The organism is Streptomyces sp. NPDC024632, assembly GCF_055559175.1.
Window position 1 is genome coordinate 141,002 of the sequence record NZ_JBVHLD010000001.1, and the last position, 200,332, is coordinate 341,333.

General features: G+C 72.0%; 170 protein-coding genes, 1 tRNA gene and 2 riboswitches. Of the genes, 50 read left to right on the forward strand and 121 right to left on the reverse strand.

Features of this window, described 5'->3' with window-relative positions; translation table 11 throughout:
* Positions 1 to 159: 159 nt before the first annotated feature.
* The 9 genes from tpiA to uvrA all read right to left on the reverse strand — a co-directional run bounded on the left by tpiA (position 160) and on the right by uvrA (position 12,194).
* Positions 160 to 945 carry a triose-phosphate isomerase gene (gene tpiA, locus ACZ37P_RS00655; RefSeq protein WP_467344178.1) on the reverse strand — a complete coding sequence of 262 codons (786 nt, stop codon included), beginning with the start codon at positions 943 to 945 and terminating at the stop codon, positions 160 to 162.
* A 4-nt stretch (positions 946 to 949) separates the two neighbouring features.
* The gene (locus tag ACZ37P_RS00660; RefSeq protein ID WP_467344179.1) at positions 950 to 2,173 is read right to left on the reverse strand and encodes a phosphoglycerate kinase; all 1,224 of its coding nucleotides are present in this window, start codon (positions 2,171 to 2,173) and stop codon (positions 950 to 952) included.
* A gap of 143 nt (positions 2,174 to 2,316) precedes the next feature.
* The gene (gap, locus tag ACZ37P_RS00665; RefSeq protein ID WP_355333900.1) at positions 2,317 to 3,321 is read right to left on the reverse strand and encodes a type I glyceraldehyde-3-phosphate dehydrogenase; all 1,005 of its coding nucleotides are present in this window, start codon (positions 3,319 to 3,321) and stop codon (positions 2,317 to 2,319) included.
* Positions 3,322 to 3,501: 180 nt separating this feature from the next.
* The gene (gene whiA / locus ACZ37P_RS00670; RefSeq protein ID WP_188284204.1) at positions 3,502 to 4,479 is read right to left on the reverse strand and encodes a DNA-binding protein WhiA; all 978 of its coding nucleotides are present in this window, start codon (positions 4,477 to 4,479) and stop codon (positions 3,502 to 3,504) included.
* Positions 4,470 to 5,474, reverse strand: coding sequence for a gluconeogenesis factor YvcK family protein (locus ACZ37P_RS00675; protein ID WP_355333903.1), 1,005 nt, complete (start codon positions 5,472 to 5,474; stop codon positions 4,470 to 4,472). The genes whiA and ACZ37P_RS00675 overlap by 10 nt, the downstream gene beginning before the upstream one ends.
* Before the next feature lie 2 nt (positions 5,475 to 5,476).
* Positions 5,477 to 6,403 carry an RNase adapter RapZ gene (rapZ, locus tag ACZ37P_RS00680; RefSeq protein WP_355333906.1) on the reverse strand — a complete coding sequence of 309 codons (927 nt, stop codon included), beginning with the start codon at positions 6,401 to 6,403 and terminating at the stop codon, positions 5,477 to 5,479.
* Positions 6,400 to 8,490: an excinuclease ABC subunit UvrC gene (uvrC, locus tag ACZ37P_RS00685; RefSeq protein ID WP_355333908.1), complete on the reverse strand. Its 2,091-nt coding sequence runs from the start codon at positions 8,488 to 8,490 to the stop codon at positions 6,400 to 6,402. Before uvrC ends, rapZ begins: the two co-directional genes overlap by 4 nt.
* Before the next feature lie 113 nt (positions 8,491 to 8,603).
* Complete coding sequence (locus ACZ37P_RS00690; RefSeq protein WP_467344181.1) at positions 8,604 to 9,026, reverse strand: Rieske (2Fe-2S) protein; 423 nt, start codon at positions 9,024 to 9,026, stop codon at positions 8,604 to 8,606.
* Between the two features lie 177 nt (positions 9,027 to 9,203).
* On the reverse strand, positions 9,204 to 12,194 hold the full coding sequence (gene uvrA, locus ACZ37P_RS00695) for an excinuclease ABC subunit UvrA (RefSeq protein WP_391044083.1): 2,991 nt from the start codon (positions 12,192 to 12,194) through the stop codon (positions 9,204 to 9,206).
* Positions 12,195 to 12,408: 214 nt separating this feature from the next.
* Here uvrA and ACZ37P_RS00700 point away from each other — a divergent pair, with 214 nt between their 5' ends.
* Complete coding sequence (locus ACZ37P_RS00700; protein ID WP_391044080.1) at positions 12,409 to 13,137, forward strand: maleylpyruvate isomerase family mycothiol-dependent enzyme; 729 nt, start codon at positions 12,409 to 12,411, stop codon at positions 13,135 to 13,137.
* A 26-nt stretch (positions 13,138 to 13,163) separates the two neighbouring features.
* Positions 13,164 to 13,820, forward strand: a complete 657-nt coding sequence (locus ACZ37P_RS00705) for an MBL fold metallo-hydrolase (protein ID WP_391044077.1) — start codon at positions 13,164 to 13,166, stop codon at positions 13,818 to 13,820.
* A 69-nt stretch (positions 13,821 to 13,889) separates the two neighbouring features.
* On the opposite strand, the gene ACZ37P_RS00710 is transcribed toward ACZ37P_RS00705, so the two are convergent.
* The 6 genes from ACZ37P_RS00710 to uvrB form a co-directional block, all read right to left on the reverse strand.
* Positions 13,890 to 14,582: a DUF3761 domain-containing protein gene (locus tag ACZ37P_RS00710; protein ID WP_467344183.1), complete on the reverse strand. Its 693-nt coding sequence runs from the start codon at positions 14,580 to 14,582 to the stop codon at positions 13,890 to 13,892.
* A gap of 101 nt (positions 14,583 to 14,683) precedes the next feature.
* Entirely contained in the window at positions 14,684 to 15,706 is a 1,023-nt protein-coding gene (locus tag ACZ37P_RS00715) for a cytochrome c oxidase assembly protein (RefSeq protein WP_467344602.1), read from the reverse strand.
* A 143-nt stretch (positions 15,707 to 15,849) separates the two neighbouring features.
* Positions 15,850 to 16,848 (reverse strand): TerC family protein, encoded by a 999-nt coding sequence (locus ACZ37P_RS00720; RefSeq protein WP_355333925.1) that lies wholly within the window; start codon positions 16,846 to 16,848, stop codon positions 15,850 to 15,852.
* A gap of 202 nt (positions 16,849 to 17,050) precedes the next feature.
* Entirely contained in the window at positions 17,051 to 18,985 is a 1,935-nt protein-coding gene (locus ACZ37P_RS00725) for a TerD family protein (protein ID WP_467344185.1), read from the reverse strand.
* An 81-nt stretch (positions 18,986 to 19,066) separates the two neighbouring features.
* Positions 19,067 to 19,645, reverse strand: coding sequence for a TerD family protein (locus ACZ37P_RS00730; protein ID WP_355333929.1), 579 nt, complete (start codon positions 19,643 to 19,645; stop codon positions 19,067 to 19,069).
* A gap of 121 nt (positions 19,646 to 19,766) precedes the next feature.
* Positions 19,767 to 21,863: an excinuclease ABC subunit UvrB gene (gene uvrB / locus ACZ37P_RS00735; RefSeq protein WP_467344186.1), complete on the reverse strand. Its 2,097-nt coding sequence runs from the start codon at positions 21,861 to 21,863 to the stop codon at positions 19,767 to 19,769.
* Positions 21,864 to 22,075: 212 nt separating this feature from the next.
* On the opposite strand from uvrB, the gene ACZ37P_RS00740 reads away from it, so the two are divergent.
* Positions 22,076 to 22,579: a methylated-DNA--[protein]-cysteine S-methyltransferase gene (locus ACZ37P_RS00740; protein WP_467344603.1), complete on the forward strand. Its 504-nt coding sequence runs from the start codon at positions 22,076 to 22,078 to the stop codon at positions 22,577 to 22,579.
* A 73-nt stretch (positions 22,580 to 22,652) separates the two neighbouring features.
* A complete protein-coding gene (locus ACZ37P_RS00745) occupies positions 22,653 to 22,808 on the forward strand; it encodes an alpha-L-fucosidase C-terminal domain-containing protein (protein ID WP_391159704.1) in 156 nt (51 codons plus the stop codon).
* An 86-nt stretch (positions 22,809 to 22,894) separates the two neighbouring features.
* Here the strand turns inward: ACZ37P_RS00745 and ACZ37P_RS00750 are convergent, their stop codons facing one another.
* The 4 genes from ACZ37P_RS00750 to ACZ37P_RS00765 all read right to left on the reverse strand — a co-directional run bounded on the left by ACZ37P_RS00750 (position 22,895) and on the right by ACZ37P_RS00765 (position 26,185).
* Entirely contained in the window at positions 22,895 to 23,854 is a 960-nt protein-coding gene (locus ACZ37P_RS00750; RefSeq protein WP_467344187.1) for a slipin family protein, read from the reverse strand.
* A 5-nt stretch (positions 23,855 to 23,859) separates the two neighbouring features.
* Entirely contained in the window at positions 23,860 to 24,228 is a 369-nt protein-coding gene (locus tag ACZ37P_RS00755; RefSeq protein WP_188283400.1) for a tetratricopeptide repeat protein, read from the reverse strand.
* A gap of 91 nt (positions 24,229 to 24,319) precedes the next feature.
* On the reverse strand, positions 24,320 to 24,928 hold the full coding sequence (gene coaE, locus ACZ37P_RS00760) for a dephospho-CoA kinase (RefSeq protein WP_355333939.1): 609 nt from the start codon (positions 24,926 to 24,928) through the stop codon (positions 24,320 to 24,322).
* 327 nt (positions 24,929 to 25,255) lie between these two features.
* Complete coding sequence (locus ACZ37P_RS00765) at positions 25,256 to 26,185, reverse strand: PAC2 family protein (RefSeq protein ID WP_188283398.1); 930 nt, start codon at positions 26,183 to 26,185, stop codon at positions 25,256 to 25,258.
* 182 nt (positions 26,186 to 26,367) lie between these two features.
* On the opposite strand from ACZ37P_RS00765, the gene ACZ37P_RS00770 reads away from it, so the two are divergent.
* On the forward strand, positions 26,368 to 27,363 hold the full coding sequence (locus ACZ37P_RS00770) for a right-handed parallel beta-helix repeat-containing protein (RefSeq protein WP_467344189.1): 996 nt from the start codon (positions 26,368 to 26,370) through the stop codon (positions 27,361 to 27,363).
* 108 nt (positions 27,364 to 27,471) lie between these two features.
* Here ACZ37P_RS00770 and rpsA read toward each other — a convergent pair whose 3' ends face one another.
* Complete coding sequence (gene rpsA, locus ACZ37P_RS00775; protein ID WP_188283396.1) at positions 27,472 to 28,977, reverse strand: 30S ribosomal protein S1; 1,506 nt, start codon at positions 28,975 to 28,977, stop codon at positions 27,472 to 27,474.
* A gap of 283 nt (positions 28,978 to 29,260) precedes the next feature.
* Here rpsA and ACZ37P_RS00780 point away from each other — a divergent pair, with 283 nt between their 5' ends.
* The gene (locus ACZ37P_RS00780) at positions 29,261 to 30,133 is read left to right on the forward strand and encodes a class I SAM-dependent methyltransferase (RefSeq protein WP_355333945.1); all 873 of its coding nucleotides are present in this window, start codon (positions 29,261 to 29,263) and stop codon (positions 30,131 to 30,133) included.
* Between the two features lie 65 nt (positions 30,134 to 30,198).
* A complete protein-coding gene (hrpB, locus tag ACZ37P_RS00785; protein WP_467344604.1) occupies positions 30,199 to 32,775 on the forward strand; it encodes an ATP-dependent helicase HrpB in 2,577 nt (858 codons plus the stop codon).
* A gap of 90 nt (positions 32,776 to 32,865) precedes the next feature.
* On the opposite strand, the gene pgfA is transcribed toward hrpB, so the two are convergent.
* From pgfA to polA, 4 genes are all read right to left on the reverse strand, one after another.
* The gene (gene pgfA, locus ACZ37P_RS00790; RefSeq protein ID WP_391159710.1) at positions 32,866 to 33,891 is read right to left on the reverse strand and encodes a cell envelope lipid trafficking protein PgfA; all 1,026 of its coding nucleotides are present in this window, start codon (positions 33,889 to 33,891) and stop codon (positions 32,866 to 32,868) included.
* Between the two features lie 31 nt (positions 33,892 to 33,922).
* Entirely contained in the window at positions 33,923 to 34,057 is a 135-nt protein-coding gene (locus tag ACZ37P_RS00795) for an SPW_0924 family protein (RefSeq protein ID WP_188282936.1), read from the reverse strand.
* Positions 34,058 to 34,253: 196 nt separating this feature from the next.
* Complete coding sequence (locus tag ACZ37P_RS00800; RefSeq protein WP_467344191.1) at positions 34,254 to 35,456, reverse strand: lytic transglycosylase domain-containing protein; 1,203 nt, start codon at positions 35,454 to 35,456, stop codon at positions 34,254 to 34,256.
* 290 nt (positions 35,457 to 35,746) lie between these two features.
* The gene (polA, locus tag ACZ37P_RS00805) at positions 35,747 to 38,464 is read right to left on the reverse strand and encodes a DNA polymerase I (protein WP_355333953.1); all 2,718 of its coding nucleotides are present in this window, start codon (positions 38,462 to 38,464) and stop codon (positions 35,747 to 35,749) included.
* Between the two features lie 166 nt (positions 38,465 to 38,630).
* Here polA and ACZ37P_RS00810 point away from each other — a divergent pair, with 166 nt between their 5' ends.
* On the forward strand, positions 38,631 to 40,952 hold the full coding sequence (locus tag ACZ37P_RS00810; protein ID WP_467344192.1) for an FdhF/YdeP family oxidoreductase: 2,322 nt from the start codon (positions 38,631 to 38,633) through the stop codon (positions 40,950 to 40,952).
* A 68-nt stretch (positions 40,953 to 41,020) separates the two neighbouring features.
* On the forward strand, positions 41,021 to 41,506 hold the full coding sequence (locus ACZ37P_RS00815) for a PaaI family thioesterase (RefSeq protein ID WP_188282940.1): 486 nt from the start codon (positions 41,021 to 41,023) through the stop codon (positions 41,504 to 41,506).
* A gap of 24 nt (positions 41,507 to 41,530) precedes the next feature.
* On the opposite strand, the gene ACZ37P_RS00820 is transcribed toward ACZ37P_RS00815, so the two are convergent.
* A tRNA-Leu gene (locus tag ACZ37P_RS00820) sits at positions 41,531 to 41,613 on the reverse strand.
* A gap of 91 nt (positions 41,614 to 41,704) precedes the next feature.
* Here ACZ37P_RS00820 and ACZ37P_RS00825 point away from each other — a divergent pair.
* Positions 41,705 to 42,346, forward strand: a complete 642-nt coding sequence (locus ACZ37P_RS00825; RefSeq protein ID WP_355333958.1) for an ANTAR domain-containing response regulator — start codon at positions 41,705 to 41,707, stop codon at positions 42,344 to 42,346.
* 87 nt (positions 42,347 to 42,433) lie between these two features.
* Here the strand turns inward: ACZ37P_RS00825 and ACZ37P_RS00830 are convergent, their stop codons facing one another.
* The 6 genes from ACZ37P_RS00830 to pyk form a co-directional block, all read right to left on the reverse strand.
* Positions 42,434 to 43,150 (reverse strand): ABC transporter ATP-binding protein, encoded by a 717-nt coding sequence (locus ACZ37P_RS00830; protein ID WP_188282943.1) that lies wholly within the window; start codon positions 43,148 to 43,150, stop codon positions 42,434 to 42,436.
* Positions 43,147 to 44,040: an ABC transporter ATP-binding protein gene (locus tag ACZ37P_RS00835; RefSeq protein ID WP_355333963.1), complete on the reverse strand. Its 894-nt coding sequence runs from the start codon at positions 44,038 to 44,040 to the stop codon at positions 43,147 to 43,149. Before ACZ37P_RS00835 ends, ACZ37P_RS00830 begins: the two co-directional genes overlap by 4 nt.
* 7 nt (positions 44,041 to 44,047) lie before the next feature.
* Positions 44,048 to 45,937 carry a branched-chain amino acid ABC transporter permease gene (locus tag ACZ37P_RS00840; RefSeq protein ID WP_355333965.1) on the reverse strand — a complete coding sequence of 630 codons (1,890 nt, stop codon included), beginning with the start codon at positions 45,935 to 45,937 and terminating at the stop codon, positions 44,048 to 44,050.
* A gap of 5 nt (positions 45,938 to 45,942) precedes the next feature.
* A complete protein-coding gene (locus tag ACZ37P_RS00845; RefSeq protein WP_355333968.1) occupies positions 45,943 to 46,872 on the reverse strand; it encodes a branched-chain amino acid ABC transporter permease in 930 nt (309 codons plus the stop codon).
* A gap of 113 nt (positions 46,873 to 46,985) precedes the next feature.
* Positions 46,986 to 48,233 carry a branched-chain amino acid ABC transporter substrate-binding protein gene (locus tag ACZ37P_RS00850; protein ID WP_355333970.1) on the reverse strand — a complete coding sequence of 416 codons (1,248 nt, stop codon included), beginning with the start codon at positions 48,231 to 48,233 and terminating at the stop codon, positions 46,986 to 46,988.
* 522 nt (positions 48,234 to 48,755) lie between these two features.
* Complete coding sequence (gene pyk, locus ACZ37P_RS00855; RefSeq protein WP_355333972.1) at positions 48,756 to 50,192, reverse strand: pyruvate kinase; 1,437 nt, start codon at positions 50,190 to 50,192, stop codon at positions 48,756 to 48,758.
* Between the two features lie 307 nt (positions 50,193 to 50,499).
* Here pyk and ACZ37P_RS00860 point away from each other — a divergent pair, with 307 nt between their 5' ends.
* Positions 50,500 to 52,329 carry a bifunctional metallophosphatase/5'-nucleotidase gene (locus ACZ37P_RS00860; protein ID WP_467344195.1) on the forward strand — a complete coding sequence of 610 codons (1,830 nt, stop codon included), beginning with the start codon at positions 50,500 to 50,502 and terminating at the stop codon, positions 52,327 to 52,329.
* Here ACZ37P_RS00860 and ACZ37P_RS00865 read toward each other — a convergent pair.
* The 3 genes from ACZ37P_RS00865 to pepN all read right to left on the reverse strand — a co-directional run bounded on the left by ACZ37P_RS00865 (position 52,298) and on the right by pepN (position 58,700).
* Positions 52,298 to 53,842, reverse strand: coding sequence for a lysine N(6)-hydroxylase/L-ornithine N(5)-oxygenase family protein (locus ACZ37P_RS00865; RefSeq protein WP_401313412.1), 1,545 nt, complete (start codon positions 53,840 to 53,842; stop codon positions 52,298 to 52,300). The two genes, ACZ37P_RS00860 and ACZ37P_RS00865, sit on opposite strands and share 32 nt — an antisense overlap.
* Positions 53,839 to 55,380 carry a pyridoxal phosphate-dependent decarboxylase family protein gene (locus tag ACZ37P_RS00870; RefSeq protein ID WP_467344198.1) on the reverse strand — a complete coding sequence of 514 codons (1,542 nt, stop codon included), beginning with the start codon at positions 55,378 to 55,380 and terminating at the stop codon, positions 53,839 to 53,841. The genes ACZ37P_RS00865 and ACZ37P_RS00870 overlap by 4 nt, the downstream gene beginning before the upstream one ends.
* An 803-nt stretch (positions 55,381 to 56,183) precedes the next feature.
* Complete coding sequence (gene pepN, locus ACZ37P_RS00875) at positions 56,184 to 58,700, reverse strand: aminopeptidase N (RefSeq protein ID WP_467344199.1); 2,517 nt, start codon at positions 58,698 to 58,700, stop codon at positions 56,184 to 56,186.
* A gap of 139 nt (positions 58,701 to 58,839) precedes the next feature.
* On the opposite strand from pepN, the gene ACZ37P_RS00880 reads away from it, so the two are divergent.
* Positions 58,840 to 59,769 (forward strand): hypothetical protein, encoded by a 930-nt coding sequence (locus ACZ37P_RS00880; RefSeq protein ID WP_355333984.1) that lies wholly within the window; start codon positions 58,840 to 58,842, stop codon positions 59,767 to 59,769.
* Between the two features lie 187 nt (positions 59,770 to 59,956).
* Here ACZ37P_RS00880 and ACZ37P_RS00885 read toward each other — a convergent pair whose 3' ends face one another.
* The 12 genes from ACZ37P_RS00885 to ACZ37P_RS00940 form a co-directional block, all read right to left on the reverse strand.
* On the reverse strand, positions 59,957 to 61,420 hold the full coding sequence (locus ACZ37P_RS00885) for a glutamate synthase subunit beta (protein WP_355333986.1): 1,464 nt from the start codon (positions 61,418 to 61,420) through the stop codon (positions 59,957 to 59,959).
* Positions 61,413 to 65,978, reverse strand: a complete 4,566-nt coding sequence (gltB, locus tag ACZ37P_RS00890) for a glutamate synthase large subunit (RefSeq protein ID WP_467344200.1) — start codon at positions 65,976 to 65,978, stop codon at positions 61,413 to 61,415. Before gltB ends, ACZ37P_RS00885 begins: the two co-directional genes overlap by 8 nt.
* A 420-nt stretch (positions 65,979 to 66,398) precedes the next feature.
* Positions 66,399 to 67,130 (reverse strand): VIT1/CCC1 transporter family protein, encoded by a 732-nt coding sequence (locus ACZ37P_RS00895; protein ID WP_355333991.1) that lies wholly within the window; start codon positions 67,128 to 67,130, stop codon positions 66,399 to 66,401.
* Positions 67,131 to 67,306: 176 nt separating this feature from the next.
* Positions 67,307 to 68,272 carry a prolipoprotein diacylglyceryl transferase gene (gene lgt / locus ACZ37P_RS00900; protein ID WP_467344201.1) on the reverse strand — a complete coding sequence of 322 codons (966 nt, stop codon included), beginning with the start codon at positions 68,270 to 68,272 and terminating at the stop codon, positions 67,307 to 67,309.
* Positions 68,273 to 68,427: 155 nt separating this feature from the next.
* Positions 68,428 to 69,237: a DsbA family protein gene (locus ACZ37P_RS00905; protein WP_355333997.1), complete on the reverse strand. Its 810-nt coding sequence runs from the start codon at positions 69,235 to 69,237 to the stop codon at positions 68,428 to 68,430.
* Between the two features lie 128 nt (positions 69,238 to 69,365).
* Complete coding sequence (trpA, locus tag ACZ37P_RS00910) at positions 69,366 to 70,187, reverse strand: tryptophan synthase subunit alpha (RefSeq protein ID WP_355334000.1); 822 nt, start codon at positions 70,185 to 70,187, stop codon at positions 69,366 to 69,368.
* Positions 70,184 to 71,455 carry a tryptophan synthase subunit beta gene (gene trpB, locus ACZ37P_RS00915; RefSeq protein ID WP_355334003.1) on the reverse strand — a complete coding sequence of 424 codons (1,272 nt, stop codon included), beginning with the start codon at positions 71,453 to 71,455 and terminating at the stop codon, positions 70,184 to 70,186. Before trpB ends, trpA begins: the two co-directional genes overlap by 4 nt.
* Before the next feature lie 91 nt (positions 71,456 to 71,546).
* Positions 71,547 to 71,690, reverse strand: coding sequence for a tryptophan biosynthesis modulator TrpM (gene trpM, locus ACZ37P_RS00920; protein WP_391044025.1), 144 nt, complete (start codon positions 71,688 to 71,690; stop codon positions 71,547 to 71,549).
* 912 nt (positions 71,691 to 72,602) lie between these two features.
* Positions 72,603 to 73,409, reverse strand: a complete 807-nt coding sequence (gene trpC / locus ACZ37P_RS00925; protein ID WP_467344202.1) for an indole-3-glycerol phosphate synthase TrpC — start codon at positions 73,407 to 73,409, stop codon at positions 72,603 to 72,605.
* A 160-nt stretch (positions 73,410 to 73,569) separates the two neighbouring features.
* A complete protein-coding gene (locus tag ACZ37P_RS00930) occupies positions 73,570 to 74,043 on the reverse strand; it encodes a DUF2752 domain-containing protein (protein WP_401856630.1) in 474 nt (157 codons plus the stop codon).
* Between the two features lie 87 nt (positions 74,044 to 74,130).
* The gene (locus tag ACZ37P_RS00935; protein ID WP_355334011.1) at positions 74,131 to 74,430 is read right to left on the reverse strand and encodes an HGxxPAAW family protein; all 300 of its coding nucleotides are present in this window, start codon (positions 74,428 to 74,430) and stop codon (positions 74,131 to 74,133) included.
* Positions 74,431 to 74,558: 128 nt separating this feature from the next.
* Positions 74,559 to 75,314, reverse strand: a complete 756-nt coding sequence (locus ACZ37P_RS00940) for a TIGR02234 family membrane protein (RefSeq protein ID WP_391044022.1) — start codon at positions 75,312 to 75,314, stop codon at positions 74,559 to 74,561.
* Between the two features lie 378 nt (positions 75,315 to 75,692).
* Between ACZ37P_RS00940 and ACZ37P_RS00945 the strand changes: the two genes are divergently transcribed.
* On the forward strand, positions 75,693 to 76,928 hold the full coding sequence (locus ACZ37P_RS00945) for a S53 family peptidase (RefSeq protein ID WP_467344203.1): 1,236 nt from the start codon (positions 75,693 to 75,695) through the stop codon (positions 76,926 to 76,928).
* 112 nt (positions 76,929 to 77,040) lie between these two features.
* On the opposite strand, the gene ACZ37P_RS00950 is transcribed toward ACZ37P_RS00945, so the two are convergent.
* Positions 77,041 to 78,564 (reverse strand): anthranilate synthase component I, encoded by a 1,524-nt coding sequence (locus tag ACZ37P_RS00950; protein ID WP_355334017.1) that lies wholly within the window; start codon positions 78,562 to 78,564, stop codon positions 77,041 to 77,043.
* Positions 78,565 to 78,573: 9 nt separating this feature from the next.
* Positions 78,574 to 78,987, reverse strand: coding sequence for a phosphoribosyl-AMP cyclohydrolase (gene hisI, locus ACZ37P_RS00955; RefSeq protein WP_391044019.1), 414 nt, complete (start codon positions 78,985 to 78,987; stop codon positions 78,574 to 78,576).
* A gap of 117 nt (positions 78,988 to 79,104) precedes the next feature.
* Between hisI and ACZ37P_RS00960 the strand changes: the two genes are divergently transcribed.
* Together ACZ37P_RS00960 and ACZ37P_RS00965 are read left to right on the forward strand one after the other, a co-directional pair.
* Positions 79,105 to 80,049, forward strand: a complete 945-nt coding sequence (locus ACZ37P_RS00960; RefSeq protein ID WP_355334020.1) for a hypothetical protein — start codon at positions 79,105 to 79,107, stop codon at positions 80,047 to 80,049.
* A 65-nt stretch (positions 80,050 to 80,114) separates the two neighbouring features.
* Entirely contained in the window at positions 80,115 to 80,747 is a 633-nt protein-coding gene (locus tag ACZ37P_RS00965; RefSeq protein WP_355334023.1) for a TIGR03085 family metal-binding protein, read from the forward strand.
* 62 nt (positions 80,748 to 80,809) lie between these two features.
* Here the strand turns inward: ACZ37P_RS00965 and ACZ37P_RS00970 are convergent, their stop codons facing one another.
* A complete protein-coding gene (locus ACZ37P_RS00970) occupies positions 80,810 to 81,181 on the reverse strand; it encodes a MarR family winged helix-turn-helix transcriptional regulator (RefSeq protein WP_467344206.1) in 372 nt (123 codons plus the stop codon).
* A gap of 48 nt (positions 81,182 to 81,229) precedes the next feature.
* On the opposite strand from ACZ37P_RS00970, the gene ACZ37P_RS00975 reads away from it, so the two are divergent.
* The gene (locus ACZ37P_RS00975; RefSeq protein WP_467344207.1) at positions 81,230 to 82,051 is read left to right on the forward strand and encodes a zinc-binding dehydrogenase; all 822 of its coding nucleotides are present in this window, start codon (positions 81,230 to 81,232) and stop codon (positions 82,049 to 82,051) included.
* Between the two features lie 33 nt (positions 82,052 to 82,084).
* Here the strand turns inward: ACZ37P_RS00975 and ACZ37P_RS00980 are convergent, their stop codons facing one another.
* The 3 genes from ACZ37P_RS00980 to ACZ37P_RS00990 all read right to left on the reverse strand — a co-directional run bounded on the left by ACZ37P_RS00980 (position 82,085) and on the right by ACZ37P_RS00990 (position 84,627).
* Positions 82,085 to 82,579 (reverse strand): FBP domain-containing protein, encoded by a 495-nt coding sequence (locus tag ACZ37P_RS00980; protein WP_391159740.1) that lies wholly within the window; start codon positions 82,577 to 82,579, stop codon positions 82,085 to 82,087.
* A gap of 52 nt (positions 82,580 to 82,631) precedes the next feature.
* Positions 82,632 to 83,957, reverse strand: a complete 1,326-nt coding sequence (locus tag ACZ37P_RS00985; protein WP_467344208.1) for an MFS transporter — start codon at positions 83,955 to 83,957, stop codon at positions 82,632 to 82,634.
* Positions 83,958 to 84,018: 61 nt separating this feature from the next.
* Positions 84,019 to 84,627 (reverse strand): helix-turn-helix domain-containing protein, encoded by a 609-nt coding sequence (locus tag ACZ37P_RS00990; protein WP_401856634.1) that lies wholly within the window; start codon positions 84,625 to 84,627, stop codon positions 84,019 to 84,021.
* A 109-nt stretch (positions 84,628 to 84,736) separates the two neighbouring features.
* On the opposite strand from ACZ37P_RS00990, the gene ACZ37P_RS00995 reads away from it, so the two are divergent.
* Positions 84,737 to 85,339: an O-methyltransferase gene (locus tag ACZ37P_RS00995; protein WP_402713774.1), complete on the forward strand. Its 603-nt coding sequence runs from the start codon at positions 84,737 to 84,739 to the stop codon at positions 85,337 to 85,339.
* A gap of 58 nt (positions 85,340 to 85,397) precedes the next feature.
* On the opposite strand, the gene hisF is transcribed toward ACZ37P_RS00995, so the two are convergent.
* The 8 genes from hisF to hisD form a co-directional block, all read right to left on the reverse strand.
* A complete protein-coding gene (hisF, locus tag ACZ37P_RS01000; RefSeq protein WP_355334040.1) occupies positions 85,398 to 86,153 on the reverse strand; it encodes an imidazole glycerol phosphate synthase subunit HisF in 756 nt (251 codons plus the stop codon).
* Positions 86,150 to 86,554 carry a Rid family hydrolase gene (locus ACZ37P_RS01005; protein WP_355334043.1) on the reverse strand — a complete coding sequence of 135 codons (405 nt, stop codon included), beginning with the start codon at positions 86,552 to 86,554 and terminating at the stop codon, positions 86,150 to 86,152. Before ACZ37P_RS01005 ends, hisF begins: the two co-directional genes overlap by 4 nt.
* Positions 86,551 to 87,276, reverse strand: coding sequence for a bifunctional 1-(5-phosphoribosyl)-5-((5-phosphoribosylamino)methylideneamino)imidazole-4-carboxamide isomerase/phosphoribosylanthranilate isomerase PriA (gene priA / locus ACZ37P_RS01010; RefSeq protein WP_391044004.1), 726 nt, complete (start codon positions 87,274 to 87,276; stop codon positions 86,551 to 86,553). Before priA ends, ACZ37P_RS01005 begins: the two co-directional genes overlap by 4 nt.
* A gap of 110 nt (positions 87,277 to 87,386) precedes the next feature.
* The gene (gene hisH / locus ACZ37P_RS01015) at positions 87,387 to 88,034 is read right to left on the reverse strand and encodes an imidazole glycerol phosphate synthase subunit HisH (RefSeq protein ID WP_391044002.1); all 648 of its coding nucleotides are present in this window, start codon (positions 88,032 to 88,034) and stop codon (positions 87,387 to 87,389) included.
* A 14-nt stretch (positions 88,035 to 88,048) separates the two neighbouring features.
* Positions 88,049 to 88,201, reverse strand: coding sequence for a hypothetical protein (locus ACZ37P_RS01020; protein ID WP_188280531.1), 153 nt, complete (start codon positions 88,199 to 88,201; stop codon positions 88,049 to 88,051).
* Positions 88,198 to 88,791 carry an imidazoleglycerol-phosphate dehydratase HisB gene (gene hisB / locus ACZ37P_RS01025; RefSeq protein WP_355334053.1) on the reverse strand — a complete coding sequence of 198 codons (594 nt, stop codon included), beginning with the start codon at positions 88,789 to 88,791 and terminating at the stop codon, positions 88,198 to 88,200. The genes ACZ37P_RS01020 and hisB overlap by 4 nt, the downstream gene beginning before the upstream one ends.
* Positions 88,788 to 89,945, reverse strand: a complete 1,158-nt coding sequence (locus tag ACZ37P_RS01030) for a histidinol-phosphate transaminase (protein ID WP_467344211.1) — start codon at positions 89,943 to 89,945, stop codon at positions 88,788 to 88,790. The genes hisB and ACZ37P_RS01030 overlap by 4 nt, the downstream gene beginning before the upstream one ends.
* On the reverse strand, positions 89,930 to 91,243 hold the full coding sequence (hisD, locus tag ACZ37P_RS01035; RefSeq protein ID WP_391043996.1) for a histidinol dehydrogenase: 1,314 nt from the start codon (positions 91,241 to 91,243) through the stop codon (positions 89,930 to 89,932). The genes ACZ37P_RS01030 and hisD overlap by 16 nt, the downstream gene beginning before the upstream one ends.
* A 202-nt stretch (positions 91,244 to 91,445) precedes the next feature.
* On the opposite strand from hisD, the gene ACZ37P_RS01040 reads away from it, so the two are divergent.
* The 4 genes from ACZ37P_RS01040 to ybaK all read left to right on the forward strand — a co-directional run bounded on the left by ACZ37P_RS01040 (position 91,446) and on the right by ybaK (position 95,672).
* Complete coding sequence (locus ACZ37P_RS01040; RefSeq protein ID WP_467344213.1) at positions 91,446 to 92,402, forward strand: IS481 family transposase; 957 nt, start codon at positions 91,446 to 91,448, stop codon at positions 92,400 to 92,402.
* 263 nt (positions 92,403 to 92,665) lie between these two features.
* Positions 92,666 to 94,171 (forward strand): oxidoreductase, encoded by a 1,506-nt coding sequence (locus tag ACZ37P_RS01045; protein ID WP_391044274.1) that lies wholly within the window; start codon positions 92,666 to 92,668, stop codon positions 94,169 to 94,171.
* 200 nt (positions 94,172 to 94,371) lie between these two features.
* The gene (locus tag ACZ37P_RS01050; RefSeq protein ID WP_355334061.1) at positions 94,372 to 95,130 is read left to right on the forward strand and encodes an LON peptidase substrate-binding domain-containing protein; all 759 of its coding nucleotides are present in this window, start codon (positions 94,372 to 94,374) and stop codon (positions 95,128 to 95,130) included.
* A 20-nt stretch (positions 95,131 to 95,150) separates the two neighbouring features.
* Positions 95,151 to 95,672: a Cys-tRNA(Pro) deacylase gene (gene ybaK / locus ACZ37P_RS01055; protein WP_401714689.1), complete on the forward strand. Its 522-nt coding sequence runs from the start codon at positions 95,151 to 95,153 to the stop codon at positions 95,670 to 95,672.
* Positions 95,673 to 95,708: 36 nt separating this feature from the next.
* On the opposite strand, the gene ACZ37P_RS01060 is transcribed toward ybaK, so the two are convergent.
* The 4 genes from ACZ37P_RS01060 to ACZ37P_RS01075 form a co-directional block, all read right to left on the reverse strand.
* A complete protein-coding gene (locus tag ACZ37P_RS01060; RefSeq protein ID WP_467344215.1) occupies positions 95,709 to 96,356 on the reverse strand; it encodes a hypothetical protein in 648 nt (215 codons plus the stop codon).
* 34 nt (positions 96,357 to 96,390) lie between these two features.
* The gene (locus ACZ37P_RS01065; protein WP_467344217.1) at positions 96,391 to 97,212 is read right to left on the reverse strand and encodes an ABC transporter permease; all 822 of its coding nucleotides are present in this window, start codon (positions 97,210 to 97,212) and stop codon (positions 96,391 to 96,393) included.
* A gap of 178 nt (positions 97,213 to 97,390) precedes the next feature.
* The gene (locus ACZ37P_RS01070) at positions 97,391 to 98,473 is read right to left on the reverse strand and encodes an ABC transporter ATP-binding protein (protein ID WP_467344218.1); all 1,083 of its coding nucleotides are present in this window, start codon (positions 98,471 to 98,473) and stop codon (positions 97,391 to 97,393) included.
* A 108-nt stretch (positions 98,474 to 98,581) separates the two neighbouring features.
* Complete coding sequence (locus tag ACZ37P_RS01075; protein ID WP_355334076.1) at positions 98,582 to 99,832, reverse strand: NYN domain-containing protein; 1,251 nt, start codon at positions 99,830 to 99,832, stop codon at positions 98,582 to 98,584.
* Positions 99,833 to 100,058: 226 nt separating this feature from the next.
* Between ACZ37P_RS01075 and ACZ37P_RS01080 the strand changes: the two genes are divergently transcribed.
* A complete protein-coding gene (locus tag ACZ37P_RS01080; protein ID WP_355334079.1) occupies positions 100,059 to 100,235 on the forward strand; it encodes a hypothetical protein in 177 nt (58 codons plus the stop codon).
* A gap of 93 nt (positions 100,236 to 100,328) precedes the next feature.
* Here ACZ37P_RS01080 and dnaE read toward each other — a convergent pair whose 3' ends face one another.
* On the reverse strand, positions 100,329 to 103,883 hold the full coding sequence (gene dnaE / locus ACZ37P_RS01085; RefSeq protein ID WP_355334082.1) for a DNA polymerase III subunit alpha: 3,555 nt from the start codon (positions 103,881 to 103,883) through the stop codon (positions 100,329 to 100,331).
* Positions 103,884 to 104,094: 211 nt separating this feature from the next.
* Between dnaE and ACZ37P_RS01090 the strand changes: the two genes are divergently transcribed.
* Positions 104,095 to 104,790, forward strand: coding sequence for a hypothetical protein (locus ACZ37P_RS01090; RefSeq protein WP_355334084.1), 696 nt, complete (start codon positions 104,095 to 104,097; stop codon positions 104,788 to 104,790).
* A gap of 55 nt (positions 104,791 to 104,845) precedes the next feature.
* Complete coding sequence (locus ACZ37P_RS01095; protein ID WP_401303736.1) at positions 104,846 to 105,628, forward strand: thioredoxin domain-containing protein; 783 nt, start codon at positions 104,846 to 104,848, stop codon at positions 105,626 to 105,628.
* Between the two features lie 96 nt (positions 105,629 to 105,724).
* Here ACZ37P_RS01095 and ACZ37P_RS01100 read toward each other — a convergent pair whose 3' ends face one another.
* The gene (locus tag ACZ37P_RS01100; protein ID WP_355334701.1) at positions 105,725 to 106,378 is read right to left on the reverse strand and encodes a dienelactone hydrolase family protein; all 654 of its coding nucleotides are present in this window, start codon (positions 106,376 to 106,378) and stop codon (positions 105,725 to 105,727) included.
* 42 nt (positions 106,379 to 106,420) lie between these two features.
* Between ACZ37P_RS01100 and ACZ37P_RS01105 the strand changes: the two genes are divergently transcribed.
* A complete protein-coding gene (locus ACZ37P_RS01105) occupies positions 106,421 to 107,527 on the forward strand; it encodes a mechanosensitive ion channel family protein (RefSeq protein ID WP_391044271.1) in 1,107 nt (368 codons plus the stop codon).
* 67 nt (positions 107,528 to 107,594) lie between these two features.
* On the opposite strand, the gene ACZ37P_RS01110 is transcribed toward ACZ37P_RS01105, so the two are convergent.
* From ACZ37P_RS01110 to ACZ37P_RS01125, 4 genes are all read right to left on the reverse strand, one after another.
* Positions 107,595 to 109,184, reverse strand: a complete 1,590-nt coding sequence (locus ACZ37P_RS01110) for a Na+/H+ antiporter (protein WP_355334089.1) — start codon at positions 109,182 to 109,184, stop codon at positions 107,595 to 107,597.
* A 78-nt stretch (positions 109,185 to 109,262) separates the two neighbouring features.
* Entirely contained in the window at positions 109,263 to 110,204 is a 942-nt protein-coding gene (locus ACZ37P_RS01115) for an RluA family pseudouridine synthase (protein ID WP_355334093.1), read from the reverse strand.
* A 67-nt stretch (positions 110,205 to 110,271) separates the two neighbouring features.
* Positions 110,272 to 110,943 carry a signal peptidase II gene (gene lspA / locus ACZ37P_RS01120; protein WP_401714695.1) on the reverse strand — a complete coding sequence of 224 codons (672 nt, stop codon included), beginning with the start codon at positions 110,941 to 110,943 and terminating at the stop codon, positions 110,272 to 110,274.
* Positions 110,944 to 111,047: 104 nt separating this feature from the next.
* Complete coding sequence (locus ACZ37P_RS01125) at positions 111,048 to 111,905, reverse strand: TraR/DksA family transcriptional regulator (protein ID WP_401303743.1); 858 nt, start codon at positions 111,903 to 111,905, stop codon at positions 111,048 to 111,050.
* A 582-nt stretch (positions 111,906 to 112,487) separates the two neighbouring features.
* Here ACZ37P_RS01125 and ileS point away from each other — a divergent pair.
* Positions 112,488 to 115,655, forward strand: coding sequence for an isoleucine--tRNA ligase (gene ileS, locus ACZ37P_RS01130; protein WP_401714697.1), 3,168 nt, complete (start codon positions 112,488 to 112,490; stop codon positions 115,653 to 115,655).
* 125 nt (positions 115,656 to 115,780) lie between these two features.
* On the opposite strand, the gene ACZ37P_RS01135 is transcribed toward ileS, so the two are convergent.
* The 17 genes from ACZ37P_RS01135 to mraZ all read right to left on the reverse strand — a co-directional run bounded on the left by ACZ37P_RS01135 (position 115,781) and on the right by mraZ (position 134,726).
* Positions 115,781 to 116,950, reverse strand: a complete 1,170-nt coding sequence (locus ACZ37P_RS01135) for a DivIVA domain-containing protein (protein ID WP_391043975.1) — start codon at positions 116,948 to 116,950, stop codon at positions 115,781 to 115,783.
* A gap of 46 nt (positions 116,951 to 116,996) precedes the next feature.
* Positions 116,997 to 117,284 carry a YggT family protein gene (locus ACZ37P_RS01140; protein WP_355334104.1) on the reverse strand — a complete coding sequence of 96 codons (288 nt, stop codon included), beginning with the start codon at positions 117,282 to 117,284 and terminating at the stop codon, positions 116,997 to 116,999.
* 63 nt (positions 117,285 to 117,347) lie between these two features.
* Entirely contained in the window at positions 117,348 to 117,986 is a 639-nt protein-coding gene (locus ACZ37P_RS01145; protein ID WP_355334106.1) for a cell division protein SepF, read from the reverse strand.
* A 93-nt stretch (positions 117,987 to 118,079) separates the two neighbouring features.
* A complete protein-coding gene (locus tag ACZ37P_RS01150) occupies positions 118,080 to 118,832 on the reverse strand; it encodes a YggS family pyridoxal phosphate-dependent enzyme (RefSeq protein WP_401303751.1) in 753 nt (250 codons plus the stop codon).
* A complete protein-coding gene (pgeF, locus tag ACZ37P_RS01155) occupies positions 118,829 to 119,590 on the reverse strand; it encodes a peptidoglycan editing factor PgeF (RefSeq protein WP_355334110.1) in 762 nt (253 codons plus the stop codon). Before pgeF ends, ACZ37P_RS01150 begins: the two co-directional genes overlap by 4 nt.
* Positions 119,587 to 120,807 carry a cell division protein FtsZ gene (gene ftsZ / locus ACZ37P_RS01160; RefSeq protein ID WP_355334113.1) on the reverse strand — a complete coding sequence of 407 codons (1,221 nt, stop codon included), beginning with the start codon at positions 120,805 to 120,807 and terminating at the stop codon, positions 119,587 to 119,589. Before ftsZ ends, pgeF begins: the two co-directional genes overlap by 4 nt.
* Before the next feature lie 250 nt (positions 120,808 to 121,057).
* The gene (locus ACZ37P_RS01165; RefSeq protein ID WP_391159762.1) at positions 121,058 to 121,849 is read right to left on the reverse strand and encodes a cell division protein FtsQ/DivIB; all 792 of its coding nucleotides are present in this window, start codon (positions 121,847 to 121,849) and stop codon (positions 121,058 to 121,060) included.
* Between the two features lie 119 nt (positions 121,850 to 121,968).
* The gene (gene murG / locus ACZ37P_RS01170; protein WP_355334117.1) at positions 121,969 to 123,060 is read right to left on the reverse strand and encodes an undecaprenyldiphospho-muramoylpentapeptide beta-N-acetylglucosaminyltransferase; all 1,092 of its coding nucleotides are present in this window, start codon (positions 123,058 to 123,060) and stop codon (positions 121,969 to 121,971) included.
* 6 nt (positions 123,061 to 123,066) lie between these two features.
* Entirely contained in the window at positions 123,067 to 124,350 is a 1,284-nt protein-coding gene (gene ftsW / locus ACZ37P_RS01175) for a putative lipid II flippase FtsW (RefSeq protein ID WP_355334118.1), read from the reverse strand.
* Between the two features lie 97 nt (positions 124,351 to 124,447).
* Positions 124,448 to 125,878, reverse strand: a complete 1,431-nt coding sequence (gene murD / locus ACZ37P_RS01180; RefSeq protein ID WP_355334707.1) for a UDP-N-acetylmuramoyl-L-alanine--D-glutamate ligase — start codon at positions 125,876 to 125,878, stop codon at positions 124,448 to 124,450.
* A 62-nt stretch (positions 125,879 to 125,940) separates the two neighbouring features.
* Complete coding sequence (gene mraY / locus ACZ37P_RS01185; protein ID WP_188282125.1) at positions 125,941 to 127,005, reverse strand: phospho-N-acetylmuramoyl-pentapeptide-transferase; 1,065 nt, start codon at positions 127,003 to 127,005, stop codon at positions 125,941 to 125,943.
* Positions 127,002 to 128,462, reverse strand: a complete 1,461-nt coding sequence (locus tag ACZ37P_RS01190; RefSeq protein WP_467344223.1) for a UDP-N-acetylmuramoyl-tripeptide--D-alanyl-D-alanine ligase — start codon at positions 128,460 to 128,462, stop codon at positions 127,002 to 127,004. Before ACZ37P_RS01190 ends, mraY begins: the two co-directional genes overlap by 4 nt.
* Positions 128,459 to 130,072 (reverse strand): UDP-N-acetylmuramoyl-L-alanyl-D-glutamate--2,6-diaminopimelate ligase, encoded by a 1,614-nt coding sequence (locus ACZ37P_RS01195; protein WP_355334124.1) that lies wholly within the window; start codon positions 130,070 to 130,072, stop codon positions 128,459 to 128,461. The genes ACZ37P_RS01190 and ACZ37P_RS01195 overlap by 4 nt, the downstream gene beginning before the upstream one ends.
* 2 nt (positions 130,073 to 130,074) lie before the next feature.
* On the reverse strand, positions 130,075 to 132,201 hold the full coding sequence (locus ACZ37P_RS01200) for a peptidoglycan D,D-transpeptidase FtsI family protein (protein WP_355334127.1): 2,127 nt from the start codon (positions 132,199 to 132,201) through the stop codon (positions 130,075 to 130,077).
* Positions 132,202 to 132,267: 66 nt separating this feature from the next.
* The gene (gene ftsL, locus ACZ37P_RS01205) at positions 132,268 to 132,762 is read right to left on the reverse strand and encodes a cell division protein FtsL (RefSeq protein ID WP_401303762.1); all 495 of its coding nucleotides are present in this window, start codon (positions 132,760 to 132,762) and stop codon (positions 132,268 to 132,270) included.
* Positions 132,763 to 133,118: 356 nt separating this feature from the next.
* Positions 133,119 to 134,096 (reverse strand): 16S rRNA (cytosine(1402)-N(4))-methyltransferase RsmH, encoded by a 978-nt coding sequence (gene rsmH / locus ACZ37P_RS01210; protein WP_355334131.1) that lies wholly within the window; start codon positions 134,094 to 134,096, stop codon positions 133,119 to 133,121.
* Between the two features lie 198 nt (positions 134,097 to 134,294).
* Positions 134,295 to 134,726 carry a division/cell wall cluster transcriptional repressor MraZ gene (mraZ, locus tag ACZ37P_RS01215; RefSeq protein ID WP_355334133.1) on the reverse strand — a complete coding sequence of 144 codons (432 nt, stop codon included), beginning with the start codon at positions 134,724 to 134,726 and terminating at the stop codon, positions 134,295 to 134,297.
* Between the two features lie 268 nt (positions 134,727 to 134,994).
* Between mraZ and ACZ37P_RS01220 the strand changes: the two genes are divergently transcribed.
* The 4 genes from ACZ37P_RS01220 to ACZ37P_RS01235 all read left to right on the forward strand — a co-directional run bounded on the left by ACZ37P_RS01220 (position 134,995) and on the right by ACZ37P_RS01235 (position 140,655).
* Positions 134,995 to 135,558 carry a beta-class carbonic anhydrase gene (locus tag ACZ37P_RS01220; protein ID WP_355334136.1) on the forward strand — a complete coding sequence of 188 codons (564 nt, stop codon included), beginning with the start codon at positions 134,995 to 134,997 and terminating at the stop codon, positions 135,556 to 135,558.
* A 152-nt stretch (positions 135,559 to 135,710) separates the two neighbouring features.
* The gene (locus ACZ37P_RS01225; RefSeq protein ID WP_188283215.1) at positions 135,711 to 136,733 is read left to right on the forward strand and encodes an AAA family ATPase; all 1,023 of its coding nucleotides are present in this window, start codon (positions 135,711 to 135,713) and stop codon (positions 136,731 to 136,733) included.
* Positions 136,733 to 138,256, forward strand: a complete 1,524-nt coding sequence (locus ACZ37P_RS01230; RefSeq protein WP_401303769.1) for a DUF58 domain-containing protein — start codon at positions 136,733 to 136,735, stop codon at positions 138,254 to 138,256. Before ACZ37P_RS01225 ends, ACZ37P_RS01230 begins: the two co-directional genes overlap by 1 nt.
* Positions 138,253 to 140,655 (forward strand): transglutaminase TgpA family protein, encoded by a 2,403-nt coding sequence (locus tag ACZ37P_RS01235; protein WP_467344230.1) that lies wholly within the window; start codon positions 138,253 to 138,255, stop codon positions 140,653 to 140,655. The genes ACZ37P_RS01230 and ACZ37P_RS01235 overlap by 4 nt, the downstream gene beginning before the upstream one ends.
* A 451-nt stretch (positions 140,656 to 141,106) precedes the next feature.
* Here the strand turns inward: ACZ37P_RS01235 and ACZ37P_RS01240 are convergent, their stop codons facing one another.
* The 3 genes from ACZ37P_RS01240 to ACZ37P_RS01250 form a co-directional block, all read right to left on the reverse strand.
* On the reverse strand, positions 141,107 to 141,535 hold the full coding sequence (locus ACZ37P_RS01240; RefSeq protein ID WP_355334142.1) for a DUF3040 domain-containing protein: 429 nt from the start codon (positions 141,533 to 141,535) through the stop codon (positions 141,107 to 141,109).
* A gap of 247 nt (positions 141,536 to 141,782) precedes the next feature.
* Positions 141,783 to 142,553, reverse strand: a complete 771-nt coding sequence (locus tag ACZ37P_RS01245) for a methyltransferase domain-containing protein (RefSeq protein ID WP_391043951.1) — start codon at positions 142,551 to 142,553, stop codon at positions 141,783 to 141,785.
* A gap of 151 nt (positions 142,554 to 142,704) precedes the next feature.
* The gene (locus tag ACZ37P_RS01250; protein WP_355334148.1) at positions 142,705 to 143,202 is read right to left on the reverse strand and encodes an SAV_6107 family HEPN domain-containing protein; all 498 of its coding nucleotides are present in this window, start codon (positions 143,200 to 143,202) and stop codon (positions 142,705 to 142,707) included.
* Between the two features lie 164 nt (positions 143,203 to 143,366).
* Here ACZ37P_RS01250 and ACZ37P_RS01255 point away from each other — a divergent pair, with 164 nt between their 5' ends.
* The 4 genes from ACZ37P_RS01255 to ACZ37P_RS01270 all read left to right on the forward strand — a co-directional run bounded on the left by ACZ37P_RS01255 (position 143,367) and on the right by ACZ37P_RS01270 (position 148,926).
* Complete coding sequence (locus tag ACZ37P_RS01255) at positions 143,367 to 143,981, forward strand: TetR/AcrR family transcriptional regulator (protein ID WP_467344231.1); 615 nt, start codon at positions 143,367 to 143,369, stop codon at positions 143,979 to 143,981.
* Positions 143,982 to 144,262: 281 nt separating this feature from the next.
* Complete coding sequence (locus tag ACZ37P_RS01260) at positions 144,263 to 144,871, forward strand: DUF4126 domain-containing protein (protein WP_355334153.1); 609 nt, start codon at positions 144,263 to 144,265, stop codon at positions 144,869 to 144,871.
* 35 nt (positions 144,872 to 144,906) lie between these two features.
* Complete coding sequence (locus ACZ37P_RS01265) at positions 144,907 to 146,424, forward strand: phytoene desaturase family protein (RefSeq protein ID WP_467344233.1); 1,518 nt, start codon at positions 144,907 to 144,909, stop codon at positions 146,422 to 146,424.
* 219 nt (positions 146,425 to 146,643) lie between these two features.
* On the forward strand, positions 146,644 to 148,926 hold the full coding sequence (locus ACZ37P_RS01270; protein WP_467344606.1) for a terpene synthase family protein: 2,283 nt from the start codon (positions 146,644 to 146,646) through the stop codon (positions 148,924 to 148,926).
* Between the two features lie 24 nt (positions 148,927 to 148,950).
* Here the strand turns inward: ACZ37P_RS01270 and ACZ37P_RS01275 are convergent, their stop codons facing one another.
* From ACZ37P_RS01275 to ACZ37P_RS01295, 5 genes are all read right to left on the reverse strand, one after another.
* Positions 148,951 to 149,919, reverse strand: a complete 969-nt coding sequence (locus ACZ37P_RS01275; RefSeq protein ID WP_467344234.1) for a hypothetical protein — start codon at positions 149,917 to 149,919, stop codon at positions 148,951 to 148,953.
* A gap of 44 nt (positions 149,920 to 149,963) precedes the next feature.
* Positions 149,964 to 150,881: a methylenetetrahydrofolate reductase [NAD(P)H] gene (gene metF, locus ACZ37P_RS01280; RefSeq protein ID WP_355334163.1), complete on the reverse strand. Its 918-nt coding sequence runs from the start codon at positions 150,879 to 150,881 to the stop codon at positions 149,964 to 149,966.
* A 509-nt stretch (positions 150,882 to 151,390) separates the two neighbouring features.
* Entirely contained in the window at positions 151,391 to 152,056 is a 666-nt protein-coding gene (gene thiE, locus ACZ37P_RS01285; protein ID WP_467344237.1) for a thiamine phosphate synthase, read from the reverse strand.
* Positions 152,057 to 152,084: 28 nt separating this feature from the next.
* Positions 152,085 to 152,459, reverse strand: coding sequence for an Rv2175c family DNA-binding protein (locus ACZ37P_RS01290; RefSeq protein WP_355334168.1), 375 nt, complete (start codon positions 152,457 to 152,459; stop codon positions 152,085 to 152,087).
* A gap of 65 nt (positions 152,460 to 152,524) precedes the next feature.
* Positions 152,525 to 153,697 carry an NAD(P)/FAD-dependent oxidoreductase gene (locus tag ACZ37P_RS01295; RefSeq protein ID WP_401304991.1) on the reverse strand — a complete coding sequence of 391 codons (1,173 nt, stop codon included), beginning with the start codon at positions 153,695 to 153,697 and terminating at the stop codon, positions 152,525 to 152,527.
* A 109-nt stretch (positions 153,698 to 153,806) separates the two neighbouring features.
* Positions 153,807 to 153,921, forward strand: a riboswitch (TPP riboswitch).
* Between ACZ37P_RS01295 and thiO the strand changes: the two genes are divergently transcribed.
* The 6 genes from thiO to ACZ37P_RS01325 all read left to right on the forward strand — a co-directional run bounded on the left by thiO (position 153,915) and on the right by ACZ37P_RS01325 (position 159,975).
* Entirely contained in the window at positions 153,915 to 155,186 is a 1,272-nt protein-coding gene (gene thiO / locus ACZ37P_RS01300) for a glycine oxidase ThiO (RefSeq protein WP_467344239.1), read from the forward strand. It overlaps the preceding riboswitch by 7 nt.
* Positions 155,183 to 155,389 (forward strand): sulfur carrier protein ThiS, encoded by a 207-nt coding sequence (gene thiS, locus ACZ37P_RS01305; protein ID WP_355334176.1) that lies wholly within the window; start codon positions 155,183 to 155,185, stop codon positions 155,387 to 155,389. The genes thiO and thiS overlap by 4 nt, the downstream gene beginning before the upstream one ends.
* A gap of 3 nt (positions 155,390 to 155,392) precedes the next feature.
* On the forward strand, positions 155,393 to 156,205 hold the full coding sequence (locus ACZ37P_RS01310; RefSeq protein ID WP_467344241.1) for a thiazole synthase: 813 nt from the start codon (positions 155,393 to 155,395) through the stop codon (positions 156,203 to 156,205).
* A gap of 227 nt (positions 156,206 to 156,432) precedes the next feature.
* Complete coding sequence (gene pknB, locus ACZ37P_RS01315; RefSeq protein WP_467344243.1) at positions 156,433 to 158,421, forward strand: Stk1 family PASTA domain-containing Ser/Thr kinase; 1,989 nt, start codon at positions 156,433 to 156,435, stop codon at positions 158,419 to 158,421.
* A gap of 40 nt (positions 158,422 to 158,461) precedes the next feature.
* The gene (locus tag ACZ37P_RS01320; protein WP_355334183.1) at positions 158,462 to 159,319 is read left to right on the forward strand and encodes a deoxyribonuclease IV; all 858 of its coding nucleotides are present in this window, start codon (positions 158,462 to 158,464) and stop codon (positions 159,317 to 159,319) included.
* A gap of 95 nt (positions 159,320 to 159,414) precedes the next feature.
* Positions 159,415 to 159,975, forward strand: coding sequence for a DUF4396 domain-containing protein (locus ACZ37P_RS01325; RefSeq protein WP_401714728.1), 561 nt, complete (start codon positions 159,415 to 159,417; stop codon positions 159,973 to 159,975).
* A 4-nt stretch (positions 159,976 to 159,979) separates the two neighbouring features.
* Here ACZ37P_RS01325 and ACZ37P_RS01330 read toward each other — a convergent pair whose 3' ends face one another.
* A complete protein-coding gene (locus ACZ37P_RS01330; protein WP_355334188.1) occupies positions 159,980 to 160,594 on the reverse strand; it encodes a sulfite oxidase-like oxidoreductase in 615 nt (204 codons plus the stop codon).
* A gap of 159 nt (positions 160,595 to 160,753) precedes the next feature.
* On the opposite strand from ACZ37P_RS01330, the gene bfr reads away from it, so the two are divergent.
* On the forward strand, positions 160,754 to 161,233 hold the full coding sequence (gene bfr / locus ACZ37P_RS01335) for a bacterioferritin (RefSeq protein WP_188284346.1): 480 nt from the start codon (positions 160,754 to 160,756) through the stop codon (positions 161,231 to 161,233).
* Positions 161,234 to 161,290: 57 nt separating this feature from the next.
* Here the strand turns inward: bfr and ACZ37P_RS01340 are convergent, their stop codons facing one another.
* Together ACZ37P_RS01340 and ACZ37P_RS01345 are read right to left on the reverse strand one after the other, a co-directional pair.
* Positions 161,291 to 161,620 carry a (2Fe-2S)-binding protein gene (locus tag ACZ37P_RS01340; RefSeq protein WP_467344244.1) on the reverse strand — a complete coding sequence of 110 codons (330 nt, stop codon included), beginning with the start codon at positions 161,618 to 161,620 and terminating at the stop codon, positions 161,291 to 161,293.
* Between the two features lie 151 nt (positions 161,621 to 161,771).
* Complete coding sequence (locus tag ACZ37P_RS01345; RefSeq protein ID WP_355334194.1) at positions 161,772 to 163,121, reverse strand: class II 3-deoxy-7-phosphoheptulonate synthase; 1,350 nt, start codon at positions 163,119 to 163,121, stop codon at positions 161,772 to 161,774.
* 375 nt (positions 163,122 to 163,496) lie between these two features.
* Here ACZ37P_RS01345 and ACZ37P_RS01350 point away from each other — a divergent pair, with 375 nt between their 5' ends.
* Positions 163,497 to 166,262 (forward strand): N-acetylmuramoyl-L-alanine amidase, encoded by a 2,766-nt coding sequence (locus ACZ37P_RS01350; protein ID WP_467344608.1) that lies wholly within the window; start codon positions 163,497 to 163,499, stop codon positions 166,260 to 166,262.
* 262 nt (positions 166,263 to 166,524) lie between these two features.
* Positions 166,525 to 168,480, forward strand: coding sequence for an anthranilate synthase family protein (locus ACZ37P_RS01355; RefSeq protein WP_467344245.1), 1,956 nt, complete (start codon positions 166,525 to 166,527; stop codon positions 168,478 to 168,480).
* 84 nt (positions 168,481 to 168,564) lie between these two features.
* On the opposite strand, the gene ACZ37P_RS01360 is transcribed toward ACZ37P_RS01355, so the two are convergent.
* From ACZ37P_RS01360 to ACZ37P_RS01380, 5 genes are all read right to left on the reverse strand, one after another.
* Positions 168,565 to 169,221: a uridine kinase family protein gene (locus tag ACZ37P_RS01360; RefSeq protein WP_391159794.1), complete on the reverse strand. Its 657-nt coding sequence runs from the start codon at positions 169,219 to 169,221 to the stop codon at positions 168,565 to 168,567.
* 154 nt (positions 169,222 to 169,375) lie between these two features.
* On the reverse strand, positions 169,376 to 170,404 hold the full coding sequence (locus tag ACZ37P_RS01365; protein WP_355334200.1) for a 6-phosphofructokinase: 1,029 nt from the start codon (positions 170,402 to 170,404) through the stop codon (positions 169,376 to 169,378).
* A 71-nt stretch (positions 170,405 to 170,475) separates the two neighbouring features.
* On the reverse strand, positions 170,476 to 171,159 hold the full coding sequence (locus ACZ37P_RS01370) for a response regulator (RefSeq protein WP_188285457.1): 684 nt from the start codon (positions 171,157 to 171,159) through the stop codon (positions 170,476 to 170,478).
* Positions 171,156 to 172,484, reverse strand: a complete 1,329-nt coding sequence (gene macS / locus ACZ37P_RS01375; protein WP_467344248.1) for a MacS family sensor histidine kinase — start codon at positions 172,482 to 172,484, stop codon at positions 171,156 to 171,158. Before macS ends, ACZ37P_RS01370 begins: the two co-directional genes overlap by 4 nt.
* 25 nt (positions 172,485 to 172,509) lie before the next feature.
* Positions 172,510 to 173,391 (reverse strand): lysophospholipid acyltransferase family protein, encoded by an 882-nt coding sequence (locus tag ACZ37P_RS01380; RefSeq protein ID WP_467344250.1) that lies wholly within the window; start codon positions 173,389 to 173,391, stop codon positions 172,510 to 172,512.
* 265 nt (positions 173,392 to 173,656) lie between these two features.
* Between ACZ37P_RS01380 and ACZ37P_RS01385 the strand changes: the two genes are divergently transcribed.
* Both ACZ37P_RS01385 and ACZ37P_RS01390 read left to right on the forward strand, forming a co-directional pair.
* On the forward strand, positions 173,657 to 174,481 hold the full coding sequence (locus ACZ37P_RS01385; RefSeq protein WP_355334207.1) for an alpha/beta hydrolase: 825 nt from the start codon (positions 173,657 to 173,659) through the stop codon (positions 174,479 to 174,481).
* Entirely contained in the window at positions 174,474 to 175,154 is a 681-nt protein-coding gene (locus ACZ37P_RS01390; protein WP_391043914.1) for a hypothetical protein, read from the forward strand. The genes ACZ37P_RS01385 and ACZ37P_RS01390 overlap by 8 nt, the downstream gene beginning before the upstream one ends.
* Positions 175,155 to 175,188: 34 nt before the next feature.
* Here the strand turns inward: ACZ37P_RS01390 and ACZ37P_RS01395 are convergent, their stop codons facing one another.
* The 6 genes from ACZ37P_RS01395 to ACZ37P_RS01420 all read right to left on the reverse strand — a co-directional run bounded on the left by ACZ37P_RS01395 (position 175,189) and on the right by ACZ37P_RS01420 (position 180,269).
* A complete protein-coding gene (locus tag ACZ37P_RS01395) occupies positions 175,189 to 176,034 on the reverse strand; it encodes an endonuclease/exonuclease/phosphatase family protein (RefSeq protein WP_401852896.1) in 846 nt (281 codons plus the stop codon).
* 4 nt (positions 176,035 to 176,038) lie between these two features.
* Entirely contained in the window at positions 176,039 to 176,980 is a 942-nt protein-coding gene (locus ACZ37P_RS01400) for an ROK family glucokinase (protein ID WP_355334214.1), read from the reverse strand.
* Positions 176,981 to 177,035: 55 nt separating this feature from the next.
* Positions 177,036 to 177,440, reverse strand: coding sequence for a DUF5304 family protein (locus ACZ37P_RS01405; protein WP_355334216.1), 405 nt, complete (start codon positions 177,438 to 177,440; stop codon positions 177,036 to 177,038).
* Between the two features lie 148 nt (positions 177,441 to 177,588).
* Positions 177,589 to 178,878 carry an ArsA family ATPase gene (locus ACZ37P_RS01410; protein WP_467344251.1) on the reverse strand — a complete coding sequence of 430 codons (1,290 nt, stop codon included), beginning with the start codon at positions 178,876 to 178,878 and terminating at the stop codon, positions 177,589 to 177,591.
* Between the two features lie 4 nt (positions 178,879 to 178,882).
* Positions 178,883 to 179,398, reverse strand: a complete 516-nt coding sequence (locus ACZ37P_RS01415; RefSeq protein WP_401303812.1) for an SRPBCC family protein — start codon at positions 179,396 to 179,398, stop codon at positions 178,883 to 178,885.
* A gap of 109 nt (positions 179,399 to 179,507) precedes the next feature.
* On the reverse strand, positions 179,508 to 180,269 hold the full coding sequence (locus tag ACZ37P_RS01420; protein ID WP_355334223.1) for a metallophosphoesterase family protein: 762 nt from the start codon (positions 180,267 to 180,269) through the stop codon (positions 179,508 to 179,510).
* A 242-nt stretch (positions 180,270 to 180,511) separates the two neighbouring features.
* On the opposite strand from ACZ37P_RS01420, the gene ACZ37P_RS01425 reads away from it, so the two are divergent.
* On the forward strand, positions 180,512 to 182,308 hold the full coding sequence (locus tag ACZ37P_RS01425; RefSeq protein WP_467344253.1) for an AMP-dependent synthetase/ligase: 1,797 nt from the start codon (positions 180,512 to 180,514) through the stop codon (positions 182,306 to 182,308).
* A 10-nt stretch (positions 182,309 to 182,318) separates the two neighbouring features.
* Here ACZ37P_RS01425 and ACZ37P_RS01430 read toward each other — a convergent pair whose 3' ends face one another.
* Together ACZ37P_RS01430 and ACZ37P_RS01435 are read right to left on the reverse strand one after the other, a co-directional pair.
* Positions 182,319 to 183,956 (reverse strand): GMC oxidoreductase, encoded by a 1,638-nt coding sequence (locus ACZ37P_RS01430; protein ID WP_467344255.1) that lies wholly within the window; start codon positions 183,954 to 183,956, stop codon positions 182,319 to 182,321.
* Positions 183,957 to 184,075: 119 nt separating this feature from the next.
* On the reverse strand, positions 184,076 to 185,206 hold the full coding sequence (locus tag ACZ37P_RS01435; RefSeq protein WP_355334230.1) for a glycosyltransferase family 4 protein: 1,131 nt from the start codon (positions 185,204 to 185,206) through the stop codon (positions 184,076 to 184,078).
* Positions 185,207 to 185,297: 91 nt separating this feature from the next.
* Between ACZ37P_RS01435 and ACZ37P_RS01440 the strand changes: the two genes are divergently transcribed.
* A complete protein-coding gene (locus tag ACZ37P_RS01440; protein ID WP_467344257.1) occupies positions 185,298 to 186,587 on the forward strand; it encodes a glycosyltransferase 87 family protein in 1,290 nt (429 codons plus the stop codon).
* On the opposite strand, the gene ACZ37P_RS01445 is transcribed toward ACZ37P_RS01440, so the two are convergent.
* The 6 genes from ACZ37P_RS01445 to ACZ37P_RS01470 all read right to left on the reverse strand — a co-directional run bounded on the left by ACZ37P_RS01445 (position 186,584) and on the right by ACZ37P_RS01470 (position 193,906).
* Positions 186,584 to 187,636: a M48 family metalloprotease gene (locus ACZ37P_RS01445; RefSeq protein ID WP_467344258.1), complete on the reverse strand. Its 1,053-nt coding sequence runs from the start codon at positions 187,634 to 187,636 to the stop codon at positions 186,584 to 186,586. The two genes, ACZ37P_RS01440 and ACZ37P_RS01445, sit on opposite strands and share 4 nt — an antisense overlap.
* Positions 187,637 to 187,854: 218 nt before the next feature.
* Positions 187,855 to 189,135 (reverse strand): hypothetical protein, encoded by a 1,281-nt coding sequence (locus tag ACZ37P_RS01450; RefSeq protein ID WP_467344259.1) that lies wholly within the window; start codon positions 189,133 to 189,135, stop codon positions 187,855 to 187,857.
* A gap of 53 nt (positions 189,136 to 189,188) precedes the next feature.
* Complete coding sequence (locus ACZ37P_RS01455; RefSeq protein WP_467344260.1) at positions 189,189 to 190,247, reverse strand: C40 family peptidase; 1,059 nt, start codon at positions 190,245 to 190,247, stop codon at positions 189,189 to 189,191.
* A gap of 224 nt (positions 190,248 to 190,471) precedes the next feature.
* Complete coding sequence (locus ACZ37P_RS01460; RefSeq protein ID WP_391043892.1) at positions 190,472 to 191,500, reverse strand: C40 family peptidase; 1,029 nt, start codon at positions 191,498 to 191,500, stop codon at positions 190,472 to 190,474.
* A 346-nt stretch (positions 191,501 to 191,846) separates the two neighbouring features.
* A complete protein-coding gene (locus ACZ37P_RS01465) occupies positions 191,847 to 193,502 on the reverse strand; it encodes an NYN domain-containing protein (protein ID WP_467344610.1) in 1,656 nt (551 codons plus the stop codon).
* An 89-nt stretch (positions 193,503 to 193,591) separates the two neighbouring features.
* Positions 193,592 to 193,906: a hypothetical protein gene (locus tag ACZ37P_RS01470; RefSeq protein ID WP_391043890.1), complete on the reverse strand. Its 315-nt coding sequence runs from the start codon at positions 193,904 to 193,906 to the stop codon at positions 193,592 to 193,594.
* A gap of 137 nt (positions 193,907 to 194,043) precedes the next feature.
* Between ACZ37P_RS01470 and ACZ37P_RS01475 the strand changes: the two genes are divergently transcribed.
* Together ACZ37P_RS01475 and ACZ37P_RS01480 are read left to right on the forward strand one after the other, a co-directional pair.
* Positions 194,044 to 194,823, forward strand: coding sequence for a rhomboid family intramembrane serine protease (locus tag ACZ37P_RS01475; RefSeq protein ID WP_355334249.1), 780 nt, complete (start codon positions 194,044 to 194,046; stop codon positions 194,821 to 194,823).
* Complete coding sequence (locus tag ACZ37P_RS01480; RefSeq protein WP_188281460.1) at positions 194,820 to 195,101, forward strand: Lrp/AsnC ligand binding domain-containing protein; 282 nt, start codon at positions 194,820 to 194,822, stop codon at positions 195,099 to 195,101. Before ACZ37P_RS01475 ends, ACZ37P_RS01480 begins: the two co-directional genes overlap by 4 nt.
* Before the next feature lie 70 nt (positions 195,102 to 195,171).
* Here the strand turns inward: ACZ37P_RS01480 and ACZ37P_RS01485 are convergent, their stop codons facing one another.
* Together ACZ37P_RS01485 and ACZ37P_RS01490 are read right to left on the reverse strand one after the other, a co-directional pair.
* On the reverse strand, positions 195,172 to 195,759 hold the full coding sequence (locus ACZ37P_RS01485) for a TetR/AcrR family transcriptional regulator (protein ID WP_401303828.1): 588 nt from the start codon (positions 195,757 to 195,759) through the stop codon (positions 195,172 to 195,174).
* A gap of 19 nt (positions 195,760 to 195,778) precedes the next feature.
* On the reverse strand, positions 195,779 to 196,333 hold the full coding sequence (locus ACZ37P_RS01490; RefSeq protein WP_355334254.1) for a GNAT family N-acetyltransferase: 555 nt from the start codon (positions 196,331 to 196,333) through the stop codon (positions 195,779 to 195,781).
* A gap of 54 nt (positions 196,334 to 196,387) precedes the next feature.
* On the opposite strand from ACZ37P_RS01490, the gene ACZ37P_RS01495 reads away from it, so the two are divergent.
* Positions 196,388 to 197,284: an NAD(P)-dependent oxidoreductase gene (locus tag ACZ37P_RS01495; protein ID WP_467344263.1), complete on the forward strand. Its 897-nt coding sequence runs from the start codon at positions 196,388 to 196,390 to the stop codon at positions 197,282 to 197,284.
* Here ACZ37P_RS01495 and ACZ37P_RS01500 read toward each other — a convergent pair.
* Positions 197,281 to 198,651, reverse strand: coding sequence for an aminotransferase class V-fold PLP-dependent enzyme (locus ACZ37P_RS01500; RefSeq protein WP_467344265.1), 1,371 nt, complete (start codon positions 198,649 to 198,651; stop codon positions 197,281 to 197,283). The genes ACZ37P_RS01495 and ACZ37P_RS01500 overlap by 4 nt on opposite strands.
* A 164-nt stretch (positions 198,652 to 198,815) precedes the next feature.
* Positions 198,816 to 198,932: riboswitch (SAM riboswitch) on the reverse strand.
* A 111-nt stretch (positions 198,933 to 199,043) separates the two neighbouring features.
* On the reverse strand, positions 199,044 to 200,108 hold the full coding sequence (trpD, locus tag ACZ37P_RS01505) for an anthranilate phosphoribosyltransferase (RefSeq protein ID WP_355334260.1): 1,065 nt from the start codon (positions 200,106 to 200,108) through the stop codon (positions 199,044 to 199,046).
* Between the last annotated feature and the right edge of the window lie 224 nt (positions 200,109 to 200,332).

The following is a 200,332-nucleotide window of genomic DNA, read 5'->3' on the forward strand; positions in this document are numbered from 1 at the left end:
GAAAGGGATTAGCCGATTCCGTGAACCGCACTAACGCGCCTGATGCCCCCCCCCCCCCCCCCCCCCCCCCCCCCCCCCGACAGGGTACTTCCTGAGGGGCGTGTCAGCCCACTGCCCGGTGCCCCGGCTCACTGTCCGTGGCCGCGGGCCCCGGTTCCGTCACTGGTCGCGGAACCGGACGATCTTGACGAACTCCTCGGCGTCCAGTGCCGCGCCGCCCACCAGGGCGCCGTCCACGTCCGGCTGCGCCATGATCGCGGCGACGTTGCCGGACTTCACGGAGCCGCCGTACTGGATGCGCACGGCGTCCGCCAGCTCCTGGTCGTACAGCTCGGCCAGCCGCCCGCGGATCGCCCCGCAGACCTCCTGCGCGTCCTCGGGGGTGGCCACCTCGCCGGTGCCGATCGCCCAGACCGGCTCGTACGCGACCACGATCGTGGCGGCCTGCTCGGCGGGGATGTCCTTCAGGGCGCCGTCGAGCTGCGCGAGGGTGTGCGGGACCTGCTGGCCGGCCTTGCGGACGTCCAGGCCCTCGCCGACGCACAGGATCGGGGTGAGGCCGTTCCTGTAGGCGGCCTTCACCTTGGCGTTGACGACGGCCTCGTCCTCGCCGTGGTACAGGCGGCGCTCGGAGTGCCCGATCGCCACGTACGCGCACTTCAGCTTGGCCAGCATCGATCCGGAGATCTCGCCGGTGTACGCGCCGGAGTCGTGCGCGGACAGGTCCTGGGCGCCGTACTTGATCTTCAGCTTGTCGCCGTCGACCAGCGTCTGTACGGAGCGCAGGTCGGTGTACGGCACCAGGACGGCGACCTCGACCGCGTCGTAGTCCTTGTCGGTGAGCGCGAAGGCGAGCTTCTGGACGTGCGCGATGGCCTCGAGGTGGTTGAGGTTCATCTTCCAGTTGCCCGCCATCAGCGGGGTGCGGGTGCTCTGCTCGGTCATCTGCTCACTTCTCCAGTGCGGCAAGGCCGGGGAGCGTCTTGCCCTCGAGGTATTCCAGGCTCGCGCCGCCGCCGGTGGAAATATGGCCGAAAGCGTTCTCGTCGAAGCCGAGGATGCGGACGGCCGCGGCCGAGTCGCCGCCGCCGACCACGGTGAACGCGTCGGAGTCGATCAGCGCCTGGGCGACCGCGCGGGTGCCGTCGGCGTAGTCCGGGTGCTCGAAGACGCCCATCGGGCCGTTCCAGAAGATGGTGGCGGCGTCGGCGAGCTTGGCGGCGAAGAGCTTGCGGGACTCGGGGCCGATGTCCAGGCCGATCACGTCCGCGGGGATCGCGTCCACCGGCGCGTTGACCGGCGAGGACGGCGCCTTGGTCTTCAGGTCGGGGAACTCGGTGGCGCCGACGACGTCGACCGGCAGGACGAATTCCACGCCCTTGGCCTTGGCGCGCTCCAGGTACTCCTTGACCACGGGGATCTGGTCCTCCTGGAGCAGGCTCTTGCCGACCTCGTGGCCCTGGGCCTTGAGGAAGGTGAAGACCATGCCGCCGCCGACCAGGATGCGGTCGGCCTTGTCCAGCAGGTGGTCGATGACGCCGAGCTTGTCGGAGACCTTGGAGCCGCCGAGCACCACCGCGTAGGGGCGGGAGACGTCCTCGGTGAGCTTCTTCAGGACGCCGACCTCGGTGGCGATCAGTCCGCCCGCGGCGTGCGGGAGGCGGGCCGGGAGGTCGTACACCGAGGCGTGCTTGCGGTGCACCGCTCCGAAGCCGTCGCCGACGTAGGTGTCGGCCAGCTCCGCGAGCCGGTCGGCGAAGGCGCCGCGCTCGGCGTCGTCCTTGCTGGTCTCGCCCGCGTTGAAGCGCAGGTTCTCCAAGAGCGCGACCTGGCCGTCGGCCAGGCCCGCCACGGTGGCCGCGGCGCTCTCGCCGACGGTGTCGGCGGCGAACACCACCTCGTGACGGCCTTCGCCGAGCAGGTCGCCCAGGCGCGCGGCGACCGGCGCGAGCGAGAACTTCGGGTCGGGCTCGCCCTTGGGGCGGCCGAGGTGCGAGGCCACGATCACCTTGGCGCCCGCCTCGGCGAGCTTGGTGATGGTGGGGACGGCGGCGCGGATCCGGCCGTCGTCGGTGATGCGCTCCCCGTCGAGCGGGACGTTGAGGTCGGCGCGGACGAACACCCGCTTGCCGGCGATCCGCCCCTCGCTGATCAGGTCGTCGATCGTCTTCATCTGTACGGTCTCCTACGGGTACGGCTGCGGGTACTGACGGGTACGGGACTGCGGAGTGGGCAAGGGACAGGGCCCGGACCGGCGCTTCGTCGCACCCGTCCGGACCCTGTCGCTCACATCGCTGTGCGTCGGCCGCTACGGCGTCAGAGCTGGCCGCCGACGAAGACCGTGAGGTCCACGAGGCGGTTGGAGTAGCCCCACTCGTTGTCGTACCAGCCGATGACCTTGACCGTCTTGCCCTGGACCATGGTCAGGGAGGAGTCGAAGGTGCAGGAGGCCGGCCAGTTGACGATGTCCGAGGAGACGATCGGGTCCTCGGTGTACTCCAGCAGGCCCTTGAGCTGACCCTCGGACGCCTTCTGGAAGGCGGCGTTGACCTCGTCCTTGGTGACCTCGCGCTCGAGGTCGACGACCAGGTCGGTGACCGAGCCGGTGGGGACCGGGACGCGCATCGCGATGCCGTCCAGCTTGCCCGCCAGCTCGGGGATGACCAGCGCGGTGGCCTTCGCGGCACCCGTGGTGGTCGGGATGATGTTCTCCGCGGCGGCGCGGGCGCGGCGCAGGTCCTTGTGCGGGAAGTCCAGGATGCGCTGGTCGTTGGTGTACGCGTGGACCGTCGTCATCAGGCCCTTGACGATGCCGAAGTTCTCCAGCAGCACCTTCGCCATCGGCGCCACACAGTTCGTGGTGCACGAGGCGTTGGAGATGATGTGGTGGTTCGCGGCGTCGTACTTGTCCTGGTTGACGCCCATCACGATCGTGATGTCCTCGCCGGTGGCGGGCGCCGAGATGATGACCTTCTTGGCACCGCCCGCGATGTGCTTGCCCGCGTCGGCGGCCTTGGTGAAGATGCCGGTCGACTCGATGACGACGTCGACGCCCAGCTCGCCCCACGCGATGGCGGCGGGGTCGCGCTCGGCGAGCACCTTGATGGTCTTGCCGTCGACGGTGATGGAGTCCGCGGTGTGGGTGACCTCGGCCTTGAGGCGGCCGAGGATGGTGTCGTACTTCAGCAGGTGCGCCGTCGTCGCGGTGTCACCCAGGTCGTTGACAGCCACGATCTCGATGTCCGCACCCTGCTCCAAGGCGGCGCGGAAGAAGTTACGACCGATGCGGCCAAAGCCGTTGATGCCTACCCGGATCGTCACGAACCGATCTCCTCGCTCATTCGCCGGAGCCCTCTCCGGCTGCGAAATATGGGATGTCCCCGACCAGGGACGAGCCTACCCGGCCAGGGGCGCGGAGGTGACATCGGGCCGAGGCCCCTTCGCCTCCGCCCCGTCCGCCGCCGCGCGCGTGCCGGCCGGGGCCTGTCCGGCGGACAGGCCCTAGCCGACCATCTCGTCGGTGAGGTTGGCGTCGGTGCCGGGCAGGCCGAGGTCCGAGGCGCGCTTGTCGGCCATGGCCAGCAGGCGGCGGATCCGGCCGGCGACCGCGTCCTTGGTCAGCGGCGGCTCGGCGAGGGAGCCCAGCTCCTCCAGGGAGGCCTGCTTGTGGTCCATGCGCAGGCGCCCGGCCGCGGCGAGGTGTTCCGGTACGTCGTCGCCGAGGATCTCCAGCGCGCGCTGCACACGGGCTCCGGCGGCGACGGCGGCGCGGGCCGACCTGCGCAGGTTGGCGTCGTCGAAGTTGGCGAGCCGGTTGGCGGTGGCCCGGACCTCGCGGCGCATCCGGCGCTCTTCCCAGGCGAGCACCGAGTCGTGGGCGCCGAGCCGGGTCAGCAGCGCGCCGATCGCGTCGCCGTCCCGTACCACCACGCGGTCCACATTGCGGACCTCGCGGGCCTTGGCGGGGATCTGGAGCCGGCGGGCGGCGCCGACCAGGGCCAGGGCGGCCTCGGGCCCCGGGCAGGTGACCTCCAGCGACGAGGAGCGGCCGGGCTCGGTGAGCGAGCCGTGCGCGAGGAAGGCACCGCGCCAGGCGGCCTCCGCGTCGCAGGTGGCGCCGGAGACGACCTGCGGGGGCAGGCCGCGGATCGGCCGGCCGCGGCCGTCCACCAGGCCGGTCTGCCGGGCGAGCTGGTCGCCGCCCGCCACCACGCGCACCACGTACCTGCTGCCCCTGCGCAGCCCGCCGGGCGCCATCACCACCAGGTCGGAGGAGTGCCCGAAGATCTCCAGGATGTCCTTGCGCAGCCGCCTGGCCGCGATCCCGGTGTCCAGCTCCGCCTCGATCACGATCCGGCCGCTCACCAGGTGGAGGCCGCCGGCGAACCGCAGGATCGACGAGACCTCCGCCTTCCGGCAGCAGGTCCGGGTGACGGGAAGCCGGGAGATCTCATCCTTCACCGCTGCCGTCATCGCCATGGGCCGATCCTTCCACGCATACGAAAAATCCTGTCATACGCGGCGGCCAACAGCTCCGGGTCGTGCCGCGGCCCGTCGGGGGCGGCGACCGGTGCCAGCTCGACCGTGCCGCCCAACCGCTGTGCGGCCTCGGAGAGGCTGTCACGGTCGGGTACGGCGGCCTCGTCGGCGAGAACCACGTCGATGGTGAGTTTAGGGGCGTGTCGGGCCAAAACCTCCAAGTGACGCTGCGGAGAAAATCCGTCGGTCTCACCTGGTTGCGGCGCGAGGTTCAGCGTGAGGACCCGGCGCGCCCTGGTCGTCATGAGGGCGTCGACCAGCTCGGGGACGAGCAGATGCGGGATCACCGAGGAGAACCAGGAGCCGGGGCCGAGCACCACCCAGTCCGCGTCGAGGACCGCCTGCACGGCCTCGGGAACGGCGGGCGGATCGGCCGGGACGACCTGCACTTCCTGCACCTCACCGGGGGTGAGGGCGACCGTGGCCTGGCCGCGGACGGTGCTGATCTCGTCGGGCCTGTCGGGGTCGTGGCCGCGGACGATGGCGTGCAGGTCGAGCGGGACCGCGGACATCGGCAGCACCCTGCCGTGGGCGCCCAGCAGCCGCCCGACCCACTCCAGCGCGGCGACCTCGTCGTTGAGCTGTTCCCACAGCGCGACGATCAGCAGATTGCCGACCGCGTGCCCGTGCAGATCACCCTCGCTGGTGAAGCGGTGCTGGACCACTCGGGCCCATGTGCGCCCCCATTCGTCGTCCCCGCAGAGCGCGGCGAGCGCCTTGCGGAGGTCTCCCGGCGGCAGTACGCCCATCTCCTGGCGGAGTCTGCCGCTGGAGCCGCCGTCGTCCGCGACGGTGACCACCGCGGTCAGATCGCCGGTGATCCGGCGCAGTGCGGCGAGGGAGGCGGCCAGGCCGTGCCCCCCGCCGAGGGCGACCACCTTGGGCGGCACCCCGGCGCGGCGGCCCGTACCCCGGCGCCGCCGCCGACCCGTCATGATCACTCGCGCCCCATGTCCCTGTGCACTGTCACGGTCTCCACCCCATCTGCGGCCAGCCGTGCGGCCAGCCGTTCCGACATCGCCACGCTGCGGTGCTTGCCGCCCGTGCAGCCGACCGCGATCGTCACGTACCGCTTGCCCTCGCGCCGGTATCCGGCGGCGATGATGTGCAGCAACTCGGCGTAGCGGTCGAGGAATTCCTTCGCGCCCGGCTGGTTGAACACATACTGCGCCACCTCGTCGTTGAGCCCGGTGAAGGGCCGCAGCTCCGGCACCCAGTGCGGGTTGGGCAGGAAGCGGCAGTCCACCACCAGGTCGGCGTCGACGGGCAGGCCGTACTTGAATCCGAACGACATGACCGTGGCCCGGAGTTCCGGCTCCTCCTCGCCCGCGAACTGGGCGTCCAGCTTGGCGCGCAGCTCGTGCACGTTGAGACTGGAGGTGTCGATCACCAGGTCGGCGTCGCCGCGCAGCTCGCGCAGCAGGTCGCGCTCGGCCGCGATGCCGTCCACGATCCGGCCCGAGCCCTGGAGCGGGTGCGGCCGGCGGACCGACTCGAAGCGGCGGACCAGGGCCTCGTCTGAGGCTTCCAGATAGATGATCCGGCGCTTGACGCTGCGGGTCGCCAGGTCAGCGAGGGACTCGCGCAGATTGTCGAAGAAGCGGCGTCCGCGGACGTCCACGACCACGGCGATCCGGGCGACGTTGCCCTGCGAGCGCGCGCCGAGATCCACCATGGTGGGGATCAGCGCGGGCGGCAGATTGTCCACCACGAACCAGCCGAGGTCCTCCAGACACTTGGCCGCGGTGCTGCGGCCCGCTCCGGACATGCCGGAGATGATCACCAGTTCGGGGATGGCCTCCACGGCCTCCCCCGCTCCGCCGGTTGTCACGTGCGTTCCGTCCTGTTCGTCCTGGTCGCTCATGTGCTGATCCCCCGATGGTGGGACGGGTCCGCCCCGGGCGGGGTCCCGTCGGCCTCTTCGATGATCTCTCCTGTCGCGGTGTTCACCGCGGGTGCGGCCGGAGCCGCGGCTGCCAGGGTCGCCGCGACCGTCTCCGCCGTACGACGGCCGATCCCCGGGACCTCGCAGATCTCCTCGATCGTCGCCGCCCGGAGCCGTTTCAGCGAGCCGAAGTGCTTCAGCAGCGCCTGCCTGCGGGTCTCGCCGAGCCCCGGCACGGAGTCCAGCGCGCCGGCCTTCATCGACTTGGAGCGCTTGCTGCGCTGGTACGAGATCGCGAACCGGTGCGCCTCGTCGCGGACCCGCTGGAGCAGGTACAGGCCCTCACTGGAGCGCGGCAGGATCACCGGGTCGTCGTCGCCGGGCAGCCAGACCTCTTCCAGGCGCTTGGCGAGGCCGCACACGGCGACGTCGTCTATGCCCAGCTCCTCCAGCGCGCGCCGGGCGGCGGCCACCTGCGGCTGTCCGCCGTCGACCACGACGAGCTGCGGCGGGTACGCGAATTTGCGCGGCCGTCCGGTGTCGGGGTCGATGGGGCCGGACGCCTGTTCCTCGTGGTCCACGGGAACATCGCCGTGGTTCGCGGGGACCTCGCCGGACTCGCCCTCCCACTCGCCGGTCTTCTGCTTCTCCAGCAGATAGCGGCGGAAGCGGCGGGAGATCACCTCGTGCATGGACCGGACGTCGTCCTGCCCGGCGAAGGACTTGATCTGGAAGCGGCGGTACTCGCTCTTGCGGGCCAGGCCGTCCTCGAAGACCACCATGGACGCGACTACGTCGTCGCCCTGGAGGTGGCTGATGTCGTAGCACTCGATCCGCAGCGGCGCGGTGTCGAGGTCGAGCGCGGCGGCGATCTCCTCCAGCGCGCGGGAGCGGGTGGTGAGGTCGGAGGCGCGCTTGGTCTTGTGCAGCGCGAGGGCGTGCTGCGCGTTGCGCTGCACGGTGGCCATCAGGTCCTTCTTGTCGCCGCGCTGCGGTACGCGCAGGCTGACGTGCGAGCCGCGGCGGTCGCTCAGCCACTGCGCGACCGGCTCCGACGGTGCGGGCAGCGCCGGGACCAGCACCTCCTTGGGCACACCGCCGCTGCCGCCGGAGCGCTCGGCGTCGCCGCGCTCGTCGCCGTAGAGCTGCTGGAGGGCGTGCTCGACCAGGCCCGCGGTGTCGACCGCCTCGACCTTGTCGGTGACCCAGCCGCGCTGGCCGCGGACCCGGCCGCCGCGTACGTGGAAGATCTGCACGGCGGCTTCCAGCTCGTCCTCGGCGACGGCGATCAGGTCGGCGTCGGTGGCGTCGGCGAGCACCACCGCGTTCTTCTCCATGGCGCGGCGCAGCGCCTCCAGGTCGTCCCGCAGCCGAGCGGCCTGCTCGTACTCCATCTCGCTCGCCGCGTCCTTCATGCGCTGTTCCAGGCGGCGCAGGTAGGTGCCGGTGTGTCCGGCCATGAAGTCGCAGAATTCCTCGGCCAGTTCGCGGTGGTCGTCGGCGCTGATCCGGCCGACGCAGGGCGCGGAGCACTTGCCGATGTAGCCGAGCAGACAGGGGCGGCCGATCTGCGCGGAGCGCTTGAAGACCCCGGCGGAGCAGGTGCGGACCGGGAAGACCCGCAGCAGCAGGTCGACGGTCTCGCGGATCGCCCAGGCGTGCGCGTACGGACCGAAGTAGCGCACGCCCTTGCGCTTGGGGCCGCGCATGACCTGCACGCGCGGGAACTCCTCGTTCATCGTCACCGCGAGGGACGGATAGCTCTTGTCGTCGCGGTACTTGACGTTGAACCGCGGGTCGAACTCCTTGATCCAGGAGTATTCGAGCTGGAGCGCCTCCACCTCGGTGGAGACCACCGTCCACTCGACGGCCGCCGCGGTGGTCACCATCGTGGCGGTCCGCTGGTGGAGGTTGGTGATGTCCTGGAAGTACGAGGAAAGCCGCTGGCGCAGGCTCTTCGCCTTGCCGACGTAGATCACCCGACCGTGCTCGTCCCGGAACTTGTAGACCCCCGGGGAGTCGGGGATCTGGCCCGGCTTCGGTCGGTAGCTGCTGGGGTCCGCCATGTCTCCCACCCTACTGGCGGGATGCGACATTCCCTGGCCAGGCCGGGCAGTGCCGACCGGTGCGGATACCGGCGGCCGGGACCGCCGGTTCGCGGGTGCCGGACTGCCGGTGGTCAGCTCGCCGGACCGGCGGTGAGCTTGCCGCCGGAGGCGGTGACCTGCACGGCGGGCAGCGGCTTGGTCGCCGGGCCCTGGAGCACGGCGCCGGTGTCCGCGTCGAACTGGCTGCCGTGGCAGGCGCAGGTGATCGTCGTGCCGTCCACCGAGGTGACGACGCAGCCCGCGTGCGTGCAGACCGCGCTGAACGCCTTGAAGGTGCCCTCCTTCGGCTGCGCCACGACCACCTTGTCGTTCCGGTAGAGCTTGGCGCCGCCGACCGGTACCTCGGTGGCGGCGCCCAACTCCACGGCTTTGGTGGGCCCGTCGGACGAACCGCCGCCGGAGCCGCCGCACGCGGTGAGGCCGAACCCGGCGGCTCCGGCCAGGGCCGCGCCTCGCAGGACGGTACGGCGGCAGGCGGGCAGTTCGGTGGTCATGTGCGCTCCAGGTCGGGGAGGTGGGGAGGTCTCGCGACCCGTAACCCTACGTCCCCCACCTGTCCGCTTCCTCTGTGCCACTCCCGGACGGCCACTGCCTGACGACCGCGCCTGACGAGCGCGCCTCGACGGCGTGCCGCCGCGCCCGCGCCGACCCGTCCTTGACCTTCCTCGGTGCTACGCCTTGCCCGCCGTCCGCTTGCGCGGCGCCGGGGTCTTCTTCGCGGCGGCCGTCGTGCCCTTCTTGGCCGCGGCGGCCGTCCCCGTGGCCTTCTTGGGGGCGGGCACCCGCTTCTTGGGCGCGGGCACCGACGCGTCGCTGATCCGCTCCGCGCCCAGGACGTCCCGCAGGAACTTGCCGGTGTGGCTGGCCGGGACGGCCGCGATCTGCTCGGGGGTGCCCTCGGCGACGACCAGTCCGCCGCCGTTGCCGCCCTCGGGGCCCATGTCGACCACCCAGTCGGCGGTCTTGATGACATCGAGATTGTGCTCGATGACGATCACGGTGTTGCCCTTGTCGACCAGGCCCTGGAGCACCTTGATCAGCTTGCTGATGTCCTCGAAGTGCAGACCGGTGGTCGGCTCGTCCAGGACGTAGACCGTACGGCCGGTGGAGCGCTTCTGGAGCTCGGAGGCGAGCTTCACGCGCTGCGCCTCGCCGCCGGACAGCGTCGGCGCGGACTGCCCCAGGCGTACGTATCCCAGGCCGACCTCGTAGAGCGTGCGCAGGTGCCGGGCGATGGCGGGCACCGCCTCGAAGAAGTCCAGCGCCTCCTCGATCGGCATCTCCAGCACCTCGGCGATGGACTTGCCCTTGTAGTGCACTTCCAGCGTCTCGCGGTTGTAGCGGGCGCCGTGGCAGACCTCGCACGGGACGTAGACGTCCGGCAGGAAGTTCATCTCGATCTTGATCGTGCCGTCGCCCGAGCAGTTCTCGCAGCGACCGCCCTTGACGTTGAAAGAGAAGCGGCCGGGCAGATAGCCGCGGACCTTCGCCTCCATCGTCTCCGCGAAGAGCCGCCGCACATGGTCGAAGACACCGGTGTACGTGGCCGGGTTGGAGCGCGGGGTGCGGCCGATCGGCGACTGGTCGACGTGCACGACCTTGTCCACCAGGTCGTCGCCGTCCACCCGGGTGTGCCGGCCGGGGACGCTGCGCGCCCCGTTCAGCTCGCGGGCCAGGTGGGTGTAGAGGATGTCGTTGACCAGCGTCGACTTGCCGGAGCCGGAGACGCCGGTGACGGCGGTGAGCACTCCGAGCGGGAAGGACACGTCGATGTCCTGGAGATTGTGCTCGCGGGCGCCGTGCACGGTCAGCCGCCGCTTGCGGTCGATCGGGCGGCGTACGTCGGGGGTGACGATGACGCGCTTGCCCGAGAGGTACTGCCCGGTCAGCGACTCCTCGTTGACCAGCAGCTCCTTCAGCGAGCCGGAGTGCACCACCTTGCCGCCGTGCTCACCGGCGCCGGGGCCGATGTCGACCACCCAGTCGGCGGTCTTGATGGTGTCCTCGTCGTGCTCGACGACGATCAGCGTGTTGCCCAGGTCGCGCAGCCGTACCAGGGTCTCGATCAGCCGGTGGTTGTCGCGCTGGTGCAGGCCGATCGACGGCTCGTCCAGCACGTACAGCACGCCGACCAGGCCCGAGCCGATCTGGGTGGCGAGCCGGATGCGCTGGGCCTCGCCGCCGGACAGGGTGCCCGCGGCGCGGTTGAGCGAGAGGTAGTCCAGGCCGACGTCGACCAGGAACTTCAGCCGCTCGTTGACCTCCTTGAGCACCCGCTCGGCGATCTTCTTGTCGCGGGCGTCCAGCTTCATCCCGCCGAGGAACTCGGCGCAGTCGCTGATCGACATGGCGGAGACGTCCGCGATGGAGCGGTCCTGGACGGTGACGGCCAGCACGATCGGCTTGAGCCTGCTGCCGTGGCAGGTGGGGCAGGGCACCTCGCGCATGTACCCCTCGAAGCGCTCCCGGCTGGAGTCGCTCTCGGAGTCCTGGTGCCGCCGCTTCACGAACGGGATGGCGCCCTCGAAATGCGCGTTGTACGCGCGCTCGCGGCCGTACCTGTTCTTGTACGCGACCCTGACCTCGGCCTTGTGGCCGTAGAGCAGCGCCTTCTTCGCGCGGGCGGGCAGCCCGGCCCAGGGAATGTCGGTCCTGAAGCCCAGCTCCCCCGCGAGACCTTCGACCAGCCGCTCGAAGTAGCCCTTGGACATGCCGCCGGTCCAGGGCGCGATGGCGCCCTCGGCCAGGGACTTCTCCTCGTCGGGGACGATCAGCTCCGGGTCGACCTCCATGCGGGAGCCGATGCCGGTGCAGTCGGGACAGGCGCCGAAGGGCGAGTTGAAGGAGAAGGAGCGCGGCTCCAGCTCCTCGAAGGACAGGTCGTCGTACGGGCAGTACAGGTGCTCGGAGAACATCCGCTCGCGCTGCGGGTCGTCCTCGGGCAGGTCGACGAAGTCCAGGATGACCATGCCGCCGGACAGGCCGAGCGCGGTCTCGACGGAGTCCGTGAGGCGGCGCTTGGCGCTGTCCTTCACCGTGAGGCGGTCGATGACCACCTCGATGGTGTGCTTCTCCTGCTTCTTCAGCTTGGGCGGGTCGGTGAGCTGGATCGTGGCCCCGTCGACCCGGGCACGGCTGTAGCCCTTGGTCTGGAGGTCGCCGAAGAGGTCGACGAATTCGCCCTTGCGCTCACGGACCAGCGGGGAGAGCACCTGGAAGCGGCTGCCCTCCTCCAGCTCCAGCACCCGGTCGACGATGGCCTGCGGCGACTGCCGGGAGATCGGGCGGCCGCACTCGGGGCAGTGCGGCTTGCCGATCCTGGCGAAGAGCAGCCGGAGGTAGTCGTAGACCTCGGTGATGGTGCCCACCGTCGAGCGCGGGTTGCGCGAGGTGGACTTCTGGTCGATGGAGACCGCCGGGGACAGGCCCTCGATGAAGTCCACATCGGGCTTGTCCATCTGGCCGAGGAACTGGCGGGCGTAGGAGGAGAGCGACTCGACGTACCGGCGCTGCCCCTCGGCGAAGATCGTGTCGAAGGCGAGGGAGGACTTGCCCGATCCGGACAGCCCTGTGAACACGATGAGGGAGTCCCGCGGCAGGTCGAGCGACACGTTCTTCAGATTGTGCTCGCGAGCGCCACGGACGGTGAGTCGATCGGCCACGCCAGTGCGCACCTTTCATAGAGACGGGGGGAGAGTCGGCACCCCCAGTCAGCCTAAACGGGGTGCGCTCGGGTTTTCTTCCGGTTCGCCGCGTTCTCAGAAGTTGCGACACACCGACCATATAGCACGTGCATTCGATTTACGGGCGCGCTCTGACCACTTCACCCGATCGTGTGTCCTGCGCGAGCGCGGGGTGACGCGCTAGCGTCGGTACGTGACCGTCCAACGACCGGATCCCGTACTCGATGCGGTTGCCGTCCGGGAAGCCACCGACCGATTCGTCGCCGCGGTGTCCGCGCTCCCCGCCGACGGCGTCGCCGAGCCCTCGCTGCTGCCCGGCTGGACCCGCGGGCATCTGCTGACCCATGTCGCCCGCAATGCCGACGCCCTGGCCAATCTGCTGATCTGGGCGGGGACCGGCGTGGAGACCCCGATGTACGCGGACGCGACGTCCCGCGACCGGGCCATCGAGGAGGGCGCGGGCCGTCCCCTCGACGACCACCTCGCCGATCTGCGGGCCTCGGCGGAGCGGTTCGAGCGGGCCGCCGCGCAGGTGCCGCCGTCGGGCTGGGCGACGCAGGTCACGCTGCGCTCCGGCCGGGTGATCGCCGCCGCCGAGGTCCCCTGGCGGCGGCTGGGCGAGGTGTGGCTGCACCTGGTCGACCTCGGCATCGGCCCCACCACCGCCGACCTGCCCGCCGACTTCGCCGCCCGTGAGCTGGCCTCCCTCGCCGACGGCCTCACCGGGCACGAGGGCATCGCCGCGGTCCGCCTGGAGGACACCGAGTCCGGCGCGTCCTGGACGATCGGCGCCGCCGCGGAACCCGACCTCACCGTCAGCGCCGCCACCCGCCCCCTGCTGGCCTGGGTCTCCGGCCGCGGTCCGTACGAGGGCCTGACCGTGACCCCCGACGGCCCGCTGCCCGTACTGCCTCCGCTCTAGGCACCCCGAACCTCTAGGCTGGTGGCATGGCGTACAGCGGAGAAGTGACGGTGGGCGGGACCCCCGACGTGCATGAACTGGAAGACCTGATCATCACCAAGGTCGCGGTCGGGCCGATGAACAACAACGCGTACGTGTTGCGCTGCCGGGCCACCGACGAGCAGCTTCTGATCGACGCGGCCAACGACGCGCAGACGCTGCTGGAGGTCGTCGGCGACGCCGGGCTCGGCGCCGTCGCGACCACCCACCAGCACGGCGACCACTGGCAGGCACTGCGCGCGGTAATCGACGCGACCGGCGCGCGTACCTACGCGGGCCGCGAGGACACGGTGGGCATCCCGGTCCCCACCGATGTGGCGCTGGACGACGGCGACACCGTGACCTTCGGCCGCGTCAGCCTCACCGCGCGGCACCTGGTCGGCCACACCCCGGGCAGCATCGCCTTCGTCTACGACGACCCGCACGGCGCCCCGCACGTCTTCACCGGCGACTGCCTCTTCCCGGGCGGCGTCGGCAACACGCACGACGACCCGGCCGCCTTCACCTCGCTCCTCGACGACGTCACGGCCAAGCTCTTCGACGTGCTCCCGGACGAGACCTGGGTCTACCCCGGCCACGGCAACGACACGACCCTCGGCGCCGAGCGCCCCCACCTCAAGGAATGGCGCGAGCGCGGCTGGTAGCGGCCGGCGCGCGCACCCCCGCCCCGCGCTCCCCCGGAGGTCCGTACGGTCGCCGTACGGCCGGGCGGGCTACTTGTACCAGACGGCCACGCCGTGGTGGTGCGAGCACGTGCCCCGGTGGTGCTGCGAGTAGGACAGCGTGCCGTCGTTGCAGAGGGCGGTGGCGCCGTCGTGGTCGTTGACCGGGGGTTCGGTGTACCCGACGGTCGGCTTCGGCTTCGGCTTCGGCTTGGGTTTCGGCTTGGGCTTCGGGGTCGGCTTGTGGGTGACGGTGGTGGGGCGGGGCTTGGGCGTCGCCTTGTGCGTGGCGGTCGGCGACGGTGCCATGGTGCGGGTGACCGTGGGTGTGGGTGACGGCGCCGGGGTGCCGTCCGCGGGCGGGCAGATCTCGGCGATCTTGACGACGGCGAGGTCGACCGGGTCGGACAGCGCCGCGGGCCCCTGGCCGGGCTGCTGGAAGCACACCTTCCAGTCGCCGTCCGAGACCTGGGTGCGCTCGGCCCCCGTCGCGTCGTGCGCGGCGATCCGGGTGAACCCGGCGTCGTCGGCCATGGTGCGCGCGGCGAGGAGCGGCATCCCGGTCAGGTTGGGCAGTTGGCCGGTGAGCGCGGCCTGCGTGGTGGTGGGCGCGGCCGTGGGTGTGGCCGAGACCGAAGCGGCGGCGCCCGATATGTCGTCGGTCCCCCCGTCGCCGTCGCATCCCGCGAGCGCGAGCCCCGCGACGGCCAGTAAACAGGCAGCGGTGATGGCACGTTGACGCAATTTGTCCCCCCAGGACAGGTATGAGGGGGAGAGCGTGACACGCGCCGACTCGTGACGTGGTGCCCGTAACGCAGTTGTGACCCCGAGCCGCCGCGGACCGCTCAGCGACCGCGCCGCATGCGCTCGCCGACCTCGCCCTGATCGGTCTCCCACCAGGGGCGGGTCATCTCCGGAACGGGGCCGGAGGCGGGAGCGGCGGCGGACGCGGGGGCCTTCGGCGAGGCGGGCGCGGCAGAGGCACCAGCGGCGGCACCAGCACCGGCACCGGACATCGCGACGACGGCCTCGCGGTCCAGCCGCGCGTCGAGTTCCGCCGTCTTCTCCCGCTCGGCCCGCCACCACTCGAAGAAGACCAGGATCAGGAAGGGCAGCGCGACGAGTTCGGCGAGGGTGAGCATCAGGCCGCCGCCGAGCATCTGGTCGTGCTGGACGCTCGGCCCCCAGGAGCGCGGGTGCGCGGCGTACCAGTGCCCGGCCACCAGCGTGCCGCTGGTCATGACGACGATGCCGGGCACCGAGTCGAAGAGCCCGTCGAAGAAGACCAGCGCGGCCCTGACCGGATGGCCGCACCAGGACGGCAGCAGGTCCTGACGGCTGAGCATCGGCAGCACGAACAGGCAGCCGGTGAGCAGCAGTTGCAGGTGCATGAGCTGGAGCACGAGCCCGTTGCCGAGGGCGGTGGAGAAGTACGGGGTGAAGTAGATCGTCAGCTCGGAGGCGAGCACCAGCACCGAGCTGACCAGCGGATACATCAGCAGTCGTACCGTACGGCCGGTGAAGGCGCGGCGCAGCCGGCTGTCGGGTGCGGCGAGCGCGAGCGGGTCGCCGAGCGCCAGGCCGAGCGGGGCGAAGAGGTCGAGCAGGATGTTCTGCACGGCGGCGGGCCAGAACAGCACCCGGTCGTAGACGGCGAGTGAGGACATCGTCGCGACGACGAGGGTGCCGAGGCCGAGGACGTAGAACGCGGCGGTGCGCCACAGCGGCCACCGCTCCCCCGCGCGCCGCTTGCGCCGTACGCCCAGCGCGTACGCGACGCCGAGCAGGACGACGGCGGTCAGCGCGACGGCGTCGAGCCGCCAGGCGTCGAAGAACCGCGCGCCGGTCAGCTCGGGAAGGACCACCATGCCGCTCGCCACCATCCGCGCCTTCCCACACGCCACGCACAACCGCTCCATTACGAGGGCCACGGTAGCCCTCGTGACGGAGCGGTCTGCGCGAAGGGGTCGGTACGGAGGGGTCGGTATGGAGGGGGTTACGCAGGGACCGGTCAGCGGACCGGCGTCGCGGGGCGCTCCTCGTCCTCGGAGGCGGCGGCCTCGGCCTCCGCCTGCCGCTTGGAGGCGACCAGGCTGGTGGCGGTGGTGACCGCGAGGACGAGGACGATGACGCCGAGCGAGACGGGGATGGAGATCTCCGGTACGTGCACACCGGACTCGTGCAACGCGTGCAGCACCAGCTTGACGCCGATGAAGCCGAGGATCACCGACAGCCCGTACGACAGGTGGACCAGCTTCTTGAGCAGGCCGCCGATCAGGAAATAGAGCTGGCGCAGGCCCATCAGGGCGAACGCGTTGGCGGTGAAGACGATGTACGGGTCCTGGGTGAGGCCGAAGATCGCGGGGATCGAGTCGAGCGCGAACAGCACGTCGGTGGTGCCGATGGCGAGCATCACGACGAGCATCGGCGTCATCAGCCGCTTGCCGTTCTCCGTGATGAACAGCCGGGTGCCGTGGTACTTGTCGGTGGACGGCACGCGCTTCTCGACCGCCTTGAGCAGCCGGTTCTCCTCGAATTCCTCGTCCTCGTCGTCCGAACGGGCGTCCTGGATGAGCTTCCAGGCGGTCCAGATGAGGAAGGCGCCGAAGATGTAGAAGACCCACGAGAAGCTGGCGATGATCGCCGCGCCGCCCGCGATGAACACCGCGCGGAGCACCAGCGCTATCAGCACGCCCACCAGCAGTACGCGCTGCTGGTACTGGGACGGCACCGCGAATTTGGACATGATCAGCACGAAGACGAAGAGGTTGTCGACGCTCAGCGACTTCTCGGTGATGTAACCGGCGAAGAACTCGCCCGCCGGCTGGCCGCCGGAGAAGACGAGCAGGCCGAGTCCGAAGAGCCCGGCGAGTACGACCCAGACGATCGTCCAGGCCCCTGCCTCCTTGACGGAGACGTCGTGCGGGGTGCGGCCGATGACGAAGTCAACGGCGATCAGGGCGATCAGTCCGGCGATGGTGAGCGCCCAGAGGGCGAGGGAGACATCCACAGGTCCTCCGGCAATTCGATACGGCAACTGTCAGCGTCGTCGCTGCCGGAGGTCCCCACCACTTGAGTCCGTTCAGGGGGAGGTTTCACTCCGCACCAAGAACAGTACACGAATTGCCCAAGAGTTAGTAAAGAATCGCACAAGCGTGCAGGTCAGAGCCGTAGAGCCGGTAGAGCACCGGTGCAAGACCCGGCACGACCGGTCAGGGGCCGTAGGCCGGGCGGGCCGCCGCGATCTCCCTGAGCACCTGCGTGAGCACCTGGCTGCCCGGCGGCACCAGCGACGGCTCGAACGTCCAGGCGTGCCCCACCCACGGGTCGGCCAGGTGGTCGCTGGGCAGCGGGGTGAGCCGCAGCAGCGAGCGCCACAGCGGATCGAGCACCGGCCCGTACGCGGACGCGTCCTCGCGGTCGGCGACCAGCAGCAGGTGCACCCCGGCGCGCGGTCCCTCGTCGGCGAGATAGCGCAGTTGGGTGACCGCCCGGTCGTCGAAGCCGTACGGGAACTCGTTGACGATCAGAAGCTGCTCGGCGGTGTCGAAGCCGGGCGGCAGCGAGTCGGCGGCGCCGCCGCGCAGCGCCATCTGGAGCAGATCGACGCGTTCGGTCAGCCGGTTCAGCACCTCGCCGACCCCGGCCGCGCCCCCGGCCGACGGCATCAGCACGGCGCCGTTGCCGGTGAGCGGGGCGAGCGCGGCGGAGCCGGAGCCCGCGGGGTCGAGGGCGTGCACCGCGAAACCGCCCACCGGGTACGAGGCGAGCAGCCGGGCGGCGATCGCCACGGCGGTGTCCATGGCGACCCCGCGGTCCTCCTCGCTGTCGATCCACAGACCGCGGTCCAGCGGCAGCCGGGCCAGCAGCGGGATGCGCAGTTCGGGCGCCTCGGGCAGGTAGAGGCCGCCGAGCCGTACGGCGAGCGGCGGCTGGTCGGGCACCCGGTAGGCGTGCCACACCGGATTCTCCCAGCCCGCGAAGGCGGCGGGCAGCGCGGGCTCGACGACCTCGGCCTCGGCGACGAGCTGCGCGATGTCCCGGTCGAGCACGGCGCGGGCCTGGTCGACCAGCGCGAACTGCCGGGCCTGCGCCTGGTCGCGGGCGGCGTCCGCGGCCTGTCCGCCGCGGGTCGCGGGGTCGGCGAGCAGCCGGTCGAGCTCCTGCTCGAAGCGGGACTCGGCGAAGTCCACCGCGCTGCGGTAGGCGGCGATGGTGCGGGCCAGGTCCTCGAACATGCCCCACACCTGATTGTGCAGCCGCTCCTCCATCGTCCAGCCGGAGGCGTCGCCCGCGACGGGGACGGGCGGGGTGCCGGGCGGGGTGCCGGGCTGTCCGTCGGAGGACGGCCGCGGCGCGGCGGGCGGGGCGTCGTACGGCGAGCCCGGCCGGCCCTGGGCCGGTCCCTGAGCGGGCGGGGGCGGCGCGGTGGCGGCAGCCTTGCGCCGCGGGTGCCGGTAGTCGACCGGTCCTGAGGACGCGGTGGTCCGGCCGTCGCCCGGAGCGGCGGCCGGGGCCGCGGTTTCCGGCCGCGGCGGCGGGACCGTACGCGGCGCGGCGGGCAGGTCGACCGAGCGGGACAGCTCGCGCCCCACCGCCTCGTCGATGCCCGCGGCCACCCCGGCGGGCTCCGGGACACCCTGGTCGAGCAGCAGCGCGGGCAGACCGCCCTCGTACCCCTGGCCGACGGCGCGCACCTTCCAGGCGCCCTGCCGCCGGTACAGCTCGATGGCCAGCAGGGCCGTCTCGGGGCCGAGGCCGGTCATGGTGAATCCGGCGACGGCCTCGCCCTCGGTGGTGGTGACGGCGAGATGCGGGGCGGGGGCGGCGCCGAAGGCGGCGGGCGCGCCGGGGCGGCCCGCGGCGCCGGGGAGAGCCAGCAGTACGTGCACCCGGTGCACCTGCGGCGGCATCGCGCCGAGGTCCACCGCGAGCCGGTGCTCGGCGGCGGCCTGCCGGGGCACCTCGACGCCGGGGAGCTGCGGCGCGCCGGGGTGCGCCAGCCACTGCGAGGAGTCGCCGACGACCCGCCCCCGCTCGTCCCCGAGGGTGACCGCGGCCACCACCGGGGTGCCCGCCGACACCCGGATCTCCATCCGGGTGCCCGGCAGCGGATGGTTCTGTCCCCGGACCAGTTCGGCCGTCATGTCCGCCGCCCCCCGTTCCCGTTATGCGTGTGTACGTGTTCCGGCCCGCGGGCCGGGGGCCGCGTCAGCGGCCGTGCGGCCTCAGAGCGCGGGCAGAATGGCCGGGATGAGGTCCTGGAACGTCCGGCCGTTGGCCGCCGTGCCGATGGCCGTCATCGACCAGCCGGTCGCGCCGCGCTGCACCTTGGCCATGATCTGCGCCGTGTACTGGCCGCCGCCGGTCAGCGTGTAGCGGGCCAGCTCCTGCCCGTTGGTCTCGTCGACCAGGCGGCAGAACGCGTTCTGCACCTCGGCGAAGGTCTGGCCGGTGAAGGAGTTCACCGTGAAGACGATCTGGTCGACGTGGACCGGTACGCGCTGGAGGTCGACGATGATCGACTCGTCGTCGCCGCCCTGGCCCGCGCCGCCGACCAGATTGTCACCGGTGTGCCGGACCGAGCCGTCGTCGCTGGTCAGGTGCTGGAAGAACACCACGTCGACCGGCTGCTTGTCCGCGAAGAGCACGGCCGAGGCGTCCAGGTCGATCTCCCGGGTGCGGGACCCGAACAGTCCGCGGCGCGGCGCGGCCTGCCAGCCCAGCCCCATCCGGATCGCCGTCAGCGTCCCTCCGTCGGACTTGCTCAGGCTGATCTTCTGGCCCTTGGTCATGTTGACCGTCACGCGCTGTCCCCTCTCACCCGTGTGTGCGGTTGTCCCGCACCCTAACAAGACGCCGTGCAACGGTATCCCGGTTCGCCGCGTGGCGATTCCTGGCGAACACCGGCCGGTCGCCGGTCCCGCGTCACGCCATTCCCGCTTCTCTCATCTGGCGCAACTCCTTCTTCAGCTCGCCCAGTTCGTCCCTGAGCCGGGCGGCCACCTCGAATTGCAGCTCGCCGGCCGCCGCGTGCATCTGGTCGGTGAGCTGAGCGATCAGGTCGGCCAGCTCCTCGGCGGGCAGCGTCTTCGCACCGCGCTTCTCGCCCGAGCGGGCGGACAGTCCTGGCACCGGCGCCTTGCCCCGCGAGCGCTGCCGCCCGGAGCCCAGCAGCTCCTCGGTGTCGGCGTCCTCGCGGGCGAAGGAGTCCAGGATTCCGGCGATCTTCTTCCGCAGCGGCTGCGGGTCGACGCCGCGTTCCTTGTTGTACGCGATCTGCTTCTCGCGGCGCCGGTTGGTCTCCTCGATGGCCTTCTCCATCGCCGGGGTGATCCGGTCCGCGTACATGTGGACCTGGCCCGACACGTTACGGGCGGCGCGGCCGATGGTCTGGATCAGCGAGGTGCCCGAGCGCAGGAAGCCCTCCTTGTCGGCGTCGAGGATCGCGACCAGCGACACCTCGGGCAGGTCGAGGCCCTCACGCAGCAGGTTGATGCCGACCAGGACGTCGTACTCACCGGCCCGCAGTTCGCGCAGCAGCTCGACGCGGCGCAGGGTGTCGATGTCGCTGTGCAGATACCGCACCTGGATGCCCAGTTCGAGCAGGTAGTCGGTGAGGTCCTCGGACATCTTCTTGGTGAGGGTGGTGACCAGGACGCGCTCGTCCTTCTCCGTGCGCAGCCGGATCTCGTGCACCAGGTCGTCGATCTGGCCCTCGGTGGGCTTGACGATGACCTCGGGGTCGACCAGGCCGGTCGGGCGGATGATCTGCTCGACCACGCCGTCGCCGCGGGACAGCTCGTACTTTCCGGGTGTCGCGGACAGGTAGACGGTCTGGCCGACGCGGGTCAGGAACTCCTCCCACTTCAGCGGCCGGTTGTCGAGCGCGGACGGCAGCCGGAAGCCGTGGTCGACCAGGGTGCGCTTGCGGGACGCGTCGCCCTCGTACATCGCGCCGATCTGCGGCACGGTGACGTGCGACTCGTCGATGACCAGCAGGAAGTCCTCGGGGAAGTAGTCGATGAGGGTGTCGGGCGCGGAGCCCTGCTCGCGGCCGTCGATGTGCCGCGAGTAGTTCTCGATGCCGGAGCAGGTGCCGATCTGCCGCATCATCTCGATGTCGTACGTGGTGCGCATCCGCAGCCGCTGGGCCTCCAGCAGCTTGCCCTGCTTCTCCATCAGGGCGAGCTGGCCCTCCAGCTCCTTCTCGATGCCCGCGATGGCGCGTTCCATCCGCTCGGGGCCCGCGACGTAGTGGGTGGCGGGGAAGACGTAGATCTGCCGGTCCTCGGTGATCACCTCCCCGGTGAGCGGGTGCAGTGTGTAGAGCGCCTCGATCTCGTCGCCGAACATCTCGATGCGGACGGCCAGCTCCTCGTAGACCGGGAAGATCTCGATGGTGTCGCCGCGTACCCGGAAGGTGCCGCGGGCGAAGGCCACGTCGTTGCGCGCGTACTGGATGTCGACGAATTTCCGCAGGAGCTGGTCGCGGTCGATGACGTCGCCGACATTGAGCCGCACCATGCGGTCGATGTACTCCTGCGGGGTGCCGAGGCCGTAGATGCAGGACACGGAGGCGACCACGACGACATCGCGCCGGGTCAGCAGCGAATTGGTGGTGGAGTGCCGCAGCCGCTCCACCTCCTCGTTGATCGAGGAGTCCTTCTCGATGTACGTGTCCGTCTGCGGGACGTACGCCTCGGGCTGGTAGTAGTCGTAGTACGAGACGAAGTACTCGACCGCGTTGTTCGGCAGCAGCTCGCGGAATTCGTTGGCGAGCTGGGCGGCGAGCGTCTTGTTCGGCGCCATGACCAGGGTGGGGCGCTGGAGCCGCTCGATCATCCACGCGGTGGTCGCGGACTTGCCCGTACCGGTCGCGCCGAGCAGCACGACGTCCTGCTCGTCACCGCGGATCCGCTTCTCGAGGTCGTCGATGGCGGTGGGCTGGTCGCCGCTGGGCTGGTAGGGGCTGACGACCTCGAAGGGCGCCACACTGCGTTCGATGTCTGATACGGGCCGCATGTCACCACCGTACGACCCACCACCGACAATCGTCCGGGCCCGGGACGGGCGGGCCGCCGCCGGGGCGGCCACTTCCCCTCGTGTGACCGGTCGATCACTTCCGGTGACGGGCCTTGCGGCGGCCGTGCTTGCCGGGCGGATCGCGGCGGCGGGGCGTTGTCGGACCCCCGATCTAGGCTGGCCGCGTGACGAACGACACCGCCTGGACGGTCATGGAGACCCCGATCGGGCCGCTGCTGCTGGCGGCGACCGACGAGGGGCTGGTCAATGTCGGTTTCCGGGCGGACGAGGCGGCGGTACGGCGCGCGGTGACGTCGATGGGGCGGCGGCTGGGCGGCGAGCCGGTCGAGGACGCGGCCCGGCTGGCGCCGGTCACCGAGCAGATGGAGGCGTACTTCGCGGGTGCGCTGAAGGAGTTCTCGCTCGCTCTGGACTGGTCGCTGATCACCGGCTTCAACCGCCGGGTGCTGCGCGAGCTGGCGGCCGGGGTGCCGTACGGCACGGTCGTCGGGTACCAGGACCTGGCCGACCGGGTGGGCGAGCGCGGGGCGGCCCGCGCGGTCGGAACGGCGATGGGCGCGAATCCGATACCGCTGGTGGTGCCGTGCCACCGGGTGGTGGAGAGCGACGGCGGCATAGGCGGCTTCGGCGGCGGCCTGGAGATCAAGCGCACGCTGCTGGCGCTGGAGGGCGTGCTGCCCGCACCGCTGTTCTGATGACCTGAGCAGGCTCCGCACGTCCGCCCCCGCGCCGCGCGGCGGCAGGACGTCACGGTCAACGACCGCTCCGGTGCCGGTCCGCAAGGGCGACCGGGTGACGATGCTCGGCCACGACCGGCCGCTGGACTGGGAGTTCGACGGCGGCACGCTGACCGTACGGGTGCCCGCGGCGGCGCGGGCGAAGGGGCGGTACGCGTGGGTGTTCAAGATCGACTGGACGCGCTGACGCGGGGCTGACGCGCGGGAGCGGGCGGAGTGACCCGCCCGCTCCCGTCCCGTTCCTGCCCTGCCCTGCCGCTACGGCTTCGTCGCTCACTCCTCGGACGTGCGCGGGTCCGGGATCTGGATCGGGCCCGGCGGCTTCCGGTCGATCGCGGGCGGCTCGTCGGCCGCGGCCTCGACGGCGGACCGCGGTTCCGCGTCCGTCAGTTCGTCCGTCGCCGCGGGCGCCGCCGTCTTCTCGACCGGCTTCGCGTCCTGGCCGCCGCCGGAGTTCGCACCGGTGTTCGCACCGGAATTCGCGGCCCGGTCGAAGAAGCGCAGCATCTCGACGGGGAAGGGCATCACCAGGGTCGAGTTCTTCTCCGCCGCGACCTCCACCACCGTCTGGAGGAGGCGCAGTTGGAGGGCGGACGGGTTGGCGTCCATGGTCCTGGCCGCCTCGGAGAGCTTCTGGGACGCCTGCAACTCACCGTCGGCGGTGATGATCCGGGCCCGCCGCTCCCGGTCCGCCTCCGCCTGCCGGGCCATCGACCGCTTCATGGACTCCGGCAGCGCCACGTCCTTGATCTCGACGCGGTCGATGTGGACGCCCCAGCCGGTGGCAGGCGTGGACAGCATCAACTCCAGCCCCTCGTGCAGGCGTTCGCGGCCGGACAGCAGATCGTCGAGTTCGCTCTTGCCGATGATGGAGCGCAGCGAGGTCTGCGCCACCTGCAACATCGCGAACTGGTAGTTCTGCACGTCCACGGTGGCCCGGATCGGGTCGATGACCCGGAAGTAGAGCACCGCGTCGACCCGTACCGACACGTTGTCGCGGGTGATGCCGTCCTGGGACGGCACCGGCATGGTGACGACCTGCATGTTGACCTTGGTCATCTTGTCCACGAACGGCACCAGCATGCGCGGGCCCGGCTCCTTGGGGAGCCGGTTGACCCGGCCGAAGCGGTAGATCACCCCGCGCTCGTACTGCTTGACCACCCTCAGACTGCTGGACACGCCGATCAGGGCGACCACCGCGATGATGATCAGCAGCACCACGACGACTTCCACGGCCGTCAGCCGGCGTCGTCGAAACGGGCTGCGGCCAGATAGTCCGGCCGGGGGTCGAGTGCGGCGGCGAGCCGGAAGTGGCGCTGGGCCTCGTCGGCGCGGTTCGCGCGTTGCAGCGTACGGGCCAGCGCGAAGTGCGCGAAGGCGTTGTCCGGCTCGCGCTCCAGCACTATCTGGAACTCCAGCTCCGCCGGACGCAGTTGGGCCGCAGCGAAGAACGCGCGGGCGCGCAGCAGGCGGGCCGCGGTGTTCTCCGGATGGGCCGAGATCACCGGGTCGAGGAGTTGTACGGCGCCGCGCGGGTCACGCGCCTCCAGCAGTTGCTCCGCGGCGCGGAAGTCGATGACGTGCGTCTCTGGGGTCCGCTCGTGCAAGGCCGCCTCCCTGAATTCGGGCACGGGTGACGACTGATCGTCTGGTCTGACATACCCAACGTCGTCGTCGGCAACCGCATTCCCCGGGCGACTACGCCGTCCCGGCCGCCGCCAGCTCCCGCAGCCGCTGCCACGCCGCGCGCACCTGGGGCTCCAGCTCCTCCAGCGGGCCGTCGTTGTCGATCACCAGATCCGCGACGGCGATGCGCTCCTCGCGGCCGGCCTGCGCCGCCATCCGCGCCCGCGCCTCGTCCTCGGTCATCCCGCGTGTCCGCACCAGGCGCTCGATCTGCGTGGCCGGTGCCGCGTCCACGACGATCACGAAGTCGTAGAACGGGGCCAGGTCGTTCTCCGCCAGCAGCGGTACGTCGTTGACGACGATGTCGTCCGGGGCCGCCGCCGCCCGCAGCTCCTGCGACCTGCGGCCGACCAGCGGGTGCACGATCGCGTTCAGCGCCTGGCGCCGGGCCTCGTCCGCGAAGACGATCGCGCCGAGTTTCGGGCGGTCCAGTGTCCCGTCCGCCGCCAGCACGTCCGGGCCGAACTCGGCCGTCACCGCCGCCAGGCCCTCCGTGCCGGGTTCCACCACTTCGCGGGCGATGCGGTCCGCGTCCACCAGGATCGCGCCGTGTGCCACCAGCAGTTTCGCCACGGAGCTTTTTCCTGACCCGATTCCACCGGTCAGCCCGACGTTCAGCATGCCGCCAGCTTACGGGCCCTCCGGGCCTCCGCGGGTGCCTCCCAGGGGCGCGGGGTACTGCGCGCTCAGCCACCAACGGTGGCGCGGCCGTCGAAAACCGGCCCCAGCGGGGCAGATGCTGTGAGTTTTCGGGCTGGCAGCCCGGTGGGGGCGGGCCGCGCAGTTCCCCGCGCCCCTGAAAACCAGGCCCTTCGCAAGGAACCGTCCAGGGGCCGCTCCCCTAAAAAACCAGGCCCTGCGCGAGCGCGGCGCGCCTTGCGGAGGGGAAGCGGGAGAGGGCCCGCGCCCTGGGGACGCGAACCCTCTTTCGTGAGCGCGCCGCAGGCGCTAGTCGTCCTCGCGGTCGGCGAGGAAGCGTTCGAACTCGGCGGCGAGATCGTCGGCGGAGGGAAGCTCGACGGCCTCGGCGATGAGACTCTCGCGGGACTGGGACCCGGCGACGGCGTCGTACTGGGACTCGAGGCCGCGGACGACGGAGACGAGTTCGCCGTCGCCTTCGGCGACCTGGCGGTCGATCTCGACGCGGACGGTGTGCGCCTCATTGCGCAAGGCGTGGGCGATCTCGGGCAGCACGAGGCCGGTGGCGGCGGTGATCGTCTCCAGGACGGCGAGGGCGGCGTCCGGGTAGGGCGAACGCGCCAGGTAGTGCGGGACGTGGGCGGCGACGCCGAGCACGTCACGGCCGGCCTCGGCGAGCCGCAGCTCGATGAGGGAGGCGGCGCTGCCGGGGACCTGGGCCTCCTCGAACCAGGCGCGGTGGCCGGGCATGAGGTCGACCCGGTTGCCGTGCGGGGTGAGGCCGACGGGCCGGGTGTGCGGCACGCCCATCGGGATGCCGTGGAAGTTGATGGCGAGGCGTACACCCAGGCGTTCGATTACCTGGAGCACGGCGGTCGCGAACCGTTCCCACTCCACGTCCGGCTCGGAGCCGGTGAGCAGCAGGAAGGGGGTGCCGGTGGTGTCCCGCACCAGATAGAGGTCGATCTCCGGTGCCTCGTAGGAGGTCCAGTGGTCGCGCTCGAAGGTCATCAGCGGGCGGCGGGCGCGGTAGTCGACCAGTCGGTCGGCGTCGAAGCGCGCGACGAGCTGGTTGTCCAGGCGGTCCAGCAACTGCTCGCTGATCTGCTCGCCGGTGTCCCCGGCGTCCATGTACCCCTCGAAGTGGTACAGCAGTACGGGACCTGCGTCTCCGACCGCTGCGTCGACGGCCTCGGCCCCGCCCGGCACGTATTCGTACAGCCCTTGCGGATCCAGCACGATGATCGTCCTCCTCGCTCTCTCCCCCCTCAACGAACGTACCCGCCCGGCCATTCCCACGCGTCCGCCCGGAACCCGGACGTCTTGACGGTCCGTCGGGTGGGCCCTACCTTCTCTCGTTACGCCCATGTGTTCACATGGACGACCAAGATTCACATACTTGGAACGATGGAAGGACGCGGATGCGACCCCACACGCTTCTGACCCTGCCGGTGGCCCTGCCCGTCGCGGCACTGCTCGCCGGGCTGCTCTCGTACGCGACGCCGGCCGGTGCGGCAACGGCCGGTGCGGCAACGGCCGGTGCGGCGAGCACCGTCGAGGTGACCACGGCCAAGGAGCTGAAGGCGGCGCTGACCGCCGCCGCCCCCGGCCAGACGATCCATCTCGCCGACGGCACGTACACCGGCAACTTCAAGGTCACCGTGTCCGGCACGGCCGCCGACCGGATCACGCTCACCGGCTCCTCGAACGCCGTGCTCACCTCCTCCGGCGGCTACGGCCTCTATCTGAACGGCGCGAGCTACTGGACCGTCAAGGGGGTCAGCGTCACCGGCGGCCAGAAGGGCATCGTCACCGACGCCGCCGCGCATGTCGTCATCGACTCGGTGACCGTGCACGGGCTCCAGATGGAGGGCGTGCACTTCCGTACCTCCAGCACGGACGGCGTGATCAAGAACTCGCGGATCTACGACACCGGGCTCCAGCGGCCGGGGTACGGCGAGGGCGTCTACGTCGGCACCGCCAACACCCTGACCGACAAGAGCGACCGGGTGCAGATCCTCAACAACGTCATCGGCCCCAACATCGGCGCCGAGAACATCGACCTCAAGGAAGGCACCACCGGCGGCCTGGTCTCCGGCAACACCTTCGACGGCAGCGGCCTCAGCATGACCAACTACGACGACTCCTGGGTCGACGTCAAAGGCAACGGCTACACCATCACCGGCAACACCGGCACCCGCACCCTCAACGACGGCTACCAGACCCACACCCAGCAGCCCGGCTGGGGCTGCGGCACCGTCTTCCGCGACAACACCTCCGACCTCACCGGCGCCACCGGCGCCACGCAGACGGCGATCTACGTCACCAACTACTCCGCCGACTGCCCCACCACCGTCTACGCCTCCAACAAGCGCACCGGCGGCAAGGCCCTGACCAACATCCCCGTGACCCCGTAGCCCCCCCGGGCCGCCCAGGGCCCCACGGTCACCGGGAAAGCACCGCGGTCCCGCACCCCCTGAGGGGTGCGGGACCGCGGTGTTGTGACTGGGCCTAGCGGAGAGCCGTCAGCTCTGGCCGCCCGCGAGCTTCTCGCGGAGGGCGGCGAGGGCCTCGTCGGAGGCGAGGGCACCGGAGGTGTCGTCGGACTCCGAGGAGTACGAGCCACCGGAGACGCCCGGGCCACCGGTCGCGGCGGGGGCGGCGGAACCGGCCTCGGCCGCGGCCTGCTCGTCGGCCTCGCGGGACTTGATGACCTGCGCCTGGTGCTGCTCGAAGCGGGTCTGGGCCGTGGCGTACTGGCCCTCCCACTCCTCGCGCTGCTTGTCGTACCCCTCGAGCCAGTCGTTGGTCTCGGGGTCGAAGCCCTCGGGGTAGATGTAGTTGCCCTGGTCGTCGTACGACGCCGCCATGCCGTAGAGCGTCGGGTCGAACTCGACCGAGGCCGGGTCGGCGCCGAAGGACTCGTTGGCCTGCTTGAGCGACAGCGAGATGCGGCGACGCTCGAGGTCGATGTCGATGACCTTGACGAAGATCTCGTCGTTGACCTGGACGACCTGCTCCGGGATCTCCACGTGGCGCTCGGCCAGCTCGGAGATGTGCACCAGGCCCTCGATGCCCTCGTCGACGCGGACGAACGCGCCGAACGGGACGAGCTTGGTGACCTTGCCGGGGACGACCTGCCCGATCTGGTGGGTCCGGGCGAACTGCTGCCACGGGTCTTCCTGCGTCGCCTTCAGCGACAGGGAGACACGCTCGCGGTCCATGTCCACGTCGAGAACCTCGACGGTGACTTCCTGACCGACCTCGACGACCTCGGACGGGTGGTCGATGTGCTTCCAGGACAGCTCGGAGACGTGCACGAGACCGTCGACGCCGCCGAGGTCCACGAACGCACCGAAGTTGACGATCGAGGAGACGACGCCGGACCGCACCTGACCCTTCTGGAGGGTGGTGAGGAAGGTCTGGCGGACCTCGCTCTGCGTCTGCTCCAGCCAGGCACGGCGGGACAGGACCACGTTGTTGCGGTTCTTGTCCAGCTCGATGATCTTGGCCTCGAGCTCCTTGCCCACGTAGGGCTGGAGGTCGCGCACGCGGCGCATCTCGACGAGCGACGCCGGCAGGAAGCCACGGAGGCCGATGTCGAGGATGAGACCACCCTTGACGACCTCGATGACGGTGCCGGTGACGATGCCGTCCTCTTCCTTGATCTTCTCGATGGTGCCCCAGGCACGCTCGTACTGAGCGCGCTTCTTCGAGAGGATCAGGCGCCCTTCCTTGTCCTCCTTCTGGAGAACAAGGGCCTCGATCTCATCGCCCACGGCGACGACCTCGTTGGGGTCGACGTCGTGCTTGATGGAGAGTTCGCGGGAGGGGATGACACCTTCGGTCTTGTAACCGATGTCGAGCAGGACCTCGTCCCGGTCGACCTTCACGATGACGCCGTCGACGATGTCGCCGTCGTTGAAGTACTTGATCGTCTCGTCGATCGCGGCGAGGAAGGCTTCCTCGTTGCCGATGTCGTTGACCGCCACCTGCGGGGTGGTGCGAGGGGCCTCGGTGCTGCTCGTCATTAGGGAAAGGACTCCGGTACGGACAGTAAGTCGTAGGTACTGCTACGCCGTAAGCCCTTTTCGCTCCTGCCGAATTCCGGACAGCCGTGGGGCCGAGGGGTATGCAACAGATTCCGAGCGCAGCCTGCTCTGTCTGAGGCGCGCAGGCTCGCAGCGCAACTTGTAGCATACGGGGGCAGCCGGGCACGGTCAACGCACGAAGAGCCCACCGGGCGCGTAACGGACCGAACCGGCACAAGTCACCCAGTGCCAGGTCTTCTCAGAGAGTACGACGACTGCCGCGATGATCCAAGGACCCGATCCCCGGGACGTACGCCGGGAAGCGCCCCGAGAGGCACACGAGGAACCGGAGGCCACCCGCCGCAGCGCGGGGGTCACGGAGAGCAGCCGGGCCAACCGCCGGTGGTGGGACCGCAACGCGGACGACTACCAGGTGGAGCACGGCGACTTCCTGGGCGACGCCCGCTTCGTCTGGGGCCCTGAGGGTCTGGACGAGGCGGACGCGGGGCTGCTCGGCCCGACGGCGGCCCTGAAGGACAAGGACGTGCTGGAGATCGGCGCGGGCGCCGCCCAGTGCTCGCGCTGGCTGGCCGCCCAGGGCGCCCGGCCGGTCGCCCTCGACCTCTCCTTCCGGCAGCTCCAGCACGCGCGGCGGATCGACGACGAGTCCTCGGCCGACGGCGCGCCGCTGGTGCCCCTGGTCCAGGCCGACGCGGGCGCCCTGCCCTTCGCCGACGGCTCGTTCGACCTGGCGGTCTCCGCGTACGGCGCGCTCCCCTTCATCGCCGACACCGCGCGCGTCCAGCGGGAGGTGCGGCGGGTGCTGCGGCCCGGCGGGCGCTGGGTCTTCTCGGTCACCCACCCGGTGCGCTGGGCCTTCCCCGACGAGCCGGGGCCCGAGGGCCTGACGGCCGTCGCCTCCTACTTCGACCGCACGCCGTACGTGGAGGAGGACGACCGGGGCATCGCCGTGTACGTCGAGCACCACCGCACCCTGGGCGACCGCGTCCGCGAGATCGCGGCGGCGGGCCTGCGGCTGGTCGACCTCGTCGAGCCCGAGTGGCCGGAGTGGAACGACCAGGAGTGGGGCGGCTGGTCCCCGCTGCGCGGGCGGCTGTTGCCGGGCACGGCGATCTTCGTGTGCGCGGCGGAGTGAAGGCCGGCGGACAGGACGGTCGGGCGGCCGGCGGGGAAGCCGGCGGGAGCGCCGGTACGTACGCGATCCGGGCCGAGGGGCGCGCGCTGCCGGTGGCCTCCGTCGTACCGGAGCTGCTGGCCGCGCTGCGGTCGCCGGGCTGCGCCGTCCTGGCCGCGCCGCCCGGCACCGGCAAGACCACGCTGGTCCCGCTGCTGATCGCCGACGCGCTCGGCGGGCGGGTGCTGGTCGCGGAGCCGCGGCGGATGGCGGCGCGGGCGGCGGCCCGGCGGATGGCCTGGCTGCTCGGGGAGCGGGTCGGCGAGACCGTCGGTTTCACGGTCCGCGGCGAGCGGCGGGTCTCGGCCCGCACCGCGGTCGAGGTGGTCACCACCGGTGTGCTGCTGCAACGGCTCCAGCGCGACCAGGAACTGCCGGGCGTGAGCACGGTGATGCTCGACGAGTGCCACGAGCGGCATCTGGACGCAGACACGTCCATGGCGTTCCTGTTGGACGTACGGGCCCTGCTGCGGCCGGAGTTGCGGCTGGTCGCGGCGTCCGCGACGACGGACACGGCCGCGTGGGCGGCGCTGCTGGGCGGGGCCGACGGGCCGCCCGCGCCCGTGGTCGAGGCGGGCGGGGTGCTGCACCCGGTGGCCGTGGAGTGGGCGCCGCCGCCCGGTCCCGTACGGGCGACGCACGCCGGGGGCCGGGTGGACCGGGCGCTGCTCGACCATGTGGCGACGGTGGTGCGGCGGGCGCTGCGGGAGCGCGACGGGGACGTGCTGTGCTTCCTGCCGGGCGTCGGGGAGATCGCGCGGGTCGCGGGTCTGCTCGGGGACCTCGCGGATTCCGGCGGCGCGGGCGGCGGCATCGAGGTGCTCCAGGTGCACGGCCGCGCCCCGGCCGCCGTCCAGGACGCGGCGCTGGCGCCCGGTGGGCGGCGGCGCGTGCTGCTCGCGACGTCCGTGGCCGAGTCCAGTCTGACCGTGCCGGGCGTGCGGGTCGTGGTGGACAGCGGGCTGGCCCGCGAGCCGCGCATGGACCACGCGCGGGGCCTCGGCGCGCTGGTCACCGTACGGGTGTCGCGGGCCGCCTCCGACCAGCGCGCCGGGCGCGCCGGGCGTGAGGGTCCCGGCACCGTCTACCGCTGCTGGCCGCCGGCCGAGGACGCCCGCAGGCCCCGGCACCCCTCCCCCGAGATCGCGCTCGCCGACCTCACGGCCTTCGCGCTCCAGGCCGCCTGCTGGGGCGATCCGGACGCCTCCGGGCTCGCCCTGCTGGACGCCCCGCCGCAGGGCGCGATGGCCGCGGCCCGCGACACGCTGCGCGGCCTCGGCGCCGTCGACGCCTCGGGCCGCGTCCTGGACCGGGGCCGCCGGCTGGCCCGGCTCGGGCTGCACCCCCGGCTCGCCCGCGCCCTCCTCGACTCCGCGCCCGTGCTCGGCGCCCGCCGCGCCGCCGAGGTCACCGCGCTCCTCAGCGAAGAACTCCCCGACTCCTACGGCTCCGACCTCACCGCCGCCTGGCACACCGCCCGCCGTGGCGGCGACCCGTACGCGGCGCGCTGGCGCGCGGAGGCCGACCGGCTGCGCGGCACGGTGACGGAAGGGAGCCCGCCCGCGACGGACGCCGCCGTCCCGCGCTCCGCGGCGCGCCCGTCCCCCGCGAGCCGCGCCGCGGGCGGGGGCCTGTCGGACGACGCGGCGGCCGGGCTCGTCGTCGCCCTGGCGTTTCCCGAGCGGGTCGCGCGGCGGCGGGGCGGCGACGGATACGTGATGGCGTCCGGGACCGGCGCGGAGGTCGGCGGGGGCGTGGGCGGGGCGGAGTGGGTGGCGGTGGCCGTGGCGGACCGGGGCGTCGGGCGGACGGACGCGCGGGTGCGGGTGGCCGCGGTGATCGACGAGGGCACCGCGCGGGCGGCGGCGGCCGGGTTGCTGGAGTCGTACGAGGAGGTGGCCTGGCGCGGCGGGGACGTGGTGGCGCGCCGGGTGGAGCGGCTGGGCGCGCTGGAGCTGTCGGCGGCGCCGCTGCGCCGGCCGGACCGGGACGCGGTGCGGGCCGCGCTGCTCGACGGGCTGCGGCGCGAGGGCACCGGTTTGCTGCACTGGTCGCGGGAGGCCCGTGAGGTACGGCAGCGGCTGGCCTTCCTGCACCGGGAGTTGGGCGGGAACTGGCCGGACGTCTCGGAGCGGGCGCTGGTGGAGCGGGCCGAGGAGTGGCTGGGGCCCGAGCTGGCGCGGGCCGGGCGGCGGGCGGATCTGGAGCGGATCTCGGCGGGCGGCGCGCTGCCCCGGCTGCTGCCGTGGGCCACGGGCGAGGCCGCCCGGTTCGGTGAGCTGGCACCGGAGCGGTTCGAGGTGCCGAGCGGTTCGCGGATCCGGATCGACTACGGCGGGGACCAGCCCGTACTGGCCGTGAAGCTCCAGGAGTTGTTCGGGCTGCGGGCGACGCCCGAGATCGCCGGGGTGCCGCTGCTGGTGCATCTGCTGTCGCCCGCGGGGCGGCCCGCGGCGGTGACCGCGGACCTGGCGTCGTTCTGGCGTGACGGCTACCGCGCGGTGCGCGCCGAGCTGCGGGGCCGCTACCCGCGCCACCCGTGGCCCGAGGACCCGGCGACGGCCGAGCCGACCAAGCGGACGAACAACAGCCGCCGCGCGTAGCCCGACCGCCCGGCCCGTACGGCGTCCGGGACAGGTCGGCCGGTGCGGGGTCCCGGCACGGCTCGGCCCGTACGGGGTGCGGGCCGTAGGTCAGACCGCTATGGGGTCCGGGTGGTCGGGGGCGCGGTCGGGGTCGGGCTCCCGGCCGCCCACCGGGTCGGCGGGCCGCCGCCCGCGCGCTTCGAGCAGCAGCGACAGCGCCAGCAGCGCGGCGGCGAACCCGCCGAAGCCCCACGGCAGGTAGCTCGTGAGCAGCAGCACCAACTGCCGTTGCGTCTTGACCAGATGGACGATGGAGTCGATGTAGTCGGGCCGCATCTTCACGTCGCCCGCGAAGGCGGTGACCGGTGCTTTGCCGGTCGAGGCGGGAAAGCGCAGCTCCTCGGTGTGGATCTCCTCGCCGTTGACGGGCGCGCCGGTCGTCGGGTCGACCCAGAACATCCGCTTGGTGGTGTACCAGCGCTGGATGCCCGTGGCCTTGACCGTCTCGGGGGTGAGCGCGGGAGCGCCGGGCGCGATCTCGGGCAGTTTCTTGGGCAGCGGGACCCGCTGCCAGGGCACGGTCTGCTCGAAGTAGTAGACCTTCAGGCCGTGGAAGCGCTGGGTGCCCGCGTAGTGGATCGGCGCGGAGGTGCGGCTCTGCGCGTCGAAGTAGTAGTAGTCGCGCTTCTGGGTCAGGAAGGGGAACTTGAACTCGATGCCCTGTCGGGTGACCGGGTCGCCGTCGACCGACTCGCTCGCGGTGTGCACCGGCTCCTGGGTGTGCGCGTCGAAGACGTACCGCTCGGGGATCTCCGAGACCATCTTGCCGTCCGGGCCCGCGACGTAGGAGAGCGCGTCCCAGACCACGACGTCCTTGCCGGTCTCGGCCTTGACCTGCCGGGCCGCCGTCACATTGCCCTTGAGGGTCTGCACGATGCTGACCTTGGAGACCTTCTTGGCGGTGAGGCTGGAATAGTCGACGAGGGTGGCGTTCTTCGCCTCGAGGACGGCGACCTGGTACTCGCTCGGCGGCACTTTGGCCAGCCGCGGGTAGGCGTACCAGCGCAGCATGGGCGCCAGGGTCGCGAAGAAGACGGCGAGGGCGAGCAGCACCAGGCTGGACTTGCGGCGCATCGCGGCTCCAGACGGCTCAGGGGTGACCGGCTCAGGGGTGGCTGGGGACCGTGGTCAGCAGGGGTTTCGGCGAGGTGTGACCTGCGGGCGCGCCGATCGCGGTGACGGTGAAGACCAGGGCGAGGGCGGCGGCGAGTCCGATCGCCGCCGCGGCGAGAGCGCGCATGGCCTGACCTCCCTCGGGCATGGGCCGACGCGGTCGTCGGCCGGGGCCGGGGCACCGTAGCAACCGGGAGGTGAGATGAGAACACGTTTCACCGGGGACGTTCGTGAGGCTTTCGCCTGAACGTCCCCGGTGCGTGGGAGTGTGGCCGGCGCGCGGGGCGCCGGGGGTGCCGTGTCGGGGAATGCCCCGTCGCGGGTTACGGCTTCGCGGTGACGGCGGCGCCCGTGGCCGCGCTGGCGGTCGCCTCACCGCTGGGGGTGGGGGTGTCCGTCGGCGTCGGGGTGTCGGTGGCGCAGGGGTCGGGCGTGCCGGGGGTGTCCGTGGGAGTCGGCGTCGCGGTCGGGCTGGGGCTCGCGCTGTCGGTCGGCGAGGGCGACGGGGACTGCGTCGGGCAGCCGGGGGTCGTCGGGGTGTCCGTCGGCGTGCCGGTCGGGGTTCCCGTGGGGGTGCCGGTCGGCGACGACGGCGACGACGGCGGCGGGGTCTTGCCGGGGCCGGTCGACGGGGTGCCCGCGGTCGGCGGGACGATGCCGCCGCTCGGGTGGGTGCCGGACGGCGAGGGCGACGGTGTGCCGCCGGGGGCCGACGCGGACGGACTGGTCGACGGCCGCGGGGTGTTGGCGAACGGCGGCGCGCCCGCGCCCGGTGTGCCCGGGCGGTCGGGCACGGAGACCGCGTCGCCCTGCCGGAAGTGCTCGTACCAGGACTTCACCAGGTCGAGGTAGGCCTGCGAGTGGTTGTAGCCGAGGATCGCGCGGTCCATGTCCCGCGGTACGGCCAGGTCGCGGCCGTCGGCGCACAGGTAGTGGGCGGCGGCCAGCGCGGCGTCGTACACGTTGTCGGGGTCGGCGACTCCGTCGCCGTTGCCGTCCGCGCCCCAGTTCGCCCACGTCGAGGGGATGAACTGCATCGGGCCGACCGCGCGGTCGTGGACCGGGTCGCCGTCGTAGCGTCCGCCGTCGGTGTCGCTGATGTTCGCGAAGCCGTTGCCGTCGAGCACCGGGCCGAGGATCGGGGTGTACGTCGTCCCCTTGGCGTCCACGGCGCCGCCGCGGGCCTGGCCGGACTCCACCTGGCCGATGGCGGCGAGCAGTTGCCACGGCAGGTGGCAGCCGGGGTTGCTGGCGGCGACGCTCGCCTCGGCGCGCCGGTAGGCGTCCAGGACGGTCGCGGGCAGCGAGCCCCCGGACGGCAGCGGGGTGACGACCGGGCCGCCGGAGGGCGTGGCGGTCGGATTCGTGAGGTCCGTAGGGGTGTTCAGCGGCGGCACATCGGTGATGTACGGCGAACCGCCGTCGATCGCGGGGCCGGGCGGCGGGGCCACGGTGGTCGTCTGCCGCGCGGCGGCGTGCGCCACCGGGATGAGTCCCGGCGCCTGCGAGGCGCCCAGCGCCGCCATCGCGGCGGCGGCGACCGCCGTACCCGCCGCTCCCCTGCGTAGCCTTCGGCCGTACCGCCGCGCTGACATGTCCGCGGTCCTCCCCAGGTGCGAGATGGGCGCGTGGCCGCGCCACAACTCGATTGACCCTACGGCAACTTCAGCCCCCCGACCACAGTCGGGGAAGACGCGATCCAGGGCAAATCCCGGCAATCCGCCGAGGTTTCCGGCCCCTCGGCGGACCTTTCACCGAGGGGTCGCGACTCGTTCACACAGCCCGGTCACAGACTCGCGCGGGCGGCGGGGTGGGGTCAGTGCGCGGCCGACTCCCAGTCGGTGCCGTCGCCGACCGACACGTCCAGCGCGGCGCGCAGCGGATACGCGCCCGCCATCTCGCGGCGGACCAGCGTCTCGACCTTCTTCCGCTCGCCGGGCGCGACCTCCAGCACGATTTCGTCGTGCACCTGGAGCAGTATCCGCGACTCCAGCTTCTCGTCGGTGAGCGCCTGGTCGACCTTGAGCATCGCGATCTTCACGATGTCGGCGGCCGAGCCCTGGATCGGCGCGTTGAGCGCCATCCGCTCAGCCATCTCACGGCGCTGCCGGTTGTCGCTGTTGAGGTCGGGCAGGTAGCGGCGGCGGCCGAGCAGCGTCTCGGTGTAGCCGGTGTTCCTGGCCTCCTCGACCACCCGGTGCAGATAGTCCCGCACGCCGCCGAACCGCTCGAAGTACGTCTCCATCAGCCCGCGCGCCTCCGCGGCCTCGATGTTGAGCTGCTGGGACAGGCCGAAGGCGGACAGGCCGTACGCCAGCCCGTACGACATCGCCTTGATCTTGCGGCGCATCTCGGCGTCCACCGCGTCCCGTGCGACGCCGAAGACCTGGGAGCCGACGGTGGTGTGCAGATCCTCGCCGGAGGCGAAGGCGGCGATCAGTCCCTCGTCCTGCGACAGGTGGGCCATCACGCGCAGTTCGATCTGGCTGTAGTCGGCGGTCAGCAGCGATTCGTAGCCCTCGCCGACGACGAAGCCGCGGCGGATGGCCCGGCCCTCGTCGGTGCGGACCGGCACATTCTGCAGGTTGGGGTCGGTGGACGACAGGCGTCCGGTGGCCGCGACGGTCTGGCTGAAGGTGGTGTGGATGCGTCCGTCCGGGGCGATCGTCTTGACCAGGCCCTCGACGGTGACCCGGAGCTTGGCCTGCTCCCGGTGGCGCAGCATGATGACCGGCAGTTCGTGCTCGGTCTGCGCGGCCAGCCAGGCCAGCGCGTCGGCGTCCGTGGTGTAACCGGTCTTGGTCTTCTTGGTCTTGGGCAGGCCCAGCTCGCCGAAGAGGACTTCCTGGAGCTGCTTGGGCGAGCCGAGGTTGAACTCGTGGCCGACCGAGGCGTGCGCCTCGCCGACCGCGTGCTGCACGGCCGCGGCGAACTGCTGTTCCAGACCTTCGAGATGGGCCCGGTCGGCGGCGATCCCGGAGCGTTCCATCCGGGCCAGGAGCGCCGAGGTGGGCAGTTCGACCTCGTGCAGCAGCTCGGTGGCGCCGACCTCGGGCAGCCGCTCGCCGAAGACCTCGGCGAGGTCGAGGACGGTACGGGCCTGCACCATCAGCGCGTCGGCCGCGGCGGCGCCCTCGTCCTCGCCCTCCTCGCCGAAGGCGAGCTGTCCGCCCGCGGCGTCGGCCGGGGCCAGCTCGCGGCCCAGGTACTCCACCGACAGCACGTCGAGCGCGAAGGAGCGGCGGCCGGGCTTGATGAGATACGCGGCCAGGGCCGTGCACATCGTCACCCCGGCGACGCTCCAGCCGTGCTCGGCGAAGACCCGCTCGACGTTCTTCGCGTTGTGCAGCACCTTGGGGCGGGCGGGGTCGGCGATCCAGGCGGCGAAGGACTTCTCGTCCGCCTCGTCCAGCTCCGCGGGGTCGAACCAGGCGGCCACCTCCGGTGAGGCGAGCGCGATCTGGGTGACGCTGCCGCTGCCCAGCGCCCAGGTGTCGACGCTGGCCAGGCCGAGCGGCGCGCCGCCGTGCTCGTCGAGCCAGCCGGGCAGGTCGCCCGCGGCGAGCACGGTGCCCTCCACGGCGACGCCCTCGGCGATCTCCGCCTCTTCCTGCTCGGCGCCGGGATCGACGGCGAACAGCCGCTCCCGGAAGTTGGAGTTGCGGAATTCCAGCACGTCCAGCACGCCGACCAGGGCCGTCCTGTCGTACGGCTCCCTGGCCAGGCCCTCGGGGCCCGAGGGCAGGCTCACGTCGCGCACCATCTCGGTCAGCCGCCGGTTGAGCTTCACCGCGTCCAGGTGCGCCCGCAGATTCTCACCGGCCTTGCCCTTGACCTCGTCGGCCCGCTCGACCAGGTCGGCGAACGACCCGAACTGCGTGATCCACTTGGCCGCCGTCTTCTCGCCGACGCCGGGGATGCCGGGCAGATTGTCCGACGGGTCGCCGCGCAGCGCCGCGAAGTCCGGGTACTGCTGGGGCGTCAGGCCGTACTTCTCCTCGACCTTCTCCGGGGTGTAGCGGGTCAGCTCGGAGACGCCCTTGGTGGGGTAGAGCACCGTCACGTTCTCGGTGACCAACTGGAACGAGTCCCGGTCGCCGGTGACGATCAGCACCTCGTAACCCAGCGCTTCCGCCTGGGTGGCGAGCGTGGCGATCACGTCGTCCGCCTCGAAGCCCTCGACCGCGAAGCGGCTGACGCCCATCGCGTCCAGCAGCTCGCCGATCAGCTCGACCTGGCTGCGGAACTCGTCCGGCGTCTTCGAGCGGTTCGCCTTGTACTCGGGGAACTCGTCGAACCGCCAGGTCTTGCGGGAGACGTCGAAGGCGACGGCCAGGTGCGTCGGCCGCTCGTCACGCAGCGTGTTCGCCAGCATGGACGTGAAGCCGTAGATCGCGTTCGTCGGCTGGCCCGTGGCGGTGTTGAAGTTCTCCACGGGCAGCGCGTAGAACGCCCGGTACGCCAGCGAGTGCCCGTCCAGCAGCAGCAGGCGGGGGCGGTCGGTCGTCTTCGATGCGGATGCGTTGTCTGCCACGTCTCCGATCCTCCCACGCGGGTACGACAACGAAGGACGCCTCCCGCCGGGGGCACGCCGTGCGGGGGGCGGCGGGGCCGGGAGCCGGGCGGGCGGCTCGGCGGGCCGATCAAGCCGGGCGCCGTCCGCCGGCTCCCCCGCCGCGCAAAGGCGGTACAAAGGACGTATGGCAAAGAAGCCCCCTTCAGGTGACCCCGTCCAGGACGCTCCGCAGGTCTCCGCGCCCAAGCACAGTGCGGCGGGCCTGCCCGCCATCGGGCACACGGTCAAGATGGCCGGGCAGCAGATGGGGGTGCGGCGGGCCACGTTGACGCTGCTGAAGGTCAACCAGAAGGGCGGCTTCGACTGTCCGGGCTGCGCCTGGCCCGAGCCGGACCACCGGCATGTCGCCGAATTCTGCGAGAACGGCGCGAAGGCGGTCGCCGAGGAGGCGACGCTGCGCCGGGTGACCCCGGACTTCTTCGCCGCGCACCCGGTCTCCGACCTGGCGCGGCGCAGCGGCTACTGGCTGGGCCAGCAGGGCCGGATCACGCAGCCGATGTATCTGGCGGAGGGCGCCGACCACTACGAGGCGGTGCCGTGGGAGCGGGCCTTCTCGATCGTCGCGGACGAACTGACCGCCCTGGACACCCCGGACGAGGCGGTCTTCTACACCTCGGGCCGCACCAGCAACGAGGCGGCGTTCCTCTTCCAGCTCTTCGCCCGCGAGCTGGGCACCAACAATCTGCCGGACTGCTCCAACATGTGCCACGAGTCGTCGGGTTCCGCGCTGACCGAGACGCTGGGCGTCGGCAAGGGCAGTGTGCTGCTGGAGGATCTGTACCGGTCGGACCTGATCATCGTCGCCGGGCAGAATCCGGGCACCAACCACCCGCGGATGCTGTCCGCACTGGAGAAGGCCAAGCAGGGCGGGGCGACGATCGTGTCGGTCAACCCGCTTCCGGAGGCGGGTCTCGAGCGGTTCAAGAATCCGCAGAACGCCTCGGGTCTCGCCGGTTCCGGCACCGTGCTGACCGATCTGTTCCTCCAGATCAGGCTCGGCGGCGACCAGGCGCTGTTCCGCGCGCTGGGCCGGCTGCTGATCGAGGCCGGCGCGCTGGACCGCGACTTCATCGCGGAGCACACCCACGGCTTCGCGGAGTACGAGGCCGCCGCGCTCGCCACCGACTGGGACGAGGTGGAGCGCGCCACCGGTCTGGCGCGGGCCGAGATCGACAGGCTGCTCGCCCTGGTGCTGGACGCCAAGAGCGTCGTGGTGTGCTGGGCGATGGGCCTGACCCAGCACAAGCACGCGGTGCCGACCATCCGCGAGGTGGTCAACTTCCTGCTGCTGGGCGGCAACATCGGCCGCCCCGGCGCCGGGGTCTGCCCGGTGCGCGGGCACAGCAATGTGCAGGGCGACCGGACGATGGGCATCTTCGAGCGGCCCCCGGCGGCGTTCCTGGACGCGCTGGAGAAGGAGTTCGGCTTCGCGCCGCCGCGCGAGCACGGCTTCGACGTGGTGCGCGCGATCCGGGCGCTGCGCGACGGGACGGCGAAGGTGTTCTTCGCGATGGGCGGCAACTTCGTCGCCGCGTCCCCCGACACCGACGTCACGGAGGCCGCGATGCGCAAGGCGCGGCTGACCGTCCATGTGTCGACCAAGCTGAACCGTTCGCACGCCGTCACCGGCGCCCGCGCGCTGATCCTGCCGACGCTGGGCCGTACCGAGAAGGACCGGCAGGCGGGCGGCCCGCAGTTCGTCACCGTCGAGGACTCGATGGGCATGGTGCACGCCTCGCGCGGCGGCCTGGACCCGGCCTCGCCGCACCTGCTGTCGGAGCCCGCGATCGTGACCCGGCTGGCCCGCGCCGTCTTCGGCGACCGGAGCATGGTGCCGTGGGCGGACTTCGAGCGGGACTACGACGCGATCCGCGACCGTATCTCGCGGGTCGTCCCCGGCTTCGCGGACTTCAACGCCAGGGTGCGGCGCCCGGGCGGCTTCACGCTGCCGCACGCCCCGCGCGACAGCCGCACCTTCCCCACCGCGACGGGCAAGGCCAACTTCACGGCCGCGGCCGTCGAGTACCCGGCGGTGCCCGAGGGGCGGCTGCTGCTCCAGACGCTGCGCTCGCACGACCAGTACAACACCACCATCTACGGTCTGGACGACCGCTACCGCGGCATCAAGAACGGCCGCCGCGTCGTCCTGCTGCACCCCGAGGACGCCGCGGCCAACGGTCTGGCCGACGGCGACTACGCCGACCTGGTCGGCGAGTGGAAGGACGGCACGGAGCGGCGTGCGGAGGGCTTCCGGGTCGTGCACTACCCGACCCCGCGCGGGTGCGCGGCGGCGTACTACCCGGAGACCAATGTGCTGGTCCCCCTCGACCACACCGCGGACACCAGCAACACCCCCGCCTCGAAGTCGGTGGTCATCCGGCTGGAGCGGACCGCGGCGGACGCCCCCCGACGCACGGCCGACGCGGGCCGTCCGGTAGAAAACTGATCAGTACACGGAAAACGCGTACGGGCACACCGGATCAGGCCGGACGAGGACGATCGGAGCACCACCCCATGGGCGAGCGGACCACCACCTACTTCCCGCCGGAGATCCTGGAGCAGTACGCCGGGCTCGGCGTCGATCTGCGGGGTCTGTTCTCCGGCGGGCACCTGGGTGAGCGGATGGGCATCCGGATCCTGGAGGCGGCGCCGGAGAAGGTGGTCGGCACGATGCCCGTCGAGGGCAACACCCAGCCGATGGGGCTGCTGCACGGCGGCGCGTCCGCGGTGCTCGCCGAGACCCTCGGCTCGGTCGGCGCGATGCTGCACGGCGGTCCCAGCAAGATGGCCGTCGGCGTGGACCTCAACGCCACCCACCACCGCGGTCTGCGCTCCGGTCTCGTCACCGGCACCGCAACCCCGGTCCACCGGGGCCGCTCCTCGGCGACCTATGAGATCGTCATCACGGACGAGGCGGACAAGCGGGTCTGTACGGCCCGGCTGACCTGCATGCTGCGCCCGGCGACTCCCACGGGCACGACCGCTCCCCCGGCGAACTGAGGGGATACGGGGGGATTTCAGAGGTGCCGGGTGCGGGATTCGAACCCGCACGCCCTTTCGGACAGATGTGTTTGAGACATCCGCGTATGCCATTCCGCCAACCCGGCCAGGTCGCGTGCACAGCGTACCGTGTAGGTGCGCGCCGTCGCAGCTAGGTAGGCTCAGGTGTGCAGTACCCCGCCTGATACGAGGAGCACCGTGAGCGCGCCCGACGAGTCCGCCGCCCCGCTCGACGACGAGCAGTCGAAGTCCCACGTCCCTCCCCTGACGACCCGCGTGGTCATCGCCGAGGACGAGGCGCTGATCCGCCTCGACCTCAAGGAGATGCTGGAGGAGGAGGGCTACTCCGTCGTCGGGGAGGCCGGGGACGGCGAGACCGCGGTGAAGCTCGCCGAGGAGCAGCGTCCCGATCTGGTGATCCTGGACGTGAAGATGCCGGTGCTCGACGGGATCTCGGCGGCCGAGCGGATCGCCGCGGACAAGATCGCGCCGGTGCTGATGCTGACCGCGTTCTCGCAGCGCGAGCTGGTGGAGCGGGCCAGGGACGCGGGCGCGATGGCGTATCTGGTGAAGCCGTTCAGCAAGAGCGATCTGGTGCCCGCGATCGAGATGGCGGTGAGCCGGTTCCAGGAGCTGAAGGCGCTGGAGGCGGAGATCGCCGACCTGTCGCTGCGGCTGGAGACCCGCAAGCTGGTCGACCGGGCCAAGAGCGTCCTCCAGACCAAGTACGGGCTGACCGAGCCCGCCGCCTTCCGCTGGATCCAGAAGACGTCGATGGACCGCCGGATGTCGATGCAGGCGGTCGCGCAGGCCGTGATCGAAGAGGTCTCCGAGAAGTAGGCGCCCGCGGACGGGACACGGCGCAGGGCCCGCACCCCGGTCGGGGTGCGGGCCCTGCGCCGTGTTCCGGGCCCGGTCGGGCGAGCCTCAGTCCTCGCCGAGGTAGGTCTTGCGGACGCCGTCGTCGTGCAGCAGGTCCTGGCCGGTGCCGGAGAGCTTGATCGTGCCGATCTCCATCACATGGGCCTGGTCGGCGAGCGAGAGCGCGGCCTGCGCGTTCTGCTCGACCAGCAGGATCGTGGTGCCCTGGGCCTTCAGCTCCACGATGGTCGTCATGATCTTCTGCATCATGATCGGCGACAGACCCATCGAGGGCTCGTCGAGCATGAGCAGCTTGGGCTGCGACATCAGCGCGCGGCCCATGGCGAGCATCTGCTGCTCGCCGCCGGACAGCGTGCCCGCGGCCTGCCTGCGGCGCTCCCCGAGGATCGGGAAGAGGTCGTAGGCGCGCTGGATGTCCTTGGCGATGGCCGCCGTGTCCTTGCGGAGGAAGGCGCCGAGCTGGAGATTCTGCTCGATGGTGAGCCGGGGGAAGATGTGCCGGCCCTCCGGGGAGTGCGCCAGGCCCAGGGCGACGATCCGGTGCGCCGGGACGCGGGTGAGCACCTTGCCGTCGAAGCTGACCCGGCCGCCGATCGGCTTGAGCAGACCGCTGAGGGTGCGCAGCGTGGTGGTCTTGCCCGCGCCGTTGGTGCCGATCAGGGTGACGATCTGGCCCGCCTCGACGGTGAACGAGATGCCCTTGACGGCCTCGATCTTGCCGTAGGCGACCCGGAGGTCCTCGACTTCGAGCAGTGCGGTCATCGGTCGTTCTCCTGCTCCTCGGCCCCGGCTTCGGCCGCGGCCGCTTCCACTGCGGCGTCGCCCTCACCGGTGGGCGCGCCTTCGAAGGGTTCACCGAGGTAGGCCGCGATGACCCGTTCGTCCTGCTGGACCACGTCGGAGGTGCCCTCGACCAGTTTCTCGCCCTGGACGAGGACGGCGACGCGGTCGCACAGGTTGAAGATGAACCGCATGTCGTGCTCGATGACCAGGACGGCGATGCCCTGGTCGCGGATGGCGAAGACCAACTCCTCGGTGGCCCTGGTCTCCTGCGGGTTCATACCGGCCGTGGGCTCGTCCAGCAGCAGCAGGCCGGGCTCGCTGGCCAGCGCGCGGGCGATCTCCAGCTTGCGCTGCTCGCCGTAGGGGAGGTTGCGCGAGAGGTGGTCGGCCTTGCCGGCCAGTCCGATGAACTCCAGGATCTCCATGGCCCGCGCCCGCGACCGGGCTTCGGCCTTGTGGTAGCCGGGGCCGCGGATGAGGGCGGACAGCAGTCCCTCGCGGGTCCTGGTGTGCCTGCCGACCAGCACGTTCTCCAGCACGGTCATGTTGGAGAAGAGCCGGATGTTCTGGAAGGTGCGGGCGAGTCCGGCCTGGGTGACCAGGTGCGGTTTGGGCGGCAGCACCTCGCCTCGGTAGGTGACCTTGCCCTCGGTGGGGACGTACAGGCCGGTGAGGCAGTTGAAGAAGGTGGTCTTCCCGGCGCCGTTGGGGCCGATCAGTCCGACGATCTCACCGCTGTTGACGGTGAGGTCGACGTCGCGGACGGCGGTGAGGCCGCCGAACCGCATGACGACGCCGCTGGCCTGGAGCAGTGGGCCGCCGTCGGAGGCCGCTGCCGGGGTCGGCTGCTCTTGGCTGATGATGGTCATGTGTCTCTCACGCCCCTGCCGGGCTGGCCGGGACGGTGTCGTCGCCGAGCGGGCGTTGCTCGGGGATGAGCACTTCGTCCTGGTGGAATTCGAGCTGGCGGCGCCGGTTGGGGATGATGCCCTCGGGCCGGAAGCGCATGATCAGGATCAGGGCGAGGCCGAACGCGAAGAGTTCGTACCGCTCCAGGAAGCCGAGCTTCTCGGGGAGCAGGTAGAGCAGCGCCGCGCCGAGGATCGGGCCGCTGACCGTACCCATGCCGCCGAGGACGACGGCGGCGAGCAGGAAGGCCGAGTTGGGCGGGGCGGCGCCCGCGAACTGGTACGGGTTGGGCACCACGTTGTACGTGACGTGGGCGCTGACGGTGCCCGCGAGTCCGGCGAGCGAGGCGCCGAGGGCGAAGGCGATCAGCTTGACCCGGAAGCCGTTGATGCCCATGGCGGTGGCGGCGGTCTCGTCCTCGCGGATGGCGACCCAGGCGCGGCCGATCCGGGAGTCGGCGGCGCGGGTGAAGATCAGCACCACGATGACCGTGATCAGCAGCATCAGCAGGTAGTAGTTGGCGAACCGGCCGAGGGTGACGGAGCCGATGTCGTGCGAGGCGCCGAGGTTGTACCCGAAGATCGACAGGTCGGGGATCTGCGAGATGCCGTTGGGGCCGTTGGTGACCTTCGGGCCCGATACGCCGTCGAGGCTGTTGACGACGATGCGGAAGATCTCACCGAAGCCGAGCGTGACGATGGCCAGGTAGTCGCCGCGCAGCCGCAGGGTGGGGGCGCCGATGAGGACGCCGAAGACCAGCGAGGCGGCCATGCCGGTGAGGGCGGCGGCCCAGAACGGGAACTGGACGCCGGACCAGATCGAGAACGGCGAGCCGGAGACCAGGGCGGCGGCGTACGCGCCGACGCCGAGGAAGGCGACGTAACCGAGGTCGAGCAGGCCGGTGAGGCCGACGACGATGTTGAGGCCGAGGGCGACGGTGCCGAAGATCAGGATGTTGACGCCGAGGTTGGCGTAGTGCTCGTCGTTCTGCGCGAAGGGGTAGGCCAGCGCGGCCAGGAAGCCCATCGTGTTGGCGAACGAGCGGTGGGCGGCGGTGAGTCCGGAGAACTGCCGGAGCAGACCGGCCGCGCTCAGCGCCCAGATGGTGAAGACCACGACGATGAGGAAGCCGAGGAAGATCTCGGTGTAGCCGGTGGCGAGGCCGTAGGTGAAGACCTCGAGGCCGATCGCGGCGGCCACGGTGATGATCAGCCGCTGGACCCAGCCGGGCAGCTTCGTCGGGTCGGCGACCGGGAGATCGCTGTGGTGGGGGCGCAGTTCGCGCAGCCACTTGTACGTGCCGACGACCGGGCCGACCGTGGAGAAGCGGCCGAGTTCGAAGTACTCGGTGTCGTGGGTCTCCCGCGGGTGCCGGTGGATCGGCAGTGCGAGGGCGCCGATCACCAGGACCAGGCTGCCGATCGCGGCGACGAAGCCGCCGGGGTCGAGGTTGGCCAGACCGCCGAGCTTCTCGGCGATGGCGATCACCGTGTACCAGGTGGTGCCCAGGGTGCCGAGGGCGAGCAGCAGCACCGGGTTGTTGGAGCGGTTGGGGGTGAGCCAGCGCAGGCCCTTGAGGCCGAAGGCGCCGAGCGCGAACAGGCCGGTGACGATGGCGCCGACCAGGGTGAGGACCTGGAGACCGCCGGGGTAGCCGGAGACGGTGAGGTCGCCGGGGAACTCGGTGGTGTACGTCCAGGACATGAAGGTGGAGGCGATGGTCGCCACGGCGCCGACGAGGGTGACCGCCTGGGCGGCGGTCCGCGGCAGCGGTACGAAGGGGGCGACCCTGCGTCCGGCCGGTTTCGCGGTGTCGACGGCGATGGACTCCGCGGCGCTTACGGGGATGTCGGTCATCGGTGTCACGCCCTGTCCGCGACGCGCTCGCCGAGCAGACCTTGCGGCCGGACGAGCAGGACGACGATGAGGAGCACGAAGGCCCAGACGTTCGCCCAGCTTCCGCCGCCGAGCTGCTGCATGCCGGGGATGTTGGAGATGTAGGCGGAGGCGCAGGACTCGGCGATGCCGAGGACGAGGCCGCCGAGCATGGCGCCGTAGATGTTGCCGATGCCGCCGAGAACGGCCGCGGTGAACGCCTTGAGTCCGGCCTGGAAGCCGATGTCGTACTTGACCTGGCCGTACTTGAGGCCGGAGGCGAGTCCGGCGACGGCGGCGAAGAAGCCGCCGATGGCGAAGGCGATGACGATGATGCGGTTGGTGTCGATGCCCATGAGCTGGGCGGTGTCCGAGTCCTGCGCGGTGGCCTGCATGGCGCGGCCGGTGCGGCTGGTGCGGACGAAGGCGGCGAGGCCGACCATGCAGATCACGGCGGCGGAGACCAGGAAGATGTCACCGCTCTGGATGTTGATCGATCCCACGTGGAAGGGGCCGCCGGGCAGTTGCGGGAAGCTCTTGGCGTTGTCGGCGCCCGGGTACCAGAGGAAGATCGCCTGCTGAAGTGCGAGGGAGAGGCCGATGGCGGTGATCAGTGGTGCCAGCCGTGGTGCGCCGCGCAGCGGCCGGTACGCGAATCGCTCCGCGGCCACGGCGATGAGCACGGACACGATGGCGCCGCCGAGCAGCATCAGGGGCAGTGCGAGCCAGATGGACGTGCTGTCGGGGAGATTCGTCCAGACCGCGAGCGCGCCGAAGGCTCCGGTCATGTAGATCTCGCCGTGGGCGAAGTTGATGAGCTGGACGATGCCGTACACCATCGTGTAGCCGATGGCGATGAGCCCGTACATCGAGCCGATGAACAGCCCGTTGGCCAGCTGTTGCGGCAGGGTGTGCACCGCATGGCCTCCATGTCACTGAGGGAGCAGGGGGGAAGGTACGCCGGGGGGGTAAGCGGGGGGCCGCGCGGTCGGGGTGACCAGCCGCGCGGCCCTGGGTGCTACGGAGTCGGTCAGCCGCTGTAGGTGCCGCTCTTCACGGCCTCCCACTTGCCGCTCTTGACCTGGTAGACGGTGAGCTGCTTGTTGGTGGTGTCGCCGTACTGGTCGAAGGAGACGTGACCGGCGATGCCGTCGAAGTCGCTCTTCTGGACGGCGTCGACGAGCTTGGAGCGGGCGTCGGCCATGGCGGGGAGCTTGCCGCCGTTGGCGTCCATGACGGCCTTGACGCCCTTGATGATCGCGGTGGCGGCGTCGTACGAGTAGCCGCCGTAGGTGCCGTAGTCACCGGGGTAGTTCTTCGCCTTGTACGTGGCGATGAAGTCCTTGGCCGCCGGGAGCGTGGTGACCGGGACGCCGACGGAGGTGGCGAGGTCGCCTTCCGAGGCCGCACCCGCGGTCTTGATGTAGGTGTCGGAGAACATGCCGTCGCCGCCCATGAGCGGGATCTTCACGCCGGCCGCCTTGAGCTGCTTGGTGAGCTGCTCCGACTCGTCGTACTGGCCGCCGTAGTAGACCATGTCGGCCTTGGCGTTCTTGATCTTGGTGACGAGCGTGGAGAAGTCGTTGTCACCGGTGTTGACGTGGTCGGTGCCGGCGATCTTGCCGCCGAGGGACCCGAACTTGTCCTTGAAGATGCCCGCGAGACCCGCGCCGTAGGTCTGCTTGTCGTCCACCACGAAGGCGTTGGTCTTCTTCAGGGTGTTGTAGGCGTAGTCCGCCGCGAAGCCGCCCTGGAGGGCGTCGGTGGTGGCGGTACGGAAGTAGGTCTTGAACGGCCGGACCTTGGTGCCGGTGTTCCAGTCCTTGCCCTGGGTCAGGGTGGGGTTGGTGTTGGACGGCGAGATCTCGACCATGTTCGCGGTGGTGAACACCTGCTGCATGGACTGGGCGACGCCGGAGTTCAGCGGGCCGACGGCGGCGATCACGCTGCTGTCCGCGACCAGGGCCGTGGCGTTCTGCTGGCCGGTGGCGGGCAGCGCCTTGTCGTCCAGGGCCTTGATCTTGAAGGTCACCCCGGGGACGAGGTTGTTCTTGTTGGCGTCGTCGACAGCGATCTGCACGCCGTACTGGATGCCGAGGCCGGTGGCCGAGTTCTGCCCGGTAAGCGGAGCGTCGACACCGATGACAACGGTCGTCTTGGCGGCGCCGCTGCTGTCCCCGCTGCCCTTCTTGTCGTCGCTCCGCGATCCGCAGGCGGTGAGGGTGAGGGCTCCAGTGGTGAGTACGGCGGTCAGTACAAGCAAGGAACGGTGTCGCACGATCAGTCCTTTCCCCTGGCGCGGCCGTCTCTGATGAGACGCCGAGTCGCGCGCTGGAACCCGAACTGACAAATCCGGAGGCGCGGTGACTGGCCGTGACTCTAGGCGCGTGGAGCTGAGTCAGGCAGAGGTGAAGGGAAGAGTGTGACTGTCTTGTTATGCCGGAAGGAAACTCTTGAGGTTCTGCTGAGGTTGGCGGAGGGATTTGGGTGCTTTGCTCCGGCGTCCGCATGATGAGAACGCGCACTTCCGGCCAAGGGTAGGGGACTTGGGGGCGGCCGGGAGGCGATGTGACCGCGGCAGGAATGTCAGGAGATTCAGAGGGTAAGCACCTGTCGGAGTACCGCCCTGATTCCGTATTGCGTTCGCGTTACATAGCGTTAAGTTTTTCGATTCGCCGGCCAAAGGCCCCGCCATTGCCGCTGCCGAAATCGGCGGCAAAGGCGGCCGACGACGACGCCCCGCCCGGCGAATGCCGAACGGGGCGTGATGGGCGCGGCGGGTGAATCCGCGCCGTACAGGTCAGGATTTCGGCGAATCGTCCTCGCCGATGTGGTGGACCCGGACCATGTTGGTGGTGCCCGGCATGCCGGGGGGCGAACCGGCCGTGATCACCACGATGTCGCCCTTCTTGCAGCGGCCGATCCGCAGCAGCTGCTCGTCCACCTGTTGGACCATCTCGTCGGTGGTCTGCACCATCGGGCCGAGGAAGGTCTCCACTCCCCAGGTCAGATTCAACTGCGAGCGGGTCGCGGGCTCCGGGGTGAAGGCGAGCAGGGGGATCGGCGAGCGGTAGCGGGACAGGCGGCGGACGGTGTCGCCGGACTGGGTGAAGGCGACCAGGAAGCGGGCGCCGAGGAAGTCGCCCATCTCGGCGGCGGCGCGGGCCACGGCGCCGCCCTGGGTACGGGGCTTGTTCTGGTCGGTGAGCGGCGGCAGGCCGGTGGCGAGCACCGCGTCCTCGGCCGCGGACACGATCCGCGACATCGTCTTGACGGTCTCGATCGGATACTTGCCGACGCTGGTCTCACCGGAGAGCATCACCGCGTCCGTGCCGTCCATCACGGCGTTGGCGACATCGCTGGCCTCGGCGCGGGTGGGGCGGGAGTTGTCGATCATCGAGTCGAGCATCTGCGTGGCGACGATGACCGGCTTCGCGTTGCGCTTGGCGAGCGTGATCGCGCGCTTCTGCACCATCGGGACGGCTTCCAGCGGCATCTCGACGCCGAGGTCGCCGCGCGCGACCATGATCCCGTCGAACGCGTCGACGATCCCTTCGAGGGCGTCGACCGCCTGCGGCTTCTCGACCTTGGCGATCACCGGGACCCGGCGGCCCTCCTCGGCCATGATCCGCAGCACGTCCTCGACGTCCCGCCCGGTGCGGACGAAGGACAGCGCGATGATGTCGGCGCCGATCCGCAGGCCCCAGCGCAGGTCCCTGATGTCCTTGTCGGACAGCGCGGGCACCGACACGGCGACACCGGGGAGATTCAGCCCCTTGTTGTCGGAGACCATCCCGCCCTCGATGACCATGGTGTGCACCCGCGGTCCCTCGACGTCGGTGACCTCCAGGGTGACGCGCCCGTCGTCCACCAGGATGCGCTCGCCGCGGGCGACGTCCGCGGACAGTCCCTTGTACGTCGTCCCGCAGATCTGCTGGTCGCCCTCGATGTCGTCCACGGTGATCGTGAACTCGTCGCCGCGTTCGAGTAGTACAGGTCCTTCGGCGAAACGTCCGAGCCTGATCTTCGGGCCCTGAAGGTCAACCATGATGCCCACGCTGCGACCGGTCTCGTCCGCGGCTTTGCGGACTCGTCGGTAGCGGTCCTCGTGCTCCGCGTACGCTCCATGGCTCAGATTCAGTCGTGCCACGTCCATTCCGGCCTCGACCAGTGCTTTGATCTGGTCGTAGGAGTCGGTGGCGGGGCCCAGTGTGCAGACAATTTTGGCTCGGCGCATGTGTCGAGAGTATGACCTACTCGTTGGTAGGGAACACGCTCACGGCAACTGCCCAACGACGTCTGGATTAACGCTTGTTGACAAGTGTCGAAGTGTGCGGCCCCCCGCTCCGATGAGCACTCCTGTCACCCCCGCACCCGCTGAGCACGTCTTACGCGCCCGGAATCGCACGTCGGCCGCACCGTGCGTGTCACGCGCGGGACATCTTCCGGTTACGTGTGGGGGGTGTCGCCGGGTGGGGCGGGCGGTGCAGAATCTACGCGCGTTGTTCCCGCACCGGGAGCAGACGGGAACGAGGAGACGACAGATGGCGCTCAACCGCAGGGACTTCATCAACCGCTCGGCCGCCACGGGGGCGGGCGTGGCGCTCGCGGGCACCGCCGGGGCGGTCGTGGGGGCGAGCCCCGCGGAGGCCGCCGACCGGCACCACGGACACGGCCACGGGAAGCCCAAGACGTTCAGCCTGCGGGTGCTGGGCACCACCGACCTGCACGGACACGCCCTGAACTGGGACTACTTCACGAACGCCGAGTACGACGACGCGACCCACAACGACATCGGCCTCGCCAAGGTCTCCACCCTCGTCGCGCACGCCCGCGCCGAGAAGGGCCACGACCGCACGCTGCTGATCGACGCGGGCGACATCATCCAGGGCACGCAGCTCTCGTACTACTACGCGCGGGTCGAGCCGATCACCGGCGCGCGCCGCGGCCCCAAGCACCCGATGGCGCTGGCCATGAACCACATGAAGTACGACGCGGCGGCGCTGGGCAACCACGAGTTCAACTACGGCATCCCGCTGCTGCGCGCCTTCCAGGACCAGTGCGACTTCCCGCTGCTCGCCGCCAACGCGGTGGACGCCAAGACCCTCAAGCCCGCCTTCCCGCCCTACCTGGTCAAGGAGATCCGCGTCCAGGGCGGCCCCCCGGTCAAGGTCGGCATCCTCGGCCTGACCAACCCCGGCATCGCCATCTGGGACAAGGCCAACGTGCAGGGCAAGATGGCCTTCCCCGGCCTGGTCGAGCAGGCGAAGATCTACGTGCCCAAGCTCCGCGCCCTCGGCTGCGACGTGGTGATCTGCACCGACCACTCCGGCCTGGACGGCAGCACCTCCTACGGCGACGCGATCCCGTACCCGGAGAACGCCTCCTCGCTGGTGGCCCGGCAGGTGCCCGGCATCGACGCGATCCTGGTCGGCCACACCCACGTCGAGCGCCCGCAGACGCTGGTCGTCAACGAGAAGACCGGCAAGACCGTCGTGCTGTCCGAGCCCCTGATGTGGGGCATGCGGCTGAGCGTCTTCGACATCGACCTGGAGTTCAGCCGCGGCCGGTGGGAGGTCACCTCCGTCAAGGCCGAGGTGCGCAACGCCAACACCGTCGCCGAGGACCCGGTCGTCGCCAAGCTGGTGCGCGACGAGCACAACAAGGTCGTCGCGTACGTCAACCAGATCATCGGCACCTGCACCGCGACGATGTCCGCGGCCGAGTCCACGTACAAGGACACGCCGATCATCGACTTCCTCAACCTGGTGCAGGCCGACACGGTGAAGGCGGCGCTCGCCGGTACCGCGTACGCCGACCTGCCGGTGCTCTCCGAGGCGTCGCCGTTCTCCCGCACCGCCGCGATCCCGGCGGGGCAGGTCTCGCTGCGCGACGTGGCAGGGCTGTACGTCTACGAGAACACCCTGGACGCCAAGCTGCTCACCGGCGCCCAGGTCAAGGACTACCTGGAGTGGTCGGCGGCGTACTACGCGCAGACCGCGCCGGACGCGCCCGTCGACGTCACCAAGATCACCAACGCCAACAACACCCCCGACTACAGCTACGACATCCTCAGCGGCGTGTCGTACGACATCGACATCGCGCAGCCGGTCGGCTCCCGGATCGTCAACCTCACGCACGGCGGCGCGCCGGTCGACCCGGCCGCGCGGTTCGTGCTCGCGGTCAACAACTACCGCTCCGGCGGCGGCAGCAACTACCCGCACGTGGCCACCGCCCAGTCGGTGTGGTCCAACTCGGACGAGATCCGCAACACGATCATCGCCTGGGTGCAGGCGCACGGCACGATCGACCCGACGACGTTCGGCGGCGACGAGTGGCGCCTCACCCGCGCCGGAGTGCCGCTGTTCGCGTAGGGACGTCGCTGGCGGCGGCGCCGTCGAGACCGAAGGTGGTGAAGGCCGTCCTGGCCGGCAGCGGGTAGTGCTCCGCGCCGGTCAGGAGGCCGGTCAGGTCGTTGAGGATGACCGCGGAGCGCCAGGCCGCCAGGCCCAGGTCGGGCGCGCCGATCCCGTGGCTGTGCCGCTCCGCGTTCTGCACGTAGATCCGGCCGGTGACCGCCCGGTCCAGCTCCAGCCGGTGCCGCGCGTCGATCCGCGGCCGGTTGGCGGAGTCCCGCTTCAGGTACGGGTCGAGCGGCGCGAGCAACTGGTCGAGCGGGCGCTCCCGGTAGCCGGTCGCCAGCACCACCGCGTCGGTCATCAGCCGGGTACGGGTGCCCTGTTCGACGTGTTCCAGGTGCAGTTCGATGCTCTGGGTGCCGATCCGGCCCGCGGTCCGCACGGTGACGCCGGGCGTCAGCACCGCGTCCGGCCAGCCGCCGTCGAGCGTACGGCGGTACAGCTCGTCGTGGATCGCGGTGATCGTGGCGTCGTCGATGCCCTTGTGCAACTGCCACTGCCGCGGCACCAGTCGGTCGCGCACCGGCTCCGGCAGACCGTGGAAGTACCGCGTGTAGTCCGGGGTGAAGTGTTCGAGGCCCAGCTTGCTGTACTCCATCGGCGCGAAGGCGGGCGTGCGCGCCAGCCACGTCAGCCGCTCCCGGCCGGCGGGACGCGCCCGCAGCAGGTCGAGGAAGATCTCGGCGCCGGACTGTCCGGAGCCGACGACGGTGATGTGCTCGGCGTCCAGCAGCCGTTCACGCTGCTTGACGTAGTCCGCGGAGTGCACGACGGGTACGGTCGGCGCCTGCGCGAGCGGGCGCAGGGGCTCCGGTACGTAAGGGGCCGTGCCGATCCCCACCACCAGGTGCCGGGCGTACGTGCGGCCCAGCGCCTCGGCCTCGCCGTGCTCGTCCAGGTGCGTGTGGTCGACCTCGAAGTGGCCGCGCTCCGCGTTCCAGCGCACGGCGTCGACCTGCTGCCCGAAGTGCGTACTGGGCAGCCCCTCGGCGGCCCACCGGCAGTAGGCGTCGTATTCGGCGCGGTGCACATGGAAGCGCTCGGCGAAGTAGAAGGGGAACAGCCGCTCGCGGGTCTTGAGCCAGCTCAGGAAGGACCAGCGGCTCGCGGGGTCCGCGAGGGTCACCAGGTCGGCCAGGAAGGGGACTTGGAGGGTGGCGCCGTCGATCAGCAGACCGGGGTGCCACTGGAAGGAGGACCGCTGGTCGTAGAAGGCGGCGGTGAGGTCGGGCACGCCGTCGGCGAGGGCGGCGAGCGAGAGGTTGAACGGGCCGATGCCGATGCCGAGCAGGTCGAAGGGGGGCGGCTGCGATTCGGCGGGGGGCGCGGCGGGGGCCGGGGCGCGGTCGGGTCCTTGCGCCTGTGCGGGAACCGTCGTCGGGTGGGGGACCGGCGCGGGGGCCGGGGCGCCGGCTGGTCGCGCCGTTCCGGGGGCCTCGTGCGAGGCGTCGTCGTGCGAGGGCGTCATCGGGGGGTGGTGCCTTCCGTGGTCAGGGGAGGTGTCGGGTGCGGCAAGCGGGCCTCGGGTGCCGGTGGCTCGGCGGACTCGGCGGGCGCAGCGGGCTCCGTGGGCGCAGCGGGCTCCGTGGGCGCAGCGGGCTCCGTGGGCGCAGTGGGCTCCGTGGGCTCCGTGGGCTCGGCGGCCAGGGCGACGAGCGCGTCGAGGTCCGCCGCGGTGAGGTACGGGTTCAGCAGCGTCGCCTTGAGCCACAGCCGCCCGCCGACGTGGGCGCGGCCCAGCACCGCCCGGCCGTCGTACAGCAGGCGGCGGCGCAGCGCGGCGATCGCCTCGTCGGTGGCGCCGCGCGGCCGGAACAGCACGGTGCTGATGGCGGGGTGCGCGTACAGCGTCAGGTCCGGGTGGCGTTCGATCCGCTCCGCCAGCTCACGGGCCGACGCGCAGACGGCGTCGACCAGCTGCCCCATCCCCTCGCGGCCGAGCGCCCGCAGGGTGACGGCGATCTTCAGGACGTCGGGGCGGCGGCTGGTGCGCAGTGAACGGCCCAGCAGGTCGGGCAGCCCGGCCTCGGTGTCGTCGGCCGCGTTCAGATAGTCGGCGCGGTGGTCGAGCGGGCGCAGCGCGGCGGCGTCGGGTACGACCAGCAGGCCCGCGGCGACCGGCTGCCAGCCGAGCTTGTGCAGGTCGACGGTGACCGAGACGGCCTGGTCGAGGCCCGCGAGCTTGGCCGCTTCGCGGTCGCTGAACAGCAACGGGCCGCCGTACGCGGCGTCCACGTGCAACTCGGCGTCGTGCCGGGCGGCGGCGGCTGCCAGCGCGGGCAGCGCGTCGATCGCACCGGTGTCCGTGGTGCCCGCGGTCGCGACCAGCAGCACGTGCGGCGCGAGGCCGCGCAGGACGGACTCCACGGCCGCCGGGTCCAGTACGCCGCCGGGTGTGGCGAGCACCACCGGGCGGGGCAGGCCGAGCAGCCAGGTCGCGCGGGCCACGCTGTGGTGCGCGTTCGACCCGCACACCACCTGCACCGGGCGGCGGCCCGCACGCGCCGCACGCTCCCTGGCCAGCAGCAGCGCGAGCTGGTTCGACTCCGTGCCGCCGGTCGTGACCAGCGCGTCGGGAGCGTCGTGGCCGGGGTACACCAGGGCCGCCAGTGCCGCCGTGACGCGGGCCTCCAACGCCGTGGCGGCGGGGGCCTGGTCCCAGGAGTCCATGGACGGGTTCAGTACGGACGCGGCGAAGTCGGCCGCCGCGGCCATGGCCAGGGGCGGGCAGTGCAGATGCGCGACGCAGCCCGGTTCCGCCGGGTCGGCGGCGCCCTCCGCGACGGCGCGCACCAGTGTGCGCAGGGCTTCTTCCGCTCCGGTGCCGGTGCGGGGCAGCGGCGGGCCCGTCCGGGCCAGCCGCGCCGCCACCGCGGCGGGGCCGCCGCTGGGCAGGGGGCCGCCGCGGGTCGCCGCGCCTTCCGCGAGGGCCGCGCGGGCCGTTTCGAGCAACGGCCCGAGTTCTGCGGGTCCTTGGCGGCCCCCGGCCAGTTGTGGCTTCGCCATGAGTCGTTGCCGCCTGTCGTCGCCGGTACCTCTCCGTACTCAACGACGCCGAACGCCAACGGGTATCGCCCCCCGTACCTTCGCCCTGCGCAGGCCCCTGTTTCCAGCCGCGCCCCCGTGCGCCCACCTCGCGCAGGACGCTGCTCTTGGGGGGCGCCCCCCCGCGTCCACCTTGCGCAGGACGGTGCTCTCAGGGGCGCCCCCCCGCGTCCACCTTGCGTAGGGCCTGCTTTTAGGGGCGCGGGGAACTGCGCGACCAGCCCCCACCGGGCTTTCAGCCCGAAAACAACCGCAACTGCCCCGCTGGGGCCGGTTTTCACCCGCGCCACCGCGCAAGCTGAGCGCGCAGTTCCTCCCCCAGCTAACGCTGGGAGGTGCCCCCAGCGCCCCTAAAAGACCGGCTCACCGCCCCAGGCAAAGCAACCGTCCTGGCGCGCGAGGCCGCGCAGTTCCCCGCGCCCCTAAAAGACCGGCGTGCCGCCTAGCGCAAGGGAACCGCCCTGGGGCGCGAGGCCGCGCAGTTCCCCGCGCCCCTAAAAGACCGGCGTGCCGCCTAGCGCAAGGGAACCGTCCTGGGGCGCGAGGCCGCGCAGTTCCCCGCGCCCCTGGAAAGATCGGCCCACCGCCCCAGGCAAAGCGACCGTCCTGGGGCGCGAGGCCGCGCAGTTCCCCGCGCCCCTGGAAAGACCGGCGTGCCGCCTAGTGCAAGGGAACCGTCCTGGGGCGCGAGGTCGCGCGGGTCCCGCGCCCCTGGAGAGATCGGCCCACCGGGCCCGGTGAAGGAGCCGTCTCGGGGGGCTGGGCTACCAGGTGGACCTGATGCGCGCGGCACGCGAGAGGTCGTCGAGGCGGTCGGTGAGGGCACGGCGGAGAGCGGGGATGAGGGTCGGGTCGGAGAGAGCGGTGCGGCCGAGTTCGAGGGCGGATTCGGTGACGACCTCCGAGGGGAAGCCATAGCGGCTGATGGCCTCGGCGATGGCCGCACCCCGACGGCCGGTGACGGCGATGGCGTCGGGGTAGAAGCGCGGGACGAACGGGCTGAGCAGGGCGTCCTGTTCGGGGTGCCAGAAGCCCTGGGCGGTGGCCGCGAAGAGGTAGTTGGACAGGGTGTCGTCGTGGAACATCGACGCCCAGGCGGCCTCCTTTGCCGCCTCGTCCGGCAGGGCGGCCCGGCAGCGGGCGGCGCCCTCACGGCCGGTGCCGCTGGGGTCGCGGGCCAGCTCGGCGTCGATGTCGGCGGCGGTGGCGTGCCCGAGGACGGCGAGCCGCAGCAGCGCCTTCCAGCGCAGCTCGGCGTCGAGGTCCGCGGCGCCGGGAATCTTGCCGTCGTCGTACCACTCGCGCAGTACGGCCGCCTCGCCCGCGGTGACGGCGCTGTCGATGAGGGTGCGGGTGGCGGTGAGCCGGACCCCGGGGCCGCCGTCGGCGAGCAGCGCCCGGCTGGTGGCGGCGAGCTTGCCGAGGGCGTCGGGGCGCAGCGCCGGGTCGAGGTAGCGGTCGGCGACCTGCGTACGCGCGAACGTGAGGACCGCCTCGACCAGCGCCGGGTCGGTCTCGGCGGGCAACTGCCGTGCGACCAGGGCCAGATAGTCGCGCGGGGCGATCTTCGCGTCGCGTACGAGATCGCGGGCCGCGCACCAGGTGACGGCCCGGCTGAGCGGTTCGGGCAGCCCGCTGAGCGTCTCCTCCAGCGTCTCCCAGGTGTGTTCGTCGAAGCGGACCTTGGCGAAGGAGAGGTCGCCGTCGTTGAGCAGCACCACATCGGGCCGGGTGCCGGGCAGTTCGTGCGCGCTGACGGCGGCGTTCGCGTCGATGTCGACGGTGAGCCGGTCGCGCGGCACGAGCCGCGCGGGGTCGTCGGCGGCCCGGTCGTACAGGCCGACGGCGATCCGGTGCGGGCGGTCTCCGCTGTGGCTGATCTCCAGCCGCCAGCCGCTGTCGGAGGTGGCCACGGTGGCGGGCGTGAGCGTGTCGACGCCGCTGGTGCGCAGCCAGGCGGCGGCCCAGCCGGGCACGTCGCGTTCGGTGGCGCCGGCCAGCGAGTCGATGAAGTCGGCGAGGTTGGCGTTGCCGAAGCGGTGCCGGGCGAAGTGCTCGTTGATCCCGGCGAGGAAGTCCTCCTGGCCGAGCCAGGCGACGAGTTGGCGCAGCGCGGAGGCGCCCTTGGCGTACGAGATGCCGTCGAAGTTGTTGAGCGCGGAGGCGGTGTCGGGCACGGCCTCGGGGTCGGGGGCCACTGGGTGGGTGGAGGGCCGCTGGTCGGCGTCGGTGCCCCACGCCTTGCGGGCGACGGCGAAGTCGGTCCAGGTGCCGGTGAAGTCGGTGGCCTCGGACAGGACTTGGAAGCCCATGTACTCGGCGAAGGACTCGTTCAGCCAGATGTCGTCCCACCAGCGCAGCGTCACCAGGTCGCCGAACCACATGTGCGCCATCTCGTGCGCGATGACGACGGCCCGGAACTGCGCCTCGGTGGGCGTGAAGGCCGAGCGGAAGACGAACTCGTCGCGGAAGGTGACCAGTCCGGGGTTCTCCATCGCGCCCGCGTTGAACTCGGGGACGAACGCCTGGTCGTAGGAGTCGAAGGGGTACGGCTCCGCGAACAGCTCGTGGTAGCGGTCGAAGCAGCGGCGGGTGATGTCGAACAGCTCGTCGGCGTCCCGGTCCAGGTGCGGGGCGAGCGAGCGGCGGCAGTGCAGGCCGAAGGGCAGCCCGGCGTGCTCGGTGCGTACCGAGTGCCAGGGTCCCGCGGCGACGGCGAGCAGATACGTGGAGATCGGCGGGGTCGCGGCCATCGCCCAGCGCCCGTCGCCCGCAGGCGTCTGGCCGGTACGGGTGGTGAGCGCGTTGCCGAGGACCGTCCACTGCGGCGGCGCGGTCACCGTGACCTCGAACACGGCCTTGAGGTCCGGCTGGTCGAAGGCGGCGGCGACGCGCTGCACGTCCTCCATGAAGAGCTGGGTGTAGACGTACGTCTCCCCGTCGGCGGGGTCGGTGAAGCGGTGCATGCCCTCGCCGGTGTGCGAGTACCGCATGTCGGCCTCGACCCGCAGTTCGTGGTCCCCGGCGGCGAGGCCGAGCAGCGGGAGGCGGTTGTCGTCCAGCGTGGCCGGGTCGAGTTCCGTGCCGTCGAGCACGACGCGGCGCAGTGCGGCGGGCTTGAGTTCCGCGAAGGTGTCGCAGGCGCGGTCGGCGGTGAAGGTGATCACCGAGGTCGAGCCGAAGACGTCCTCCCCTCGGGTGAGATCGAGGTCGATCGCGTAGTGGCGGACGGTCAGATCGCTGGCGCGGGTCTCGGCCTCGGCGCGGGTCAGAGCAGGCATGTCGCACATGCTGCCGCACGTCGGCGGCTCCGTCACCTGGTACCCCCGCGAGGCCGCCGCCGCGGGACGCCGAGGCCGCCGATGGCGGCGACAACGGCGCGGGCCGACGCGTAGGCTCGGTGGGTACGGGGAGGTGTTCATGGCCGAGCAGGCTGGACCCAGCGCGTCGTCGACGGCCGGTGGCGGGGCCATCGTGCACGGTTTCCCGCACATCGACACGGTGCGGTCCGCGCTCACCGCGCTCTACCGGCGGCTGTCGGGCGACGGGGTGGCCAGGTTCGCCACCAGCGTCCATCCCGAACTGGTGGACTTCCCCGCGGACGAGGACCTGTATCTGGGCGCGCAGCGGGTGGCCCGCGTCATGGTGCAGCACTTCCGGCTGCCGGACGCGCGGATGGTCGTGAGCTTCCGCGACATGGTGCACGCGGGCAATGTGGAGCTGGCCGCGGGGCCCGAGTACTTCATCGAGCTGCACTCGCGGTTCAGGACCGACCGGCGCGATGTCGGGGCGGCGCTCGCCCACGAGGTCATGCACGTCTACCTGCACCGGCTCGGTCTGGAGTTCCCCGGCACCCGGGACAACGAGATTCTGACCGACACCGCCACCGCGTATCTGGGCGCGGGCTGGCTGCTGCTGGACGCGTACCGTGAGGAGGCCGCGATCCGCGGCGAGCGGCTGATGATGTCGGCGTACAAGCTCGGCTATCTCACGCCGGAGGAGTTCGGCTACGTGCTGGCCAAGCGCGCGGCGGCCTTCGGCGACGACATCGAGCCGTGGTTCCGCAGCGCTCAGGCCCGCGACGCCTATCGCGCGGGGCTGGCCCGCGCCCAGCAGGACGTGCGCCGCGCTCCCCTGGCCGCGTCGGGCTGGGCGGCCCGCCGCCGGTACGCCAAGGACCGCCGCGCGCTGGCCTCCGGCCCGGACTACACGTTCGAGGCCGCGCCCTCCGGCACGGTACGGGTCTCCTTCCCGTGCCCCACCTGCTTCCAGCGCATCCGCGTCCCCTGCCGGGGGCGTCTGCGCGCCCGGTGCGCCCTGTGCAAGACGGAGCTGGACGTCGACACGTGACCCTGCCGGGGGCGCGCTGTTCGCACGGCGGGTTCGTGCCCCAAAGAACGCGGCACCGCCCCGCCGCGAGGGGAAAAGCACAACGCCCGCCTCCTTGGTCGGGGAGTGGCGGGCGCTGCGGTGTTGCGCGCTCCGCACGCCATTGTGCGGAGCGGGGTGGGACAGTCGGGACCGTCCGGACGCGACGTCAGACCATGAGGGGCCGGTCGGTCGGGCGGATGGGGGCGTGCAGGGCCGAGGCCAGGCCGGTGAGGTAGGAGTCGACGGCCTTCGCGGCGGAGCGGCCCTCGGCGATGGCCCAGACGATGAGCGACTGGCCGCGCCCGGCGTCACCGGCGACGAAGACACCGTCGACGTTGGTCGCGTACGAGGCGTCGCGCGCGATGTTGCCGCGGGCGTCCAGCGCGAGACCGAGCTGGTCGACCAGGCCGTTGGACTGGTCGGTGCCGGTGAAGCCCATCGCGAGGGTGACCAGCTCGGCGGGGATGACCCGCTCGGTGCCCTCCTGCGGGACGAACTTCCCGTCCTGGAAGGCCACCTCGACCAGGTGCAGCGCCTTGACGTTGCCGTTCTCGTCGCCCTCGAACTTCATGGTGTTGACGGCGTAGACCCGCTCGCCGCCCTCCTCGTGCGCCGAGGTCACCTTGTAGACGGCGGGCATCGTCGGCCACGGCTGGCCCGCGGGCCGGTCGTCGGACGGCCGCGGCATGATCTCGAGCTGGGTGACCGAGGCCGCGCCCTGCCGGTGGGCGGTGCCGACGCAGTCCGCGCCGGTGTCGCCGCCGCCGATGACGACGACGTGCTTGCCCTGCGCGGTGATCGGCGGGGAGACGAAGTCGCCCTCCTGCACCTTGTTGGCCAGCGGGAGGTACTCCATCGCGAAGTGGATGCCGCCCAGCTCACGGCCGGGTGCGGGCAGGTCGCGGGAGACGGTCGCGCCGGCCGCGATGACCACCGCGTCGTACCGCTTGGCGAGCTTGGCCGCGTCGAGGTCGACGCCGATCTGCACTCCGGTGCGGAATTTGGTGCCCTCGGCGCGCATCTGCTCGATGCGCCGGTTGATGTGCCGCTTCTCCATCTTGAACTCGGGGATGCCGTAGCGCAGCAGTCCGCCGATCCGGTCGGCGCGCTCGTAGACCGCGACGGTGTGCCCGGCGCGGGTGAGCTGCTGGGCGGCGGCCAGGCCCGCGGGGCCCGAGCCGATCACGGCGACGGTCTTGCCGGACAGCCGGTCCGGCGGCTGCGGGGTGACGTCGCCGTTGTCCCACGCCTTGTCGATGATGGTGACTTCGACGTTCTTGATGGTGACGGCGGGCTGGTTGATGCCCAGCACGCAGGCCGACTCGCACGGCGCGGGGCACAGCCGCCCGGTGAACTCCGGGAAGTTGTTGGTGGCGTGCAGCCGCTCGCTGGCCTCGGTCCAGTCCTCGCGGTAGGCGTAGTCGTTCCACTCGGGGATCAGATTCCCCAGCGGACAGCCGTTGTGACAGAACGGGATGCCGCAGTCCATGCAGCGTCCGGCCTGCTTGCTGATGATCGGCAGCAGGCCGCCGGGGACGTAGACCTCTTTCCAGTCCTGCCGGCGCTCCTCGACCGGGCGGGTCGGAGCGGTCTCACGCGGGGTGGTGAGGAAGCCCTTGGGGTCAGCCATTTGCCGCCTCCATCATCTTCGCGGTGGTCTCGGACTCGGAGAGTCCGGCCTGCTCGGCGGCGTTCTTGGCGGCGAGCACTGCCTTGTAGTCCCTCGGCATGACCTTGCCGAAGCGGGTGAGGGCGCCGCCCCAGTCGGCGAGCAGCCGCTCGGCGACGGTGGAGCCGGTCTCCTCGAAGTGGCGGCGCACGACATCGTGCAGCCACGTGATGTCGCCCGCGTCCAGCGACTCGACGCCGACCATCCCGAAGTTGACGGCGCCGGGGTCGAGGTCGAGGACGTAGGCGATGCCGCCGGACATACCGGCCGCGAAGTTGCGCCCGGTGGCGCCGAGGACGACGGCCCGGCCGCCGGTCATGTACTCGCAGCCGTGGTCGCCGACGCCTTCGGAGACGACGGTCGCGCCGGAGTTGCGGACGCAGAACCGCTCGCCGGTACGGCCGCGCAGGAACAGCTCGCCGCTGGTCGCGCCGTACGCGATGGTGTTGCCCGCGATGGTGGAGTACTCGGCGAGGTGGTCGGCGCCGCGGTCGGGGCGGACGATGACCCGGCCGCCGGACAGGCCCTTGCCGACGTAGTCGTTGGCGTCGCCTTCGAGCCGCAGGGTGACGCCCCGGGGCAGGAACGCCCCGAAGGACTGGCCGGCGGAGCCGGTGAAGGTGACGTCGATGGTGTCGTCGGGCAGGCCCGCGCCGCCGTACTTCTTGGTCACCTCGTGGCCGAGCATGGTGCCGACCGTGCGGTTGACGTTGCGGATCGGCACCTGCGCGCGGACCGGGGCGCCGGACTCCAGCGCCTCGGCGGCGAGCCGGATCAGCTCGTTGTCCAGGGCGCGGTCCAGGCCGTGGTCCTGCTCGACGGTACGGTGCAGCACCGCGCCCTCGGGCAGCTCCGGCACGTACAGCAGCGGGGCGAGGTCGAGGCCCTGCGCCTTCCAGTGCTCCACGGCGTGGTCGGCGTCGATCAGCTCGGCGTGGCCGACGGCTTCCTCGATGGAGCGGAAGCCCAGCTCGGCGAGGATCTCGCGGACCTCCTCCGCGATGAACTCGAAGAAGTTCACGACGAATTCGGGCTTGCCGGTGAAGCGGTCGCGCAGCACCGGGTTCTGGGTGGCGACGCCGACCGGACAGGTGTCGAGGTGGCAGACGCGCATCATGACGCAGCCGGAGACCACCAGCGGCGCGGTCGCGAAGCCGAACTCCTCGGCCCCGAGCAGCGCGGCGATGACGACGTCCCGGCCGGTCTTGAGCTGGCCGTCGGTCTGCACGACGATACGGTCCCGCAAGCCGTTGAGCAGCAGCGTCTGCTGGGTCTCGGCCAGGCCCAGCTCCCAGGGGCCGCCCGCGTGCTTGAGCGAGGTGAGCGGCGAGGCGCCCGTACCGCCGTCGTGTCCCGAGATCAGGACGACGTCCGCGTGGGCCTTGGACACACCGGCCGCGACGGTGCCGACGCCGACCTCGGAGACCAGCTTGACGTGAACGCGCGCCTTGGGGTTGGCGTTCTTCAGGTCGTGGATGAGCTGGGCGAGGTCCTCGATGGAGTAGATGTCGTGGTGCGGCGGCGGCGAGATCAGGCCGACGCCCGCGGTGGAGTGCCGGGTGCCGGCGATCCACGGGTAGACCTTGTGGCCGGGGAGCTGACCGCCCTCGCCGGGCTTGGCGCCCTGGGCCATCTTGATCTGGATGTCGTCGGCGTTGACCAGGTACTCCGACGTCACGCCGAAGCGGCCGGAGGCGACCTGCTTGATGGCGCTGCGCCGGGCCGGGTCGTACAGCCGGTCGGCGTCCTCGCCGCCCTCACCGGTGTTGGACTTGCCGCCGAGCTGGTTCATGGCGATGGCCAGCGTCTCGTGCGCCTCGCGCGAGATCGAGCCGTACGACATGGCGCCGGTGGAGAAGCGCTTGACGATCTCGGAGACCGGCTCGACCTCGTCGATCGGGACGGGGCCGCGGTCGTTCTTCAGCCCGAACAGGCCGCGCAGCGTCATCAGCCGCTCGGACTGCTCGTTCACCCGCTGCGTGTACTGCTTGAAGATGTCGTAGCGCCGGGTGCGGGTGGCGTGCTGGAGCCGGAAGACGGTGTCGGGGTCGAACAGGTGCGGTTCGCCCTCGCGTCGCCACTGGTACTCGCCGCCGATGTCGAGCCTGCGGTGCGCGGCGGCGATGCCGGACAGCGGGTACGCCTTGGCGTGCCGGGCGGCGACCTCCTGCGCGACGACGTCGATGCCCGCGCCGCCGATCTTGGTGTCGGTGCCGTGGAAGTAGCTGTCGACGAAGTCGGACTCCAGGCCGACCGCCTCGAAGACCTGCGCGCCGCGGTAGGAGGCGACGGTGGAGATGCCCATCTTGGACATGACCTTCAGCACGCCCTTGCCGAGCGCCTTGATCAGGTTCTTCAGCGCGGTCTCGACCTCGACGCCGGGCAGGAAGGTGCCCGCCCTGACCAGGTCCTCGACGGACTCCATGGCCAGGTAGGGGTTGACGGCCGCGGCGCCGTAGCCGATGAGCAGCGCCACGTGGTGCACCTCGCGCACGTCGCCCGCCTCGACGAGGAGGCCGACCTGGGTGCGCTGCTTGGTGCGGATCAGGTGGTGGTGCACGGCGGAGGTGAGCAGCAGCGACGGGATCGGCGCGTGCTCGGCGTCGGAGTGCCGGTCGGAGAGCACGATCAGGCGGGCGCCGTCCTCTATGGCGGCGTCGGCCTCGGCGCAGATCTCGGCGAGCCGGGCGGCCAGTGCCTGGCCGCCGCCGGTGACCCGGTAGAGGCCGGACAGGGTGGCGCCCTTGAGCCCGGGCAGGTCGCCGTCGGCGTTGACGTGGATGAGCTTGGCCAGCTCGTCGTTGTCGATCACCGGGAACGGCAGGGTGATGTTGCGACAGGAGGCCGGGCTGGGCTCCAGCAGGTTGCCCGACGGGCCGATGGTGGAGATCAGCGAGGTGACCAGTTCCTCGCGGATGGCGTCCAGCGGCGGGTTGGTGACCTGCGCGAAGAGCTGGGTGAAGTAGTCGAAGAGCAGCCGGGGGCGCTCGGAGAGCGCCGCGATCGGCGAGTCGGTGCCCATCGAGCCGAGCGGTTCGCCGCCGGTCCTGGCCATCGGCGCGAGGATGATCCGCAGCTCTTCCTCGGTGTAGCCGAAGGTCTGCTGGCGGCGGGTGACCGAGGCGTGGGTGTGCACGATGTGCTCGCGCTCGGGCAGGTCGGAGAGGTTGATCAGCCCGGCTTCCAGCCAGTCGGCGTACGGGTTCTCCGCGGCGATGCCCGCCTTGATCTCGTCGTCCTCGACGATCCGGTGCTGGACGGTGTCGACCAGGAACATCCGGCCGGGCTGGAGGCGGCCCTTGCGGGTCACCTTCTCCGGGGCGATGTCCAGGACGCCGGACTCGGAGGCGAGCACGACCAGGCCGTCGTCGGTGACCCAGTAGCGGCCGGGGCGCAGGCCGTTGCGGTCCAGGACCGCGCCGACGACGGAGCCGTCGGTGAAGGTGACGCAGGCCGGGCCGTCCCAGGGCTCCATCAGCGTGGAGTGGTACTGGTAGAAGGCGTGCCGCGCCGGGTCCATCGACTCGTGGTTCTCCCACGCCTCGGGGATCATCATCAGCACGCTGTGCGGCAGCGACCGGCCGCCGAGGTGCAGCAGTTCCAGCACCTCGTCGAAGGACGCGGTGTCGGAGGCGCCGGGCGTACAGATCGGGAAGATCCGCTCCAGGTCGCCGCCCTCGCCGCCGCCCGCCGGGCCGAAGAGGTCGCTGGCGAGCTGCGACTCGCGGGCCCGCATCCAGTTCCTGTTGCCCTTGACGGTGTTGATCTCACCGTTGTGCGCGACGAATCGGTACGGGTGGGCGAGCGGCCAGCTCGGGAAGGTGTTGGTGGAGAAGCGCGAGTGGACCAGCGCGATGGCGGTGGCGAACCGCGGGTCGGACAGGTCGGGGAAGAACGGTTCGAGCTGCCCCGTGGTCAGCATGCCCTTGTACACGATCGTGCGGGCGGACAGCGACGGGAAGTACACGTCGGCCTCGCGCTCGGCCCGCTTGCGCAGGACGAAGGCGGGCCGGTCGAGGTCGATGCCGGAGGCGGCACCGGCGCTGTCGGCGACGAAGAGCTGCGAGAAGTACGGCATCGTCGAGCGGGAGGTGGTGCCCAGCAGCTCGGGGGCGACCGGGACCTCGCGCCAGCCGAGTACGGTCAGGCCCTCTTCCGCGGCGATCCGCTCGATGGCGTCGACGGCCTTGGCGCGGTCCTCGGTCTCGACCGGGAGGAAGGCGAGGCCGACCGCGTAGTGGCCCTGGTCGGGCAGCGCGAAGCCGGCGGCCTCGCGCAGGAAGGCGTCCGGGATCTGGAGGAGGATGCCCGCGCCGTCACCCGAGTCGGGCTCGGCGCCGGTGGCACCACGATGCTCCAGATTGCGCAGAACGGTCAGCGCCTGCTCCACGAGCCCATGGCTCGCCTCGCCGGTGAGGGTGGCCACGAAACCGACGCCACAGGCGTCGTGCTCGTTGCGGGGGTCGTACATCCCCTGCGGGGCGGGGCGCCCGTCCATGAACGCGGAACGCGAACGCATGGCTCTCCCGTCGTCGTCTTTGGCTTGTATGCATTGCCTGTTCCCAGGCATGCGCAACAGGGACGACGTTGGCCCTCTGCGATTTCGTGCAGGTTACATGATGGACGAGTGTTCGAGAAGCGGATACTCAGTTCCAGCATGTGGACATGATGAGGGGTGGAGCGAACAGATCAGGCCAGCGCCGTGTCGGAGGTTTTCCGGCCGGGTCCAGCGCGCCACCGGGCCGCTTTCTGCCGGTGCGCCACCGGGTAATGCCCCGTGCGACGGCTACTGAAACGACGGGGAAACATGAGGCTTGTGGCCGCTGGTTTCCTGTGGGTTTCCCGAGTCCGGTGGAGCGGGCGCACGGCACATCGCCGATCACCCGATCGGACCAGTGGGCCGACCGCACCGGTCGGCCGTTCAGACCGTTCGGAGTGGTCAGCCGACCGCTGTGCCGATAAGCGCGCCCAATACGAAGGTAACCCCGCCGGCCGCCGCGCCCAACAGCAGCTGCCGAACCCCGCTGTACCACCAGGAACGCGCGGTCACCCGGGCCACGGCCGCACCACAGCCGAACAGTCCGGCCAGCGCGAGGACGGCCGCGGGCCACAGCGAGTCGCCGCCGAGCAGATACGGCAGTACGGGCAGCAGGGCGCCCAGCGCGAAGGCGACGAAGGAGGAGGCCGCCGCGACCAGCGGCGACGGCAGGTCGGTCGGGTCCACGCCCAGTTCCTCACGGGCGTGTATCTCCAGCGCCCGCTCCGGGTCGACGGAGAGCTGCCTGGCCACCTCGCGGGCGAGCTTCGGCTCCACACCGCGCGAGACGTACAGCTCGGCCAGCTCCCGCAGCTCCGCCTCCGGGTGGCGGCGCAGCTCGATCCGCTCGATCTCCAGCTCGGCCTCGACCAGCTCCCGCTGGGAGGCCACCGACGTGTACTCCCCCGCCGCCATCGAGAAGGCGCCCGCCGCCAGGCCCGCGAGCCCGGTCACCACGATGGTGCGCGACGAGACGTCGCCGCCCGCCACTCCCGTCATCAGCGCCAGATTCGACACCAGGCCGTCCATCGCCCCGAACACCGCCGGGCGCAGCCAGCCGCCGCTCACGTCACGGTGCGAGTGGTGCGGTACGTGATACGGCGCCGCCGTCGTCTCCTCGACAGCCGTTGACATCCGTCCCCACCCCTCCCCAGGCAGCCTCCCGCGAGGCCGCACGACCACGAATCCATTCGACCGTACGCTCGAATGCGACGCGCCGCCAGCAAGGAAAGCCTGCCCTGACCTGCCCTTTCTCCTCCTGGAGAAGGTGCGCCGCCACTGCGCGTGACGGGCTTCTCAGGGGCGCGAGATCAGAGCGCCTCGGAGGCTCGCTTCGGGTCGACGGAACCGACGGAAGCCTCGTCCTCGACGGAGGAGGAGTCGACCGCGTCGTCCGCGTCCGCTTCCGGGTCGGACGACGGCGGCGAGGCGTCGTCGGGGCCTTCGCCGGAGGCGAGAGGCTCGATGTTCTCCTCGCGGCCGGGCCGCTTGCGGCCGACGACGACGAGGTAGACGACGGCGCCGATGAAGACGACGATCGCGGTCCAGTCGTTGAGCCGCATGCCGAGGATCTGGTGGGCGTAGTCCACGCGCATGTGCTCGATCCAGGCGCGGCCCACCGTGTACGCGGCGACGTAGAGGGCGAAGGCCCGCCCGTGGCCGAGCTTGAAGCGGCGGTCGGCCCAGATGACCAGCAGGGCGACGCCGACGCACCACAGGGACTCGTACAGGAACGTCGGGTGGTACGTGGCGATGTCCGGCGTGCTCTCCGGCCGGTGCGCGGGGTCGATCTTCAGGCCCCAGGGCAGCGTGGTCGGGCCGCCGTACAGCTCCTGGTTGAACCAGTTGCCCCAGCGGCCGATCGCCTGGGCGAAGGCGATGCCCGGCGCGATGGCGTCGGCGTAGACCGGCAGCGCGATCCCCCGGCGGCGGCAGGCGATCCAGGCGCCGAGCGCGCCGAAGGCGATGGCGCCCCAGATCCCCAGGCCGCCCTGCCAGATCTTGAAGGCGTCGACCCAGTCCTTGCCACTGGTGAAGTACAGCTCGTAATCGGTGATCACGTGGTACAGCCGGCCGCCGACCAGACCGAAGGGCACCGCCCACACGGCGATGTCCGCGACCGTGCCCGCCCGGCCGCCGCGGGCGATCCAGCGCTTGCCGCCGAGCCATACGGCTACGAAGACACCGATGATGATGCAGAACGCGTAGCCGCGCAGCGGAATGGGTCCGAGGTGGACGACTCCGTGCGACGGGCTGGGAATGAATGCGAGTTCCATGGCAATGACCGACGCTACCTTGCCGGGCGGGAAGTGCGGCAACCCGCCCGGCTACGTATGGATAACGGCCGGGACTCCTCCGGCCCCTCCGGGGGAATCCCCGCGGACGCCGAAAGGCCCGGAATCAAGCCTCGGCAGGCCCCTCAGCGGGCCTGTCAGGAGGCCGGAGCGGTGGTCACCGCACCCGCCTTTTTGCCCTTGTTCGCGTCGGTGACCATCTGCTTCAGCGAGTCGGGCGTGAGATTGCTGCCGCTCCCGTAGACGCTCTTGCCGTTGAGCAGGATCGTCGGCGTCGAGTTGAAGCCGGACTTCCCGAAGGCGCTGTTCGACGCCTTCACCCAGCTGTTGTGGGTGCCGCCGTTGACGCACGCGGTGAAGGTCGGCGTCTTCAGACCGCTGACCTTGCCCGCCAGGTCGAGCAGGTGGTTCTTGTCGGAGAAGGTGTCGCTCTGCTCCTCCGGCTGATTGTCGTACAGCACATCGTGGTAGGCGCGGAATTTGCCCGCGTCCTGGGCGCAGGCGGCGGCATTGGCGGCGTTCAGCGAGCCGGAGCCGCCGAGATTGCCGTCGATGAGCGTCACCAGGTGGTATTCGGTGCGGATCTGCCCGCTGTCCTCAAGGCTGTGGATGGTCGGGGTGAACGCCTTCTCGAAGGCGTCGCACGCCGGGCAGCGGAAGTCCTCGTAGATCGTCAGCACCGAGGGCGCGTCGGCGGCGCCGACGGGGATGACGAGATTGTCCTTGCCGATGGCGCCCTTGGGCGCGGCGGCCGGGGTGGAGCCGCCGCCGCTGTCCTTGTGGTCGGCGACCACCACCCCGATCACGGCGGCGATGGCCAGCACGGCGACCACCGCGCCCGCGACCACCATGGTGCGCCTGCGTCGGGCGCTGGCCTTCTCTTTCTCACGCTGTTCGTACAGGGCCTCGCGGGCGCTGCGCTTTCCGTCTCGGTTCTTCTGGCTCACATCCCTGACCAACGGTGCGGGAGGGCACTTCAGCGCCTTCCCGCACCGCGATTCGCCCCATCGTGTTACGCCGGGGCCGGTCGTACGGGGCGCGGCCGGTTCCTTTCGTACGGTCGCGGCCGGTGCCGTCAGCCGCGCTTGCGGACGCCCGCGGCCAGTTCCGCCGCCAGTTCCCGTACGGCCGTGAGGGCCGCGGGCAGGTCGCCGTCCGCGTCGAGGATGCGCTTGACGAAGGCCGAGCCGACGATCACACCGTCGGCGAAGGCCGCGACCTCGGCGGCCTGCACCGCGTTCGACACGCCCAGGCCCACGCAGACCGGCAGGTCCGTGGTGGCGCGGGTGCGGCGCACGAGGTCGGACGCCTGCTCGCCGACGCTCTCCCGCGTGCCGGTGACACCCATCAGGGAGGCCGCGTAGACGAAGCCGCTGCCCGCCGCGGTGATCTTCGCCAGCCGCTCGTCACGGCTGGAAGGGGCGACGACGAAGACGGTGGCCAGGCCCTGCTGCTCGGCCGCCTTCCGCCATCCCTCGGACTCCTCGACCGGCAGGTCGGGCAGGATGCAGCCCGCGCCGCCCGCCTCGGCCAGCTCGGTCGCGAACCGCTCGGCGCCGTAGCGGTCCACCGGGTTCCAGTACGTCATGACCAGCACCGGCTTGCCGGTGGCCTGGTGCGCCTCGCGTACGGTGCGCAGCACGTCGGCGATCCGCACGTGGTTCTTGTTGAGCGCGATGTCGTCGGCGGTCTGGATGACCGGCCCGTCCAGCACCGGGTCGCTGTGCGGCAGCCCGACCTCGACGATGTCCGCGCCGCCCTCGAAGGCGGCCTTCACGGCCTCGATCCCGCCGTCCACGGTCGGGAAACCGGCGGGCAGATACGCCACGAGCGCGGCCCGCCCCTCGGCCTTGGCGTCGGCCAGCGCCCGGTCCAACAGCTCTACGTTCCCGCTCACTTGACCGCCACCTCGTTGTCCTCATCGACCTCGGCGGTCGCGTCGTACAGCCCGAAGTAGCGGGCCGCCGTGTCCATGTCCTTGTCGCCGCGGCCGGAGAGGTTCACCAGCACCAGGCCCTCGGGGCCCAGCTCGCGGCCAATCTCCAGGGCCCCGGCCAGGGCGTGCGCGCTCTCGATGGCGGGGATGATGCCCTCGGTACGGGACAGCAGCCGCAGGGCCTGCATCGCCTCGTCGTCGGTGACCGCGCGGTATTCGGCGCGGCCGATGTCCTTGAGGTACGAGTGCTCGGGGCCGACGCCGGGGTAGTCCAGACCCGCCGAGATCGAGTACGGCTCGGTGATCTGGCCCTCGTCGTCCTGGAGGACGTAGGAGCGCGAGCCGTGCAGGATGCCCGGCTCGCCCTCGGTGAGGGTGGCCGCGTGCTCCCCGGTGGCCACGCCGTGGCCCGCGGGCTCGCAGCCGACCAGCCGGACCCCGGTGTCGGGCAGGAAGGCGTGGAAGAGGCCCATGGCGTTGGAGCCGCCGCCGACGCAGGCGACGGCGGCGTCGGGCAGCCGGCCGGTGCGCTCCAGGAGCTGGCGGCGCGCCTCGACGCCGATCACCCGGTGGAAGTCGCGGACCAGCGCGGGGAAGGGGTGCGGTCCCGCGACCGTGCCGAACAGGTAGTGCGTGCGGTCCACGTTGGCGACCCAGTCGCGGAACGCCTCGTTGATGGCGTCCTTCAGCGTCCGGCTGCCGGAGGTCACCGAGACCACCTCGGCGCCGAGCATCCGCATCCGCGCGACGTTGAGCGCCTGGCGCTGGGTGTCGATCTCGCCCATGTAGATCGTGCAGTCGAGGCCGAACAGCGCGCAGGCGGTCGCGGTGGCGACGCCGTGCTGGCCCGCGCCGGTCTCCGCGATCACGCGGGTCTTGCCCATCCGCTTGGTCAGCAGCGTCTGGCCCAGCACGTTGTTGATCTTGTGCGAGCCGGTGTGGTTCAGGTCCTCCCGCTTGAGGAAGACCCGTGCCCCGCCCGCCTGCTCGGCGAACCGGGGGACCTCCGTGAGGGCGCTCGGGCGGCCCGCGTAGTTGGCCATCAGGTCGTTCAGCTCGGCCGCGAAGGCGGGGTCGGTCTTCGCCTTCTCGTACTCGACGGCCACCTCGTCCACGGCGGCGACCAGCGCCTCCGGGATGAACTTGCCGCCGAACGCGCCGAAGTAGCCCGCGGGGGTGGGGACGGATCCGTCCGGATCCGGATGGAAGAAGTCGTGCGTTTCTGACATGGGGTATCCCTGGCTGTGCGCCGTCAGGCGCGGGTGAAAGGGGGGACGCGTACGCGTGTCCGTGTCGTGCGTACGCGGCTGTGCTCGCGGCTCAGCCGCGGCGCCATCGCCTGCCGTTCACCTGGCCGGGCTCGCACCCGATCACATACCGCACCCGGCGCCCCAGCACCTTGCGCGCCGGCGCGCGGCAGCCGCGGGGGCGGCAACCGGGGGCGAGACGCGCGGCGAGGGACATGCGCCCGAGTCTAGCCCTCCGGGCAGGTCCCCCCACTCCATGCCCGGCCCCCGCGCGCGTTCAGCCAACACAGCGCCTCGCCTTGAGGACCCCGGTACCGCGCAGGGCCTCGCTTTGAGGGGCGCGAGGAACTGCGCGCCCAGCCCCCACCGGCCGGTGGTCCGGACACCACCGAACCGCCCCACCGGGGCGGGCGGTGACCTGCGGGAGCATCGCGGCGGGCCGCGCAGTTCCCCGCACCCCTCAAAAGACCGGCTCACCGCCCGGACGAAAGACGGCCCGCCCCGCCAGGGGCGCGAGGAACTGCGCGAGCAACCCACCACCGGCCGGTGGCCCGGACACCACCGAACTGCCCCACCGGGGCCGGTGGTGACCAGCGAGAGCATCGCGGCGGGCCGCGCAGTTCCCCGCGCCCCTCAAAAGACCGGCTCACCGCCCGAACGAAAGACGGCCGCCCCGTCAGGGGCGCGAGGAACTGCGCGAGCAACCCCCAGCGGCCGGTGGTCCGGACACCACCGAACTGCCCCACCGGGGCCGGTGGTGACCTGCGAGAGCGTCGCGGCGGGCCGCGCAGTTCCCCGCGCCCCTCAAAAGACCGGCCCACCGCCCGGACGAAAGACGGTCGCCCCGTCAGGGGCGCGAGGAACTGCGCGAGCAACCCACCACCGGCCGGTGGCCCGGACACCACCGAACTGCCCCGCCGGGGCGGGCGGTGACGTGCGAGAGCGTCGCGGCTGCCCGCGCAGTTCCCCGCGCCCCTGACGGGGCACGTTCTTGACGGAACCGCCCCGCGACGTGCGGCTCACGCGCCCTGACGGGGCACCGTCTCTCGCGAAGAACCGCCGTGCAAAGCGCGGTCGGGCGCCCTGACGGGGCACCGTAAGGGGTGTGGGGCCCTCCCCCGGAGGGGGGTTAGCGGCCGAAGCGGAGGGCGGGGTGGGCGCCGGCAGCCACGAGATCGGCGACCGCGGCACGCGGATCCTTGCCGGTGACGAGCGACTCGCCGACGAGCACGGCGTCGGCGCCGTCATTGGCATAGGCGATCAGGTCGTGGGGACCACGCACCCCGGACTCGGCGATCTTCACGATGTGGTCGGGAATCTCGGGCGCGACGCGGGCGAAGTTCCCGCGGTCGACCTCAAGGGTCTTGAGATTGCGCGCGTTGACCCCGATGATCTTCGCCCCGGCGTCCACCGCCCGCTCGACCTCCTCCTCGTCGTGCACCTCGACGATCGGGGTGAGGCCGATCGACTGGGCCCGCTCGACGAGCGAGACGAGGGCGTCCTGGTCGAGCGCGGAGACGATCAGCAGGGCGAGGTCGGCACCGTAGGCGCGGGCCTCCCAGAGCTGGTACGCGGTGACGATGAAGTCCTTGCGCAGGACCGGGATGTCGACCTTGGCGCGGACCGCTTCGAGGTCGGCGAGGGAGCCGCCGAACTTCCGCTGCTCGGTGAGGACGCTGATGACGGCGGCGCCGCCCGCCTCGTAGTCGGCGGCGAGCCCCGCGGGGTCGGCGATGGCGGCCAGCGCGCCCTTGGAGGGGCTGGACCGCTTGACCTCGCAGATCACCTTGACGCTGTCGCCGCGCAGGGCGGCCACCCCGTCCTTGGCGTCGCGCGCCTTGGTGGCCCGCTCCTTGAGTTCGTCGAGGGTGACGCGGGCCTGCCGCTCGGCGAGGTCAGCGCGGACTCCGTCGATGATCTCGTCGAGCACACTCACGCGAGAGCTCCCCTTCCGGACCGGGTTCGTACAGCGAAATGATCAAGCCAATGGTGGGAACCACCGACACTCCGATGGTATCGGGCGCCGGGCGCAGCGCCCGCATCCGGGGATTCGCGGTCCCACCACCTGGACAAGCATGCCCCGGAAGGCGGGCGGGTCACGGGATCAGCGCCGCGCCGAACGGCAGGTTCCGGACAACGGTGAAGACCAGCGCCAGGGCGAGGAGCGCCTTCCCGTACACCGGGCGCAGCACGGGTTCGAACGGTCTGCCGCGCAGCCTGCGGGTGAACCAGACGGCCCACACGACGGCGAAGACGACGTATCCGGCCACCGCGAGGGCGTTGCAGCCCAGCGCCGTGCCGAGGTGGCCGTGGGCGACGGCGTGGGCGCTGCGCAGGCCGCCGCAGCCGGGGCAGTAGATCCCGGTGTAGTGCAGCAGCGGGCAGGCCGGGTAGTGGCCGGGCGTGTTGGGGTCGACGGCGCCGACGTACGCGAAGGCGCCCGCCACCGCGCCGAGGAGGGCGAGCGGTACGGCGGCGCGCGAGAGGGCGCCGAGGGCCGCTCCGGGAGCCGTCCCGCGCGCCGCCGCGGGGGCCCGGCCTGCGGCCCGACCTGCTGTGTCGTGAATCACATCGCCGATTCTGCCCCCGGACGCACGAAGGCGCAGCGCGCGGACCCGGAGGTCGGCGGCTGCGCCCGGCGGGCGGGACCGGTGGGGTCAGGCGCTGGCGGGCGCCTCAGCGGGCGACTCCGTGTGCGTCGTCCCCTCCGGGGTGCGGACCTCCTGCGCGGCGTGGGCGCGGGCGACCCGTACCTCGGGTGACTCCTTGCTGCCCAGGCCCATGAGCTTCATCGCACCGCCGACGACGGGGCCGAGCAGGATGACGCCCATGCTCGCCCAGAAGGGGACCGGCTGGGCGGCGACCATGAACACGCCTCCGGCACAGAAGCCGATGAACGAGATGATCGAGCCGGTCCACGCGGCGGGGGTGTGGCCGTGGTCGTGATGGACCGCCATGAGTGCTCCCTGAATCCTCTCGGTCGGTGGCGTCCTTTCGCCGCCGACTTCGTCTTCCATTGTTGCGCGTGTTCCGGGGTTGCCGTGCACGGGGGTGGAACGGGCGGTCGCGGCACGCGCGGGACCGGTCAGCCGGGGGCCTGCGTGGGGTCCTCGCCCCGGTCCAGCGCCTTCCACAGGTCCTCGGCCCGGTCGGGGTCGATCGGCGCGGGCGCGGCGGCGGCCCTGCCGCGCAGCGAGGGGCGGCTGCCCGGCCGGTCGTAGCGGCTGGACATCGCGGGCCAGGCGTGGCCGTAGCGCAGTGCGAGCAGGCCCGCGAGGAGCAGCAATACGCCGCCCGCGACGGCGACCAGCGGCCAGCCAGTGGTGCTCGTGTGGCCCGCGGTGGCGCGGGTGAGGCCGGACGCGGCGGCGGCCCGTTCGTTGAGGGCGCCGGTGGCCGCGCGGCGGGCGAGCACGACGACGACCACGCCGAGGCCGGAGAGCGCGAGCAGCCCGGAGACGACGTACCGGCCGATCCGGCGCACGGCGAAGACGGCGACGAGCGCGGCCAGGCCGACCAGGGCCAGCGCGCCGGGCAGCGCGGTGGCCTGGCTGCCGGTGGCGTGCACCGGGAGGGTGCCCTGGCCGAAGGCGACGGTGCCGCGCGCCCAGGTCTTGCCCGCCGCGAGCAGCACGACGCTGGCGCCGATCACGCCGCACGCGAGCGCGACGGCGAGGACGCGCATGGCGGTGCGCCGCGCGGCCGAGGGCGCGGCACCGGGGCCGGTCCCGCGTTCGGGCCCGGCTTCGGTCGCCCGGCCGGGTTCGACCCCGGTCTCGCGGTCGGTCGCGGCTTCGGTCTCGACGGCTTGGTCAGCGCGGGGCTGAGGGACGGCACTCACCCCACCACTATCGCCTGTCGGCGCGGCGGCCCGTCCGGCGGGGGCACCGGGCGGCCGGACCGGGGGTCGCGGCGCGCGGCTGAAAACACGCCGTGGCGATCGGTCCCGAATGGTCACGAAGCGGTACGGAACAGCCGTCGCACACCACACCGGGACGACTCGATTTCACACCTGCCGGGAGGTCAGCACCAGGCAATGCCTTGCCCAACTCCCTTATGCCACAAGTAAAGCGGAGGTATAGCTTCCAGCCCCCTCCTTGTTGGCGTGCGCTCGTCACCATACGTTCTCGGCCGTCCCACTGATGTCAACTCGCACCAATGGCACCACCTGTCACGCATCCCACAAGCCCCCGGTTCACCCCCCCACAGGAGGCAATAGTTGCGTTCGATCACCCTCACACCCACCGCCCGCCGCACCGCGCTCGCGGTCACCGCCGCCGCCGGACTGGCCCTGTCGGGGCTGGCCCTGGCGCCGTACGCCGGTGCCTCCCCCGCCGCGCACGGCGTCAGCACCGCGCGCTCCTGCGCCCTCAGCACCCATCCGGACGTGATGGCGTGCAAGGCGCTCAAGGTCACCCAGGGCGTCAACACGCTCAAGAAGTCCACCGGTTCGGTGGACCCGGCCGCGGCCCCCTCCGGCCTCGGCCCGGCCGATCTCCAGAGCGCGTACGCCCTGCCCTCCTCCGGCGGGTCCGGCGCGACCGTGGCGATCGTCGACGCGTACGACGACCCCAACGCCGAAGCGGATCTGGCCACTTACCGCTCCACGTACGGCCTGCCCGCCTGCACCACCGACAACGGCTGCTTCTCGAAGGTCGGCCAGTCCGGCAGCGCCTCCTCGCTGCCGAGCGCCGACGCGGGCTGGGCCGAGGAGATATCGCTCGACCTCGACATGGTCAGCGCCGCCTGCCCCGACTGCCACATCCTCCTGGTCGAGGCCGACGACTCCTCGATGACCAACCTGGGCGAGTCCGTCAACACCGCGGTGTCGCTGGGCGCGAAGTACGTCTCCAACAGCTACGGCGGCGGCGAGTCCTCCTCGGACCCGTCGTACGACAGCTCGTACTTCGACCACCCCGGTGTCGCCATCACCGTCAGCGCCGGTGACAGCGGCTACGGCGCCGAGTACCCGGCCGCCTCCCAGTACGTCACCGCCGTCGGCGGCACCTCGCTCACCAGCGACTCCTCCAGCCGCGGCTGGACCGAGTCCGTCTGGACGGGCACCGGCTCCGGCTGCTCCTCCTACGACGCCAAGCCGTCCTGGCAGACGGACGCCGACTGCGGCAAGCGCACCATCGCCGACGTCTCGGCGGTCGCCGACCCCGCGACGGGCGTCGCCGTCCACGACACGTACGGCTCGGACACCGGCTGGGAGGTCTTCGGCGGCACCAGCGCCTCGTCGCCGCTGATCGCGGCCGTCTACGCCCTCGCCGGGGCGCCCTCGGCCGGGTCCTACCCCGCCTCGTTCCCCTACGCGCACGCCGACGCGCTCAACGACGTGGCCGGCGGCTCGAACGGCTCGTGCGGCGGCTCGTACCTGTGCACCGGCGTGAGCGGCTTCGACGGCCCGACGGGCCTCGGCACGCCGAACGGCACGGCGGCCTTCGCGGGCTGACGGCACCCACACGGGCGCGAGGAACCGCGCGACGAGCCACGACGCGCACGCGCGTCCTGGCTCGTCGCTCACGCCTCTCGACGACCGGCTGACCGCCTCCGGAAGGCGACCGTCACAGGCGGTTGGCGGTGGCCACCGCGCGCAGGACGGCGGCGGCCTTGTTGCGGCACTCGGTGTCCTCGGCCACCGGATCGCTGTCGGCGACGACACCGGCCCCGGCCTGGACGTAGGCGGTGCCGTCGCGGAGCAGCGCCGTACGGATGGCGATGGCGGTGTCGGAGTCACCGGCGAAGTCGAGGTAGCCGACGCAGCCGCCGTACAGACCGCGCCGGGACGGCTCCAGCTCCTCGATGATCTGCATGGCGCGCGGCTTGGGGGCGCCGGAGAGGGTGCCCGCGGGGAAGCAGGCGGTGAGCACGTCGAAGGCGGTACGGCCCTCGGCGACCTGGCCGGTGACAGTCGAGACGATGTGCATGACGTGGGAGTAGCGCTCGACGGACATGAAGTCGACGACCTCGACGCTGCCGGGTTCGCAGACGCGGCCCAGGTCGTTGCGGCCGAGGTCGACCAGCATCAGGTGCTCGGCGCGTTCCTTGGGGTCGGCCAGCAGTTCCTCGGCGAGCGCGGTGTCCTGTCGCGGGGTGGCGCCGCGCGGGCGGGTGCCCGCGATCGGGTGGACCATGGCGCGGCCGTCCTCGACCTTGACCAGGGCCTCGGGGCTGGAGCCGACGACGTCGAAGTCGCCGCCCTCGCCGCCGGGGAAGCGGAAGAGGTACATGTACGGGCTGGGGTTGGTGGCCCGCAGGACGCGGTAGACGTCGAGCGCGCTGGCCGTGCACGGGGTCTCGAAGCGCTGCGAGGGGACGACCTGGAAGGCCTCACCCGCGCGGATACGTTCCTTGATGTCGTCGACCGCGCGCTGATAGGCGGCGCCGCCCCACAGGGCGGTGTATTCGGGCAGTTCCGACGGCGGCAGCTCGACGGGGACGTATTCGACCGGCTTGGCCAGGTCGGCCTGCATGGCGTCGAGGCGGGCGACGGCGTCCGCGTGGGCCTCGTCCACCCCGGTGTCGCGGTCGTTGTGGTTGATCGCGTTGGCGATCAGCAGGACCGTGCCGTCCCAGTGGTCGAGGACGGCGAGGTCGGAGGTGAGCAGCATGGTCAGTTCCGGCAGCCGCAGGTCGTCGCGGGTCCGCTCGCCGATCCGCTCCAGGCGGCGCACGATGTCGTAGCCGAGGTAGCCGACCATGCCGCCGGTGAAGGGCGGCATCCCCGCCGCCAGGTCGCGCGGGGTGTGCAGGGCGTCGACGGTGACGCGCAGCGCCTCCAGCGGGTCGCCGTCGACCGGGACGCCGACCGGCGGCGTGCCGAGCCAGTGCGCCTGGCCGTCGCGCGCGGTGAGCGTGGCGGCCGACCGGACGCCGACGAAGGAGTAGCGCGACCACGTCCGGTCTCCCCCGGAGCCTTCGGCCTGGGAGGTGCCTCCGTCCGCCGACTCCAGCAGGAACGTTCCCGTCCGCTCCCCCGCGAGCTTGCGGTACAGCCCGACCGGAGTGTCGCCGTCGGCGAGCAGCCTGCGCGTCACGGGAATCACCCGGCGGTCGACCGCCAGCTTGCGGAAGGTCTCAAGGTCCATGGGCCGAGATTAGTGGTCACGGCCGGGCGCCGGGAGCGGCCGGTACGGCGAAGGGCGGACCGGCTGGCCGAGCGGCAGCACGTCGGCGTCGAAACACGTGCGGTCGCCGGTGTGGCAGGCGGCGCCGACCTGGTCGACCTTCACCAGCAGGGTGTCGCCGTCGCAGTCCAGCGCGACGGACTTGACGTGCTGGACGTGGCCCGAGGTGTCGCCCTTGACCCAGTACTCCTGGCGGCTGCGGCTCCAGTAGGTGCAGCGGCCGGTGGTGAGGGTGCGGTGCAGGGCCTCGTCGTCCATCCACCCCAGCATCAGCACTTCACCGGTGTCGTATTGCTGGGCGATGGCGGGTACGAGTCCGTCGGCCGTGCGCTTGAGGCGGGCGGCGACTGCTGGGTCGAGTGCGGTGGCGGGCATGGTGACCATTCTGCCGCCGAATATCAAGAACTCGAAAAGGGTCAATAACCGGCAAAGAGGGCAAGTGAGTTGACCACCATCCGGTTGTCGCTCGCTCATGTCACCCGTATGGGGCATCCTGCCTGCATGGGTTTTCCACCACCGCCGCAAGAAGGACCGCCGCCGCCTCCGGATCAAGGAGGCGGTTTCGGGCCACCGCAGGGCTTCGGCCCCCCTCCTCCCCCGCCGCCCGCTGACGGCGGCTATGGCTATCCGCAACAAGGCGGCGGTCAGAACTACGGTTATCCGCAGGAGCCGACGCAGGCCGCGCCGGGTCCTTACGGCCAGCAGGGCTACGGTCAGCAGGGCGGCTACGGCCAGCCGGGCCCGCCCGGACCGCCCGCCCCGCCCGGTGGCTACGGCTACCCGCAGGGCCCCGGCGGCTACCCGCCGCCCCCGCCGCCGCCGAACAACACCAAGCGCAATGTGCTGATCGCGATAGCCGCGGTCGTGGTGATCGGCGGTATCGGCACCGCGGTCGCCGTCTCCGGCGGCAGCGACAGCAAGAACGACGCGAAGCCGACGCCGTCGATCAGCGGTCTGCCGTCAGGACTGCCGTCCATGCCGTCCTTCACGGAGCCGACGCCCAGCTTCACGCTGCCGTCGGACACCCCGACGTTCGACACCCCGACCGACGACCCGTTCACCGACTTCCCGAGCATCACCCCGACCGAGAAGGTCGTGCCGTACGTGGTGCTCTCGCCGGGCAAGTGCTTCGACGCGCCGACCCTCACGCCGACCGTCGACACGGTGACCACCAAGTCGTGCAGCTCCGCGCACGACGGCCAGGTCGTCGCCAACGAGACGCTGTCCGGCACCTTCAGCACCGACTCGGAGATCCAGTCGAAGGCGCTGGAGCTGTGCACGGCCGACGCCAAGAAGCACCTTCCCGCGGACGGGCGGCTGTACTACCCGTACGCGCTCTTCCCGAAGCTGACCACCTACGAGCTCCAGGGCCGCAAGACGGTGACCTGCTCGCTCACGCTCAACAACGGCACCAACAGCAAGAAGCTCTACGCTCCGCTGGGCTGACGCCTCACGGGGGCGGCAGGGGCGGGGAGCGGACGTATCGGCCAAGGGGCCGTTAATCTGGGGTCATGTCGACACATGCCCAGCGCGAACGTCTGCTCCTCGCCGATCTGCTGGAGCAGTCAGGACCCGACGGCCCGACGCTGTGCGAGGGCTGGTCCACCCGCGACCTGGCCGCGCACGTCGTGGTACGCGAACGGCGCGGTGACGCGGCGGCGGGGCTGGTCATCCCGCAGCTCAAGGACCGTGCGGAACGGGTCCGCAAGGAGTACGCGCGAAAGCCGTACGAAGAGCTGATCCAGCTCATCAGGACCGGCCCGCCGCGGATGTCGCCCTTCACCATCAAGCAGGTGGACGAGGCTTCCAACACCGTCGAGTTCTACGTCCACGCCGAGGACGTCCGGCGTGCCACGCCCGACTGGACGCCGCGTGCCATCGACCCCGTCTTCGCCGACACGCTGTGGGCCCGGCTGGAGCGTGCCGCGCGGCTCGCGGGCCGCCGCTCCCCGGTCGGCCTGGTGCTGCGCCGTCCGAACGGCCAGACCGCCGTCGCCCGCAAGGGCTCTCCCGTGGTGACCGTGACCGGTGAGCCGTCCGAGCTGACGATCTTCGTCTTCGGCCGCCAGGACGCCGCCGAGGTCGAGGTGGACGGCGACAAGGACGCGGTGGCGCGCCTGTACGCGGCGAAGCTCGGACTGTGACGCGGTAGGCGGCAGGCGCGTCCGTCGCCCCGGCGGGCGACAGCCCCTCGGCCCCGTGCTTCTCACAGCGCGCTGTTGCCGGACACCACAGCGCTCGCCAGCACGGACAGGGCGGCGCGCTGCTCGTCGGTGAGGCCGACCGCGAGCGCGCGGATCCGCCGGTCGGCGTCGGCCTCCAGCGCCCGGGCCGCCGCCCGCCCTTCGTCGGTCAGTGACACCTGTACGGCGCGGCCGTCGTGCGGCGCGGGGGTGCGGCGGACCAGACCGCGGCGCTCGGCCCGGTCGACCAGGCCGGTGATGCTGGATTTGTCCAGCTCCAGATGGCGGGCGAGTTCCCGCATGCCCGGCTCCCGGTCCCCGAGCACGCCCAGCAGGCGCAGCTGGATGACCGACAGGCCCAACTCGGCCGCGACCTTCCCCAGCGCGTTCTGCACGAGGAACGAGAGCTGCGCCAGAGCGTCGACGATTCCCAGGTCAGCCGCGTGCGCGGGCGGTTCGTCGTGCGCTCCGGCGGACGGTGCGGCGGGGGCGGCGTCGGGCGGCTGGCCGACGGCAGCGCGGTGTACTTCGTGGTCGACGACGACGTGCCCGGCACCATGGCCGAGCGGGCGCTGGTCGACCCGCGGCGCGCCGTACCGCTGCCCGCGGACGCCGACCCGGTGGTCGTCGCGGCGGCGATGAACCCCGCCCTGTCCTCGTGGGTCGCGCTGCGCCGCCGGATCTCCTTCCGTGCGGGCCAGAGCGTGCTGGTGCTCGGCGCGACGGGGAACGCCGGGCAGATGGCCGTCCAGATCGCCCGGCACCTCGGCGCCGAGCGGGTCGTGGCCGCCGGGCGGGACGCCGACCGGCTCGCCCTGCTCGGCGGCCTCGGCGCCACCGACGTGGTCTGCCTCGCGGGCGACCCCGAGGAGGCCGCCGACCGGCTCGGCGAGGCCGCGGCGGACGTGGACGTCGTGATCGACTACACCTGGGGCGCGCCGACCGAGCGGGCCCTCCCCGCGCTGCTCACCCGCCGCACCGACCGTGCCGCCGCCCTCGACTGGATCCAGATCGGCTCCACGGCCGGACCCGACATCACCCTGCCGTCCTTCGTCCTGCGCGCCGCCAACCTCCGCGTCATGGGCAGTGGCCAGGGCTCCGTCACCACCGCGGGCATCGTCGCCGAACTTCCTTCGCTGGTCGCTCAACTCACGGCCGGGGTCTTCTCCGTCGCGGCCGACGCCGTATCCCTTTCCGAGGTCGAGCGTGCCTGGACGGCTCCCGTCGGGCCGGGCCGCCGGCTCGTCCTCACGCCGACCGCGTGACCCGGCTTCTCCGGCGCACCGCCGTTCGTCCGGCTAGGCGACGACCTTGGCGAGGAAGCCGTCGAGGTTGCGGAGGGTGCGGGCGATCTGTTCGTCGAGGGTGAGGGTCTCCTCGAGCCGCTTCACCAGGGCGGAGCTCTTCTTGCCGCGGACGTAGAGGGAGCAGGCGAGGTCGGCGCACATGTAGAGGGCGACGGTGTTGCCCTGGCGACCGGCGGCGCCCGCGAGCGGGGCCGCCAGGAGGTCGACGCCGCCGCCGGAGTGACCGGTGAGGCAGAGGGAGCAGAGGCTGCTGCGCATCAGATTGCGCCGGGCGCCGGGGGCGATCCGCAGGACGATGCCCACGGGCTCGTCGCCGGGCCGCACCAGATAGGCGCGGTCGCGGGCGCCGGGGTCGCGCCAGCCCAGGAAGTCCAGGTCGCTCCACGGCAGGTCGCCCAGATCCCTGGGCAGGCTGATCCGCTTCGCCTCCCCCTTGGAGCAATTGACGAACGAGCCGCGAATCTCTGCATCACCGAGCGGGTCCATGAGCGCGAAGCTAACAGGAGGCCCCCGTGCACGTCACAGCATTTTCTCGGCGTCAGTCCCGGCCCGCGGCCACCGGCTCGGCGGCAGCCGTCACGTCCGCCGCCGGGCGCGGCGACCGCTTCCCGCGGGGAAGTTCCGCGGTGCGGATCGCGGGGGTGGCGAGGCCGACGACGCCTCCGGTCATGGTGAGGACGGCGCTGGTGAGGAAGACGGGGGCCGGGCCCCAGGCGGCGACGGCGGCGCCGAAGAGGGGGTAGGCCAGGGGGGCGAGGCCGAAGCTGCTGAGGCTCATCACCGAGGTGACGCGGCCGAGGTAGCCGGGGTCGGCCGCCGACTGGATGAGGGCGTACGCGAGGCTGCCGCAGATGCCGCAGAACAGGCCGCTCAGCGCGGCGACGGCGACCGCGAGGGCAGGCGAGGGCGCCACGCCGATCAGGCCGACGCCCGCGGCGCCCGCGAACAGGGCGCCGATCTGGACGGCCCCGGCCCGCGGCAGACGGCCCCGTACGGTCAGCAGCAGCGCGCCGCACCCGGCGCCCGCGCCGAAGCCCGCGATGATCCAGCCGTAGCCGGACGAGCCCCACCCGCGGTGCTGGGCGAGCAGGATCATGCCGACGTTCAACGGGCCGACCAGGCCCAGTTCGCAGATGGCGGCGGACAGGACCAGCGGGCCGACGAGCCGGTGGCGGCGGACGTACCGCAGTCCGTCGAGCAGATCCCGCCAGGCGCTCGCGCCCTCCTCGGGCCCGTCGCTCCCGGCGGGCGCCTCGGGCAGCGGGCTCATGCGGGTGGCGATCAGCAGCGGTACGGAGACCGCGAAGAGCGCGCCCGCCAGGGCGAAGGCGGCCGTGGCGCCGCCGAGCCCCATCGCGAGGCCGCCGACCGGCGGTCCGACGATGGTGCCGAAGCGGATGGTGAGTGACCGCATGCCCTGCAAGCGGGTGAGCTGGTCGGCGGCGACGATCCGCGGCGGCAGCGCGCCGACGGCCGGCATGAACAGCGCGTCCACGACGCCGAAGAGCAGCGAGACGACGACCAGCAGCCACAGCCCGGGCGAGGAGAGCGCCAGCGTCGCCGCGGCGCAGAGGATCAGCGCGCAGCGCACCGCGTCGCTCCCGATCACCACCTTGCGCGGCCCGAACCGGTCGGCGATCACTCCCCCGCCGAGCATCAGCACCGCGCGCGGCACCGCGCCGACCGCCATCACCAGGCCCACCTGCGTCGGCGGCGCCACCTTGGCGGCGGCGAAGCCGAGGGCGAGGAAGTAGACGCAGTCGCCGAGCATGGACGCGGTGTACGCGATCAGCCAGCGCAGCACGTTCCCGTCCTTGTGCGCGGGCCTGCCGTGCGGTGTTGCGGATATCGCGGTCGCCGTCATGGTGGCGGCCCTCCTCTGGTCTCGACGTCGGGTCGGGCGCGGTCTGAGGGGCCTTCCGCGGTCACTCCCGGAACGGGAATCCGTACATCTGCACGGCCACCAGCTCCCGGCCCTCGGTGTCGCCCGCCTCGACCGCCGCCTTGCCGCGGTCGATCCAGCGGCGCATGAGCGCGGTGATCTCCTCGTCCATCTCGTGGAGTTCGGCGGCGCTGAGCCGCGGCATGTACTCGGAGCTGAAGGAGGCGTCGGTCCACTCCCCCGCCCAGGCGGCCTGTTGGGCCAGGTAGCGCTCGTACCGCTCGTAGCGGCTGGCCAGGAGCTGCCTGGTGACCTCGTTGACGACGGCTGCGCCCTCGGGCCGGTCCGTGAAGTCCCCGCTGCGGAAGGAGAAGCCGCGCTCGGCGGAGACCTTCCACCAGCGCTCGCGGCCGTCGGTGCTCTTCTCGGGGGCCTCGACGATGAAGCCGTGGGCGGCGAGCTTGCGCAGGTGGTAGCTGACCAGGGACACCGCCTCGTCCACCTGGTCGGCCAGGTGGGAGGCGGTGGCGGCACCCGAGGTGACCAGGTGGCGGTAGAGCTGGATGCGCAACGGGTGGGTGAAGACCTTCAGCGCGTCGAGGTCGGTGATGCGCTGGGCCTGGGGCCGGAGGGCGTCGTCTTTTTCTGGCACGACCACCAGCCTAGATAGGAAAGAAAAGTTGCGCAATCTAATTTGCGCAACTTCTCTTTCTCATCTGTTCACCGGCCGTGGACCGGGCGCCCCCGGCAGGATGTCGGGCATGTCACTCGACGGCACCCGCGCGCACCTCCGCGGCCCCGGCGACCTGCCCCCGCTGGTCGAACGCGCCGCCCGCACCGCACAGCAGCTCGGCTTCCCCTACTCCTGCCGCCCCGAGCAGGGCCGCCTGCTGCGCGCGCTCGCCGCGGGCGCCACCCGTATCGGCGAGACCGGTACCGGACTCGGAGTGGGGCTCGGCTGGCTGGTCACGGGCATGCGGGACGACGCCACCGCGGTGAGCGTCGAGCGCGATCCGGGGCGCGCGGAAACGGCCGCCTGGCTGTTCTCGGACCTCGCGCCGCAGGTCACCGTCGAATGCGGCGACTGGAAGGACATCGCCGCGCACGGCCCCTTCGACCTGCTGGTCCTGGACGGCGGCGGCCAGGGGAAGGGGGACGAGGCGGCCGATCCCGTGGAGCTGCTGCGGCCCGGCGGCGTCCTCGTCGTGGACGACTTCACGCCCGCCGACCGATGGCCGCCGCTGCACGAGGGCAGCCCCGATTTGGCCAGGCTGCACTGGCTGGAGCACCCGGCGCTGCGCTCGGTGGAGATACCGCTCGCGCCGGACCTCGCGGCGCTGGTCTGCACCCGCCGCCAGGACTGAGCCGCCGAAAAGCGGAGCCGCCGCACATGGAGAGCGGCGGCCGACGGAAACCCCGTGCTCAGCGCACCGGGTGCCCGGCCTCCCGCAGCGCCGTCTTGACCTCGCCGATCCGCAGGTCGCCGAAGTGGAAGACGGACGCGGCCAGTACGGCGTCGGCGCCCGCCGCCACCGCGGGCGCGAAGTCGGCGAGGCGGCCCGCGCCGCCGGAGGCGATCACCGGGACCGTCACCAGCTTGCGGACGGCCGCGATCATCTCCGTGTCGTAGCCGTCCTTGGTGCCGTCCGCGTCCATCGAGTTGAGCAGGATCTCGCCCGCGCCCAGCTCGGCCGCGCGCTGAGCCCACTCCACCGCGTCGATGCCGGTGCCGCGCCGCCCGCCGTGCGTGGTGACCTCGAAGGAACCCGAGGGGGTGCGCCGCGCGTCCACCGACAGCACCAGCACCTGCCGGCCGAACCGCTCGGCGATCTCCCGGATCAGCTCGGGCCTGGCGATGGCCGCCGTGTTGACGCCCACCTTGTCGGCGCCCGCGCGCAGCAGCAGGTCCACGTCCGTGACCGTCCGCACACCGCCGCCCACGGTGAGCGGGATGAAGACCTGCTCGGCCGTACGGCGGACGACGTCGTACGTGGTCTCCCGGTCGCCGGAGGAGGCGGTGATGTCCAGGAAGGTCAACTCGTCGGCGCCCTCGGCGTCGTAGAGCTTGGCCATCTCCACCGGGTCGCCCGCGTCCCGCAGATTCCGGAAGTTGACGCCCTTCACGACGCGGCCGTTGTCCACGTCGAGGCAGGGGATGACACGGACCGCGAGGGTCATCTGCCGGCTCCTCGGTAGGCTTCGATCTCCACCTCGACCAGGACGCGGGAGTCCATGAAACCGGCCACCACGACCATGGTGGCGGCGGGCCGCACGGCCCCGAACAGCTCCCGGTGGGCGCGCCCGACGTCGTCGGCGTCCCTGGCGTGGCTCATGTACATGCGGGTGCGGATCACGCTGTCGGGCCCGAGGCCGAAGGGCTCGATCGCCGCCAGCGCGTTCCCGAAGGCGAGCAGGGCCTGTTCGTACGGGCTGCCCTCGCCGCGCACCTCGCCGTCGACGAGGGGCATCGTGCCGGACACCAGGACCAGGTCCCCCGCCGCGACGGCGCGGGCGAAACCGATGGTCTCCTCCAGCGGGCTTTCGGACTGGTCGCGCCGTACTGCGGGGGTCTCCGTCATCGTGATACCGCCTCCAGGGCTTCTTCCAAGGTGAACGCCTTGGCGTAGAGCGCCTTTCCGACAATCGCGCCTTCGACACCCCGCGGCACGAGAGTCGCGATGGCGCGCAGGTCGTCGAGGGACGAGACGCCGCCGGACGCGACGACCGGCCGGTCGGTGGCGGCGCAGACCCCGGCGAGCAGTTCCAGGTTGGGGCCCTGGAGCGTACCGTCCTTGGCGATGTCGGTGACGACGTACCGCGCGCAGCCCTCGGAGTCCAGCCGGGCCAGCGTCTCGTAGAGGTCGCCGCCGTCGCGGGTCCAGCCCCGGCCGCGCAGCGTGGTGCCGCGCACGTCGAGGCCGACCGCGATCCGGTCGCCGTGCTCGGCGATGACCTTGGCGACCCACTCCGGGGTCTCCAGCGCGGCCGTGCCGAGGTTGACGCGGGTGCAGCCGGTGGCCAGCGCGGCGGCGAGCGTGTCGTCGTCGCGGATGCCGCCGGACAGCTCGACCTTGATGTCCATCGAACGGGCCACCTCGGCGATCTGCGCCCGGTTGTCGCCGGTGCCGAAGGCCGCGTCGAGGTCCACCAGGTGCAGCCACTCCGCGCCCGCCGCCTGCCAGGCCAGCGCGGCGGCGTGCGGGTCGCCGTAGGACGTCTCGGATCCGGACTCGCCGTGCACGAGGCGTACGGCCTGGCCGTCCCGGACGTCGACGGCGGGGAGGAGTTCGAGCCTGTTCATCGGGTGCGTCCTACGTCGTAGAAGGGAGGAGGTGAAAGCGGACGGTGGAAGGGGGCCGGGCGGCGAGTGAGAGGGTCTAACGGGTCGAGCGGTTGACGCGTGAGACCGCGTTAGAGGGTGTCCAGCCAGTTGGTGAGCAACTGGGCGCCCGCGTCGCCGGATTTCTCCGGGTGGAACTGGGTGGCCCACAGCGCGCCGTTCTCCACCGCGGCCACGAACGGCTCGCCGTGCGTGGCCCAGGTGACCTTCGGCGCGCGGATCGCCGCGTTGTGCGTGTCGAATTCCCACTCGCGCACCGCGTAGGAGTGCACGAAGTAGAAGCGGGCGTCGGTGTCCAGGCCCGCGAACTGCCGTGAGTCGGCGGGCGGCCGTACGGTGTTCCAGCCCATGTGCGGGACGACGGGCGCCTTCAGCGGCTCGACCGTGCCGGGCCACTCGTCGAGCCCTTCGGTCTCCACGCCGTGCTCGATGCCGCGGGCGAAGAGGATCTGCATGCCGACGCAGATGCCCATGACCGGCCGTCCGCCGGCCAGCCTGCGGCCGACGATCCAGTCGCCGCGTACGCCCTTCAGGCCCGCCATGCAGGCGGCGAAGGCGCCGACGCCGGGCACCAGCAGCCCGTCGGCGTTCATCGCCCGGTCGAAGTCGGCGGTGATCTCCACCTCGGCCCCGGCGCGCGCGAGCGCCCGCTCGGCCGAACGGACGTTGCCGAAGCCGTAGTCGAGGACGACCACGCTCTTGTGCCTCAGTCCAGTCATGTCGGCTCCTCCCGCTAGAGCTGGAGCAGCCCGGCCGCCAGCGCCATCACGGAGCCGATGGCCAGGACCGCGATCATGCTCTTGGACTGCTTCTGCTGCCAGAAGGAGTAGACGCCTCCGGCGAGGAAGAGCCCGAGCAGGATGAAGAGGGTCGAGTACGTGTTCATAGCGCGCCCTTGGTCGACGGCAGGATTCCGGCGGCGCGCGGGTCGCGCTCGCTGGCGTAGCGCAGCGCCCGGGCGAGCGCCTTGAACTGGCACTCCACGATGTGGTGCGCGTTGCGCCCGTACGGCACGTGGACGTGCAGCGCGATCTGCGCCTGGGCGACGAAGGACTCCAGGATGTGCCGGGTCATCGTGGTGTCGTAGGAGCCGATCATCGGCGCCATGTTCTCCGGCTCGGTGTGCACCAGGTAGGGGCGGCCCGACAGGTCGACGGTCACCTGGGCGAGGGATTCGTCCAGCGGGACCGTGCAGTTGCCGAAGCGGTAGATGCCGACCTTGTCGCCGAGCGCCTGCTTGAACGCGGCACCGAGCGCGAGCGCGGTGTCCTCGATCGTGTGGTGCGTGTCGATGTGCAGGTCGCCCTCGGTCTTCACCGACAGGTCGAACAGGCCGTGCCTGCCGAGCTGGTCGAGCATGTGGTCGTAGAAGCCCACACCGGTGGAGACGGCCACCTGTCCCGTACCGTCCAGGTCGATCTCGACGACGACGGACGTCTCCTTGGTGCTGCGCTCCACGCGGCCCACGCGGGTCATGCGGACTCCTCCGTACGGTGGTGCCTGATGTGCTGCTGGTCGCTGTGTTCCTTGACCACGGTCCTGACGGCGTCGAGGAACGCGTCGTTCTCCGCCGGGGTGCCCGCGGAGACCCGCAGCCAGCCGGGGACGCCGTTGTCCCGGACGAGGACGCCGTGGTCGAGGATCGCCTGCCAGGCGGCGTGACTGTCGGCGAAGCGGCCGAACTGCACGAAGTTGGCGTCGGACTCGGTGACCGCGCAGCCGATCGCCGTCAACTCGGCGACGAGCCGGTCCCGTTCGTCCTTGAGCTGCTGGACGTAGCCGAGCAGTGTGTCGGTGTGCTCCAGGGCGGCCAGCGCGGTCGCCTGGGTGACCGAGGACAGGTGGTACGGCAGCCGGACGAGCTGCACCGCGTCCACCACGGCGGGGTCGGCCGCCAGATAGCCGAGCCGCAGCCCGGCGGCGCCGAACGCCTTGGACATGGTGCGGGTCAGCACCAGGTGCGGGCGGCTCTCGATCAGCGGCAGCAGCGACGGGCGGTGCGAGAACTCCCCGTACGCCTCGTCCACCACCACCATCGACGGCTTGGCGGCCTGCGCGGCCTCGTACAGCGCCAGTACGGTCGCGGCGTCCACGGCCGTACCGGTCGGATTGTTGGGCGAGCAGACGAACACCACGTCGGGGCGGCGGCGGTGGATCTCGCGGACCGCCGCGTCCACGTCGATCCGGAACTCCGCGTCGCGCGGCCCGGAGATCCAGCCGGTGCCGGTGCCGCGCGAGATCAGCGCGTGCATCGAGTACGACGGCTCGAAGCCGATCGCGGTCCTGCCGGGGCCGCCGAAGGTCTGAAGGAGCTGCTGGATGACCTCGTTGGAGCCGTTGGCCGCCCACACCTGGTCGCTGCCCACGCGGTGGCCCGCGGTCCTGGACAGATACGCGGCCAGCTCGGTGCGCAGCTCGACGGCGTCCCGGTCCGGGTAGCGGTTGAGCTGCCGGGCGGCCTCGGTGACGCGCTCGGCGATCCGGGCGACCAGCGCGTCGGGCAGCGGATACGGGTTCTCGTTGGTGTTCAGCCGCACCGGCACGTCGAGCTGGGGCGCGCCGTACGGGGACTGGCCGCGCAGTTCGTCGCGGATGGGCAGGTCGTCGATGCCGGTCACGGGAGGTCCCATCCGAAGCGGGCCTTGACCGCGGCGCCGTGCGCGGGCAGGTCCTCGGCCTCGGCGAGCGTCACCACGTGGTGGGCGACCTCGGCGAGCGCGTCGCGCGTGTAGTCCACGACGTGGATGCCGCGCAGGAAGGACTGCACGGACAGGCCCGAGGAGTGGCAGGCGCAGCCGCCGGTGGGCAGGACGTGGTTGGAGCCCGCGCAGTAGTCGCCGAGCGAGACGGGGGCGTGCGGGCCGACGAAGATCGCGCCCGCGTTGCGCACGCGGGCCGCGACGGCGGCGGCGTCCTCGGTCTGGATCTCCAGGTGCTCGGCGGCGTAGGCGTCCACCACCTCCAGGCCCTGGTCGAGGGTGTCGACCAGCACGGTCGCCGACTGGCGGCCGGTGAGCGAGGCGGTGATCCGCTGGGTGTGCCGGGTGGCCTCGACCTGGGCCTCCAGCTCCTTGTCGACCGCGTCGGCCAGCTCGGGCGAGGTGGTGACCAGGACGGCGGCCGCGAGCGGGTCGTGCTCGGCCTGGCTGATCAGGTCGGCGGCGACGTAGCCGGGGTCGGCGGCGGCGTCGGCGAGGATCGCGATCTCGGTGGGCCCGGCCTCGGCGTCGATGCCGATCCGGCCCTTGAGCAGGCGCTTGGCGGCGGCCACGTAGATGTTGCCGGGGCCGGTGACGAGGTTGACCGGGCGGCACTCGTCGGTGCCGTACGCGAACATCGCGACGGCCTGCGCGCCGCCGGTGGCGTACACCTCGGTCACGCCGAGCAGGGCGCAGGCGGCGAGGATGGTGGGGTGCGGGGAGCCGCCGAAGTCCTTCTGCGGCGGGGAGGCCACCGCGATGCCCTCGACCCCGGCCTCCTGCGCGGGCACGACGTTCATCACGACGGACGACGGGTAGACGGCGAGGCCGCCGGGCACGTAGAGGCCCACGCGCTGGACGGGCAGCCACTTCTCGGTGACGGTCCCGCCGGGCACGACCCGTGTGGTGACGTCCTGGCGGCGCTGTTCGCGGTGGACCAGGCGGGCGCGGCGGATCGACTCCTCCAGCGCGGCGCGCACGGCCGGGTCGAGCGCGGCCAGCGCGTCGCTCAGCGCCCGCTCGGGCACCCGCAGCCGGTCGACCCTGACGCCGTCGAACCGCTCTCCGTACTCGATGACCGCCGCCGTGCCGCGATGGCGCACGTCCTCGCAGATCGGCCGCACGGTGTTCAGCGCCGCCTCCACGTCGAACTCGGCTCGGGGCAGCAGGTCGCGGTCGATCCCGCCCTCGGGGAAGGCGGCACCGCGCAGATCGATTCGGGAGATCACCCTGCCAAGTGTAGAGACCCGGGCATGGGGGACGTCCCGCGGTTCCACTCCGTGATACGCCGCCCGGGACGGGCCCGCCGCTGTCGCGGGCATGGCCTAGGTGTATTGATCACGAGCGTTGTTGACATGTGCCGGTGCTTGATCATGGCGAGGACCTCCGGTGTGGTGGAGCTGTCTAGGACTGCACCGCACGGAGGTCTTCGTGTCCCACCGTAATGCCCGGCTGACCGTTCACGGCAGACGGATCCTCGTCGAGCGTGTCCGCTCGGGCCGCCCGGTGGCGCATGTCGCCGCCGAGATGGGGATCTCGCGGACCACGGCCCACAAGTGGGTCAGGCGGTGGCGGGCCGAGGGCGAAGCCGGTCTGCACGACCGCTCCAGCCGGCCGCACAGGACACCGCACCGCACCCCGGCCGCGGTCGAGGCCCGCGTGTGCGAGCTGCGCCAGGCCCGCAAGCTCGGGCCGGCCCGGATCGGCCCGGTCCTGGGCATGCCCGCCTCGACCGTGCACCGGGTCTTGGCCCGCCACGGCCTGAACCGCCTGGCATACATCGACCGGCCCACCGGCGACATCATCCGCCGCTACGAACGCGACCGCCCCGGCGAACTGATCCACATCGACGTCAAGAAACCCGGCCGGATCCCCGACGGCGGCGGCTGGCGCACCCGCGGCCGCCAGGCCACCCGGGCCGGGAAACCGGGTGCCGGCTTCGACTACATCCACTCCGCCGTCGACGACCACACACGCCTGGCCTACAGCGAAGTCCACCCCGACGAGAAAGCCGCCACCTGCGCAGACTTCCTCCGCCGCGCAGCAGCCTTCTTCGCCACCACCGGCATCACCCGCATCGAACGCGTCCTGACCGACAACGCCTGGTCCTACCGCAAAAGCGCCCTGTGGAAGCAGGCCCTGGCCGACCTCGGCGCGACCGGCAAACTCACCCGCGCCTACCGCCCGCAGACCAACGGCAAGGTCGAACGCTTCAACCGCACCCTGCTCGACGAATGGGCCTACCAACAGCCCTACACCACCAACGACCAGCGGACCGCAGCCCTGGCAGACTTCCTCCACACCTACAACCACCACCGCACCCACACCGCACTCGGCGGCCAGCCACCCATCACCCGCGTCAACAACCCTCCAGGTCAATACACCTAGGGCGTGTCCGTAAAGTCGCGTCGTCCGCCCGGAGGGCGGGGCTGGCGGTGTCTGGTGCGTGCGATCGCAAGGCGTAGGGCCGTCCTCATAGTGGGCCTATTCGGATGAGCCCGACAACGCGGCGAGCGTGCGTGCCAGGCGCCGCCGGCCAGACGAGACTTTACGGACACGCCCTAGCGTGGCGGCGGGTCGTGGGAGGGGGAAGGGTGAGCGAGCGTCGTGGTGAGGGGCCGCCGGGCGACTGGACGGCTGTGGAGCAGGGGATGTGGCGGGCCTTCCGGCTCGGTGCGGCCTTCGGGGCGGGGGCCGGGGGGACGCCCGCGGTACGGGCCGACGCCGTCGCGCAGCTGCTGCTGGACGGGCCGCCGCCGGAGCCGGGGCGGGTGGCGGCGCTCAAACTGGCGGGCCTGCGGATCACCGGCCGTCTGTCGCTGGCGGGCGGCACCGTCGCCCCCTACGTGCAGTTCGACGACTGCCGCTTCGAGGACCAGGTGCTGCTGCCGGAGTGCCGGGCGGGCAGTGTCCGGCTGGTGCGCTGCCACCTCCCGCGGCTGGAGGCCGCCCGGCTCCAGATCACCGGTGACCTGCATCTGCCGCAGTGCGTCGTGACCGGCGGCATCCGCCTGACCGACGCCCAGATCGGCACCGACCTCCTGCTCAACCAGCTCACCGTCCGCCGCGACCGCCACGGCCGCGCCATCGCCGCCGACGGTCTCACCGTCGGCCAGGACCTGGACGCCGAACTCCTCGACCTGCGCGGCGAGTTCAGCCTCCGCAGCGCCCGCGTCGGCGGCCGTCTCAACCTGCGCGGGGCCACCCTGCGCAATCCGTACGGCCGCGACGCGCTCAACGCCGCCCGCACGACGGTCGAGCACACCGTCTACCTCACCACCAGTTGGCCCGCGAACCGCTCGCCCGACACGACCGCGGCTCCCGGCGGGACGGACCCCGCGGGCGGCGGCGAGCCGTCCGGCACGGCCCGCAGGGAGTTCAGCGCGGAGGGCGGGGTACGGCTGGACGACGCCCGGGTGGGCAACGCCGTGGTGATCGACCGGGCGCGGTTCCGGCTGGGGGAAGGGCAGCAGCTCTCGCTACGGCGCTTGCAGACGCCCGAGTTGCGGATCACCTTGGGGACGCCGCCCAGCGGGACGGTGTCGTTGGCGGGCGCGCGGGTGGGGCGGCTGACCGACGCGCCGCAGAGCTGGCCGGGGCCGGGGCAGGTCGATCTGACGGACTTCTCCTACGAGGCGCTGACCCCGCGCACCGCCTTCCCGCTGCGCGAGCGCGTCGCGTGGCTGAACGCGGCGACGCCGGAATACAGTCCCGGCCCGTACGAGCGGCTGGCCGCCGCGCTGCGGGCGGGCGGCGAGGACGCGCACGCCCGCGAGGTGCTGCTGGCCAAGCAGCGCCGCCGCCGCGAGTCGCTGCCGCCGGCCGGGCGGGCGTGGGGGTGGCTCCAGGACGTGACGGTCGGATACGGCTACCGGCCCGGCCGGGCGGCGGTGTGGATGGCGGTGCTGTGGGCGCTGGGAGCGCTGTACTTCGCCCTCCACAGGACGCCGCCCCCGGCGGGGAACGACTACCGGCCGCATTGGAGCCCCGCGCTCTACGCCCTTGACCTGCTCCTGCCGGTGATCGACCTCGGCCAGGACAACGCGTGGCGGGAGGTCGGCGTCAGCCAGTGGGTGGCCTCCCTGCTCACCCTGCTCGGCTGGACCCTCGCCACCACGGTCGCCGCGGGCGCCTCCCGCATGCTCAGCCGCGGTTGAGCACGGGCGGCTGCCCTCGGCCGCGGTCGGGCCGGACGACAGCCGTCAGGGCCGGGCGGGCCGGACGGCCGGACGACAGCCGTCAGGGCCGGGCGGGCGCCGTGTGCGGGAGAGCCGGGCGGCAGCCATGAGGTGCGTCACCCCCGCTCAACCGATCGGCGGCGTTTCGGGGCCCGCCGCGGCACCGAGGGGCGCAGCGGATGCCTAAGGCGGGCGTACTGCCCGTACCCTTGCTCACTGTGACCGATCGTCTTCCGCTCTTCCCGCTCAGTACGGCGCTCTTTCCCGGCCTGGTGCTGCCGCTGAACGTCTTCGAGGAGCGGTACCGCGCGCTCGTGGGCGATCTGCTGGCGCTGCCCGAGAACGCGCCGCGGCGTTTCGGCGTGGTGGCGATCAAGAACGGCCAGGAGGTCGCTCCGACGGGCCAGGACGGCGGGGACACCGGTCCGGCCGCCGGTCTCGGCGAGGACCCGGAGGCGGCGCTGTACGGCTACGGGTGCATCGCGGACGCGGCGGGCATCGCGGAGCGCGACGACGGCGGGTACGAACTGGTGGCCACGGGTCTGATCCGGTTCAAGCTGCTGTCGGTGGACGCGAGCGGGCCGTATCTGACGGCCGAGTACGAGGAGCTGCCGGACGAGCCCGGCGCGGGCGCGGGCGCGCTGGCCTCCGAGGTCTCACGGGTGTTCGGCACGTATCAGAAGCGGCTGGCCGGGGCGCGCGAGCGCACCCTCGCGCCGGGGCAGGAGTTCCCCGACGACGCCACGGTGCTGTCGTATCTCGTCGCGGCGGCGGTGGTCGTGGAGACCTCGGTGAAGCAGGAGCTGCTGGAGGCGGCGGACACCGCCGCCCGACTGACGGCCGAACTGCGGCTGCTGCGCCGCGAGAGCGCGGTGATCGACAAGCTGCCGTCACTGCCCGCGGTGGAACTCACCCACCAGGCGATCAGCGCCAACTAGCGCGTATCAGGGGGTCGGCGATGGCGAAGAAGGCGCGTGCGGCCGGAGGCACCCCGGCCACGGTCGCCCTGGAGAAGGCGGGCCTGCCGTTCACCGTGCACGCCTACGCGCACGACCCGGCCTCCGAACTCTCCTACGGCGCCGAGGCCGCGGCGGCGCTGGGCGCGGCGCTCGGGGTGCCCCCCGACGAGGTCCGGGGCCGGGTCTTCAAGACACTGGTCGCGGAGGTGGACGGCGCTTTGACCGTGGCGGTCGTCCCGGTCGCGGGCTCGCTCGACCTCAAGGCGCTGGCCGCGGCGGTCGGCGGCAAGCGCGCCACGATGGCGGCGCCGGCCGACGCCGAGCGCAGCACCGGTTACGTGCTCGGCGGGATCTCCCCGCTGGGCCAGCGCAAGCGCCTGCCCACGGCCCTGGACGCCTCGGCGCTCGGCTTCCCCACGGTCTTCGTCTCCGCGGGCAAGCGCGGCCTGGAGCTGGAGCTGTCCCCCGCCGACCTGGTGACGCTCACCTCAGCGGTGACGGCCCGGATCTCCCGTATCTGACCGGGACGCCTCGACCTCGGCTTGAGCAGGAGAGCGTCACTGGGCCGGCGGCGGCGGAGGCGGCGGCGCGCCCCACGGCTGCGGCGCCACGTACACCGGCTGCGGGTCGCGCGGCCCGAAGAGCGAGGTCAGGCCCAGGTGCACCAGCATCGCCGCCGCCGACCAGGCGACCAGCGCGCTCTTGGCGCGCAGCTTCAGCGGCCCGTCGAAGACGACGTTCGGGCCGACCTCCTTGGCGTGTGCCTTGATGTGGACGGTCGGTCCGAGGGCGATGCCCAGCCGCCAGCCGACGAGGGAGGCGAGGACGCCGCCGACCGCGAGGCCGAGGACCACGGCGACGCCGCCGCGGCGGTACCAGAGGAAGACGCCGAGGGCGGTCAGCGCGCCCAGGCACAGCGCGATCAGCACGAAGGTGCCGTCGCCGCCGATCGCCTCTTCGCCCTCGGTGTCCTTGAGGTAGATGTACTTGCCGTCCGAGATCAGCGGGACGCGCGGTGACAGCCACGCCCACAGCAGCCCGAGGAACACCCCGCACACCGTGACGGCGACCGCGACGAGCGCGGCGCGGCCCAACTCGGCGACCGGTGAGGGCCGGTCCCCCTTGCCGTCGCCTCCACCGGGGCCTGCGCCCGGGTACGGCGGGAACGGCGGCGGCTGGTCATGCGGCGTCAGGGGTGCGGTCACCCGCCCATCGTGCCAGGTCTGCCTGTCCGTCGCTTCATCGGCAGGCCGCCCTGCGGTAGGCCCAGGTGGCGACGGCCAGCGAGCCGACGCCGACGGCCGCGCACACGGACAGGTCGCCGACGACCGCGGCCCAGTGCGGATGCCCGCCGAAGGTGCGGGCGAACGCATCGACGCCGTACGTGGAGGGCAGCAGATCGCGCGCCCAGGAGATCGGCGCGGGCATGTGCGAGGCGGGCAGCACGCCGAGCAGCAGCGCCGCCGACATGCCCAACTGGCCGAAGAGCGTGGCGATCTCCTGCCGCGGCGCGAGCAGCCCGAGGGCCGCGCCGAGGCCGGAGAGCGCGGCCCCGGCCAGCGGGATCACGACGGCGAGGATCCACAGATTGGCCAGCGGCAGATGGAACAGGACACAGCCCGTCACGGCGGTCACGAGGGTGCCGGGCACGGTGAAGGACGCGTACGCGCCCGCCGCGCCGAGGACGACGGCGGCCGGCGGCACCGGCAGCGTCGCGTAGTGGTCGAGTCCGCCGGACGCCCTGAGCTGTCCGAAGTACTGCGCGAGCAGATTGAGCGCGACGAAGGCGACCACCAGGACGCTGGAGCCCGCGACGACCGAGCGCGCCGCCTCCCCGTCCCCGCCGTCGACCACTCCGCGCATCATCACCATGATCCCGACGGACTGGAAGGTGGCGACGAACAGCAGCGGTATCCGGGCCACCCGGGCCCGCGAGAGCTGCGCGCGGTAGACCGCGCCGAAGGCGGGCCACAGCCGGGCCCGCGGCGCGAGCGGCGCGGCGCCGGACTGCTGCGCGGCGACGCCCCGGGGCGCGGGAACGGTTTGGGTGAGCACGCTCATACGCAGGCTCCACGCGTCGGTGCGGAACACGGCGGGGCCGTGTCGTACGGCGAAAGCACGGGGTCGCACCGCCTGGGGGCGGGTGCGTACGGCCGGAGGGCGGGGTCGTACGGCCGGAGGGCGGGTGCGTACGGCGCGACCGCCGGCCGGGGCGGCGCGGACCGCGGGGGGACCCGTCTCATGACTTCACCAGGCCCTCTCCCCTGCCGCCGAGCGCGAGGTAGACGTCCTCCAGGCTGGGCATCGCCAGGGTGAAGTCGTCCAGGGCGGCGAAGGCCGGTCCCCCGGTGACCTCGGCGACGGCGGCGCGGGCCCGCTCCTGGGGCAGCCGCAGCGTCCAGCGGCGGCCCGAGATGTCGGCGAGCGGGTGCAGGGCGGCGATGGCGGGCAGCGACATCGGCGGCTCGTCGCGCCACACGAGGTCGAGCCTGACCTCGTCGGCGACCAGCGACCGCAGGCCCGTGGGGGTGTCGCAGGCGATGACCTTGCCGTGGTCGAGCACGGCGACCCGGTCCAGGACGTTCTCCGCCTCGATGACGTTGTGGGTGACCAGCAGCACCGTCGCGCCGTACTCGGTCCTACGGCGGCCGACCGCGGCCCACACCGCGCGCCGGGCGACCGGGTCCATGCCGGTGGTGGGCTCGTCGAGGACCAGGACGGGCCGCTGGCCGACCAGGACGGCGGCGAAGCAGGCCAGCCGCCGCTGGCCGCCGGAGAGGCGCTTGATGGGGCGTCCCGCGATCGGGCCGAGTTCGAGTTCGTCCAGGACGGCGTCGCGTTCGGCGCGGGCGGCGCGCGCGCCCAGGCCGCGCAGCCGTCCGGTGGTCTCGGCGGCGAGCGCGACGGTCAGCTCGTCCAGCGCGGACGACTCCTGGCCGAGGTAGCCGACCAGCCGGGAGGCCCGGTCCGGGTGGCGTACGAGGTCGTGGCCGAGCAGGTCGATCGATCCGGCGTCGGGCCGCAGCAGGCCGGTGAGCTGGCGGACCAGGGTGGTCTTGCCCGCGCCGTTGGGGCCGAGGATGCCGAAGAGTTCGCCGCGGCCGACGTCGAGGTCGATGCCGTCGTTGGCGCGTACGACACCGGGCCTGGGCGCGGCGGCGGTCTCGGGTGCTTGGTCGGCGGCGGTACGGCGGCGGCGCAGCCCTCGGCCCCTGGCCGCGGAACCGGCCGGGTACGTTCTGACCAGACCGCGCACGGTGCACACCGTGTCGCGGGCTGTGGCGACCGCTGGGGGCGCCGTCTCCTCCGTGCCCGTACTCACGAGGATCGAGAGTACGCGCCGCACGCGGCATCCGGCGCAAGGGGGGCCCGGTTCACCCGCTTTCCCCTCGGACCCGCCCGAGGCGCGGGAGGGCGCGGGCCCGGCCGCTCACTCCCCCGCGGGTGCGTGCTCGGCGACCGCGTGGGCGTCGACCTCGCGCCAGAATCCGGCCCTGATCGCGTACCGGTCGTGCTCGTCGATCTGGTCGTCCTTGTGGGCGAGCAGGCCGAAGCGGGCGGCGTATCGCAGCAGCTCACCGTCTATGCGGTGCGGGACGCGGGGGTAGTGGGTGGAGAGCTGCTGGAGCTGGGAGGTGTCGGTGAGGCGGGCGATCCAGCGGCGGGCGAAGACCTGGCCGACCTCGAAAGGGTCGCCGCTGACCGCCGTGATGTCGGCCTCGCGGTCCGCCCAGCGCTGCTCGGCGGAGGTGAGCTGGGCGAGGGTGGGCAGGCCGCTGGTGTCGGGCAGGTCGGCGCCCGCGCCGCGGTCGGTCCAGCCCTTGTCCGACGACCAGCGCAGGGTGGCGCTGGGGGCCGGCTGGGCCGGCGGCGGCGCGGGGGCGGCGTGGCTGCGGCCGAGATCGGCGAGATCCTTCGGGGTGGGCACGGTGGGACCGGCGGGTTCCGGAGGGGCAACCTTGCCCGGCGGTGTGCTCTCGGCCGCCGCCGGTTCCGGCGCGGCGCCGTTCTTGCCCGGCCGCTCCTCCGGGGGCGCCAGCCGCTCGCCGCCCGAGGCCGACTCGGGCAGCGGCGCGGAGAGGATCGCGGCGATCTCCGGGCGCGGGCCGGGCGGCGGACAGACGCCGGGGATCTCGCGGGCCCTGATCGCCGCGGTGATCCACTGGCGGTCCAGCACGCGCCGCTCGTCGGCCTCCGCGACCAGGTCTTCCGACTGGTTGTAGTCCCCGTCGGCGGCCTGGACGGCCCACAGGTGGACGGCGACGCCGTGCTCCTTGGCGGACATCATGCCGGGCAGCAGATCGCCGTCACCGGTCACCAGGACGACGTCGGAGCACGCGCGGTTGCGGGCCAGCTCCGACAGCTCGGCGTGCATGGCGGCGTCCACGCCCTTCTGCGCCCACCGGCCGTCCGTCCGGGTGAGTGCGCCCAGTCGTACGGTCACCCGGGGCATCACCCGCAGCCGACGGTGTTCCGGTTGCGGAACCCGGTCGGGTGCGCCGTCGAACCAGTAGATCCGCAGCAGTGGCTGGCCGGTCTCCAACTCGGCACGTTCGCGCAGGCCAGCGACGACGGCGGCATGATCAACGGTGATCCGGGACCGGGAGGGTTCACCCGCCAACAGACTCGCCGCAGCACCCAGTAGGTAGCCTGCGTCCACCAGGACGACGCAGCGGTCCATGTTGCACCTCTTCCGGTCGCCCCCCGGCACGGATTTCCCCCGAGTCTGCCCGAATGCTCGGGGGTTATGACCTCGAACCCGATCATCGGCGTGGCGGTGGTCACTTTTCCGGCCGCCCCACTCCGTCAACTGCCCGAAATGCGCGCTTCGTACTCCCATGCAAATCTGATGGCGGCCGATGGGCCACCAGGCCAACGGCCGACATCCCCCACTAGGAGAGACGATCGTGGCTAAGAACAAGAACCAGAACCGTCAGCGCGAGAACCAGAACCAGCAGCGCGGCGCCGCCGCCACCGAGGAGCGGGAGCGCACGCAGCGCCCGATGGACGAGAACCAGCCGGAGATGGCGCCCGCGCAGGACTTCTCGCACAAGCAGAACAAGCAGAAGTTCGGCCACAACTAGTCCCACCGCGTGGTCGCGGGGGCACCCCTCCACCAGGGGTGCCCCCGCACTCACATCACGCGCGCCGGGCTCGCGCGGCCCGCGCCCCGGCGGTCAGCCCGCCTGCTGCTGCGCGGCGCCCAGGCACGCGGGGCCCAACAGGGCCTTGAGGTCGCCGAAGAGCGAGGGGTCCGCGGTCACCCGGTGCCGGTCGAGCCGCAGCACCGTGGTCGTGCGCGCGCCCTGGAGCTTCACCCGTACCTCGGTGTTGCCCTTGTGGCTGGAGAGCACTTCGCCGAGCCTGGCCACCAGCGGCGGGGTCACCTTGACCGTCGGGATGGAGATCATCACCGGCGCGTTGGTGCCCACGTCCGACAGGTCGGGGACCATCAGCTCCATCGCCACCAGCCGCGGGATGTCCTCCCGCTTGTCGAGCCGCCCCTTGACGAAGACCACGGCGTCCTCGACGAGTTGGGTCGAGACCAGTTGGTAGGTGGCGGGGAAGAACATGCAGTCGACCGAGCCCGCCAGGTCCTCGACGGTGGCGATCGCCCACGCGTTGCCCTGCTTGGTCATCTTCCGCTGGAGCCCGGAGATGATGCCGCCGATGGTGACGATCGCGCCGTCGGAGTAGTCACCGGCCAGCGCGGCGATCGCGGCGTCCGTCTTGTCGTTGAGGATGTGCTCGATGCCGAAGAGCGGATGGTCGGAGACGTAGAGGCCGAGCATCTCCCGTTCCTGCGCGAGCAGATACGTCTTGTCCCACTCGATGTCGGAGAAGACCACGTCCATCCCGAAGGCCGGGGTGTCGTCGCCCTCCTCCCCCGCGCCGCCGAACAGGTCGAACTGGCCCTCGGCCTCCTTGCGTTTGACCTGCACCACGTTGTCGATCATCGTCTCGAAGTGCTCGGTCAGACCGCGCCTGGTGTGCTTCATCGTGTCGAACGCGCCGGCCTTGATCAGCGATTCGACGGTCCGCTTGTTGCACGCCACCACCTCGACCTTGTCGAGGAAGTCCGGGAAGGTCGCGTACCGCCCCTTGGCCTTGCGGCTGCGGACCACCGACTCCACCACGTTCGTCCCGACGTTGCGCACGGCGGTGAGGCCGAAGACGATTGTGTCGTCACCGCGCGGTGTGAAGTTGGCGTTGGACTCGTTGACGTCCGGCGGCAGCACCTTGATGCCCATCCGGCGGCACTCGTTGAGATAGAGCGCCATCTTGTCCTTGTCGTCCTTGACCGAGGTCAGCAGGCCCGCCATGTACTCGGCCGGGTAGTTGGCCTTGAGATACGCGGTCCAGTAGGAGACCAGGCCGTACGCGGCGGAGTGCGCCTTGTTGAAGGCGTATCCGGCGAACGGCACCAGCACGTCCCAGACCGCCTGGATGGCCTGGTCGGAGTAGCCGCGCTCGCGCATGCCCGCCTGGAAGGGGATGAACTCCTTGTCGAGGACTTCCTTCTTCTTCTTGCCCATCGCGCGGCGCAGCAGGTCGGCCTGGCCGAGCGAGTAACCGGCCAGCACCTGGGCGGCCTTCTGCACCTGCTCCTGATAGACGATCAGGCCGTAGGTGATGTCGAGGACTTCGCGGAGCGGCTCTTCCAGCTCCTTGTGGATCGGGGTGATCTCCTGCTGCTTGTTCTTGCGCAGCGCGTAGTTGATGTGCGAATTCATGCCCATCGGGCCCGGCCGGTACAGGGCCGAGACGGCGGAGATGTCCTCGAAGTTGTCGGGCTTCATCATGCGCAGCAGAGCGCGCATGGGGCCGCCGTCGAACTGGAAGACGCCCAGGGTGTCGCCGCGCCCGAGCAGCGCGTACGTGTTGGGGTCGTCCAGCGGCAGGGACAGCAGGTCGATGTCGATGCCCTTGTTGGCCTTGATCGACTTGACCGCGTCATCCATGATCGTCAGGTTGCGCAGGCCGAGGAAGTCCATCTTCAGCAGGCCGAGCGACTCACAGCTCGGGTAGTCCCACTGCGTGACGACCGCGCCGTCGTTCTTCGGCGAGAAGATCGGCACGTGGTCGATCAGCGGCTCGGCGGACATGATCACGCCCGCCGCGTGCACGCCCATCTGCCGGACCAGGCCCTCGATGCCCTTGGCCGAGTTGATCACCTTGGTGACGTCCGGCTCGTTCTCGTACATCGCCCGGACCTCGCCCGCCTCGCTGTAGCGCGGGTGGTCCTTGTCGGTGATGCCGGAGAGCGGGATGCCCTTGCCGAGGACGTCGGCGGGCATGGCCTTGGTGATCCGGTCGCCCATGGAGAAGGGGTAACCGAGCACGCGGGCCGAGTCCTTGATCGCGGCCTTGGCCTTGATGGTGCCGTAGGTGGCGATCTGCGCGACCTTGTCGGAGCCGTACTTCTCGGTCACGTAGCGGATGACCTCGCCGCGCCGACGCTCGTCGAAGTCGATGTCGACATCGGGCATGGACACGCGCTCGGGGTTGAGGAAGCGCTCGAAGATCAGGCCGTGCGGGACCGGGTCGAGGTCGGTGATGCCCATGGCGTAGGCGACGATCGAACCGGCCGCGGAACCACGCCCGGGGCCGACCGCGATGCCGTTGTTCTTCGCCCACATGATGAAGTCGGCGACGACGAGGAAGTAGCCGGGGAACCCCATCTGGACGATGGTGTCCATCTCGTAGTCGGCGAGCTTCTGCCGGTCCTCGGGGATGCCGGCGGGGAAGCGCCGGGCCATGCCGCGGGCCACTTCCTCGCGGAACCAGGTCACTTCGGTGTAGCCCTCGGGGACGTCGAACCTGGGCATCAGGTTCTTCGTCTCGAACATGCCCTCGGTCTCGATCCGGTTCGCGATCAGGAGCTGGCTGTTGCGGCAGCCCTCCTGCCACGCGTCCGAGGAGTCGATCGCGTACATCTCGGCGGCGGACTTCAGGTAGTAACCGCTGCCGTCGAACTTGAACCGGTCGGGGTCCGACATGTTCGAGCCGGTCTGGATGCACAGCAGGGTGTCGTGCGCCGAGGACTCGTTGGCGTACGTGTAGTGCGAGTCGTTGGTGACGACGAAGGGCGCGTCGATCTTCTTGGCGATCTCCTCCAGGCCCGCGCGGGCCCGGCGGTCGATGTCGATGTCGTGGTCCATGATCTCGACGAAGAAGTTCTCTTTGCCGAAGATGTCCTGGTACTCGCCGGCGGCCTTGATCGCCTCGTCCATCTGCCCGAGCCGGATGCGGGTGGAGATCTCGCCGGAGGGGCAGCCCGTGGTGCCCATCAGGCCCTCGGCGTACTCGCTGAGCAGTTCGCGGTCCATCCGGGGCTTGCGGAAGTAGCCCTCGAAGGCCGCCCGCGACTGGGCGCGGAAGAGATTGTGCAGCCCGACGGCGTTGCGCGCCCAGATGGTCATGTGGGTGTACGCGCCCGCACCCGAGATGTCGTCCCGCTTCTGGTGCGGCGCGCCCCACTTGACGGGCTTGTTGTACCGCCGCGACTCGGGCGCCAGATACGCCTCGATGCCCATCACCGGCGTGACACCGGCGTCCTTGGCCTGGTGGAAGAAGTCGTACGCCCCGTGCAGATTGCCGTGGTCGGTGATGGCCACATGGCTCATCCCCATCTCGTTGCACGCCTTGAACATGTCCTTCAATCTCGCCGCTCCGTCCAGCAGCGAGTACTGGGTGTGGACATGGAGATGGGTGAAGGGCTGGTCGGTCACGGGCGGCGATACCTCCGGCGAGAGGGGGCGGACTGCTGGTGCGTCGCTGGCTGATTCTGGCGGCGCTGCGAGTCTACGACTCGGGTCCGACAACGCGGCGCGGCTCCCCGTACCGCCACCCGCGCCGGTCCGCCGGAGGAGTCCGCCGCGTGCCGGCCGCCCTCTGTAGTCCCATCCGTTACCCGCCTTTAGGTCACACATACGCTCGCGCATGGCACACTCTGTCGCCATGGAGGACATACGGCCGAGGCTGAGGGCGCTGCGCGCTGCCCTTTTCGCCGCGCTGTGCGTCACCCTCTCCTCCACCTCCCATGTGCTGATGTCGCACACCCCGCTGCCGCTGACCGTGGTCGGCGGCGCGTTCGGCGGTGTCTTCGCGCTGGCGTATCTGCTCGGCGGCCGGCACGAGCGCGGCTTCTGGCCGATCGCGGGCCTGATGGTCCCGCTGGAACTGGCCGTCGACACCGTCTTCACCGCGGGCCAGCAGGCCTGTTACGGGCCCGCGGGCGGCCCGGTGACCGGTTCGTGGTGGTCGTTCCACGAGACCTTCCTGTGCAACGGCGGCCAGGTCGGCGGCCAGGGGCTGTCCGCGGTACCGGGCGGCGCCGCCGCGGCGCAGATGCCGTCCACCGCGCTGCCGTGGCTGCTGCTGGCCGTCCATGTGACCGTCGGCCTGGTCGCGTCCTGGTGGCTGCGGCGCGGTGAGGCCGCGCTGCACCGGGTGCTGCGCGTGATGGCCGCCGCCGCCTTCCGGCCGCTGCTGCTGGCCGTGGCCGCCCGCACCGGGCTCGCGGTGCCGCCGCGCCGGTTCCGCCCGGCCGCCCGCGCCTCGGCGGGCCCGCTCGCCGCGCGCCCGCTGCTGCACTCCGTCGTACGCCGTGGTCCGCCCGTCGCGGTCGCAGTCTGACCGTCGTACCGGCACTTTCCTCTCATACCACCACGCGTCATCACGGAGATCCCCCATGAGCAGCAGGAACAGCAAGGCCAGCAAGCAGGCCGCCCGCGAGCGGCTGCGCGCGGAGCGCGAGCGCGAGGCGAAGCGGGCGAAGGTCCGCCGCCAGATATTCGTCGGCGTCGGCGTCGTCGCGGTGCTGGCCATCGCGGGCGGTGTCGCCGTCGCGGTCAACGCGGCGAACAAGCCCAGCTACTGGGAGTCCGCCAAGAAGGACAAGCTGGTCAAGCCCGCGAACACCTCGGGCACCAACGGCTCGACCATCGTGGTCGGCGACCCGAAGAACAAGAACAACCTCGACCTGTTCGAGGACCTGCGCTGCCCGGCGTGCGCGCAGTTCGAGCAGACCTCGGGCGCGGACGTCCTCAAGGGCGCCAAGGACGGCAAGTACAAGATCACGTACCACTTCGGCACGTTCCTGGACGGCAACCTCGGCGGCACCGGCTCCAAGAACGCGCTGAGCGCGGTCGGCGCGGCGGCCAACGTGAGCCTGGACGCCTTCGAGGCGTACCACACGCTGCTCTACTCCAAGGACCACCACCCGGAGGAGTCCGGCCCCGACCTGTTCGCGGACGACGCCAACATGATCAAGCTGGCGCAGTTGGTCCCGGCGCTCAAGGACAACGCCGCGTTCCAGACCGCGGTCAAGGAGGGCACCTACGACAAGTGGGCGCTGGACTCCTCCGACGCGTTCAACGCGGCGGGCATCAAGTCCACGCCGACCATCAGGCTCAACGGCAAGGAGCTGACCGCCGACGGCGTGATGGACCAGATCACGGCGGCCCTGAAGTAGCGGCACACCGCTCCGAACGGCGGGAGCCGGTCCCCTACGCGTACGGGACCGGCTCCCGCCGTTTCGCGCGGTCCGGTCTCCTGCGGCCCCGCGGTCCTACAGCCCGGCCAGGAAGTCCAGCGCGACCGCCCAGGTCTTCTCGGCGGCCTCGGCGTCGTGGTCCGGCAGGTCGGGGTCGGTGTAGAGGTGGCCGGCGCCCCGGTAGCGGTGCACCTCGACGTCGGCGCCGGCCTTGCGCATCCCCAGGTACCAGGAGTTCAGCCAGTCCTCCGGCTCGAAGGGGTCGGGGTCGGCGACATGGAGCTGTACGGGGATGTCGGTGGCCGCGTCGTCGGCGATGTCCGAGGTGCCGTGCAGGAGCAGCAGCCCGCGCGCCTTCTCGTCGCCGAGCGCCACGGTCTGCGCGAGGGCCCCGCCCAGCGAGAAGCCCGCGTAGACCAGCTCCCGCTCCGAGTACGGCGCCGCCGCGAGGACCGCCCGGCGCAGCAGCTCCTCGTTGCCGATCTCCTCGCGGATCGCCCGTCCCGCCTCGACGGTGTCCACGACCCGGCCGTCGTACAGATCGGGCACGACGACCTCGTGCCCGGCCGCCCGCAGCCGGTCGGCGGCGGCGTGCACGGCGGGACGCGGTCCGTAGACGGAGTGGAACAGGACGATCGTCACAGTGCTGCCTTTGTTCGGGTTCGGTACGCGACCATGGTGCCAGCTACCCTCCTTGGGCGGAGCGCCGCGATACGAAGACCCGATGATCCGGGTTTCCTACAAGAAAGCCGAGGTGGACGCGGGATGGTGATGGACAGCGCGCTGCGCCCGGTTCTCGTCGTCTGTGTGGCGGTCGGGGTCTCGCTGGTCGTGGGGTGGACCGTCGACCGCTCCCTGCGCAAGGTGGACGGCCGGCACCCGGAGACCCCGCTGTGGCATCTGCTGCGCCGCTGCGGCATACCCCTCCAGGTGGTGATCTGCACCGCCATACTGCGCGGCGGCTACCGGTCCGCCCATCTGTCGAAGGACCACGCGGAGGCCGTCGGCCAGTTCCTCGTGCTGGTGCTGATCGCCGCGTCCGGCTGGCTGGTGGTACGGGTCGCCGCCGCGGTCATCGACTCCTCGTACGCGCGCTATGTCGCGGTCAGCCACGACGTGCCCAAGATCCGCCGCCTGCGCACCCAGCTCACGCTGATCCAGCGGGTGTTCACCGCGATCGTGACGGTCATCGTCGTCGCGTCGATGCTCTTCACCTTCCCCGCGATGCGGACGGTCGGGGCGTCGGTGCTGGCCTCCGCGGGCATCATCGGCATCGTCGCCGGTGTGGCCGCCCAGTCCACGCTCGCGAATCTCTTCGCCGGTCTCCAGATCGCCTTCGGCGACATGGTCCGGATCGGCGACACCGTGGTCGTGGAGGGCCAGTGGGGTGTGGTCGAGGAGATCACCCTCACCTTCCTGAGCGTGCGCACCTGGGACGAGCGGCGGATCACGATGCCGGTGTCGTACTTCACCAGCAATCCGTTCGAGAACTGGTCGCGCGGCGACCCGCGGATGACCGGCACCGTCCTGCTGCACCTGGACCACTCGGCGCCGGTGGCGCTGATGCGCAAGCGGCTGCTGGAGATCCTGGAGAGCTGCGCGGAGTGGGACCGCAGGGCGTGGGGGCTCGTCGTGATCGACTCCACCCCGACCACGATCCAGGTCAGGGCGCTGGCCACCGCGAAGGACTCGGACGACATCTTCAACCTGCGCTGCATCGTCCGCGAGCAGCTGATCGACTGGCTGCGCTGCGAGCACCCGTACGCGCTGCCCCGGCTCAGCACCGCGCCCGCGCCCGGCCAGGAGCAGGACCCGGGCCGGGAGGCGGCCCCGGCGCCGGAATCGGGCGACCTGGGCCCGGGACCGGGCACCAGGTAAGAGGCTCTTACGCCCCCACGGGGCCCTCACGCTGCGGGGCGTTACGGCGGTGAGAGGCTCTCACCTGTCAGCCGCGCATCGAGCGCAGGTCGAGCTGGCGCAGCACCCGGTCGACGACCTCCGGGTCGTACCCCGCCTCGCTGCGCGCCGACAGCACCTCGTGCCGGGCGGCGGACATCATCTCGTCCTGGATGCGGCGGACCGACTTGAGCCGCTTGACGCGCTTGGCGTGGCTCTCGCGCCGCTCGTCGTCCACGATGTCCGGGCAGATCCGCGCGCCGAGGTCGAAGGCGCGGCGGTGCAGCAGCTCCGACAGGTCGTCGCTCAGCGGCTCGACGGACTCGATGTCGCGCAGCCGCGCCTTGGCGGCCGTCATGGCCCGCAGCGCCAGCATCTTCTCCAGGTCGTGCTCGGCGTCGATGTCGCTGCGCACCCCGAGCCGTTTCACCAGCCACGGCAGCGTCAGCCCCTGGAGCACCAGGGTGCTGAGCACCACCGCGAAGGCGATGAACAAGATCTCCGTGCGGGCCGGGAAGCCGTCGCCGCTGTCGGTGGTCAGCGGGATGGCCAGGGCCAGCGCGACGGACGCCACCCCGCGCATCCCGGACCACCACATGATGACGCTCTCGCGCCAGCTCATCGGGATGTCCTCGTCCAGGTCGCGCAGCTTGTGCATCTTGCGCGCCGCCCAGGTCGCGGGCAGCAGATACAGCAGCCGCACGCCGATGACCACCGCGACCACTATGGCGGCGTGCCGCACCATCGGGCCCCAGTCGCCCGCGCCGACCCGGAACACATTGTGCAGTTCGAGGCCGATCAGGCCGAAGGCGATGCCGGTGACGAGGGTGTCGACGATCTCCCAGAAGGTGTTGCCCGCCAGACGGGCCGTCACGTCGTCGGCCTCGAAGGCGTATTCGGCCAGGAACAGCGCGGTGGTGAGCACGGCCAGGACCCCGGAACCGCCGAACTCCTCGGCCAGCGCGTAGGAGGCGAAGGGCACCAGCAGTGACAGGCCGATCTGCAAGGTGGGGTCGCCGACCACGCCCATCAGCTTGTTGGCGCCCCAGCCGAGGGCCAGGCCGACCGCGATCGCGACCACGGCGGACAGCACGAGCTCCAGGGCCGCGTGGGGCGCGGAGAAGTTGCCGGACAGCGCCGCCGCGACGGCCACGTGGTACAGCACGATGGCGGTGACGTCGTTGAACAGCCCCTCGCCCTCCAGGATGGAGATCATGCGCCGGGGCAGTCCGAGGCTGCCCGCGACGGCCGTGGCGGCCACCGGGTCGGGCGGCGCCACGAGCGCGCCGAGCGCGAAGGCCCCGGCCAGCGTGATCTCCGGCACGACCGCGTCGGCGACCGCCGCCACCGCGGCCGTGGTGACGAAGACCAGCGCGACCGCGAGCAGGAAGATCGCCCGCCGGTTCGCGGCGAACTGCCGCCAGGAGGTGCGCTGTACGGACGCGTAGAGCAGCGGGGGCAGCACCAGCGGCAGGATCAGATCAGGGTCGATCTGGACGTTGGGCACCTGCGGGAGCAGCGCGAGGACCCCGCCGAGCAGCGTCATCAGGACCGGCGAGGGCAGCCCGATCCGGTCGCTGAGCGGCACCATGACGATGGCCGCGAGCATGAGGAAGAAGAAGAGAGCGAGCTGATCCACGGCGTCACGATGCCACACCGGCTCCGCGCCGCCGGACCCGCGGCCGCCCCGCCGTGCCTTTCACCGGCCCCGATACGGCTACTCGCTGTCGGCGCGGATCACGTCGAGCGCGTGCCGGAGGTCGTCCGGGTACTCGCTGCTGAACTCCACCCAGCGCCCGTCCGAGGGGTGTTCGAAGCCCAACTGCTTGGCGTGCAGCCACTGCCGGGTCAGGCCCAGGCGCTTGGCGAGCGTCGGGTCGGCGCCGTAGGTGATGTCGCCGACGCAGGGGTGGCGGTGCGCGGACATGTGCACCCGGATCTGGTGGGTGCGGCCGGTCTCCAGCTTGATGTCCAGCAGGCTGGCGGAGCGGAACGCCTCGATGAGGTCGTAGTGCGTCACGGACGCCTTGCCGTCGGCGACGACGGCCCACTTGTAGTCGTGGTGGGGGTGACGGCCGATCGGCGCGTCGATCGTGCCGCTCATCGGGTCCGGGTGGCCCTGCACCAGAGCGTGGTAGCGCTTGTCCACGACGCGGTCCCTGAACTGCGCCTTGAGCAGGGTGTACGCCCGCTCGGACTTGGCGACCACCATCAGGCCAGAGGTGCCCACGTCGAGCCGGTGCACGATGCCCTGGCGCTCGGCGGCCCCCGAGGTGGAGATCCGGTATCCGGCGGCGGCGAGGCCGCCGATCACGGTGGTGCCGGTCCAGCCGGGGCTCGGGTGGGCGGCGACGCCGACCGGCTTGAGGACGACGACGATGTCCTCGTCGTCGTGGACGATCTCCATGCCCTCGACCGGCTCCGCGACGATCCGCACCGGGGCGGCGGCCTCGGGCATCTCGACCTCCAGCCACGCCCCGCCGTGCACCCGCTCGGACTTCCCCGCGGCCGACCCGTCGATCGACACCTTGCCCGCCGCCGCCAGCTCCGCGGCCTTCGTCCGCGAGAAGCCGAACATCCGGGCGATGGCGGCGTCGACACGCTCGCCCTCGAGGCCGTCGGGCACGGGCAGGGAACGGATTTCCGGAACGGTACTCACCACACGAGTATGCCGGACCCGCCGCCCCCGGCCGTACCAGTGCGGGACCGGGCGCCTCCGGCGGGAGTCAGTCCTCGCGGTGGACGGTGCCGTCCGGGTCGACGCCGCGGAAGGAGAGCAGGACGATCAGGGCGCCGCCGCAGCAGATGGCGGAGTCGGCGAGGTTGAAGACGGCGAAGTGCTCGGGCGCGATGAAGTCCACCACCCGGCCCTGGAAGCCGCCGGGAGCGCGGAAGACGCGGTCGGTGAGGTTGCCGAAGGCGCCGCCGAGGAGCAGGCCGAGCGCGACGGCCCACGGCAGGCTGTGCAGACGGCGGGAGAGCCGGGCGATCACGACGATGACACCGGCCGCGATCATCGTGAAGACGATCGTCATGCCCTGCCCCATGCCGAAGGCCGCCCCGGCGTTGCGGATCGCGTCCAGCCGCAGGTAGTGGCCGAAGACGTTGACCGGCTCGTGGTTCTCCAGGCTGGTGACCACCCAGATCTTGGAGAGCAGGTCGAGGAGGTACGCCAGCGCCGCCACCCCGATCAGGGTGACGATCCGGCGCCGCCGCCGCGAGACGGCCTGCGGCCCGGCGGGCTCGTCGCCCCGCGCCGCCCCTTCCGTCCCGTCCGCCGCCGGAGCGGCCTGCTCCGACGGCTCGGCGACGCCCGACTCCTCGACGCCCGTCCCGCCGTCAGGCGTCGCGTCCGGCGTCTCCTCCGGCGTGGTGATGGTGCGCTCCGCTTCCGTCACGTGAGTCCCTCAGCCTTTGTGCTCCGTGCCCGCCAGGCCGAATCCTGACTGATGACGAGGGTACGGCACACCCGTACGACCGGGGCCGTCCGCGGGCGGAGCCCTCAGCGCCGCTCCTGCTTCTGCTTGCAGTCCAGGCACAGCGTGGCCCGCGGGAACGCCTGCATGCGGGCCTTGCCGATCGGATTGCCGCAGGACTCGCAGAGGCCGTACGTGCCCTCGTCCAGCCGTTCCAGGGCGTGCCTGGTCTGCGCCAGCATCTCGCGGGTGTTGGCGGCCAGCGCCATCTCGTACTCGCGCGTGATGTTCTTGGTGCCGGTGTCGGCCTCGTCGTCACCCGCGCCGTCGCCCGAGTCGCGCAGCAGGCCCGCCACGGCCGCCTCCGAGGAGCTGATGCCCTCCGTGAGCCGCTGGACCTCGCCCAGCAGCTCGGCGCGGGCCTCCTCGACCTCTTCCGGCGTCCACGGGTCCTCACCGGGGAGGACGGCCAGGCCGCCGGGGCCCGCGGTGCGGGCGGCGGGCACCGCGGACGCGGCCCCCGTGGTCGCGGCCGTACCCGCCGCGGTCTTCTTCGCTGCCACCTTGCCGGCTCCCGTCTTCTTCGCCGTACGGCCCGTCGCCGCCTTTTCGGCCGCCGCCTTCTTCGCGGCCGTCTTCTTCGCCGGCGCCTTCGCGGCGGCGGCCTTCCCTGCCGGAGCCGTTTCCCTGGCTGCCGTCTTCTTCGCCGCTGCCTTCTTCGCCGCCGTCTTCTTGGCTGCCTTCTTGGCCGGGGCCTTCTTGGCAGCCGCCTTCTTCCGCGGTGCCTCCTCGGCCGCGTCGCCCTCCTCCGCATCGATGGCGACCGTGACCGTACGCACGGACTTCCTCGCCGCCGCGGGCCCGCGGGCAGGCGCCACGGACGCCCCGGTCACACCGGGATGGTCGGAGCCGGCCGCAGGCCGTCCCCTTTTCTTCACGACCATGGCCGCGACCCCTTCACATCCGTGATCTTGTTCGCGAATCGTGCCGGAAACGGTAAATCGGCTCCGGACCCGCGGCAACGGGGCGCGCTGCCTGGCCGACCGGTCCGCCCCGGAGGGCGGGCAGGTCTGCATCCGTTGTGCCCAGCTCACCGCCAGGTATTCCGGTACCTGGCGGTAACGATCCGTGACAGTCGGCGTCGGGGCGCGCGGAGCAGGCCATTCGGGTCAGTGGGCGGCCCCGGTAAACCGTTCGGCCGGGCCGCTCCCAGCGCCGTACACTGAGCGCAGCGAAAGGCGTGGATGGGACGAGTAGCGCCGCACGCAGCCATGAGCGACCCGGGGACGGTGGAAGCCCGGGGGTGTGCGCGGTGCGAAGATCACCCCGGAGCCGCCGGAAGAAAGCCCGCGGGAGGCCCCTCAAGGCCCCCGGGCGAGTAGAACCGGCGTCGCTGCCCCAATGAGGGGGCGGTGGGTTCCCCGTGTGCGGGGCGCCTCCACCGCCAAGGAGGGTGGTACCGCGGGAGCGCTCGCTCTCGTCCCTTCGACGGAGTACGCACCAGTGTCCGCCGGAGGAAACCACCGATGAGCGACCACCAGACCGCGCAGGGACAGCCGCAGCCGCCGCAGTACCGGCCGGTGCCCGCCCAGGTCGACCTGCCCGCCCTCGAACACGAGGTGCTCGACCTCTGGAGCGAGCGGAAGACCTTCGCCCGTTCCGTCGAGCAGAGCCGCGGACTGCCCGACTGGGTCTTCTACGAGGGCCCGCCGACCGCCAACGGCATGCCCGGCGCCCACCACATCGAGGCCCGCGTCTTCAAGGACGTCTTCCCGCGCTTCAAGACCATGCAGGGCCACCACGTGACCCGCAAGGCCGGCTGGGACTGCCACGGGCTGCCGGTCGAGCTGGCGGTGGAGAAGGAACTGGGCTTCACCACCAAGCAGGACATCGAGGACTACGGCGTCGCGGAGTTCAACGCGAAGTGCCGCGAGTCGGTGACCCGGTACACCGACGCCTTCACCGACCTGACCACGCGCATGGGCTACTGGGTCGACCTCGACAACGCCTACCGGACGATGGACCCGGAGTACGTCCAGTCCGTGTGGTGGTCGCTCAAGCAGATCTTCGACAAGGGCTTGCTGGTCCAGGACTACCGGGTGGCGCCCTGGTGTCCGAAGGACCAGACCGGCCTGTCCGACCACGAACTGGCCCAGGGCTACGAGACGGTCGTCGACCCGTCGGTCTTCGTCCGCTTCCCGCTGACCGGCGGCCCGCTGGCGGGCGAGGCCGCGCTGCTGGTGTGGACGACCACGCCCTGGACGCTGGTCTCCAACACCGCCGTCGCCGCGCACCCCGACGTGACGTACGTCGTCGCCACCGACGGCACCGAGAAGCTGGTCGTCGCCGAGCCGCTGCTCGGCAAGGCGCTGGGCGAGGGCTGGACGGCGACCGGGCAGTCCTTCACCGGCCGTGAGATGGAACGCTGGACGTATCAGCGGCCGTTCGACCTCGTCGAGATCCCGGACGCGCACTATGTGGTGAACGCCGAGTACGTCACCACCGAGGACGGCACGGGCCTGGTCCACCAGTCCCCCGCCTTCGGTGAGGACGACCTCAAGACCTGCCGCGCGTACGGCCTTCCGGTGGTCAACCCGGTGCGCCGCGACGGCACCTTCGAGCCGGACGTGCCCCTGGTCGGCGGGGTCTTCTTCAAGAAGGCCGACGAGGCGCTGGTCGCCGAACTCCAGGCTTCGGGACGGCTGTTCCGGCACCTGCCGTACGAGCACAGCTACCCGCACTGCTGGCGCTGCCACACCGCGCTGCTCTACTACGCGCAGCCGTCCTGGTACATCAGGACCACCGCGGTCAAGGACGCCCTGCTGCGGGAGAACGAGAAGACCAACTGGCACCCGGACTCGGTCAAGCACGGCCGCTTCGGCGACTGGCTGAAGAACAACGTCGACTGGGCGCTGTCGCGCAACCGCTACTGGGGTACGCCGCTGCCGATCTGGCGCTGCGAGGACGGCCATCTGACCTGTGTCGGCTCGCTGGCCGAACTCGGCGAACTGACCGGCACCGACCAGTCCGGGCTCGACCCGCACCGCCCGTACATCGACGCGGTCACCTTCGGCTGCCCGTCCTGCGGCGGCACCGCGACCCGCGTCCCCGAGGTGATCGACGCCTGGTACGACTCGGGTTCGATGCCGTTCGCGCAGTGGGGCTACCCGTTCCACAACAAGGAGGTCTTCGAGCGCACGTACCCGGCGCAGTTCATCGCGGAGGCGATCGACCAGACCCGCGGCTGGTTCTACACGCTGATGGCCATCGGCACGCTCGTCTTCGACAGGTCGAGTTACGAGAACGTGGTCTGCCTCGGCCACATCCTCGCCGAGGACGGCCGCAAGATGTCCAAGCACCTGGGCAACATCCTCCAGCCGATCCCGCTCATGGACCAGCACGGCGCCGACGCGGTGCGCTGGTTCATGGCGGCCGGCGGCTCCCCGTGGGCGGCCCGCCGGGTCGGCCACGGCACGATCCAGGAGGTCGTCCGCAAGACGCTGCTCACGTACTGGAACACGGTCGCCTTCCAGGCGTTGTACGCCCGTACGTCCGGCTGGGCTCCCTCGGCGGCCGACCCGGCCGTCGAGGACCGCCCGCTGCTCGACCGCTGGCTGGTCGGCGAGCGGAACGTGCTGGTGCGCGAGGTCACCGACGCGCTGGAGTCGTACGACACCCAGCGCGCGGGCAAGCTGCTGTCGGCCTTCGTGGACGACCTGTCGAACTGGTACGTGCGCCGTTCGCGGCGCCGCTTCTGGCAGGGCGACCCGGCCGCGCTGCGCACCCTGCACGACGTGGTGGAGACCGTGACGCGGCTGATGGCCCCGCTGGTGCCGTTCATCACCGAACGGGTCTGGCAGGACCTGGTGGTGCCGGTGGTCCCCGGTGCCCCCGACTCCGTCCACCTCTCGTCCTGGCCCGTCGTGGACGAGCGGCACGTCGACCCGGCCCTGTCGGAGCGGATGCTGCTCGTACGGCGGCTGGTCGAGCTGGGCCGTGCCACGCGCGCGGAGTCCGGTGTCAAGACGCGTCAGCCGCTGTCGCGCGCGCTGGTCGCCGCCGCGGGCTTCGAGGGGCTCTCGGCCGAGCTGCGGGCGCAGATCACCGAGGAGTTGAACGTCAGCTCCCTGGCGTCGCTGTCCGAGGTCGGCGGGTCGCTGGTCGACACCACGGCCAAGGCCAACTTCCGCGCGCTGGGCAAGCGTTTCGGCAAGGGCGTCCAGGCCGTGGCGGCCGCGGTCGCCGCCGCCGACGCGGCGGCCCTGTCGGCGGCGCTGCGCGACGGCGGTACGGCCTCGGTGGTCGTGGACGGCGAGGAGGTCGCGCTCGCTCCTGAAGAGGTCATCATCACCGAGACCCCGCGCGAAGGGTGGTCGGTCGCCTCAGACTCCGGCGCCACGGTCGCGCTCGACCTGGAGATCACTCCCGAACTCCGCCTGGCCGGGCTCGCCCGCGACGCCATCCGGCTGATCCAGGAGGCCCGCAAGACCTCCGGCTTCGACGTGGCCGACCGGATCCACGTCCGCTGGGCCACGGCCGAGCCCGACGTCTCGACGGCCCTGTCCGCCCACGCCCCGCTCATCTCCGAGGAGGTCCTGGCGGACAGCTTCACCGACGCGTCGGCCGATGCCTCCTTCGGCCCGGCGTTCACGGACGAGTCCCTGGCCCTGACCTTCCACCTGCGCAAGAGCTGAGCCCCGTAGGGGGCGAAGTCCCCTACGCACGGTGGTCGTCGCACAGAACAGGGCCGGGCCCCGCGGGGAAAAAGGATTCCCCGGGGGCCCGGCCCTGTGTGGTGCGGGTCCAGCCGACCGCTAGGTCAGTTGTCGTCCTCGTCGATCAGGAAACCGCGCATCGGCGTCGGCGCCTGCTGCATCGGCTGCGGCGCCTGCGGCCGTACCGGTGCCATCGGCTGGGTCATGGCAGGAGACATCTGCTGCTGGCCGCCGTACGTCGGGCCGGGGGTGTGACCGCCGCCCATGCCCTGGCCGCCGTAGGACGGCGCGGAGCCCGCGTGTCCCATACCGGCGCCCGCGCCGGCCGGTGCCATGCCGTTGCCCATACCGCCGTTGCCCATGGATCCGCCCATCGAGCCGCCCATGGTGGACGCGGCCGGGAGGGAGGGAGCCGCGGGGGTGGTACGCGGCGGAGCCAGCGAGTCGTCGGCCTGGTTCTCGAGCTGACGGAGCTGGGACTCCAGGTAGGACTTCAGACGCGTGCGGTACTCGCGCTCGAAGCCGCGCAGGTCCTCGACCTTGCGCTCCAACGTGGCGCGGGCGGACTCCAGGGAGCCCATCGCGACGCGGTGCTTCTCCTGGGCGTCCCGCTCAAGAGCGTCCGCCTTGGCGCGGGCGTCCCGCTCCAGGCCCTCGGCGCGGCTGCGGGCCTCGCCGACGATCTTGTTGGCCTCGGAACGCGCTTCCGCGATGGCCTGGTCCGCCGTCTGCTGCGCGAGCGAGAGCACGCGGGCGGCGCTGTCGCCACCGGGTCCCTGCTGCTGCATCGGGTGGTGCTGCTGCTGTTGCTGCTGCATCGGGTGCTGGCCCATGGGGCCGGGTCCCTGCTGCTGCATCGGGTGCTGGCCCATCGGACCAGGCCCCTGCTGCTGCATGGGGTGCCCCATCTGCTGCTGCATCGGGCCGGGCCCGTGCTGCTGCTGGGCGCTGGGGCCGGGCGGCAACTGCGGCATACCGCCCTGCTGCTGCGGCGGACCCATCTGCTGCTGCGGCACCGGCTGCGGACCGGATATGGCAGCGGGCACCGGCCGGTCCTGCTGTTCGGGCTTGCGCATGCCCTGTTGCTGGTTCTGGGCGGCGGCACGGGTGGCCGCGGCCAGTTTGGCGCGCAAGTCCTCGTTTTCGCGGAGCAATCGAGTCAGCTCCGCCTCCACCTCGTCGAGGAAGGCGTCGACCTCATCCTCGTCATAGCCCTCTCGGAGGCGGACGGTCGTGAACTGCTTGTTCCGAACGTCCTCGGGGGTCAGCGGCATCTCTTCACCTCAACGTGATCGTCGACATATCGGGAGCCCGCACCGTTCACATCAAGTTCCCCACGACGGAGATCAGGATGTACACGATGATCATCAATACGAAGAAGGACAGGTCGAGCGCCACGCCCCCGAGACGTAGCGGCGGGATGAACCGCCGCAAGAGCTTGAGTGGCGGATCGGTGACAGTGTAGGTGCCCTCCAGGACCACCACCATCGCCTTCCCAGGGTGCCATGAACGGGCGAACTGGAAGACGTAATCCATCACCAATCGGAAGATCAGCACAAACAGGAAGCAGTACAGCGCGATGTACAGCACCTGGAGTGCGACACTCATCGCGCTTCCCTCTCCCCTGCTCGTCTTCGGCCCGGTGGCCGGGTCCCTGCGGTTGCGTCTCGTTCAGCTCTGGTTGAAGAACCCGCCCTCGGCGATCCGGGCTTTGTCCTCCGCCGTGACATCGACGTTAGCAGGCGACAGGAGGAACACCTTCTGCGTCACCCGCTCGATGCTTCCGTGAAGACCGAAGACCAGGCCGGCGGCGAAGTCGACAAGACGCTTCGCGTCCGTGTCGTCCATCTCCGTCAGATTCATGATCACCGGCGTTCCCTCGCGGAAGTGTTCCCCGATGGTACGGGCTTCGTTGTAGGTCCGGGGGTGCAGTGTCGTGATCCGGTACGGCTCTCGCTCTGACACGACCTTGGGCATGATCACCGGTGCGTTCTTCTCCAGGCTGTGACGTTCGGGTGTGATGGACGCCACGGGGGCGATCCGCGGTTCACGGGGCGCCGGGGCGTGTACGAGACGCGCCGGTTCGTCCTGCGACGACTGGTGCTGGCTCTGTGCTACGTGCTGCGGTACGTGCTGGCTGACCTGCTGCTGACGGCGAGGGGCACGCTCGGGGTCGGCGCTGGCCCGTGCTGCGGGCGGAGCGGCCATCTCGGGCTCGAACTCGTCGTCGGGGTCAAATCCCGGCCCGTCGTATCCGTCGTCCTCCACGAGGCCGAGGTAGACCGCCATCTTGCGCATCGCGCCGGCCATGCTCTGCGTCCTCTCAGCGGGGTTGCGGTCCTCGGCCGCCGCTCGGACGGCCGCCACACCATATTTATGCTGTGGTCCGACTTGTTGGTGACGTTACCCGAGCCCGGGACGGACTCCGAGTACCGCCGTACCGACGCGTACATGTGTCGCTCCGGCCGCAACGGCTTCGTCGAGGTCCTGGCTCATCCCTGCCGAGACCATGGTCGCAGCCGGATGGGTCTCGCGCAGGCCGGATGAGATTTCCATCAACCGATCGAAGGCGGCGCGGGGTTGGCCCGCGTATGCCCCGGCCAGCGGCGCGACGGTCATCAGGCCGTCGAGACGCAGCCCCGGTGCCGCCGCGATCGCGTCGGCGAGCGCGGCGACCGCGTCGGGTGCCACCCCGCCGCGCTCTCCCTGAGCGCCCGACTCCGCGTCCAGGGCGACCTGAACGAGGCACCCGAGCCGCTTTTCCGCGGCGGTCGCCGCGGTCGACAGCGCGCCGGCCAGCCGGAGCCGGTCGACCGAGTGCACATGATCAGAGTAACGGACCACTGAACGAGCCTTGTTGGTCTGCAACTGCCCCACAAAATGCCAAGTAAGCGGAAGATCGGCGCACGCCGCCGCCTTGGGCGCGGCGTCCTGGTCGCGGTTCTCCGCCACATGCCGGACGCCGAGGCCGGCCAGCAGCCGGACGTCACTCGCCGGGTAGGTCTTGGTGACCACGATCAGGGTCACGTCCGCGCGGTCCCGCCCGGCCGCCTCGCAGGCGGCGGTGATCCGCTTCTCGACACGGTCCAGATTCGCGGCGAGTTCCGCGCGCCTGGCGCCGTCCTCGGCCTCGGGGTCGGTCTGATGCTCGGTCACGCGGCGCCGTCCAGCCAGACATAGCCCGCCAGGCGACCGGTGACACCGTCGCGGCGGTAGGAGAAGTGATCGGCGGACTCCAGGGTGCACACACCCGCGCCCGGCCCGTCGGATGATCCGGCGCTCGGCCCGAGGTTCACTCCGGCGCGCGCGAGTTGGGCGCGCACCCCCGAAGCCACGTCGACCGCCGGAGTGCCCCAGCTCGTCTCGGCGTACGCCTCCGGCACCGCCCGGGCGACCTCGTCCCGCATCGCGGCGGGCACTTCATAGCACTTTCCGCACACGGCGGGTCCGAGCAGCGCGGTGATCCGCGCGGGGTCGGCCCCCCGCGCCGTCATCGCCTCGACGGCGGCGGGCACCACACCCGCGACCAGTCCCGGCCGTCCCGCGTGCGCGGCGGCCACGACACCGGCCACCGGGTCGGCGAGCAGTACGGGCACGCAGTCGGCGGTGAGTACGGCGAGCGTGAGGTCGGCGCGGGTGGTGACGAGCGCGTCGACGGCCGGGACCGGCCGGTCGCCCCACGGGGCGTCCACGACGGCGACCTCGCGGCCGTGCACCTGGTTCATCCACACCACCCGGTCGGGGTCGCGGCCGAGATCGGCCGCGGCGCGCTCGCGGTTGGCGCGTACGGCGGCGGGGTCGTCCCCCACCGCGCCGCCGAGGTTGAGGCTGTCGTGCGGAACGGCGCTCACCCCGCCCCACCGGTCGGTGAAGGCGAAGTGCGCGCCGCTCGCTGTCTGGCGGTGCCCTATCACTTCAAGAAGTCGGGTACGTCGAGCTCTTCGGCCGCGGTGTCCTGGTAGGGACGGGCCGGCGGCACGTGCGGGGGCGGGACCGGGGTCGGCGCCTCCGCGACGGGCTCGTTGTCGCTGTCGCGGTCCGACGAGGCGACCGGGACACTGCCGAGGCCGGTGTACGAGGTCGCCGGGCGGGCGGGTTCGGGCTGGCTGGCGATCCGGGCGCCGGAGGCGGGGGTCGTGTCGCGGTATCCGTCGAGCGCCTTGGCGCTGCTCTTGGTGGGCGGCTGGCCCCCGTCGAACCCGGCGGCGATCACGGTGACCCGCACCTCGTCGCCGAGCGCGTCGTCGATGACCGCGCCGAAGATGATGTTGGCCTCGGGGTGGGCCGCCTCGCTGACGAGTTGGGCCGCCTCGTTGATCTCGAACAGGCCGAGGTCGGAGCCGCCGGAGATGGAGAGCAGCACCCCGCGGGCGCCGTCGATGGAGGCTTCGAGCAGCGGCGAGGAGATCGCCATCTCGGCGGCGGCGACCGCACGGTCGTCACCGCGTGCGGAGCCGATGCCCATGAGGGCCGAACCCGCCTCGGACATCACGGACTTCACGTCGGCGAAGTCGAGGTTGATCAGGCCGGGGGTGGTGATCAGGTCGGTGATGCCCTGCACGCCGGAGAGCAGGACCTGGTCGGCCGAGCGGAAGGCGTCGAGCACGCTGACCTGGCGGTCCGAGATGGACAGCAGACGGTCGTTGGGGATGACGATCAGGGTGTCGACGTTCTCCCGCAGCCCCGCGATGCCGTCCTCCGCCTGGTTGGCGCGGCGGCGGCCCTCGAAGGTGAAGGGGCGGGTGACGACCCCGATGGTCAGGGCGCCGAGCGAGCGGGCGATGTTGGCGACGACGGGTGCGCCGCCGGTGCCGGTGCCGCCGCCCTCACCCGCGGTGACGAAGACCATGTCGGCGCCCTTGAGCACCTCTTCGATCTCCTCGCGGTGGTCCTCGGCGGCCTTGCGGCCCACGTCGGGGTTGGCCCCGGCGCCGAGGCCCCGGGTCAGTTCACGGCCGACGTCGAGCTTGACGTCGGCGTCGCTCATCAGGAGGGCCTGCGCATCGGTGTTGATCGCGATGAACTCGACGCCCTTGAGACCGACCTCGATCATCCGGTTGATGGCGTTGACGCCACCGCCGCCGATGCCGACGACCTTGATGACTGCGAGGTAGTTCTGCGGTGCTGCCACGTCGAAGGCCTCTCGCCTCGAGTTACGTATCTTGTGGGACGGTCGGTACGCTCGCCGATGCCGTTCCGAACCCTAACCGTGAGGTTTAGGGTTACCAGTATGCATGTCCCATGTGTTCCTTGGGACGAGACACTAAGTCGACAAGCGGTAGTGGTTCAACGAACACGCCGAACCTACCGTTTTTCTTTTGACCCTATGTGATCACGTCACCGGCTGGTGGGCCAGGGGTCGAATAATGCCATAAGGGGCGTCAACTCCCTGACGCCGCAGGGGCGCTGGGGGCACTCACGTCGTAGTGGGAGGCGTGTGGCTGGACCTTCAGGAGCGCATTGAGCACCGCGGCCTTCCGCGCGCCCTGTTCCGCGCTCCCCCACATCACGCTGCGTCCGCGCGAGAGTTCGACGGTGATGTTGTCGTAGGAACGGACCCGGATCGCGGTCGCCTGGCCGTGCAGCGATTCCGGAAGATCGGCGGCGACCGCAATGGCGGCCCGCAGCAGGCTCTTTGTTCCGAAATGCCGAAGGCTCGGCGACTGATCCGGCGTCAATTGCACGAGCGGTACGCCGCGCGGCGCGGTGTCGACGGTCGCGAATCGCACACCGCCCGGGTCCACTTCGGTGAACTTGTCGCCGCTTTTCAGTACGGCGGAGGCCGTTCGTTCGGTCACTTTCACCCGGACCGTGTGCGGCCACGACCGTTCCACGTCCACATGGTCGATCCGCGGCAGCGCGGTGAGCAGCCGCCTGCGGACCGCGCCGGTGTCCACCGAGGCCAGCGCGCCGCCCAGCGGTACGCCCGCGGCGCGCTCGATCTGCTGCGGCGTCAGCACGTCGTTGCCCGTGACGGTCACGCGCGTGGCGCGGAACCAGGAGGAGCCGTAGACGGCCCAGGTGCCGCCCGCGACGAGGACGGTGAGGACGACCAGTGTGATGATCGCCGTCCGGCGGCTGGGGAGGGTCAGCCGGGGGCGCGGGCGCCGTCCGGCACCGGGCGCCGCCCCGTCCCGGTCGGCGCCGACCGGCTTCGCTTGCGTCCCGGTCACCCCGGTCACCCGGCCTCCCCGCGTCGACGGATGCGGAGCGCCTCCGCGCCCCGCGGGCCCTATCGTGCCAGGCCCGGTCCGCCGCGCCGCGGGACACGCCCTCGGCGCGGCGGCCACCGTCAGCGGCGGCCCGCGGCCACCGCCTCGTACACCATGGCGACCAGCAGGTCGTCCGCGTCGCGGCGGCCGAACTCGGCTGCCGCGCGCGACATGTCGTACAGGCGGTGCGGGTCCGTCAGGACGGGCAGCACGTGTCCCAGCACCCAGTCGGGGGTGAGTTCGGCGTCGTCGACCAGCAGGCCGCCGCCGGCCTTCACCAGCGGCTGGGCGTTGAGCCGCTGTTCGCCGTTGCCGATGGGCAGCGGCACGTAGGCGGCGGGCAGTCCGACCGCGGACAGTTCGGCGACGGTCATGGCACCGGCACGGCAGAGCATCATGTCGGCGGCGGCGTAGGCGAGATCCATCCGGTCGACGTAGGGCACCGGGCGGTACGGCGGCATGCCGGGCATGTTGTCGGACCGCGGGAGTTCGTTCTTGGGGCCGACCGCGTGCAGGATCTGCACGCCGGACTGCTGGAGCCGCGGCGCGACGGTGGCGATCACCTCGTTGAGCCGCCGGGCGCCCTGGGAGCCGCCGGAGACCAGCAGGGTGGGCAGGTTCTGGTCGAGGCCGAACGCGTGCCGGGCCTCGGGGCGGGCGGCGGCCCGGTCGAGGGTGGCGATGGTGCGGCGCAGCGGGATGCCGATGTAGCGGGCGTCGCGCAGCTTGCTGTCGGGGGTGGAGACCGCGACCGCGTGCGCGTACCGCGACCCGATCTTGTTGGCCAGGCCCGGCCGCGCGTTGGCCTCGTGCACGACGATCGGCACGCCGAGCCGCTTGGCGGCCAGGTAGCCGGGCAGCGCCACGTAGCCGCCGAAGCCGACCACGCAGTCCGCCTTGGTGCGTTCCAGGATCTGCTCGGCGGCCTTGATGGTGCCGCGCAGCCGTCCGGGGACGGTGATCAGTTCCGGGGTGGGGCGGCGCGGCAGCGGGACGGCCGGGATGAGCGCCAGTTCATAACCGCGTTCCGGCACCAGCCTGGTCTCCAGGCCCTTCTCGGTGCCGAGGGCCGTGATGCCCACGGTCGGGTCCTGCCTGCGCAGGGCATCGGCGAGCGCGAGCGCAGGCTCGATGTGGCCGGCGGTCCCCCCGCCGGCGAGTACGACATGCACCGAAATTCACCGCTCTCCGGACGGCCGCCTGGTGACGTACCGCCGCATCGTCCGTGTCATTGCCCCGCTGAAAGCACTACGCCCCCGCATGGCCAGGGCCGCTCGCGCTCCGGGCTCGTTTCTCGCGAAGGAGATGAGCAGCCCGATCGCGAACATGGTCGGCAGGATGGCTGAACCTCCGTAGGAGAACAGCGGGAGCGGGACTCCGGCGATCGGCAGCAGGCCGAGCACCGCACCGATGTTGATCACGGCCTGGGCCGTGATCCAGGTGGTCACGCCACCCGCTGCGAACCTGACGAAGGGGTCCTCCGTACGACCGGCCACGCGGATACCCGCGTAGCCTAGTGCCGCGAAGAGGGCGAGTACCGACAGCGTCCCCGCCAGACCCAATTCCTCCCCGGTTACGGCGAAGATGAAGTCGGTGTGCGGCTCCGGGAGTTCACCCCATTTTTCCACACTCGCCCCGAGTCCCGACCCGAACCAGCCACCGGAGGCGAGGGCGTAGATCCCGTGCACGGCCTGCCAGCACTGGTCGTTGGTGCCGGGGTCGGTGGCGGCGATGCAGTGCAGCCGGCCCATCCGGTTGGGGCTGGTGATGATGGCCAGGGCCGCCAGCGCCGCCGCGCCGGACAGCACGCCCGCGAAGAGCCTGGTGGGGGCGCCCGCGAGCCAGAGCATGCCGAAGAGGATCGCGGTGAGGATCATCGTGGTGCCCATGTCGCCGCCGAGCATGATCAGTCCGAGCAGCAGGAACGTCACGGGCACGAGCGGCACCAGCAGGTGCTTCCACTGGATCAGCAGATTCCGGTCGCCCTTGCGGGCGAGCAGGTCGGCACCCCACATCACCAGGGCCAGCTTGCCGAATTCGCTGGGCTGGATCTGGAAAGGGCCGCCGATGGAGATCCAGTTGGTGTTGCCGTTGACCGTCTGCCCTATTCCGGGGACCTGGACCAGGCACATCAGGAAGACGGCGCCGAGCAGCAGCGGGTACGCGAGCGCGCGGTGCAGTCTGACCGGCATCCGGGCGGCGGCGTAGAGCAGCACGGAGCCGAGGGCGACCGCGAGGAGCTGCTTGCGGAAGTAGTACGTGGACGGCAGGCCGTAGCGCAGCGCCTGGATCATCGAGGCGGAGTACACCATCACCAGGCCGAGCACGGTGATCAGCAGGGCCGCGCCGAGGATGACGTAGTACGCCGTCAGCGGGCGGTCCCAGGCGGCGCGTACCCGCTCGGGGAGCCGGGCGGCGCCCCGGAGCGCGCTGCCGCGCTGCCGGGCCGGGTACGTGCTCATACCCGCCCCCCGCGGGGGCGGTGCGCGGGGCGGCGGGGGGACGCAGTGGCCGTCATGGGACCTCCATCGGAGCGAGGGCGCCGCACGACACCTGCGGCTAGGGCTCGTCGCTGTCGCTGTCGGCGGCGCCCAGGCGCCGGACGGCTTCCGCGAACATATCGCCGCGCTCGTTGTAATTGGCGAACATGTCCATCGACGCACAGGCCGGTGCCAGCAGAACGGTGTCGCCGGGCTGGGCCCGGTCGCGTGCCACGGCGACGGCGGCGGCCATCGCCCCAGTGTCGGTCCGGCCCAGCTCGACCACCGGGACCTGGGGGGCGTGTCGCGCGAGCGCTTCACGGATCAGGGCGCGGTCGGCGCCGATCAGGACGGCGGCCCGCAGCCGGTCGGCGGACTTGATGACCAGGTCGTCGAAGACCGCGCCCTTGGCGAGGCCGCCGGCGAGCCAGACGATCGACGGGTACGCGGCCAGCGACGCCTCGGCCGCGTGGGTGTTGGTGGCCTTGGAGTCGTCGACCCAGGTGATGCCGTCGCGGGTGGCGACCTCGGCGATGCGGTGCGCGTCCGGGCGGAAGGCCCGCAGGCCCTCGCGTACGGCGGCCGGTTCGACGCCGTAGGCGCGGGCGAGGGCGGCGGCGGCCAGCGCGTTGGCGATGTTGTGCGGGGCCGGCGGGTTGACGTCGGCGGTCTCGGCCAGCTCCTGCGCGCTGTTGACCCGGTCGTCCACGAAGGCGCGGTCGACCAGGATGCCGTCGACCAGGCCGAAGTCGGAGGGCCGGGGCGCGTCGAGGGTGAAGCCGATCGCCCGGCAGCCCTCTTCGACGTCGGCCTCGCGGACCAGCCGCTCGGTCTCCGGGTCGGCGCGGTTGTAGACGCAGGCGACCTGGTTGCCCTGGTAGATCCGGCCCTTGTCGGCGGTGTACGCCGCCATCGAGCCGTGCCAGTCGAGGTGGTCGGGCGCCAGGTTGAGCACGGCGGCGGAGTGCGGGCGGATGCTGGGCGCCCAGTGGAGCTGGTAGCTGGACAACTCGACGGCGAGGACGTCGTACGGCTCGTCGCCGAGGACCGCGTCCAGCAGGGAGACGCCGATGTTGCCGACGGCCGCGGTGCGCAGGCCCGCCGCGGTGAGGATCGCGGCGAGCATGCGGGTGGTGGTGGTCTTGCCGTTGGTGCCGGTGACCGCGAGCCAGGGGGCCGCGCCGGGTTTCCTGAGCCGCCAGGCCAGTTCGACGTCGCCCCAGATCTCCACGCCCGCCTTGGCGGCGGCCGTGAACAGCGGGCTGCTCGGCTTCCAGCCGGGGGCGGTGACCACGAGTTCGGTGCCCTCGGGCAGGGTCGCGCCGTCACCGAGGCGCACGGTGATGCCGAGCGCCTCCAGTTCGGCCGCCTCGGCCCGCTGCCGCTCGCCCGCGACGCCGTTGACGACGGTGACGCGGGCGCCGAGGGCGTGCAGCGCCTTCGCGGCGGGCACGCCGGAGACGCCGAGCCCGGCGACGGTGACGCGCAGGTCCGTGAAGTCGGGGTTCACGAAGCCCTGCCCGGCGGCGGACGGGGAGGCCGGAGACGCCGGGGACGCCGGGGAGTCGGTCGTCACGACGCGGCCACCCAGCCCGCGTAGAAGATGCCGAGTCCGACGGCCATGCACATGCCCTGGATGATCCAGAATCTGACCACGACCAGGACTTCGCTCCACCCCTTGAGTTCGAAGTGGTGCTGGAGTGGCGCCATCCGGAAGACCCGCTTGCCGGTGAGCCGGAAGGAGCCGACCTGGATGATCACGGACATCGTGATCAGGACGAAGAGGCCGCCGAGGATGGCCAGCAGCATCTCGGTGCGGGAGCAGATCGCCAGGCCCGCGAGCGCGCCGCCCAGGGCCAGGGAGCCGGTGTCGCCCATGAAGATCTTGGCCGGTGAGGTGTTCCACCACAGGAAGCCGAAGCAGGCTCCCATCAGGGCCGCCGCGACCACCGCGAGATCGAGTGGGTCGCGGACCTCGTAACACGCGCCGTTCGCGCTGACCGGGGCCCCGCACCACTGGCCGTACTGCCACACGCCGATGACGGTGTAGGCGGCGAAGACCATGGTGGAGGCGCCGGTGGCCAGGCCGTCGAGGCCGTCGGTGAGGTTCACGCCGTTGGACATCGCCAGGATCATGAACAGCGCCCAGACCACGAAGATCACCGGGCCGATGGACCAGCCGAAGTCGGTGGTGAACGACAGCTTGGTGGAGGCCGGGGTCTGGCCGCGGGAGTCCTTGAAGTTCAGCGCGAGCGCCGCGAAGGCGATGCCGACGATGAGCTGGCCCGACATCTTCGCCTTGGCGCGCAGGCCGAGGCTGCGCTGCTTGACGATCTTGATGTAGTCGTCGAGGAAGCCGACCAGGCCCATACCGGCGAAGAGGAAGAGCACCAGCACGCCGGACATGGTCGGCTTGTCACCGGTGATCAGCTTGGTCGCCGCGTAGGCGATCAGCGTGGCCAGGATGAACGCGATACCGCCCATGGTGGGCGTGCCGCGCTTGCTGTGGTGCGCCTTCGGACCGTCGTCCCGGATCATCTGTCCGTAGCCCTTGCGGGCCAGCAGGCGGATCAACAGCGGTGTGCCGACCAGCGACAGGAAGAGCCCCAGGACGCCGGAGACGAGAATCTGCTTCACAGGGCGGCACCCTCACGGGCCGAGCCGTCGAAGCCGTCGGCTTCGAGCAGCGCCAGGGCGACGGACTCCAGGCCGACCGACCTCGATGCCTTCACCAGTACGACGTCCCCCGGGCGCACTTCGCTGCGCAACAGGTCGATCGCCGCCTCCGCGTCGGACACGTGCACCGACTCCTCACCCCACGAACCCTCGTTATAGGCGCCCATTTGCAGCCAGGCGGCTTCGGTACCGCCCACGGCCACGAGCTTGCTGACGTTGAGCCGGACGGCCAGCCGCCCCACCGCGTCGTGCTCGACGAGTGCTTCCCCGCCGAGTTCGGCCATCTTTCCGAGCACCGCCCACGTGCGCCCCCCGCGCGCCTGTGTGGATCTGCCCATCGCTGCGAGTGTGCGCAGGGCAGCCCTCATGGATTCGGGGTTCGCGTTGTAGGCGTCGTTGACGACCGTCACGCCGTCGGGCCGCTCGGTGACCTCCATGCGCCAGTGCGAGAGCGTGCCGGCCTCGGAGAGCGCGGTGGCGATCTCGTCGACGGGCATGCCCAGTTCACGGGCTACGGCGGTCGCGGCGAGCGCGTTCGACACGTGGTGCTCACCGTACAGGCGCAAGGTCACCTCGGCGCACCCGGTGGGTGTTCGCAGCGTGAAGACGGCCTGACCCCGGTCGTTGAGCCGGACATTCTCGGCGGTCACCTCGACGTCCACGCCGTCGACCGACCTGGCCGACTCGCCGAAGTACACGACGCGCGCCTTGGTACGGGAGGCCATGGCGCGGACCAGCGGGTCGTCGGCGTTGAGTACGGCGATGCCGCCCTCGGCCGCCGCGGGCAGCGCCTCGACCAGCTCGCCCTTGGCCCGGGCGATCTGCTCCCGGCCGCCGAACTCGCCGATGTGCGCGCTGCCGACGTTGAGCACCAGGCCGATCCGCGGCGGGGTCAGTCCGGTCAGGTAGCTGATGTGGCCGATACCGCGGGCGCCCATCTCCAGCACCAGGTGCCGGGTGTGCTCGTCGGCGCTCAGCGCGGTCAGCGGCAGCCCGATCTCGTTGTTCAGCGAGCCCGGTGTCCACACGGTGGGCGCGTGCCGCTCCAGGAGCTGCGCGATGAGGTCCTTGGTGCTGGTCTTGCCCGCGGAGCCGGTCAGCGCCACCACGGTGGCGCCCAGCCGCTCGATGACGTGCTTGGCGAGGGCGCCGAGCGCGGTCTGTACGTCGTCCACGACGATCGCGGGTACGCCGACCGGCCGGGTGGCGAGCACCGCCACGGCGCCCGCCGCGACCACGTCGGCGGCGAAGTCGTGGCCGTCGGCCTTGGCTCCGGCGAACGCCACGAAGAGCGCGCCGGGCACCACCTCGCGGGAGTCCCTGACCACCGGGCCGGTGACACGTACTTCCGTGTCCGGTATGTCGTGCGTGCTCCCGCCGACCGCGCGTGCGACCTCGGCGAGGGTGAGGGGGATCACAGTGCTTGTCGGTCCTTCTCGATCGCGGCGCGCAGCACCTCTCGGTCGTCGAAGGGGCGTACCTCTCCGGCGATGTCCTGGCCCTGTTCATGGCCCTTGCCCGCCACCACCACGATGTCGCCGGGCTCGGCCCGTGCGACGGCGGCGGCGACGGCGGCGGCTCTGTCGGGTTCGACGATGACGTGTCCGCGCTGCTGCGCGGGGACCTCGCACGCGCCGTTCAGCATCGCGGCGAGGATGGCCAGCGGGTCCTCCGACCGCGGGTTGTCGGAGGTCAGTACGGCGGTGTCGGCGAGCCGGGCGACCGCCGCGCCCATCGGCCCGCGCTTGGTGGTGTCGCGGTCGCCGCCGCAGCCGAGCACGGCGTGGATCCGGCCGCGGGTGGTCTTGCGCAGCGCGCGCAGCATCAGCTCCACGGCGTCGGTCTTGTGCGCGTAGTCCACGACCGCCAGATACGGCTGTCCCGCGTCGACCCGCTCCAGGCGGCCGGGGACGCCGGGGACGGCGGCGATGCCGTCGGCGGCGGTCTGCGGGTCGAGGCCCGCGGCGGCCAGCGCGGTGATCGCGGCCAGGGTGTTGGCGACGTTGAAGGGGCCGGGCAGCGGCGCGGTGGCGTCCACCCGCTCGCCCTTGGGGCCGAGCACGGTGAAGGTGCTGCCGTGCAGCCCCGCCTCGACGTCCTCGGCCCGCCAGTCCGCGTCCAGCCGCCCTTCGGCGGAGAAGGTGACCAGCGGCACGGTGGCCTCGCCGACCAGCCTGCGGCCGTACGCGTCGTCCAGGTTGACCACGCCGAGCCGGCTGCGGCGCGGGGTGAAGAGCTGCGCCTTGGCCTGGAAGTAGTCCTCCATGCCCGCGTGGAACTCCATGTGCTCGGGGCTGAGGTTGTTGAAGACGGCCACGTCGAACACCGCCCCGTCGACCCGGCCGAGCACCAGGGCGTGGCTGGAGACCTCCATGACCACCGACTCGACACCGCGTTCGCGCATCACGGCGAAGAGCGCCTGGAGGTCGGTGGCCTCCGGTGTGGTGCGCTCGCTCTTGATCCGGTCGTCGCCGATCCGGGTCTCGACGGTGCCGATGAGGCCGGTGCCGCCGTCGCGCGCGGCGCGCAGGCCGCCCTCGACGAGGTAGGCGGTGGTGGTCTTGCCCGACGTGCCGGTGATCCCGACCCGCAGCAGGCCGTCGCCCGGCTGGTCGTAGACGGCGGCGGCCAGTTCGCCCATCCGGGCCCGCGGGTCGTCCACGGTCAGGACGGGCAGTCCGGTGGCGGCGGCGCGCTCGGTGCCCGCCGGGTCGGTCAGTACGGCGACGGCTCCGGCGGCGGCGGCCTGCGCGGCGAAGTCCGCGCCGTGGAAGCGCGCGCCGGGCAGCGCCGCGTACAGGTCACCGGGGCGGACCGCGCGCGAGTCGTGCGTGATGCCGGTGACCTGCGCGGTGGGGCCGTCCGGCACCCGCGTACCGAGAGGTCCGGTGAGTTCCGCGAGTTCGTGCAGGGTTTTGGGGCGGATACGCGTCGGGCGCGGCGCGCCCGGCTGGGTGAGGGTGGGCTGATCAGCTTTGGGCACGGCGGTGAGGTTACCGGGCTGGCCGGGGTGCGAGCCAAAATTCATGATCACCGCGCCTTGTCCGTGCCGGGCTTCGCGGTGCCGGGCGGCGTCGCGGGCTGGGCCGGGTCGAAGTCGACCGGCAGATGGGGAGCCTTGGTGCCGGACGGCGGGACCTTCAGCGTCTTGAGCGCGAATTCCATGACCTGCTTGAAGACCGGGCCGCAGATGGAGCCGCCGAAGTAGCTGCCCCTGGTCGGGTTCTGGATCACGCAGGAGACCGTGACGCGCGGGTCGTCGGCGGGCGCGAACCCCAGGAACGACGAGGTGTAGCCCTTGTACTTGCCGGTCTCCGGGTCCACCCGGTTGGCCGTACCGGTCTTGCCCGCGACGCGGTATCCGGCGATCCGCGCGTGGAGTCCGGTGCCCTGTTCGTCGCCGACGACCGATTCGAGCATCGTGGAGAGCGTCTTGGCGGTCTGCGCGCTGACCACCCGGGTCTTCTTGGCCGGGTCCGCGGGGACGTAGCGGCCGTCGGGTCCCGTGGTGCCGCGGATCAGCGTGGGCTGGACGCGTACGCCCCCGTTGGCGATCGTCGAGTAGACCGAGGTGGCCTGGAGCGCGTTGACCGACAGGCCCTGGCCGAACGGGATGGTGAACTGCTGGGAGGCGTTCCAGTCCTGCGGCTTGGCCAGGATGCCGGGTGTCTCGCCGGGGAAGCCGATGCCGGTGGGGTCGCCGATGCCGAATTTCTTCAGGTACGAGTAGAGCACCCGGTTGGCCTGCGGCTGGGTCGTGCCGAGCTGCTGGCTGGCCAGGATGGTGCCGATGTTGCTGGACTTGGCCAGGACGCCGTTGAGCGTCAGGTACCAGGTGCCGTGATCGACGTCGTCGTGGAAGACCCGGTCGGCGCGCGGCAGGGTGCCCGGGACGGTGACCCGGGTGTCGGGGGTGGCGGTGCCGGTGTCGAGGATCGCGGCCATCGACATCAGCTTGCTGACGCTGCCGGGCTCGTACGCGTCCTGCATCGCCGCGTTGCCGAGCGCGCGCGGGTCGGCGTGGGCGAGGTCGCCGGGGTCGAAGCCGGGGGCGTCGGCCATGGCCAGCACCTCGCCGGTTCTGGAGTCCTGGACGATCACATAGCCGCGGTCGGCCTTGGACTTCTGCACCTGGGCGGTGATCGCGCTCTGGGCGGCCCACTGGATGTCCCGGTCCAGGGTCAGCTCGACGTCGGAACCGGGCACGGCGGGGTGTTCCTGGACGCCCGCGGTGGGCACCTGGCGGCCGTCGGACTGGGCGTAGCGGATCTTGCCGTTCTTGCCCGCGAGTTCCTTGTTGAGCATGGATTCGAGGCCGCCGCCGCCCACGCCCTGGCTGTTGACGAAGCCGAGGACGCCCGCGGCCAGGTCGCCGCCGGGGTAGACGCGTTTGGTGTGGGTCTCGCTGAAGACCCCGGCCAGCACGTTGGCGCCCTGTCCCCTGGCGTACGTGGCGGCGAACGCCTTCTTCAGGTCCTTGATCTGGTTCCAGACCTGCGGGGACTGCTGGCGGGCGATCACCTGGTAGCGGGACTTGGGGGTGGCCAGCGCCTTGGCGATGGCCGTCGGGTCGCCGCCGACGATCGGCGCGAGCAGTTCGGCGGCCTGGAGCGGCGCGTCCTTGGTCTTGGTCTGTTCCGGGGTGAACAGATACGGGTCGGCGGTGATGTCGTACGCGTCCACGGTCGTGGCCAGGTCGACGCCGGAGCGGTCGGTGATGGTGCCGCGGTCGGCGGTGACGTCGTGGGTCACCCAGCGGTTCACCGCGGCCTTGGCCGCGTAGGTGGAGGCGTCCACGGCCTGGACCTGGAGCAGCCGGATCACGAAGGCGGCCATCACCAGGGTGAGGGCGACGCCGACCAGCCGCAGCCGGGGCTTGGGCCTGCCGAGCTTGACCAGCCGGGGGCCGCGGGGGGCCCGCGGCGGCGGGGCGGTGCGGCGCGGGCGGGGGGCGGCGGGGCGCTGGCCGAGCCGCTGGCCCGCGCGCTGGGCGGGTCGGGGCGCGGCGCCTTCGGGGCGGGGGCGGCGAATCCGGCCCGCGGGGGCTCCTGCGGCTCCGGCCGCCGCGCCGCCCGCGTTGCCCGCTCCGGACGCGCGGGGGCGGGGCGCGCCGGGGCGCGGGGCGCGGCCCGGCTGCGGTCGTCTCGGCTCGCTCACCGGCCGGCCCTCCGCGCGGGGCGCGGGGAACGGGCGGTCGGGGAGGGTGGCTGAGGCTTCACGAAGTCACCTGCCGGGAGGAGTGGGAGTGGTCGTGGCGGCGGCGTGCGCGCCGCCGGGGGTCGTGGGGGCCGAAGGAGTGGTGCCGGGGGCGCCGGTCGGCGACCCGGTCGCGGCGGCGTCGGCCGCGCCGGTCGGGGTGCCGCTCGGCGGGGTCGCGGTGGGCGTGCCGGTCGGGGCCGGCGGCGCCTTGCTGGTCGGCGGCGGCGCGGGCGGCGCCGTGGCCTCCTCGGGGGTGCCCCGGACGCTGCCGTCCGGGTTGAGGAAGGCCGGGTTGCCGCCCGGCACCATGCCGAGCTGCCGGGCGCGCTGTTCCAGGCCGCCGGGGGCCGCGTACTGATCGACCTCCTGCTGGAGCTGCTGCTGCTCGTCCGTGTAACCGTTGGTCTCCTTTTGAAGCTTGTTCAGCTCGAAGGAGTCCTGGTTGACCGCTCCGTTGAGCAGCAGCAGGGAGAGCAGGCCGCCCGCGAGGAGGGTCACGACAAGAAGGACGAACGGCATACGGGCGGCGGTTGCGGACCGGGCGGACCCGCGGCCCGCGGACGGCCGTACGGACAGGCCGGGCGGGCGCGGCGGCCTGGGCACCCTCGCGGTCCCGCGGCGCGGCTCCCCGCGGTCCTGGCGCGGCGGCCGGTCCTGGCGGGCGGCCCGCTCGCGGGACGGTTCCTGACCGGCGGCCCGCTTACGGGGCGGTTCCTGGCGCGGGGCGCGGCCACGGGCGGGGTCCTCGCGCGGGGTGCGTCCGCGCGCCGGTTCCTCGCGTGCCCGGCCGTCGCCCGGCCGGCCCTCAGGTGACCGGTCCCGGCGTGCCCGGTCGTCGCCGGGGGGCCGTCGCCGGTCCCCCGGCCGGTCCTGGCTCACCGCGCGTCCTCGCGGATCCGCTCGGCGCCGCGCAGCCGGGCGGGCGCGGCCCGCCGGTTCTCGGCGATCTCGTCCTCGGTGGGCAGTTCCGCGCCGCGGGTGAGCAGCTTCAGGCGGGGCTGGTACTGCTCGGGCACCACCGGCAGGCCGGGCGGCGCGGTCGTGGCGGCCCCGGCCGCGAGGACCTGCTTGACCAGCCGGTCCTCCAGCGACTGGTACGACAGCACGGCGATCCGGCCGCCGACCGCGAGCGCCCCGACGGCCGCCGGGACCGCGCGCTCCAGCACCGACAGCTCGCCGTTGACCTCGATCCGCAGGGCCTGGAAGGTCCGCTTGGCCGGGTTGCCCCCGGTGCGCATCGCGGCCTGCGGCAGCGCCGTACGGATCAGCTCCACCAGGCGCGCGCTGTTGCTGAACGGCTCCCGTTCCCGCTCGCGCACCACCGCGTCCACGATCTTGCGGGCGAATTTCTCCTCGCCGTAGGCGCGCAGGATGCGCACCAGGTCGCCCGGCGGATACGTGTTGAGCACCTCGGCGGCGCTGATCCCGGTGGTCTGGTCCATCCGCATGTCCAGCGGCGCGTCCTGGGCGTAGGCGAAGCCGCGGCCGGCCTCGTCGAGCTGCATGGAGGAGACGCCGAGGTCGAACAGGACGCCCTGCACGCGGACGATGCCGAGCCGGTCCAGGACGTCGGGCAGCTCGTCGTAGACCGCGTGCACGAGGGTGGCGCGGTCGCCGAAGGGCGCGAGTCGCTCGGCGGAGAGCTTCAGCGCCTCGGTGTCGCGGTCGAGCGCGACCAGCCGGGCGGCGGGGAACGTGCTGAGCAGCGCCTCGCTGTGGCCGCCGAGGCCGAGGGTGGCGTCCACGACGACCGCGCCCGGCTCGGCGAGCGCGGGGGCCAGCAGGTCCAGGCAGCGCCGGAGCATGACCGGCACATGGCGCGGCTCGGGCTGCGCGGGGGTGGTGTCGCTCATGGGGCCCTTCTCGGCGGTACGAGGGACGTAGAACCGGGTCCCCGCCCGCTCGAAAGGAAACGTTCCCCTGGCACCGGGGAAGTGGTGCCAGCGGAGCGGCAGAGCGGGAGGAGGCCGGGCCGTACGTCCGCGCGGTGGTACGGAGTCAAGCGTGGGGTGCGCGCAGGTGCGCCGGGGCGCGGACCGGTCGGGCCGCGCTCACAGTAATCCGGGCGGAACCTCCTCGGACAGGGCCGAAAAGGTGTCTTCCTGGGCCGCGAGATAGCCCTCCCAGGCGGTCGCGGACCAGATCTCCACCCGGCTGCCCGCGCCGATCACCGCGCAGTCCCTGACCAGCCCGGCGTAGGCGCGCAGCGGCTGCGGCACCGTGACCCGGCCCTGCTTGTCGGGGACCTCGTCATGCGCCCCGGCGAACAGCACGCGCAAGTAGTCCCGCGCGCCCTTCGAGGTCAGCGGGGCGTCGGACAGGCTTCTGGTGGCGGCCTTGAAGCCGTCGACCGACCACACGCACAAGCAGCGTTCCTGCCCCTTGGTGATCACCAGTCCGTCGGCGAACTGCTCGCGGAACCTGGCGGGCAGCACCAGCCGGTTCTTGTCGTCGAGCCGCGGGGTGTACGTCCCGAGGAACATGCACACCTCCAGCAGACGGCACCACTTCGCGCCACTTTACTCCACCGGCCCCCACGGTCAACGCAGAGCGGAGCCGGGCGCGTCACGTCCCGCGCGGCCTCCGCGTCACCCCTCGCGTCCTCTCGCGTCACCCCTTTCCGGTGAGCCCCGGAGGGTGTGTGGGCTACCTCACACATCGTGGAATTGCCGATGCTTATCCTTTTTGAGCCGAAATTTCGTGGGAACTCACAGCAGGTGGAACGGCACCCGGAGCCGTACCGTCAGAGACATGTCGATATCTGCCAGTGGTTCCCCAGCGCCGACCGACGTCAGCGGCCGCTCCGGAGACACCGCCACCGCGTCCGTTACCGACCGGCTCGTCGCAGCCAACCAGCGCTACGCCGACGCGTTCCAAGACCCCGGCATGGATGCCAGGCCCGTTCTGAAGGTCGCCGTCGTGGCCTGCATGGACGCCCGCATCGACCTGCACCGGGCGCTCGGTCTGGAGCTGGGCGACTGCCACACCATCCGCAACGCGGGCGGCGTGGTCACCGACGACACCATCCGCTCCCTCACCATCAGCCAGCGCGCGCTGGGCACCCGCTCCGTCGTGCTGATCCACCACACCAACTGCGGCCTGCAGAGCATCACCGAGGACTTCCGTACCGAACTGGAACGGGAGGTCGGCCAGCGGCCGACCTGGTCGGTGGAGGCGTTCACCGATATCGACCAGGATGTCCGGCAGTCGATGAACCGGGTGCGCACCTCGCCCTTCCTCGCGCACACCGACGACGTGCGCGGGTTCGTCTTCGACGTGCACACTGGTCTACTCCGGGAAATCACGAACAAGTAACGGCAGGCGAGTGACGTGGGGTGCCGCGTAAGGGAAGAATGCATCGTGCGGCACCGCACTGCCTCGCCCGGCGCGAGCACGAGCGGCACGCAAGTGGGGTGGGCCGGTCCAGGGATGACCGTGTCCCGAGGAACATGGCCGAGGAGTACCGGGTGACGACCTTTGACGCACGAGCAAGCCTGAGCGATCTGACGACGACCGCTGACCGGGTGCGCCGCAGTGTGGAGAACGTGATCGAGGGCAAGCCCGAAGTCGTCCGCATCGCACTGACGGTGCTGCTCGCCGAGGGACATCTGCTGATCGAGGACGTGCCGGGTGTCGGTAAGACGATGCTGTCCAAGGCCCTGGCACGGTCGATCGACTGTTCGGTACGGCGCATCCAGTTCACACCCGACCTGCTGCCGTCCGACATCACCGGAGTGAGCGTCTTCGACCAGCAGCGGCGGGACTTCGAGTTCAAGCCGGGCGCGATCTTCGCGCAGATCGTGGTCGGCGACGAGATCAACCGCGCCTCGCCCAAGACCCAGTCGGCGCTGCTGGAGTCGATGGAGGAGCGGCAGGTCACCGTGGACGGCACCACGTACGAACTGCCGAGCCCCTTCATGGTGATCGCCACCCAGAACCCGGTGGAGATGGAGGGCACCTATCCGCTGCCCGAGGCGCAGCGGGACCGGTTCACCGCCCGGGTCTCGATCGGCTACCCCAGCCCGGACGCCGAGTTGAAGATGCTCGACGTGCACGGCGGTGTCTCGCCGCTCGACGACCTCCAGCCCGTCGCGCACGCCCACGAGATCGTCAAGCTCGTCGAGGCCGTACGGATGGTGCATGTCTCGGAGCCGGTACGGCGGTACGCGGTGACGCTGGTCGGCGCCACCCGCAACCACCCCGATCTGCGGCTCGGCGCCTCGCCGCGCGCCACCTTGCACTTGGTGCGGGCCGCCAGGGCCTCCGCCGCGCTGGACGGCCGGGACTACGTGCTGCCCGACGACGTGCAGGGCCTGGCCTCCTCCGTACTGGCGCACCGCCTGCTGCCCACCGCGCAGGCGCAGTTGAACCGGCGCACCCCCGAACAGGTGGTCGCCGAGATCGTGCAGCGCGTCCCGGTGCCCGACCCGGCGGCCGGCGGCTGGCCGCAGAAGCCGTCGGCCCGCCCGCAGGGCCTGCGGGGCCTGTGATGGCGACGCCCGGCGCCGGGACCCCGCCGCCGACCCGACCGCCACAATCCGCGCCGCAGCCGCAGCGCGGTCCGGCGCAGGGCCGCCAGGGCGGCCCGCCGGGCGCCGCGGGACCGCAGCAGGCGAGCGGCGGATTCCGTACCGCGCTCGGCGGACTCACCACCCGGGGCCGGTCCTTCGTCGCGGCCGGGGTCGCCGCCGGGATATGCGCCTACGTGCTCGGCCAGCCCGACCTGCTGCGGGTCGGACTGCTGCTGGCGATCCTGCCGCTGGTCTGCGTCGCCGTCCTGTACCGCACCCGCTACCGGGTCGCGGGCAGCAGGCGGCTCGCCCCGTCGCGGGTGCCCGCCATGTCGGAGTCCCGCGTGCACCTGCGGGTCGACAACGTCTCGCGCATCCCCACCGGACTGCTGATGCTCCAGGACCGGGTGCCGTACGTGCTCGGCCCGCGCCCGCGCTTCGTACTGGACCGGGTGGAGCCCGGCGGCCACCGCGAGGTGTCCTACCGGGTCCGCTCCGACCTGCGGGGCCGCTACCCGCTCGGCCCGCTGCAACTGCGGCTGACCGACCCCTTCGGCATGTGCGAACTGACCCGCTCCTTCAGCGCGTTCGACACCCTCACCGTGGTGCCGCGCGTCGAGGCGCTGCCGCCGGTACGCCTGGCCGGTGAGGCCAACGGCTACGGCGAGAGCCGCACCCGCGCGCTGGCCTTCGCCGGCGAGGACGACGTCATCCCGCGCGGCTACCGGCACGGCGACGACCTGCGCCGGGTGCACTGGCGCTCCACCGCCAAGTACGGCGAGCTGATGGTGCGCCGCGAGGAGCAGCCGCACCGCGCGCGCTGCACCGTCCTGCTGGACACGCGGCGCTCCGCCTACTACGGCGCGGGCCCCGACTCGGCGTTCGAGTGGGCGGTCTCGGCCGCCGCCTCGGTCTCCACCCACATGCTGGAACGCGGCTTCGCGGTACGGCTGCTGACCGACACCGGCAGCAGCGTCCCCGGCCCCGAGGGCACCGGCGGCTACGTCGGCGACTCCTCGGACATGGCGGGCGTCCTGCTGGACACCCTCGCCGTGGTCGACCACTCCGACGACCTGGCGCAGTCGCCCGGCTCCGGCTCCGGCCCCGACGCCGCCCACAGCGACGGCCTGTCCCGCGCCTACGAGGTGCTGCGGTCCAGCCACGAGGGGCTGCTGGTGGCCTTCCTCGGCGACCTGGACGAGGAGCAGGCGGCCAATGTCGGCCGGATGCGGCAACGAGCGGGCGGCGCCGTCGCGTTCGTCCTGGACAGCGACGACTGGACGGCCCGCGAGCCGGGCGCCAGGTCGGAGCCCCCGGCCGAGCACGGCGCGCGGGAGACCGGCGCCGAGGACGACGACACCCCGACACCGCTGCGGATGCTCCGCGAGGCGGGCTGGACGGTGCTGTCGGTACGCGCCGGGGACTCGCTGCCGGAACTGTGGCAGCGGGCCGACCGTTACCGCTCACGCGAGGAACAGCAAGAGGCAGGGGCCACAACATGAGCGGACGTGCCCGGCTGACGGTGTGTGCGGCGGCCGCCTCCGTGATGGCCGCCTGCTCGCTGCTGCCGCTGGCCACCCCCGCGGGCTGGATGTTCCAGGCCGTGCTCTTCGTGGCACTCCAGTCCGGGGTCGGTGCGCTGGCCCGACGGGTGCCGCTGGCCCGGCCGTTGACCGTCCTCGCGCAGGCGGTGGTCTCACTGCTCGTGCTGACCGTGATGTTCGCGCCGCACCAGGCGCTGGGCGGCGTCATCCCCGGTCCCAACGCCTTCGTCCACCTCAGCGACCTGGTACGCGACGGGCTGACCGACGTCAGCCAGTTCGCCATCCCGGCGCCCGTCACCCCCGGCATCAGGATGCTGCTGGTCGGCGGTGTGCTGGTGGTCGCGCTCGCGGTGGACGCGCTGGCCGTCACGTACAACAGCGCGGCCCCCGCGGGACTTCCGCTGCTGGCGCTGTACTCGGTGGCCGCGGGGCTGTCCAACGGCGGTGCGCAGTGGCTGTACTTCGTCGTCGCCGCCGCCGGTTACCTGCTGCTGCTCCTGGCCGAGGGCCGGGACCGGCTCTCGCGCTGGGGCCGCGTGTTCGGCGGCGGTCCGCCGGCCAACGGCTGGGGCGGCTCCGCCAACCCGGCCTCCGGCAGCCGGGCGCTGGCCCCGGTGCGCACCGGCCGCAGGATCGGCGTGATGGCGCTGGGCCTGGCCCTGGTCGCGCCCGCCGTGCTGCCGTCGCTGGGCAGCGGCCTGCTGGACACCTCGGGCACCGGTACGGGACCGGGGCGCGGCGGCACGATCTCCGCGGTCAACCCGGTGGTGGCCCTCCAGGACAACCTCAACCAGCAAGACAACCGCGAAGTCCTCTCGTACAGGACCAACTCCACCGATCTGTCCAGCATGTACTTGCGGATCGTGGCGCTCGACCAGTTCGACGGCACGCAGTGGCAGCCGTCGAAGCGGAAGATCGAGGACATCCCGTCGGTGCTGCCGCAGCCCGCGGGCATGGCCTCCGACGTGAAGTACTCCAAGGTCCAGACGACGGTGAAGGTCGACGACGGCTACGCGCAGGGCTGGCTGCCGATGCCCTTCCCGGCGCTGGGCGTCGACGTGTCGGGGCACTGGCGGTTCGAGCCCGAGGGCCGGACGATCATCGGCGACCGCGGGCAGAACACCTCGGGTCTGACGTACTCGGTCACGAGCATGCAGGTGCAGCCGACGGCCGCGCAGCTCGCCGCCGCGCCCCCGGCCACCGGACGGGTCGCCGAGGAGTACACCAAGGTGCCCGGCTCGCTGCCGAAGGTGGTCGCGCAGACCGCGCAGCAGGTGACGGAGTCGGCGAACAACGACTACGAGAAGGCGCTGGCGCTCCAGCGGTACTTCACCTCGGGCGCGTTCGTCTACAACACCAAGGCGCAGTCGGGCACCGGCGTGGACGCCATAGCGCGGTTCCTGCGCAACAAGGAAGGCTTCTGCATCCACTTCGCCTTCACCATGGCGGCGATGGCCCGCACGCTGCACATCCCGGCGCGGGTGGCGGTCGGCTTCACCCCCGGCTCGCAGCAGGGTTCGGACGGCACGATGTCGGTGGGCCTCAAGGACGCGCACGCCTGGCCCGAGCTGTACTTCGAGGGCATCGGCTGGACCCGTTTCGAGCCGACCCCGTACCGGGGCACGGCCCCCTCGTACACCCAGACCACGACGCCCTCGGGCACCAACGAGCCCGCCGACCAGGGGCAGCACGGCACGGCGACGACGCCGACCCCGACGCCGTCGGCGAGCGCGAGCTGCGGCAGCGACAACCGGGCGCAGAGCTCCTGCGACAACACGGCGGTGGCCGCTTCCGGCGGTTCCGGCGGCGGCGGGTTCGGCGGCGGCAGGATCGCCGTGCTCACGCTGCTCGCGCTGCTGGTGCTGGCCGTCCCGCTGCTGCCCATGCTCTGGCGGCGCCGACAGCGGTCCAGACGGCTCGGCGGCGGACGTGACAGGGCCGAAGGGCTCGCCCTGTCCGCCTGGCGCGAGGTGGTCGACACCGGCTGGGACTACGGCGTCCCGCCGGACGACTCCGAGACCCCGCGGCGGGCGATGGCCCGGCTGGTCCAGGACGGCGGTCTGACCGGCCAGGCCGCGGTCTCCGCGGGCGCCCTGGCCACGGCGGTGGAGCAGGTGCTCTACTCGCCCAGGCCCCAGCCGGTCACCGGGTTGCCGGCCGATGTCCGGCACGTCCGCGAGGGCCTGCACGCGGCGGCCGGGCGCCGCGGTCGCCTTCGGGCGGTGCTTCTGCCGCGTTCCTCCGCCCGGGTGATCTGGCACCTTTCTGACCGGTGGTCCGCGGTCACTCTCCGTCTGTCCGAGGCCGGGCATCGCCTTGTCGCTCCGCTGAGGAGGCGCCTGGCCCGCCAGGCGTGAGTCCCCACCGCGCGGGTGGGGCGCCCCTCAGGGGGCTGCGCTGTCCGCGCGGGGCGTGCCCCTGTCAGGGGCGGGTGGAACAGCGCGCCCGCCCCCAGGGGCCGGTGGTCCGGGAACGACCGGACTGCCCCGCCGGGGCGGGTGGTGACCTGCGGGAGCGCGGCCGGCGGCGGACCGCGCGGTTCCTCAGCGCGGTCGGCGACTGACCGCACGGTTCCTCAGCGCGGCCGGCGGCGGACCGCACGGTTCCTCCCCCAGCTAACGCTGGGAGGTGCCCCCAGCGCCCCTCCGGGGCACAAGCCTCGCGCCTCCACGGCCTCAGGGGCCGCGACCCTCAGGGATCGGCTCGCCGCACGGCGACAGGTGGGCGCACGGGGGGCAAAAAGATCGGCGCACCGTCGGGAGGGTGCGGGACCCTCGGACGGTGCGCCGTGCTGGCGGAAGTGACCCTCTAGCGGCCACCCTGCTGCTCGTCGCGGCGGCGCTGCCACCGCTCCTCGATCCGGTCCATGACCTTGCCCCGCTTGGCCTGGTTGCGGCGGCTGAGCCGCCGGCCGGGTGCGCCGGGGGCACCGGGAACCCCGGCGGCGGGCGCCGCCTCGCCCGGCTTGCCCGCCTTGCGCCAGCCGGTGACGGCCAGCACCGCACAGGCCAGCATGACCAGGAAGCCCACCACACTGATCCAGGGCTGCTTGGCGATCATGCCGCCCATGAGCAGCGCGATACCGACCAGGAAGCCCGCCACCGACTGGTAGACACGCCGCCTGGTGTACGTGCGCAGCCCACTTCCCTCAAGCGCCGACGCGAACTTGGGATCTTCGGCGTACAGCGCTCGCTCCATCTGCTCGAGCATGCGCTGCTCGTGCTCCGAGAGCGGCACGGAGTCCTCCTACTCGTCGGTCGCAGGGGGGCGACCGGTCCGACCCTTTCAGGATAGGCAGGGATTCGCCCCCATGAAACCCGCCCCACTACGCCAATCCGACGGGGGCTTCATTCCCCGTCCGCCGTTACGTCATGCCAGCATACGGTCAGCAATGGCGGTACGGGGGGCCTGTGACCGACTACTCCGGCCGGTGGCGGGGGCGGGTGAAGCGGAAGAGGTCCTTCCGGGGGTCGCGCGGGGTCCGTCAGCCGCGCTCGCCGAGGACGTGGAGCTGGGTGGCCACCGAGTGGAATCCGGGCTCCTCCGCCGCTGCCAGCTCCAGCCGCAGCAGCGCCTCCAGGGCGCCCGGCTCGGTGTCGACCAGGACGCCGGGGACGAGGTCGGCGAAGACCCTGATGCCGTGCACGGCGGCGGCCCGCAGACCCGCGTCGGTGACCAGCCGGGTGAGCTGGTCCGCGGTGTAGCGGCGGGGCAGCGAATCGCCGTCGCCCCATCGGCCGTCCGGGTCACCGAGGGCGTGCTGGGCCTCCGCGAAGTGCCCGGCGAGGGCGCGGGCCAGTACGGCGCCGCCGCGGCCCGCCGCGAGCAGGCTGAGGGCGCCGGAGGGGCGGAGCGCTCCGACCACGTTGCGCACGGCCTCCGCCGGGTCGTCCACGTACTCCAGGACGCCGTGGCACAGCACCATGTCCCAGCTCGCGCGGGGCACGATGTCGGGCAGCCCGTGGGTGTCGCCCTGGACGGCGCTGACCCGGTCGGTGACCCCGGCCTCGGCGGCTCGTCGCTCCAGTGCGAAGAGCGCGTCGGGGCTGGGGTCGACGACGGTGACGCGGTGGCCGAGCCGGGCGACGGGCACCGCGAAGTTGCCGGTGCCGCCGCCGGTGTCCAGGACGTCGAGTGCCGCCGTGTCCGCGGTCTTGGCCCGCCGTTCGAGAGCGTCCTTGAGGACCTCCCACACCACGGCGGTACGCAGACTGGCACGGGGGCGCATCGGGTCCACCCCTCCTTGACGGGACATGGCGCGCGGCTCCTCGCAGGGGCTGGTCACATCGGGCGGCTCCACTCTAGAGCCCCCGGCCGAGGTGGGGCCGCCGCGCGCGCGGCCGGGTGTCATGGTCCAGGTGCTCGTGCGTGACCAGGACGACGGGGCCGCCGCGCGCGGCCGGGTGTCAGTTGGCGCGTCTGCGGGGTGGCTCCGCGGCCGCGGGGGCCGGGATCAGGGGCGGCTTGCCCGCGAGCGCGGGCTGGAGGAGCAGCATGCGCTCCACCAGGCGCAGGAACATGGTCGCGGCGCGCAGCAGGTCGTCGGCGTCGCGGGGGCCCGCGGCTCCGGCTATGCCGGCCTCGGCGCGGGCCCTGCGGGCCGCGCCCGCCTCGAACAGGGCGCTCCACTCCGCCAGTTCGGGCGCGACCTCGGGCAGCACCTCCCAGGCGGTGCGTATCCGCTGGCGGCGGCGCGGGGCGGGCTCGGGTCGGCCGCGTACCGCGAGCACCGCGGCGGCGGTGCGCAGGGCGGCGAGGTGGGCGGTGGCGTAGCGCTCGTTCGGAGTCTCCAGGACGGCGGCCTCTTCGAGGCCGAGGTGTGCCTGGGTGAGCAGGTCAAGGGCGGCGGGTGACGCGGTGGCGCGGCGCAGCACAGGATGGATGTCGCTTACGGGAGCTGCCATGGCGAGCCTCCTTTCTCCATGCCACCCATAGTGGGGGCTACCACTGACAATCGGCCCTGACCTGGGGTAACGCCCGAAAACGGGACATTGGCGCGGTGGCCGGAATCCGCCGGGTGAACGTGCCCGTTGAACATGCCGGACGCCGGACAGGCAGAATCGGCACCATGACCACCGCACGACGCCAGGCCACTCGTCAGAAGCTGTACGAGGCCGCCGTCACCCTCATCGCCGAACAGGGCTTCTCCGCCACCACGGTCGACGAGATCGCCGAACGGGCCGGGGTCGCCAAGGGCACCGTCTACTACAACTTCGCCAGCAAGAACGACCTGTTCGAGGAGTTGCTGCGGCACGGCGTGGGTCTGCTGACCGTCTCGCTGCGCGAGGCCGCGCAGGACGCGGAGGCCAAGGGCGGCGGCAAGGTCGACGCGCTGGACGCGATGATCCACGCGGGGCTCGACTTCATCGTGCGCTACCCGTCCTTCACGCAGCTATACGTGGCCGAGCTGTGGCGCACCAACCGCGCTTGGCAGGACACGCTGATGATCCTGCGTCAGGAGGCGGTGGCGGTGGTCGAGAAGGTGCTGGGCGAGGCCGTGGCGGAGGGTGAGCTGAACGACGAGATCGACGTACCGCTGACGGCGTCCGCGCTGTTCGGGATGGTGCTGGTCGCCGCGCTGGACTGGCAGGCGTTCCAGCCGGAGCGCGGTATCGACGAGGTGCACGCGGCGCTGTCCCGGCTGCTCCAGGGCAGGGTCGGCGGGCGTTCGGCGCGCCAGTGAGCGGTCCGCGGGTGCGCTGTTCTGGCAGGGTCCGGTCCCCCGCAGGTCCGTGCCAGAACAGCGCCTCCCCCGTGCGCCCCCCGTTCACGTACGGACCGGTGTACTTCCGCCGCCCCGTGTCGGCGGTTCTGGCACCGAAGCCCGTCCGCGGTCCCCACTCTTCCGGTTTCCCGGCCGACGCCCCATCCGCGAACGTACTCAACCGCGCGTCTAGGTACGGATACTCATGACCGCGCGATTTCACTCGGTGACAGTGGGCGCGGTTCGCTAGAGTCCCGCGCATGTCCGTACTTCCGCTGGTCTTCACCAGCGGCTGGGCGAGCGGGATCAACGCCTACGCCGTCGTGCTGCTGCTCGGTGTGATGGGCAGGGCGGGTATCACCGACGAGGTGCCGCTTTCGCTCCAGCGCACCGATGTGCTGCTGATCGCGGCCGCCCTGTTCCTCTGCGAGGCGGTGGCCGACAAGATCCCTTACGTGGACTCGGCGTGGGACGCCGTGCACACGGTGATCAGGCCGGTCGCGGGCGCGGTGGTGGCGGCGCTGCTGGCCGGGCAGTCGGGTTCGCTGTCGGAGCTGGCGGCGGGCGCGGTCGGCGGGTCCACGGCGCTGGCCAGCCATCTGGTGAAGGCGGGCACGAGGCTGGCGGTGAACACCTCGCCCGAGCCCGCGAGCAATATCGTGGTCAGCCTCGCCGAGGACCTGGGCGTCGCGAGCATCGTCACCTTCGCGCTCTTCCATCCGCTGCCCGCCGCGATCATCGCGGCGGTGCTGCTGGTGCTCGGCATGACCGTCGTGCTCCTGCTGCTGTCCCGGATCCGGCGCGCGCTGCGCCGCCGCAGGGAGCGCAGGGAGCGCAAGAACCGGAACGGCACCCCGGCGCCCACCTGAGAGCCTGTCGGGCGGCCTTCGATACAGTCCCTGCCATGGCACGGATTGCGGTGATCGGCGCGGGTATGGGCTCGCTGGCGGCGGCGGCCAGGCTCGCCATCGGCGGCCACCGGGTGGTGGTGCACGAGCGGTCGGCGACGTACGGCGGCGGTGTGGGCCGGGTCGAGAGGGACGGTTTCGCCTTCGACACCGGCCCCGGTCTCCTGCTGCTGCCCGCCGTGCAGCGCGATCTGTTCGTCAAGACCGGCCGGGAGTCGCTCGAACAGTCCGTCGGTCTGGCGCAGGCCGATCCGGCCGCCCGCCACGTCTTCGCCGACGGTACGGATCTGACGCTGCCCAACGCGTCGCGCTCCGGGGTCATGGAGGCGCTGGACGGCGCTCTGGGCGCCGGAAGCGGCGAGCGGTGGAGCGAGGTCATGCTGCGCGCCCGGGAAGCCTGGGAGGCCACTCGCAGGCCCCTCCTGGAGGACGCGGTGTCCGGGGCGACCGCCGCGCTGCGCGAGGACCCGTATCCGGCGGCCGGGAAGCGCGGTCTGCTGCGCCGCCCGGCGCGGGCGCGGACCCTGTCCGCCGTCGCGGACGGCGAGTTGCGCGACCCCCGGCTGGCCGCGCTGCTGGAGAGCTATCCGCTCGACTACGGCCTCGACCCGCGCACCGCTCCCGCCTCCGCGACCGTACTGGCGTACGTGGAGCAGACCTTCGGGGTCTGGTACGTGCCCGGCGGGCTGCGGGCGCTGGCGGACGCGGTGTACGCGCGCTGTCTGGCGCGGAAGGTGGAGTTCCGGTTCGGCGCCGAGGTCACCGGGGTGCTGGAGAAGGACGGCCGGGCCGCCGGGGTGGAACTGGCCGACGGCGGTACGGCGGAGGCCGACTTCGTGGTGGCGGGCGCGCCGCTGCCCGCGCTCTACCGGGACCACGTGCTGCCCTGGGAGTCCGAGGACGAGTTGCCCGACTGGGGCCCGCGGCACCCGCGGGGCGTCCTCACCGTCCACATGGCGCTGCGCGGCGCGCGCCCGGCCGACGCCGTGCACCGTACGGTCGTGCACGCCCCGGACCGCGAGCGCGCGCTGACCTGGGCATTCGACTCCCCCGGCACCACGGACGCCGTCCCCACGGTGACGGTGCTGCGGCCCGACGACCCCGCGCTGCGCCCGGATGACGGGCACGAGGCGGTCACCGTGAGGGTGACCGTGCCGCCGCACGGCCGGGCCGGCCTGGACTGGACGGCTCCCGGCGCCGCCGACGCCGTCACCGAGCGGGCGGTGGCCGCCGCGGAGGCGGCCGTACCCGGCCTGCGGGAGCGGGAGTTGTGGCGGATCGTGCGGACACCGGCGGACACGGAACGCGAGACCGGCGCACCGGGCGGCTCGGTCCCCGCCCCGGCGCTCGCGGGCGCGCACGGCTCACTGCTGCGCTCCCCCAACGCCGACGCGCTGCCCGGTCTCTACCGGGTCGGCGGCTGGGCCCACCCCGGCGGCGGACTGCCGCACGCGGGCATGTCGGGCGCGATCGTGGCCGACCTGATCATGGGCGGGCCCGGCGGCAGCCGGTGAACGGGCGTGCGCCGCGCGCTCGTTGACGGCCCGCTCGACGGATTCCCGTCCGCTGTCCGCCTCTTGCCGCCCCCGTTACCGCCGCGAAGATCCTTAAGCGGGCCACCGCCCGGATTCAACCGATCGGACGGAAAAGCCCGGCGGGCGCTCCGGGGGCGCGCGGTGGCCGCCTAGCGTGAACGGCGGCCCGTGATCACCGAGCGGAAGGCCGTACGAAGCATGCCGCAGCCCTTCGAACTCCCGCAGTTCTACGTGCCGTATCCGGCGCGGCTCAACCCCCACCTGGAACGGGCCAGGGAGCACTCCAAGGCGTGGGCCCGCGAGATGGACATGATCGAGGGCTCAGAGATCTGGGACGAGGCGGACTACGACGCCCACGACTACGCGCTGCTGTGCGCGTACACCCATCCCGACGCGTCGGGTCCCGAACTGGACCTGGTCACCGACTGGTACGTGTGGGTGTTCTTCTTCGACGACCACTTCCTGGACATCTTCAAGCGCAGCCAGGACATGCAGGGCGCGAAGGCGTACCTGGACCGGCTGCCCGCCTTCATGCCGGTGGATCTCGGACAGCCGGTGCCGGAGCCGACCAACCAGGTCGAGGCGGGGCTCGCGGACCTGTGGGCGCGCACGGTGCCGACGATGTCGCAGGACTTCAGGGAGCGGTTCCACGAGAGCACGTACTACCTGCTGGAGGAGTCGCTCTGGGAGCTGTCCAACATCAACGCGGGCCGCGTCTCGAATCCGATCGAGTACATCGAGATGCGCCGCAAGGTGGGCGGCGCGCCCTGGTCGGCGAATCTGATCGAGCACGCGGCGGGCGCCGAGGTACCGGCGCGGATCGCCGGGAGCCGTGCGATGCGGGTGCTGCGCGACTGCTTCGCGGACAGCGTGCACCTGCGCAACGACCTGTTCTCGTACCAGCGCGAGATCGAGGACGAGGGCGAACTCTCCAACGCCGTCCTGGTCCTTGAGCGGTTCCTCGATCTGACCGCCCAGCAGGCAGCGGACCGGGTGAACGACCTGCTGACCTCGCGGCTGCACCAGTTCGAGCACACCGCTCTCACCGAAGTGGAGCCGCTGTTCGGGCAGTTCGGCCTGACCCCGCACGAACGTCTCGGCGTCTTCGCGTACGTCAAGGGACTCCAGGACTGGCAGTCGGGCGGCCACGAGTGGCACATGCGCTCCAGCCGGTACATGAACGGCGCGGACGGCAGTTCCCGCGCAGTGGGCGCGGGCGCCGGTATCGGCGGCGGCGCGATCGGCGGGCCGACGGGCCTGGGCACCTCGGCCGCGCAGATCCTGCACTCGCTGGCCGCGACCTTGCCGCAGCGCGCCCGGTCCTTCTCGCACGCCCCGCACCAGCGCACCGACACGGTCCGGCGCGCCGAGATCCACATGCCGTTCGAGACCACGCTCAGCCCGCACTTGGACACCGCCCGGCGGCACAACATGGAGTGGGGCCGGGCGATGGGCATCCTCGGCGCGGAGCCCGGCTTCCCCGTCCCCGGCGGGCTGTGGAACGAACGCAAGCTCGCCGACTACGACTTCGCGCTGTGCGCGGCGGGCATCCACCCGGCGGCCTCGCCGGAGGAGCTGAACCTCACCACGGACTGGCTGACCTGGGGCACCTACGGCGACGACTACTACCCGCTGGTCTTCGGCCGGTCCCCCGACGCCGGAGCGGCCCGGCTGGCCACCGAGCGGTTCAAGCTGTTCATGCCGCTGGGCGACGAGCCCGCGCCCACGCCGGTGAGCGCGCTGGAGCGGGGTCTGGCGGACCTGTGGCGGCGCACCGCGGGCCCGATGTCCCCCGACGCGCGGGGCAAATTCCGCTTCGCCGTCGAGGACATGTGCGAGAGCTGGCTGTGGGAGCTGGCCAACCAGAAGCAGAACCGGGTGCCGGACCCGGTCGACTACATCGAGATGCGCCGCAAGACCTTCGGCTCCGACCTGACGATGAGCCTGTCGCGGATCGGCCACGGTGACGCGCTGCCGGACGCCGTCTACCGCTCGCGGCCCGTGCAGTCCATGGAGGTGGCCGCCGCCGACTTCGCCTGCCTGCTCAACGACGTGTTCTCGTACCGCAAGGAGATCGAGTTCGAGGGGGAGATCCACAACGCGGTGCTCGTCGTGCAGAATTTCCTGGACTGCTCGCCGCAGGAGGCGATGGACGTGGTCGGGGATCTGATGGCCGCGCGGATGCAGGAGTTCCAGCACATCACCGAGAACCAACTGCCCACGCTCTTCGAGGAGTTCGCACTCGACGACGCGGCGCGCGAGGTGCTGCTCGGCTATGCGCAGGAGCTGCGCGACTGGCTGGCGGGCATCCTCACCTGGCACGAGGGCTGCCACCGCTACGAGGAGGAGACGCTGCGGCGGGACTTCCCGCACGTGGCCGCCGTGCTGCCCGCCCAGACCTGGGCCGCGCCCAACGGCCTGGGCACGGCGGCGGCCCGGCTGCCGTCACTGCTGCACGCGGCCCGCACCCAGGCCGGGTAGCGGGCCGGGCGGCGGGCCGAACTCTCAGTAGCGGTAGGGGTCGTACGGGTCGGCGTACTGCGGCTGCTGCTCCTGCTGGGGCGGTTGCTGCTGCTCGTACGGCGACTGGTACTGCTGCTGGGGGATGTACGGCTGCGTCTGCGGGTCGGGCTGCTGCTGGTACGGGTAGCCGTACGGGTCGCTGCCCAGCGGCTGTTGCTCCTGCTCCTGCTGACCGCCGTAGGTCTCGTACCGCGGCTGCGGCTGCGGCTGGGGATACGGGTACGGGTAGGGCTCGCCGCCGCCGGCCGGGGTGTCGTAGCCGTAGGGGGCGGGGGCGGGCTCCTGGTAGGCGCCCGGGTCGTAGCCGTATTCGTGGCCGCCCCAGCCGGACTGGTCGGAGCCGTCACCGGCGTAGGAGGCCGCCGCGGGCTGGGGTTCGCCGCCCCAGCCCGCATAGCCCTGCGCGCCGTACCCCTCGTAGCCGCCGCTGGTGTACGGGTCGGGGGTGTACGTCGACTGGCCGTCGTAGACCGGGTATTCGCCGCTGTCCTCGTGCATCGGGACCGGCTGGTAGATCTGGCCGGAGTCCAACGGCCGCCCGCCGCCGAACAGATCGGGCTCGTCCGCGTCGAGTTCGTCGCGCGGACCCGGCTGCCGGGCGGCGGCGAATTCCTCCGGGTACTCCTCCTCGACCGGGCTGACCTCCAGCACCGGCTCGGTCATCCCGCCCTTCCTGCGGCGGCGGCTGGAGCCGGGACGCCCGCCGAGCGCCCAGCCGGTGGAGAAGCCGCGCTTGTAGGAGAGCGTCACGAAGGACTGGCCCGCGCCGAAGGCGAGCGCGCCGAGCACGATGATGATCACATTGCGCTGGGACACGCCGACGACCACGCCCAGGAACCCGGCGAAGGCCAGTACGCGATAGCGCAGCCGCGCCTTGTACTGGAGCAGTACCTCACCGAGCAGCCACAGCGCGACGATTCCGAAGGCGACGTACAGCACCGAGTAGCCCATGCGCCCACTTCCTTAACTGGACCGAGCCGACTGTACCGAGCCGGTCACGTCCGCTGGTGCAGACCGAGGTTCTCGTAGATCTCCAGCGACGCTGTCGAGTGGTTAAGAGTAATGAAGTGCAGCCCCGGAATGTCCTCCGCCATCAGACGGCGGCACATCTCGGTGGTGAACTCGATGCCGATCGCCCGGACCGCGACCGGGTCGTCCTGCACCGCGAGGATGCGTTCGGCCAGGTCGGAGGGGAAGGGGGCGTTGCCGAGCTGGGCGAAACGCTCGATCTGCCGGACGTTGGTGACCGGCATGACCTCGGGAATGATCGGGGTGCTGCACCCCGCCGCGTCGACCCGGTCGCGCAGCCGCAGGTAGTCCTCCGCGTCGAAGAACATCTGCGTGATGGCGAAGTCGGCGCCCGCGCGGCACTTGTCCAGGAAGTGCCGGGTGTCCTCGGCCGGGTCGGTGGAGCGCGGGTGCATCTCGGTGAACGCGGCCACGCCGACGCAGAAGTCGCCGGACTCCTTGATCAGCCGGACCAGTTCCGCCGCGTACGTCAGGCCCTCCGGGTGCGGCACCCACTCCGCGAGCGGGTCGCCCGGCGGGTCCCCGCGCACAGCCAGGATGTTGCGGATTCCGGCGTCCGCGTACTGCCCGATGATGTTGCGCAGCTCGGCCACCGAGTGGTTCACGGCCGTGAGGTGCGCGCACGGGGTCAGCGTGGTGTCCGACACGATCCGGTCCGTGGCCCGCACCGTGCCCTCCCGCGAGGAGCCGCCCGCGCCGTAGGTCACCGACACGAACGTGGGGCCGACCGCCTCGATCCTGCGGATCGCGTTCCACAGCGTCCGCTCGCCCTTCTCCGTCCTCGGCGCGGCGAATTCGAACGAGTACGAGCGCTCGCCCCGCGCCAGGAGCTCACGGATCGTGATCGCCCGGTCTGTTCGCGTGGAAGGTGTCCCCAAAGCCATGCCTTGAAGGCTAGCCCCGGCTGGCCACCGTCCGTAACCGGACGGGGCGATATGACCTCGTACGTCCGTTTCCTGGCCACCGGCGGTCCACGGATTGGACACCGGGTGGGCTTGGCGCCCATGCCCGCGCCTTCCCCGGGGCTCGCCCCCCGTCAGGCCCCGCTGAAGCCACCCTCCCCTCCCGCGGGTCCCCGCTTTCCCGTGATGCGACCCCGGGCGGTCCCTCTGCCGGGGACGGCACACCGGGTTTTTAGGGGCGCGGGGAACTGCGCGCTCGGCCACGGCGGTGGCGGGCCTTTGAGAACCGGCCCCAGCGGGGCAGACGCTGTTGTTTCCGGGCTGACAGCCCGGTGGGGGCGGGCCGCGCAGTTCCCCGCGCCCCTGAAAAGATCGGCCAGCCGCCCTGGCAGAAAGACCGCCTCGGGGCCGCGCCCCGGAAAGACCGGCTTGCCGCCGGCGGGAGAGGACCGTCCAGGGGCCGGGCCCCGGGAATGCTCACCGCCTAGGTGTCAGGCGAGGGCGGCGCGGAGGGCGGAGGCCGCGCCGGCGGGATCGGCGGCCTCGGTGAGGGCGCGGACGACGACGACGCGGCGCGCACCGGCGGCGCGGACCCGGGCGATGTTGTCGAGGGAGATGCCGCCGATGGCGAACCAGGGCCGGTCGGTCGTGAGCCCGGCGGCGTGCCGGACCAGGTCGAGCCCCGGGGCCGGACGCCCCGGCTTGGTGGGCGTGGGCCAGACGGGCCCGGTGCAGAAGTAGTCGGCGCCGGGCTCCACGGCGGCGGCGTCCACCTCGGAAGGGGCATGGCAGGAGCGCCCGATCAGCACCTCGTCGCCGAGGATGGCGCGCGCGGCCGGGACCGGCAGGTCCCCCTGGCCGAGGTGCAGGACGTCGGCCCGGGCCGCGTGCGCCACGTCGGCGCGGTCGTTGACCGCGAGGAGCTTGCCGTGCCTGCGGCAGACCTCGGCGAGGACGGCGAGGGCCGCCAGTTCGGCCCCCGCCTCGATGCCCTTGTGCCGGAGCTGGATGACGTCCACCCCGCCGCTCAGTGCCGCGTCCGCGAACTCGGCGAGGTCGCCGCGCTCGGTCCTGGCGTCGGTGCACAGATAGAGCCGGGCGGCGGCGAGCCGGTCACGGGCGGTGCCCACGGCGGTGGCGGCGGCGGTGGTCGTCATGCGGGCGGTTCCCCCTGAGGCGTACGGGTTACACGGCGAGCGCCTGCGCTCGGCGCTTCACCTCGGTCCCGCGATTCTCGCGCAGTGCCTGGGCGGGGGTGCCGGGGAGGCTCGGGTCGGGCGTGAAGAGCCATTCCAGCGCCTCATCGTCCGAGAACCCGTCGTCCTTGAGCACGGTGAGCGTGCCGGACAGGCCCTTGGTGATGGCGCCTTCGCCGACGAAGTCCGCGGGCACCATGAGCACCTTGTTCTCACCACGGCGGACCGCGATGAGCTGGCCCTCCTTGATGAGGGGGCGAATCCGGGTGATGTCGAGTCCGAGCCGCTCCGCGACCTCGGGCAGCGTGAGCCACGAGGGGACGAGAGCGTCAATGTGTGCGTCAACCGACGAGAAAACAGTCACAGGACAAGGGTGCCACCCGCCGCCGACAACCGCTGCGGCACTGCGCCGTTAGCGGGACGCCCCGCTCAGCGCAGGGCCGCCGACTTGAGCTGCACCGCCGGGTCGGCGGCGAGCGCCGGGTCCAGCACCGCCGCGCGGGCGACCAGCTTGCGGGCCTGCGCCAGGTCCCGCGGCCGGTCCACGGCCAGCAGCGCGGCCAGGGCGCCGCCGCGCAGCCAGCACACCGACCAGGACGGGCTCGCCGGGTCGCCGCGCAGCAGCATCGTGTCGGCGCCCGTGTGGTGCCCTGCGTACTGCACGAAGCGGCCGAACTGCTCGGACCAGAAGTACGGCACCGGGTCGTACGCCTCGTCGCCGCCGAGGACGTTGGCGGCGGCGGTCCGCGGGCCCTGCACGGCGTTGTCCCAGTGGTGGATGAGCAGCCGCTCGCCGTAGCGCGCGGACGGGAACGACGCGCAGTCGCCGACGGCGTACACGTCGGACGCGGTGGTGCGCAGCCGGTCGTCGGCGAGTACGGCGCCGTCCGGGCCGAGGCCGACGCCGGAACCGGCCAGCCAGCCGGTGGCGGGCCTGGCGCCGATGCCGACCACGACGGCCGCGGCGGGCAGCCGGGTGCCGTCGGCGAGCACCACGGCGCCGGGTTCGACCTCGGCGACGGCGGTGCCGGTGAGCAGCCGTACCCCGGCGTCGGCGTACCAGGCCCGCATGTGGCCGGTGATGGTGGCGGGCAGCGCGCCGGACAGCGGCCGGTCCGCGGCCTCCACGACGGTCACCTCACAGCCCGCCTGCCGCGCCGCGGTGGCGAATTCGGCGCCGATCCAGCCCGCGCCGACCACCACGACGTCCTTGTGGGCGTCCAGCACCGGGCGCAGCGCCGCCGCGTCGTCCAGGGTGCGCAGCAGGTGGACGCCGGGCAGGCCCGCCGTGCCGGGCAGCGCCACGGGGTAGGCGCCGGTCGCGACGACGAGACGGCCGTAGCGCAGGCCGCCCTTGTCGGTGACGACCTCGTGGTCGCCTGGCCGCAGCCCCTGCGCCCGTACGCCCAGGCGCAGATCCACGTCCAGGGCGTCGAAGTCGACGTCGAAGCGGACGTCGGTGTCCTCGCCCGCCGTGCCGAGCAGGACCGCCTTCGACAGCGGCGGGCGGTCGTACGGAGGGTGCGGCTCGTCGCCGACCAGCACGATGCCGTCCCGCCAGCCCTGCTCGCGCAGGCAGACCGCCGTCTGCACCCCGGCCATCCCGGCCCCGACAATCACGACGTCGTTCACATGATTCACGGTAGTCGGTACGGGCCGCCGACGACGCCGGGCCACCCCCGGGCGGCGGGCGGGGATATGGTGTCGGGGCCAGAGAACACGCGGGAGCCCGGACGCACCGGGCTGAGAGGGCGGCTGGACGGCCGCCGACCGTACGAACCTGATCCGGGTCATTCCGGCGAAGGGAGGGCGGTATTCGATGGGTACACCTGAACCGGCGGCGCCGAGCGGACCGGCGGCTCCTACGGCCGCGCCGCGGAGTTCCCGCGCGGCGGCGTCGTACGACGTCCTGGTGGTGGGCGGCGGCATCATCGGCCTGGTCACCGCCTGGCGGGCGGCGCAGCGCGGCCTGCGGACCGCCGTGGCCGACCCGGACCCCGGCGGCGGCGCGGCGCGGGTGGCGGCGGGCATGCTGGCCGCGGTCACCGAATCGCAGTACGGCGAGCAGACGCTGCTGGACCTCAATCTGGCGTCGGCGCGCCGATACCCGGATTTCGTGGCCGAGTTGACCGAGGCGACCGGCCTCGACGTCGGCTTCCGCGCCTGCGGCACCCTGACCGTCGCGCTGGACGCCGACGACCGCGCGCACCTGCGCAATCTGCACGCCTTCCAGACCTCGCTGGGCCTGCCCTCGGAGTGGCTGAGCGGCCGGGACTGCCGCCGCCTCGAACCGCTGCTCGCCCCCGGTGTCCGCGGCGGACTGCGGGTGGACGGCGACCACCAGGTCGACCCGCGCCGTCTCGCCACGGCGCTGCTGCGGGCCGCGGAGCTGGCCGGTGTGATCCTGCACCGCTCGGCGGTGGCCCGCGTCGAGATCTCGGGCGGCCGGGCCGTCGGCGCGCTGCTCGACGACGGTACGGCGGTCACGGCCGGTCGTACGGTGCTGGCCGCGGGCAGCGACAGCGGCCGGATCGCGGGCGTGCCCGAGGCCGCGCTGCCGCCGGTACGGCCGGTGAAGGGGCAAATCCTGCGGCTGCGCATCCCGCCGGGCCACGCGCCGTTCCTGTCCCGTACGGTCCGGGCGGTGGTGCGCGGCAGCCATGTGTACCTGGTGCCGCGCGAGAACGGGGAGCTGGTACTCGGCGCGACCAGCGAGGAGTTGGGCTGGGACACCACGGTGACCGCGGGCGGGGTCTACGAACTCCTGCGGGACGCCCACGAGTTGGTGCCCGGCATCACCGAACTGCCGCTCACCGAGACCCTGGCGGGCCTGCGGCCGGGGTCCCCGGACAACGCCCCGCTCCTCGGCCGCGGCGCGCTGGACGGCCTGCTGCTGGCCACCGGCCACCACCGCAACGGCGTGCTGCTCACCCCGATCACCGGCGACATCATGGCGGAGGTGCTGGTCACGGGCGAACTGCCCGCGTACGCGCGGCCGTTCGCCGCCTCCCGCTTCGCGGCCGTCCCGGTGCCCGTCTTCCCGGTATCCGGTCCCCCGGCCGCCGCCGCCCGTGAGGAGCAGACCGTATGACGATCACGGTCCTGGTGAACGGCGAGCGCCGCTCCCTGCCCGCGCCCCTCGCCCTCGACGCCCTGGTGGCCGACCTCACCCCGGCCGCCTCCGGCGTGGCCGCCGCCCTCAACGAGACGGTCGTCCCGCGCGCCCGGTGGGCGGCGACGCCGCTGTCCGACGGTGACCGCGTGGAAATCCTCACCGCCGTGCAGGGGGGCTGAGGGATGACGACTTCCGCTGTCGACGTCAGCGACCCGCTGCGGATCGGGGACGCCGTCTTCTCCTCGCGGCTGATCATGGGGACCGGCGGGGCGCCGAGCCTGGAGGTGCTGGAGCAGGCGCTGCTCGCGTCCGGTACGGAGCTGACCACCGTCGCCATGCGGCGGCTCGACCCCACGACGAAGGGGTCGGTGCTGTCGGTGCTGCGGCGGCACGGCATCCGTGTGCTGCCCAACACCGCCGGGTGCTTCACGGCCGGTGAGGCCGTGCTGACCGCGCGGCTGGCGCGTGAGGCCCTCGGCACCGACTGGGTGAAGCTGGAAGTCATCGCGGACGAGCGGACGTTGCTGCCCGATCCGGTCGAACTCCTCGACGCCGCCGAGACGTTGGTGGACGACGGCTTCACGGTGCTGCCGTACACCAGCGACGATCCGGTGCTGGCGCGGAAGCTGGAGGACGTGGGGTGCGCGGCGATCATGCCGCTCGGGTCGCCGATCGGGTCGGGGCTCGGAATCCGCAACCCGCACAATTTTCAACTCATCACCGAGCGGGCCGGTGTTCCCGTGGTCCTCGACGCCGGGGCGGGGACGGCGTCCGACGCCGCGCTCGCCATGGAACTCGGGTGCGCCGCCGTCATGCTGGCCTCGGCCGTCACGCGGGCGCGGCAGCCGGTTCTCATGGCCGAGGGCATGCGTCACGCCGTTACGGCCGGGCGCCTGGCCTTTCGTGCCGGGCGTATCCCCCGCCGCCACTTCGCCCTCCCCTCCTCCCCGTCCGAAGGTCTCCCCTCCCTCGACCCCGAACGTCCCGCCTTCTAGGTCCAGGGCCCCGCGTCCACCGCGCACAGGACGTGCCCTCCGCCGCCCTTGAAGGATCGGCCCGCCGCCCTCCGTGAAGGGCCGTACAGGGGCGGAGCCCCGGGGAAGGGCGCCGACCCGGGCAGGGGGACCGGAGGTCACGGAAGCGTTGCGGCACGCAACAGGTGGGGTACAGACCGGGCGCGCAGCGCCGTTCGGGGCATTCCGGCCTCGTAGAATCGGCGATCGTGGACACGACCGTGCAGGACCCGCTCGTCGGGCAGACGCTCGACCGCCGTTACCGGGTCGAGGCGCGCATCGCTGTCGGGGGGATGGCCACGGTGTACAGGGCCGTGGACACCCGCCTCGACCGGGTGCTCGCGCTCAAGGTGATGCACCCGGCCCTGGCGACCGACACCGGCTTCGTCGAGCGCTTCATCCGCGAGGCCAAAGCCGTGGCGAAGCTGGCGCACCCGAATGTCGTCGGGATGTTCGACCAGGGCGCCGACGGCACCTATGTGTATCTGGCCATGGAGTACGTGGCCGGCTGCACGCTGCGCGACGTGGTGCGCGAGCGCGGGGCGCTCCAGCCGCGGGCGGCGCTGGACATCATGGAGCCGGTGCTGGCGGCGCTCGGCGCCGCGCACCGCGCGGGCCTGGTCCACCGCGACATGAAGCCGGAGAATGTGCTGATCGGGGACGACGGCCGCGTGAAGGTCGCCGACTTCGGCCTGGTCAGGGCGGTGGACACTCAGACCAGCGCGTCGACCGGCTCGCTGCTGGGCACCGTCTCGTACCTCGCCCCCGAGCAGATCGGGCACGGCGTGGTCGACCAGCGCACGGATGTGTACGCGTGCGGGGTCGTGCTGTACGAGACGCTGACCGGCCGCAAGCCGTACGACGGGACGACGCCCGCGCAGGTGATGTTCCAGCACCTCAACGAGGACGTGCCCGCCCCGTCCTCGGTCGTCGCCGGTCTGGCACCCGCGCTGGACGCCCTGGTGGCGCGGGCCGCCTGCCGTGACCCGCGGGGCAGGCCCGCGGACGCCGTGGACCTGCTGGCCGAGGTGCGCGACGTGCGGGCGGCGCTGACCCCGGCGCAGCTGGACCGCGAGCCCGCGGACACCATCGGCGAGATGAGCGGCGCCGGGTCCGAGGACCCGACCAGCGTCGTCCACCGCTATCCGTCGGCGGCCTTCGCGTCGGAGCCGATGCCCGCGTCCGCGCCGCCGGTACCGGCGGCGGCCGACAGCGGCGAGCTGAACCGTACGAGCAGGCTGCTGCTGCCGCCCCCGCCGCCCGAGGAGCCGCCCGCGGGTCCGCGGCAGCCGCGGCGGCGGGGCCGCGGGGACGGTGCGCCGCGGCGGCGCGGGCCGCTGGCGGTGGTGCTGGCGCTGCTGGTGCTGCTCGGGGTCGGCGCGGGCGTCTGGTACATCAGCGACGGGCAGTTCACGAAGGTGCCCGCGGTGCTGGCGCTGTCGCAGGCCGACGCGGAGAAGAAGCTGGACGCGGCGGGGCTGCGCGCGAAGGTGACACGGGACTTCTCGATCACGGTGCCGCGCGGCAAGGTGATCTCGACGGATCCGGGTCCCGGCAAGCGCGTCCGGGACAACGGCACGGTGACGCTGAAGGTCTCCAAGGGCCCGCAGCAGGTCCAGGTGCCCGACGTCCGGGGCAAGCCGCTGGAGACCGCGCGCAAGGAGCTGAAGGACGCGGGTCTGACGCCCGGCACGGTGGCCCAGGAGTTCAGCGAGGACGTGCCCCGCGGTCAGGTCGTCTCCACCGACCCCGCCGGCGGCATCCGCCGGGCGCCCGACACCCCGGTGGCGATCAAGGTGTCGCGCGGGGCTCCGGTCGACGTGCCGGACGTGATCGGCGACTCGGTCACCGACGCGCAGCAGCAGCTCGAGGACGCGGGTCTGAAGGTCGTCCTGGCGCCGGACAAGGTGTTCTCCGACGTCGCGGACAAGGACCAGGTCGCGCTGGCGTCCCCGGAGGTGGGGACGCAGGTCGGCACCGGCGACACGGTGACGATCACCGTGTCCAAGGGCCAGCAGCAGTTCGACGTGCCGGGCGTGACGGGCAAGAAGAAGGACGAGGCCAAGCAGATCCTCCAGGACGCGGGCTTCGACGTCCGGGTGATCACCGTGTTCTTCGGCGACACCGTCTTCAGCCAGTCCCCCGACGGCGGCGGGCAGGCGCCCAAGGGCGCGACGATCACCATCTGGGTGCGCTGATGCGCGTGGTGACGGACGCGCCGACGGGTGCGGCGGGCTGATGCGGTCGCGCAATCCGGTGGGCAGCCATGTGCCGGTGGCCGGCGGGCTGGCCACCGTAGGGCTGGGGTACGCGGAGCGGATCGGCGCGGAGACCGTCCAGGTCTTCGCGGCCAATCCGCGCGGCTGGGCGACTCCGCCCGGCAGCCCTGCCCAGGACGAGGAGTTCCGAACGCGCTGCGCGGAGCTGGACCTGCCCGCGTACGTGCACGCGCCGTATCTGATCAACTTCGGCTCGCACACCGAGGCGACGGTGGACCGCTCGGTGGAGTCGCTGCGGCACTCGCTGCGCCGGGCGCGGGCGATCGGCGCGCTGGGCGTGGTGGTGCACACCGGCTCGGCGACCGGCGGCAGGACCCGCGAGGTGGCGCTGGCGCAGGTGCGCGAGCGGGTACGGCCGCTGCTGGACGAGCTGACGCACGACGACGACCCGTGGCTGCTGCTGGAACCGACGGCGGGGCAGGGCTCCTCGCTGTGCTCGCTGGTCGCGGACCTGGGCCCGTACATGGCGGCGCTCGACCGGCATCCCCGGCTCGGGGTGTGCCTGGACACCTGTCACGCCTTCGCGGCGGGGCACGACATGGCGGCGCCCGGCGGGATGACGGCGATGCTGGACGAACTGGCGGCGACGGCGGGCGAGGGGCGGCTGCGGCTGGTGCACGCCAACGGCAGCAAGGACGTGTGCGGGGCGCGCAAGGACCGGCACGCGAACATCGACGCGGGCCATCTGGGCGCGGAGCCGTTCCGTGAGCTGCTGCGGCACCCGGCGACGGAGGGCGTGCCGCTGGTCATCGAGACGCCGGGCGGCCCCGAGGGGCACGCGTCGGACGTGAAGCTGCTGAAGGAGCTGCGCGGATAGGGGCTGTTCCCGCCCCCTCAGGAATACCCCCAGGGGGTATGTGGTTGTGCTGACCGCAAGGCACCGCACGCACTTCCTGAGGACGGGGACATCCCATGGCGTACGAGCACACGGCCCACGACCACGCGGCGCACGATCAGGGGGCTCACGGCCAGGCAGCTCACGACCACGCGGCCCACGACCACGCGGCGCACGCGCACCACGGCGGCAGCGGCGGCGGGGCGGGCTGGCGGACGGCCGCCCAGGCGACCCTGCACTGCCTCACCGGCTGCGCCATCGGCGAGGTCCTCGGCATGCTGATCGGCACGGCGCTCGGCTGGGACAACGTGCGGACGATGCTGCTGGCGATCGTGCTCGCCTTCGTCTTCGGCTACTCGCTCACCATGCGCGGCGTGCTGCGCGCGGGCCTGGACCCGCGCTCGGCGCTGCGGGTGGCGCTCGCCGCCGACACCGTGTCGATCATCTTCATGGAGCTGGCCGACAACGGCACGATCCTGGTCTTCCCCGGCGCCATGGACGCGACCTTGGCCGACGCCCTGTTCTGGGTGAGCCTGGCGCTCTCCTTCGTGGTGGCCTTCGCCGTCACGACCCCGGTCAACAAGTGGCTGATCGGGCGGGGCAAGGGCCACGCGGTGGTGCACCAGTACCACCACTGAGCCGCTACAGCTCGGGCCCGTCGCCCGGCTCCTCCTGGTACGAGTACCGCTGCTCGTTCCAGGGGTCACCGAGGTTGTGATAGCCGCGCTCCTCCCAGAAGCCGCGGCGGTCCGCCGTCATGTACTCCACCCCGCGGACCCATTTGGGGCCCTTCCAGGCGTAGAGGCCGGGGACGACGAGGCGGACCGGAAATCCGTGTTCCGCAGTGAGGGGTTCGCCGCCCTTATGGGTCGCGAATATCGACTTGTCGTCGATGAAGTCCTCGATCCGCAGATTCGAGCTGAATCCGTATTCGGCCCACACCATCACATGCGTGACGTCGTCGGCGGGCGGCGCCAGTTTCAGCACGGTATCGGTGGAAACCCCGCCCCATTCGATGCCGAGCATCGAGAACTTCGTGACGCAGTGGAAGTCGGCGACGACCGTGGCATACGGCAGCGCGGAGAACTCCTCGTGGTTCCAGCAGGTCTTGTCGTTGTCGGCGGTCGCGCCGAAGACCCGGAACTCCCAGCGGTCCGCCGTGAAACGGGGTACGGGGCCGTAGTGCGTGACCGGCCAGCCCCGCTGGATCCGCTGCCCCGGAGGAAGCTCCCCCGTCTGGCGTTCGGACTGACCCATGTCTCCATGGTGACAGACGGGGCGTGATGCTTCCGACCGGGCGGGGTCTTTCCGGGCAAGCCGGGCCCCGGAACGTAAGCCTGCACTTACTGGATCAGATGCCTGAGCAGTGCGAAGATGCGCGGAACCTGACAGCCCGATCGGAAGGACGGCGTTGCCATGCAGGGCGACCCCGAGGTCATCGAGTTCCTCAACGAACAGTTGACCGCTGAGCTGACCGCGATCAACCAGTACTTCCTGCACGCGAAGATGCAGGAGAACTTCGGCTGGACGAAGCTCGCGAAGTACACCCGGTCGGAGTCGTTCGACGAGATGAAGCACGCGGAGATCCTGACCGACAGGATTCTCTTCCTCGACGGGCTGCCGAACTACCAGCGGCTCTTCCATGTCCGGGTGGGCCAGACGGTCACCGAGATGTTCCAGGCCGACCGCCAGGTCGAGGTCGAGGCGATCGACCGCCTGCGGCGCGGCATCGAGGTCATGCGCGCCAAGGGCGACATCACCTCGGCGAACATCTTCGAGTCGATCCTGGAGGACGAGGAGCACCACATCGACTACCTCGACACCCAGCTCGAACTGGTCGAGAAGCTGGGCGAGCCGCTGTACATCGCGCAGCTCATCGAGCAGCCGGAATCCTGACGGACGGTCCCGCCGGCCGGCGCGCCGCGGTCCCGTAGCCGCGCTTCGCGGCCCCGGTCAGGCCGCCTGCGCGGCGGCGGGCGGCTCGTTGGCGCCGGGCACGGCGATCCGCTCGACGCGGGCCGCCGCCGGGACGTCCGGCTCGACCCGTGCCGCGGCCGGCTGCTCCGCGCCGCGGGCGTCCGCGAGCATCGCCGCGAGGCGCTGGGTGCGGGTGGTGGCCGGGGCGGCGCCGCGGCCGAGGAGGCCCTGGATGCGCTTGACGCAGGAGCCGCAGTCGGTGCCCGCCTTGCAGGCGGAAGCGATCTGGCGCGGGGTGCAGCGGCCGTCGTCGGCGTGCTGCTTGACCTGCTGCTCGGTGATGCCGAAGCAGGAGCAGACGTACACGCGGTCACCGCCGATCAGGGCCCAGGAGTGCCTCAGGAGCTGAGGTTACCCTTACCTTACCCGGCGCCCCTGGTCAGGAAAAGCGCCGAGGGGCGCGGATCGGTGTGATCCGCGCCCCTCTGGACGAAACGGCCGGTGGGGCCGCCGCGCGCTACTGCCCGCGGTACATCTCGGCCACGAGGAAGGCCAGGTCCAGCGACTGGCTGCGGTTGAGCCGCGGGTCGCAGGCCGTCTCGTACCGCTGGTGCAGGTCGTCGACGAAGATCTCGTCGCCGCCGCCGACGCACTCGGTGACATCGTCACCGGTCAGCTCGACGTGGATGCCGCCCGGGTGCGTACCGAGGGCGTGGTGCACCTCGAAGAAGCCCTTGACCTCGTCGAGCACGTCGTCGAAGCGCCGGGTCTTGTGGCCGGAGGCCGCCTCGAAGGTGTTGCCGTGCATCGGGTCGGAGACCCAGGCGACCTGCGCGCCGGACGCGGTGACCTTCTCCACCAGCGTCGGCAGCTTGTCGCGCACCTTGTCGGCGCCCATCCGCACGATGAAGGTCAGCCGCCCCGGCTCGCGCTCCGGGTCGAGGCGCTCGATGTAGGAGAGCGCCTCCTCCGGGCTGGTGCCGGGACCGAGCTTGATGCCGATCGGGTTGCTGATCCGGGACGCGAACTCGATGTGCGCCCCGTCGAGCTGCCGGGTCCGCTCGCCGATCCACACCATGTGGCCCGACACGTCGTACAGCCGGCCGGTCCGCGAGTCGGTACGGGTCAGCGCGGTCTCGTAGTCGAGCAGCAGCGCCTCGTGGGAGGCGTAGAACTCGACCGTGCGGAACTCGGCCGGGTCGGTGCCGCAGGCGGCCATGAAATTCAGCGCGTTGTCGATCTCGCGGGCCAGCGCCTCGTAACGCTGCCCGGACGGCGAGGACTTGACGAAGTCCTGGTTCCACGCGTGCACCTGGCGCAGGTCGGCGTAACCGCCGGTGGTGAAGGCGCGCACCAGGTTCAGCGTGGACGCGGACGCGTGGTACATCCGCTTGAGCCGCTCGGGGTCCGGGATGCGGGCCTCGGGGGTGAAGTCGAAGCCGTTGACCGAGTCGCCGCGGTAGGTCGGCAGGGTCACGCCGTCGCGGGTCTCGGTCGGCTTGGAGCGCGGCTTGCTGTACTGCCCGGCGATCCTGCCGACCTTGACCACCGGCACGGACGCCGCGTAGGTGAGCACCGCTCCCATCTGGAGCAGCGTCTTGAGCTTGTTGCGGATCTGGTCCGCGCCGACGGCGTCGAACGCCTCCGCGCAGTCACCGCCCTGGAGCAGGAACGCCTCACCCTTGGCCACAGCCGCCAGGCGACTGCGCAACTGGTCGCACTCCCCCGCGAAGACGAGCGGCGGATACGAGGCGAGGTCGGCGATCACATCGCGCAGAGCCTCGGAGTCGGGCCACTCAGGCTGCTGCGCCGCGGGAAGAGAATGCCAGGTGTTGTCACCGGCGTGGATATCTGCGTTCACGGTCACGGGCCCAACATTACGGGGTCGTGTCACGTGCTTATGGCCCCGCTCAGGAAGTGAGACGGACCCGGTGGCCACCATCGGTCGAAAACGGAGGCGAAAGGTCCGGCGGGCGACACGGACCCGGTCCACTCCTGCCCCTTCCGTGACTGCTAATGTCTGGCCGCCTAGGCCCGTCGGGCTGATTGCACGAGCGGTCCAGCAGCCGAAGGGGCCGTTCGCGATCCGCCGGACCGGCCCCAGGGCCGGTGACCGCCAAACCCCGCGGTCATCAAGGGGAGGGCGCGCGACTCGCGTGCCGGAATAGCCGAGGGCTGCGCGTTGACACGTAGACACCGCCGGAAGAAATCACTGATCGCTTACGGAGCCGCCGCCGTCGTGCTGGCCTCCGTCGCCACCTACGGCACCATCGCCATCGCGACACCGTCATCCGGGGGCGGGACGGACGCGAAGGCGGAGGGCTCCACCACCTCGTTGCAGGACGCCTTCGCGTCCGCGGCGAAGGAGTTCAAGGTCCCGCAGAGCGTGCTGATGGCCGTTTCGTACCAGCAGACGCTGTGGGAAGCGCACAACGGACAGCCGAGCACCACGGGCGCGTACAACGTCATGGGGCTGACCCAGGTCGAGCCCGAGGACCTGGAGGAGTCGAGCACCGCCGACAAGCTGGCGGAGGTGAACCTCAGCGGCGACCCGGTGGTCACCAAGCACTTCAACGCCGCGCGGGCGCTCAGGTCCGACCCGGCGAAGGTGAACACCGACGACCCGCGGCTGCACACGCTGGACGCGGCGGCCAAGCTGACCCGTACCTCGCAAGAGGACGTACGCACCGACGAGCGGCAGAGCGTCCGCGCGGGCGCCGCGCTGCTCGCGCGGTACCAGAAGGAGGCCACCGGCTCGCTGCCGGCCGACCCCGGCCAGTGGTACGCGGGCATCGCGCGCTACAGCCAGTCGACCGACCCGCAGGGCGCGCAGCTCTTCGCGGAGCGCGTGCTGGGCTCGGTGAAGACCGGCGTCAGCCGGGTCACCACCGACGGCCAGTCGCTGACGCTGCCCGCCGACCCGACGGTGCGGGTGGTCAAGCCCGCCAAGGTCCCGGTGACGGCGACGTTCGCGAGCACGGCGGCCGTCCCGACCCCCGAGTGCCCGGCCGAGCTGCACTGCACCTTCGACCCGGCCACCTACGCCAAGGCCGGTTCCGCGGCGGACGACTTCGGCAACTACAACGAGTCGAACCGGCCCGCCAACGGCGAGGACATCCGCTACATCGTCATCCACGACGCCGAGGGCACCTTCGCGGGCACCCTGGCGACATTCAAGGACGTGTCCCGGTACGCCAGCGCCCACTACGTGGTCGGCGGCCAGGGCCAGGTCGCCCAGGCCGTGGAGACCAAGAACGAGGCGTGGCACGCTGCCAACAAGACCGTGAACATGCACTCGGTCGGCATCGAGCACGAGGGCTACGCGATCAAGAAAGGCCAGTGGGTCTCCGAGCAGGAGTACCAGTCCTCGGCGACGCTGGTGAAGTACCTGGCCGCGAAGTTCAACATCCCGCTGGACCGTGAGCACATCATCGGCCACGACGAGGTGCCGGGCGTGCTCGACACCAACGTCAGCGCGCAGCACTGGGACCCGGGACCGTTCTTCGACTGGAACCACTACATGTCGCTGCTCGGCGCGCCCGACGGCGCCGGCGGCGCGGGCGGTCCGGTCAAGGCCGGCCAGCTCGTGCGGGTCGTCCCGCCGTACAGCACGGCGAACCAGCCGAAGCTGACCAACGGCGGCACCGCGGTGGCCGCGCAGCCCGCGAACTTCCTGTACCTGTACACCTCGCCGTCCACCACGGCCGCGCAGCCGACCGACCCGTACGTCGGTACGGGCCCGCTGCCGACCGAGGGCTCCAACTGGTCGAACAAGGTCCTCGCGGGCGGCGCCTACGTCGTCGCCGAGGCGCAGAACGACTGGACGGCCATCTGGTACGGCGGCAAGAAGCTGTGGTTCCGCAACCCCGGCGGCCAGTACACCTCGGTCGTCGCGCCGACCAGCGTGATCACCCCGAAGACCGGCGCGACCTCGATCCCGGTCTACGGCCGGGCGTATCCGGAGGACGCGGCGTACACCGGCACCAACGTGCCGGTGCAGTCGCAGAACAACGCGTCGCTGACGAAGTACAGCGTGCTGTCCGGGCAGGCGTACCCGACGGCGGGTGTGCAGAAGGCGGGCGACTACTGGTTCGCGGGGACCTTCGCGGGCACCGCGGCCGGTGACCGCACGCTGGTGCAGGGCAAGACGAACCTCTTCTACCCGATCCGCTACAACCACCGGATCGCCTGGGTGAAGGCCGGCGACGTCCAGCTCAAGACCAGCACGGCGGCGGACTCCGGCACCACGCGCTACAACCTGCTGGCCCGCGACGCCTCCGGCGGCCTGTACCAGTACCAGGGCACGGGCAGCGCGACCACGCCCTTCTACACGAAGTTCAAGGTCGGTCCCGGCTGGCAGATCTTCAACACGGTCACCGCGATGACCGCGCTGCGCGCGGACGGCACCGGTGACCTGGTGGCCCGCGACACCTCGGGCGTGCTCTGGTACTACCAGGGCAGCGGCAAGCCGTCCGGGCCGTTCAAGGCGCGGCTGAAGACCGGGGCGGGCTGGGGCGTCTACAACATGATCATCGGCGCCCGGGACATCACCGGGGACGGCAAGCCGGACCTGATCGCGCGCGACTCCTCGGGCAACCTGTGGCTGTACAAGGGCACGGGCAACCCGGCGGCGCCGTTCGCGGCCAAGGTGAAGATCGGTCCCGGCTGGAACATCTTCAATATGCTGATCAGCACGGGTGACATCACCGGCGACGGCAAGGCGGACCTGCTGGCCCGCGACACCGCCGGTGTGCTGTGGCTGTACAAGGGCACCGGCAGCCCCACCGCCCCGTACGCGGCGCGGGTGAAGGTCGGCGGCGGCTGGAACGCGTACAACACCATCGTCGGGGTCAGCGACCTCAACGGCGACGGGAAGCCGGACGCCGTGGCGCGGGACGCCTCGGGCACCTTGTGGTTCTACAAGGGCACCGGGACGGCGACGGGCGGACCCTTCGCTGCCAAGTCCCAGATCGGCGGCGGCTGGAACGCGTACAACCTGCTGTTCTGACCCACCGCCGCCGCGCGTGACCACGGGCCCGGCCCGCGGGTGGAACCGGCTGTCCCACCCGCGGGCCGTGCGCTAAGGTCGGCGGTATGAACGCGCCGACAACGACGATTCAGTCGCTGAACCAGAACTGGTGGTGGACCGCTCCTCCGGCGGCCCACTGATCGCGCGCACGACACTTCGCGAAGGCCGCCCCCAGGGGCGGCCTTCGGCGTTTCCCCGCCGGGCCGGCCGCCCCTTCCGAACTCCCTTGGAAGGAACCGCCGTGCACGTCACCCAGCCCACCCCGCACGCCCTCGTCGAGCGCCTGACCGCCCCCGGCTGCCCGCCGTTCGCGCTGCTGCACCGCCGTACGCCCGGCCGCCCGGACGAAGTGGTGGAGGTGCTGCTCGGCCCGGTCGGGTCCGTCGAGCGGCTGGCCGACATCCCGCTGCCGACGGGTGCGCCCGCCGACGGCTCCCCGGCCACCGACGCGCTCGCCCTCGTCCCGTTCCGGCAGATCCGCGAGCGCGGCTTCGACGTCCACGACGACGGCACCCCGCTGACCGTCCTGCGGCCCGACGAGTCGTACGCGTTCGCGCTCGCCGACCTGCTGGCCGCGCTGCCCGACCGCGAGGTACGCGTCGAGGGCGGCGACTTCGACGTGGACGACGACACCTACGCGGGCATCGTCGAGCGGGTCATCGAGGACGAGATCGGGCGCGGCGAGGGCGCCAACTTCGTGATCCGCCGCACCTTCCGGGGCACGGTCGCCGACCACGGCCCGGACGCGGCGCTCGCGCTCTTCGCCCGGCTGCTGCGCGGCGAGCGCGGCGCGTACTGGACGTATGTGGTGCACACGCCCGAGCGCACCCTGGTCGGGGCGAGCCCCGAGGTGCACGTACGGATGTCGGGCAGCGCGGTGGTGATGAACCCGATCAGCGGCACCTACCGCTACCCGGCCGAAGGGCCGTCGGCCGAGGGGCTGCTGGCGTTCCTGCACGACCCGAAGGAGGTGGAGGAGCTGACGATGGTCGTGGACGAGGAGCTGAAGATGATGTGCACCGTCGGCGACCTCGGCGGGGTCGTCGTCGGCCCGCGGCTGAAGGAGATGGCCCATCTCGCGCACACCGAGTACGAGTTGCGCGGGCGCTCCACCATGGACGTGCGGGACGTGCTGCGCGAGACGCTGTTCGCCGCGACCGTGACCGGCTCACCGGTGCAGAACGCGTGCCGGGTCATCGAGCGCTACGAGCCGGTCGGGCCCGACGGCGCGGGGCGCGGCTACTACGCGGGCGCGCTCGCCCTGCTCGGCCGCGACGCGGGCGGCGCGCAGACCCTGGACTCGCCGATCCTCATCCGCACCGCCGACATCTCCCCGGCCGGGGAGCTGAAGGTGCCGGTCGGCGCGACCCTCGTCCGGCACTCCGATCCGTACGGCGAGGTCGCCGAGACCCACGCCAAGGTCGCCGGGGTGCTGACCGCCCTCGGGGTCCGCCCGGCCCCCGCGGCCCCGGCGAGCGGGGTACGGCCGAGGCTGGCCGACGACATCCGGGTACGGGCGGCGCTGGACGCCCGGCGGGCGCACCTCGCCCCGTTCTGGCTGCGGATGCGGACCGCGCGCACGGACGAGGCGCCGCCGACCGGGCACGCGCTGGTGGTGGACGGCGAGGATACCTTCACCGCGATGCTCGCGCACGTCCTGCGCTCCTCGGGGCTGGCCGTGACGGTACGGCGCTTCGACGAGCCCGGTCTGCGGGAGGCCGCCCTGGGCCACCCGGGGCCGGTCGTCCTCGGCCCCGGGCCCGGCGACCCGTCGGACACCGCCGACCCCAAGATGCGGCTGCTGCGCGGCCTGGCGGCCGATCTCGTCGCCCGGCACCGGCACGGCATCCTCGGGGTCTGCCTCGGCCACGAACTGCTCGCCGCCGAACTCGGCCTCGACATCGTCCGCAAGGCGCGTCCCGCGCAGGGTGCCCAGGAGCGGATCGACTTCTTCGGACGCCCCGAGACCGTCGGCTTCTACAACACCTTCACCGCCCGCTGCGCCCCCGGTTCCGCCGTCGCGGAGGAACTGGCCATGCACCAGGTCGAGTTGAGCCTGGACCCCGCCACCGGCGACGTCCACGCCCTGCGCGGCCCCGGCTTCGCCGGCGTCCAGTTCCACCCCGAGTCCGTCCTGACCCTGAACGGCCCCGCCCTGGTGGCCGAGCTGCTGACGTCGGTGACGGTCGCAACCTGAAGGTCCGCCCGGCGGGCGGCGGTTCCTCGTTCCTCAGGGGCGCGAGGAACCGCGCGGCCACGTCCCACCGGCCGGTGGGAGGGATCAGACCGCGAGCGGCTCGGCCTGCGGGGCGAGTGCCGCCACGCTGTGGCTGATCGCGCAGCTCCCCGCACTCCTCGGGGGCAGCGTCATGAGCGCGGTCACCGCACGCAGCATCGACGCGCCGTCCGCCGTGCCGTCGAGCACGAGATCGGCACGGGCCCGGGACGGGGCGACGTAGGCCGCGTGGCGTTCGCGTCCGCTCTGAAGGTAGTTGAGGAGGGAGAGCCGCGGGTCCTGGCCGAGGACGTCGATCTTGCGGAGGATCTTCCGGGCCAGCCGGATGTCGTCCGGCGTGTCGACGTAGACGCGCCAGGTGGCGCGGGCGACGACGGCGGGGAGGGTGAGGGCGAACAGGCCCTCGACGACGACCAGCCGGTACCGCCCGCCGGAGGTCGCGGCGTCGACGGCCGCCGTGACGGCCCCCTCGTCGATGGAACCCGGATGGTTCCAGTCCAGCGTGTCGGCGCCCGAGGCGCTCCGCGTACGTACCCCGCGCACAGGATCGTGCGCGGGGACGTAGAAGTCGTCGAGATGGATGAGACCGACGGTCTCCGGGTCATGCCGCGCCAACGCCTCGGCAAGCGTGGACTTGCCGGATGCGGTGCCGCCTGCGACCGCCAGTAGGGGCACGTGCTGCCCACTCGCCACACCCGTCATACCGGGCGCTCCTCATGTGCTCAATGGGGGGAAACGAAGCGGCGGGACTGGACAGGTCCGATGCCGGGTGGAGGGAGAATAGGGCGAGGAGATCGCTGGTGACAAGCGGTGTCGGGCAAGCGACGGGCAAAAGAATTTCCGGCGGGGAGCAGCCCTAGCCGAAGAAGACGCCGACCTCCTCGTAGAGCAGCGGATCGACGGTCTTGATACGGGCGGTGGCGTCCGCGATCGGCACCCGGACGATGTCGGTGGCGCGCAGCGCGACCATCGTGCCGAAGTCCCCGTCCCGGACCGCCTCGATGGCGTGCAGGCCGAAGCGGGTGGCGAGCCAGCGGTCGAAGGCGCTGGGGGTGCCGCCGCGCTGGACGTGGCCGAGGACGGTGGTCCTGGCCTCCTTGCCGGTGCGCTTCTCAATCTGTTTGGCCAGCCATTCGCCGATCCCGGAGAGCCGGACGTGGCCGAAGGAGTCCAGGGTGCCGTCCTTGAGGACCATGTCGCCGTCCTTGGGCATGGCGCCCTCGGCGACGACCACGATCGGCGCGTAGCGGATCTTGAAGCGGCTCTCGACCCACGCGCAGACCTGGTCGAGATCGAAGCGCTGTTCCGGGATGAGGATGACGTTGGCCCCGCCCGCGAGGCCGGAGTGCAGGGCTATCCAGCCCGCGTGCCGTCCCATGACCTCGACGACCAGGACGCGCATGTGGGACTCGGCGGTGGTGTGCAGCCGGTCGATGGCCTCGGTGGCGATGTTGACCGCGGTGTCGAAGCCGAAGGTGTAGTCGGTGGCGTCGAGGTCGTTGTCGATGGTCTTGGGGACGCCGACGACCTTGACGCCGTGTTCGTCGTGGAGGGTGGCTGCCACGCCGAGGGTGTCCTCGCCGCCGATCACGATGAGCGCGTCCACGCCCTGTTCGACGAGATTGCGCTGGACGCGCTCCACGCCGCCCTCGACCTTGAGCGGGTTGGTGCGGGAGGACCCGAGTATGGTGCCGCCGCGCGGCAGGATGCCGCGCACGGCCGGGATGTCGAGCGGCACGATGTCCCCTTCGAGGGGACCGCGCCAACCGTCCCGGTAGCCGGTGAATTCGTACCCGTACTCCTGGACGCCTTTACGGACGATGCCGCGAATGACCGCGTTGAGACCTGGGCAGTCACCGCCGCCGGTCAGAACTCCGACCCGCATGGACTCTTCCCTTCGTCGCAAGCCAGCTGTGCCGGATGTGACAAACACCGGCCAAGCTAGCGTGACTTGGGTCACATGTCGCCGTCCAGGTCGCCGTCAAGACCGGCCTCGATCGCGTATCGGACAAGCTCGACGCGATTGTGGAGCTGGAGTTTGCCGAGGGTGTTCTGCACGTGGTTCTGCACGGTCCGGTGGGAGATGACCAGGCGCTGCGCGATCTGCTTGTAGCTCAGGCCCTTGGCGACCAGCCGCAGCACCTCGGTCTCGCGCTCGGTGAGCCGGGGCGCGGCGGGTTCGCCGGTCGTGGCGGGCGGCGGCACGGTCGCGAGCCTGCGGTACTCGCCGAGCACGAGTCCGGCCAGGCCCGGCGTGAACACCGGGTCCCCGACGGCGGTCCTGCGCACCGCGTCGACCAGTTCGTCGCGGCCCGCGGACTTCAGCAGATAGCCGGTGGCACCGGACTTCACCGCCTCCAGGACGTCCTCGTGCTCGCCGCTGGCGGACAGCACCAGGACGCGGACGGCGGGGTCGTCCGACATGACCTGCTTGCACACCTGCACGCCGGAGGCGCCGGGCAGGTTGAGGTCGAGGACGATCACCTGCGGGCGGGCGGCGCGCGCCCGCCTGATCGCCTCGGGGCCGTCGCCCGCGGTGGCCACCACCGTGAAGCCGGAGTCGGACAGATCGCGGGCCACGGCGTCGCGCCACATGGGGTGGTCGTCGACGACCATCACCGTCACGGACTGGTCGGTCATGCGGTCCTGCTTCCCTCTGTCTCGCTGAGTACGGGCACGGGCCGGGACACGGGGTCAGGGCCGGATACGGGCGCGGGGTCGGTGTCCTCCGGCTCGGACACGGGCGGGGGGCCGGGCTCGGACACGGGCGCGCGGTCGGGGTCGGGCTCGGCAGCAGGCTCGAACGCGGGCGCGGGGTCGGTGTGCTTCGACGCCCCCCTGGGCAGCCGCAGTTCGACCTCCGTGCCCTGGCCCGGCACCGACTCCACCACGGCGGTGCCGCCGAGGTCCCGCAGCCGGCCGCGGATCGACTGGGCGACACCGAGCCGCCCCTCGTCCTCCGCCGCGGCCAGCCGCCCCTCGGAAATGCCCGGGCCGTCGTCCCGCACGCTGACCAGCACCGCGTCCGGCTCGTCCTCGACCAGAATCCAGGCGTGCGCGCCGTCACCCGCGTGCTTGCGCACATTGTCCAGCGCCGCGCCCACGGCGGCGGTCAGTTCGGCCGCCGCGTCCGGTGCGAGCAGGACGGGCGTGCCGGGCGCGGACAGCGTGACGCTCGCCGAGGCGTACGGCGTGAGGAGCGTGGTGAGGTCGTGCGGGCCTGACGTCAGCGCGTCACCGGCGCCGCGCGCCTCGGGCAGCGGGCCGCCGGTGATCAGGGTGCGCAGCGCGGCCTCCTGCTCACCCGCCATCCGGCCCAGCTCCGCGGCCTCTCCCCCGGCCTGGTTGCCGCGCCGCTGCACCATGGCGAGCACCTGGAGGACGCCGTCGTGGATGTCGCGGGCCAGCCGCTCGCGCTCCCGGGTGGCGGCCTCGATCTGGAGGGCGCGGGCCAGGGTGCGCTCACTGGCCCGCGCGACCTCGACCACATAGCCGATGGCGATGCTCGCCACCCAGATCAGTACGACATTGTGCAGGGTGTCGCGGCTGGGGGTGCCGCGCTCGATCAGGTCAGCGGCGGCGACCAGCGTGGAGGCGACCGCGGCCCACCGCCAGCCGCCCTTGACGGCGAAGGCCAGCACCGAGCCCGCGGTCCATATCGACGGCAGCGTGAAGGAGCCCGAGTCGATCCTGGCCTGGGTGTCGACCACGGCGGTGAGCAGGATGCCGGTGATCGCGACCGTGAGGTCGATGGTCAGGAAGCGCTTGGTGCAGCGCTCGGCCGACATCACGCGGCCGAGCGTGGACAGCGTCCACACCGCGAGCACCAGCATGTACGCGCCGGCGCCGAGCGGGTGCAGCAGGTCGTTGTACGCGTAGACGTACAGCGACAGCGCGTAGCCGAGGGTCAGGACACGGTAGGCGACCAGCGCGCGCCACAGCGGCTGTTCGACGGACATCCTCATGCCGGGTCCCCTCCCCCGCGGCCGGTCACTGGCCTGCGGGTTGCTCCTGCTTTATGTCGCCGGGGCCGCCCTCGCCGGTTCCCCCGGTGCCGGAGTCCCCGGTGCCGGAGTCCCCGGTGCCGGAGTCCCCGCCCGTACCGGATTCCCCGCCCGTACCGGATTCCCCGCCCGTACCGGAGTCCCGGCCCCCCGCCTTCTCCAGTTCGGCGGCGCGCTTGGCGGCCTCGGCGATCTGGCGCTTGGCGGCGGTGGCGTAGATGTCCACGTACTCCTGGCCGGACAGCTTCATGATCTCGTACATCACCTCGTCGGTGACCGAGCGCAGGATGAAGCGGTCGCCCTCCATGCCGTGGTAGCGGCTGAAGTCCAGCGGCTTGCCGATCCGGATGCCGGGGCGGATGGAGAGCTTGGGCATCACCTGGCCGACCGGCTGCACCTTCTCGGTGTCGATCATCGCGACCGGGATCACCGGGGCGCCGCTGGCCAGCGCGACACGGGCGAGCCCGCCGGGCTTGCCGCGGTAGAGGCGGCCGTCGGGCGAGCGGGTGCCCTCGGGGTAGATGCCGAACAGCTCACCGCGCTCCAGCACCGCGATGCCGCTCTTGACCGCGGCCTCGCCCGCGCCGCGCGCGCCCGAGCGGTCCACCGGGAGCTGTCCGACGCCCTTGAAGAAGGCGGCCGTCAGCTTCCCCTTGACTCCGGGGGAGGTGAAGTATTCGGCCTTCGCGATGAAGGTGACCTTGCGGTCCAGCATCGCGGGCAGGAAGAAGGAGTCCGAGAAGGACAGGTGGTTGCTCGCCAGGATCGCCGGCCCTTCCCTGGGGATGTTCTCCAGGCCCTCCACCCAGGGGCGGAAGGCAGCCTTGAGCGGCGAGCCGATGGCGATCTTCATCGCACCGTAGAACAACCGAGGACCTCCTGTAGCCGACGGGAAGACCTTAACGCCAGTCGGGCCCGGTCTCTCCCCACGCACCCCGGCACCGCGGCCACGCCGTGACGACATCACGGCACCGTCGTGCCGCCGCCATGAAGGTGCCATGGTCACGCCACGGCCGCCCGGGCCACGCTCGCCGCGGCCACCGACGGGGCTTACCGCTTGGTATCCGGTCCGCGTACGCTGAACCTCTCACCTTCGTGTACCCGCGATCGCGCCCTCGAACAGGAGACCCACGGTGCCGCTCATGCCCGGAGCCGAGCCGTACCGCCATGACGGCGGCGAGATCGGCGTCCTGATCTGTCACGGATTCACCGGTACACCGCAGTCCATGCGTCCCTGGGGCGAATATCTGGCCGCCCGCGGGCTGACCGTCTCCGTTCCCCTGCTGCCCGGCCACGGCACCCGCTGGCAGGACATGCAGGTCACCGGCTGGCAGGACTGGTACGCCGAGGTCGACCGCGAGCTGCGGTCGCTGTCCGACCGCTGCTCGCAGGTCTTCGTCTGCGGTCTGTCGATGGGCGGCACACTGGCGCTGCGGCTGGCCGAGCGGCACGGCGCCGCGATCAGCGGGCTCGTGCTGGTGAACCCGTCGGTGAAGGCCGACAGCCTCCAGCTCAAGGCGGTGCCCGTGCTGCGGCACCTGGTGCCGTCGGTGCCCGGTATCGCCAGCGACATCGCGCGTGAGGGCGGCGCCGAGCTCGGCTACGACCGGACGCCGCTGCACGCCGTGCACTCGCTCAGCAAGTTCTGGCCCGTCGTGCACGCCGGGCTGCCGCAGGTCACCCAGCCGCTGCTGCTCCTGCACAGCAGGGTCGACCATGTGGTGCACCCGTCGAATTCGGCGGTGGTGCTCAGCAAGGTCTCCTCGACCGATGTCACCGAGCGGGTGCTGGAGCGCAGCTTCCACGTCGCCACGCTCGACCACGACGCCGAGCAGATCTTCACGGAGTCGTACGACTTCATCCAGCGGCTGTCCCGGCCAGGCGGGGAGCCCGCAGGGGACCTCGCCGAGGGCGGCGCGGCCGACGAAGCGGTAAAGGGGGGTACGGCCGGTGGCTGACCGCGAGGACGAGGGCACCGCACCGCAGGAGGAGCCGGCCCGTCCGCCGCTCGACGAGGACGCGGCGTGGGCCGCGCTGATCGCCGGCTACGACGACGAGCCCGAGCCGGGGTCGGTGGCGTGGCCGGACTCGGAGAACGTCACGGAGACGGCCTCGGGACCCACCACGTCGGGCACGGGTCAGCGGCCGGGCGACCGGTCGGCGGACGGCTCGGGGGCCGGCTCCGGGCGTGCCTCGGGGAACAGCCCGGGGGACGGCTCGGCGGACGCGGAGAAGGACGGCGAGAAGGACGACGAGGGCGAGGCCGGGACCGGCACGAAGGCGGACGCCGGACGTCCCGCGCTGCCCGGCTCCAGCCGCAGCATCGTCGTGCACCCGGTCATCCAGGGTCCGCGCGACTACGAACTGGCCGACGACGACGAGGACGCGCATTACGTGCCGCCCGAGCCGCCGCCGCTGCCCGACGCGGACGTCACCACGAAATTCGCCTGGATCGCGGTCCTGGGCGGACCGCTGCTCATGCTGGGCTTCGTCCTCTTCCAGGTCGAACTCACCTGGTGGGCCATCCTCTTGGGCGTCGGCGGATTCCTCGGCGGCTTCACGACGCTGGTCGCGCGGATGCGTACGGGAGAGGACGACGACGACCTGCCGGGCGGCGGGGCCGTCGTCTGAGGCCCCGCGTCCCTGACGAGGAGCGGCGGCGGGGCTAACCCGCCGCTTCCGCCTCGGCTTCGGCCTCGGTACCGGCCCGCGCGTCCGCCCCGGCCTCCGCTTCCGCGTCGCCCTCCGCTTCCGCCTCCATCGCGGTGGCGGGTACGCGGAGCGCGGCGAGCACCGGCATGTGGTCGGTGGCCGCGTACAGATCGGCCTCGTTGACTCCGGGCAGGCCCAACGGGACCCCGCAGCCCAGCACCTCGATGCCCGGTGTGCTGAAGACGGCGTCGATCCGCTGGAACGGCGCCCGGTGGTTGGTGATCTCGGCGCCCCACGGCGCGGTGGCGTAGCCGTCCTGGAGGACGTCGGCGATCCGGGAGAAGCCGGGGCGGTCCGGCGGCTCGTTGAAGTCGCCGCCCAGCACCACATACGGCTCGCCCATCGCGGCCACCCGGTCCAGTACGTATCCGGCCTGCTCGTACCGCTCGGCGGGCGACAGGCTCAGGTGGGTGGAGACGGCGGCCAGCCGCGCGCCGCCGATCCTGAGCACGGCGGTCGCGAACCCCCGCTGGTGCAGCGGGGGCCGGTGCGGCATGAGCGGATCCTCCACCCGCTCCACATGCGCGCGGAGCGAGGAAAGGATCATCGGGCCCGCGGCGGTCGCCCCGCCGGTCACGTACACCAGGCCGGACGCACGGGCGAGGCGGGCCGCGGCCTTACGCCATCGGAAGAACCGCGGAGCCTCTTGGACGAGGACGAGATCGGGGGCGCAGGCTCGGATCACCCGGGCCAGCGCCGCCGTGTCGTCCCGCATGGAACGGATGTTGTAGCTGAGCACGCGGACGACCGCCGAGCCCCCCGGCTCGGTGGCGGAACTCGGCAGATCCTCCACTGTCATCGTGTCAGCCCTGTCGTGCCAGGTCGGCCGCGCCCACCAGCCCCGCCTTGCCGCCGAGTTGGGCGGCCAGTACCTGCGCGTGCGGACGCCACTCCCCGCCGATCAGCCAGCGCCGGAAGGACTTGCGGATCGGGTCGAGGACCAGTTCGCCCTCGTCCGACACACCGCCTCCGACGATGAACGCCGACGGGTCGAAGAGCGAGGCCAGGTCGGCCAGCCCCGCGCCCGCCCAACGGGCCAGCTCGCGGAAGGAGTCGACGGCGACCGGGTCGCCCTGGCGGGCGGCGGCACTGATGTGCCTGCCCTCGATGCCGTCGACCGTGCCGTCGCCGAGGGCGAGCAGCACTTCCGCGTTCTCCGGGGTGGCGTTGGCCCGCTGCTTCGCGTACCTGACCAGCGCGCGCCCGGACGCGTACTGCTCCCAGCAGCCCTGACTGCCGCAACCGCACAGCAGCCCGTCGGGCACGACCCGGATGTGACCGAACTCGGCCGCGACGCCGAACCGGCCGCGCCGCAGCTTGTTGCCGATGATGATGCCGCCGCCGAGACCCGTTCCGAGCGTGATGCAGATCACATCGGAATGTCCCTGCCCGGCACCGAACCGGTACTCGCCCCAGGCCGCCGCGTTGGCGTCGTTCTCCACGACCACGGGGAGCCCGACACGCTGCTCGACCTTGTCCTTCAGTGCCTCGTGCCGCCAGTTGATATTGGGGGCGAAGAGGACGGTGGCGCGCTTGTCGTCGACATAGCCGGCGGCGCCGATGCCGACGGCTTCGATCTGGTGACCGGTGCTGACCTGGCGTACCGCCTCCACGATCGCGTCGATGACGCCCTCGGGAGTCGGCGGCGTCGGCACCTTGACGGTCTCGAGAATCGAGCCTTCCTCGTCGACCACGCCGGCCGCGATTTTGGTGCCGCCGATGTCGACGCCGATGGTGAGTCCCATGTGTCCCTCAGTTTTCGGTCGATCCCCGCTTAGGAGAACCGTACCGGAGGGGAGGTCAGTCGAGGTCGATGTGTTCAGTCGGTGAACTCGGAGCGCGGTCCTCGCCCGTCCACCGCGTCTCGTGTTGGGCCACCGCAGAGCGGTATGCGGCGAGCAGTTCGGCTCCCGCGGCCGTCAGATGGTCGAACACATCCGGATTACGGTCCTTGATGGGTTCGACAACTGAACGCACCTGGGACATGACGCCCTGGGCGGCCATCTGTACCGCGGGGTTCCGCAGCGCCCCCAGTTTGTCCGTGACGGCCTCGCCGAACGCCTCCGCGAGGCGGCGCAGCTCCTCGCCCGCGCTGCCGACTCCCTGCCCCGCCTGCTCGCGCCGTCTGGCGTGCTCGGCCGCGATGTCCTCGGCGCTGGCCTTCGCCCAGGCGTCGGCGTCGGGACGTTCCGTGGATTCGCTCATGATCGGCTCCAAAAGGGGCGCTCCGGGCTGGTTGCGTCGGCTCCCTCGACGGTACCCGACCGGCCGACGGGACAGCGGGTACCGGCGGCGGGCAGCCGGGAACGGGCAGCCGGCGCCGGGGAGCCCGGGGAGGGCCGGGGGCGCCCGCTCAGTTCGGCCAGAGCGCCGGGTCGGGCGTGAACCGTACGCGCAGCACGCCGTCCCGCAGCGCGGCGCCGGAGACCGTACAGCGGCGCAGGGCGGACGGCAGCGGCACGATCCGCCGGAAGCCGCCCGCGTCCAGGACGAGTTCGTCGCCGCGGCGGACCAGGTCGAGCCCTTCGCGGCTCGCGCCGGGCAGCGGCAGCGGCAGCGACCACACGAAGTGGCCCTCGGCCGCGAGGCGGTCGTCGACGGTCCAGGGGTCCGCGGCCCGCGAACCCGAGACACCGGCTCGAGGAGAGCGGTGCTCGAAGGTGTCGACGGCCAGCGCCGCCAGTTCCGCGGGTCCTCGCGGTTCCGCGCCCAGGTGCGGCAGTTCGCGCAGCGCCACCGCGTCGGCCGCACAGGTCTCGGCCATCGCCTTGAGCCGGTCCTGCTGGCGGGCGCCGAGCCCGGCGAGGAAGGGGTCGGCGGAGTCGGCGGGCAGCAGCCGGTTGGCGACCACGGCTTCGAGGCGGTGGCCGAACAGGGCGAGTCCGGTACGGGCGTCGCGCAGGACGCGCTCGGCGTGCGGTCCCGGCTCCACGACGACCGCCACGGTCGTCCCGGTGTCCTCGATCACCGACTGCACGGCGGACAGCTCGCGGTCGGCGCGGGCGGCGGCCTCGTACGCCCACTCGGCGGGCATCGGGACCCCGGCGAGCTGGGCGAGCACCGGGCGCAGCGCGCGGGCGGCCTGCCGGTCGGCGGGCAGCAACCGCCGCAGGTAGCGCCGCAGTTGTTCCGGCAGGGCGAGCAGCGCGACGGCGTCGCGCACGGGCGGCAGGTCGACGACGACCAGGTCCCACGGCGGCCGGTCGTCGTGGCCGACGGTGTGCACGTCGCGCAGCGCCCGCAGCAGGGCGAGCGCGTCGGCGCCGGGGACCTCGGTCAGCTCCTCGGGGTCGAGGGGGGCCGCGCCGAGCATGTCGAGCAGGGTGCCGATCCGCTGCTGGAGGTCGAGGGTGGCGGCCCGGTAGGAGGCGGCGGTGTCGACGGCCGCGACCCGCAGTTCCGGCACGCCGTCCACCGCGCTGGGGCGGCCGAGCGCGGGTGATCCGGACAGCGGTCCCGCGGCCTCGGGCGCGGCGGACAGCGGCAGCAGGGCGGCCACGTCGGCGCGGTCGCCGGTGAGCAGCACCGTACGGACGCCGTCGCGGGCGGCGGCCACGGCGGTCGCCGCCGCGACCGTGGTGCGGCCCGCGCCTCCGTGGCCGGTGACGAGCAGGGTGCGGGGCGGTCGCGGGGCGCGGGTCACCGGGTCAGGCCGGGTCGTCGGGCTTGGCGGCGGAGTCGGCCGCGGAATCCGGCACGCCGGCCGCGTCCCCGCTCTCGCCGCTCCCGGACTCGACGCGCTTCTTCAGGCCCGCGAGCGCCCGGTCGATGATGACCTTCTCCGCCTTGCGCTTGATCATGCCGAGCATGGGGATCTTGACGTCCACGGTGAGCTGGTACGTCACCTCGGTGCGCGTGCCGCCGTCGCGCGGCGCGAGGGCGTAGGAGCCGTCGAGGGTGCGCAGCATCTGGGACTTGACCAGCGACCAGCGCACCTCGGTGGCGCTGATCCAGGTGTACGCCAGGGTGTGGTCGTCCTTGATCGCCCCGGCGTCGAGCACCAGCCGGACCTGCTCGGCGCGGCCTTCGGCGTCGGTGGCGAGGACTTCCGCCTCCTTGACCTCTCCCGTCCACTCCGGGTAGCGGCCGAAGTCGGCGATGACGCCCATGACGGCGGCCGGAGCCGCCTCGATCGTGATGCTCGACTTCGTGTGTTCCGCCATCGCCGTAGCCCCTCCGGGACATCGCATGCCATTGCTGCTGAAGGCTACCGCGTGCAGGTGGGGCGGCCGTCACCGCTGCGGGCGCCGCCGGTCGCGTCCGGCGGCCGGGTCACCACTCCAGGACCCACGGCCGGCGGGTGTGGTTGAAATGCCCGACGTTGACGCATTCGGTGCGGCCGATCCGGGTGCGCGGCACCAGCGGCTGGTGGACGTGGCCGAAGAGCGCGAATTTGGGCCGGACGGTGTGGATCGCCTCCAGCAGCGCCTGGCTGCCGCGCTCGAAGCGCCGGGCGGCGGTGTCGTAGCAGAGTTCCGGGATCGCGGGCGGGATGTGGGAGCAGAGCACGTCGACCGGGCCGAGGGCGGCGACCTTGGCCGCGTACTCCTCCTCGGAGATTTCGTACGGGGTGCGCATCGGGGTGCGCAGGCCGCCGCCGACGAAGCCGAAGACCCGGCCGCCGATCTCGGCGGTCGCGCCGTCCAGGACGGTGGTGCCGGGGCCCGCGTACTCCGGCCAGAGGGCCGGGATGTCGACGTTGCCGTAGGTGGCGTACGTCGGGGCGGGGAAGGCGGCGAACAGCTCCGCGTACTGCTTGCGTACCGCGGACTCGATGGCGGTGCGCCGGTCGGTCCCGGCCCACAGCTCCTGGTCCAGGACCCTGGCCTCGTCGAAGCGGCGGGCGGTGCGCAGCTCGACCATCCGGTCGGCGTTGGCGACGCCGAAGAGGTCGGGGAAGATGCCGCGGGAGTGGTCGGCGTAGTCGAGGAAGAGGACCAGGTCGCCCAGGCAGACCAGCGCGTCCGCGCCGTCCCCGGCCCGGCTCAGGGCCTCGGCAGCGCCATGGACGTCACTCACCACATGGACCCGCATGCGGACACTTTATAGCCGGGCACGCCCTAGCGGGTCAGCGGCGGCCCGGCCGGGCGCTGGACTACTCTTCCGGGCAGGAACCCAGCCGCTCCGCCCCGGTGTGTGAAGCGCGTGTGATGTGTGTGTGACGCTGAGAACATCTGTACGGCCCCCCTATCGCCAGAGCTTTACCGATGGGTAACGTCCACGCCGTCCACATCTTCCCTCCGGGTGCGCCGTGGCACCGATGAGGAGCAGCCGCCTTGCGTGAGTTCAGTCTTCCGGCCCTGTACGAGGTCCCCGCGGACGCCAATCTGACGGATCTGATCCGCCGCAACGCCGCTCAGCATCCGGACACCGCCGTCGTCGCCCGCAAGGACTCCGCGGGCCGGTGGCAGGACGTCAGCGCGACGGGTTTCCTCGCCGAGGTGCGCGCCGCGGCCAAGGGTCTGATCGCCTCGGGCGTGCAGCCGGGCGACCGGGTGGCCGTGATGTCCAGAACGCGGTTCGAGTGGACGCTGCTGGACTTCGCTATCTGGAGCGCGGGCGCGGTCACCGTGCCGGTCTACGAGACGTCGTCGGCGTCCCAGATCGAGTGGATCCTCAGCGACTCGGGCGCGGTCGCGGCGGTCGTGGAGTCCGAGCCGCACGAGAGCGCGGTGGAGTCCGTACGGGAGCGGCTGCCGCGGCTCAAGCACCTGTGGCGGATCGACACCGGCGCGGTGGACGCGCTGAACGCGGCGGGTACCGACATCTCCGACGCGGTGGTGGACGAGCGCAGCGCGAGCGCGGGCGCCGACTCCCCCGCGACCGTCGTCTACACCTCGGGCACCACGGGCCGCCCCAAGGGCTGTGTGCTGAGCCACCGCAGCTTCTTCGCGGAGTGCGGCAACGTGGTGGAGCGGCTGAGCCCGCTGTTCCGTACCGGGGACTCCTCGGTGCTGCTCTTCCTGCCGCTGGCCCACGTCTTCGGGCGGCTGGTCGAGGTCGCGGCCGTGATGGCGCCGATCAGGCTCGGCCATGTGCCGGACGTCAAGAACCTCACCGACGACCTCGGCTCGTTCCGGCCGACGATGGTCCTGGGGGTGCCGCGGGTCTTCGAGAAGGTCTACAACACCGCGCGGGCCACGGCGGAGGCGGGCGGCAAGGGCAAGATCTTCGACCGCGCGGCGGCCACCGCGATCGAGTACAGCCGGGCGCTGGACACCACGGCGGGCCCGTCGCTGAAGCTGCGGTTCACGCACAAGGTCTTCGACCGGCTCGTGTACGCCAAGCTCCGCGCGGTCCTCGGCGGCCGGGCCACCCACGCGATCTCCGGCGGCGCGCCGCTGGGCGAGCGCCTCGGCCACTTCTACCGCGGTATCGGCTTCACGGTGCTGGAGGGCTACGGCCTCACCGAGTCCTGCGCGGCCACGGCCTTCAACCCCTGGGACCGTACGAAGATCGGTTCGGTCGGCCAGCCGCTGCCCGGGTCGACCGTGCGGATCGCGGACGACGGCGAGGTGCTGCTGCACGGCGAGCACCTGTTCACCGGGTACTGGAACAACGAGGCGGCGACCGCGGAGGCGGTCTCCGACGGCTGGTTCCACACCGGTGACCTGGGCTCGCTCGACGAGGACGGCTATCTGTCGATCACCGGCCGGAAGAAGGAGATCATCGTGACGGCGGGCGGCAAGAACGTCGCGCCCGCGGTGATCGAGGACCGGATCAGGGCGGACGCGCTGGTCGCCGAGTGCATGGTGGTCGGTGACGGGCGCCCGTTCGTGGCGGCGCTGATCACCCTGGACGAGGAGTTCCTGCCGCACTGGGCCGAGCAGCACGGCAAGGCGGGCGCGGGCGTCGCCGAGCTGGCGGCCGACCCGGAGCTGCTGGCGGCCGTGCAGCGCGCGGTGGACGAGGGCAACGCGGCCGTCTCCAAGGCCGAGTCGGTGCGGAAGTTCCGCATTCTGCCGACCCAGTTCACGGAGGAGTCCGGCCACGTCACGCCGTCGCTGAAGCTGAAGCGGAATGTCGTCCTGACGGACTTCGCGGCGGAGATCGAGGCCCTTTACCAGCGCTGAGGTTCTGTCCTCACACGCCGGACGGGCTGATTTCGGCGAGGGCGCTGTCCATGAGCCGCTCCGCGAGCGCGGTGATCGTCACGAACGGGTTGACGCCGATGGAGCCGGGGATCAGGGAGCTGTCGGTGACGTAGAGGTGGTCGTAGCCGCTGACACGGCCGTACGCGTCGGTGGCGCGGCCGAGCGGCAGGCCGCCCAGCGGGTGGTAGCAGAAGTCGTCGGCGAAGGCTTTGTTGCCGCCGAAGAGGTCGTAGCGGTAGATCGTGCCCTGCTTGCGGTTGATCCGGTCGAAGAGGGTCTTGGCGGCCTTGACCGAGGGCTGGTTCTGGGCGAGCGTCCAGTTCAGCCGGGCGGAGTCGGTGGCGGCGTCGTAGGAGAAGGTGCCGCGTTCGGGGTTCTTGGTGATGGCCAGGTAGAGGCTGATCCAGGTCTCGAAGCCGATCGGGAGCGGCGCGATCTCGGCGAAGACCGGGTTGCTCGCGTTGGACCAGTCGTCGATGCCCATGACGGGGATGGTGGACTGGTGCGCCCCGGTGGGATTCCACAGGTAGTTGGCGCGGGCGAGCATGATGTTGCCGTTGCCGCCCCAGGCGGTGCCCACGCTCGCGTTGAGTTGCGGGAGGGTGCCGGTCTCGCGGGCCCTGACCAGGATCTCGGTGGAGCCGAGGCTGCCCGCGGCGAGGAAGAGGTAGCGACAGCCGACCTCGCGGGTCTCCACGACCGCGCCGGTCAGGTCGATCCGGTCGACGGTGAGGACGTACGTGCCGTCGGCCGCTCTTCTCACGGCTCTGACCCGGCTGAGGGTCTCTATGGTGACGTGCCCGGTGCCGAGCGCCGAGGCCAGATAGGTCTTGTCGACGCTGCGCTTGCCGTGGTTGTTGCCGTAGATGACCTCCTGGTCCAGCGCGGACTTGGTGGCGGTGCCCGCGGCCTCGGCCTTCATGTACGAGAAGTCGTACACGTTCGGCACGAAGGTGGTGTTGAGGCCGGCGCTGTGGGCCTGGTCGCGGGAGACGCGGGCGAACTGGTACCACTCGGTGGACTCGAACCAGGCGGGGTCGACGGTGTTGACGCCGAGCATGGTGGTGGCGCGCGGGAAGTACGTGGAGTACATCGCGGTGGAGTCGACCTGCGGGAGGACTTCCTCGAAGTACGCGCGGGACGGGGTGACGGCCATGCCGCCGTTGACCAGGGAGCCGCCGCCGACGCCGCGGCCGACGTAGACGGACATGTCGCCGTAGTGCACGCGGTCCAGGACGCCGGGGTAGGGGGTGATGTCCTTGTTGACGAGGTCGAGCCAGAGGAAGGTCGCCAGCGGCGCCTCGGTGCGGCTGCGGAACCACATCGACCGCTGGTCGGGCGAGCTGGTGTTGCAGAAGATCTTGCCGTCGGCGGCGGGGGTGTCCCACAGCCGTCCCATCTCCAGGACGGTGGTGGTGACACCGCGCTGGCCGAGCCGGAGGGCGGCGACGGCGCCGCCGTAGCCGGAGCCGATCACGATCGCGGGGCTGAAGGTGGTGGCGGCGGGCTCCGCCTGCGCGGCGGACGCGGGGGTCGCGGAGAGCGCGATACGGGTGAGGCCGAGTGCTGCTGCGGTCTGGAGGGCGCCGAGTCCCAGAAAGTGACGGCGCGTCAGGTCTGATGTCATGCGCGCATGATGGGCGGGTCCGCGTGAACCCTCCATGCCCATGACGCATGGTCTTTTACGGCGGCCGGTTCTCGTACGACGACGGCGCCGGGACGGCGGCCGTGACCGCGCCCATCGGGTTACAGCAGGGACGTGAGCCGCTGCGCCAGCAGGTCCCAGCGCCAGGCGTCCTCGACCCAGCGACGGCCGCGCTCGCCCATCCGGGCGCGCAGTTCGGGGTCGCGCAGCAGGGTCAGGACGCGGTCGGCGCACTGCGCGGGCGAGCCGCCCGCGACCACCCAGCCGGTCTCGCCGTCCAGGACCGCGTCGGGCGCGCCGCCGGAGTCGCCCGCGATCACCGGCAGCCCGGTCGCGGACGCCTCCAGGTAGACGATGCCGAGCCCTTCGACGTCCAGGCCGCCGCGCCGGGTCCTGCACGGCATCGCGAAGACGTCACCGGCGCCGTAGTGGGCGGGCAGCTCCTCCCACGGCACGGGCCCGGTGAAGCGCACCGCGTGGCCGACGCCGGTCCGCTCCGCCAGCTTCTCCAGGTCCCCCCGGTACGGTCCGCCGCCGACGATCAGCAGCGCGGTGTCCGGCACCTCGTGCAGGATCCGGGGCATGGCCTGGATCAGCGTGTCCTGGCCCTTGCGCGGCACCAGCCGCGACACGCACACCACCACCGGGCGGTCGGCGAGGCCGAGCCTGGCCCGTACCACCGCGCCGCCCGAGCCGGGGTGGAAGGTCTTCTCGTCGACGCCCGGCGGCAGTTGGACCATCCGGGCGGCGGCGGCCGGGGTCAGCGCGGCGGCGATCCGGGAGCGGGTGTACTCGCCGAGGTAGGTGAGGGTGTCGGTGCCCTCGCCGATCCGGCGCAGCAGCGAGCGGCTGGCGGGGAGCTGCGCCCAGCCCGCCTCGTGCCCGTGCGTGGTGCCGACCAGCCGCCGCGCCCCGGCCTTGCGCAGCGCGGGCGCCATCAGGCCGAGCGGGGCGGCGGCGCCGAACCAGACGGAGGAGCAGCCGTGTTCCCGCAGCAGGTCGGCGGCGCGCCGGGTGACCCTGCGGGTGGGCAGCAGCATCGAGGTGCGGTCGCGGACCACGGGGAAGGGCTGCTCCGCGTCGAAGCGGGCGACCTCGGCGCCGTCCTTCCAGGTGGAGGTGTAGACGACGACCTGTCCCGGGTCCATCCGCAGCGCCATGCTGTGCACGAAGGACTGAATGCCGCCGGGCCTGGGCGGGAAGTCGTTGGTCACGATCAGGGTCTTGTCCATCGCCGCCGACAGTACCCGCTCACGCGGTGTTCACCCGGCTGGCCGCCACCGGCCGCGTCCGTCCCGCGACCGGGCCGCCGCTCACCGCATGATGCGTATCGTGACAAACACACATATCAGCGGTCGGGGCTGGGCCGTGCTCACCTGGGTCGTCACCCGAGCCGCGTTCTTGTTGTTCGTGTTCGAGGTCGTCCACTTTCCCGGCCAGTACATCGCCCACGATGTCTCGTCCGTCTACCACCGCTGGTACGGGGTGCTGAGCACGGGCAGCTTCCCGCTGCACGACGTGACCTGGCAGTACCCGCCGGGGGCCGCGCTGGTGATCCTCACGCCCGGCCTGCTGCCCTTCCTCAGCTACACCGCCGCCTTCTTCTGGCTGGCCTTCCTCGCGGACGCGGTGATCCTGGCGGTGCTGCTGCGCGACTCGCGGGTCAGGCGCGCCGGCCGGATGGCCGGGGTGTGGGTCTGGGTCGGCGGCGGCGCGCTGCTCGGCCCGATCATCTACGCCCGCTACGACGTGATGGTCACCGCCGTCGCCGTGGCGGGGCTGCTCCTGCTGCCGCGCCGCCCGAAGGCGGGCGGGGTGCTGGCCGGGGTGGGCGCCATGCTCAAGGTGTGGCCGCTGCTGCTGCTCATCGGGACGCCCCGCGGCCGTACCACCCGGCGGTCGTGGATCTCGGCGGCGGTGACGATGGCGGTGATCGCGCTCGCCTTCCACCTGGCCATGCCGGGCTCGCTGTCCTTCCTCACCTTCCAGCGCGACCGCGGCACCGAGGTCGAGTCCCTGGGCGCCACCGTCTTCCACATCGCCCGGCACTTCGGCTGGCACGGCACCGCGCGGATGCACTACGGGTCGGTCGAGTTCATCGGCCCGCATGTGCACCTGGTGAGCACCGCGGCGATGGCGCTGTCCCTGCTGGCCTTCGCCTGGCTGCTGCTGTGGCGGGTACGGGCCCGCTCGTACTCGGTCGCCACGCCCTTCGACGCGGCCTTCACCGCGGTGCTGGTCTTCACCACCACCAGCCGGGTGATCAGCCCGCAGTACATGGTGTGGCTGGTCGGCATCGGCGCGGTCTGCATGACGCTGCGGGAGTCGGTGGTACGGCGGCCGGTCGCGCTGATGCTGGGCGCGACGCTCTTCACCACGCTGGAGTTCCCGATCTTCTTCGAGGACATCGCCCACAGCGACAAGCTGGGCGTGGCGCTGATCGTCACCCGTAACGGCCTGCTCGTCCTGGCGTCCCTGAGCGCCTGCCGTCGGCTGTGGGCGGCCACCGTGCCGCGCCGCGCGGCGCGCGGCGCGGTCGAGGGGGAACCCGCCGACGCCCCGGCCGCGGTGCTGACCCGAGCCGAGCGGGTCGGGGTGCACGACAAGGGCTAGAACGTGTCCTGCGGGGCGGCCGGGCGCCAGGCGCGGGCGGCGGCGATGCGTTCGGCAGGGGTGGGGTGGGTGCCGAACATCAGGTGCAGGGCGCGCGGCGGGTCGGGGTCGCCGATGTTCGCGACCGTCAGGCGGCGCTGCATCGCGATGAACTCGGCCGGGTCCGCGGTCAGTTCGAGGGCGTGCCGGTCGGCGCGCCGCTCGACCCCGCGGCTCACCGCGCAGCCCAGCGGCCCGGCGACGGCGCCGCCGACAGTGGCGACGGCCGCCAGCAGCCAGGCGGAGCGCGGGTCCGCGAAGTCGTCGGCGCCCGCGAGGTCGAGCAGGGGCCGCCAGGTCACCACGGCGGCCAGGACGCACACGCCGACGGCCGCGCCCAGCGCGCCGAGCGCGGTGCCGCGCGGCACGTCCCGGTGCACGACGTGGCCGAGTTCATGGGCGACCACCAGCTCCACCTCGCGCGGCTGCGCCGTGGTCAGCAGGGTGTCGTAGACGACGATGCGGCGGGTGCGGCCGAAGCCGGACACGTACGCGTTGAGCGCGGTCGTACGGCGCGAGGCGTCGGCGACCAGCACATCCTCGACGGTGACGCCGTCGCGGGCGGCGAGCGCCAGCAGGGCGTCCCTGAGGGGGCCCGGCTCCATCGGCGTGAAGCGGTTGAACAGCGGCTCGAAGATCATGGGCGCCGCCCAGGACATCAGGACGGTCAGCGCGGCGGCGCCGAGCGCGGCCCACGCCCACCAGTGGCCGGTCGCCCCGGCGAGGGCGTAGACGGCGAAGAGCGCGCCGAAGGTCAGCGGCAGCGAGATCAGCAGGCCGCGCAGCACGTCCGCCCACCACCCGCCCCAGCCCTGCGTCACCAGGCCGAACCGGCGGCGCACCACGCGCCCGCGCGCCGCGAAGGGCAGCCCCAGCACCTCGGGCAGCAGCACCAGGGACACCGCCGCACCCGCCACCCGGCCGCCCCACGTCCCGCCGCCGAACGCCGCGACCAGCCCCGCTCCCCCGGCCGTCAACCCCAGCCCCAGCATCAGCCCCAGCGCTGCCACCCGCCCGCCGAGCGCGACCGGCCACACCCCCCGCCGCAAAGCCCGCGCCCGCCCGACCTCCTCCGCACTGAAGTCCCCCACCCCCGCGGCCGAAGACCCGGCATCCGCCGCAGGCGAAGATCCTGCTGGCGGCGGCGAGGTGTGCGGGGGGCGTCCTGGGGCGGCGTTCGACGGAGGCGGGGGCCGGTGGGCCGGGGGGTCCGCGGCGGGGTCACGGGTCATGGCAGCTCCTGGTGGAGGTAGGCGCGCCAGCGGGCGGTGAAGGCGGGGAGGGTGGTGCCGAGAGTGGTGCGCAGGTGGGAGTCGACAGTGCCGCCGGAGGCGACGGCGCGGTAGAAGGCGACGAGCGCGTCCGGGGACCACTGGTCGGCGATCAGGCGGCAGGCGAGCCAGCCGCCCTCGTAGGCGCGGGAGAGGCTGTCGGCGTCGGCGGAGTGGAAGTCGGCGTCGGCGGGCAGCGCGGCGGGGACGCGGCCCGCGGCGACGGCGGCGGCCAGCTCCGGGGCGAGCTCGCGGGCGGTGCGGCCCGCCGTACGGTAGGCGGTCCAGTCGGCGGCGCCCTCGGAGAGCCACAGCGGGGTGCGGGCGGTGGTCCACGCGCGGGTGGCGACATGCGTGGTCTCGTGGGTGAGCACGGTCTGCCGGCCGAAGGCGGAGAGCCCGCTGAACGCCTCGGGGTTGATGATCACCCGGTCGGAGCCGACCCGCGCGCTGCCGCCGCCCTCCCCCGTGGTGACGGCGGCGATGTTGCGGTAATCGGCCGGGTCCGCGGCGGCCAGCGCGGCCATCTGGTCCAGCGTGCTCGGCACCTCGACCACCACCTTGCCCGACCACCCGGCGCCGCCCCAGGTCCGCCGGACCTCCGGCACCGCCCGGTCGACGTCCTCGGCGTAGCCGCGCAGCCCGGCGGCGTCGCCGAGCCCGAGCACCAGGCTGTCCGTGCCGCGCACCACCGTCACCCGGCCCTGGTCCCACAGCTGTACGGCGCCGCGGTGCCCGGACGCGGCGCCGTCGTCGTCCCCGGCCACGTACCAGCTCCCGCCCCGCCGGGACAGCGTCAGGTAGTCGGTCGCGGCGACCGGCGCCGCGTCGAATCCGCTGAGCCGGTACCGCAGTTGGACCTCGGCCGCGGCCCGTACCGTGCCGTCGGCGGTCGGCGGCAGGCCGAACGCGCCGGTCCGCACCAGCCGGTAGGACCAGTCGGCCAGCGGCACGTCCGCGATGTCGGTGAACATCGCCTTCTGCCGGTCGAGGAAGCGCGTCGCCCGCGGGTCGATCCCGGCGAGGAAGGCCGCCCGGTCGTGGTGCAGCACCGCGGCGGCCCGCCGGTCGAGCGCCTGCCGGATCCCGCCGTCGGTGGCGTCCGCCGTGGGCCGCCCGCCCGAGGCGGTCCCGCCGCACCCGGCGACGAGCGCCGCCAGCAGCGCCAGGGACAGGCCGAGCGCCGCCGCCCGGACACGGGAAGCGGTCGGCGTACGTCGGAGGGGCGCCACGGCCATGGGCCCGATCGTACGGCCCCGAGGACGCCCCCTACGGCCGGGGCGCCGCGCCCTTACGGCCGGGTCACGGCCGTGATCGGCATCATGCCGACCGGGTCGTAGCGGACCCTGGCGCCGGGGTAGGGGGCGTGGATGACCTGGCCGCCGCCGACGTACATCCCGACATGGCTGGCGTCGCCGCGGTAGATCACCAGATCGCCGGGCCGCGCCTGGTCCAGCGGCACCCGCTGCCCGGCGTTCATCTGCTCCTGCGAGGTGCGCGGCAGCGCGACCCCGGCCCGTGCGTACGAGTACTGCATCAGGCCCGAGCAGTCGAAGGAGTTGGGCCCGGTGGCGCCCCAGACGTAAGGGGCGCCGACCATCTGGCGGGCGGCGGCCACGGCCATCGCGCCGCGCCCCGAGGCGGCGGGCAGATTCGGGATGGCCGGCAGGTCGGCGGTCGTACGGTCGCGGGAGGCGCGCCCGGCGTCCATGCCGGGCCGGTATCCGGCGCGCTGGGCGGCGGGCATCGCGTTGAGCAGCCGCTGGGCCTCGCCGAGCGCCCGCTGCACCGACCGCTTGCGGTCCTGGAGCACCGCCCCGGCCTTGTCCAGTTCGGCGAGCTTGCCCGCCGCCTGGGAGCGCTGCTGGAGCAACAGCCGCTCGGCCTCCTGGAGTTGGCGCAGCCGCCCGGCCTGCTGGGCGCTGAGCCGGTCCAAGGTGGTGGCCCGGTCCAGGTACTGGTCGGGGTCCGAGGACATCATCAGGGCGAGCGAGGGGTCGATGCCGCCGCTGCGGTACTGCTCGGAGGCGAGCGAACCCAGCTCCTGCCGCATGTCGTTGACCCGCTGCTGCCCCTCGGCGGCCCGGTCCTGGAGGGTGGTCAGGTCGGCGCGGAGCCGCTTGGCGTGCTCCTGCGCCGCGTTGTACTTCTCGGTGGCCTGCTCGGCCTGCTGGTAGAGCCGGTCGAGCCGGGACGCCGTGTCGGGTGCGCCCCCGCCGGGATCGGCCGAGGCGACCTGCGCCGCACCGCCGGACAGCGCCGCGGTGGCCGCGGCGGCCGCGGACAGCACGGTGACCCGGGTGGTGCGGGCGGCGAAGCCCGGCTGTGGGGAGCGTCGATGGGAAGCCACGGGAGCTGACAGTAGTCAGCGCGACGCGGAGAGTTCAAAGAAGGCGCGGCCCCCGCATCGCCGCGCCGCGCCTCCCGCCCAGGTCACACACCCGCACCGGGCGGCACCGGGCACTTGTTCATCACCCGAACGCCGTAGGAGTCCGAACGCCGTATGAACGCACCGGGGTCCGCGGGAGACTCCCGCGGACCCGTGAAATCGGTGAGGAACGACGCCGGAAGACGTCAGATGCGGACGCCGAACTGGAACGGCATGTTGCCGATCGACTCGTAGCGCACCGAGGCGCCCGGCTTCGGCGCGTGCAGCACCATGCCGTTGCCCGCGTAGAGGCCGACGTGGTGGTAGTCGCCGTAGAAGATGACGAGGTCGCCGACGGCGAGCTGGGAGGTGGAGTAGATCCGGGTCCCGGCGTTCGCCTGGGCCTGCGAGGTGCGCGGTATCGTCACGCCGGCCTGGTGGTACGCCCACGAGGTGAGGCCGGAGCAGTCGAAGGAGCTGGGGCCCGAGGCGCCGTACACGTACGGCAGGCCGACCCTGGACTGCGCGGCGGAGAAGGCGGCGGCGGCGCGCTGCGAGGCGGGCTTCGCGTCGCCGAGGTCCACGCGGGTGGTGGAGCGGTTGGCGCGGGCGTCGGCGGCGGCGATGGACGCGCGCTGCGCGGCCGTCAGCGAGTTGAGGATCTGCTGGGCCTGGGCCAGCTTGTCCTTCGCCTCGGCCTTGCGCTTGGCCAGCTCGGTGCGGGTGGTCTGGAGCTCGGTCAGCTTGGCGGTCGCCTCGGCGCGCTGCTGGTCCAGGGTCCGCTTGGCGTCCTGGAGTTGGTGCAGCGAGTCGGTCTGGATCGACGTGAGCTGGTTGAGCGTGGTCGCCTGGTCCAGGTAGTTGTCCGGGTTGGACGACAGGAAGAGCTGGAGCGACGGGTCGATGCCACCGCTGCGGTACTGGGACGCGGCGATGGCGCCGAGGCCGTCCCTGAGCTGGTTCAGGTGCTGCTGCTGCCTGGCCACCTGGTCCTGGAGAGTGCCCGCCTCCTTCTGGAGGGTGTGCAGCTTCTCGTTGGCCCCGTCGTACTTCTCTGAGGCCTGCTCAGCCTGCTCGTACAGCGCGTCCACCTTCGCCTTGGCGTCCTTGACGGTCGGCTTGGCGGGGGCGGCCTGGGCCGCCTGGGAGGTGAGGGCCACCGCGGCTGCGGCGGTGGCGGTCAGCACGGTCACGCGCGTGCGGCTTGCCGGCTTGGGACGACGGTGGGACGCCACGAAGGCGAGCTCCTTCTTCCTTCAGCCGCCTACCGGTTGACTGGCGGGCGGCCCCCGGCGCGCCATCCGGATTGGATGATCGACTGCGCGGAGGTTCGACGCCCGACCTTAGTGACCTATCTGTGATCGGTTCAAATCCTTGTTGGCAAAATCTCGACCGGTTCGCACATTCTTTACGACCTTCGTACGCGCAGTGAGGGTGGATCAACGCTCCGTCGACGATGGCGCGTTCGCGAACCGAATACTCGAACGAATAGTGATGTGTTCGGTGGTTCGGTGCTGCGGCGGTGCGGCGACCGGGAGCCGGGGGGCCGGAGGCGCGGGCGGCGCGAGCGGCAGGCGCGGTTCAGACGCGTGCGAGACGTTTCAGCAGCAGGACGGAGGCGACCGGGCGGGCGCCCGCCTTGGCCACGCCGTCGGCGACTTCGCGGTCCGCGGAGACGACCACGATCTGCCGGCCGGGCGGTTCCGCCCGCACCAGCCGCCGGATCAACTCGTCAGCGGTCTCACCGGCCTTGCTGAACAGCACCCGCACCCCGCGCGGCGGCGCGAGCAGCACCGGCATGTCCAGGTCGGCGCCGTCGAAGACACAGGTGACCTCGGCGCCGCTCTGCGCGGCCAGCGCCGCGAGCCCGCCGAGCAGCCGCAGCCGCTGTTTCTCCAACGGCATCGACGGATAGCCGGTCTTGGTGACGTTGTAGCCGTCGACGACGAGGTGCGCCTGCGGCAGCGCGAGCAACTGGTCGAGCAGCGCCGGGTCGGTCTCGGACAGCGCGCGGGTGGCGATGTCGCGCGGGCTGAAGGCCCCGGGCGCGACCGCGTCCACCGTGTCGGCGGGGCGTACGCCCAGGGTGTCGCGCGGCGGCAGGGCCAGTTCACGGCGGAGCCCCGAGGCCGCGTCGAGGACGGTGTCCAGCAGCAGGCGCAGCCGTACGTCCTCGATGCTGCGGCCCTCACGGGCGGCGCGGCGGCCCGACTCGACCGCCGCCTCGGCCTCGGCGAGCCGGGTGCGCAGCCGCCGTGCCTCGCTCTCCGCGGCGGCCTTGTCCTGGGCGGCGGCGGCCCGCGCCTCGTCCAGTTCCGCCTGGATCTTGCGCTGGGCGGCCTCGGCGCGCTTGACGTCGCTGAGGGCGCTGCGCAGCTTGCGGTGCACCGAGTCGCCCTCCTTGCGGACGGCGTCCAGTTCGGCGCGGGCCCGTACGGCGTCCGAGCGCAGCTGCGTGTGCAGGCCCTGGACCTCCTCGCGGAGCTTGGCCAGTTCGCGCAGCGTCTCCTCGTCGGCCCGCTCGGCGTGCGCCCGTTGGGCCTCCTCGCCCGCGGTGGTGACAAGCTTGGCCCAGCCCGCGGGGCGCAGCAGATAGGCCGCGGCGGCCACGTCGAGCGGGTCCGCGGCGGGCGGCGGGGTGCCAGCGTCCAGCGCCCCGGTCAGCTCCGGCTGCGCCTCGCGCAGTTTGCCCGCGACCTTGTGCCGGAAGGCCGGGTCGCCCTCCAGCGCGGTGGCCAGCGCGGTGGCCGCGTATTTCACACGTCTGGACGGGGTGAAACGGGCGTACGGCCGCAGTGAGACCGGCAGTTCGGCGAAGGTGAACCCGCCGAAGGCGTCGGCGGCGATGGCGACGACGCGGTGGCGTACGCCTTCGGGCAGCGGCCGGTCGAGCGCGGGTTCATGAGCGGCGTCGTCATGAGCGGCGTCGTCATCGGCAGTGACACCGGTATCGGCGGGGTCGGCGGTATCACCGGTGTCGGCGGGGTCACCGGGAGCGTCGGCGCCGGGGGCAGCGTTGCCGTCGGGAGCGCTGCCGGAGACGCTGCCGGTAGAGCCGTCGGGAGTGCCGCCGCCGTCACGGCCGGGCGGTGCTTCGGCGCCCGGTTCGTCGTCGGCCCGCGGTGTATCGGGATCCTGCGCCGCGGCGCCGGACGCGTCGGCGCCCGGCCCGTCGGCGGCATCCGTCTCGGACCCCCTCGCCTCGGCCCGCGGAAAGCCGCCGATACCGTCCACCAGTCACTCCCGTCCGGTTACACGGCGCCTCCCCGGCCCCCTTCGATCCCTCCGGCCGCCGCCTCTTGCATCCATTGTCCCCGTAAGGAGGCTCAGTCCCGCGCCGAACCGGTCTCCGCGTCCGCGCCGGAGTCCGTTTCCCCGGCCGTTCCCTCGGACGTTCCCGCGGCCACGGCCGCGCCCGGCCGGTCGACCAGCTCGATCTGGTCCGCGGCGTTGCACCAGCGGCACCGCACGGACTCGACCGTCTCGGTCAGCACGTCGGTCTCCTCGATCCGCGGCTCGCCGCCGAGGTCGAGATGGACGTACTCCACGACCCGCGTGGAGCGGGTCACGTCGAACCGGGTCAGATTGCCGCACTGCGTGCAGCGCCACCGGGTGGTGGCGGTGGGCATGGGCACCGGCATCGGTCCTGCACCTCTTCCTCGGTCGGGCGTATCAGTGCTGACGGGCGTACGTCGGGGTCACCTTACGGCCTCCGACCCGCGACGCGCTGCGGCGAGGCGGCCTATGTCCGTTACGACCGCTGCGTCATCATCGGTCCATGGTCATCCCGGTGTACGACAAGAACCCGGTCCGCCGCACGCCGGTCGTGACGTATGCGCTGATCGCCCTGTGCACCGTGGTCTTCCTCCTCGGACCGCTGTCCGGCTTCAACCCCTCCTACGGCACGGGCGACAAGCTCCAGTGCGCGCAGGCCGTCTACTTCGCGCACTGGGGTGTCATCCCCAGTGAGCTGTTCCACGGCCGGCTCCCGATGGACCGGCTCGACCTGCCCGCGGGCTGCGCGGCCCCGCACGCGTACGCGAAGTCGCCGCTGCTGTCGGTGCTCACGGCGATGTTCCTGCACGGGAGCTGGCTGCACCTGATCGGCAACATGCTCTTCCTCTACGTCTTCGGCGACAACGTCGAGAACCGGATGGGCCGGGTGCGCTTCGCGCTCTTCTACCTGGTCGCGGGCTATCTGGCGACGTACGGGTTCGCGCTCGCCAACCCCGAGTCGACGCAGAGCCTGGTCGGCGCGTCCGGGGCGATCTCCGGGGCGCTGGGCGCGTATCTCTATCTGTATCCCAAGGCCCGGGTGACGAGCCTGTTCCCCTTCCTCTTCTTCATCCCGCTGCGCTTCCCCGCGTGGATGGTGCTCGGCTTCTGGTTCGTCCTCCAGTGGCTCGCCGCCCAGACCGGCAACAACGGTCCGGGAGTGGCGTATCTCGCCCATGTCGTCGGCTTCGCCTTCGGGTTCCTGTGCGCCTGGGTGTGCTACCGGCCGCGTCGTAAGCTGAGCGTCGTAGTCGGGTCGACCCAAGGAGACATCCAGCCGTGATCACCGCGATCGTGCTCATCAAGACTTCCGTCGACCGGATTCCGGAGATCGCCGAGGCCATCGCCGCGCTGGACAACGTCAGCGAGGTCTACTCCGTGACCGGCACGTACGACCTCGTCGCGCTGGTCCGCGTCGCCCGCCACGACGACCTGGCCGACATCATTCCGGGCCGGATCTCCAAGATCCCCGGCGTCGAGGCCACCGACACCCATGTCGCCTTCCGCACGTACTCGCAGCACGACCTGGAGGCCGCGTTCGCGATCGGCCTCGACGCCTGAGGCTGATTCCCTCTACGGATTCCGCCTACGGGTTCGTCCTACGGATTCGGCCTGCGCTCCCGGTACGCGGTCACGCGCGGGCCGCGTCCAGCAGCGGGCCCAACTCCCGTGCGGCGGTGGTGAGGGCGCGGACGTCGCGCTCCGCCCTGGCGATCAGGATCGCGCCCTCCAGGGTGCTGATCATGAGGGTCGCCAGCGGTACGGACCGGTCCTCGGGAACGCCCATGCCGGTCAGCGCCGCGGCCACCGGCGCGGTCCAGGCCGCGAAGGCGGCGGCGGTCGCCTTCCGGGTGGACTCGGTGGTCCGCGCGCAGTCCACCGAGGCGGCGGCGACCGGGCATCCGGCGTCGAAGCCGTCGGCCGCGTACTCGTCCGTCCACTGGCCGACCATCGCGGCGAACAGCCCGCCGGGGGTCGGCTCGGGCAGCGCGGCCAGGAAGCGGGCGACGCGCTTGGCGGCGTAGTTCCCCGCCCAGGCGACCGCCTCGTTGACGAGCTGTTCCTTGCCGTCGGGGAAGTAGTGCTGGAGCGAGCCGCGCGGGGCGCCCGCGTGGGCGGCGACCTCGCGCATGCCGGTCGCGCCGACGCCCTCGCGCCGGATGAGCTGGGCCGCGCTGAAGACCATCCGCTCGCGCGGTCCGCGTTCTGACCCGGCCATCGTCGACACCTCCACGGAGCTACTGCGTTCCGACCCCCGCCGCCCGGGTCGTCCGGGCCACCTTATAGACGGCGGTCAGACCGTCCGGGGTGTACGACGCGCGGACCGGTTCCAGGCGGCGGCCGAGCGCGGCGAGCAGGCCCCGCCTGCCGTGCGGGACGTTCACCGTCACGTGCTCGACACCCCTGGCCCGCGCGCGGGCGAGCAGCAGGCCGACCATGGCGGTGCCGACGCCCCGGCGCTGCCAGGCGTCCACGACCAGCACGCCCAGCTCGCCGCCGGTTCCCGGCCCGGCGGTGTCGTCCGCCGCGAAGCCCGCGATTCCCACCAGGCGGTCCCGGCCGCCGCGGTACGCGACCACGGCGTCGTGCGCCGCGGGCGGTCCTGCCAGCAGACGGTCCAGGTGGGCGCGGGGGAACTCGCGCGCGCCGCCGAGGAAGCGCAGCCGGACCGTCTCCGGGGAGCAGGCCGCGAAGAGGGCGGCCACCGCGTCCGCGTCGGCGGGCCTGAGCAGGTCGATCCCGTCGGCGGGAGCGGCCGTCCGCCGCTCCGCACCCTCTATGACCACTGTCATAACGACCAGTATTATGACGGCTGTCATAAACAGCAAGAGAGGCGGCGGTGCGTCGTGGACATCGGTTTCCTGGGGCTCGGGGTCATGGGCCGGCCCATGGCGCTCAATCTCCTCCGCGCCGGGACCCCGCTGGTGGTGTGGAACCGCAGCGCGCCCGCCGCCGAGGCCCTGCGGGCGGCGGGCGCCGAAACCGCCGACAGCCCCGCCGACCTCTTCCGCCGCGCCGGGACCGTCTTCGTGATGCTCGCCGACGGCGCCGCCATCGACTCCTGCCTCGGCCGCGGCACCCCCGCCTTCGCGGCGAACGTCGCGGGGCACACCCTCGTGCACATGGGCACGACCTCGCCCGAGTACTCGCTCGGCCTCGAAGCCGAGGTCCGCGCGGCGGGCGGCCGCTACGTCGAGGCCCCGGTCTCCGGCTCCCGCGCCCCGGCCGAGGCGGGCCGCCTGGTGGCGATGCTCGCGGGCGAGGACGCCGCCGTCTCAGCGGTACGGCCGCTGCTGGCACCCATGTGCCACGAGACCTTCGCCTGCGGGCCGGTGCCCGGCGCCCTGCTCATGAAGCTGTCGGTCAACCTCTTCCTGATCACCGTGGTCACCGGGCTCACCGAGGCGTTCCACTTCGCCGAGCGGCACGGCGTCGACGCCCGTCAGTTCCTCGCCGTGCTCGACGCGGGACCGATGGCCAGCGGCGTCTCCCGTATGAAGTCCCCGAAGCTGCTCGCCCGCGACTTCACCGTCCAGGCCGCCGCCGCCGACGTCCTCATGAACAACCGCCTCATCGCGGAGGCCGCCCGCGCCTCCGCCACCGCCACTCCCCTGCTCGACACCTGCCTCGCCCTGTTCACCGAGACCGCCGCCACCGACCCGGCCGCGGACATGATCGCCGTCCTGAAGGCCATCGAGTCCCGCACCGAAGGCGCCGTTCGTGTTCGGCCGGACAGGCGCTAGCGCCTGTCCGGCACGCAGCGGCCGTCCTCCGTGCGGTAGTTCCACTGGGCGCCGTCGCGCACGAGGGTGCGGACGGCGTGGACGAAGCGGTCGACGTGCTCCTCGGGGGTGCCCGCGCCGAAGCTCACGCGGATGGCGTTGAGGACGCGCTCGCCGGGCGCGGCCTCGGGAGCGCCGCACTCGCCCGGGTCGTCGCCCTCGGCGCCGAGGAGCGTACGCACCAGCGGGTGGGCGCAGAAGAGACCGTCGCGGACACCGATCCCGTACTCGGCGGAGAGCGCGGCGGCGAAGTGCGAGCTGTTCCAGCCCTGGACGACGAAGGAGAGCACGCCGACCCGGGGCGCGTCCTCGCCGAACAGGGAGAGCACCCGCACCTCGGGCACGGAGGCGAGCCCTTCCCGCAGCCGGGCGAGCAACCGCTGCTCACGGGTGACGAGTTGGTCGACCCCGGCCTCGGTCAGCGCCTTGCAGGCCGCGGCGATGGCGTAGACGCCGATGACGTTCGGCGACCCGGCCTCGTGCCGCGCCGCGGTGGTGTGCCACTCGACGTCGACTCCGCCGTCCGCGCGCCGCGCGACCTTGCGGCTGGCGCCGCCGCCCGCGAGGTACGGCTCGGCCTCGCGCAGCCAGTCGGCGCGGCCCGCGAGGACACCGGAGCCGAAGGGCGCGTACAGCTTGTGGCCGGAGAAGGCGACCCAGTCGACGTCGAGCGCGGCGATGTCCACCGGGTGGTGCGGGGCCAGTTGGGCGGCGTCCAGGACGATACGGGCGCCGTGCCGGTGCGCGGCGGCGGCCAGCTCCCGTACCGGCCACAGCTCACCGGTGACGTTGGAGGCGCCGGTGACGCAGACCAGCTTGGGCCCCTTGGGGGCGCCGTGCAGGGCCACGTCGAGCGCGGCGACGGCCTGCTCGGGCGTACGCGGCGCGCCCAGGACGGTGACCCGCGCGTCGTCCCGCGTCTGCCACGGCAGCAGCGAGGCGTGGTGCTCGGTCTCGAAGACGAAGACGTGGGTGCCCGCCGGGATGACGGCGGCGAGCAGATTGAGCGAGTCGGTCGTCGAACGGGTGAAGATCACCTGGTCCTCGGCCCGACAGCCGAGGAATTCCGCGACCGTGACCCGGCTCTGCTCGAACAGGTCGGTGGAGAGCTGCGAGAGGTAGCCGGCGCCGCGGTGCACGCTGCCGTAGTAGGGGGCGTAGGCGGCCACGTCGTCCCACACCCGCTGGAGCGCGGGGGCGCTGGCGGCGTAGTCGAGCGCGGCGTACGTCACTTCGCCGCCCGTCACGAGCGGCACGAGGACGTCCCGGCCCAGAACGGGCAGCGGGGTACAAATCTCACGGTCGGTGGCAGCGATGGACACAGTCATGGCGATCTCCCGGATTACGGCAGGCGAAATCACCGCACATCTGAAGCCGAAAAGGAATGGCTCGCGGTACAGAAGCGCGGGATGGAAACGTCGAACGAAAGGCGGAACGGCGGAACCGGGCCGACAGGCCCTATCGCATTCGCTTGCTCATGAAAGAACTCCCCAAGTCCGGCTTGCCATGAGCCTCGCTGCTCACGGCCTGGTCATCACCCGGGGCACCCCGCCTCGGACGGAGGGTTGCCGGACAGCGAGCCGGGGCCTTGACGCTGTCACTCGTGACCTGGACAGCATTCTGCCACAAGGCGCCGAACGCACAAGACGCCGTCCAGAAATTGGACAGCGTCGTGTGCTCGGTCCCCGGGGGACCTATCCGAATTCCGCCACAGTGGCGATTACGCGTTGCTCGCCGCCGCCCACCGCTCCAGCGTCGCCGCCGCCGCGCCCGAGTCGATCGACTCGGCCGCCGTCACCAGACCGGCCGCGATCTGCTCCTCCAACGGCCCGCTGCCGGGCCGCAGGGCCACCAGCGCCGCCGCCGAGTTGAGCAGCACGGCGTCCCGTACGGGCCCGGTCTCGCCCGCGAGCAGCCGCCGGGCGACGTCCGCGTTGTGGGCCGCGTCGGCGCCGCGCAGCGCCTCCACGGGCACCAGGGGCAGGCCGACGTCCCGCGGGTCGAAGGCGGTCTGCTCCACCTTGCCGTCGCGCACCACCCACACCTGGGAGGTCGCGGTGGTGGTCAGCTCGTCCAGGCCGTCGTCGCCGCGGAACACCAGTGCGGACGAGCCGCGTTCGGCCAGCACCCCGGCCATGATCGGCGCCATCCGCGGGTCCGCGACCCCGGTGGCCTGCGCCCGCACCCGGGCCGGATTGGTCAGCGGGCCGAGGAAGTTGAAGACGGTCGCCACCCCCAACTGGCTCCTGGCGGTGCCCGCGTGGCGCAGCGCGGGGTGGAATTTGATCGCGAAGCAGAAGGTGATGCCCGCCTCCTCCGCGACCTCCACGACCCGCTGCGGCGTCAGTTGCAGATTGACGCCGAGCTCTCCCAGGACGTCGGAGGCGCCGCTGGCCGAGGACGCGGCGCGGTTGCCGTGCTTGACGACCTTCGCCCCGGTGCCCGCGACCACGATCGCCGACATGGTGGAGATGTTGACGGTCTTCGCCCGGTCGCCGCCGGTGCCGACGATGTCCACGGTCGCGCCGGGCACCTCGATGGTGTTCGCGTGCGCGTACATCGACCGCACCATGCCGGAGACCTCTTCGACGGTCTCCCCCTTCGCCCGCAGCGCGACGACGAACCCGGCGATCTGCACGTCGCTCGCCTCGCCGCGCATGATCGCGTCCATCGCCCACGCGGTGTCGTCCCCACCCAGATTCCGCCCTGCCAGCAGCGTGGTCAGCACGTCCGGCCAGGACCGCGTCGCCGGACTCTCGCCGCCTGCCGGGGTCACAACGCTCATGGTCCACGCTCCTGGTGGTGGGATGGGGAACTGCGCGCTCAGCCTATCCGCGCCGCGGGGCCCGACGGCTCCCTGCCCGCACTGCGGACGGCGGACGCCGAAGGGCCGGGCCCGGGACTCCCCTGAGGGGGATTCCCGGGCGCTGGTCCTGGGTGGGTTTGCTTCACGGTGGTGGGGCCGTCGTGGGGGTGTTCCCCCGTTATTTTCTCCTCCCTCTCGGCCCC

Excerpts from the sequence above, each read along its gene's own strand:
- tpiA (WP_467344178.1), bottom strand. The coding sequence starts at position 945 with ATGACCGAGCAGAGCACCCGCACCCCGCTGATGGCGGGCAACTGGAAG.
- ACZ37P_RS00660 (WP_467344179.1), bottom strand. The coding sequence starts at position 2,173 with ATGAAGACGATCGACGACCTGATCAGCGAGGGGCGGATCGCCGGCAAG.
- whiA (WP_188284204.1), bottom strand. The coding sequence starts at position 4,479 with ATGGCGATGACGGCAGCGGTGAAGGATGAGATCTCCCGGCTTCCCGTC.
- ACZ37P_RS00675 (WP_355333903.1), bottom strand. The coding sequence starts at position 5,474 with ATGACGGGTCGGCGGCGGCGCCGGGGTACGGGCCGCCGCGCCGGGGTG.
- rapZ (WP_355333906.1), bottom strand. The coding sequence starts at position 6,403 with ATGAGCGACCAGGACGAACAGGACGGAACGCACGTGACAACCGGCGGA.
- uvrC (WP_355333908.1), bottom strand. The coding sequence starts at position 8,490 with ATGGCGGACCCCAGCAGCTACCGACCGAAGCCGGGCCAGATCCCCGAC.
- ACZ37P_RS00690 (WP_467344181.1), bottom strand. The coding sequence starts at position 9,026 with ATGACCACCGAACTGCCCGCCTGCCGCCGTACCGTCCTGCGAGGCGCG.
- ACZ37P_RS00705 (WP_391044077.1), top strand. The coding sequence starts at position 13,164 with ATGGCGTACAGCGGAGAAGTGACGGTGGGCGGGACCCCCGACGTGCAT.
- ACZ37P_RS00715 (WP_467344602.1), bottom strand. The coding sequence starts at position 15,706 with ATGGTGGTCCTTCCCGAGCTGACCGGCGCGCGGTTCTTCGACGCCTGG.
- ACZ37P_RS00725 (WP_467344185.1), bottom strand. The coding sequence starts at position 18,985 with ATGACGGCCGAACTGGTCCGGGGACAGAACCATCCGCTGCCGGGCACC.
- uvrB (WP_467344186.1), bottom strand. The coding sequence starts at position 21,863 with ATGCGGCCCGTATCAGACATCGAACGCAGTGTGGCGCCCTTCGAGGTC.
- ACZ37P_RS00740 (WP_467344603.1), top strand. The coding sequence starts at position 22,076 with ATGGAGACCCCGATCGGGCCGCTGCTGCTGGCGGCGACCGACGAGGGG.
- coaE (WP_355333939.1), bottom strand. The coding sequence starts at position 24,928 with ATGCTGAACGTCGGGCTGACCGGTGGAATCGGGTCAGGAAAAAGCTCC.
- ACZ37P_RS00770 (WP_467344189.1), top strand. The coding sequence starts at position 26,368 with ATGCGACCCCACACGCTTCTGACCCTGCCGGTGGCCCTGCCCGTCGCG.
- rpsA (WP_188283396.1), bottom strand. The coding sequence starts at position 28,977 with ATGACGAGCAGCACCGAGGCCCCTCGCACCACCCCGCAGGTGGCGGTC.
- ACZ37P_RS00780 (WP_355333945.1), top strand. The coding sequence starts at position 29,261 with ATGATCCAAGGACCCGATCCCCGGGACGTACGCCGGGAAGCGCCCCGA.
- pgfA (WP_391159710.1), bottom strand. The coding sequence starts at position 33,891 with ATGCGCCGCAAGTCCAGCCTGGTGCTGCTCGCCCTCGCCGTCTTCTTC.
- ACZ37P_RS00795 (WP_188282936.1), bottom strand. The coding sequence starts at position 34,057 with ATGCGCGCTCTCGCCGCGGCGGCGATCGGACTCGCCGCCGCCCTCGCC.
- ACZ37P_RS00800 (WP_467344191.1), bottom strand. The coding sequence starts at position 35,456 with ATGGCGGCGCTGGGCGCCTCGCAGGCGCCGGGACTCATCCCGGTGGCG.
- ACZ37P_RS00810 (WP_467344192.1), top strand. The coding sequence starts at position 38,631 with ATGGCAAAGAAGCCCCCTTCAGGTGACCCCGTCCAGGACGCTCCGCAG.
- ACZ37P_RS00815 (WP_188282940.1), top strand. The coding sequence starts at position 41,021 with ATGGGCGAGCGGACCACCACCTACTTCCCGCCGGAGATCCTGGAGCAG.
- ACZ37P_RS00830 (WP_188282943.1), bottom strand. The coding sequence starts at position 43,150 with ATGACCGCACTGCTCGAAGTCGAGGACCTCCGGGTCGCCTACGGCAAG.
- ACZ37P_RS00835 (WP_355333963.1), bottom strand. The coding sequence starts at position 44,040 with ATGACCATCATCAGCCAAGAGCAGCCGACCCCGGCAGCGGCCTCCGAC.
- ACZ37P_RS00840 (WP_355333965.1), bottom strand. The coding sequence starts at position 45,937 with ATGACCGACATCCCCGTAAGCGCCGCGGAGTCCATCGCCGTCGACACC.
- pyk (WP_355333972.1), bottom strand. The coding sequence starts at position 50,192 with ATGCGCCGAGCCAAAATTGTCTGCACACTGGGCCCCGCCACCGACTCC.
- ACZ37P_RS00860 (WP_467344195.1), top strand. The coding sequence starts at position 50,500 with ATGGCGCTCAACCGCAGGGACTTCATCAACCGCTCGGCCGCCACGGGG.
- ACZ37P_RS00865 (WP_401313412.1), bottom strand. The coding sequence starts at position 53,842 with ATGACGCCCTCGCACGACGACGCCTCGCACGAGGCCCCCGGAACGGCG.
- ACZ37P_RS00870 (WP_467344198.1), bottom strand. The coding sequence starts at position 55,380 with ATGGCGAAGCCACAACTGGCCGGGGGCCGCCAAGGACCCGCAGAACTC.
- pepN (WP_467344199.1), bottom strand. The coding sequence starts at position 58,700 with ATGCCTGCTCTGACCCGCGCCGAGGCCGAGACCCGCGCCAGCGATCTG.
- ACZ37P_RS00880 (WP_355333984.1), top strand. The coding sequence starts at position 58,840 with ATGGCCGAGCAGGCTGGACCCAGCGCGTCGTCGACGGCCGGTGGCGGG.
- ACZ37P_RS00885 (WP_355333986.1), bottom strand. The coding sequence starts at position 61,420 with ATGGCTGACCCCAAGGGCTTCCTCACCACCCCGCGTGAGACCGCTCCG.
- gltB (WP_467344200.1), bottom strand. The coding sequence starts at position 65,978 with ATGCGTTCGCGTTCCGCGTTCATGGACGGGCGCCCCGCCCCGCAGGGG.
- ACZ37P_RS00895 (WP_355333991.1), bottom strand. The coding sequence starts at position 67,130 with ATGTCAACGGCTGTCGAGGAGACGACGGCGGCGCCGTATCACGTACCG.
- lgt (WP_467344201.1), bottom strand. The coding sequence starts at position 68,272 with ATGGAACTCGCATTCATTCCCAGCCCGTCGCACGGAGTCGTCCACCTC.
- trpB (WP_355334003.1), bottom strand. The coding sequence starts at position 71,455 with ATGTCAGAAACGCACGACTTCTTCCATCCGGATCCGGACGGATCCGTC.
- trpM (WP_391044025.1), bottom strand. The coding sequence starts at position 71,690 with ATGTCCCTCGCCGCGCGTCTCGCCCCCGGTTGCCGCCCCCGCGGCTGC.
- ACZ37P_RS00935 (WP_355334011.1), bottom strand. The coding sequence starts at position 74,430 with ATGGCGGTCCATCACGACCACGGCCACACCCCCGCCGCGTGGACCGGC.
- ACZ37P_RS00950 (WP_355334017.1), bottom strand. The coding sequence starts at position 78,564 with ATGGACCTTGAGACCTTCCGCAAGCTGGCGGTCGACCGCCGGGTGATT.
- hisI (WP_391044019.1), bottom strand. The coding sequence starts at position 78,987 with ATGGTCACCATGCCCGCCACCGCACTCGACCCAGCAGTCGCCGCCCGC.
- ACZ37P_RS00960 (WP_355334020.1), top strand. The coding sequence starts at position 79,105 with ATGGGTTTTCCACCACCGCCGCAAGAAGGACCGCCGCCGCCTCCGGAT.
- ACZ37P_RS00965 (WP_355334023.1), top strand. The coding sequence starts at position 80,115 with ATGTCGACACATGCCCAGCGCGAACGTCTGCTCCTCGCCGATCTGCTG.
- ACZ37P_RS00980 (WP_391159740.1), bottom strand. The coding sequence starts at position 82,579 with ATGGACCCGCTCGGTGATGCAGAGATTCGCGGCTCGTTCGTCAATTGC.
- ACZ37P_RS00985 (WP_467344208.1), bottom strand. The coding sequence starts at position 83,957 with ATGACGGCGACCGCGATATCCGCAACACCGCACGGCAGGCCCGCGCAC.
- ACZ37P_RS00995 (WP_402713774.1), top strand. The coding sequence starts at position 84,737 with ATGTCACTCGACGGCACCCGCGCGCACCTCCGCGGCCCCGGCGACCTG.
- hisF (WP_355334040.1), bottom strand. The coding sequence starts at position 86,153 with ATGACCCTCGCGGTCCGTGTCATCCCCTGCCTCGACGTGGACAACGGC.
- ACZ37P_RS01005 (WP_355334043.1), bottom strand. The coding sequence starts at position 86,554 with ATGACGGAGACCCCCGCAGTACGGCGCGACCAGTCCGAAAGCCCGCTG.
- priA (WP_391044004.1), bottom strand. The coding sequence starts at position 87,276 with ATGAACAGGCTCGAACTCCTCCCCGCCGTCGACGTCCGGGACGGCCAG.
- hisH (WP_391044002.1), bottom strand. The coding sequence starts at position 88,034 with ATGACTGGACTGAGGCACAAGAGCGTGGTCGTCCTCGACTACGGCTTC.
- ACZ37P_RS01020 (WP_188280531.1), bottom strand. The coding sequence starts at position 88,201 with ATGAACACGTACTCGACCCTCTTCATCCTGCTCGGGCTCTTCCTCGCC.
- hisB (WP_355334053.1), bottom strand. The coding sequence starts at position 88,791 with ATGACCCGCGTGGGCCGCGTGGAGCGCAGCACCAAGGAGACGTCCGTC.
- ACZ37P_RS01030 (WP_467344211.1), bottom strand. The coding sequence starts at position 89,945 with ATGGGACCTCCCGTGACCGGCATCGACGACCTGCCCATCCGCGACGAA.
- ACZ37P_RS01045 (WP_391044274.1), top strand. The coding sequence starts at position 92,666 with ATGTGGCGGGCCTTCCGGCTCGGTGCGGCCTTCGGGGCGGGGGCCGGG.
- ACZ37P_RS01050 (WP_355334061.1), top strand. The coding sequence starts at position 94,372 with ATGCCTAAGGCGGGCGTACTGCCCGTACCCTTGCTCACTGTGACCGAT.
- ybaK (WP_401714689.1), top strand. The coding sequence starts at position 95,151 with ATGGCGAAGAAGGCGCGTGCGGCCGGAGGCACCCCGGCCACGGTCGCC.
- ACZ37P_RS01065 (WP_467344217.1), bottom strand. The coding sequence starts at position 97,212 with ATGAGCGTGCTCACCCAAACCGTTCCCGCGCCCCGGGGCGTCGCCGCG.
- ACZ37P_RS01075 (WP_355334076.1), bottom strand. The coding sequence starts at position 99,832 with ATGGACCGCTGCGTCGTCCTGGTGGACGCAGGCTACCTACTGGGTGCT.
- ACZ37P_RS01090 (WP_355334084.1), top strand. The coding sequence starts at position 104,095 with ATGGCACACTCTGTCGCCATGGAGGACATACGGCCGAGGCTGAGGGCG.
- ACZ37P_RS01095 (WP_401303736.1), top strand. The coding sequence starts at position 104,846 with ATGAGCAGCAGGAACAGCAAGGCCAGCAAGCAGGCCGCCCGCGAGCGG.
- ACZ37P_RS01105 (WP_391044271.1), top strand. The coding sequence starts at position 106,421 with ATGGACAGCGCGCTGCGCCCGGTTCTCGTCGTCTGTGTGGCGGTCGGG.
- ACZ37P_RS01125 (WP_401303743.1), bottom strand. The coding sequence starts at position 111,905 with ATGGTCGTGAAGAAAAGGGGACGGCCTGCGGCCGGCTCCGACCATCCC.
- ileS (WP_401714697.1), top strand. The coding sequence starts at position 112,488 with ATGAGCGACCACCAGACCGCGCAGGGACAGCCGCAGCCGCCGCAGTAC.
- ACZ37P_RS01135 (WP_391043975.1), bottom strand. The coding sequence starts at position 116,950 with ATGCCGCTGACCCCCGAGGACGTTCGGAACAAGCAGTTCACGACCGTC.
- ACZ37P_RS01140 (WP_355334104.1), bottom strand. The coding sequence starts at position 117,284 with ATGAGTGTCGCACTCCAGGTGCTGTACATCGCGCTGTACTGCTTCCTG.
- ACZ37P_RS01145 (WP_355334106.1), bottom strand. The coding sequence starts at position 117,986 with ATGGCCGGCGCGATGCGCAAGATGGCGGTCTACCTCGGCCTCGTGGAG.
- ftsW (WP_355334118.1), bottom strand. The coding sequence starts at position 124,350 with ATGAGCACGTACCCGGCCCGGCAGCGCGGCAGCGCGCTCCGGGGCGCC.
- ACZ37P_RS01195 (WP_355334124.1), bottom strand. The coding sequence starts at position 130,072 with ATGAATTTTGGCTCGCACCCCGGCCAGCCCGGTAACCTCACCGCCGTG.
- ftsL (WP_401303762.1), bottom strand. The coding sequence starts at position 132,762 with ATGCCGTTCGTCCTTCTTGTCGTGACCCTCCTCGCGGGCGGCCTGCTC.
- rsmH (WP_355334131.1), bottom strand. The coding sequence starts at position 134,096 with ATGAGCGACACCACCCCCGCGCAGCCCGAGCCGCGCCATGTGCCGGTC.
- mraZ (WP_355334133.1), bottom strand. The coding sequence starts at position 134,726 with ATGTTCCTCGGGACGTACACCCCGCGGCTCGACGACAAGAACCGGCTG.
- ACZ37P_RS01220 (WP_355334136.1), top strand. The coding sequence starts at position 134,995 with ATGTCGATATCTGCCAGTGGTTCCCCAGCGCCGACCGACGTCAGCGGC.
- ACZ37P_RS01230 (WP_401303769.1), top strand. The coding sequence starts at position 136,733 with ATGGCGACGCCCGGCGCCGGGACCCCGCCGCCGACCCGACCGCCACAA.
- ACZ37P_RS01235 (WP_467344230.1), top strand. The coding sequence starts at position 138,253 with ATGAGCGGACGTGCCCGGCTGACGGTGTGTGCGGCGGCCGCCTCCGTG.
- ACZ37P_RS01245 (WP_391043951.1), bottom strand. The coding sequence starts at position 142,553 with ATGTCCCGTCAAGGAGGGGTGGACCCGATGCGCCCCCGTGCCAGTCTG.
- ACZ37P_RS01250 (WP_355334148.1), bottom strand. The coding sequence starts at position 143,202 with ATGGCAGCTCCCGTAAGCGACATCCATCCTGTGCTGCGCCGCGCCACC.
- ACZ37P_RS01255 (WP_467344231.1), top strand. The coding sequence starts at position 143,367 with ATGACCACCGCACGACGCCAGGCCACTCGTCAGAAGCTGTACGAGGCC.
- ACZ37P_RS01260 (WP_355334153.1), top strand. The coding sequence starts at position 144,263 with ATGTCCGTACTTCCGCTGGTCTTCACCAGCGGCTGGGCGAGCGGGATC.
- ACZ37P_RS01265 (WP_467344233.1), top strand. The coding sequence starts at position 144,907 with ATGGCACGGATTGCGGTGATCGGCGCGGGTATGGGCTCGCTGGCGGCG.
- ACZ37P_RS01270 (WP_467344606.1), top strand. The coding sequence starts at position 146,644 with ATGCCGCAGCCCTTCGAACTCCCGCAGTTCTACGTGCCGTATCCGGCG.
- ACZ37P_RS01275 (WP_467344234.1), bottom strand. The coding sequence starts at position 149,919 with ATGGGCTACTCGGTGCTGTACGTCGCCTTCGGAATCGTCGCGCTGTGG.
- metF (WP_355334163.1), bottom strand. The coding sequence starts at position 150,881 with ATGGCTTTGGGGACACCTTCCACGCGAACAGACCGGGCGATCACGATC.
- thiE (WP_467344237.1), bottom strand. The coding sequence starts at position 152,056 with ATGACGACCACCGCCGCCGCCACCGCCGTGGGCACCGCCCGTGACCGG.
- ACZ37P_RS01295 (WP_401304991.1), bottom strand. The coding sequence starts at position 153,697 with ATGGCCGGGGTGCAGACGGCGGTCTGCCTGCGCGAGCAGGGCTGGCGG.
- thiO (WP_467344239.1), top strand. The coding sequence starts at position 153,915 with ATGGGTACACCTGAACCGGCGGCGCCGAGCGGACCGGCGGCTCCTACG.
- thiS (WP_355334176.1), top strand. The coding sequence starts at position 155,183 with ATGACGATCACGGTCCTGGTGAACGGCGAGCGCCGCTCCCTGCCCGCG.
- ACZ37P_RS01310 (WP_467344241.1), top strand. The coding sequence starts at position 155,393 with ATGACGACTTCCGCTGTCGACGTCAGCGACCCGCTGCGGATCGGGGAC.
- ACZ37P_RS01320 (WP_355334183.1), top strand. The coding sequence starts at position 158,462 with ATGCGGTCGCGCAATCCGGTGGGCAGCCATGTGCCGGTGGCCGGCGGG.
- ACZ37P_RS01325 (WP_401714728.1), top strand. The coding sequence starts at position 159,415 with ATGGCGTACGAGCACACGGCCCACGACCACGCGGCGCACGATCAGGGG.
- ACZ37P_RS01330 (WP_355334188.1), bottom strand. The coding sequence starts at position 160,594 with ATGGGTCAGTCCGAACGCCAGACGGGGGAGCTTCCTCCGGGGCAGCGG.
- bfr (WP_188284346.1), top strand. The coding sequence starts at position 160,754 with ATGCAGGGCGACCCCGAGGTCATCGAGTTCCTCAACGAACAGTTGACC.
- ACZ37P_RS01360 (WP_391159794.1), bottom strand. The coding sequence starts at position 169,221 with ATGACGGGTGTGGCGAGTGGGCAGCACGTGCCCCTACTGGCGGTCGCA.
- ACZ37P_RS01365 (WP_355334200.1), bottom strand. The coding sequence starts at position 170,404 with ATGCGGGTCGGAGTTCTGACCGGCGGCGGTGACTGCCCAGGTCTCAAC.
- ACZ37P_RS01370 (WP_188285457.1), bottom strand. The coding sequence starts at position 171,159 with ATGACCGACCAGTCCGTGACGGTGATGGTCGTCGACGACCACCCCATG.
- macS (WP_467344248.1), bottom strand. The coding sequence starts at position 172,484 with ATGAGGATGTCCGTCGAACAGCCGCTGTGGCGCGCGCTGGTCGCCTAC.
- ACZ37P_RS01395 (WP_401852896.1), bottom strand. The coding sequence starts at position 176,034 with ATGACAGTGGAGGATCTGCCGAGTTCCGCCACCGAGCCGGGGGGCTCG.
- ACZ37P_RS01400 (WP_355334214.1), bottom strand. The coding sequence starts at position 176,980 with ATGGGACTCACCATCGGCGTCGACATCGGCGGCACCAAAATCGCGGCC.
- ACZ37P_RS01405 (WP_355334216.1), bottom strand. The coding sequence starts at position 177,440 with ATGAGCGAATCCACGGAACGTCCCGACGCCGACGCCTGGGCGAAGGCC.
- ACZ37P_RS01415 (WP_401303812.1), bottom strand. The coding sequence starts at position 179,398 with ATGGCGGAACACACGAAGTCGAGCATCACGATCGAGGCGGCTCCGGCC.
- ACZ37P_RS01420 (WP_355334223.1), bottom strand. The coding sequence starts at position 180,269 with ATGCGGGTCCATGTGGTGAGTGACGTCCATGGCGCTGCCGAGGCCCTG.
- ACZ37P_RS01430 (WP_467344255.1), bottom strand. The coding sequence starts at position 183,956 with ATGACATCAGACCTGACGCGCCGTCACTTTCTGGGACTCGGCGCCCTC.
- ACZ37P_RS01435 (WP_355334230.1), bottom strand. The coding sequence starts at position 185,206 with ATGGACAAGACCCTGATCGTGACCAACGACTTCCCGCCCAGGCCCGGC.
- ACZ37P_RS01440 (WP_467344257.1), top strand. The coding sequence starts at position 185,298 with ATGCGTATCGTGACAAACACACATATCAGCGGTCGGGGCTGGGCCGTG.
- ACZ37P_RS01450 (WP_467344259.1), bottom strand. The coding sequence starts at position 189,135 with ATGGCCGTGGCGCCCCTCCGACGTACGCCGACCGCTTCCCGTGTCCGG.
- ACZ37P_RS01470 (WP_391043890.1), bottom strand. The coding sequence starts at position 193,906 with ATGCCGGTGCCCATGCCCACCGCCACCACCCGGTGGCGCTGCACGCAG.
- ACZ37P_RS01475 (WP_355334249.1), top strand. The coding sequence starts at position 194,044 with ATGGTCATCCCGGTGTACGACAAGAACCCGGTCCGCCGCACGCCGGTC.
- ACZ37P_RS01485 (WP_401303828.1), bottom strand. The coding sequence starts at position 195,759 with ATGGCCGGGTCAGAACGCGGACCGCGCGAGCGGATGGTCTTCAGCGCG.
- ACZ37P_RS01490 (WP_355334254.1), bottom strand. The coding sequence starts at position 196,333 with ATGACAGTGGTCATAGAGGGTGCGGAGCGGCGGACGGCCGCTCCCGCC.
- ACZ37P_RS01500 (WP_467344265.1), bottom strand. The coding sequence starts at position 198,651 with ATGACTGTGTCCATCGCTGCCACCGACCGTGAGATTTGTACCCCGCTG.
- trpD (WP_355334260.1), bottom strand. The coding sequence starts at position 200,108 with ATGAGCGTTGTGACCCCGGCAGGCGGCGAGAGTCCGGCGACGCGGTCC.